The following is a 229,115-nucleotide window of genomic DNA, read 5'->3' on the forward strand; positions in this document are numbered from 1 at the left end:
CGAGGAGGAGGGGACGAACTGCGAGAACCTGCCGAGGACGCACGATTTCCTCGCCCGGCTGCGGGCCATGGTGGACGAGGAGTACCCGGGTCGCATCCTGCTGGCCGAGGCGAACCAGCCTCCGGCCGAGGTGGTGGACTACTTCGGCACCGAGGACGCGCCCGAGTGCCACATGTGCTTCCACTTCCCGGTCATGCCGCGCCTCTACTACTCCCTGCGTGAGGAGAAGGCCCAGCCGATCATCTCCGTCCTCGGGGACACCCCGGAGATTCCCCCCGCGACCCAGTGGGGCACCTTCCTGCGCAACCACGACGAGCTCACCCTCGAGATGGTGAGCCCGGAGGAGCGCGCGGCGATGTACGGCTGGTACGCCCCGGACCCCCGGATGCGGGCCAACGTCGGCATCCGGCGCCGGCTGGCACCGTTGCTCGACAACTCGCGGCCGGAGATCGAGCTGATCCACGCCCTCCTGCTCTCGCTCCCGGGCTCGCCGTGCCTCTACTACGGCGACGAGATCGGCATGGGCGACAACATCTGGCTCACCGACCGTGACGCCGTCCGGACCCCCATGCAGTGGACTCCCGACCGCAACGCCGGATTCTCGAGCGTGGACCCCGGCAAGCTCTACCTCCCCGTCATCTCGAGCCTCGTATACCACTACAACACCGTCAACGTGGAGGCGCAGATGGCCTCCTCCGCGTCGCTGCTCCACTGGGTCCGGGGCATGCTGCAGGTCCGCAGCCGCCACCCGGTGTTCGGGCTCGGCGACTTCCAGGTCGTCGACGCCGACAACGAGGCGATCCTCGCGTTCACGCGGTCGATGGATGGCGACGGCACCGACCCGGCCGAGGCCGTGCTCTGCGTCAACAACCTGTCCAGCCGGCCACAGGCGGCGACCATCACCCTGCCGGAGCGGTTGGCCGGCCGACAGCTCGTCGACCTCTTCGGCGGCAGCGGCTTCCCCTGGGTCGCCGCGGACGGCCGGGTCACGATCACGCTGGGCACGAGGGACTTCTTCTGGTTCCAGCTGCGCGGCGGGGAGGAGCCCGGCTGATGGCCATCATCCACAAGGGCGCGTCGATCGTCCCCAGCAAGCTCGAGCTGCTGACCAGGTGGATGCCGCAGCAGCGGTGGTACGCAGGCAAGGGGCAGGTGCCCCGCCTCGAACGTGTCGGCGGGTTCCGGTTCGAGGACCCCGAGGGTGAGGTCGGCGTCGAGATCCTGCTCGTCGCCGACCGTTCCGCCGCACCCGTCGTCGTCTACCAGGTGCCGCTGACCTATCGGGGTGCCCCCCTCGAGGGTGCCGAGCACGCCCTCGTCGGGACCATGGAGCACAGCGTCCTCGGGCCACGCTGGGTCTACGACGGCCCGCACGACCCGGTCTACGTCGCCGGTCTCGTCGACACGATCCTGACCGGCAGCCGAAGTGACGTCGCCCAGGCGTCTGCCGGCAGCAACGCCGTGGCCGTCGGCGCCCCGACGGGTCTGGCCGCCGGGACCGTCTCGTCGTCCAAGGTCCTCACTGGCGAGCAGTCGAACACCTCGGTCATCTGCCGCATGACCGCGGACGGCGGTGGCCCCGCCGAGCCGCTCATCGTCAAGGTCTTCCGGATCGTCCAGGACGGCGACAACCCGGACGTCGTCGTCCAGTCGGCCCTGACGAGATCCGGCTCGACGCGGGTCCCCGCCGCGTTCGGGCACCTCTCCGGCGCGTGGGACGACCCCTCAGGCACCGGTCCGGAGCAGCGTGGGCACCTCGCCTTCGCCCAGGAGTTCATCCCCGGCGTCGAGGATGCCTGGCGCGTCGCTCTCGTCGCGGCCGCTGCGGGCGCCGACTTCACGGCTCGGGCCCGCGACCTGGGGGCGGTGACCGCCGAGGTCCACCGGGCGCTCGCCGAGACGCTCGGCCGCGAGGAGCCGACGGCTGACGCGCGGGAGGCACTGCTGACGTCCATGCAGGAGAGGTATGCCGCTGCCGTCGCCTCCGTGCCCCAGCTCGGGACGCGCTCGTCCGACGTCCACGACCTCCTCGGTCGGGTTCGCTCGGTCGCCTGGCCGAAGCTCCAGCGGATCCACGGCGACTACCACCTGGGGCAGGTCCTCGACGTTCCGGAGCGGGGGTGGGTCGCGCTCGACTTCGAGGGCGAGCCGCTGCGCCCGCTCGCCGAGCGGGTCCGTCCGGACCTGGTCCAGCGGGACATCGCCGGGATGCTGCGGTCGTTCGACTACGCGGCGGGCTCGGTGCGCCTCACCGCCGCCGCGACGGCCGGGGCGTCGCCAGATGCCTGGGCGGCGGACTGTCGTCAGGCGTTCCTCGCCGGGTACGAGGGTGTCGCCGGCGAGTTCGACGAGAGCGGCCGGACCCTGATTCGGGTGCTCGAGCTCGACAAGGCGCTCTACGAGGTGGTCTACGAGGCGCGCAACCGCCCGTCGTGGCTGCCGATCCCGGTCGATGCCGTCGACCGGATCCTCTCCGAGAAAGGTCCTGCAGGATGAGCCCGGAACACCCAGGCAGGCACCACCCGACCGAGCCGACCGAGCCGGGCGACCCGACCGACCCGACCGACCCGGCCGACCCGACCGACCCGGGGCCGGAGCTGGACGACGCCGCCATCGACGCCTTCCTGCACGGCCGCAACGGCCAGCCCCATGACCTGCTCGGCCACCACGTCGGGCCCGGCGGGCTGACGATCACCTGCTACCGGCCGTTCGCCCACTCCGTCCTGGCCCGGCTGGACACGGGCGCCGAGGTCGACCTGCAGCACGTGCGTGACGGCATCTGGTCGATGACCTCGCCGCACTTCGGCACGACCCACGACTACCGCCTCCTCGTGACGTACGACGACGGGGTCGAGCACGAGCAGGACGACCCCTACCGGTTCGCCCCGACGCTGGGCGAGATCGACCGGCACCTGATCAACGAGGGCCGCCACGAGCAGCTGTGGACGGTGCTCGGCGCCCACGTCCGCCACTATCCCGGCCCGATGGGCGACGTGTGGGGCGTCTCGTTCGCACTGTGGGCGCCGCGCGCCAAGGCAGTGCACGTCATCGGCGACTTCAACGGCTGGGACCGGCTCTCCCACCCGATGCGGGCGCTCGGCTCGAGCGGTCTCTGGGAGCTGTTCCTCCCCGGCGCGCAGGAGGGGATGAACTACCAGTTCGCGGTCCGGGGCGCGGACGACGTCGTCCGGCTCAAGAGCGACCCGATGGCCCGGATGACCGAGGTGGCTCCGAAGCAGGCGGCGATCGTCACCCGCTCGCACCACACCTGGCACGACGAAGAGTGGATGGAGCGGCGCCGGACCACGGATCCCCACGTGGGGCCGATGAGCGTCTACGAGGTCCACGTCGGTTCGTGGCGCCAGGGCCTGGGCTACCGGGGGCTCGCCGAGCACCTCGTCAACTACGTCCGGGACGCCGGCTTCACCCACGTGGAGTTCCTCCCGGTCATGGAGCACCCCTACGTTCCCTCGTGGGGCTACCACGTGACCGGGTACTACGCGCCGAGCTCACGGTGGGGTACGCCCGACGACTTCCGCCACCTCGTCGACCAGCTCCACCAGGCCGGGATCGGGGTCATCCTCGACTGGGTCCCGGGCCACTTCGCCACGGACGACTGGGCCCTGGCCCGCTTCGACGGCGAAGCCCTGTACGAGCACCCTGACAAGCGCCTCGGCTGGCACCCCGAGTGGGGCTCCAACATCTTCGACTACGGCCGGCCCGAGGTGCGCAACTTCCTCGTCGCCAATGCGATCTACTGGCTCGAGGAGTTCCACGCCGACGGCCTCCGGGTCGACGGCGTCGCGTCGATGCTCTACCTCGACTACGCCCGCAAGGCCGGTGAGTGGGTCCCCAACCGCCACGGCGGTCGGGAGAACCTCGAGGCGGTCGCCCTGCTGCAGGAGACGAACGCCACCGCCTACAAGCGGCTCGGGGGGATCGTCACCGTCGCCGAGGAGTCCACCTCCTGGCCGGGCGTCACCAAGCCCACCGACCAGGACGGTCTCGGCTTCGGGTTCAAGTGGAACATGGGCTGGATGAACGACTCCCTGAGCTACCTCGGCCAGGACCCGGTCTACCGCAGCCACCACCACGGCAAGCTGACGTTCTCGCTCATGTACGCCTACACCGAGAACTTCGTCCTGCCGATCAGCCATGACGAGGTGGTCCACGGCAAGGGCTCCCTGCTCCGCAAGTCACGCGGCTCTCGTGAGGACCAGGTGGCCACGCTGCGCGCCTTCCTCGCCTACCTCTGGAGCCACCCCGGCAAACAGCTGCTCTTCATGGGCTGTGAGTTCGGCCAGGAGTCCGAGTGGTCCGAGGGCCGCAGCCTCGACTGGTGGCTGCTCGACCAGCCGCTGCACTACCGCGTCCACAACCTCGTCAAGGACCTCAACGGGATCTACCGGGCCAACCCGGCCCTCTGGGCGCTCGACTCGCACCCCGCCGGGTTCCAGTGGCTCGAGGCCGACGACGCGGACCACAACACCTTGGCGTGGCTCCGGCTGGGCGCCGGCGACCCTGCCGTGGACGCGCCCGTCGTGGCGTGCGTCGTCAACTTCAGCGGCGAGACGCTCGAGGGCTACCGGGTCGGGCTGCCCCGGGGCGGCACGTGGCGCGTCGTGCTCGACACGTCGGGCTACCACCCCGGCGCGCCGTCGAGCACCGGAGTCGTCGTCGAGGCGCGGCCAGAGGCCTGGCAGGGCCAGGAGCACGCCGCGATGGTCACCGTGCCCCGGCTCTCCGCGGTGTGGCTCATCCCGGAGGAGCCACCTGCGGCCCCCCATCCCGAAGCCCTACCAGCAGAGGCGGCCGCAACGGCCGAGACCCCCGAAGCGACCGGACACGAAGGAAGCACACCATGACGCACGCCCGCGCAGGACAGCCCGCCCAGCCGGAGGACCTCGTCGACCTCGATGCGCTGCTGGGTGCCTACTACGACCGCCACCCGGACCCGGACAACCCCGACGAGCAGGTCGCCTTCGGCACGTCCGGCCACCGCGGTTCCAGCCTCAACACGGCTTTCAACGAGGACCACATCCTCGCCACGACGCAGGCCATCTGCGACTACCGGGCCGACCAGGGCTACGACGGCCCCCTCTTCCTCGGACGCGACACCCACGCCCTCTCCGAGCCCGCGTGGCGCTCCGCCCTCGAGGTCCTCGTCGCCAACGGCGTCACCGTCCTCGTGGACGACCGCGACGGGTACACGCCGACGCCGGCCGTTTCCCACGCGATCCTGCGCGCCAACCGCGGCAAGGGCGTCCAGGGCAGCGGGCTCGCGGACGGGATCGTCGTCACCCCGTCGCACAACCCGCCCGCCGACGGTGGCTTCAAGTACAACCCTCCGAACGGCGGCCCGGCGGACACGGACGCGACCTCCGTCATCGCCGCCCGCGCGAACGAGCTGATCCACGGGGGGTTGAGGGACGTCCAGCGGGTCCCCTACGACCGCGCGCGAGCGAGCTCAGCGGCATACGACTTCCTTGGAACCTACGTCGACGACCTGCCCGCCGTGGTCGACCTGGCCCGCATCAAGGAGGCGGGCGTGCGCATCGGCGCCGACCCCCTGGGCGGAGCCGCCGTCGCCTACTGGGGCGAGATCGCCGAGCGGCACGGGATCGACCTCACCGTCGTCAACCCACGGGTCGACCCCCAGTGGGCCTTCATGACGCTCGACTGGGACGGCAAGATCCGGATGGACTGCTCCTCCCCCTCGGCGATGGCCTCACTCATCCGCACCAAGGACGCCTACGACATCTCCACGGGCAACGACGCGGACAGCGACCGCCACGGCATCGTCACCCCCGACGGCGGACTGATGAACCCCAACCACTACCTGGCGGTCGCGATCCAGTACCTCTACGGCGGGGCGCGGCCCGACTGGGGCGCCACCACGGCCATCGGCAAGACCGTGGTGTCGTCGTCGATGATCGACCGGGTCGCCACCGACCTCGGTCGGACCCTGCTCGAGGTGCCGGTCGGGTTCAAGTGGTTCGTGCCCGGGCTGCTCGACGGTTCGGTCGGGTTCGGCGGGGAGGAGTCCGCGGGCGCGAGCTTCCTCCGCTTCGACGGGACGGTCTGGTCGACCGACAAGGACGGCATCATCCTCGCCCTGCTCGCGTCCGAGATCCTCGCCTCCACGGGGCGGACCCCGAGCCAGCTCTACGCCGACCTCGCCGAGCGGCACGGCGCCCCCGCCTACGCCCGCATCGACGCCCCGGCCAGCCGGGAGCAGAAGGCGAAGCTGTCCGCCCTCGCAGCGAGCGACGTCTCCGCCGACACGCTCGCCGGCGAGCCGATCACGGCCAAGCTCACCGAGGCGCCCGGCAACGGCGCGCGGATCGGCGGGCTCAAGGTCGTCACCGAGAGCGCCTGGTTCGCCGCCCGCCCCTCCGGCACGGAGGACGTCTACAAGATCTACGCCGAGTCGTTCCGCGGCGCCGACCACCTCGCCCGGGTGCAGGCGGAGGCCAAGGACGTCGTCGACGCGGCGCTCGGGGGATGACCGAGGAGGCGCCGGCCCGCGGCCGGCTCTTCCTCGTCGCCGCCCCGAGTGCGGAGCGGGCCGCCCCGGTCGCGCTCGAGCTGGGGCGCCGGCTGCCGCAGGCGTTCGTCGTGACCGGAGCGCAGATCGGGTCCATGGTCGCCGGGAGACGGGTCGCTCCGCCAGAGAGCGACCTCGAGCGGCTCCACGGGCTGCTCCTGCGCTGGTCGGCCTGCCTGGCCGCGGCCGAGACGTTCCTCCTCGAGGGGTTCGACGCGGTCGTGCACGACGCCATCACCGGCGACCTTCTGGAGGACTTCCTCGACCTGTGCGCACCCGAGCCGGTCCACGTCGTCATCGTCGACGACTCCCACGGCTCCGGCACGCCGAGGTGGGGCCTCTGGCTCGACCCCGCGGCGCCCCCGGATGCTGCGGCCGCCGCGGTGCTGGCCCGGCTCGAGGAGTCGCTCGTCCTCACCGCCCCCGACCGACCCAATCCCCGCCGTCCTTAGGCCCCGATCCGCCGAAGGACGGCCTAGGTTGAGCGGGTGGGGCACATCGGTGTGCCCACCACCGTCATGGAGGAGAATTGGCAATGCGACGATCTCGCATGATCGCAGTCACCGGTGCCGTGGCCCTGGCCACGACCGGTCTGGGTGGCTTGGCAGCAACTGCCGGAGCCACCACCGCGTCAACAGGGGCCACCGCGGAGGCCCGCACCTACCAGGTACTCGCCAAGAGCGGCGTCTCGGCCGCCAAGCTCGCGCAGACCCTCACGTCGGCCGGCGCCAAGGTCACCCGGCAGAACTCCGCCATCGGACTGGTCACGGTCACGTCGACCGACGCACGCTTCGCGGCGAAGGCTCGTGCCCTCGACGGCGTCCAGGGCGCGGCGCTCAACCGCGCTGTGGGCCAGTCACCGACAGGTATCAAGGTCAAGCCCGACCCGGTCGAGAAGGAACACACCTTCGACAAGAGCCGGGCCAACGGCAGCACCAAGGTGCCCGCCGCCCCCAAGGGCGCCGACCCGCTCGACGGACTGCTCTGGGGACACGAGATGGTCGACGCCTTCGGGGCCCGCGCCACCGAGACCGGCGACAAGGTCCGGGTCGGCATCCTCGACACCGGCGTCGACGGCTCCCACATCGATATCGCCCCCAACTTCGACAACGCCCTGTCGCGGAACTTCACGATCGACATCCCAGCGATCGATGGCCCGTGCGAGACCGCGGACTGTGTCGACCCGGCCAACGTCGACGACAACGGCCACGGCACGCACGTCGCCGGGACGATCGCGGCCTCCCTCAACGGGGTCGGGATCAGTGGCATCGCCCCCGACGCCACCATCGTCAACGTCCGCGGCGGTCAGGACAGCGGCTACTTCTTCCTCGACCCGGTCGTCGACGCACTGACCTACGCCGGGGACAACGGCCTCGACGTCGTCAACATGTCCTTCTACGTCGACCCGTGGCTCTACAACTGCCAGGGTGGCGCTCCTGAGGACCAGCAGTTCCCCGAGGCCGTCGCCGAGCAGAACATGATCATCGAGGGCATGACCCGCGCCCTCGCCTACGCCACCGAGCACGGCGTCGCTCTCGTCGGGGCCCTCGGCAACAACCACGAGGACCTGTCCAAGCCACGCCCGGACGACTCCTCGCCGGACTACGACAACCCGGCCTACGACTGGGACACCTCGGCGTGGGAGCGGACGATCGACAACGCCACGTGCCTCGACCTGCCGACCGAGGGCCCTGACGTCATCGGGGTCTCCGCCCTCGGCCCGTCGGAGCGCAAGGCGGACTTCTCCAACTACACGACCGACCTGACCTCTGGTGAGATCGAGGTCTCGGCGCCGGGTGGCTGGTACCGCGATGGCCTGGGCACCAACTCCTACCGGACCAACGGCAACCTGATCCTGTCCGCCGCACCGCTCCACGTCCTCCAGGCCGAGGGCCAGGTGGACAAGAACGGCAACATCACGAAGCTCGGTCGCACCTTCGGCACGCTGAAGTCCTGCGAGAACGGCAAGTACAACGAGAACACCTCCGAGTGCGGCTACTACCAGTGGCTGCAGGGCACGTCGATGGCCGCGCCGCACGCGTCGGGTGTCGCCGCGCTCGTCGTCGCGGCGCATGGCTCGGGGACGTCCGAGACAGACTTCGGTCTCGCCGCCGCCACGACGCGCAGCATCCTCATGGACACGGCACGTGACCACGCCTGCCCTGACGGTGGCGTCATGTCCTACGAGAACGTCGGCCGTTCAGCGCAGTTCACCGCGACGTGTGTGGGCACCGCTGAATTCAACGGCTTCTACGGCGACGGCATCGTCAACGCTGCCAACGCCGTGGAGTAGTCCTCGAGGACTCCACCACACTGGTGCCGCCCGCTCCCTCGGAGCGGGCGGCATCGTTGTGTTCTCCTCCATCAGTCCGTATGCCGCTGGGCCGGCTCAGGCGCCCCCCGCTCGCCGCCCCGGCCGGCTGGGCCCACCGCTCGCCGCCCGGCCGGCTGGGCCCGCCGGGAACGCGAGGAGCAGGCCCGTCAGAACAGGGCGCTCATCAGCGACTTGCGCGCCTTGGCCACGCGTTCGTCGGTCACGCCGACCACGTCGAAGAGCTCGACGAGGTGCTCGCGCGCCTGGTTGCGGTCGGCGTCGCTCGTCACGCGGACGGTGTCGATGAGCCGGGCGAAGGCGTCTTCGACGTGCCCTCCGAGCAGGTCGAGGTCAGCCACGAGGATCTGGGCATCGACGTCCGTCGGGGCGGCGGCCGCAGCGGCCCGGGCCGCCGCGAGGTCGACACCGGTGGTGCGCTGGAGCAGACCGACCTGGGCCAGGCCCAGCCTGGCATCGGTGTCGGCCGGGTTCTGGGCGAGGGCATCGCGGTAGGCCTGGGCGGCCTCGTCCAGGTCGCCGGCCTCGATGGCGTCGAAGGCCTTCTGGTGCAGGGGCGGCAGGGGCGGGGCGCTCTCTGCCTCGGCCCCCGCCGCGTCCGCGTCGGTGCCGGCCTCGTCCGCGGGGCCTGGTGCGACCCGCCCGGTCAGGCCGTTCTGGGTCGCGAGCGCGAGGACCTGGTCGATGACGGCGACGAGCTGCTGCTCCGGCTGCGCTCCCTCGAAGAGCGGCACGGGCTGCCCCTGGATCAAGGCGAAGCTGACCGGCACCGCCTGGACCTGGAAGGCCTGCAGGGTCGCGGGGTTGGCGTCGACGTCCACGGTGACCAGCTGGAACCGCCCGCCGTAGCGCTGCGCCACCTGCTTGGCGGTCGTGACGAACGTGCCGGACTCGGCGAGCCTCGACGACCACAGCACGAGCACCACGGGGTAGCGGGTGCTCGCCGCGATGACGTCACGGATCGTCGCGTCGGAACCCTCCACGATGACCCCCGCAGCCCCTGAGGCGGTGGGGTCGGCACCCGCGGAGGACCCGGGGCCAGCCTGCGGGGCCGGGCGCTTGAGCGATGAGAGGTCGACGGCACCGCGCAGGGCGGCTGCGGTGAAGGGCTGCTGGCTCATGGATCAATCCTGCCTCACCGGCCTGTGCCCGCGACAAGCTGGTCGGCGGCCGCCACGATCCGGGCTGCTCCGCTGGTCGGGATGACGAGGGCGATGATCTGGTTGGACGTGAGGCTGGCCTCGCTCGTGATCCGCTTGATGCCGGTGAGCCGGGTGAAGTCCTTGGACGGCGTGAGCTGGGAGGCACGCCGCAGGGCGATGCTGTCTGTGCGCACGACGGTGCCGAAGACGATGGCGCCGTCGCCGCTCTTGAGCCGGAGTCCGCCGATGACGCCCTTCGGCTCGTGCGACTGGGTGAAGCTCCCACTGGCGGAGACCGCCTTGTCCTGGGCCCGCGCCGACTGGCGCAGCTGCGCGGTCAGGGGGTCCTCCACGAGCAGGGTGGTCTGCTTTGGGTCGGGGAAGGCGACAGAGTCGGCGAAGGCCTGCAGGACGTCCGCCGGGGCGGCCGCGAGTCCGGCACCGTCGCCGATGGCCCCGGAGCCGATCGAGGTGGGGTCGAGCTCGTCGACCCGGGCCTCGGCGAGCATGGGGGTGATCGCTGCGACCTTGAACTCCGCAGCGGGCGCCTCCGCGACGAGGAGCGCGAGGACGGCCGCCTTCGTCTTCTCGAGCGTGGTCTGCACGAGGATCTGCCGGGGCTCGTCACCGATCCGGGAGATCCCGAGGACCTTCGCACCGGTCGTCGACAGCTCGGCGTCGGCCTGCTGCTGGGCCGTCTTGGCCGGCAGCGTCTTGGCCCAGGCGTGCGCCGACTCGAGCGCGGGTCCGGTGAACGCCGCCTCTCGGGCCGCCACTCCGGCGGGTGAGGTGTCCTCCAGCGCCGCGACGGCTGCCACGAGACGGGCCTCCGCGGTCGAGGTCGCGGCCGTGGCGGCGACGGCCGGGGTGGGCTGCGACGCCACGCCTTCGTCGGCGTTCCCGGTGCAGGCGCTCAGCACGGCGAGGCTGGCGAGCGCCGCGAGGAGAGCCCGTCGGGGGCTGGCGGGGCGGGGCATGGAGGCGCCTTTCGGTGACACGTCGGTCGCAGGGTAGGCGACCGTGCGGCCGGGAATGGCCGCCCACCACCATACGCAGGCCCCGCGGGGGCGCGGCAAATCGGTGTGGTACGGGTGCAGGCGCCCGGGAGGCTCGGGGGCGAGCGCTCAGGCGGGGGCTGGCCCGCTCCGCTGGCGCTCGATCGCGGCTTCGAGCCGCTCGAGCTTGCCGTCGAGCTCCCCGCTGAAGCCCGGTCGGATGTCGGCCTTGAGGACGAGGCTGACGCGGGGGGACGCCTCAGCCAGGACGTCACAGCAGCGCTTGACGACGGCCAGGCACTCGTCCCACTCCCCTTCGACCGTCGTGAACATCGCATCCGTGCGGTGGGGCAGCCCCGACTCGCGGACGACGGTGATGGCGCGGGCGACGGCGTCGCTCACCGACCCCGTGTCGTCGGCGGCGAGTGAGGGGGCGACCGAGAAGGCGATCAACATGACCCCACCGTATGCCGTTGTGCTCCCTCCCAGCGGCCCGGCGCCTCAGGCTCCTCCCGCCCCACCGGAAAGTGTCGTCCACCCGGGTGTCGGGGCGGCACCCCCAGTCCGCGTCGCGGGGCCACACCTTTTCAGCGCGTGCGGGAAAGTGGCGCACCCGCCGCGTCGCGGGGCCACACCTTTTCAGCGCGTGCGGGAAAGTGGCGCGCCCCCCGACATTCCCTCGGCTCAGATGTCGAGCTGGGTCAGGAGGGTGTCGGCCGCGGAGTAGGGGTCGGTCGCCCCGTCGACGACCTGGGCAGCGAGGGTGCCGAGGCCGTGGTGACCGCCGACGTGGCCGAAACGGGTGCGGAGGGAGGCGAGCGCGATGGACTCGATCTCGTCCGCGGCCCGCCGTTCGCGACGCCGGCGGAGGTCACCGTTGGCCTCGATGTGGGCCCAGTGCTTGTCCAGGGCCTCCATGACCTCCTCGACCCCGACCTGCTGCGCGGCGATCGTCTTGACCACGGGGGGTCGCCAGAGTCCGGGCTCGGCCCGGTCGCCCAGCGAGATCATGTGCCGCAGGTCCCGCACCGTCGCGTCGGCCCCGTCACGGTCGGCCTTGTTCACGACGAAGACATCCCCGATCTCGAGGATGCCGGCCTTGGCTGCCTGGATGCCGTCACCCATGCCCGGCGCGAGCAGCACGACCGACGTGTCCGCCAGGCCGGCGATCTCGACCTCGGACTGCCCGACGCCCACGGTCTCGACGAGCACGACGTCGCACCCCGCGGCGTCGAGGACGCGGATCGCCTGGGGTGTCGTCCACGAGAGGCCGCCGAGATGGCCCCGGGAAGCCATCGAGCGGATGTAGACCTCCGGGTCGAGGGCGTGGTCCTGCATCCGGATCCGGTCGCCGAGCAGCGCACCGCCGGAGAACGGGGAGGACGGGTCCACCGCCAGGACCCCGACCCGCAGCCCCCGCGCGCGGAAGGCTCCCACGAGCATCGTCGTCGACGTGGACTTGCCGACGCCGGGCGACCCGGTCAGCCCGATGACCCAGGCCCGCCCGGTGTGCGGGGCGAGCGCCGCCATCACGGCGCGCAGGGCCGGATGACCGTCCTCGACGAGGGAGATGAGGCGCGCGACGGCGCGCGGAGAGCCCGCCCTGGCCGATTCGACCAGGGCGGGCACGTCAACGTTGCGGCGTGAGCTCACCGGAGCAGCAGGGCGGCTCGATCGTGGGGATCAGGCCGTCTTGGGAACGCGGACGATGAGGGCGTCGCCCTGGCCGCCACCGCCGCAGAGGGCAGCCGCACCGACCCCGCCACCGCGGCGCTTCAGCTCGAGGGCGAGGTGGAGGGCGATCCGCGCACCGGACATGCCGATCGGGTGGCCGACGGCGATGGCCCCGCCGTTGACGTTGACCCTGTCGACGTCGATGCCGAGCTCCTTGGCGGAGGCGAGGCCGACGGCGGCGAAGGCCTCGTTGATCTCCACGAGGTCGAGGTCGGCGGGCGTGATGCCCTCCTTCTCGCAGGCCTTGGCGATGGCGCGGGCCGGCTGCTGCTGCAGCGTCGAGTCGGGGCCGGCGACGACGCCGTGGGCGCCGATCTCGGCGACCCAGCTGAGCCCGAGCTCCTCGGCCTTGGCCTTGCTCATGACGACGACCGCGGCGGCCCCGTCGGAGATCTGCGAGGCAGAACCCGCGGTGATGGTGCCGTCCTTGGCGAAGGCGGGGCGGAGCGACCCGAGCGAGGCGGCCGTCGTGTCGGCGCGGATGCCTTCATCGGACTTGAACTCGATGGGGTCGCCCTTGCGCTGCGGGATGGACACGGCGACGACCTCGTCGTCGAAGAGCCCGTCCTTCCACGCCTTGGCGGCGAGCTGGTGGGAGCGGGCCGAGAACTCGTCCTGCTCCTCGCGGGTGAAGGCCTGCTCGCCGACGTTGGCCTGCTCGGTCAGCAGCCCCATGGCCTGGTCGGTGAAGGCGTCCCACAGGCCGTCGTAGGCCATGTGGTCGCGCACCGTGACGTCGCCGTACTTGTAGCCCTCGCGGGACTTGGTCATCAGGTGCGGCGCGTTGGTCATCGACTCCTGCCCACCGGCGACGACGACGTCGAACTCGCCGGCGCGAATGAGCTGGTCGGCCATGGCGATGGCGTTGATGCCCGACAGGCAGACCTTGTTGATGGTCAGGGCGGGGACGGTCATCGGGATGCCGGCCTTGGCTGCGGCCTGGCGGGCCGGGATCTGCCCGGCACCGGCCTGGAGCACCTGGCCCATGATGACGTAGTCGACCTGCTCGGGAGCGACCCCGGCCTTCTCGAGGGCGCCCTTGATGGCGATGCCACCGAGGTCCGCGCCGGAGAAGTCCTTGAGCGATCCCAGCAGCCGGCCCATCGGGGTGCGGGCTCCGGCAACGATCACGGACACGGGACGGTCAGTCATGGAAATGCCTCTCCAACGTCTTTGGTGATGTCCGGTCCACTCTAGACGCGGTGCCTGAGAAGGCCCCCCACCGCATGACGAGAGCCACACGCGGGAGTGAGCTCAGCGGCATACGACATCGTCCGTATGCCGCTGAGCTCGCTCGGGCGCCCACGCCCGGGTCCCAGCCCACCCGCCACCGCGTGGCGAAGGGCACGCAGTTCGCGGCTGGTCACCCAGGGACAACCCCTTTAGTTTGGGCCGCATGACCACACTCGCCGGCCCGCTCTTCACCCACATCGACCACGTCGGCATCGCCGTCCCGGACCTCGACGAGGCGATCGCGTTCTACTCGGGGAAGTACGGGATGGAGCTGCTCCACGAGGAGACCAACGAGGAGCAGGGCGTCCGGGAGGCGATGATGGGCGTCGGGGACTCCGGCTCGTGCATCCAGCTGCTCGCGCCGTTGTCGCCGGAGTCCACCATCGCGAAGTTCCTCGACCGGAGCGGGCCGGGGATGCAGCAGCTCGCCTACCGGGTCACCGACATCGATGCCGTGTGTGACACGCTGCGCGAGCGCGGCCTGCGCCTGCTCTACGACACCCCGAAGCGGGGCACGAGCAACAGCCGCGTCAACTTCATCCACCCGAAGGACGCAGGCGGGGTGCTCGTGGAGCTCGTCGAGCCGGCAGCCGACCCCCACCACTGACGCAACACACCCGCATACCGACTGGTCCGGCGCCCTGCAGGGGGCGCGGGTAGTCGACAACCGGGTGTGTTTCAGAGCGCGGCGAGCTCGGCTTCGATGAGGACGAACAGGGCAGCGGTCCAGGCAAGCGGCGCCGGGCCGGCGGGGCGACCGTCGGGCAGGACCTTCTCGGGCAGGCTGCCCCAGCTCGTGGCGTGGGCGGCGAGCCAGTCGCGCCACCGCGTGGCGAGGGTGCGGTCGCCCGAGACCGCCGCCGTGTAGGCGACGAGCGCCGTCTCGGGTGTCCAGGACACGCCGTCCGACTTCCACGCGACGCCCGGTGCGAGTCCGCCGGCGGGCCGCAGGGCCTGCTCGGCGTAGCCGCGGACTGCGGCGAGCACCGCAGGGTCTGCCGCGTCGGCGAACGGGGGCAGCAGCATGGCGGCGCCCGCGTCGAGGCCCCCGCGGTCCCCGTGCCTCTGGTAGGTCGGGCCGAAGCGCTCCCCGATGAGCGACCGAAGAGCGGCGGCCGCACGGGAGATGTGACGCGCCTGGACCACGTCACCTTCTGCCGCACGGCTCCTCGCGGAGGCCTCGAGCCCAGCGGCGAGCGGCGCAACGGTCCCGAGCGTCACCCGACGCTCCGGGACCTCCCAGTAGTCGGGCGACGGCGGCGGCAGCCGGACTCCGTCGTCGGTCAGGTCGAGGACGTGCTGGATGGCGCGGTCGCGCAGGCTCCTGAGGTCGGCGGGCACCGGGTCCCCCGAGGCGGATCGAACGGCGTCGATCGCCCACAGCAGCCACCCGGCCCCGTCCGCCTGCCTCGGCCGGTTGTCGGGCACGCCGGGCCCGTCGAGGGTGTACCGCGCCTCGAAGCCGCCGTCGTCGAGCTGCGCCCGGACGAAGAAGCGCAGGACGCGCCACGCGTCCTCGGCATGGCCGGTCACGGCGTAGGCGACGGCGACGAACGAGTTGTCCCGCGGCCAGGCGTAGGCCCACGGCCCGCTCGGGCCGGCCGCGACGGCACCGTCGGGGCGCGTCAGCGCACGCAGGTCGAGCAGGGCGCGCTCGACGACCTCGTGATGTGCCGCCCGGCCGGGCACCGTCCCCGACTCGAGCCAGACACGATCGTCGTGCGCGCCGGGCCGGCCGTCGGCGAGGGCCGTGGCCCACGACCCCCCGTTGGCCAGTGTCGGCAGCGGCCCGGGCTCGCTCGGCAGGGCGAACGAACCCCCGGCGCCGATGATCAGGAGCGCGAGGATGGACACCAAGGCACGACGACGCCGCACTGCACCCCCTAGACCTGGGAGCAGTGTGACAGGGGTTCGGCACTGCGCGGCCCGGACTGGCTGGTTGGCGGCGCAGGTCACGAATCCCGGTGGGGCGGCCCCAACCGCTCCATAATCCGGCTATGCACATCTCTCGGCGCCGGGCTCTGGCGCTCGGCGGCGCCGCCGCCGTCGGAGGTGCTGTCACACGCGCCGGACAGCTCGTCGGGGATGGCGTGGCCGCGGACACTCCGCTGACCCTGTACGGCGGTCCGCAGAGCGATCTCCACGCGGACCGGTCGCCGACCTCGGCCACGGTGACGAAGGTCGCGTGGGGAGGACCCGGGTCTCGCCGGCTGGTTGCGCTGACCTTCGACGACGGCCCGGACCCCGACTGGACGCCCCGGGTGCTCGCCGCGCTCCGGAGGGCCAGCGCCCCGGCGACCTTCTTCTGCGTCGGCCGCAAGGTTCGGGAGCACGGCACCATCCACGCGGACAGCCTCGGCGTCCACGAGCTCGGCAACCACACCTTCGAGCACCCCGACCTGGCCCGTTTCGCACTGGAACGCTGCCAGGGCGAGATCGCCCGCACCAGCGACCTCATGGAGCGCACCTACGGCGAGCGGCCCACCCTCTTCCGCCCGCCCTACGGGCACCTCGGCGGCGCAGCGCTTCTCGCCGCAGCGGAGGCGGAGCTCACGACGGTCTTCTGGTCGGCCCAGGCCCGCGAGGACATCGCGCTCGCGGACCCCAACGGGGCCGTCGACGACCTGGTCCGGCAAGTGCGGCCGGGGAGCATCATCCTCGCCCATGACACCGGGTCGCCCGATCGCCTCCGCACCATCGACCACCTCGACCGGCTCATCGACCGCCTCCGGACCGACGGGTACGAGCTCGTCACCGTCTCGCAGCTCCTGGCCGCCGTCTGACCGCGTGCCGGTGGTCCCGAAGATCCGCTTGACGCCCGGAGATACTCGGTATACGTTCACCGCTGTCAGGGTAGATACTCGGTATAGGGGTGGGTATGTCGGTCAGGCAGGGGCTCATGGCCCTCCTCGCGCAGGAACCGATGTACGGGGCGCGCCTTCGTGCCGAGTTCGAGGCGCGCACGGGCGGCACCTGGCCGCTCAACGTCGGGCAGGTCTACACGACACTCGCCCGGCTCGAGCGGGATGGCCTCGTCGTCGCTTCAGGGGGCGACGACGAGGGCCGCATCGAGTACGCGCTCACCGATGCGGGCCGGGCCGAGACGTCGCAGTGGTGGCTCACGCCCGTGACCCGCGAGGCCTCACCGCGCGACGAGCTGGTCATCAAGCTGGCGCTCGCGGTGACCTTGCCGGGGGTCGATGTCGCCGGTGTCGTCCAGGCCCAGCGGACCGCGACCCTCAAGCACCTGCGGGACCTGACGCGCCTCAAGGCGCGCGCCGAGGAGCCAGCCGATGGTCGCGACCTCGCGTGGTCCCTCGTCCTGGAGAACCACCTCTTCTCAGCGGAGGCGGAGGCGCGCTGGCTCGACCACATCGAGACAGCGCTGTCGCGCCATGGAGGCCGTATGCCGCTGGGCTCACCGCCGTCGCCACCTGACGACGACGAGGCGGCTGAGTCCAAGACCGTTCGTGCAGGGAACTCTGAGGGGACACGCTGATGGGCACGCCCATGCTGGTGATGGAGAACGTGACGCGGGTGCACGGTTCTGGCGAGACTGAGGTCCGCGCCCTCGACGGCGTGAGCCTCACGGTGTCCACGGGTGAGCTCGTGGCCGTGATGGGTCCGTCAGGGTCGGGCAAGTCCACCCTGCTCAATCTCGCTGGCGGCCTCGACCGGGCCACCTCCGGCACGGTTCAGGTGGCCGGCACCGAGCTCGGGTCGCTCCGGGCGCATGATCTCGCCAAGCTGCGGCGACGCAAGGTCGGCTTCGTCTTCCAGGACCTCAACCTCATCCCCTCCCTGACCGCGGCGGAGAACATCGGCCTTCCGCTCGAGCTCGACGGTGACTCGGTGCGTCGCTCACGGCGCAACGCCCTGGACGCCCTCGACCAGCTGGGGCTGCGCGAGCTCGCCGACCGCTACCCCGACCAGATGTCGGGCGGCCAGCAGCAGCGGGTGGCGATTGCCCGGGCGCTCGTCGGGTCGCGCCGCCTCGTGCTCGCCGACGAGCCCACCGGTGCACTCGACTCCGTGACGGGCGAGGGGGTGCTCCGGGTGCTGCGCTCTCGCGTGGATGCCGGCGCGGCGGGCCTCCTGGTCACTCACGAGGCGCGGCACGCGGCGTGGGCCGACCGGGTCGTCTTCCTCCGCGACGGCCGCATCGTCGACACCACGGGTTCTCCTACAGAGCCCGAGGCGCTGCTCGACGGCGCGACGACCTGAGCGGGGCGGACGATGACCATGACAGGGGTTGACGCGCCGGCGACCGAGCAGGTGACGACGGAGGAGGCAGACTTCCGGCCGGGCGGGCGATGGGCAAGTTGGTGGGCATCATGGCGGGTTGCCGTCCGGATGGCGCGACGGGACGTGCGTCTGCACAAGGGTCGCAGCGCTCTCATCGCGCTCATGGTGGCCCTGCCGGTGCTGGCCCTGGTCGGCGGTGCCGTCGTCTACGCGACGAGCGACCTCGACCCGAAGGAGCGGCTGCCCTTTGCGCTCGGCGGGGCCCAGGCGTCGCTGTACCACTCTCCCGGGACATCGATGGTGATCCAGGACGCGACCCTCGAGGGTACGGGGACGGACGGCAGAGCCGCCAAGCCGATCCCCGGCTTCGAGCCGGGCGCCGAGAGCGCAGCCTTGGCAGCGCTGACGGAAGGCCGCGTCACCGCGGTGACCAACGCGAGCGCGGTCGTCTCGCTCGAGTCCAAGGCGGAGCGGGTCGACTATCTCGGCATCGACGGCGCGAACTGGCCCGCAGGTGGAGACCGGGTTCGGCTGCTCACCGGCCGCTGGCCCGCCACCTCCGACGAAGTGCTCGTCACCCAGAGCGGGGTCGCCAGGGGACTTCCCTCCTCCGGCACGATGCGAATGCGGATCGAGGGCGGGGACGACGAGGCCCGCGAGGTCACGGTGGTGGGGACCGGTTCCGGCTTCGTGCAGCAGTATGGCCAGGTCGTCCCCACCGAGATCGTCGGCATACCCGCGACGATGGAGGTCTTCGACAACGACGGACCGGAGTACCTGCTCGACCGTCCGGAGCCCGTACTGGCGAACGAGGTCAGACGGCTCAACGAGCACGGCATCACCGTGCTCAGCCGTGCCGTGGTCATGGACCCGATCAGCTTCGACGGACTCCCCGACGTCATGGGACCCGCTAGCTTCGACTTCACGCAGCGCAAGGACGTCCAGTTCGCGGGCGTCGCCGCTCTCGCCGGCGTGGGACTCCTCCTGCTGACCAGCCTGCTCGCCGGACCGGCCTTCGCGGTCAGCGCGGCCCGGCAGCGGCGCACGCTGGCCCTGACCGCGAGCAACGGTGCGGGCCGGAACCAGCTGAGACGGACCGTGCTCGGCCAGGCGCTCGTGCTCGGCGTCGGGGCGACCCTCATCGCCCTGGCTACCGGTCTGGCAGGCGCGTGGCTCGTTGTCCGATGGTTGCGGACGACGAGACCCGGTGAGTTCTACGGCCCGTTCGACATCCCCTGGCTCGCTGTCATCGTGGTCGTGCTGGCCGCCGTGGTGAGCAGCGTCGTCTCGGCACTCCTGCCAGCCAAGGGACTGGCCCGGCTGGACGTCGTGGCCGTGCTGCGTGGCCAGAACGTGTCCCCCCGGCTGCGCCGGCGGGTCCCCGTGGCGGGCCTGTTCGTCGCCGGTGCCGGTGCCGCCGCAACCCTGTGGGCCGCCGCCGCGGACAGCCCCAACACCATGGCCGCCGGGTCGGTGGCCCTCGTCGTCGGAACGTTGCTCGTCGTCCCGCTGCTCCTCGTCTGGCTCGCCCGCCTGACTGGCCGAGCGCCGGTTCCCGTGCGGATGGCGACCCGTGATGCAGCGCGGCAACGTGGCAGGGCAACCCCCACGGTCGCGGCGATTCTCGCCGGAGCCGCGGCACTGTCCACCATCTTCGTCGCCTTCGCGAGCAGCACGGCCCTCGACGCACGGTTCTATGTGCCTCGCACCACAGCGGGGGCTGGGATGGCCCACACCCAGCACCCGCCGGACCAGGTCCTGCGAGCCATCCGAGGCGCGGCCCCGAACGTCACCGCGACGATGACGTGGCGGGCTGCACCGCCCTTCGACCCGACGGCGACGACACATCCCATGTCCAACGCAGGGCGCGAGACCCACATCGATGCCGTCCGCCCCGGTTGCGACCCGGGCGCGGGCATCATGGGCCGAGAGGTCACCGTGGACGCGGAGGGCAAGCCCGTCCCGCCGACGACGACGTGCGCCACGCTCGGCACCACGCCCTACGGTCCGTTCTCCGCCATCGCCGTCGCCGACGCCGGGCTGCTCGCCCAGCGCCTCAGCCTGACGTCCGAGCAGAGGCAGCTGCTCGAGTCCGGCGGCCTCGTTGCGGCCGACGGCAAGGGCGTCCCTGAAAGGGTCGTCCCGCTCAGCGACGGCTGGACGTCGCACCCACCCCACGCGCAGGTCGACATCGCCGACGGCAAGGTGTCGTTCCAGCGCTACATCCTCACCTGGAGCGACCGAGGTCCCATCGTGGGTGAGGTGACGCCCCTCGCCTCGGCCCCAGCCGCCTACGCGCCACGCATCTCGTTCGCGGCGGCTTTCCCCAACAAGGACATCGGCGCCGTCATGACCCCCGAGACAGCCAAGCGCCTCGGCTTCTCTCTCGAGTTCTCGGGCATCGCTCTGGACTCACCCGGTGGGGTGACTGCCACGGACGAGGACGCCATCCGAGCCGCGCTGGCCGAAGCCGCCCCCGACAGCGACGTCTACGTCGAGCGGGGCTTCCGCCCCGAGACGAGACTCGTGTTCACGATCGTCGCGGGCGTCGTCGGCTTCATCATCCTCCTCGCGACGCTCATCGCCACAGCCCTGTCACAGGCGGAGACCCAGGCCCTGTCCGGCACGCTGGCGGCGGTCGGGGCCACCAGGCTCACCCGACGGGCCCTCGCCGCCGCACAGGCGGGACTCTTCGCCCTGCTCGGGATGGTGCTCGGCGTCCTCGTCGGGCTCGTCCCAGGAGTCGCCGTCGCCTGGTCGAGCACGGTGACGAACTGGCAGGCCCGGGAGAACGGCCTCACGGACCCGATCATCGTCATCCCCTGGCTCCAGCTGCTCGCCCCCGTGATCGTCGTGCCCCTGCTGGCGGCCGCCCTGGCCTGGCTGTCGATCCGGCGCCATCCCACGGTCACCCGCCGCCTGACCTGATCCCCCCGTCGAGTGTGCACTTGTTGCCGGGCAGAAGTGCACACTCGAACGAGAGCCAGCCCGGCACGAAGTGCACACTCGACCGAGAGCGAGCCCAGCGGCATACGGGCTGCTCGTCCATCGGCCCAGCCACCACCTTCGGGACCATGCCCGGGTGACTCCGCCAAATCCGTGACTCAGGTCACCTGTGGTGGGAATCTCAGGGGGTTCCCCCACGGATTCGACCTGACTACGTTCGGGTAGTTCCATGACGCCAGCGACCAAAGGACCTCACATGCAGGCCATCCGCGACGCCATCCTCTCGGGAAACCGGAGCGAAGAGACCTACCGCAACATCGAGATCCCCGAGAGCTACCGGGGTGCGACCGTCCACAAGGACGAGATCGGGATGTTCGAGGGGCTCGCCACCAAGGACAAGGACCCGCGCCGGTCCCTCCACATCGACGAGGTACCGGTGCCCGACCTGGCCCCGGGCGAGGCGCTCGTCGCCGTGATGGCGAGCGCCATCAACTACAACACCGTGTGGACCTCCATCTTCGAGCCCGTGCCGACCTTCGGGTTCCTCGAGCGCTACGGGCGCACGTCGATCTACGCGGAGCGCCACGACCTGCCCTACCACGTCGTCGGGTCCGACCTCTCCGGGGTCATCCTTCGCACGGGTCCCGGGGTGTCCAAGTGGAAGCCGGGTCAGGAGGTCGTCGCGCACTGCCTCTCCGTCGAGCTCGAGGACGCGGACGGCCACAACGACACGATGCTCGACCCGCAGCAGCGCATCTGGGGCTTCGAGACGAACTTCGGCGGACTCGCCGAGCTCGCCATCGTCAAGGCCAACCAGCTCATGCCCAAGCCGGACCACCTCACCTGGGAGGAGGCCGCCTCCCCCGGGCTGGTGAACTCCACGGCCTACCGCCAGCTCATCTCCAAGAACGGCGCGGCGATGAAGCTCGGCGACCGCGTCCTCATCTGGGGGGCGTCCGGGGGGCTCGGCTCCTACGCGACCCAGATGGCGCTCGCCGGCGGCGCGACCCCGATCTGTGTCGTCTCCTCACCGGAGAAGGCCGAGATCTGCCGCGCGATGGGCGCCGACCTCATCATCGACCGCAACGCCGAGGACTACCGGTTCTGGAACGACGAGGGCACCGAGCAGGACCCGCGCGAGTGGCAGCGCCTCGGCAAGCGGATCCGCGAGCTGACCGGCGGCTATGACGTCGACATCGTCTTCGAGCACCCCGGTCGCGAGACCTTCGGGGCCAGCGTCTACGTCGCGCGCAAGGGTGGCACGATCGTCACCTGCGCCTCGACGTCGGGCTACATGCACGAGTACGACAACCGGTACCTCTGGATGAACCTCAAGCGGATCGTCTCCTCGCACTTCGCCAACTACCGCGAGGCGTGGGAGGCCAACGAGCTGATCAACCGCGGGCTGATCCACCCCACCCTCTCCCAGACGTACCGCCTCGAGGACGTCGGACAGGCTGCGCTCGATGTCCACCGCAACGCCCACCAGGGCAAGGTCGGCGTGCTGACCCTGTCGCCGGAGGAGGGCCTCGGCGTGACCAACGCGGGCAAGCGGGCGCAGTTCGCCGCGGAGATCAACCGCTTCCGAGGGGAGTGACGGGTCCGGTGACCCGCGGGCGGAGATGGTGGCGCGTCGGCTCGTGACGACACACCACCATCTCCCCTCGCCCGTCAGGCCGCTCGCGTAGGCTCCGGGCGTGACCTTCTGGCGGCGGTGGACGCAGTATCGGCGTGCGCAGCGCGAGCGGATCGCGCAGCTGCGCACCCAGCCGCACGGCGCCGAGCCGGACGCGGCCCTCGAGCGCCCCGAGAGGGCCGCCGCGGGCGACCCTCCTCGGGAGGACGTGTTCGACACCCTCCCGCTCGGCGGCGACCCGGGGCCTGATGCGGGGACCGGTGGTCGCGCGCGGCCAGGCCGGGACTACGGGAGCGCGGGCACGCCGTTCAACCGGCAGTCCCCCTTCTACGTCGGGTTCGTCGGAGCGATCGGGGTGCTCACCGCCTACGCCGTCGTCCAGGCGGTGGGACGCCTGGACACGACGATCACCCTCCTCGTCGTCTCGCTCTTCCTGACCCTGGCTCTCAACCCCCTGGTCGAGGGGCTCACCCGCCAGAACATGCGCCGTGGGCTCGCGGTGACGATCGTCTTCCTCGGGCTGCTCGGCGTGTTCACGCTCCTCGGCATGGTCGTCGTGCCGCCGGTGGCCTCCGAGGGCACCGACCTCGCCGACAACGCTCCCCGGATGCTTGACGACCTGCTGCGCCAGCCCTGGGTCCAGGACGTCGACCACCGCTACCAGGTCGTCCAGCGCATCCAGGAGGAGATCAACCATCGGATCGCCGACGGCAACCTCTGGGCGGGGATCTTCGGCGGGGTGCTGGGAGCCGGGCGGATCATCGCGGCGGGCGTGTTCAGCATCCTGACCGTGCTCGTGCTGACGCTCTACTTCCTCGCCTCGCTGCCGTCGGTCAAGCAGGCCGGCTACGCCCTCGTGCCCGCGAGCCGCCGCCCGCGGTTCATCTCGCTCGCCGAGGAGATCATGCGCCGGGTCGGCTCCTATGCCATCGGCCAGGTCGCCGTGGCGGCCACCAACGCGTTCTTCGCTTGGATCATGATGAGCCTGCTCGACCTGCCGTTCGCCGCGGTCCTCGCCGTCGCCGTCGGGCTCCTCGGCCTGATCCCGATGATCGGCGCGACGCTCGGGGCCTCGGTCGTCGCTCTCGTGGCCTTCTTCGACGAGCCGAAGAAGGCGCTTGTCGTCATCATCTACTTCGTCATCTACCAGCAGCTCGAGAACTACGCCGTCATGCCGCGGATCATGCAGCGGACGGTGGCGGTCCCCGGGGCGCTCACCGTCGTCGCAGCCCTGGCGGGCGGCACCCTGCTGGGGATCCTCGGCGCCCTGCTGGCCATCCCGTTCGCGGCGGGGGCAATGCTCATCTACGAGGAAGTGCTCGTCCCGCGACAGCTGCGTCACTGACGGGATGCCGTATGCCACTGGGCTCGCTCCGACTCTCGCGCGCGGTGGGGCGGGTGGCGGGCTCTCGCTCGGACCCTCGGCTGGGGGCGGCCCCGGTCCCGGTCAGCGGTAGGCGCTGCCGGACGGACGGGCGTCACGGCGCTGCCAGCAGCCGGTGTGCCAGTGCCGCCGGTCGCCGAGTCCGCCCACTCCCTCGGCCGGCCAGACGACGACGTGCGGCACGCCCGGCGGGATGTCCTGCTGGCAGCCGGGGCAGAGATAGGCCCGGGTGGCCGAGGTGCCGTTGACCGCGCGAACCGTCCACCGGGTCCCGCGGTACGTGTCCTCACGGGTGGACCCGCCCTGGACCCGGACGACGTCGAGCGGCACGTGCGGCCGTGCGTGCTTGCTCGGGCGGCGTCGGGACGGCATGACCCCATTCTCGCAACACACCCGCTTGCCGTCTGCTCGGCCCTCCTGCAGCCGGGCCCATCAGTGGATGTGCGGGTGTGTTGCCGAGGAGGTGGACCCGGCCCCGCGCGGACGTCAGGTCCGAGCGGGGCCGAGCTCAGCGGCATACGGCTGCCGCTGGGCCCGGCGCGGCTCAGGCGTGGGTGCGGAACCCGCGGCCCGTCTTGCGCCCCAGGTAGCCCGCGGTGACCAGGTGCTCGAGCAGCGGCGCCGGCGCATACCCTCGCTCGCGGAACTCGAGGTACAGCTCGCGCTCGATGGCGAGCGAGACGTCGAGCCCGACGACGTCGAGCAGCTCGAACGGACCCATCGGCAGCGAGCAGCCGGTCTTCATCGCCGTGTCGATGTCGTCGGCCGTGGAGTAGTTGGCCTCGAGCATCTTCACCGCGTCGTTGAGGTAGGGGAAGAGCAGCGCGTTGACGATGAACCCGGCCCGGTCGCCGCACGTGACCGGGTGCTTGCCGACCTTGACGCACAGGTCCTGGACCGTGGCGACGACGTCCTCGCCGGTCGAGACGGTGTGGACGACCTCGACGAGCCTCATCACCTGGGCGGGGTTGAAGAAATGCATGCCGATGACGTCCTGCGGGCGCTTCGTCGCGGATGCGCAGTCGACAACCGGCAGCGAGGACGTCGTCGTGGCGAGGATGGCGCCGGGCTTGCAGATCTCGTCGAGGTTCTCGAAGAGGACCTTCTTGACGCCGAGGTCCTCGACGACGGCCTCGACCACGATGTCGACGTCCGAGAGGTCGTCGAGCCGGGTCGTCCCGGTGACCCGCGCGAGCGCTGCATCGCGCTCCTCCTCGGTGGCCTTGCCGCGCTGGACCGCCTTCTCGAGGCTGCGGCTGAGCGCAGCGCGAACGCTGTCGACCTTCGACGCGGCTCGGGCCACGTAGACGACGTCGTAGCCACCCTTGGCGAAGACCTCGATGATGCCGGTCGCCATGGTCCCGGAGCCGACCACGCCGACCCGGGAGACCTGCCGCAGCGGGATCTCGTGGTCGCCGTTCGGCTTCGGCGTCTGGGCATCGTCGACGACCTGGGAGCTGCCGGGCGCGGCGTACGTGTAGAACCCGCGGCCCGTCTTGCGGCCCCTGAGGCCGGCGCTGACCATCTGCTTGATGATCGGGCTGGGGGCGTGGAGCCGGTCGCGGCCCTGCTTGTACATCGTGTCGAGGATCTCGTAGGCCGTGTCGAGGCCGATGAGGTCCATCAGCGCGAGCGGACCCATCGGGTAGCCGCAGCCGAGCTTCATCGCGGCGTCGATGTCCTCACGGGTGGCGTACTTGCTCTCGTACATCGACACGGCGTGGTTGAGGTAGCCGAAGAGCAGGGCGTTGGCGATGAAGCCGGCCTTGTCGCCGACGACGACCGGCCTCTTGCCGAGTCGCTCGGCCAGGCCCTTGACCCGCTCGAAGATGTCGTCGGCGGTGACGACGGTCTTGATCACCTCGACGAACTGCATGACGGGCGCGGGGTTGAAGAAGTGCATGCCGACGACCCGCTTCGGGTTGCTCGTCGCCACCGCGATCTCGGTGACGGGCAGCGAGGAGGTGTTCGTCGCGAGGATCGCGTCCTCGGCGACGATGGCGTCGAGCTTGGCGAAGATCTCCTTCTTCAGCTCGAGCTTCTCCGGCACCGCCTCGATGACGAGCTGACAGTCCTTGAGGGCAGCCATCTCGGAGGTGAACTGCACCCGGCTGACGAGCGTCGCCTGGTCCTCCTCGGACAGCTTGCCGCGAGCGACCGCGCGGCCGGTGGAATTGGTCAGGTGCTCGCGCCCCCGCTCGACCGCGTCGTCGTCGACCTCGACCGCAACGACATCGATGCCGTTGCGGGCGAAGACCTCGACGATGCCGGCACCCATGGTGCCGAGTCCGATCACGCCTACCTTGGTGAAGTCACGAGCCATGGGGTGGAGTCTTCCAGAGGGTTCACATCGCTCAAACCCGTCCCCGGGGTGACGCTCCCCACGCGTGGGGCGATGGCATCGGAGCTGAGCGGGTTAGGGTGTGCCGGTGCGCCTCGTCATCGCCCGCTGCAGCGTCGACTACGACGGGCGGCTCACCGCCCATCTCCCCCTCGCGACGCGGCTGCTCGTCGTCAAGGCGGACGGGTCGGTGCTCGTCCACAGTGACGGGGGCTCCTACAAGCCGCTCAACTGGATGTCGCCTCCGTGCACCATGGCCGAGCTGGCGCCGGAGGAGGCCCAGGCCGACGAGGGGGTCGTGGCCGTGTGGCGGGTCCAGCACGCGAAGTCCGAGGACCGGCTCACGGTGCACATCCACGAGGTGGTCCACGACTCGGCACACGAGCTCGGCGTCGACCCGGGGCTCGTCAAGGACGGGGTCGAGGCCCATCTGCAGAAGCTGCTCGCGGAGCACATCCACACCCTCGGGCACGGCTGGTCCCTCGTCCGCCGCGAGTACATGACGGCCATCGGCCCGGTCGACATCCTCGCAAGGGACCACACCGGAGCCAGCGTGGCCGTGGAGATCAAGCGGCGCGGCGAGATCGACGGCGTGGAGCAGCTGACCCGCTATCTCGACCTGATGAACCGCGACCCGCACCTCGCCCCGGTGAGCGGCGTGTTCGCAGCGCAGCTGATCAAGCCGCAGGCCCGCACGCTCGCGGAGGACCGCGGCATCCGGTGCGTCGTGCTCGACTACGACGCGCTCCGGGGCGTCGACGACGCGGAGTCCCGGCTCTTCTGAGCCCTCCGCCTCGAAAGAGCGGTTGGCATCGAAAGAGCGGCTCGGCGCCCGTTCAGCGCGGGCCCCCGTCCGAATCGTGTCGCGAACTGCGCTCTCGACGGTTCAGCGGAAGCTCGCGACGAGCGACACGAGGAGCGGAGCCACGAGCAGGGCGGGGAGCAGGTCGCCGACCGGGACGTGCCTCACGTTGAGCAGTCGGAAGGCGATCCCCACGAGGAGGAGGCCGCCGGTCGCGGTCAGCGCCGCGATGTGGGCCTCGGGCACGACCGCCCCCAGGGTGACGCCGAGCACGGTGAGGCCGCCCTGGACCACCGCGACGGACAGCGCCGAGAGCAGCACCCCGACCCCGAACGTCGAGGCGAACGCGACCGCGGCGAAGAAGTCGAGGGCCGACTTGAGCACCAGCTGGTCGACACCCCGACCCAGCCCGTCGGAGAGGGAGCCGAGGATGGTGAGGGGCCCGACACAGAACAGGAGCGAGGCGGTGAGCCATCCCTCGATGAACCGCTCCCGCTCGGCGTGGTCATGCTGCCCGTCGGACCCGCGGCGCTGGACCCAGCGCTGCACCACGCCGGCGAGGGACTCGAGCCGCTCCTCGATCCGCAGCAGCGCACCCGTGATCCCACCGATGAGCAGGGCACCGAGGACGATGAGCACCGGCACGCCGGACCCGACCGCGTCCGCGAGGGCGGGTGACGTGACGTCGAGCGCCGAGAGGACCGCGACGAGCAGCGTGACGAGGCCGAGGCAGTCGGTGACGACCCGGCGGACCCGCTCGGGCAGCCGGTTGCCGGCGAGCATCCCGAGGGTCGCCCCGAGGAGCACCGCGACGACGTTGACCACGGTGCCGAGCCCCGGGAAGCCTCCATCCATGCCGGTCAGCGTAGGGGTCGACCGTCGTCCCCCGGCCGGCAGTCTCGCTACACGTCCTCGTCGAGGCTGTGGACGCTCGTCCCGTCGGCGTCGACGAGCATGAGGACCGGCTCGGTGGCCGCACCCCCGCGCACGACGACGACCGTCTCCCCGCGGTGCCGGTCGACGATCCCCTGGAACGCCTCCGTCCCGTCGTCGAGGTCGCCGTGCCCGCTGTGGCACGGCACGCCGAGGTCCTCAGCCAAGGTCTCGACGGGGCCGGTGTCGGGGACGTCGTCAGCGGCATACACCGCCTGGACGCGCTCGCGGTAGAGCTCGGAGGCGAGCCATTTCACGTCACCCAGCCCCGTCGGGGTGACGATGACGAGGCGGGCTGCGCACTGGAGGTCGCTCATGAGCCGACTGTATGCCGACGCACGGGGGCAAGCCCCCGTGGACCCCCAAAGAGGCCCCTACGCACGGGGGCAAGCCCCCGTGGACCCCCAAAGAGGCCCCTACGCACGGGGGCAAGCCCCCGTGGACCCCCAAAGAGGCCCCTACGCACGGGGGCAAGCCCCCGTGGACCCCCAAAGAGGCCCCTACGCACGGGGGCAAGCCCCCGTGGACCCCCAAAGAGGCCCGCATGGCCTCTGGCGCGCGGGCTCAGGCGCGCGGGTGCTCCAGCAGGCCCAGCCCGCGAGAGGCGCGGACGACACCGACGATCTCGCCCATGATCTCGTTGAGGCCGAAGTCCTTGGGGGTGAAGACCATCGCCACTCCGGCGGCGCGCAGCTGGACGGCGTCGCCCTCGGGGATGATCCCGCCGACGATGACCGGCACGTCACCCGCGCCGGCCGCTCGGAGCCCGTCGATCACCTCGGGGACGAGCTCCATGTGCGACCCGGAGAGGATCGAGAGCCCGACCACGTGCACGTCCTCGGCCACCGCCGCGGCGACGATCTGCTGCGGGGTCAGCCGGATGCCCTGGTAGATCACCTCGAACCCGGCGTCGCGAGCGCGGACCGCGACCTGCTCGGCACCGTTGCTGTGGCCGTCGAGACCCGGCTTGCCGACGAGGATCCGCAGCTTCTCCCCGAGCTCCTCGCTCGTTCGGGTGACGGCCGCGCGGACCGCGCCCAGGCCCGTCCCGCTCTCACCCGCCTCGGCGGACGCCACGCCGACGGAGCCGCTGACGCCGGTCGGGGCACGGTACTCGCCGAACTGCTCCCGGAGTGCACCGGCCCACTCCCCCGTCGTCACCTGGGCCCGGGCACACTCCAGCGACGCGGCCATGAGGTTGGTTCCGGCTGCTGCGTCGGCCTTGAGGCGAGCCAGGGCGGCGGCGGCCCGGTCCCGACGGGTGGGGTCGGCGTCGCGCCGGTCCCGCCAGGCCCGGACGGCGTCCGACGCGGCCTTCTCGACCGACGGGTCGACCGTCTGGATGGCGGTGCCGAGGTCTGCGGTGAGGGGGTTGGGCTCGGTCGTCTCGAAGCGGTTGAGGCCGACGATGACCTCCTCGCCGGACTCGATCCGCCGGCGGCGCTCGGCATGGGAGGCGACGAGGGCGGACTTCATGTAGCCGGACTCGACGGCCGCGACGGCCCCGCCCATCTCCTCGATCCGCGCGATCTCGGCGCTGGCGCCCTCGACGAGCTGCGCCACCTTCCTCTCGACGACGACGGAACCGGTGAACAGGTCGTCGTACTCGAGCAGGTCGGACTCGAAGGCGAGCACCTGCTGCATCCGCAGGCTCCACTGCTGGTCCCACGGGCGCGGCAGCCCGAGCGCCTCGTTCCAGGCCGGCAGCTGCAGGGCCCGAGCGCGGGCGTCCTTCGACAGCGTGACACCGAGCATCTCGAGGACGATGCGCTGGACGTTGTTCTCGGGTTGCGCCTCGGTCAGACCGAGGCTGTTGACCTGGACGCCGTAGCGGAACCGGCGAGCCTTGGCGTCGGTCACGCCGTAGCGCTCACCGGTCACCCGGTCCCACAGCTCGACGAAAGCGCGCATCTTGCACATCTCCTCGACGAACCGGACACCGGCGTTGACGAAGAACGAGATCCGGGCGACGACCTCGGAGAACTCGTCCTCGGGGACCTGCCCGGAGTCGCGCACCGCGTCGAGGACGGCGATCGCGGTCGACATGGAAAAGGCGATCTCCTGCACGGGGGTCGCCCCCGCCTCCTGCAGGTGGTAGCTGCAGATGTTGATCGGGTTCCACTTGGGGATCTCGCGGACCGTGTAGGCGATCATGTCGGTGATGAGCCGCAACGACGGCCCGGGCGGGAAGACGTAGGTCCCGCGCGAGAGGTACTCCTTGATGATGTCGTTCTGCGTCGTCCCGGCGAGCGCGTGCACCCACTCCTCCGGCGACTCGCCCGCGGCCTCGGCCTGGCGCTCGGCGGCCACCTGGTAGAGGGAGAGGAGCCACATGGCCGTGGCGTTGATCGTCATGGACGTGTTCATGTCACGCAGCGGGATGTCGTGGAAGAGCGCCTCCACGTCGCCGATGTGGCTGACCGGCACCCCGACCTTGCCGACCTCCCCGCGGGCGAGGACGTGGTCCGGGTCGTAGCCGGTCTGGGTCGGCAGGTCGAAGGCCACCGAGAGACCCGTCTGGCCCTTGGCCAGGTTGCGCCGGTAGAGCGCGTTGCTCGCTGCGGCGCTGGAGTGACCGGCATAGGTCCGCATGACCCACGGACGGTCACGGGTCGGTCGGGCAGCCGGGGGCGGGACGCTCTCGTCAGACATGAACCCGAAGGTACCCGCGGCTCTCCCTGACGGGAACGCCTCAGGCGGTGAGAGGCGCCACAGTGCCCGACAGGACGCGGGGCGCTCCGGGGGCGGACGAGAGGATGCGGTCGAGCCGGCACCCGCGCAGCAGACGCGTCGTCCGCTCGCTCGGGTCGACGAGGAGGAGCTGCCGCTGAGCGCGGGTGGCCCGGCGATGGAGGTGCAGGATGATCCCCAGACCGGTCGCGTCGCCGATCTCGGCGTCACGCAGGTGGAGACGCAGCTCCCCGTCGCCCGTCGCGATGACGGCATGGATGGCATCGCGGATGTCGGGCACGGTGTGGACGTCGAGACGTCCCTCGATGATCACGTCGTGCCCGTCGGGCGCATCGAGCACCTGGACCGGCGTGCGGGCCGGCGTCCGGCGGTTGGCATTCAGCGTCATCGTGACCCCTCTCAGCTGCTGGTGCCGTCACTCATGATGACGCCCTGCGCGGGCGAAACGTTGCCGTGAGAAGTCAAATTTGGTTCAAGAAATGATGCGGGACGCCAAGCAACGGTCAAGCGATGGTCAAGTTCCCCGGCGGGTCTCGCCATCTGGACTACTCGTACCAGTCGTCGTCCGGCTCGCGGGTGACGTCGGCCCCGAGGGAACGCAGCGCCGCCTCGAACCGCGGGTAGCCCCGGTCGATGTGGTGGACGCCGCTGACGAGCGTGTAGCCGTCCGCGACGAGGCCGGCGATGACGAGGGCCGCTCCGGACCTGATGTCGCTGCTCTCGACCGGGGCGCCCGACAGGGCCGGGACGCCGTGCGTCATCACGTGGTGGCCGTCGACCTGCATGTCGGCTCCGAGCCGGGCGAGCTCCTGGACCGTGCGGAAACGGGCCTCGAACAGGTTCTCGGTCACCATCGCGCTCCCGTCGGCGACCGCGTTGTAGGCCAGCGCGAACGGCTGGAGGTCCGTGGGAAAGCCGGGGTAGGGCAGGGTGGCCACGTCGAACGCCGTGGGGCGTCCCGCACCGTGGGGCACCGCGACGCGGAAGCCCCGTGAGGTCCGCTCGACGTGGCAGCCCGACTCGGCGAGTGAGCGCAGCGGGACACCGAGGTGCTCGGCCACCCCGCCGACGACCTCGATGTCACCGCACGTCGTGGCCGCCGCGAACGCCCACGTCCCGGCCGCGATGCGGTCGGGGATGACCTGGTGCTCGGTCGGCCGCAGCACCTCCACACCCTCGACGACGATCCGTCCGGTGCCGGTTCCCTCGATCCGGGCGCCCATCGACACGAGCATCTCCGCGATGTCGACGATCTCTGGCTCGCGGGCGACGTTGTCGATGGTCGTTCGGCCGCGCGCGAGCACGGCGGCCATGAGGATGTTCTCGGTGGCCCCGACGCTCGGGAAGTCGAGCCGGATCTCCGCTCCCCTGAGCCCCTGCGGGGCGGTCGCGACGAGGTAGCCGTGTGCCACATGGACCTGAGCGCCCAGGGCCTCCAGTCCTGCTGCGTGCAGGTCGAGGCCCCGGGACCCGATGGCATCGCCGCCGGGTACGGCGACATCCGCCTGCCCGGTGCGGGCGACGAGCGGCCCGAGCACCGAGATCGAGGCGCGCAGGGCCCGGACCAGCTCATAGTCCGCCCGGTGTCCGATGGACGCAGGGACGTCGATGACGACGACGCCGGCCTCCGCGTCGTAGTCGACGGCGACGCCGAGACGACGGAGCAGCTCAGCCATGATGCGCACATCGACGATGGCGGGCATGTTGGTCAGCGTCGTGCGTCCCTGCGCCAGCAGCGCCACCGCCATCAGCTTGAGCGCGCTGTTCTTCGCGCCGACGACGCGGACCTCGCCCACCAGGCGGGCACCGCCGACGACCCGGAACCGCTCTCTCACGCTGCGACCCTACCCATCGCCGGACCCGTGGGGCGTCCCGCCCCGGCCCAGTGAGAGAGTGCTCCCATGGTCAACCTGACGAAGATCTACACCCGCACGGGCGACGACGGGACGACGAGTCTGGGCGACTTCTCGCGGACCAGCAAGAACGACGCCCGCCTGCACGCCTATGCCGACAGCAACGAGGCGAACGCCGCGATCGGCGTCGCCATCGCGTGCGGCGACCTCGGCGACGAGGTCACGGCCACCCTGCTGCGCATCCAGAACGAGATGTTCGACGTGGGGGCGGACCTCGCGACACCCCTCCAGGAGAGCTACGACTACCCTCCGTTGCGCGTCGACCAGCCGTGGATCGACGACCTCGAGCGCGACTGCGACCACTACCTCGAGCGGCTGGAGAAGCTGCGCTCCTTCATCCTGCCCGGCGGCACGCCCGGGTCAGCCCACCTGCACGTCGCGACGACGGTCGTGCGACGCGCGGAGCGGGCCGCCTGGGCCGCGGTCGACACGCACGGCGACCAGCCCGGGACCCAGCGCGGTCAGGGGGGCGTCAACGTCCTCACCGCCAAGTACCTCAACCGGCTGTCGGACCTGCTCTTCATCCTCGCCCGAGTGGCCAACCTGCCGATCGGCGGTGACGTCCTCTGGCAGCCGGGCGGGGGCCGCGTCGAGAAGCCCGCCAAGGGAGCCCGAGCCACGACAGACCGCACCTGACCCCCCGCAACACACCCGCCTGTCGCCTCCCCCTTCCCGCTGCAGGCCGCGCAACCAGTCGGCACGCGGGTGTGTTGCGACCAGGCCGGTGGGGGGCCGGGGCTCGCGGGTCAGGCGACGTTGACGTTGTAACCGGGCGGCGCGGCCTCCTGCCAGGAGCGGACCGCGGTGTAGTCCGGCCCCTGGAGGGCGAGCTCGAAGCTGTCGAGGCGGTCCGTGCACGAGACGCCGAACGCGTCCGGGAGCAGCGCCAGCGCGTCCTCCGGGGGAAGCAGACGAGGCGCGTCGAGCAGCAGGGACTGGCGCAGCCAGCGGCGCTTGGGGCGCAGCGAGACGCCCCCGAGCGTGTACCACTCGAGGGCGTTGTCGGCCAGCCGCATGAGGCCGAGGTGCCAGCGGCCGTTGCCGTTGCCACCGGTGCGGAATCCGCAGAGCGTCAGAGGTTGGCCCTTGGCGATGTAGCGGCGGCGCAGATAGGTCGCCGCGAGAACGACCAACGCGACGACCAGGAGCGTGCCGATCACGATCTCGGTGGAGACGAGAACGGACGGCACGGTGCGAACCTCAGTTCGTCGTGGATTGCATCGAGGACGCGTCGACGTGCTCGGCGACGATGGTCACGATGTCGGAGTCGACGGAGAGGAAACCGCCGTCCACCGTCACGGTCGAACGGGCGCCGTCCATGGCCTCGATGCTGACGTCGCCCTCGACGAGAACGCCGAGCAGGGGCGCGTGACCGGGCAGGATGCCGAGGTCACCAGCAATGGAGCGAGCGCGGACGAACTTGGCCTCGCCCTCCCAGACCTTGCGGTCCGCGGCAACCATCTCAACCTTGAGTGAACTCACGTGTTCCTCCGGATCGTGGGGTGTGCTGAGCAGTTTAGTGCCTCTGACAGGATGCTCCGTACGCGATGCCGCAGCCCGGGCCCTGCACGGCGGCCGTCTCCCGGCCCCGCGCTCCGGGCCCGCCTCGCGCGTGTCACCGAAATCCCTCCAACACCACTCCAAGGAGTCCTCCCGTGAGTACTGCTGTGTCCGACGCCCTGCTCGACGAGACCCGCCGCACCGAGGCCGTGTCCGCCCTGACCCAGGTCATCGACGCCGAGGTCGCCGACAAGTCGGGCCTCGGCGGCGCTGCCGTCAAGGCCGGCTACGCCGCGGCGAAGAAGCTCGGCGGCGACTTCGTCCCGAGCGCGACCGACCGGCTCCTCCCCCAGTTCGCCGCAGCCCTCGACCCGCTCTGGGCGACCAAGGGCGATACCCCGTTCGCGGCCCACCTGGAGTCGCGGTCGGAGCAGGCGGCCGACGCGCTCCTCGCCGTCACCGACGCCAAGGCGGACGCGACCTCGCACACCGCGGCGAAGAAGGTCTACGGAGCGCTGCGTGGCAAGGCCAAGGAGCAGGTCGTCGCCGCGCTCCCCCGCCTCGGGGCGACGGTCGAGCGGCTCGTCCAGGGCTGACTCGCCGGTCCGCAGCGACCGACCCCAGGCCGTATGCCGCTGGGCTCCCCCCGCGGGAGGGTTCCCCCCAGCCCTCCCGCCCCGGCGCTCGACCTGCAACACACCCGCCGACCGTGTGCAGACCCCCGCTGCGTCAGGGGTCTGCACACGGCAACCGGGTGTGTTGCGTTGGGGGCGGCTCGTCCGGTCGGTCCGCCGGGATCTGCGGAAGCTCCGGACGGAACCGGTCACCGAGGTCCTCGATCGCCGTCCGGGCGAAGACCTGCTGCTGCGTGACGACCCGCTCGGCCCGGCCGCGCCCGAGGAAGCTGATGGCCCAGTGGAGCAGAGTCGTGACGCGGTGCTTGAACCCGATGATGTAGAGCAGGTGCACGCCGAGCCACAGCAACCAGGCGAGGAACCCGCTGAACCGGGCCTTGCCGATGGAGGCGACCGCCGAGAACCGGGAGATCGTCGCCATCGACCCCTTGTCGACGTAGTGGAAGGGCTCCTTCGGCGGCTCACCGCCGAGGCGCCGGATGATCTGGTCGGCCGCGTAGCGACCACCCTGGATCGCGACCTGGGCCACGCCGGGCAGGTGGTCGAGGGTCATCATGTCGCCGACGACGAACACCTCCGGATGACCCGGCAGGGTGAGGTCCGGCAGCACCTGAATGCGTCCGGCACGGTCGACGCCGGCGCCCGTCTGCTCGGCGAGATGTGCCGCGAGCGGCGAGGCGCTGACCCCCGCAGCCCACACCTTGCACAGCGACTCGATCCGCTCGCGCGCGCCGCCCGTGTGCTCGACCTCGATCCCCGTGAGGTCCACGTCGACGACCTTGGCCCCGAGTCGCACCTCGACCCCCATCTGCTCGAGCCGGCGCCGGGCCCGGCCCCCGAGCTTCTCCCCGAACGAGCCGAGGATCTGCGGCGCCGCGTCGAGCAGGACGATCCGGGCGTCACGCGGGTCGATCCGTCGGAAGTCGCGGCTCAGCGTGCGGTGCGCGAGCTCCGCGATCTGTCCGGCCATCTCGACTCCGGTCGGGCCGGCGCCGACGACGACGAAGGTCATCAGCCGCTCGACCTCGGCCGGTGTCGAGGCGAGCTCGGCCAGCTCGAAGGAGCCGAAGATCCGCCCCCTCAGCTCGAGCGCGTCGTCGATCGACTTCATGCCGGGGGCGTGCCGGGCGAACTGGTCGTTGCCGAAGTACGACTGCCCGGCTCCGGCGGCGACGACCAGCGAGTCGTACGAGGTCACCGTGGTACGTCCGACGTACTCGTGGGTGACCGTTCGGGCTTCGACGTCGATCGCGGTCACCTCCCCGAGGAGGACTTCGGCGTTGCGCTGCCTGGCCAGCACCTCGCGGGTGGACGGGGCGATCTCCCCCTCGGACAGGATGCCGGTCGCCACCTGGTAGAGGAGCGGCTGGAAGAGGTGGTGCGTCGTCCGGGCGATGAGGGCGACCTCGACGTCGGCGCCCTTGAGCCGCTGCGTCGCGAAGAGGCCCCCGAAACCCGACCCCACGACGACGACGCGATGACGTCCCGAACCGTTGCGCGCCTTCATCCGGTCACTCTACGGCGGCCCACCCGGACGCCGTCCCGGGACGACACCGGGCCGGGACGACACCAGGCCGGCACCACGGGGTGCCGGCCTGATGGTCCGAGCCGATGCGCTCACCGCCCGAGGGCGGGGCGACGGCTCAGAGGTTCTTCTGGATCTCCGCCCACTGACGCTCGACGTCGTCGAGGCCACCACACATGAAGAAGGCCTGCTCGGCCACGTGGTCGTACTCGCCGTCGGCGATCTTGGTGAACGCCTCGACGGTGTCGACCAGCGGCACGGTCGAGCCCTCGATGCCGGTGAACTGCTTGGCGACGTAGGTGTTCTGCGACAGGAACCGCTGGATGCGGCGCGCCCGGTTGACGAGGATCTTGTCCTCTTCGGAGAGCTCGTCGACACCGAGGATCGCGATGATGTCCTGCAGCTCCTTGTTGCGCTGCAGGATCGAGCGGATCCGCACGGCGGTGCTGTAGTGCTCCTGCGACACGTAGCGCGGGTCGAGGATGCGCGAGGTCGAGGTGAGCGGGTCGACGGCCGGGTAGATACCCATCGACGCGATGTCACGCGAGAGCTCGGTCGTCGCGTCGAGGTGCGCGAACGTCGTGGCCGGGGCCGGGTCCGTGTAGTCGTCGGCCGGGACGTAGATCGCCTGCATCGAGGTGATCGAGTGGCCACGCGTCGAGGTGATGCGCTCCTGGAGCACGCCCATCTCGTCGGCGAGGGTGGGCTGGTAGCCCACGGCGGACGGCATGCGGCCCAGCAGGGTGGAGACCTCGGAACCAGCCTGCGTGAAGCGGAAGATGTTGTCGATGAAGAGCAGCACGTCCTGCTTCTGCACGTCGCGGAAGTACTCCGCCATCGTCAGCGCCGACAGGGCGACCCGCAGACGCGTGCCCGGCGGCTCGTCCATCTGCCCGAAGACCAGGGCGGTCTGGCCGAGGACGCCCGCCTCCTCCATCTCGACCATGAGGTCGTTGCCCTCACGGGTGCGCTCGCCGACACCGGCGAACACCGACACACCACCGTGGTCACGGGCGACGCGCGCGATCATCTCCTGGATGAGCACCGTCTTGCCGACACCGGCGCCACCGAAGAGGCCGATCTTCCCACCCTGGACGTACGGGGTGAGCAGGTCGATGACCTTGATGCCCGTCTCGAACATCTGGGTCTTGGACTCCAGCTGGTCGAAGGCCGGCGCCTTGCGGTGGATGCCCCACCGCTCCTTGATGTCGAGCGTCTCGCCCTCTGCGAGGTTCATGCACTCGCCGGTCGTGTTGAAGACGTGACCGAGCGTCACGTCGCCGACCGGAACGGAGATCGGGCCCCCGGAGTCCTGCACGGCCGTGCCGCGGACCAGGCCGTCCGTCGGCTGCAGGGAGATCGCGCGGACCATGTTGTCGCCGATGTGCTGGGCGACCTCGAGGTTGAGCTTCTTCGTCTCGCCCGAGAGGCTCACCTCGGTCGTGAGCAGGTTGTACTGCTCGGGCATGGCGTCGCTGGGGAACTCGACGTCGACGACCGGGCCGATGATGCGAGAGATGCGTCCGACGCCGCCCGCACTGGGCCCCTGAGCGGCCGCCCCCACGTTGTCACTGACAGTTGCAGTCATGGTGGTTCTTTCCTTATTACCTAGTACGGGTTACTTCTTCTTCGCGTCGGCGAGGGCGTTGGCGCCGCCCACGATTTCGCTGATCTCTTGCGTGATCCCGGCCTGACGGGCCTGGTTCGCGAGGCGCTGGTACTTCTTGATGAGCTCCGCGGCGTTGTCCGTCGCGGACTTCATCGCACGCTGCCGCGCGGCGAGCTCCGACGCCGCCGAGCTGAGCAGGCAGGTGAAGATCCGGTTGCGGACGTACTTCGGCAGCAGCAGGTCGAGGACCTGGTCTGCGCTGGGCTCGAACTCGTACTGCGGGACGAGCTGCCCCTCCTCGTAGCTCGTGACCGAGAAGTCCAGGCCGGTGTCGGTCTCGGCCGCGTCGGCCTCGACGACCTCGAGGGGCAGGAGCCGCAGGACGTGCGGGTCCTGGCGAACCATGGAGCGGAAGCGGGTGTAGACGACGTGGATCTCGTCGTTGCCGCCATCTTCCGTGTCCTTGAGGAAGTCCGCGGTGATCCGGTCGGCGATCTCGCTCGCGTGCTCGAAGCGCGGAGCATCGGTGAACCCGCTCCACTCAGCGGCGTAGGGACGCTTGCGGAACTTGTAGTACGCGACGGCCTTGCGACCGACGAGGTAGGGCACGACCTCCTTGCCCTCGCTCTGGAGGCGGGTGACGAGCTCGGCCGCCTCCTTGAGCGCGGAGGCCGCGTAGGACCCCGCGAGGCCACGGTCGGAGGTGATGATGACGACGCCGGCCCGTTGCACGGTCTCCTTCGCCGTCGTCAGGGGGTGGTCCTCGTTGGTGTGGCTCGCCACGGCGGAGACGGCGCGCGTCAGTGCGGTCGTGTACGGCATCGCCTCGACGGCGCGCTGCCGGGCCTTGATGACGCGTGCGGCCGCGATCAGCTCCATCGCGTTGGTGATCTTCTTGATGGACTGGACGGACTTGATGCGCTGGCGGTAGATCCGCATCTGCGCTCCCATGTGCTCCGCCTCTCTTGGTCTCGTGAGCGTTGACGTTCAGTTCGGGGGCTTCAGGCCCGTTCCTGCCGGCTGCCGCTGAGCTGGCAGCCGTACTGAGTGACCCTCCCCCCGGCGGCCCGACCACGCGGGTTCTCGGGGGGTACACGGGGGCGCAGGCCCGTTGGGGCCGTGAGCCCCCGTGGGTCGGGGTCTACTTCGACTTGACGATCTGCGCCTGGGTGATCTCGTCGGACTCGAGCTCGTCGAACTCCTCGTGACCGGCCTCGAGGCCCTCACGTCCGGTGCCCTTGAACGTGAACTTCACGTCCTCGACGACCTTGGCGAGTGCCGCCTCGGTGTCCTCGTCGAGCTTGAGCGTCTCGCGGATCGTCTGCAGGATCTTGCCGTCCCGACGCAGGGTCTCGAGCAGGTCCGCCTCGAAGGTGCGGACGTCCTCGACGGCGATGTCGTCGAGCTTGCCGGTCGTGCCGGTCCAGATGGAGACGACCTGCTCCTCGACGGGGTACGGGCTGCTCTGCGGCTGCTTGAGCAGCTCGACGAGGCGAGCACCGCGGGCGAGCTGGGCCCGGGAGGCCGGGTCGAGGTCGGAGGCGAACATCGCGAAGGCCTCCATCGCGCGGAACTGCGCGAGGTCGAGCTTGAGACGCCCGGCAACCGACTTCATGGCCTTGATCTGCGCCGCACCACCGACGCGCGAGACCGACACACCCACGTCGATCGCGGGGCGGACGTTGGCGTTGAACAGGTCGGCCTGGAGGTAGATCTGGCCGTCGGTGATGGAGATGACGTTGGTCGGGATGTACGCCGAGACGTCACCGGCCTTCGTCTCGATGATCGGCAGGCCGGTCATCGAGCCGTGGCCGAGGTCGTCCGAGAGCTTCGCGCAACGCTCGAGGAGCCGCGAGTGCAGGTAGAAGACGTCGCCCGGGTAGGCCTCGCGGCCCGGCGGGCGGCGGAGCAACAGGGACACGGCGCGGTAGGCCTCGGCCTGCTTGGACAGGTCGTCGAAGACGATGAGGACGTGCTTGCCCTGGTACATCCAGTGCTGGCCGATGGCGGAGCCGGTGTAGGGCGCGAGGTACTTGAAGCCGGCCGCGTCGGACGCGGGGGCCGCGACGATCGTCGTGTACTCGAGCGCGCCGGCCTCCTCGAGGGTGCCGCGGACCGACGCGATGGTCGAGCCCTTCTGGCCGATGCCGACGTAGATGCAGCGCACCTGCTGGTCCGGGTCGCCGGACTCCCAGTTGCGCTTCTGGTTGATGATCGTGTCGATCGCGACGGTCGTCTTGCCCGTCTGGCGGTCGCCGATGATCAGCTGGCGCTGGCCCCGGCCGATCGGGGTCATCGCGTCGATCGACTTGATCCCGGTCTGGAGCGGCTCGTGCACCGACTTGCGCTGCACGACCGTCGGAGCCTGGAGCTCCAGCGCCCGGCGCTGCTCGGCCTTGATCTCGCCGAGACCGTCGATCGGGTTGCCGAGCGGGTCGATGACCCGGCCGAGGAAGTCGTCGCCAACGGGGACGGACAGGACCTCCCCCGTCCGCTTGACCGTCTGGCCCTCCTCGATGCCGGAGAAGTCACCGAGGATGACGACACCGATGTTGTGGACGTCGAGGTTCAGGGCCAGGCCCCGCGTGCCGTCCTCGAACAGCAGCAGCTCGTTGGTCATGGCCGAGGGCAGACCCTCGACGTGAGCAATACCGTCACCGGCGTCGGTGACGCGGCCGACCTCTTCGCGGGAGGCCGCGCCGGGCTCGTAGGACTGGACGAACGAGTCCAGCGCTTCCCGGATCTCCTCCGGACGGATCGAAAGCTCCGTCATGTCAGATCTTCTCCTCGTTTCGACCCGCACTCCGCGAGTCGGTGGTGTTCCAAAGCTGGCTGATTTCGGTGGCTCTCACGCTCGGTTGGCCGGCGCGCCTGCGCACGTCGTGGTTCACGCGCCCATCGCGCGGCGGGCCGCGTCGATCTTGCGCATGATGGTTCCGTCGATGACCTCGTCGCCGATCTCGATCTTGACCCCGCCGAGGACCCGGGGGTCGACGACGGTGTTGAGGTGGACCTTGCCACCGTAGATCGAGGCCAGCTCCACGGCCAGACGGTTGCGGTCGTCCTCGGTGAGAGGCACGGCGGACGTGACCGTCGCGGTCTGCTGCTCACGGCGGGCCGAAGCCGTGTCGAGGAAGCCGGCGACCGTGCGGTCGAAGCGGCGCCCCCGGGGTGCGACGACGGCCTGACGGGCCAGGGCGAGCGTCTCAGGGGCCACCTTGTCCTGGAGCAGGGAGTCGACGAGAGCGGCGCGGTGCTCGGCGGCGACCGTCTGGTCGCCGAGGGCCCCACGCAGCTGCTCGTTGGCCGCCACGATCCGCTCGAAGTGGAAGAGCTCGTCCTCGACCCGGTCCGCCCGGTCAGCGGCCTCGGCCGCGGCGATGACGGTCTCGACCCCGTAGGACTCGAGGGTGTCGGACAGGTCGCGCTCCGTGCTCCATCGCTGCCCGACGACCCCCTTGAGAACGACGAGCGTCTCGGCGCTCACCTTGCCCGCCAGGAGCTGCTCGGCCAGGGAGGCCTTGTCCGCTCCCTCACGCGACGGGTCGGCGAGCGCCCGACGCAGGGTGGGGTTGCTGTCCAGGGCGCCGACGACGGCGAAGAGCTCCTCGGCCAACCGCGAACGGTCAGCCGTGGCCGCGAGCGCGCCGGTGAGCGCCTCGCGGCTCCCGACCGCAGCTGCGCGTGAGGATCCCTGCATCAGGCGTCCTCACCCTTGCTGCCGACCTTCTCCCGGACGACGTCACCCGACTCGAGCTCGGTCAGGAAGCGCTCCACGATGCCCTTCTGCCGGGTCTCCTCGTGCAGCGACTCCCCGACGATCCGGCTCGCGAGCTCGGTCGACATGCGGCCCACGTCGTGGCGGAGCGAGACGATCGCCTGCTGGCGCTCGGCCTCGATCTGCTTGTGGGCGATGTCGGTGAGCCGCGCCGCCTCCGCAGCGGCGTGCTCGCGCATCTCGGCGATGATCTGCGCGCCCTGGGCCTTGGCGTCCTCACGGATGCGGGATGCCTCGGCGCGAGCCTCGGTCAGCTGGGCCTGGTACTGCTCGAGGGCAGCCTGGGCCTGAGCCTGTGCCTCCTCGGCCTTCTGGATGCCGCCCTGGATGGCCTCGGTCCGCTCGGCATAGGCCTTCTCGAGGTTCGGGACGACCACCTTCTGCACCACCAAGTAGATGATGGCGAAGGCGATGAGGCCGAAGACCAGCTCGGGAAGGTACGGGAGGATCGGCAGACTTGCCGAGGGCTCCTCTGTTTCACCCGGCATCAGAGCCGGAAGGATGGCATTGAGCTGCACGGATACTCCTTGTGCCTAGTGCTGCGAACGGTGCGTGACGAGCCGGAGCGGGTCCGTCAGAGGAAGAAGAGCACCAGGCCGAAGATCGCGAGCGCCTCGGCGAGGGCGAAGCCAAGAATGGCGATCGGCTGGAGGAGCTTGCCGGACTCCGGCTGGCGGGCGACACCGTTGATGTACGCGGCGAAGATCAGGCCGACGGCGATGGCCGGGCCGATGGTCGCGAGTCCGTAGCCGACGAGCGAGAGGTTGCCTACCACGATGTTTCCTCTTTCGTGTGTTTTGTGTGATCTGCCGGCACCGTGCCGGCCAGATGTCCTTGGGTTTTCAGCTGTCCCCGGGCGCAGGGGCCCGGGTGCCGACGGTCAGTGTTCGTCTGCGAGCGCGCCACCGATGTAGGAGGCGGCGAGCAGGGTGAAGACGTAGGCCTGCAGGAACTGCACCAGTCCCTCGAAGAGGGTGAAGGCGAAGGCGAGCAGCCACGCGGGGAGGGCGGCGAGCTTGAGGAAGAAGCTGTCCGCGAGGAACAGCTCCCACCCGCCGACGATGAAGACCACGAGGAGCATGTGGCCGGCGAACATGTTGCCGAAGAGTCGGAGCGCGAGGGTGAGCGGCCGCGTGATGAAGAAGGTGATGAACTCCAGCACGAAGATGAAGGGCGCGATCCACGCCGGCAGGCCAGCCGGGACGAGGAACTTGAAGTAGCCGGCGAGGCCGCGCTTCTTGATCCCGATGGCGTGGTAGACGACGTAGACGATGAGGACCAGCGCGATGGGGAAGCCGATCCGGGACATCGTCGGCATCTGGATGAACGGCGTGATGCCGAAGAGGTTGTTGACCAGGATGAAGATGAAGAGCGAGAAGAGCAGCGGGACGAAGCGGATGAACTCCTTGCTGCCGATCATGTCCTTGGCGATGCCGTTGCGGACGAAGCCGTAGACGCCCTCGGTGAGGAACTGCCCCTTGGAGGGCACGACGGCGGCGCGCTGGGTCGTCGCGATGAGCCACCAGGCGATGCCGATGACGGAGATCGCGGCGACAACCATCGCGCGGGTAACCGTGACCGGGCCGACCGAGAAGAGCGGCTGCCAGAAGATCTCGGGCGTGGGCGGGAAGTGGCTCACTTCCTCCGCGGGGGCCATGGTGCCCAGCGTGGACGCCAGCACGTTGAAGCTCACAAGCTCTCCTTGGTCATGAATGTCGAACACCTTGGGGCCGAACGGTGGGAGGCGGGCCAACCGCACGTCGCGACGCCGGCACCGGGGTGCCGAGCCGCTGAAGATGCCTGACTCCCCAGCGGTCCGCTCAGGTTGCGTTCAGCCGAGAATGCTACGGCGTACCGTACCGGAGCCAGATCACGTACAACGACAGGGCCATCCCACCGAGCAGCCCGAGCACCACCAGGAAGCCGGTGCCGAGCCAGCCGTCGAGCAGCACGCCGAGCCCGCCGAAGAGGGCCGGACCGGTGACGAGATAGGCGATCACACTCGCCGAGGTCTGGTCCGCGGCGAACTTCCCCGCGGTGACGACGACGCTCTCCGGGCTCGTCTCGACTCCCGCGGGCTCGGGACGCCCAGCAGGCTGCTGGCCGTCGGGACGCTCGTCCGACGGCGACTGTGGATCGGTCATGGCGACCTCCGAGTGAGACGGACATCACGAACCTGAGGGGAGGGTGACGTCGGGATAGATCTCGTGCCGCCCGCGGCGGAAGCCGACGACCTGGCCGGCCTGCCACACGAGGGTCTGCACGATGGCCGAGGCTGCGAAGGCCCGCCCGTCGAGCCACTCGGCCTCGCGCAGGACGAGGAGGACGGCGACAAGGGCGATCAGCTGGCCGAGGTAGACGACGAGGGCACCGGCCAGCGAGAAGGCGGCCTCCCCCGCGATGACGGCCCGCAGGCCCTGGGCGCCGACCACGAAGAAGCCCACCGCCACGGCAGCGCCGACAAGGCCCGAGATGGCGCCGTCCGGCCCGCGCAGGAGCCAGGCGCCGAGGGCGATCAGCGGCACGCTGACCGCGGAGAAGGCCAGGGAGGTCCGGAGCATCGTGCGGACGGGCGACTCTGCGCCGGCGCGGCTCTGGCTGGTCCTCACGACTGAGCAACCTCACGGGGTGGGGATCGGGGTGCGATGGGGGTGCTTCCGGCCGGGGGCGGACGGCATGGATCGCGCCTCCCGGTGCTTGTGAAAGGTATCACAAGCGCTCGTGCGGCCTCCACTTCGGCAACCACAGCGTGAGAACGACACCGACCACCGTGGCGAGCGAGATGACCCCGAGCGGCCGCCACCCCTCCCACACGACGAAGGACACGGAGCCGAGCGCCACGATGGCCGCCCAGAGGTACATGATGAGCACCGCTCGCCGGTGGCTGTGGCCGATCCGGAGCATCCGGTGGTGCAGGTGCAGGGCGTCCGGCTGCCACGGCCGCCTCCCGGCCCGGGTCCGCCTGATCACCGCCAGCAGCATGTCGAGGAATGGCAGGAGCAGCACGGCGACCGGCACGAGCAGGGGCAGGAACACGGCGGTCACCTGGTTGGCCGTCACCTCGCTCGGGTCGACGTTGCCGGTCAGGGTGATCGTCGCCGCGGACAGGAGCAGCCCGAGCGTGAGGGCGCCGGAGTCGCCCATGAAGAGCCGGGCCGGATTGAAGTTGTGCGGCAGGAAGCCGGCACAGCAGCCGACGAGGGCCGCGGAGATCAGGGTGGCCACCGAGAAGACGTTCGCGGGCATGAAGTCCCGGGAGACGATGTAGCTGTAGATGAAGAAGGCGAGCGCGGCGATCCCGACGACACCGGCGGCGAGGCCGTCCAGCCCGTCGATGAAGTTGACCGCGTTGGTCGAGGCGATGACGACGAGGACGGTGAAGAGGACGAGCACCGGCGTGGGGAGGATCGTCGTGCCGGAGATCGGCAGGGAGAGCAGCTGGACCCCGGCGTAGGCCATCAGCCCGGCCGCCAGGATCTGCCCGGCGAGCTTCGTCAGCCAGTCGAGCTCGCGGATGTCGTCGAAGGCGCCGAGGAGGCAGACGATGCCGCCGGCGACGATGACGCCGAGGATCTGGCGGTCGCCGTAGAGCGTTCCGAGGTAGGGCAGGTTGCGGGCGACCAGCGCCGCCGCGACGAAGCCGAGGTAGATCCCGACGCCACCCAGCCGCGGAATGGGAGTCGTGTGCACATCACGGTCCCGGACCGCCGTGAAGGCGCCGGTCGCGACGGCGAGGCTGCGCACGAACGGCGTCGCGATGTAGGTCACGCCGGCCGCGACGATGAGGATCAGGACGTATTCGTGCACTCAGCCACCCAACGACGACGGCGTATGCCGCTGAGCTGGCCCAGCGGCATACGCCGGCTTGGTCTGTGGCACGGGCCCTCAGCGCGGGTAGGCGGGGAACCGGGTGACGAGGTCGGTGACCTCGGCGCGAACCTCCTGGCTGACGGCTGAGGCCGGGTCCCCGTCGCCCTTGGTGACGGCGGTGTGGATGAGGCGCGCGATGGTCTTCATCTCCTCGACGCCCATCCCCTGCGTCGTCACGGACGGCGTGCCGACCCGGATGCCCGAGGCGATGTTGGGCTTCTGCGGGTCGAACGGGATGGCGTTCTTGTTGAGCACGATCCCGGCGGCGTCCGAGCGGGCCTCGGCGTCCTTGCCGGTGACGCCGATCCCCTGGAGGTCGAGCAGCGCCAGATGGGTGTCGGTGCCTCCCGTGGTGGGCCGGATGCCGAGGTCCTTGAGGCTCTGGGCGAGCTGCTGGCTGTTGGCGATGACGTCCTTGGCGTACTGGGCATACTCCGGGGTCGCGCACTCCTTGAAGTTGACCGCCTTGGCCGCGATGGTGTGCATCTGCGGGCCGCCCTGCATCATCGGGAAGATCGCCTTGTCGAGGGCGGCGGCGTGCTCGGCCTTGCACACCAGGGCGCCGGACCGGGGGCCGCGGAGCACCTTGTGCGTGGTGAACGTCACGACGTCGGCGTAGGGCACCGGGGACGGGATGGCCCGGCCGGCCACGAGCCCGATGAAGTGCGCGGCGTCGACCCAGAGGATCGCGCCCACCTCGTCCGCGATGGCCCGGAAACGGGCGAAGTCGATGAGGCGCGGGATGGCCGAGCCGCCCGCACAGATGACCTTGGGCCGGTGCTCCCTGGCGAGCGCCTCGACCTGGTCGTAGTCGATGTCCTCGGTCTCGCGGTCGACGCCGTAGCCGACGGCGTTGAACCACTTGCCCGAGAAGGACACCTTGGACCCGTGCGTCAGGTGCCCACCCATCGGCAGGCTCATCGCCAGGAGCGTGTCGCCCGGCTGCATGAAGGCGCCGTAGACGGCCTGGTTGGCCGAGGCCCCGGAGTGGGCCTGGACGTTGGCGTGGTCGGCGCCGAAGAGCTCCTTCGCCCGGTCGATGGCGATCTGCTCCGCCTTGTCGACCTCGGAGCACCCGCCGTAGTAGCGGCGGCCGGGGTAGCCCTCGGCGTACTTGTTGGACAGGACCGACCCGAGCGCGGTGAGCACCGCCGGGGAGCTGATGTTCTCGCTCGCGATGAGCTGGAGCCCGCCGCGGATCCGCCCCAGCTCCGAGAGGAGCACCCCCGCGATCTCCGGGTCGAAGGACTGCAGGGCACCGAAGTCGGAGCCGTAGAACGTCGGGTCGTCAGACATGGAGATCTCCGTAGCTGATGCGGGGGCGTGCGGATCGCGTGTCAGGGCAACTCTAGGCCGTGGGGTCGGTGCCGTGCTCAGGGCTCTCCGGGCCGGCCGCGGGCTCCGGGTCAGCCTCGAGCGTGGCCTCCGGGTCCGCCTCAGCCACGGCCTCAGCCACAGCCTCAGGGTCGACCTCAGGCGCGGCCCCCGTCGCGAGGACCGCGTCGATCTCGGACTGGGAGAGTGCACCGAGGCGGAGCGTGCGCGGCTCGTCGCCGGTGCAGTCGATGATCGTCGACGGCGCGGCATCGGTGCTCGGACCTCCGTCGAGGTAGACCGCGACCGACTCCCCCAGCATCCCCTCCGCCTCGTCCACGGTCCGAGCGGCAGGGGCGCCGGTCGAGTTCGCGCTCGTCACGGCCATCGGCCCGATGTCGCGGAGCAGCTCGAGCGCCACCTCGTTGTCGGGCACCCGGAGGGCGACGGTGCCGTTGGTCTCGCCGAGGTCCCAGTGGAGCGATGACTGCGCCTTGAGGACGAGCGTGAGCGGCCCCGGCCAGAACCGCTCCATCAGCCGCTGGGCGTAGTCGGGCACCTGCGTCGCGAGCCCGTGCGCGGTGCGTGGAGTCGGGATGAGGACCGGCGGGGGCATGTCCCGGCCGCGGCCCTTGGCGGCGAGCACGGCGCCGACCGCCTCGGCGTCGAAGGCATCGCAGCCGACGCCGTAGACGGTGTCCGTCGGCAGGACGACGAGCCGCCCGGTGCGGATCGCCTGGGCGGCTGCCGCCATGCCCTCGGCGCGGCCCGTTGGATCGGTGCAGTCGTAGCGCTCAGTCACGCGGCAGAGCCTACTTGGAGACGCGTCGATGCCGTATGCCGCTGGGCTGGGTCCGCGGGTCAGCACGGTCCCGGCCCAGCGGTCTCCGCGAGGGGTCGGTCACATGCCGTCGAAGGCCTGCTTGGCGCCGGGGTGGAGGGGGATCGGGTCGGTCTGGGGGCCGTTCTCCTTGGTGAACTCCTTGCCCGAGGGGTGGACCTTGGCCAGCTCATCGCTGCTGCCCCACAGGAGCTTGACGATGCCGCAGGCGTTGCCGGTCGGGAAGTCCTCACGGACGAGCAGGACGTTGGGCACGACGATGGTCTTGACGTCGGCGTCCAGGCCGTAGGTCGCGGCGGGAATCGCACCCTCGGTGTAGACGGCGTTGATCTCCCTCATCTTGGGCAGGGTGGGCGTGATGTCGATGAACTCGACCGCGTCCTTCTGCGACGTGAAGAGGTCGGTGAGGGCCGGCGTCGGCAGGCCGCCGGACCAGACGAACCCGTCGATCGAGCCGTCCTTCATGCCGTCGACCGTCTTGCCGAGCTCGAGGCGCTGGGCCTGGACGTCCGTGTTGATGTCGAGGCCGGCGGACTGGAGCAGGCGGGTCGCGATGACCTCGGTGCCGGACTTCGGCGAGCCCGTGGAGATCCGCTTGCCCCGCATGTCCTCCAGGCTCTTGATCCCGGAGTCCTTGCGCACGACGACCTGCGTGTAGTTCGAGTGGATGCGCCCCAGGGCCTGGATCTGCTGCGGCTCGGTGAACGCGCCCTTGCCCGCGATGGCGTCCGCCGCGGTGTCGGCGAGCGAGAATGCGATGTCGTACTGGCCGCCGGCGAGCTGCTGGATGTTCTGGACCGAGGCGCCGGTCTCCGCGGCGGTGGCCTTGAGCGGCGACTTCGAGCTGAGCAGGCTGGCGATGCCGCCGCCGAGGACGTAGTAGACGCCGGTGCTGTTGCCGGTGGCGATGGTGACCTGCCCGGCGGAGATCTCGCAGGCGTCGCTGCCGGCTGTGCCGCCGGCTGCGGGCTCCTGCGTCTGCTTGCCACCGCAGGCGCTGAGGGCGAGGCCGGCGATGACGAGTGCTCCGACGGCGGTCGTGAGACGGCGACGCGGGGTGGGACTCGTGATGGGTGTCATGACAGCTCCTTTGCTGCGTGGGCGGGTGATGAAGGTCGGTTCGTGGGTCGACTGCGGAGGAGGTTGATGGCGATGGCGACGGCGAGGAAGCTGAGGCCGATGGCGATGGTGACCGGCTGGAGGAAGAGCAGGAGGGCTGCGGCCGGCACGCAGAGGGCCCGCTCGACCGGCGAGGCTGCGTGCACGAGCCAGCCTCCGGTGACCGCCGCGAGGGCCGCGACGGCGACCATCGAGACGGCGGTCGTCCAGGCGACGTCGAGGAGCGGTCCCTGCAGCAGCAGGTGCGACCCGTTCTCCGTCATGACGAAGGCAAGCGGTGCGAGGAAGGCCGGGAGGGTGTACTTGGCCGCCTGCCACATCGTGCGGATCGTGTCTCCCCCGGTGATGGCCGCCGACGCAACAGCAGCCAGCGCGGTGGGAGGAGAGACCTCGGAGAGGACGGCGTAGTAGAAGATGAACATCGCCGTCTCCGGGCCGCTGACGCCGAGAGACTGGAGCGCCGGGCCGATCACGACCCAGCTGATGATGAATGAGGCGGTGACCGGCACGGCGAGCCCGAGCACGATGATCGCGACCGCGGAGAGCACGGCGGTGACGACGATGACAATGGCCGGGTTGTCGCTGACCGCGTTCGCGGCCTGCACGAGCAGGCTGGCCAGGTTCTGGCCGAGGCCCGTCTTGACGATGACCGACGTGATGATCCCGGCCGCGGCGCAGACGGCCGCGATCGGCAGCACCGACCGCGCTCCGGTCGACAGTGCGCGGTAGAGCTCGCCGGCATAGGTGCCGAGCGCCCGCGCCCGCGGCTGTTCCGCGGCATCGGGGTCGAGAGGGTCTCGCCCCGAGACGAGTCGCTCGACGAGGCCGACGACTCCCGCGAGCAGGGTCGAGTAGACCACCGCCTTGAACGGCGGCACCCCGAGGGCGAGGAACACGACGATCACGCCGAGGGAGGCCAGGTGGTAGCCGAAGCGCAGGAGCAGCCACCACGGGTTCTGGCGCGGCACCTCGACGGCGTTGACCCCGAACCGCCGGGCGTCGATCTCCACGGCGAGCACGATGCCCAGGTAGTAGAGCAGAGTTGGGACAGTTGCCCAGAGCAGCACCTGCAGGTAGTTCGTCGACAGGTACTCCGCGATGATGAAGGCGGCGGCGCCCAGGGTCGGGGGCGACAGGATCGCGCCGATGCCGGCGGCGGCGAGCATGCCACCGGCGTTCTCCTTGGGATAGCCGGCGCGCTTGAGGATCGGCCAGGCGACCGCGCCGAGGCTGACCGCCGTCGCCGTGCCGGAGCCCGACACCGTGCCGAGGAGGAACCCGCTCAGCGTGACGGTGCGGCCCGGAGCCGTGCGGGACTGGCCGAAGAGGGAGAAGCTGAAGTTGATGAAGAACCGGCCTGCGCCAGTGGCGTCGAGGACGGCGCCGTAGATCGTGAAAAGCACGATGTAGGTCGCGGCGACGTCGAGCGGTACCCCGTAGAAACCCGACTGGTCGTTGTAGAAGCCGTTGATGATCTGGTCGAAGTCGATGCCGGCATGGGAGATGGGCCAGCCGATCGGCAGGAACCCGCCGTAGTAGGCATAGGCGAAGAAGGCCAGCGCGACGATCGGCAGCACCGGGCCGGTCGTGCGGCGGGTCGCCTCGAGGATGAGGACGGTGAGCAGCGCCCCCATGAGGACGTCGACCGTCGTGAGCTGGCCCTGCCGGTCGAGGAAGGCGTTGAAGCCGCCGCCGCTGTCACCGAGCTGAACCGGCAGCACGGGATAGAGCGTCACCGCGAGAGCGACGAGGGTCAACGCCCAGTCGAGCGGCCCGGGGTGGTCGAGGGGCCCTCGGTCGCCGGGGGCCCGCTTGCGTGGCCGATAGGTGACGAAGACGAGCGGCAGGACAAAGCCCAGGAAGAGCATGAGGTAGAACTGGTTGCCCTGCCGGAGCGGCGCGAAGACCTGGACGAGGACGAATACCGAGATCAGGAACGAGATGAGCACGACTCCGGCGTCGAGCCGCGGGCCCAGCCGGCGCTGCGGTCGCTCCTCGTCGAACTCCGAGATGAGGAAGTCGACGTCGACGACGTCGTCTCGCGCCGCTGGCTCGAGACCGGAGGCGCCCGGTGTCACCGCTCCTTCGTGGGACATGACGGGACGATTTCACGGGAAGCACCTCGACGGGCGACTTGTGAACCTCACATCTTGGCCACGGATGGCACCGCACCGGCAGGACGAGGAGCGTTGCCTCAGGCTCGACGGGCCGCAGTCACCCGGGGCCGGCCGGAGAGGTCCACGTGGTCGACGACGAACGACCACTGACCCGTGCTGAGCAGCCGGGCGGGCAGCGACTCCCCCTGGGTGTCGGCGTGCTCCATGAGGAGCAGGCCTCCCGGCCCCAGCAGCTCCGCCGCGGCGGCCGCGACCCGGAGCGGGATCGCCAGGCCGTCCTCGCTGCCACCGTAGAGGGCCACCTCCGGGTCGTGGTCGCGCACCTCGGGATCGACGGGGACGGCGTCGGACGGGATGTACGGCGGGTTGGCCGTGACGAGGTCGACGCTGCCCGACCAGTCCGGGATGGCCGGCTCGGTCGCGTCGCCCTGCAGGATCGCCACGTCGAGGCCGAGGCGGTCCCGGTTCGCCGTGGCCCACGCCACGGCATCCCCGGAGAGCTCGATGGCGCGCACGTGGACCCGCGGCCGTTCCGTCTTGACGGCGAGCGCGATCGCGCCCGAGCCGGAGCACAGGTCGACGAGCCGTATGCCGCTGGGCCGGGTCCCGAGGAGCCGGTCGACCTCCGCGAGGGCGAGCTCCACGACGACCTCCGTCTCGGGGCGGGGCACGAACACTCCCGGCCCCACGTGGAGGGTGAGCGTGCGGAAGGGGGCTCGTCCCGTGAGGTGCTGGAGCGGGACCCGTCGGGCGCGCTCGGCGAGCACAGCGGCATACGCCTCGTCGAAGGAGTCGGGGAGGGAACCCCCGACGATCATCCGTCGGCGCACCTCGTGGGCGGCCACCCCGAGGACGTGGGCGGCGAGCTCGACCGCATCGACCTCGGGAGAGGCGACGCCAGCCTCCCGCAAGGTGGCGGAGGCGGCGCGGACGGCCGACCCGAGGCCGGTCACTGGACTGCCAGGGCCGCGAGCTTGGCCGCCTCGTCCGCGTCGATCGCCGACTGGACGACCGGGTCCAGGTCGCCGTCGATGACGTGGTCGAGGTTGTACGACTTGTAGCCCGTGCGGTGGTCGGAGATCCGGTTCTCGGGGAAGTTGTACGTGCGGATCCGTTCGGAGCGGTCGACGGTCCGAACCTGGCTGCGCCGCGCGGCGGAGGCCTCCGCATCCGCTTCGTCCTTGGCGAGCTGGTGGAGGCGGGCGCGCAGGACGCGGAGCGCGGCCTCCTTGTTCTGGAGCTGGCTCTTCTCGTTCTGGCACGACACGACGAGGCCCGTCGGCAGGTGGGTGATCCGGACGGCCGAGTCGGTCGTGTTGACGCTCTGCCCGCCCGGCCCGGAGCTGCGGTAGACGTCGATCCGCAGGTCGTGGGGGTCGATGGTCACCTCGACCTCCTCGGCCTCGGGCATGACGAGCACGCCCGCCGCACTCGTGTGGACGCGGCCCTGCGACTCGGTGACCGGCACGCGCTGGACCCGGTGCACGCCCCCCTCGTACTTGAGCCGGGCCCACGGCGCCTCCCCCGGCCCCGGCTGGTGGCCCCTGGACCTGATGGACACCCGCACGTCCTTGTAACCGCCGAGGTCGGACTCCGTCGCGTCCTCGACCACCGTGCGCCAACCGCGCCGCTCGGCATAGCGCAGGTACATCCGCAGCAGGTCCCCGGCGAAGAGCGCCGACTCCTCACCGCCCTCCCCCGCCTTGACCTCGAGGATGACGTCGCGGTCGTCGTCGGGGTCGCGCGGGACGAGCTGACGCAGCAGGTGCTCCTCGGTCTCCGCGAGCACCCCTTCGAGGGCGGGCACCTCGGCCGCGAAGGCGGCGTCCTCGGCGCCGAGCTCACGGGCGGCCTCGACATCGTCCCGGGCCGTCTGCCAGGCGCGGGCCGAGGCCACGGTCGGCCCGAGCGCGGCGTAGCGCTTGTTGAGGGTGCGGACGAGGTCCTGGTCGGCGTGCACCGCCGGGTCGGCGAGCCGGGCCTCGAGGTCCGCGTACTCATCGAGGATGGCCTGGACTGACTCAAGCATCGGGACTCACCTGACCGCGGAGGGGTTGGAGGGGAAACGGGCTGGGACCTGGGCTAGAAAGGCGAACGCCGGCCCCCGCGACTCATCGTCGCAGGGACCGGCGTGCGGGAGACCTACTTGGCGGCCTTCTTGCCGTATCGGGCCTCGAACCGAGCCACGCGGCCACCGGTGTCGAGGATCTTCTGCTTGCCCGTGTAGAACGGGTGGCACTGCGAGCAGACGTCGGCGTGGATCGCGCCGTTCTTCGCGGTGCTGCGGGTGGTGAACGTGCTGCCACAGGTACAGGTGACCTGGGTCTCGACGTACTCGGGGTGAAGGTCCTTCTTCAAGAGAGTCTCCTTGGATTGAGTGGCCGGGTCGGCGTAGCTGCCGTGAACCGGTCCAAAGGAAGAGTGTGCCAGAGAGGGCGCACCTCCCCAAAACACCCGGGCGGGCGGCGGCATTCCCACCGCGAACCGCCGACCACGCGCCGTGCGTGCCAAGAGCGCGAGACGCCGCGTTCCTGGCACGCACCGAGGACTCAGGCCTCGTCGTCGAGCCGGGCGCTGCTCGTCTGCTGGACCTGCGTGAGGAACTCGTAGTTCGTCTTCGTCTTCTTGAGGCGGTCGAGGAGCAGCTCGATGGCCTGCTGGCTGTCGAGACCGCCGAGGACGCGACGGAGCTTCCACATGATCTTCAGCTCCTCGCTCGCCAGGAGGATCTCCTCACGACGGGTGCCCGAGGCGTTGATGTCGACCGAGGGGAAGATGCGCCGGTTGGCGAGCTGACGGTCGAGCTTGAGCTCCATGTTCCCGGTGCCCTTGAACTCCTCGAAGATCACCTCGTCCATCTTCGACCCGGTCTCGACGAGAGCCGTGGCCAGGATGGTCAGCGAGCCACCGTTCTCGATGTTGCGCGCCGCCCCGAAGAACTTCTTCGGCGGGTAGAGCGCTGCCGAGTCGACACCGCCGGACAGGATCCGACCGCTCGCCGGGGCGGACAGGTTGTAGGCCCGGCCCAGCTTGGTGATCGAGTCGAGGAGCACGACGACGTCGTGGCCGAGCTCCACGAGGCGCTTGGCCCGCTCGATGGCGAGCTCGGCAACGGTCGTGTGGTCGTCGGCGGGACGGTCGAAGGTCGAGGCGATGACCTCACCCTTGACCGCGCGCTGCATCTCGGTGACCTCTTCGGGGCGCTCGTCGACGAGCACGACCATCAGGTGGCACTCCGGGTTGTTCGTCGTGATCGCGTTGGCCAGCGCCTGCATCACCATCGTCTTGCCGGCCTTCGCCGGGGCCACGATGAGACCACGCTGGCCCTTGCCGATGGGCGCCACCAGGTCGATGATCCGGGTGGTCAGCTGTCCAGACTCGGTCTCGAGGCGCAGTCGCTGCTGCGGGTAGAGCGGGGTCAGCTTGCCGAACTCCAGCCGCTTGAGCGCGTCGTCCGCACTCTGCCCGTTGACGCTGTCGAGTCGGACGAGGGCGTTGAACTTCTGGCGGCCCACGTTGCCGGTCGGCTGCTCGCCCTCGCGCAACGCCTTGACCGCACCTGTCACGGCGTCGCCCTTGCGCAGGCCGTGCTTCTTGACCATCCCCAGCGGGACGTAGACGTCGCTCGGACCGGGCAGGTAGCCGGAGGTGCGCACGAAGGCGTAGTTCTCGAGGACGTCGAGGATGCCGGCGACCGGGACGAGGACGTCGTCGTCGCCGATCTGCGGCTCCGCCTCGGCCCATTCCTGGCCCACGCCTCGGCCGCGCTTGCGGTCGCGGCTGCGCTGCCGGTTGCGGCTGCGACGGTTGCCGCGGTCGTCGTCGTCATACCGACCGGCCTGCTGGCCCTCGCGGTTGGTGTCGCGGTTGTCCTGGCCGTCGCGGTCGCCGTGGTCCTGGCCATCCCGGGTGTCGCGGAAGTCGCGCTCCTGACGGGCGTCCTGACGGCCGTCACGCTCCTGGATGGTGTCGCGAGTGTCCCGCTCCGGGCTGGTGCCACGCGGGTCGCGCTCCGGACGCGCGTCCTGACGGGTGTCGCGCTCCTGGTTGGCGCCACGCGGGTTGCGCTCCTGACGGGAGGTGGGCTCCTGGGCGTTGCCGCGAGTGTCGCGCTCCTGCTGACGGTCACGACGGTCGCGGCGCTCCCGCTGGCGTCGGCCCTCGTGCTCCGGGCGGTCGACCTCCGGACGGTCGGTCTCCGGGCGGTCGGCCTCCGGACGGTCGCCGGCACGACGGTCCAGTGGCTGCCGCTCGGACACGGCTGCCACGGCTTCGGCGGCGCGCTGGGCCCGGTCGGGTTGACCGGTGCGGCGTCCCGAGGTCCGCTCACCCCCGTGGCGGGCGGCCGGGGCCGTCACCTCGGTGCTGCCCCGCTCGGAGTCGGGCTGAGGGATGCTCGGCGCCACGTCTTCCGAGCGCGCTTGGACCACGGGGGATCCGCTGTCGGGCACTGCGGCCGACCCGGCTTCCCGAGTCGCGCGGCGTGAAGCGCGCACCGGAGCAGACGAAGCCGCGGGGACGGACGAAGCCGCCGGGGTTGCAGGGGTTGCAGGGGCGGACGAAGCCGTCTCCGCAGCCGGTGAACCGCCGGACTGACGAGCCTTGATGGCGTCGACGAGGTCGCTCTTGCGCATCCTCGCGGTGCCCTTGATGCCCATCGACGTGGCCACGGTCTTCAGCTCGTCCAGCTTCATCGCGGACAGACCTGACACGGGACGGGTGGTTGTTTCTGACACGAAGGATCCTTCCCCCTCGTTTGCGGCCCGGGAGAGCCCACTGGGCCGGACTGGGGCCAGTGACTCTGGCCTATCGAGATCCACGTCGGCGCAGAACGCCGAGAGACAGTCGCCTCAGTGTGGGGGTGATTGCACCGCCTGCGTCGTGCGGCCTGGTGCGCCTTCACTGTAGCACCGAGGCATCGGCCCCGCGCGTCGGACCGACTCGTCAGCCGGCGACGACGGCGGTGACACCCTCGGAGGGGATGCCAGGGGTGAGCCTGACCCAGTGCCGCATCCCGGCCGGCGCCACCACCTCGGGCAGCCGGGCACGCGTCGTCAGGACGAGGACCGTCGGGCCCGCCCCGGACACCACCGCCGCGTGCCCCTGGGAGCGCAGTGCGTCGACGAGCCGCATCGAGTCGGGGTAGGACGCCCGGCGCGGCTCCTGGTGCAGCCAGTCTCGCGTCGCGGCATGCAGATGGACCGGCTCAGTCGTCAGGGCGTGGACGAGCAGGGCGGCCCGTCCACTGTTGGCGGCGGCGTCCTTGAGCGGCACCGACGACGGCAGGACGGCCCGCGCGTGCCGGGTGGCCAGCTGCTGGTCCGGGACGAACGCGACGACGTCGATCTCGGGGTGGAGCACGGGCCGCGCCGACACGGTCAGGGCCCCGAGGTCGGCGCCGGAACCGTCCGGCATCCAGCTCACCGTGAGACCGCCGAAGACACTGGCGGACGCATTGTCCGGATGGCCCTCGAGGACGCTGGCGAGGTGGGAGGCCAGCCGGAGATCAACCGGCACGGGGGCCCCCGGAGCCAGCTCAGCGGCATACGACAATGCTTGTGCCCCAACGACGCCCGCCACGATCGCGGTGGCGGACGAGCCCAGCCCGCGGCCGTGCGGCACGCCGTTGCAGGCGCTCAGCCGGAGGCCCGCAGGGCCGGCCAGGCCGAGCGTCCGCCAGGTGTGGCGCATCGTCCGGACCACGAGGTGTGACTCGTCACGTGGCACGTCCGCCGCGCCCTCGCCCGTCACCTGGACCTCCAGGCCGGGCACGTCGAGGGTGGTGGCGACGTACTCATCCCACAGCCCGAGCGCGAGACCGATCGAGTCGAACCCCGGCCCGAGGTTGGCCGTGCTCGCCGGGACGCGGATCCGCACCGAGCGTGTCCCCGACGTCACGTCAGCCCTCGAGCCCGAGGGCGTGCGCCGCGGTGTAGGCGTCGAGGGGAATCCGCGTCGGCACCACCTCGGAACCGTCGGCGGTGCGCAGCGCCCACTGGGGGTCCTTGAGCCCGTGACCGGTGACGGTGCAGACGATGCGGGCGCCGGCGGGGACGAGACCCGCGGCGTGGCTCGCGAGGAGGCCGGCCACCGAGGCGGCCGAGCCCGGCTCGACGAAGACGCCCTCCTCGGCGGACAGGTAGCGATGCGCCTCGAGGATCTGCGCGTCGGTGACCGCCTCGATCCGGCCACCCGATTCGTCGCGTGCGGCGATCGCCTGGGACCACGAGGCGGGGTTGCCGATCCGGATGGCGGTGGCGATGGTCTCCGGGTGGTCGACCGGGTGCCCGAGGACCAGAGGCGCGGCACCCGCGGCCTGGAAACCCCACATCCGCGGCAACCGCGACGCGGGACCCGGCTGGTCGCTCACGGCGGGGTCCGAGGAGTACTCGCGGTATCCCTTCCAGTAGGCGGTGATGTTGCCGGCGTTCCCCACCGGGAGGCAGTGGATCTCGGGAGCGTCACCCAACGCGTCGACGATCTCGAACGCGGCGGTCTTCTGCCCCTCGATCCGGGCGGGGTTGACGGAGTTGACCAGCTCGACGGGGTAGGCCTCGGCAAGCTTGCGCGCGAGCGTCAGGCAGTCGTCGAAGTTGCCGTCGACCTGCAGGAGGGTGGCCCCGTGGGCGATGGCCTGGCTCAGCTTGCCCATCGCGATCTTGCCCTCGGGGACGAGGACGCCGCAGGTCATGCCGGCCTTGGTGGCGTAGGCCGCAGCGGAGGCGCTCGTGTTGCCCGTGCTGGCCGCGATCACCGCCCTCGCGCCGTGCTTGGCGGCGACGCTGATCGCCGTCGTCATCCCCCGGTCCTTGAACGACCCGGTCGGGTTGAGGCCCTCGTACTTGAGGTGGACCTCCGCACCGACGCGCTCGGACAGCTTCGCGGCGTGGATGAGGGGGGTGCCGCCCTCGTGGAGCGTCACCACCGGCGCACCCTCGAGGAGCGGCAACCGGTCGGCGTACTCGCGGATCACTCCGCGCCACTGGTGAGCCATCAGAAGCCTTCCACCCGCATGACGGAGTTGACTCCTCGGACCACGTCGAGGCTGCGGAGGCTCTCGACGGTGGCGGACAGCGCTGCGTCCGAGGCGGTGTGCGTGACGATGATGAGGTTGGCCCGGGCGCTGCCGTCTCCCCCGGCCGCGGTGACCCCGTCGTCGGCGGCGACGAGCTGCTGGCGCACCGTCTCGATCGACACGTCGTGGGCGGCGAAGGCGGCGGCCACCTTGCTCAGCACCCCTGGCCGGTCGGCGACGTCGAGGCTCACGTGGTAGCGCGTCTGCGCGTCGCCCATCGACAGGATCGGCAGGTCCGCGTAGCTCGACTCGCCCGGGCCGAGCCCGCCCCCGACCCGGTGGCGGGCCACGGCCACGAGGTCGCCGAGAACGGCGGAGGCGGTCGGCTCCCCGCCGGCGCCACGCCCGTAGAACATCAGCTGCCCAGCGGCGTCGGCCTCGACGAAGACGGCGTTGAAGGCCTCGCGCACCCCGGCGAGCGGATGCGACCTGGGGATCATGGCCGGGTGCACCCGGACGGAGACACCACCGTCGTTGCGCTCGCAGATGGCGAGCAGCTTGACGACACAGTCCATCTCACGCGCGGCTGCGACATCGGCGGCAGAGACCTCGGTGATGCCCTCGCGATAGACGTCGCTCCCCGAGACCCTCGTGTGGAAGGCGAGGGAGGCCAGGATCGCCGCCTTGGCCGCGGCGTCGAACCCCTCGACGTCGGCGGTCGGGTCGGCCTCGGCATAGCCGAGCGCCTGGGCCTGCTCGACGGCGTCCTGGAAGCCCGCACCGGTCGTGTCCATCTTGTCGAGGACGTAGTTGGTCGTGCCGTTGACGATGCCGAGGACCTTGCGGACCTCGTCGCCGGCGAGGGACTCGCGCAGCGGACGAAGCAGCGGGATCGCTCCGGCAACCGCGGCCTCGTAGTACAGGTCGACGCCGTGCTGGGCGGCGGCCGCGTAGAGCCGCGGACCGTCCTCGGCGAGCAGCGCCTTGTTGGCGGTGACCACGGAGGCGCCGTGCGCCATGGCGCGCAGGATCAGCGACCGGGCCGGCTCGATGCCCCCGATGACCTCGACGACGAGGTCGGCGCGCGTCACCAGCTCCTCGGCGTCCGTCGTGAAGAGCGAGGCGTCCACCCCGAGCTCGGAGCGGTCGCGGCCGGCGCGGCGCACGGCGATGCCGACGATCTCGAGCGGCGCCCCGACCCGCGCGGCCATGTCGCCGCTGCGCTGCGTGAGGTGCCGAGCGACGGCGCCACCGACGACGCCGGCCCCGAGGAGGGCGACCCGCAGCGGCTCGCGGGCGCTCACGGCACGGTCCTCACATCAGTCTCCACGTGCGAATCCTGTCGTTCGGGGGACCCTCGGTCGTTCTTCGTATCGCGATCCGGACATCTGCGCGCAGGATCTACGCAGGCCAGACATCGAGTGCGAGCAGGTCGTCGATCGTCTCACGTCGGACGATGACGCGGGCCTGCCCGTCCCGCACGGCGATGACCGGCGGGCGCGGCGTGTGGTTGTACTGGCTCGACAGGGCCCTGCAGTACGCGCCGGTCCCGGGGACGGCGACGAGGTCCCCCGGTCCGACGTCGCCGGGGAGGAACTCGTCCTTGACGACGATGTCGCCGCTCTCGCAGTGCCGCCCGACGACCCGCGCCAGAGACGGGGTCGCCTCGGACCGGCGGTTGGCCACCGTGCAGGAGTAGTCGGCGTCGTAGAGGGCGGTGCGGATGTTGTCGCTCATCCCACCGTCGACGGAGACGTAGAGGCGGCTGGCCCCGCCGTCCAGCTCGACCGGCTTGACCGTCCCGACCTCGTACAGGGTGAAGGTGCTCGGGCCGGCGATGGCCCGACCGGGCTCGATGGAGATCCGCGGAACGGCGACCCCGTCGGCCCGACACTCGCGTTCGACGATCTCGGCCATGCCGACCGCGAGCGCCTTCGGGGACTGGGGGTCGTGCTCGGTGGTGTAGGCGATGCCGAAGCCGCCGCCGAGGTCCAGCTCGGGCAGCTCGACGCCGAGCTCCCGGGCGATCTGGGTGTGCAGTCCGAGGACCCGCCGGGCGGACACCTCGAAGCCGGCGGTGTCGAAGATCTGCGACCCGATGTGGCTGTGCAGCCCGAGCAGCCGCAGCGTGTCGGGTCGGGCGAGGACCTGCCGGACCGCCTCGATGGCGTGGCCGCCGGCGAGCGAGAAGCCGAACTTCTGGTCCTCGTGCGCGGTCGCGATGAACTCGTGGGTGTGCGCCTCGACCCCAACGGTCACCCGCACCAGCACCGGGGCGATGACGCCCAGCTCGGCGGCGATCGCGGCGACCCTCTCGATCTCCTCGAAGGAGTCGACGATGATCCGTGACACTCCGTGGTCGAGGGCGGCTCGGATCTCGGCGGCGCTCTTGTTGTTCCCGTGCATGCCGATGCTCGACCCGGGCACCCCGGCTCGGATGGCGACGGCGAGCTCTCCCCCGGTGCACACGTCGAGGAAGAGGCCCTCGTCGCGGATCCAGCGGGCCACCTCGGTGCAGAGGAAGGCCTTGCCGGCGTAGTAGACGTCGGCCCCGCCACAGAGGTCGTCGAAGACCTCGGCGTAGGTCTGCTTGAACTCCCTCGCTCGCGCCCGGAAGTCGTCCTCGTCGAGGACGTAGGCAGGCGTGCCGAACTCCCGGGCGAGCTCGACCACGCTGACCCCGCCGATCGCCAGGACGCCGTCGGCCCCACGGCCCACCGAAGCGGCCCAGAGGGAGGGGACGAGCGCGTTGACGTCGACCGGGGGCTCGAGCCAGGTGGGCCCGCGGTATCCCTCGGCGTGCAGGGCGCCGGCTTCGTGTGCGCGCATGCCTCACATCCTCTCGGGGGCTGCGGCTCCGAGCCGCGTCAGTCCATTGCGCAAGACGACGGCGGCGGCCGCCGCGAGGGCGAGCCGGGCCCCGTGGATGCCACGGATGCGCTCCTCGACGGTTCGCGGCCGGATGGGCTGGGTCCAGCCGTCGGCGAGCGCGGCCAGGTCGGTCACGGCGCGGACCTGCTGGGGCCGGTCGCCCTCGTGCGTGTCCATCCGCTGGGGGAAGTCTGCGAGTGCCACGAGCAGGAGTCGTTCGGCGACGTGGCCGAGCTCCTCGCGCCGGTCCGTGGGACGGATCTGGACGCCGGCCGCGCGGGCCGTGCGCATGAGGCGGTGCAGGCGGGCATGGGCGAGCTGGGCCGGGCGGAGTGCTGGGTCGTCACGGAGCCAGGCGGGCACGACCGTGGAGCGGTCGGTCTCGAGGGCGGGGTCGGCCTCGAGCCCCTCGTCGGACGACCGCTGGCCGCGCAGGAGGCCGTAGGTCGCCTCCTGCTCGGTCACCTCGTCGATGATGGCGACGCGCTCGGGGTCGGCGAGTGTGATGGACAGCAGTCCCGAGGGGGCCACCTCGACGGCGGAGATGGACGCGTGGTCGGCGAGGCGTTGGGCGAGGACCCGCCCGAGGGCAGCGGGCTCGAGGTCGAGCTGTGGGGCCCAGCGCTGCGCCACCGGCGTGACCCAGTCGGCGACGACGCCCGCGGACCGCGGGTCGACCGGCCGGAAGATGGGCCCGGCGGGCGGCCCCGCCTCGGCCTCGTCCGGCAGCTCCCCCACCCGCGCGGCCGAGGCGGCGACCTGTTCGAGCAGCCGGCGCAGCGCGGCAGGAGTCATGCGTGAAGTCTATTGACGACGCCCGTTCCCGACCCCACCACAGGCCGTATGCCGCTGGGCTCGCTCCCGGATGCACCCACCTCCCGCTTCTCCCGCCGTTTCGCGGAGCACACCGGGCGAGGGCGGGGTGATTCCGCGTTCCGGGCTCAGGGCTGCTAACCTCACGGGGCGCACGAAAGTGCGTGCCCGCCCCCGTAGCTCAGGGGATAGAGCACCGCCCTCCGGAGGCGGGAGCGCAGGTTCGAATCCTGCCGGGGGCACCCTGTGAAAAGGCTTCTGACGCGAGCATCGGTCGGGGGCCTTTTTCTTGGTCCCAGACCATCTGTGCCCTCCCTCCGCCTCCTCAGCGCCCACGCAATGTCGCCCGAGCCGGGACCTTGGTCCCTAGCCGCCGGAGATCGGGCCGTCGGAGGATGACGCCGCAGACGTGTTCCGCTCCGCTTGGGGGCGGTGGGCCGAGTGTGGGGGCGAGTGTGGCTCGCCGGGTAGCAGGCACCCGGCGGGCCCTTCGTCGTCGGCGCGCCTCAGGCGATGCTGAGCAGGGCCAGGGCGTAGGCGTCCTCGGGGTCGTCCGCCTCGAAGTCGCAGGGCCCGCCCGCATCGACGATGCTGACCCGCCAGCGACCGTCCGGGCGGCTGAGGGCGACGAAGCGCTGTCCGAGCAGCTCGCGGAGCTGGTCCTCGCGCGGTAGCCAGATGGCCTTGTCGAGCGTCACCGAGTCGAGGGCCCATTCGGTGGTGCCGTTGAAGCCGAGGAGCGGTTGACCGTGGTAGGTGTGCACGTCGATCGTCAGCTCACTGATCCAGAAGACGTCATCGACGAGGGTCGGCTGGTCGATCATGAACCGGTCCCCGGGTCGCGGCTCCCAGAGCACGCCTTCGGCCACGAGGCGGCGAGCGAGGGCGAGGCTGATCACCTGCTCACGGTACGTCGCGGGGCCCGCCCGTGGGCCTTCGGCCGCCCTCCGGGGTTCGCGCGGGCCAGCGAGGCCGCCTCGTTGACCGGCGCGCCTCCAGCGGCGACGCTGATGCCATGGCGCCCCCACCCCTGAGTGACCTGAGCATGGTCGACGACGTGCACGTAGTGGTGGCCTTCGAGGGTCGCCAGGGCCCGGAGGACGTCTACCTGCTCGACCTGCACCTCGACCGGCCCGGCCGGGCGCGGGACGAGAGCGCCTACCTCGCGGCCCTCTCGCCGGTCGTCGCCCTGGTGGACTCGAGGGAGGGGTGCGTCGTGCGCATCGGACGTGAGCACCACCTCGGCAACCGGCGGCGGAGTGCGGTGGACCTGTCGGTCTCGCTGCCCACCCCGATGCTCCGAGCCGACGAGACCGACCCCGGCGAACGGACCGAGCAACAGGAGGCGATCGAGGCGGCGGTGGCGGCGGCGTTCCGCACGTTCATCGCGGACAACCCCGCGCCGTGGCCGGGCGAGCTGGGCCGCGACGCCGCGGTGTCCACGGCGCGCCGCCGGGTCGCAGAGGTCCTGGCCGAGCCGGGCGCGCCGACGCTCTCGGTCGCGGCGGAGGAACACGTCGAGGGGCAGTGGTCGATCCGCCTCGCCTCTCCGGCCTCCGGGGGCTTCGAGGTGAACGTCGGCTTCGTGGACGGGCACCCCGGGACCACCCACCTGCGTCGGCTCGGCACGGGCGAGGTGGTCGACTCCGTGGGCGACTGAGGGGGCGACTGAGGGGGCGACTGAGGGGGCGACTGAGGGGGCGACTGAGGGGCACGCTGCCCTCGCGCTCGGCGGGGTTGCCGACGGTTGCCGCGGTTGCCAGAGGGAGTACGCGCCGGGGTCCCGACAAGGCGGGAAGCACTCCCTGTGTGGAGGCAATTGATGGCAACTCATTCTGCGGGCGAGGGCCCGCGTGGCTCACTGATCAGGGACGCTGGCCCCCGCCGGGAGCACAGCCACCGGATGATGCCCCACCTGCACGCTCAAGGATGTCGCGCAGACTGCAAAGGAAGTTGACCACATGTCACCGAAGACCCTGGCCGCGAGTGTTGTCGCGGGCCTGTCCGCCCTCGCTCTCGCCGCCTGCAGCGCCGGCACCGGCCCCGCCACGGGCACCGGCAACACCGCTGGCTCGACCCAGGCCGCTGCTGCCGCCAAGACGCTGCGCCTGTCGCTCAACCAGACGGAGCAGCACCCGTCGTTCATCGCGCTCAAGCACTTCGGTGAGCGCCTCGCGACGGCGACGAACGGCCGCCTCGGGATCCAGGTCTACCCGAACGAGACTCTCGGGGCGCAGGCCGAGGCGCTCCAGCTCGTGGGTGACGGCTCCGTCGACCTCGCGATCGTCTCTGGTTCGCAGCTCGAGAAGCTCAACCAGGACTTCTCCGTCTTCAACCTCCCGCTGGTGTTCGACTCCGTCGAGTCCCAGATGAAGGTGGTCAACAACCTCGACGTCGTCGGTGACCTGTACAAGTCACTCGAGTCGTCGAACCAGATCACCGTCGTCGGCGGTTTCACCCAGGGCACCCGGAGCGTCTACACGAGCAAGGGCCCGGTCAACACGCCGGCCGACCTCAAGGGCCAGAAGATCCGGGTCCAGGACAGCCCGCTCGCCATCGCCATGGTCGACGCGATGGGTGCGTCAGCCACCCCGATGGCGTTCGGTGAGGTCTACACGGCGCTGCAGTCCGGCGTCATCGACGGCGCCGAGAACAACGAGGTCTCCTACGTGACGCAGAAGCACCTCGAGGTGGCCAAGTACTTCTCGCGGACCAACCACCTGGTCGGCCTCGACTACCTCATCATCAACAGCGGCCTGTTCAACGGCCTGTCTGCCGAGGACCGGGCCGCGTTCGACAAGGAGTGGGCAGCCACCTTCGCCGAGCACACGCAGCTGTGGGCCGCCGAGACCGACAAGGCCGTCCAGACCGCCGAGGCGGCCGGAGCCAAGTTCAACGAGGTCGACACCGCTGCCTTCCGCGCGGCTCTCGAGCCGCTCACGGCGCAGTACCTCAAGACGGACACCCAGAAGGCCCTCTACGAGGCCGCGCAGAGCGCCGCCAACTGAGAGACGATCGGTTCACGCTGACCGCGTGAGCCACCCAGCTCGTCCGCTTCCCTCCGTCGCGGACACCGAATGCTGGCCCTGTGCCCTCTCCCGGGGGCACGGGGCCGGCACCACACACCGCGAACGTCGAAGGAAGTGCAAGGATGCGCCAGGTCAAACGATGGCTCGACAAGGCTCTCGCCACCGCGTCGGTCGCCCTCTTCACCCTCCTCGTCGTGATCGTCGTGTGGCAGGTCTTCACCCGACAGGTCACCAAGGACCCGGCAACGTGGACCGAGGAGGCCGCCCGTCTGACGTTCGTCTGGCTGGGCCTGTTCGCGACGGCGCTCGTCTTCAGCGAGCGCGGTCACATCGCAGTCGACTTCATCGTGCGGCGGCTGTCCGACCCGGTGCAGCGCCTCGTCTCGATCCTCGTCCAGCTGGCCATCATCGCCTTCGCGTCCCTCATCCTCATCTGGGGCGGTTACCGTGCCGCGGGCCGTGCCTGGACGCAGGAACTGTCGGCGCTCCCCTTCACGGCGGGCCAGATGTACCTCGTGCTGCCCCTGACCGGGCTCATCATCACCTTCTACGCCGTCTACCACGTCACCGCCATCATCCGTCGGACCGAAGAGGCCTTCGCGATCGACGACGCCGCAGAGCCGGTCTGAGGAGCAGCACCATGGAACCCGTAACGCTCGCCGCCCTGATCCTCGCCCTGGGCATCGCCGTCAGCATCCTCGTCAGCATCCCGATCGCCGTGGGCATCGGCCTGTCGTCGCTCGGCGCCGCAGCAGTCCTCATCGGGCCCGAGAGCGCGGCGCTCGCGACCTCCCAGCGGATGTTCGCCGGCATCAACTCGTTCCCGCTGCTCGCCATCCCGTTCTTCGTCCTCGCCGGGGTCCTGATGAACAACGGAGGGATCGCCGGCCGCCTCATCGACGCCGCCAAGGTGCTCGTGGGGCGGCTCCCGGCCTCGCTGGCCCACACCAACATCGTCGCCAACGCGATGTTCGGGGCCGTGAGCGGCGCCGCCGTCGCCGCGGCGGCAGCGGTGGGGACGGTGATGACCCCGCGCATGGAGAAGGAGGGGTACGACAAGGCCTTCTCCGCTGCGGTCAACGTCGCGTCGGCCCCCGCAGGGATGCTCATCCCGCCGAGCAACACCTTCATCGTCTACTCGCTCGTGAGCAGCACCTCGATCGCAGCCCTGTTCATGGCCGGCGTCGGACCCGGCCTCATCTGGACCTTGGCCTGCATGGTCGTCGCGCTGATCTGGTCGCGCCGCAACTCCAACCCCGAGACGCCCGTTCGGCCGACCCTCAGCCAGGCCGCTCTCGTCCTGTGGCGCGCGGTCCCGTCGCTCCTCATGATGGTCATCGTCATCGGCGGCATCATCGCCGGGGTCTTCACGGCAACGGAGTCGTCGGCGATCGCCGTCGTCTACTGCCTCCTGCTCGGGTTCGCCTACCGCGCCATCAAGGTCGCCGACCTGCCCCGCATCGTCCTCGACGCCTCGCGGACGACTGCCATCGTCATGCTCCTCGTCGGAGTCTCGTCGGCGCTCTCCTTCGTGATGTCGTTCGCGCGGATCCCCGAGCTCGTCTCGGAGGCCCTGCTCGGGCTGACGACGAGCCCGGTCGCGATCCTCGTCATCATGATGGTGATCCTGCTCGTCGTGGGCACCTTCATGGACCCGACGCCGGCGATCCTCATCTTCGTGCCGATCTTCCTGCCGATCGTCATGTCGTTCGGCATCAACCCGGTGCACTTCGGCACGATGATCGTCTACAACCTGTGCGTCGGGGTGATCACGCCGCCGGTCGGCAACGTCCTCTTCGTCGGGTCGAGGGTGGCGGGCCTGCGCATCGAGCCGGTGGTCGCCAAGCTCGTGCCCTTCCTCGTCGCCCTCGTCATCGGCCTGTTCGTCGTGGTGTTCACGCCGGCCGTCTCGACGTGGCTACCGATCCAGATGGGCCTGATGAGCCCGTGACCGACCATGGGTGACCATCAACCCCGGGCCGGCAAGCGCCGCACTGGCCGCGGGCAGAACGGGCGGGTCCTCTTCGGGCCGTTGACCCGGGGCGGCGAGCGCAACTTCCTCGACACCCTGCGGGCCGAGAACGTCGGCGCCCTGCTCCTGCTCCTCGTCAGCGTCCTCGCCCTCGCCTGGGCCAGCTCGCCGTGGGAGTCGGCCTATCGCGCGATCTCCGACTTCCGGCTCGGGCCGGGGCAGGTCGGACTCGACCTGCCCGTCGCCACCTGGGCCACGGACGGCCTGCTCGCCTTCTTCTTCTTCGTCGTGGGGCTCGAGCTGAAGCGCGAGTTCACCACCGGCGAGCTGAGCAGCCCGCGCCGGGCCGCCCTGCCGGTCATCGCTGCCCTCGGCGGGATGGCGGCACCGGCTCTCATCTATCTCCTGGTCAACCTCGCCGCGGATGGTCAGCCCCGGGGCTGGGCGGTCCCCACGGCGACGGACATCGCCTTCGCAGTGGCCGTCATCTCGGCCTTCGGCCGCCGACTCCCCACGGCGCTGCGGGCCTTTCTCCTCACCCTGGCCGTCGCCGACGACTTCGGCGGGATCATCATCATCGCCACGGTCTTCGCGCACGGTTTCAACCTCGTGACGCTCCTTGCCGGACTCGCGGCGATCGGGGTCTTCGCCTGGCTCGTGCGACGCGGGGCCCACCCCGCCGTGCTGCTCGTCGTCGGGGTGCTGGCGTGGTGGGCGATCCACTCGTCGGGCATCCACGCGACCATCACCGGAGCCGCCCTCGCCTTCACCGTCCCGGCCGGCGCCCGCAAGGACGACGAGCCGTCGGTCGCCGAGCGGTTCGAGCACGTCTGGCGGCCCTTCACGGCCGGCTTCGCCGTCCCCGTGTTCGCCTTCTTCGCGGTCGGCATGCGGGTCGACCCCGCGACGATCGGTGACTCGCTGAGCAGTCCCGTCGCGATCGGCATCATCCTGGGGCTCGTCGTCGGCAAGCCCATCGGCATCGTGACCGCGACGCTCCTCGGGGCACGCCTGTTGCGGTTGCACCCAGAGGCCAAGGGTGCCTGGCTCGACCTGCTCGCCGTGTCGTGCACCGCCGGGGTCGGCTTCACCGTCTCGCTGCTCGTCAACTCGCTGACGTTCCAGAACGGGGCCGGTGAGGTCGGCAAGGCCGGCATCCTCGTGGCCTCGGTGTCCTCCGCGGTCCTCGGCTCGGCCCTGCTCACGTGGCGGTCCCGCGTCCACGAGCGTCGTGGGGATCCCGTCCCGGTCAGCTGACGGGACAGGATCGCTCAGGACAGCAGCTCGGCGGCCCGGGCCAGCTCGTGCAGTCGGGCGACGACCGAGGCACGCGCGATGCGGTATGCCGCTGAGCTCGCTTCCGGGGCCACCACCGTCGCGTCGTGGTGGCCTGGGCCGTGGCCTGGGCCGTCGACGAGCCCCGGGGCGAGCCGCTCCAGGGCCGGCTCGAGCCCGTCGCTCGCGTGGATCCCGATGAGGCCGAGGGCCGCTGCACCGAGCGCCGACCCCTCGGCCCCTCCGGTGACGACGAGCGGGCGGGCGAGGGCGCCGGCGAGGACCTCTCGCCAGAGCGGGCTGCGGAAGACGCCGCCGGTGGCCCGGATCGCGCTCACCGGGGTGACGTCGTCCAACCCGTCGAGGACCGTGGCGAGCTGGAACGCGACCCCCTCGACGGCGGCGCGGACGAAGTGACCGCGGGTGTGGTGCTGCCGGATGCCGAGGAAGGCGCCCCGCAGGTCGGCGTCCCAGAGCGGCCCGCGCTCGGCGAGGAGGAAGGGCAGCATGACGAGCCCGTCACTGCCGGGCTCGACCTGCTCGGCGAGGGCGAGGACCTCGGCGTCACCGACGGGGGTGGCCGACGCGTCGGGTGCGGAGCCGGGACGGTCCGCCGCGAACACGGAGCCGGCCCACCGGACGACGGCGCCGCCGTTGCTGATCGCCGTGCCGACGACCCAGGCCTCGTCGGTCAGCGCATAGCAGAAGAGCCGGCCCGACGGGTCGCTGCGGGGGCCGTCGACGACGAGCCGGAGGGCGCCGCTCGTGCCGAGCGACAGACCGGCAACCCCGGGTCTGATCGCGCCCGTGCCGAGGTTGCCCAAGGGCCCGTCGCCGGCGCCGAGCACGACGGGCGTGCCTACGGGCAGGCCCACTCGCCCGGCGGCGTCCCGGGAGAGGGGCAGGCTGGCAGTCGTCGAGAGGATCTGCGGGAGCTGGTCCAGGCGCACCCCCGCGAGGTCGAGTGCCTCGGCGTCCCAGGTCCGGTGGGCGATGGACAGCAGCCCGGTCCCGCTCGCCGACGAGAGCTCGGTGACGAGCCGCCCGGTCAGGGCGAGGAGAACCACGTCCTTGAGCCCGACCCACGACCGGGCGGTGCGGGTCAGCTCCGGCTCGTGACGGGAGAACCACCGCAGCTTGGTCAGCGGCGACATCGAGTGGACCGGGGTCCCACTGCGCTGGTGCAGGGACGCGGCCAAGGGGGTGGCGCGCAGCTCACGAGCCGTCTCCCGGGCCCGGGCGTCAGCCCAGGTGACGAGCGGGGTGAGCGGCCGGTGCGCGGCGTCGAGGCCGACCAGCCCGTGCATGGCTGAGCTCACCGACACCGCGACGACCTCAGCGCCGTCGAGCTGTGCGACGACGTCGGCGAGGGAGCGCAGCATCGCGTCGAGGACGACCTCGACGTCCTGGACCCGCCAGCCGGACTGCGGCCGGACCAGCGGGTACTCCTGCTGGGCCGTCCACCGCCCTGGGGGCACACCAGGCGCCCGCTGCCCACCGGGGTCGCCCGGACTTACCCGGTCGCCCGGACCACCGGGCTCGCGTGGGTCGAGGACCTCGAAACCGACGACCTTGGCCGCCGTGGTGCCGACGTCGATGCCGATGACCACCTGCCGGGTCATGAGCTGCGTCGCGCCCCGAGGCCCTCAACGAGCCGCGTGACCTCCTCCAGCACCGCTTCGGTGTGCGGCCCGGCGTCGATGGCGAGCCACTCGAGCGTGCGTCGAGCGGCCTCGTCGAGGGTGCCCTCGCCGAGGGGGACGACCTCGTCCGCGTGTGCGTCGGTGACCGGTGCTCCGGCCCCCCGCAGGTGAGCGATCCAGGCCGCCACGAGACGCAACGCACCCCGGCTCACCCGGCCCGCCTCGAGCTCCTCCCGGACCACCGGAACGGCCCGGATCGGGATCTTCTGTGAGCCGTCCGCCGCGATCTGGGCCAGCAGGTGTCGGATCGACGGGTTGCGGTAGCGGGCCAGCAGGGCGGACCGGTAGTCACGCACCTCGTCCGCCGGCAACGACAGGTGTGCGGATGCGGCGTCCCACCACTCCTCGACCCACGCCCGGACCTCGGGGTCGGCGATGGCGTCGGCGACGGTTTCGTGGCCCAGTGACGACCCCGCGTAGGCCAGGAGCGAGTGCGAGCCGTTGAGGAGCCAGAGCTTGCGCTGCTCGAAGGGACCGACGTCGTCGACGAAGCGGGCGCCGGCCGCCTCCCAGTCCGGCCGGCCACCGGGGAAGGAACCGGACAGGACCCACTCGGAGAAGGGCTCGGTGGGCACCGTCTCCGGGTCGTCGATGCCGAGCTGCCGGGCCACCTCGGCACGGTCGTCGGCCGTCGTGCGCGGGGTGATCCGGTCGACCATCGTCGTGACGAAGGAGACGTGCTCGCCGACCCAGGTCTCGAGCGAGGGATCGACCGCGCGGGCGAGGTCCCGGACCACCCTGGCGACCATCTCGCCGTTGTCAGGCACGTTGTCGTTGGGCACGACGGCGATCGGCCCCGCGCCGGCGGCCCGCCGGGCCAGCAGGCCGGCCACCAGCCGGCCGGGGGTGGTCGTCACGACGCCGTCGACCGGGTCGCCGCGCAGCGCGGCCACGTCGCGCACCACGTCCTCGGCCGCGGTGTCCAGCCCGCCGGAGGAGCTCCGCCGGTAGCCGGCCTCGGTCACCGTCGTCGTGACGACGCTGACCCGGGGGTCGGCGAGGTAGCGGCGCAGGGAGTCCAGGTCGTCGGCGGGATGGACGGCACTGAGGCTGGAGATCACCTCGGGTGCGGCACCCTCCGGCCCGCGCACGAGCAGGGTGTAGAGCCCCTCCTGGGCCGACAGCGCCCGGGCCGTCGCGGGTGACCGTCCGGTGAAGGCCGCGATCCCCCACTCGGCGGCGTCGGAGGCGCGCTCGGTGTACCACGCGGCGTGCGCGCGGAAGAAGTTGCCCACACCGAGGTGGACGATGCGCACGGGGGCGGCTGGGCGCCCGTCCGTCTGACGACTGAGCCGACGCGTCGGCTGGCCCGCGCTGGGATCGGGCCCAGCGGCATACGGCGAGGTGGTCACAGCTTGAACGTCTTCCGCGGAATCGTCGTGACGATGTCGACCGCGGTCTCGAGCGCCTCCTCCTCGTCGAGCCGGTGCTCGGCGACGAGCTGGGCGAGGTAGGCACTGTCGAGGCGACGGGACATGTCGTGCCGCGCCGGGATCGACATGAAGGCGCGCGTGTCGTCGATGAAGCCCGACGTGCGGTAGAAGCCGGCCGTCTCCGTCGCCGCCCCACGGAACCGACGGATCGCCTCGGGCGCGTCGAGGAACCACCACGGGGCGCCGACGTAGACGCTCGGGTAGAAGCCCGCCAAGGGGGCGATCTCGCGCGAGTACACCGTCTCGTCGAGGGTGAAGAGCACGAGGTGGAACCCGGGCGCGGTGCCGAACCGGTCGAGCAGCGGCTGGAGACCGCGGGTGAACTCAGTGGCGTACGGGATGTCGTGCCCGGTGTCCGCCCCGAAGCGCTCGAACGTCGCGGTGTGGTGGTTGCGGTGGACTGCGGGGTGGAGCGTCATGACCAGCCCGTCCTCGGTTGCCATCCGGGCCATCTCGACGAGCATGTGACGGCGGAACGCGGTGGCCTCCGCCTCGTTCACCTCGCCGCGGACCGCCGACGCGTAGATCCGAGCGGCCTCCGCCTCGTCCAGCGCCAGGGTGACGACATCGGCGTGGCTGTGGTCCGAGGAGACCGCCCCGAGGGCCTTGAAGGCGCGCCGCCGCTCCTCCAAGGCCGCGATGTAACCCCGGTACGTGCCCGTGTCGACGCCGGCCGCGCGGCCGAGGTCTGCCACGAGCTGCGGGAAGTCGGCGCGGCCCGGCTCGAGGTAGCGGTCGGGGCGGAACGTCGGGACGACGCGGCGCGTGAACGCGGGGTCGTCCCGGAGGGCAGCGTGGTGGCGCAGGTCGTCGGCCGGGTCGTCGGTCGTCGCGAGGACCTCGATGTCGAACCGGTCCATCAGGGCGCGGGGCCGGTAGTCCGGTGAGGCGAGGCGCTCGGCGATCTGGTCGTAGATCGCGTCCGCCGTGTCGACGTGGAGGCGCTGGCCGATGCCGAAGACGTCGCCCAGCTCGCTCTCCATCCAGAAGCGGCTCGGTGTGCCACGGAAGGCCGGCCAGTGCTCCGCCAGGAGCCGGAAGGCACGGCGGGACTGCGCCTCGTCAAGGCTGCCGCCGCCGACGCCCAGGTCCTCCAGGGCGACGCCCTGTGCGTGCAGCAGCCGGTAGATGTAGTGGTCCGGCGAGATCAGCAGCGACGTCGGGTCGCCGAAGGGCACGTCCTCAGCCAGCCACTGGGGCGGCACGTGACCGTGGGGCGAGATGATCGGCAGGTCGCGGACCGCCTCGTGCAGACGGCGGGCGACCGAGCGCACGCCCGGGTCGGCGGGAAAGAGGCGGTCCGGGTCGAGGACGAGCGGTCGGTCTGCGGTCGCGGTCATGCCCCCATCGTGGGTGGACCCGGCACCGGTGGACCACGGGTTGCCACGAGTTGCCAGCCGGGGTTGTCAGGTGCCGTTCCCCCGACGACAGTGGGGGCCATGACGACCGAGCCAGCTGCCGTCCAGGAGTCCCCCGAGCAGGCTGCCCGACGAGCCGCGCGGCTCGGCGGCCCGGAGGGCGTCCTCGAGTCGGACGCGGTCGAGCGGTTCATCACCGAGCAGCTGGACGGGACCGACCTCGACGGCAGGAGCGTCTGCATCATCGTTCCGGACGCGACCCGGACCTGCCCGATGCCGTTGCTGCTCGGGGCGGTGCACCGGGCGCTCCACGGGCGGGTCTCGCGGATGACGACGCTGGTCGCGCTGGGCACCCACCAGCCGATGAGCGAGGCCGCGCTGGCCCGGCACCTCGGCTACCCGGCCGGGCGGCTCGAGGAGACGTATCCCGGGATGACCGTGCTCAACCACGCATGGTGGGAGCCCGAGACCTTCGCCGACCTCGGCACCATCCCGGCGGCCCGGCTCGAGGAGCTCTCGGAGGGCCGTCTGTCGATGGACGTCCCTGTCCTGCTCAACCGAGCCGTGGTCGAGCACGACGTGGCGCTCGTCCTCGGACCGGTGCTGCCCCATGAGGTCGTCGGGATCTCGGGCGGCAACAAGTACTTCTTCCCCGGCGTCGCCGGGCAGCAGATCATCGACGTCTCCCACTGGATCGGTGCCCTCATCACCTCCGCCGAGATCATCGGCACGACGGCCATCACCCCGGTCCGGGCCCTGATCAACGAGGGCGCCTCGCTCGTGCCGGCGCACAAGCTCGCGTTCTGCGTCGTCGGCGAGAGCGGCTCCCTCGACCTGCACTCGATCTCGTTCGGCGACACCGAGTCCGCGTGGGCCAACGCCGCCCAGGTGTGCGCCGCCACCCACGTCACCTACCTCGACGAGCCGGTTCGGCGGGTCATCTCCGTCATCCCGACGATGTACGAGGACATCTGGACCGGGGCCAAGGGCTTCTACAAGCTCGAGCCGGCCGTGGCGGACGGCGGCGAGGTCATCCTCTACGCCCCGCACATCACCGAGATCTCGACGAGCCACCCCGAGATCAACGAGATCGGCTACCACTGTCGCGACTACTTCGTGAAGCAGTGGGACCGCTTCAAGCACATCCACTGGGGCACGCTGGCGCACTCGACCCACCTCAGGGGGGCGGGCACCTACGACGCCGAGACGGGCGAGGAGCGACTGCGCGTCAAGGTCACGCTCGCGACCCGGATCCCGGAGGAGGTGTGCCTCGCCGCCAACCTGGGCTACCTCGACCCCGACTCCGTCGACCTCGCCGCGGCTGAGGCCGACGACGAGACGTTCCTCGTGCCCAACGCGGGCGAGACCCTGTTCCGGCTCCGCTGACCCGTCGACCGGCGCACGACGAGGCGGACCGGCATGATGATGGGCTCACGGCTGGGCACGGCGCCGCCGATCATCGCCACGAGGTTCTTGACCGCGGTCGCGCCCATCGCCTGCAGCGGGGCGGCCACGGTGGTCAGCTCCGGCTCGATGATCTCGGAGAGCAACGTGTTGTCGAAGCCGACCACGCTCACGGCCTCGGGCACCGGGACCCCCAGGCGGGTCAGCCCCTTGACGACGCCGATCGCGACCGCATCGTTGTAGGCAATGACGGCCGTCGAGGACGTGGTGACGACCTCGCGGGCCCGTCCGAACCCGGCGTGCACCGTCGGGTTGTTGCACGGACCGATTCGTCGGACCCGGATGTCGAGCTCGTGGGCCGCCTCGCGCAGGGCGAGCCAGCGGGCGCCGTCGGTCCAGCTCGACTCCGGCCCGGCGACATAGGTCACCGCGTCGTGCCCCAGCTCGGTGAGGTGCTCCACGGCTCGACGTATCCCCCGAGCGTTGTCGACGAGGATGGACGGCACCTCCGGCAGCCGGCGGTTGAGCACGACGACCGGCTTCTGCTTGGCCATCATGCGGATCGCGCTGTCCGACATCCGCGAGCTCGTGAGGAGGACGCCCTCCACTGCGGTCAGCTCGCGCTCGGTCCAATCCCGCTCGAGCTGCGCGTCCTCCTGCGTGTGCGACAGCAGGAGGGTGTAGCCCAGCTCGTGGGCGGCCTCGTGGGCGCCACGGATGATGTCCCCGTAGAACGGGTTGGTGATGTCGGTGACGACGAGCGCCAGGGTCCGGGTCCGGCGAGAGACCAGCCCGGGAAGGGCCGTGGTGCGGTAGCCGAGCGCCTCGGCGGCCTCGAAGATCCGCCGCGCGGTCTCGGCCTTGACCCGCCCCGGGCGCGCGAAGGCGCGCGAGACGGTCGAGGCGGCCACGCCCGCGGCCTGGGCCACGTCGTAGATCGTCGGTCGGCGATCCATGCGGTCAATCTAGGGGCGTGGCCAGGTCGCGGCAATCGACCGCGCGGGTGCCGCAGGCCGGCAACACATGGCAACCCGTGTCGCCGCCACCGGGCCGTGCCTACCGTGGCAGGCATGGAGAAGGCGGTCACGATCTACGACGTGGCGAAAGCCGCAGGGGTCGCGCCGTCGACGGTCTCACGGGCGTTCTCCCGTCCGGGCCGGCTCAACGCCGCCACAGCCGAGCGGATCCTCCGGGTCGGGGCCGCCTTGGGCTACCAGCGCGGCGGCGCCGGTCGCGACGGCGCCGGCAGCGCTGCGGGCGCTGCGGACATGGCGGGCGCTCCGGGCGGTGGTCCCGGCCGACCGGCCGCGCACATGATCGCGCTCATCGTTCCCGACATCACCAACCCGTTCTACTTCGAGATCATCCGGGGCGCCGAGCGCGCTGCGTCCGAGGCTGGGTTCACGCTCGTCCTCTCCGACACACAGGAGTCGCGTCGGCTCGAGCGCGACGCCCTCGAGCGGACGAGCTCCGTCGTCGCCGGACTGCTCCTGACGAGCACGCGGATGGATGACTCCGAGATCGTCGCCGTGTCCCGCCGGACCCCTCTGGTGGTGCTCAACCGGGAGGTCGACGGCGTGCCGAGCGTCGTCACCGACAACCGGGCCGGGGCGCGCCAGGCCGTCGAGCACCTCGTCGACCTCGGGCACTCGTCCGTCACCTACGTCGCCGGGCCCGAGGCGTCCTGGGCCGACCGCCAGCGGTGGACCGCCGCGCAGGAGGCCTGTCTCGAGCGGGGCGTCGGGGTGCGCCGCGTCGGCCCGTTCGCGCCGACCGTGGATGCCGGCCGCTACGCCGCCCAGGCGGTCCTGGGACACCCGGGGTCCGCCGTGCTCTGCTACAACGACCAGCTCGCCATCGGACTGATCCGGGGTCTCGGACTGCTGGGCGCCCGGGTCCCCGATGACGTGAGCATCATCGGCTTCGACAACACCCTGGTCGCTGACCTCGTCACACCGGGCATCACCACGGTCGCGGCGCCGCTCGACTCCCTCGGCGCGACGGGGGTCAACGGGCTCATCGGTCTGGTCACCGGTCGACGCCGGCCGGACCCGCTCGTCGTGCTCCCGTCGATGCTCGTCGTCCGGGGCTCGACGGCAGCTGCTGTCCTCTGGCGCCCCTGAGCCCCTGCATCGCCCCTGAGCCCCTGCATCGACCGCGGACCCGCGTCACGGCCCCACTCGCAGGCCGTCACGGCCCCGTCACGGCCCCGTCACGGCCCCGACACGCCCGTGAGGGGCCCCGCCGGAGCGGGGCCCCTCACGGGCGTGTCGCACGGGGACCGCGGTCAGTCCTGGGCCTCGTAGGTCATCCCGAACCCGAAGGGGTAGAGCGCCCCGTCGGCGGTCTCGTCGTAGCCGGGCAGATCGCTCTTCTGCTCCTCGACCGCCGCCCGGGTCCCGGCCAGCGCGAACGGCAGCCGTCCCTGCGGCGCGAAGTCACCGGACAGGACGTCCATCAGGGCGGTGTCGCTCATCCCGAAGCCGGCCACGATGGCCCCGGCGTCCCGGAGGCCGCTCGCGTCGTCGAGGACGAACGGCTGGCGGAAGTAGACGTGGAGGACGACCTTGCTCGGGTCGCCGACCTCGGCCATCACCTGCTGGATCGTGCTCAGCGACGGCACGACCTGCCACGACTGCGCAGTCTCCATGCCGCTGAAGTCGAGGATGCTCGACTCCCACGGGTAGGAGCCGCCGAAACGGAGGCCGCTGTCCGTGCACGCAGTCGCACCGTAGGAGACGCAGGCGTCCGACTCCCCGTACGGGCTCTCCCCGTCGAGGCCCGCCGTCCCGGGCATGACGATCGGGCTGAGGTGGTCCGGGTTGAGGCCGGTCGCCGGGTCGTTGCTGCGGTAGGCGGCCGTGTTCTTGTTCTTGGCCGTCATCGAGATGATGACGTAGTCGGCACCAGCGGCGCTCGGACGGGGTGTCCCGGCCGGCACGTTGCCGTTGATGACCTCGTAGCCGTGGCCCGCGACCGTCTCCTCCTTGAAGTCACCGAGGATGTAGACCTTCGACCCCGCCTTGAGGGGGAGCACCTTGCTGCCGTCGGGCCCCTCGTTGTTCTGGAGGAGGACCGCCGACTTCCGCTGGAGGTCGAGCCCGACGGCCCGGTTCTCCTCGTTTCCGACGGTGGCCGTGGCGACGGACTCATCGACATAGGGGTTCTCGAAGAGACCCATCCGGAACATCGGTTCGAGCAACCGGGTCGCGGCGAGGTCGACCCGCTCCTGCGAGACGAGGCCCGCGCCGACGAGGTCGGTGATCGTCCTGACGTCATGGAAGCCGGACAGCGTGTCGGTGCCGCCGTTGATCGCGGCGGCGACACGCTCCGGGACGGTCGCGGTCTCGAGGCCCCAGGCGCGGTCGTTGATGATGCCCGTGTCGGAGTTGACGTAGCCCTTGAAGCCGAGCCGGCCGCGGAGCAGGTCGTTGACGATCTGCGACGAGAAGGCCATCCCGGTCTGGTCATAGGTGACACCGTCGTAGGTGACATCCATCGGCACGCCGTAGTAGGGCATGATCGCCGCGACACCCGCGTTGATGGCCGCCTGGAACGGCTTGAGGTGGTAGCCGAAGCCGTCTCCGGGATAGACCTGGGTCTTGCCGAAGGCGTAGTGCGGGTCCAGCCCGAGCTCCTGGGGGCCGCCGCCGGGGAAGTGCTTGAGCGTCAGCGCGACGTCGGTGTCGGGGCTCAGCGCGGTGCCGTCCGCACCGACGGGGCCCTGCAGGGTGCCGACGAGGGTCTCCATGATGTTCGCACCGAGGTCGGCGTCCTCGGTGAAGGTCTCGTGGGTGCGGTACCAGCGCGGCTCGGTCGACAGGTCGGCCATGTAGCCGTACATGCCGCGCAACCCGATCGAGGCCCACTCCTGCCCCATCACCTGCGCGAAGTCCCTGACCACGGACATGTCGCCGGCGGTGGGGGCCGTCCCCGTCCGTCGGGCCTCCTCACCGAGGGCGGCCGCGGCGATGCCGGCCTCCTTGGGAAAGGCGGAGAAGGCGCCGGCGGACTCGTTGATGCCGGCGCGCGCGTCAGGGTCGATGTGGTTGCGGGCGTTCGACTTGAACAGCGTCGGGATGCCGAGACGGGTGGCCTCACTCAGCTGCTGGACGCTGTTGGTGAACTTCGCCGCCTCGGCAGGAGTCACCGAGATGCGCGTGCCGAAGCCCCCCGTCTCTGCCGTGCACAGCGCCTGGTCCGGGCTCGTCACCGTGTTGCGGAAGACGAACCGGTGCATCTTCTGGTCGTCGATGTAGTCGGCGGCGAGAGCCGGCACCGTGCCACGCTCCCCCGTCGCGACGTCGCACGAGGCGTTGAGCGTGTCGACGAGCATGAGGCCGGCCTTCTCCTCGAGCGTCATCTGCCGGACCAGGTCGGCGACCCGGTCGGCCACCGGCCGACGCCAGTCCTCGTAGGTGTCGAGCCGTCCGTTGTCGTTGAGGTCCTTGAAGGTGCGCCCCTTGACGGTGATCAGCTCCTTGGCCCGGGCGTCGAGGACCGGTGGGCGACCGTGGTTGCCCTCGTCCGCCGCGGCTGCATCAGGTGCAGCCGTCGCACTGAAGGCCAGCGCGAAGGTGAGGGGAAGCGCCGCGGAGACGCCGAGGATGCCACGACGACGTCGCGAGCGTGGGAGTGTCTTCATCAGGGTGTTCCTCTGTGAACTCGATGGGGAGACGGGTGGTGGGGTGGGGCCCGGTCCGGGACACGCTCGTGCCACCTCCCCCGAGGCCCCAACGAGTTGCCATGAGTTGCAGCGGCGCCCGGACCGGCCGCCGGGCGGCAACGGTCGGCAACTCGTGGCAAGCCCTGTGCACCCACGGGACGTTCTGCCTGAATGGAGGAGACCGCCCGGCGTCGCGGGGACGAGCGAGCCAGCCCAGCGGCATACGGCCCGTTGCGTCCCGCCGGCGTCGACCACCATCTCCGCAAAGGAACACCGTGAGCACCCCTGCGCAAGCGAACATCGGCGTCATCGGCCTCGCCGTGATGGGCAGCAACCTGGCCCGGAACCTGGCCCGCCACGGGCACACCGTCGCCGTCTTCAACCGGACCCACGCACGGACCCTCGCGCACCTCGAGTCGCACCGGGCGGAGGGCGCGTTCGTCGGGGCGGAGACGCTCGAGGAGTTCGTCGCAGCGCTCGTCCGGCCACGCAGGGTCGTCATCATGGTCCAGGCCGGACCCGGGACGGACGCGGTGATCGACCAGCTCGCACCGCTCCTCGAGGAGGGCGACATCATCGTCGACGGGGGCAACGCCCACTTCGAGGACACCCGGCGACGCGAGGCGCGGCTGCGCGAGGTGGGGCTCCACTTCGTCGGCACCGGAATCTCGGGCGGGGAGGTCGGCGCGCTCGAGGGCCCCTCGATCATGCCGGGCGGCTCGCCGGAGTCCTACGCCGCGCTCGGCCCCATCCTCGAGTCGATCGCGGCCCAGGTCGACGGCGAGCCGTGCTGCGCGCACCTCGGCCCGGACGGCGCCGGCCACTTCGTCAAGATGGTCCACAACGGCATCGAGTACGCCGACATGCAGTTCATCGCCGAGGCCTACGACGTGCTGACGGCGGCGGGGCTGACCGCCCCGGAGGCCGCGGACGTCTTCCGCGAGTGGAACACCGGCGAGCTCGACTCCTTCCTCATCGAGATCACCGCCGAGGTCCTCGACCAGGTCGACGCGGCGACGGGCCGGCCCCTCGTCGAGCTCATCGTCGACGCAGCCGAGCAGAAGGGCACCGGCCTCTGGACCGTCCAGACCGCACTCGAGCTCGGGGTTCCCGTCTCGACGATCGCCGAGTCGGTCTTCGCCCGGTCCGCGTCCGGTGACCGGGCGGTCCGGGAGGCGGCACGGGGAGTGCTCCGCGGGCCCGACCGGGAGCTGCCGGCCGTCGAGCGCCGCCAGCTCGTCGACGACGTGCGGGACGCGCTGTGGTCGTCCAAGGTCGTCGCCTACGCCCAGGGGCTGGAGCAGATCCGCAAGGCGAGCGACGAGTACCACTGGGGCGTCGACATCGCGACGGTCGCGCGGCTGTGGCGCGGCGGCTGCATCATCCGGGCCCGCCTGCTCAAGCAGATCAGCGACGAGTACGCCGTCGGTCGGCTCGCCACGCTCCTCGTCGCGCCGAGCATCCGGTCCGGACTGGCCGAGCGCCAGGGTGCCTGGCGACGCGTCGTCGCGGCCGCCACCACCGCGGGCGTGCCCGTTCCCGGGTTCTCGAGCGCGCTCGCCTACTACGACACCGTCCGAGCCGAGCGTCTGCCCGCCGCGCTCGTCCAGGGGCTGCGCGACAACTTCGGGGCGCACACCTACGGACGGGTCGACCGCGCCGGCGCCTTCCACACGCTGTGGTCCTCCGACCGCACCGAGGTCCAGCTCTGAGCGCGCCGATGAGTCAGACTGACGTCATGGACGTCCACGCTCCGCTCCCCCCCGCGCTCGCGGAGCCGGCTGATGCCGTGAGCCGGCACATCGTCGCCCGTATGCCGCTGGGCTCGGTCGGGCGCCTCGGCGTGGCCTTCTCCGGGGGCGTGGACTCCGGCCTCCTCCTCGCGCTCGCCATCCGGACGCTCGGGGCCGAGCGCGTGCTCGCGGTCATCGGGGTCTCGCCGAGCCTGGCCCGGGACGAGCTCCACGGTGCCCGCGACGTCGCGGCGGCGATCGGGGCCCCGGTCGTCGAAGTCGCGACCCACGAGGGCGACCACCCCCGGTACCGCGCCAACGGACCGGACCGCTGCTTCTTCTGCAAGGACGAGCTGTTCACCCGGATCACCGACGAGGTGGCGGGGCGGCACGGGCTCGTCGCGGTCGCCTACGGCGAGAACGCCGACGACGCGCGGCGCCCCGACCGGCCCGGGGCCCGGGCGGCGACGAACCATCACGTGCTCCGCCCCCTCGCGGACGCCGGTCTGGGGAAGTCGGACGTGCGGGCGCTGGCGCGGGGCCTGCGGCTGCCGAACGCCGACAAACCGGCGGCCCCGTGCCTCGCCTCACGCATCCCGCACTTCACGGAGGTCGACCCGGCCAGGCTGGCCCAGGTCGAGGCCGCGGAGCAGGGCCTGCGCCGGCTCGGGTTCGGCGACTGCCGGGTTCGTCACCACGGTGAGGTCGCTCGCGTCGAGCTGCCCGAGGCCGACCTCGCTCGCGCCATGGAGCCGGCGATGCGCTCGGCTGTCCACGGTGTCGGGACTGCGGCCGGCTTCCGGTTCGTCGCAGTCGACGTGAACGGCATCCAGTCCGGCGCCTTCACGCTCCCCCTGGTCCCGGTGAACCATGGCTGACGCCGAGTCCGCCGGCCTCCAAGGGATCGCCGAGCTCGACCTGACGCGCGCAGCCCGGCGGGGCTATCCCGAGGCGGTCTACTGCGCGGGCAAGTCACCCGACCAGGTGGCGGCCATCGCCCGCGCGCTCCGGGACGCGCACGCCGCGGGCGCGACGACCGGCTCCGCCCTGTTCACCCGTGCGTCGGCCGACCACGCCGAGGCAGTCCTCCGGGTGCTGCCCGACGCGGTCCACGACGAGGTCGGGCGGATTCTCGCCTGGCCGCCGCGGGCGCCCGAGCCGACCGGCGGGCTCGTCGCGGTGCTGTGTGCCGGCACCTCCGACCTCCCGGTGGCACGCGAGGCGGTCGTCACCCTCACCTATCTCGGCCGCCCGACCGAGCTCGTCGTCGACATCGGCGTGGCCGGCCTCCACCGGGTGCTCGCGAGACAGGACCTCATCGACTCCGCGCGGGCCATCGTCGTCGTCGCGGGGATGGACGGCGCGCTCGCTTCGGTCGTCGCCGGCCTGGCCCATGCCCCGGTCGTGGCGGTGCCGACCTCGGTCGGCTACGGGGCGGCCTTCGAGGGGCTGGCTCCGCTGCTGTCGATGCTCAACGCCTGCGCGCCGGGCGTGGGCGTGGTCAACATCGACAACGGTTACGGCGGGGGCCACCTCGCCGCCCAGATCGCCGCCCCGACCTCCTGAGTCGCGGAGGATCTCCGACTGGTCTCGGCGACCGGCGTGCGCCTGGGTGGGTCAGAGCGTGGCCCCCGGGGTGAGGCCGGCCGCCGCGGCAGCGGCCACCGCGGCGTCGAGGACGACGCGGACCGGCCGCTCCAGAGCCGTCGCCGCCGCCTCGACATCCGCGAGCTCGGGCGTCGCCTGCACGACCCGGCCCTCGCGGTGCGCGACCTTGATGCCGACCCGACGTCCCTCGACATCGACGTCGACCCACTGGCGGGGCAGCGCCCAGCGGTCCACGATGGTGCGACGTACCCCGATGGTGCTCGTCAGGGTGAGCACGAGGTCCCGAAGCCGTGCCTCGTCCTCCCGGCGGCCGAGGACCGACAGCGTGTGCGCTGGACGCCCCTTCTTCATCAGGATCGGCGTCAGCCAGGCGTCGGCGGCCCCCGCATCGAAGAGAGACGCGAGCACCGAGGGCCAGACCCGGGGATCGAGGTCGTCGACGTTGGCCTCGAGCACGGTGAGCGTCGTCTGTTCCAGCTCGGCTGGGACAGTGGAGGACTCGGTGTCGGACTCGGTGTCGGACTCAGCCGGGGCGGCCGCTCCGGCGCGACCGAGCACGGCCCGGACGACATTCGCGCGACCCTCGACGTCCTTGCTGCCCGCACCGGCGCCGACGGCGGTCAGCTCCATCTTGGGCAGCGGACCCTGGCCCGACGCGAGCGTGGTGACGAGGGCGACCCCGGTGGGTGTCGCCAGCTCTCCGTCCCCGACGGCGTCGAGCACCCAGCCGACCGCCAGCCCCAGCACCGCTGGGACCGGCACGGGGATGCGGCCGTGCGCGCCGTGGACCGAGCCGGAGCCGACGGCGATGACGCTCGCGACGACCTCGGAGACCGCGAGGTCCTCGAGCGCCGCGCACACGCCCACGACATCGGCGATCGAGTCCCAGGCGCCGACCTCGTGGAAGTGCACGTCCGCGACCGGCACGCCGTGCACCTGTGCCTCGACCCGAGCCAGCGCCTCGAACACCGCGTGCGCCCGGTCGACGACCCGCTGGGGCAGCTCGGCCCCCCGGACGAGGCGCTCCACCTCGGCCCACGTCCGGTGCGGCTGGTCGTCGATCGCTGACTCCACGTCGACCTTGACCGCCCGCATCCCGGCGCGCACCGTCTCCGTTGCGCGGATCCGCACGGCTCCCGGGATGACCGCCTCGACCGCCGCGCGGACTCGGTCGAGGGAGGCGCCCGCGTCGACGAGTGCCCCGAGGAGCATGTCCCCCGCCACCCCCGCGGACGCGTCGATCCAGAGGACCGAGCCCGGACGGTCCAGTGACGTGGGTGGAGTCTCAGGCATGGCCTCAGGCTAGGCCCTGCCCTCTCCCCCGTACCTCCCACCGCCGCCCACCGCAACACACCCGGGTCTCGAGTGGTCATGCCGCCTGCAGCCGGGATGCCCACGCGGTAAGCGGGTGTGTTGCCCAGGTCAGCCGTATGCCGCTGAGCTCAGGCCCCGATACACGCCCGGTCCGCGCCCTCCCCGATACACGCCCGGTCCGCGCCCTCCCCGATACACGCCCGGTCCGCGCCCTCCCCGCTACCGGCCTTCCCACTCCCAGACCCGCACTCCCAGACCCCCAGTCCCACCGCAACACACCCGGACCTCGAGTGGTCATGCCGCCTGCAGCCGGGATGCCCACGCGGTAAGCGGGTGTGTTGCCGGGTGAGACGGGGGTGGGCAGGGAGGGTGGCTGGGAGGGGAAGCGAGCCCAGCGGCATACGGCTCCAGCTGAGGAAGCCCGGGAGTCTCAGCGCTGCGTCGTGTCGGTGACCTCGCCGACGAGCTCCTCGAGCACGTCCTCGAGGAACACGACGCCGGTCACCCCACCCTCGCCGTCGATGACCCGCGCGAGATGCGAGCCCGTCACCTGCATCGTGTTGAGGACGTCCTCCACCTCGTCCTCCTCCCGGACGGTCGCGAGACGGCGCAGGCGCTTGGGGGGGATCGGCAGCTCGTGGCGCTCGTCGTCGGCGTAGAGCACATCCTTGAGGTGCAGGTAGCCGGCGAGGTCACCGGCGGCATCGACGATCGGGTATCGCGAGAAGCCTTGCCGAGCGACGAGGTGCTCGATCTCCGCCGGGGTCACCCCGAGCCGCACCGTCGTCAACGCGTCGAGGCCGACGGCGACGTCGCGCGCGAGCTTGTCGGAGAACTCCAGCGTCTTGGCGACGAGCCCGTGCCGCTCCTTGGCGATGAGGCCCTCACGATGCGACTCGCCGACGATGTGGGCCACCTCCTCCGCAGTGAAGGCAGATGCGATCTCGTCCTTCGGCTCGACCCCGAAGAGCCGGACCAGGGCCTTGGCCAACGTCTCCATGGCAAAGACCACCGGACGAAGGGTGCGCGTCAGGACGTAGAGCGCCGGAACGAGCACGACGGCAGCGCGCTCGGGGCCGGCGATGGCGAGGTTCTTCGGGATCATCTCGCCGACGACGACGTGGAGGTAGGACACGATGAGCAGCGCCACCGCGAGCGCGACGCCCCCGGCCCAGGCCTCGGACAGGCCCCACCCCGCGAAGACCGGCGCGAACAGGTGATGCAGGGCCGCCTCGGCGAGCGCCCCGAGCCCGACCGAGCACACGGTGATGCCGAGCTGGGCGGTGGCGAGCATCGAGCCGAGGCGCTCCAGCGCCTCGAGGCTGGTCGCCGCGCGTTTGTTGCCGGCGTCGGCGAGGGGCTCGAGGCTCGAACGGCGAACCGCCATCGCCGCGAACTCCGCGCCGACGAAGAAGGCGTTGCCCAGGAGCAGCAGGACGGAGACGAGATAGACCCAGACGTCACCCATGGCGGGCCTGCCCGTCGGGTCCGGGCTCGGGCCGCGCCATCGCTTCCCGGGACTGGGGGTCGGGCACGAAACGGAGGCGATCGACCCGCCGCCGAGCCATCCCCGTCACCTGGATGCGCCAACCCTCGACCTCGACCACGTCCCCCACCACGGGCACCCGGCCCAGCCTCGTCATGACGTACCCGCCCAGGGTCTCGTAGGCCGTGCTGTCCGGCACCGGCACCTCGAAGGCGTCGCGCACCTCGTCCGGACGCCAGAGCCCGGGCACGGTCCAGGACCCGTCGCTCAGCTCCCGTCCGCCCTGCCGACGTCGGTCGTGCTCGTCCGAGACCTCGCCGACGATCTCCTCGACGACGTCCTCCAGCGTGACCACGCCGGACGTGCCGCCGTACTCGTCGATGACGACGGCCATCTGGAAGCCGCCCTGGCGCAGCTGACGCAGCAAGGGCTCGAGCTGGATCGTCTCGGGCACGACCAGGCGGTCCGACATGAGGGCGGACACCGGGACGTCCTTGCGCCGGTCGTGCGGCACCGCCATCGCACGTTTGACGTGGACCACGCCCTGCACGTCGTCCCAGTCGGTGCCCAGCACCGGGAACCGGGAGTGGCCCGTGCGCCGCGACAGCCGCAACACCTCGTCCGCGCTCTCGTCGCGGTGGATGCCCGCGCACCTCACGCGGGGCGTCATGACGTCGTCGGCGGTGCGCTCACCGAAGCCGAGCGTCCGCGTCAGCAGGCGGGCCGTCGTGACCTCGAGGGTGCCGGCCTCGGCCGAGCGCTGGACGAGGCTCGCGAGCTCCTGTGGGGTTCGAGCGCCCGAGAGCTCCTCCTGTGGCTCGATGCCGACGAGGCGGAGGAAGGCGTTGGCAGACCCGTTGAGGACGAGGATGAGCGGCTTGGCGAACGTCGCGAAGACCCGCACGGGCAGGGCGACGAGCTTGGCGGTCGCCAGAGGGGCGGAGATGCCGAGGAACTGAGGCAGCAGCTCCCCGAAGACCATGGACACCGCCGTGGCGAGCACGAGCGCGACGCCGCTGGAGATCGCCTCCACCGCCGCGGGCGACCACGAGAGCGCGCCGAGCGGTCCCGCGAGCAGCCGCCCGATCGACGGCTGGGCGAGGTAGCCGACGACCAGCGTCGTCAGGGTGATGCCGACCTGGGCCGCGGACAGCTGGGTGGACAGCTGCCGGAGGGACTGCAGGACCACTCGTGAGCGGCCGTCGCCGGCATCGATGGCCCGCTGGACCGTGGGTCGGTCGAGCGCCACGAGGGAGAACTCGGCGGCGACGAACACCGCGGTGCCGGCAGTCAGGAGAACGGCTGCGGCCAGCAGCAGCCACTCAGTCACCGCACCCTCCGATCCGCCCGCGCCTGACCTTGTCCGCGCCAACTATATGGACGTCGGAGGCAGCTCGGGCGGTGTGGTTGAGTTGGTGCCCACACCACGAGTCCGCCCTTCGGGGGCCTTGAAGGAGGCGTCAGTGACAGCCGCATCGGCCGGGACACCCGCAATTCCCGCCACGGGCGGGCCCCCGCCGTCAGTCGACCCGGTGCGCGGTCGCATCGAGGTGCGTCGGCTGACCAAGCGGTTCGGCCGCCTCACCGCGGTCGACCACCTCGACCTCGACGTCGTTCCCGGACGGATCACCGGCTTCCTCGGGCCCAACGGCGCGGGCAAGACGACGACCCTGCGGATGCTCCTCGGCCTGATCCGCCCCAGCGCGGGGACCGCGACCATCGAGGGACGTCGCTACCACGACATCGCCAACCCGCTGACCGTCGTCGGCTCGGCTCTCGAGGCCACCAACTTCCATCCCGGCCGCAGCGGCCGCAACCACCTCCGCGTCCTCGCGGACGCCGCCGGGATCCCAGGCCGCCGAGTGGACGAGATGCTCGAGCTCGTCGGCATCCCCGCTGCCGCGAGCAAGCGGGCGGGTGGCTACTCCATGGGAATGCGGCAGCGGCTCGGACTCGCAGGGGCCCTGCTCGGTGACCCTCGCGTCATCATCCTCGACGAGCCCGCCAACGGCCTCGACCCCGACGGGATCCGCTGGCTGCGGGGCTTCCTGCGACACCTGTCCTCCGAGGGGCGCACCCTGCTCATCTCGAGCCACCTCCTGTCAGAGGTCGAGCAGACCGTCGATGACGTCGTCATCATCGCCAATGGCAAACGCGTCGCCCAGGGCACCGTCGACGAGCTCCGCGGAGATCCGACGGCCTTCGTCCGCACCTCCGACCCCGACCGGCTGGCGAGCACCCTCGCCGGGCGGGGGCTGAGCGTCGCGCGCCGTGACGGCGGTCTGCATGTGACGACCAGCGACCTGTCGATGGTCGGCGACATCGCCCATGCCGCCGACATCGCGATCCACGAGCTGCGCGCGGAGAAGACCCATCTCGAGGAGCTGTACTTCACGCTCACCGACCAGGACCAGTACCGGAACCGCAACCTGGGGAGAACCGACGAGCGGCCCCCCGGCCAGCTGCCCCCGCCCAGTGGGTCCCCGGTCGAGCCCACCTCGGAGGACCGGCCATGAGCAAGGCGATCAAGGCGGAGTTCCGCAAGTTCTTCACCACTCGTCTCTGGTGGGGCATGCTCATCGCGATCGTCGCCGCAGGTGCAGCGCTCGCGGCCCTCTTCGCACTCCTGTTCACCAGCGGCACGGTCATGGGCGAGGGCCGGCCAGGCCTCCCGACGACCGATGCCGAGCTCGCCCGGACGACCTTCACGAGCGGAATCGCGGTCGGCTACCTGCTCACGCTCGCCATCGGGGTGATGACCGTCGGCGCGGAGTACCGCCACAAGACGATCACCGCGACCTTCCTCGCCGAGCCCAAGCGCAGCGTCGTCATGGCTGCCAAGACGATCCTGCTGCTCGTGGTGGGGGCCATGTACGGGTTCGCCTCCCTCGTCGCGTCGGTGGCCACCGGCGCGACGATCCTCTCGTCGCGTGGGCACGAGCCCTTCGCAGACGCCACCATCTGGCGCACGCTCGCGCTGTCGTTGCTCGTCCTCGGGCTCTGGTCCCTCATCGGCCTCGGCGTCGGCATCCTCATCCCGAACCAGGTCGCCGCCCTGCTCATCGCCGTCGGCGTCGCCTGGATCGTCGAGCCGATCATCGGTGCCGTCCTCCCGCTGAGCGACGTCGGCGCCGCCATCGCGCCCTACCTGCCGTCCCAGGCGACCAACGCCACGCTGGACGTCCAGAACGTCGGGTTCGGCGGTCCGGTCGCCAACCAGCTCACCTGGTGGGGCGGCGCCCTGGTGCTGACCGGGTACGCCGTCGTGATGGCCCTGATCGGCACCGTCCGGACGGTCCGGTCCGACATCTCCTGAGCCGACGGCGCACGGGCGGGCCGGTCGCCCCCTGGCTCCACCCCTGCTCCAGGCGCGGCTCCATCACCGCTTTCGCCATTCAGACGTCAGTCGGGGTGGACGAGGGTGGAGGGCTACGCTGACCCTGTACTTCGCATTGACGCACCCCCGGCGACGAAAGAGGCGCAACGCCGTGTCTGATCAGTCCACGTCCGGTGACCCGATGGCATCCTTCGGACCGAACGAATGGCTCGTAGACGAGCTGTACCAGCAGTATCTGACTGACAAGAACTCGGTGGACCGTGCCTGGTGGGAGTTCTTCGAGGGCTACACCCCGCATGACGCGGACACCCGTCGGGAGCTGGCCGGCGGCAACGGTGCACCTGCCGGACCAGCCGTGAAGGCGCCACCCCCTTCGACCGCCACCGCCCCGTCGGCCCCGGCCACGGCGGCCGCGAAGACCCGGCCTGCGCCGGCAGCCACGGCCGGGGTGCCTGCCAAGGTCGCCGCGCCGGCGACCGCCGCTGCACCCCAGCCCGAGACCCCGGCCGCGGCGACGAGAGCACCGGCTGCCACCCCCGACGCCCCGACCGCTGCCGCTGACGGCGCGGCGCCGAAGCCCCGGGACATCCCTGCCGTCAAGGGGACCGGTCCGGTGAACGAGGACGTCCTCGTGCCCCTACGTGGGGCGCCCGCGCGCGTGGTCACGAACATGGAGTCGTCGCTCGAGGTCCCCACCGCGACGAGCGTCCGCGCGGTTCCGGCCAAGCTGCTCATCGACAACCGCGTCGTCATCAACAACCACCTCGCTCGCTCGCGCGGCGGCAAGGTCAGCTTCACCCACATCATCGGCTATGCGATGGTCAAGGCCCTCGGCGTCATGCCTGAGATGAACTACGGCTACGCAGAGACGAACGGCAAGCCCGCCGTGCTCCAGCCGGCCCACGTCAACTTCGGCCTCGCGATCGACCTGCAGAAGCCGGACGGGTCCCGCACCCTCGTCGTGCCGTCGATCAAGTCGGCTGAGGAGATGGACTTCGTCCACTTCTGGACGGCCTACGAGGACATGGTCAAGAAGGCCCGCAACAACAAGCTCACGGTCGAGGACTTCCAGGGCACGACGATCTCGCTCACGAACCCCGGCGGCATCGGCACCGTCCACTCGGTGCCCCGCCTGATGAAGGGGCAGGGCACGATCATCGGAGTCGGCGCGCTCGACTACCCGGCCGAGTGGCAGGGCGCGAGCACGGAGACGCTGAACCGCAACGCGGTGAGCAAGATCCTCACCCTGACCTCGACGTACGACCACCGGATCATCCAGGGCGCCGTCAGTGGAGACTTCCTCCGAGTCATCCACGAGCTGCTGCTCGGCGGGAACCGCTTCTACGACGAGATCTTCGAGTCGCTGCGCATCCCGTACGAGCCGGTCCGCTGGATCCAGGACATCGACTCGTCGCACGACGACGACATCAACAAGGTCGCCCGGGTCCAGGAGCTGATCCACGCCTACCGGGTCCGCGGACACCTGATGGCTGACACGGACCCACTCGAGTACAAGCAGCGCCGGCACCACGACCTCGACGTGACCACCCACGGCCTGACGCTGTGGGACCTCGACCGGACGTTCGCGACCGGCGGCTTCGGTGGCGCGCCGTTCCTCAAGCTGCGCAAGATCCTCGGCATCCTGCGTGACTCGTACTGCCGCACCGTCGGCATCGAGTACATGCACATCCAGGACCCGGACCAGCGCAAGTGGATCCAGGACAAGATGGAGGTCCCGTACAAGAAGATCTCGCGCGAGGAGCAGCTGCGGATCATGCGGCGGCTCAACGCCGCGGAGGCCTTCGAGACGTTCCTCCAGACGAAGTTCGTCGGTCAGAAGCGCTTCTCGCTCGAGGGCGGCGAGTCAGTCATCGCCCTGCTCGACCGCATCCTCTGGCGGGCGGCCGGCGACGACCTCGACGAGGTTTGCATCGGCATGCCGCACCGCGGCCGCCTCAACGTGCTCGCGAACATCGCCGGCAAGTCGTACGGGCAGATCTTCCGTGAGTTCGAGGGCAAGCAGGATCCGCAGTCGGTCCAGGGCTCCGGCGACGTGAAGTACCACCTCGGGACGGAGGGCGAGTTCCACGCCGAGGACGGCAAGAGCACCAAGGTCTACCTCGCCGCGAACCCGTCCCACCTCGAGGCCGTCAACCCGGTGCTGGAAGGGATCGTCCGGGCCAAGCAGGACCGGCTCAACCTCGCCGGGGAGTCCTTCACCGTCCTGCCCGTCCTCCTCCACGGAGACGCGGCCTTCGCCGGTCAGGGGGTCGTCGCCGAGACGCTCAACCTCTCCCAGCTGCGGGGTTACCGCACGGGCGGGACGATCCACGTCGTCATCAACAACCAGGTGGGCTTCACCACCTCCCCGAGCTCTTCCCGGTCATCGGTGTACTCCACCGACGTGGCGCGGATGATCCAGGCGCCGATCTTCCACGTCAACGGCGACGACCCCGAGGCCTGCGTGCGGGTCGCCGAGCTCGCCTACGAGTTCCGGCAGGAGTTCAACAAGGACGTCGTCGTCGACATGGTGTGCTACCGCCGACGCGGCCACAACGAGGGCGACGACCCGTCCATGACGCAGCCGTTGATGTACAACCTCATCGAGGCCAAGCGGTCGGTCCGCAAGCTCTACACCGAGTCGCTCATCGGCCGCGGCGACATCAGCGTGGAGGACGCCGAGGCGGCGCTGCGGGACTACCAGCAGCAGCTCGAGCGGGTCTTCATCGAGACCCGTGAAGCGGCCAAGGAGCTGGCCTCCCACGCGTCGAGGCAGGCGGACCCCGACACCGAGGTCCCGGACAACGCAGGCCTCGAGAAGCCGACGGCGCAGGTTCTCGATGACCGGGCACCGCACCGCTCCTCGAGCAAGACCGGTGTGCCCGCCGAGACGATCGTCCAGATCGGCGAGGCGTTCGGCAGGCCCCCGGCCGGCTTCACGGTGCACCCGAAGCTCAAGCAGCTCATGGACCGGCGCGTCCAGATGGTCCACGAGGGCGGTGTCGACTGGCCCATGGCGGAGCTGCTGGCCTTCGGCACGCTGCTCAAGGAGGGAACGCCGATCCGGCTCGCCGGCCAGGACAGCCGGCGGGGCACGTTCGTCCAGCGGCACGCCGTGCTCATCGACAAGACCACCGCGGAAGAGTGGACTCCGCTCCTCTATCTCGGCGAGGGGCAGGCCCGCTTCTGGGTCTACGACTCCCTCCTGTCCGAGTACGCCGCGATGGGCTTCGAGTACGGCTACTCGGTCGAGCGGCCGGATGCGCTCGTGCTGTGGGAAGCCCAGTTCGGTGACTTCGCCAACGGGGCCCAGACCATCGTCGACGAGTTCATCAGCAGCTCGGAGCAGAAGTGGGGCCAGCGCAGCTCTGTCGTCCTGCTCCTCCCGCACGGCTACGAGGGACAGGGCCCCGACCACAGCTCAGCGCGGATCGAGCGTTACCTCCAGCTCTGCGCCGAGAACAACATGACGGTCGCCTATCCCTCCACAGCCGCCAGCTACTTCCACCTCCTGAGGCGCCAGGCCTACGCCCGGCCACGCACGCCACTCGTCGTGTTCACCCCCAAGTCGATGCTGCGGAGCAAGGCGGCAGCCAGTGACGTCGAGGCCTTCACGCAAGGTGGTTTCCAGCCGGTCCTCGCCGACCACGACGGCGTCGCCGAGAACGTCGACCGGGTCCTCTTCGCCTCCGGCAAGGTCGTCCACGAGCTGGATGCCGAGCGGGCGAAGCGGGAGGACACTGCGACGGCCATCATCCGCGTGGAGCAGCTCTACCCGATCCCGGTCGAGGAGATCCGCGAGGTTGCGGCCCGCTACCCCGGTGCCGAGCTGATGTGGGTCCAGGACGAGCCGCGCAACCAGGGCGCCTGGCCCCTGATGGCCCAGTGGCTCCACGAGGACCTCGCCAGGGTCGGCGAGACGCGACCGTGGCGAGTCGTGGCCCGCAAGGCCTCCGCCTCACCGGCGACGGGCTCGACGAAGAAGCATGCAGCCGAGCAGGCCGAGCTCATGGACCAGGCGTTCATCCGCTCTCGCTGACCGCACTGTCACACGAACGCTCCGCCGACGCCAGGCACTCACCCCCACCAACGGGTGGGTGCCTGGCGGCCGCCGAGCCTCCATCGCCGCACCCGAGCCACGCGATAACCTCCGAGGGTGTATTTCACCGACCGCGGAATCGAGGAGCTCGCCAGCCGGCGCGGCGAGGAACAGGTCAGTCTCGCGTGGCTCGCCGACCAGCTGAGGACCTTCGTCGATCTGAACCCGGAGTTCGAGGTCCCCATCGACCGCCTGGCGACCTGGCTGGCCCGACTCGACGACGAGGACTGACGACGTGACCGACTCCGCCAACAGCCAGGACCGGCCCACCTTCGGCGTGGGACCTGCCTACCCCTCCGCCCACACGCAGTTCGACAACGGCGGCGCCGACCGCACCCCGCCGCCGCCGGCCGACCCGCCGGTCCTCGCGGAAGAGCAGCCCGCGTCTGCAGACGAGTCCACCAGCGTGGGTGAGCCCCCGACCCACGAGCCCTACTTCGCCCCGACCCCCGCGTTCACGGTGGCGGACGGTGTTCGCGACGTCGGGATGGTGTTCGTCGGCGCCTCGACGACCGCGGGCTACGGGGATCCCAAGGGTCTCGGCTGGGTCGGCCGCGTGGTCGCCCGCACGCAGCACCCCGACATCGACCTGACCTCTTACAACCTCGGCGTCCGAGGCAGCACGTCGGGGGACGTCGTCACCCGGTGGGCAGCCGAGGCGCAGCCGCGCTGGAAGGGCCGCTCCGAGCGCCGCCTCGTGCTCTCCTTCGGCACGGCCGACATCCTCACCGGCATGACGATGGCGAGATCGCGGCTCAACCTGGCCAACGTCATCGACGAGGCGACCAACGCCGGCATCGGGGTCTTCGTCGTCGGCCTGACCCCGTCGCTCGACGGTGAGCTCAACCGGCGCATCGAGGCTCTCGCCGAGGCGCAGGCGGATGTGTGCTCCCGACGCGGGGTCACCTACGTCGACTGTTTCCGGCCCTTGGCGAGCCATGACCAGTGGATGGCTGACCTCGCGGCGAGCCCTGACCGGGCGCACCCGGGTCAGGCCGGCTACGGCCTCATCGCCTGGCTGGTCCTGCACAATGGCTGGAACGACTGGCTCTCGCTGCGCTGATCGAGGAGCGACCGGCGGATCGGCGGATCGGCGGCCCTGATAGGGCCGGAGCTCTGTGGCCTTCATCACAGGGCTCCCCGGGCCGGCCCACGGTCCCCCGTCCCTGGGGCTCACCTCTGTGGGCCCGTCATGGGCCCATCACCGACCGGACGGGAAGGTGCCCTGGAGACGTGCGGGAGTCGCGATGGCCGCCACCACGCCGGCGATCGCCAGGACGCCCAGTCCGGCCGCGAGGAGGACCTGATCCGACTCGAACAGGGACCAGGCGACCGGTAGGAGCAGCAGGTTCCACACGAGGGTGGGCGTGCGCGCCCAGCTCTGGCGCCGCCCCCAGGCACGGGCCAGGACCAGCAGGGCGATTCCGAAGATGAGGATGAGAGCCCCGGACGTCGCAGCCGTCGTCAGGGAGTTCGCAGCGCCGACGGCCATCTCGTACCCGTAGAAGCCAGCGAGGACGAGCAGGATGGTCCCCTCGAGGAGCGTCAGGAGGGCCGCGACGACGGGTGCCCACGCACGCCCGGGTGTCGGAACGAGAGGCTCGGCGGGATCGGTTGAAGGCGTCGCATCGGTCACCGTTGGAGCCTACTGGCGCCCGGGAGGGCGAAGACCCGGGCCTTCTACCCGCCAAGTCCACGCGGGGTGGGTATGGATCTGAACGCCAACTGCAGATAGGATCAACTCTTGGTGTGATTAGCCCCCAAAGCCTTGCAGCACCCATGGGCTCTCGGCACACTGGTTGATGACCCGAGACGCGTACGGAACCTCTTCGTGCGCGTTTCCGTTGGTCAGGGGGAACGTGATCCCCGGGTCACACCGGCACGGTCACACCAACACCGACGACCAATGGCTCCGACAACGACGCTGGCGCCCGAGAACCGCACCACCACCAACCCAGCGTGGTGCCGAACGACATGACGAAGGAGCACGAGCCACATGGATTGGCGCGACCGCGCTGCCTGTCTGGATGCCGATCCGGAACTGTTCTTCCCCATCGGCAACACTGGTCCGGCCATCCTGCAGATCGAAGAGGCGAAGGCCGTGTGCCGGACCTGTCCGGTCATCGACACCTGCCTCAAGTGGGCCCTCGAGACCGGGCAGGATGCCGGTGTCTGGGGTGGCCTCAGTGAGGACGAGCGCCGAGCTCTCAAGCGCCGCAACGCCAGGGCGCGCCGCGCCGGCTGACCCCGAACGTCTCACGCGAGCCCGGTGACCCGTCGTGGTCACCGGGCTCGCGTCTGCCTGACGTCACCCCCCGTCGGCTCCCCGTCCCTCCAACCCGGAGCCGCGCAGGACCTCAGTTCGGCGGCCTCAGGCTGGCGGTGAACCGGGCCCGGGTTCCCCGCGGGCTGCCCGGCTCCCACGTGATCCGCCCCTGGAGGTCCGCGACGAGGGACTGGACGATCTGCGTGCCCAGCCCGGAGCCGGGCGGGCGGGCGGGGTCGATGCCCTTGCCGTCGTCGACGACCGACACGATGACCATCGCCCTGCCGCGTTCGTCGCTGAGCCGCTCGATGGTCACCTCGAGCGCTCCCCCACGCTCACCGAGACCGTGCTCGATCGCGTTCTGGACCAGCTCGCTCATGATCATCGCGAGCGCGGTCGCGTCCTCGGCGCGGAGCCGGCCGAACGACCCCTCGACCCGGCTGTCGATCGGCGCGCCGTTCGAGGAGACCTCGATGATGGCCTGCAGGCCACGCTTGGCGATGGTGTCGAAGTCCACGGACTCGTCGAAGCCCTGGCTCAGCTGGTCGTGGACGGTGGCGATGGTGCCGACCCGTCGCTCGGCCTCTTGCAGGGCCGTCCGGGCCTCACCCTCGGGGACGCGGCGGGCCTGGAGGCGCAGCAGCGCGGCGACGGACTGGAGGTTGTTCTTGACCCGGTGGTGGATCTCCCGGATGGTCGCCTCCTTGGTCATGAGCTCGCGTTCCCGGCGGCGCAGCTCCCCGACGTCGCGGAGCAGCACCAGCGCGCCGAAGCGCTGGCCTGCTTCCGTGAGCGGGATGGCGCGCATCGAGACCGTCGTGCCTCCGCCGACGACCTCGGTGCGCCACGGCTGGCGTCCGGTGACCACGAGGGGCAGGCCCTCGTCGACGGGGTACGACTCGCGGATGTTCTCGGTGACCACCTGCGCGAGGCTGGCGCCGACGACCTCGCCGAGGTGGCCGAGCCGGTGCAGGGCCGAGACCGCGTTGGGGCTGGCGTAGGTGACGACGCCGTCGATGTCGAGCCGGATGACGCCGTCGCCGACTCTCGGCGCGCCGCGGCGCAGGCCGGTCGGCGCGGCACCGTGCGGGAACTCGCCGGCCGAGACCATGCGGCAGAGGGCGTCGGCGGTCGCGAGGTAGGTGATCTCGAGGCGGCTCGGGGTGCGCGTCGTCCAGAGGTTGGTGTGGCGGGTGACGACGGCGACCACCCGGCCGCTGCGGACGACGGGGATGTACTCCTCCCGGACGGACTGGCTGCCGGAGTCGCTGGGCACCTCGACCTGCCGGACCCGGAGGATCCGTTGCTCGGCGGCCGCCTCGTCGAGCAGCGGACCGGCGTGCTCGTCGTCGGCCCGGCGGCCGACCTGGTCGTCGACGTAGACGAGGTGTCCCGTGGTGGGCCGGACGTGGGCCACGGCCTCCCAGGAGTCAGCGGTGGAGCGGACCCACAGGACCAGGTCGGCGAAGGAGAGGTCGGCGATCAGCTGCCAGTCCCCGACGAGCATGTGGAGCCACTCCACGTCATGCTCGCCGAGCACGGTCCGCTGCCGGAGGAGCTCGCTCAGGGTTGCCACAGGGTGAGCCTATGCGTCCGGGTCGACCCACCCGTTGCCGTATGCCGCTGGGCTCGGTCCCGTCTCCGTCTTTCCGTGGCGTGGGCCGGGGAAGACGGAGACGGCTGGGACCGGGCTCAGCGACTTGGCTGGCTGCTGGCCTTCTTCGTCGAGGTGCGCTTCGCTGTGGCCCGGGGCGCCGGGGCCTTGGCCGGCTGCTCCGGGACCGCGGGTCGGCTGGTCGCGGTGCTCGACGATGCGGGCTTGGTCACGGTGCGCAGGGTGCGGAGTGCGACCGACAGCGCGGCGATCCCGGCGTAGGACATCCGCTCGATCCCGCCCAGCGCCGCCTTGGCCCGGTGCAGCGCGTCGGCGTTGAGCTCGGACCACTCGGCGAGCCGTTGGTCGGCGGGTTCACCGGGTCGGCTGACCTCGAGCACGGAGCGCGTCAGGATGTCGAGCACCGCGTAGAGGTCGTCGCGGAGCGCGCCTCGGGCCATGGCGTCCCACCGGTTCTCTCGCGGCAGCGACGTGACGCGGTTGAGCATCGCGTCGATCGAGAACGTGTCGGATGTCAGGAAGTACACCGCAGCGACGTCGTCGAGGGTCTCGCCGGTGTCGGCGGCGATCTCGATGCAGTCGAGCAGCGAGTACGAGTCGAGCAGCGACGCCGCGGACAGGGCGAGATCCTCCGGCACGCCCTTGGCCTCGAACTCCTTGGCCCGGCCGAGCAGCCGCGCCTGCTCGCGGCCCTGGAGCAGCTGTGACATCCGGCCGCCGAGAGCCGCGATCCCCGGACGGAACCGGTCCACCTCCGCCGCGATGTCGAGCGTGGCCGGCCGCGTCGTGAGGAACCATCGGATCGCCCGGTCGAGCAGTCGCCGGAACTCGAGGTAGAGGCTCGTCTGGGCGGCGGTGGTCACGACGTTGTCGGTCTCCTCCACGCGCGCGACGTAGCCGGCCAGGTCGAACACCTCACGGCACACGACGTAGGCTCGGGCCACCTGCTCCGGCGACGCCCCGGTCTCCTCGACCGCACGGTAGGTGAAGGTGATCCCGCCTCGGTTGATCATGCTGTTCGCGACGGCGTTCGTGATGATCTCGCGTCGCAGGGGGTGGGTGGCGATCTGGTCGGCGAACTTGCGGCGCAACGGCGTCGGGAAGTACTCGGCCAAGGTCGTGCCGAACCACGCGTCCTCCGGCAAGGACGAGGTGATGAGCTGGTTCTTGAGGTGCAGCTTCGAGTAGGCCACGAGGACGGAGAACTCCGGTGAGGTCAGTCCGGCACCGGCCTTCTGGCGCCGGGCGATCTCGGCGTCGCTCGGCAGGAACTCGAGGGCCCGGTCGAGATCGCCGTGCTCCTCGAGGAACTGGATGAGCCGCTCGTGGACCGGCAGCATCGCGTGCTCCTGCGCCCGCGCGTTGCCGAGCAGGACGTTCTGCTCGTAGTTGTCGCGCAGCACCTGCTCGGCCACCTCGTCGGTCATCGAGGCGAGCAGTGCGTTGCGACGCTTCATCGTCATCTCGCCCGTCCGGGTCAGCCCGGTGAGGAGGATCTTGATGTTGACCTCGTGGTCGGAGGTGTCGACGCCGGCGCTGTTGTCGATGGCGTCGGTGTTGATCCGGACGCCGGCGAGCGCCGCCTCGATCCGGCCGAGCTGGCTCGCCCCGAGGTTGCCGCCCTCGCCCGCGACCTTGCAGCGCAGGTCAGCTCCGTTGACGCGGATCGCGTCGTTGGCCCGGTCGCCGATCTCGGAGTTGGTCTCGGTGGACGCCTTGACGTAGGTGCCGATGCCGCCGTTCCACAGCAGGTCGACGGGCGCAAGGAGGATCGCCTTCATCAGCTCTGCCGGGGTCAGGCTCTTCGTCTGGGGACGCAGCCCGAGCGCCTGGACCATCTGCGGCGTGACGGGGACCGACTTGAGGGACCGGTCGAACACCCCGCCGCCCTTGGCGATGAGGCTGCGGTCGTAGTCGGCCCACGACGAGCCCGGCAGGTCGAAGAGTCGACGACGCTCGGCGAAGGACGGACCCGGATCGGGATCCGGGTCGACGAAGATGTGCCGGTGGTCGAAGGCCGCGACGAGGCGGATGTGCTCGGACAGGAGCATCCCGTTGCCGAAGACGTCGCCGCTCATGTCGCCGACACCGACCACGGTGAAGGGCTCCGACTGCGTGTCCACGCCCATCTCCCGGAAGTGGCGCTTGACCGACTCCCAGGCCCCACGGGCCGTGATGCCCATGCCCTTGTGGTCGTAGCCGGCCGACCCGCCGGAGGCGAAGGCGTCGTCCAGCCAGAAGCCGTAGTCCGCCGAGATCCCGTTGGCGATGTCGGAGAACTTCGCGGTCCCCTTGTCGGCGGCAACCACGAGGTAGGTGTCGTCGTCGTCATGTCGCACGACGCGGCGCGGCGCGACGACCTCGCCGGACACCAGGTTGTCCGTCACGTCGAGGAGGCCGGAGATGAACATCCGGTAGGACGCGATGCCCTCGTCGAGCCAGGCCCCGCGGTCCACGGCGGGGTTCGGCAGCTGCTTGGGGTAGAAACCGCCCTTCGAGCCGGTCGGAACGATGACGGCGTTCTTCACCATCTGGGCCTTGACGAGACCGAGCACCTCGGTCCGGAAGTCCTCGCGGCGGTCGGACCACCGCAGGCCCCCGCGCGCGACCTTGCCGAAGCGCAGGTGCACGCCCTCGACGCGCGGGCTGTAGACCCAGATCTCGTACATGGGGCGCGGCGCCGGCAGGTCTGGAACCCGCTTCGGGTCGAGCTTGAGGGCGACGTAGGGCTTGGGGGCCCCCGACTCGTCGGGCTGGTAGAAGTTCGTGCGCAGGCCGGCGCGGATGACGCCCAGCAGGGCACGGATGATCCGGTCGTGGTCGAGGCTGGCCACCTCGTCGAGCGCTTCACGGATCGTGGCGACGTGCGCCTTGGCCCGGGACTCCCGCTTGGTGCGGCCCGCCTCGGTGTCGGGGAAACGCTCCGGGTCGAACCGGGCCTCGAAGAGGTCGACGAGGCCGCGCGCCACGTGCGGGTGGGCGACGAGGGCCGACTCGACATACTCCTGGGAGAAGGTGGAACCTGACTGCCGCAGATACTTGGCGACGGCGCGCAGGATGACGATCTGCCGTGAGGTCAGGCCCGCGACCAGAACGAGCGCGTTGAAGCCGTCGGACTCGGTCTCCCCGGCCCACACGGCCCGGAAGGCCTCCTCGAAGCGGTCCTTCACATCGGCCGCCGCTGCCCCCTCAGCCCACTGGGCGGAGTCGACCCGCAGCCCGAAGTCGTAGATGTGCAGTTCCCCGAACTCTGACCCCTGGAGCTCGTAGGGCCGCTCGTCGGTCACCTCGACCCCGAGGTGGGTGAAGAACGGCAGCACCTGGGTCAGGGAGAGCCGGCCGCGCCGGTAGAGCTTCAGTCGACGCTCCTGCGGATCCTTGGAGTTCGGGTCGCGGTAGAGGTGCAGGGCCGTCGCGGTCGGGCCCTCGCCGAGCGCCTCGACGCGGTCGAGGTCGTCGGCGGCGATGCCCACCCCGAAGTCCTCCTTGTAGGCCTCGGGGAGCGCCTTGGCGTAGTCCGCCATGGCTCGGGCGGTGGCCTCCGCGTCACGCCGGCGGCTGAGCTCTTCGACGAGGTCCTCGTCCCAGGTCCGGGTCGCCTCGACGACTCGCTGCTCCAGCGCGTCCGAGTCGACCTCGGGGATCTCGACCCCGGAGGGCATCCGGACCACGAAGTGGAGCCGGGCCAGGGTCGACTCGCTCACCCGGGTGGTGAAGTCGATGCTGTCCCCGCCGAACGCCTCGAGGAGCACGGACTGGATCCGGAGACGGACGGTCGTGTTGTAGCGGTCCCTGGGCAGGTAGACGAGGCAGGACATGAACCGCCCGAACTCGTCCCGCCGGAGGAAGAGCTTGGTCTTTCGGCGCTCCTGGATGTGCAGCACCGAGGTCGCCACCTCGGCCAGCTGCGCGGCGCTCGTCTGGAAGAGCTCGTCTCGCGGGTAGGTCTCGAGGATCTGGAGGATGTCCTTGCCCGAGTGGCTCTCCGGCGTCAGGCCGGTGAGGCGCAGCACCTCCTGGGCTCGGACGTCGAGAAGCGGGATGTCGTGGATCGTGTCGTTGTAGGCGGGCGACGCGTAGAGCCCGAGGAACCGCTGCTCCCCGACGCACTCTCCGCGCGCATTGAACTTCTTGACGGAGATGTAGTCCAGGTAGACGTCCCGGTGCACGGTGGCCCGCGAGTTGGCCTTGGTGATGATCAGGATCGTCGAGTCCCGGGCCGCGCGGCTGGCAGCCGGGGTGAGGACGATGCCCGTGCCGGCCTGGGGCCGGTCATACCGAAGCAGGCCGAGGCCGGTCCCCGGGACCTGTCGGGACACGTCGTTGCCCTCCTCCCGGCTGAGGGAGTACTCGCGGTAGCCGAGAAAGGTGAAGTTGTTGTGCGCGAGCCACTCGAGGAAGCGGCTCGCCTCGCGCGCCTCGTGCGGGCTCGTGCCGGGTGGTGTCGCCGACTTGAGCTCGCTGGCGATGGTGAGCGCGTGGGCCCGCATCTTGGGCCAGTCCTCCACGGCGTCGCGGACGTTCTGGAGGACGTGCCGAAGACGCTCCTCCACCTCGGGAATGGCGGAGGCCGGCAGTCGGTCGATCTCGAGGTGCATCCACGACTCACGGACGAGGGCGACCTCGTCGGGGATCTCGGTCGTCGGTTCGGTCACGACGTCGACCAGCTCGCCGGTCACGGTCCGGGTGACGTTCATCTGGGGGTGGACGATGATGTGGACTCCGCGGTCGAAGCCGCCGAGGGCGGCGACGACCGAGTCGACGAGGAAGGGCATGTCGTCGAGCACGATGTCGACGTTCGTGTACTTGACGTCATGGCCCGCCGCGTCGACGTCGGCATTGGTCACGCGGACGTTGAACGTGCCGACCGGTCGGTGCTGGGCGAACTCCCTGTGCCCCATGGCGATCGAAGCCAGCTCGGCTGGCTCGCGAGCGATCAGGTCCTCGGTCGCGACGAGACGGTAGTACGCCTTGAGGAAGGCGTTCGAGCCGTCCTGTGGGGCTGGCCCGGCCTTGGCCCGGCCCCGGGTGCGGCTCGTGGCGGCGCCCTTCGGGCTGGGGGTGGTCAGGGCCGCGGCAGCGGCCTGGAGAACGTCGATCCTGGACTGCTCGAGTGGCGCAGACATGCGATGCTCTTGTTCCTCATCAATGGCCAGTACGCGTCACGCCGTCGTGCGCGCATCTCATGATGTGAGCCTATCCCCGTGGGGCGCTGCCCCCGAACCCACCCATCGGCACCGCACCGGGCGGCGTCCGGCGCCGGTGGAGAACGGCCGCGGCCCGTGTCCGCGAGTCCCTACAGTGGGCACATGACCGGGTTCGGCCCTCACTCCACCCCCCGCTGGCGCTGCGGGCGACCCGGCGACTCTGCGCGCCCTCGACCAGTCGCGCCGCGTCACCGCCGAGCTGGCCGACCAGCTGCTCACCCATCTCCCCGACCTGGGCGATATCGGCACCCAGCGCGCGCTGGACAGCTGGGTCGAGCAGGCTGCCGACACCCTCCGGGCGCTGTCCGAGGCGCTCGAGGAGCGGCTCATCGACGTGGGCAGCGCGGCCGGCGTCCCGGCGGGAGCGACCCAGCGGGCCGGAGCCCTCCGGGGCACCTCGGTCGTCTCCGCAACCCGGAGCGCCGGGCCCGGGCCGGGACGCGAGCGGACATGAGGCGAATCGGGGACCCGGGTTCCACCTCCGCCCTCGGCGGCGCCCTCCGGCAGCAGGCGATCACCCTGGCTGACCTCGTCGCCGATCTGACCCAGGTGGCGAACCGGGCCGAGAGAGCAGGACGTCCCGATGCCACGACGCGGGAGCGCGAGCTGCTCGAGCGGACGGCCCGAGAGCTGGATGCCGTCGGTGCCGCTCTCCAGTCCTACACGGCGACCGTGCTCGCTGGTGCGGCTCGCACGCGGGAGCTGGCCACCGAGGCGGCTCGCGCCGACCTGGTCGTCGACGGAAGTCTCGTGCTCGAGGCCCCGGGCCCGAGCCGGGTCGACCCGACCGTGCGACTCCGCGCCCGCGAGCGCCTCCAGGAGCTGCTCAACCGGGTGACCGCGGCCGAGGGCAAGGAGCTCGGCCGGATCGCGCGTGAGCTGGAGCGCTCGGGACCGGCCCTCGCGACGGTCAGTGAACGGTCGCGACTCGGGTCCTGACCGGCCGTTGCCGCGCCGTGTGCCTTAGCGTTGGGGCATGCGGATCACCGAGACGATCACCTACCACGCCCCGGTGGACGTGGTCTATGCGATGAAGACGAGTCCCGAGTTCCAGGAGCGCAAGTGCGCCGACTCCGGGGCCCTGCGGCACGACGTCGCCGTCCGTGAGGAGGGCGCGGGGGCCGTGGTGGTGACCCGCCGAGACCTGTCTTCCGACGGGCTGCCGGACTTCGTCAAGTCCATCGTGGGCGCGCACCTCTCGGTGACCGAGACCTACCGCTGGAGCGCCCCTTCCGCCGACGGGTCGCGAGACGGCACCCTGACGGTCGAGGCTGCCGGCGCCCCCGTGGCGATGCGCGGGACGGTGCGGATGGAGCCGCAGGGCGGGTCGACGCACCTGACCATCGACGGCGACCTCAAGGCGAACGTCCCGCTCATCGGCGGCCGGATCGAGAAGGCGGCAGCGCCGGCCTTCATCAAGGCGCTCCGGAGCGAGCACGAGTCCGGTCGGCGTTGGTTGGACGAGCGCAGCTGAGCGGGCTGCGGTGCGGCGGGTCACCGCCGGGCAGGCACGCGCCGCCCCGAGCCCAGCGGCATACGACAGGTGCCGTATGCCGCTGGGCTCGCTTCACCTCGACCGTCAGCTCCCCCGCGTGGCTCCGTCCGGAGGCGCTGGTCAGCGCATGTGGGGGTAACGGTGGTCGGTCGGGGGGACGAAGGTCTCCTTGATCGAGCGCACGCTCGTCCAGCGGAGCAGGTTCTGCGCGGCGCCGGCCTTGTCGTTCGTGCCGGACGCCCGGCCGCCACCGAACGGCTGCTGCCCGACGACCGCCCCGGTCGGCTTGTCGTTGATGTAGAAGTTGCCCGCCGCGAAGCGAAGCCGCGCGGTTGCGTCGGCGATCGCAGCACGGTCCTGCGCGATGATCGAGCCGGTCAGTGCGTACGGGGCCACGCGCTCCATCTGGTCGAGGACGCGGTCGTAGTCGCCGTCGTCGTAGACGTGCACCGACAGGATCGGCCCGAAGTACTCCGTCGTGTAGCACTCGTCGTCGGGGTCGCTCGCGACCCAGATCGTGGGCCGGATGAAGTAGCCGACGGAGTCGTCGTAGGTGCCGCCCGCGATGACGTCGACGCCGTCGGTGGCGTGCGCCCGGTCGATGGCTGCCTTGTGCTTGGCGAAGGCCCGCTCGTCGATCACGGCCCCGAGGAACTGCGTGAAGTCGGTGATGTCACCCTGCTCCAGCCCGTTGGTGAGGTCGACCAGCTCGTCGCGGATCTGCTTCCACACCGAGGCGGGGACGTAGGCGCGCGAGGCGGCCGAGCACTTCTGGCCCTGGTACTCGAACGCGCCGCGGATCATTGCCGTGCGCAGCACCGCCGGGTCGGCGGACGGGTGGGCGAGGATGAAGTCCTTGCCGCCGGTCTCGCCCACGAGTCGCGGGTAGGTGCGGTAGCGGTCGAGGTTGCCCGCGACCTCCTTCCACAGGTGCTGGAAGGTCGGCGTCGAGCCGGTGAAGTGGATGCCGGCCAGGTCGGGGTCGGTCAGCGTCACCTTCGAGACCTCGGCGCCGTGGCCGGTGAGCATGTTGATGACGCCCGGCGGGAGGCCGGCCTCCTCGAGCAGGTCCATGATGACCGTCGCCGCCCGCTGCTGCGTCGGTGCCGGCTTCCACACCACGGTGTTGCCCATCAGGGCCGGAGCGGTCGGCAGGTTGCCCGCGATCGACGTGAAGTTGAACGGGGTGATCGCGTAGACGAAGCCCTCGAGGGAACGGTAGTCGGAGCGGTTCCAGACCCCCTTGGAGTTCAGCGGTGGCTGCTGCTCGAGGAGCTGCCGGGCGAAGTGGACGTTGATCCGCCAGAAGTCGATCAGCTCGCAGGCCGCGTCGATCTCGGCCTGGTAGGCCGTCTTGGACTGGCCGAGCATCGTCGCAGCGTTCAGGCGGGCCCGCCACGGCCCGGCCAGCAGCTCCGCGGCCTTGAGCAGGATCGCGGCCCGGTCGTCGAAGGCGAGCTCCCGCCACATGGGCGCCGCACCCTTGGCGGCGGCCACGGCCCTCGACGCGTCAGCGGCGGTGGCACCGCGCAGCGTGCCGAGCACTTTCGCGTGCGCGTGCGGCTGGCGCACCGTGATCTCCTCACCGCCCCCGAGCACCCGCTGACCGTCGATGACGTGGGTCAGCTCGACCGGCGTGGCGGCGAGCTCGGTCAGAGCCGCCTCCAACGCGGAGCGCTCCGGGGAACCGGGCGCGTAGTCGAGCACCGGCTCGTTGACCGGTGCAGGGACGTGGGTCACTGCGTCCATCGAGACTCCTGCTGTGTGTGGGTCGCGCCGTTCAACGGCGTGGGGGACGGTCGCCTGGTGGGCGACCGTCCCATCGTTCCACGCCGTCGATCCCAGGGCAGGAGCGGTGCGGCGTACCGCTCAGCGCAGGACCGTGAGGCCCCACGGGTAGCGGTACTGCTCACCCCGGCTCGCGAGGACGGCGCCCCGCACGTGGCAGTACACGCTCGTCGCGAAGGCCGCGACCCACAGGATGATGGCGACCGGGATGCCGATCAGCGTGATGAAGAAGATCCAGCCGACGATCGTCGTGGCCCAGATGACGAGATTGAAGTTGAACGCGCCGGCGGCGGACTGCCGGACGAAGGCGCTCCGGTCCTTGTGGACCGCCCAGATCACGAGCGGACCGAGGAAGGAGAGCCAGCCGACCGAGAGCACTGCGGCGACCAGGGTGGAGATGTGACCGAGAACCGCCCAAGTGCGCTCGTCGTCGGTGACGGCGACGGCGTCGCGGGTCGGGTCCGGCCGGTATGGGTAGGTCATGCGACCAGTCTGCGCCAAGGCGTGCCGCCGAACCATGGAGGTCTGCCCTGAACGCACCCTGAGGAGACCCTGAACGTCCGCGCCGGCAGACGCGGCAGACGCGGCAGACGCGGCAGACGCGGCTGGCTCAGCTGGCTCAGCTGGCTCAGCTGGCTCAGCTGGCTCAGCTGGCTCAGCGGGGGGCCGCGACCGCTGGGGTGGCGGCGAGGCTGCACACCGGGCTGCTCGGGTCGTCGAGGTCGAGGGTCGCGAGCAGGGTGCGGATCATCGCCTGGTGCCCGCGGGCGCCCGGATGGCACGAGTCGTCGAGCCATCCGTCCGGAGCCACGTCGGACCCGACCTCGCGAGCCGCCCGCTCCCACGCGGCCGCGTGGTCCACGAGGACGACCCCGAGCGTCTCGGCCACCTCCCGGACGGCTGCGGCGTAGCGACCCATCAGCTCTGGGGTCCGAGCACCGTCGGGCAGCACGGGCGGTGGCGTCTGGAGCACCACCGTCGCCCCGACGTCCCGGCCCTGCTGGACGATCTGGTCGAGCCGGTAACGGAACCCGCGGACGCCCTCGTCCGAGTCGAGCATGTCGTTCGTCCCGTACATCACCAACAGCACGTCTGGTGCGAACCGTCCGGCCCGCCAGTGGAACTCGCCGAGCAGGCTCTGCGCGGTGCTTCCGGAGACGCCGGAGTTGATGACCGCGTCGCCGAGCCTGCCGAGCTCGCCCCGGACCCGCTCGGCGAAGAGCTCGACGAAGTTGCGCCAGCCATGGGTGTGCACGACGCCCTGGGTGATGCTGTCACCGATGAAGGTCCAGGTCACCGGGGGCCCGGCGAGGACCTCGCGCAGGCGCTCGGCGTCGCGGCGGGCGTACTCGTCGGCGGTGAAGTCCATTGGCGCACGGTAACAAGGGCTCTGGCCCTCTGGCCCACCACCGCTCACGGGCTGGACAGCGTGCCAGGTCCGGGCGGTCTCAGGCGACGCTGCTCTCCCGCACCCACCCTTCCGGCAGGGGCTGCGGCCGCTCGCCACCGTGGAGCGACGCCTCAACCGGTAGCCGCGCCGCGAAGCGGGCCACCGCACCACCCACCGCTGCATCCGCGAGGATCCGCCGGTGCCCGAGACCGGCGGTCGTGTACAGGCGAGCGCCGGGCCAGTGCGCCACGAGGCGAGCCGACCCGCTGTGCGCTGTCTCCCTGTCGTGGAGGTCGTGGACGACCAGCAGGGGCGGCCGCGGATCCAGCTGCGCACCGAGGCGCGCAACGTCGAGCTCGGCCGCCGGATAGCCCGTGCGTCGCTCTGCCCGCGCGACCAGGTGTCGTTCGGTGCGCCGACCGAACCGGAGCATGTCCCGGAACCGGCGCAGGGACGACCGGTCCCTCGCCCCACGCCCATCCGCGGACGGCCCGACCGCGCCGCCGCACCTCGAAGGTGCCGCCGAGCAGCTCTCGCGTGCCTTTCCCGGGCGAGGGGTCGACCTGAGCCGGCGGCGCCAGCCGGAACCACCACCGCTCCGCCCAGGCCGCAGCCACGCCGGGGGACGCCAGGTCGGCCGCCCGGAAGGTGAGTCGACTCCCGGCGAAAAGGATAGCACGAACGATCATGCTTTTCTGGGAACGAAAGAGGTGATGAGGACTCCTGGGAGTGAGGGCCCGTGCGCGCCGAGCCGGAGAGAGGGTGTCGTCCGCCGGTCAGGCGGACCGTCGCCGACAGCGCTCGAGCAGCCGCTCGAAGGCCCGACGCGCGTGCTCGTCGGCCCTCGGGTCGCGCATCAGTCGGCGTGCGTAGTGGTGTGACAGGAGGATCCCCTCCAGCTCGTAGGCGACCAGCGCAGGGTCGACGTCCGGGTCGAAGTGCCCCTCGGCGACCGCTGTCCGGATGACGAGTGCGATGGACTCCTGCTTGTCGCGCTCGGCGCGGACCAGCTCGTCGCGCACCGGGCCCTCTTGGTCGTCATACTCGCTCGCCGCATTGACGAAGATGCAGCCACCGCCGAAGCGGCTCGTCTGCCACGCGAGCCAGTGCTCGAAGACGGCCCGGAGTCGCGGCTCCCCACGGGGCGCCTTCACCGCCGGGCGCAGGACATTGTCGGTGAACAGGTCACGTGCGTAGCGCAGCACCTCGACCTGCAGGGACTCCTTCGACATGAAGTGGGCGTAGAGCCCGCTCTTGGAGAGACTGGCCGCCGACGCGAGCGTGCCGATGGTGAGGCCGCCGAGGCCGACCCGGGACGCCAGCTCACTGGCCTCCCCGAGGATGGCGGTCTTGGTCTGCTCGCCCTTGCTCACCTCGGAATAAAAGCACGAACGTTCGGCCCTTGGCAAGACGTCACCCGAGCAGCGTGCGAACCTCGGCCAGCTCCGTCACGTCGTACCACAGCAGGTCGTCCGACTGCCCGCCGTCGTCCGGGACGCCGCGGTCCTCGTCGACGTGGAAGGACGCGATACGGCTCATCGGCACCGGAGCCACGAGGGCGACTGAGCTGACCGCTCCCCCGCCGCCGGTCGACACCCACTCCGGGTCGGCGTCCGTGGCAGCCACGACCCGGCGGTCGCCCGGCGCCGAGCGAGCCGACGCCGACGCCGCCACGGCATCGGCGAACGCGGCGTACTCGAGCTCCTCGACGTCGGCATTCGGGGTGCGGGACCGCAGTTCGTCGGTGACGGCGAAGCCCTGCCGCGGACTCGAGGGTGAGGCGTCGACGGTACCGGTCACCTGGAGGTGCTCGAGCTCACGTCGGCCGACGGGCAAGTAGATCCGGACGACGGGCATCAGGACTCCCGCCCACTTCGCAGCTCGGCCAGGGAGTCGACGATCGACGCCGCGAGGTCGTCGGCGTCCGGCATGGCCTCCCGGTCGGCGTTGAGGCCGTAGTACACACCGCCGTTGTAGGACGTGATGCCGATCGCCAATGCCTGGCCCTGGGCCAAGGGGGTCACCGGGTACGTCGACAGCATCTCCGCGTCGCCGGCGTAGAGCGGTGCCTGGGGCCCGGGGACGTTGGTGATCATCACGTTGTAGAGCCGTCGCGAGACCGCGGAGCCGAGCCGCGCCCCCAAGGCGTGGAGGGTCGGCGGCGCGAAGCCGGCCAGGTTGGCGAGGGACGTCGCGCCCACGGCCTGGCCCCCCTCCATCTGCTGACGCATCGCGAAGGCGATCTGGTGCAGCCGCATCGAGGCGCCCGGCTCGCCCACGGGAAGATTGACGACGCACGCCATCACCTGGTTGGCGTACATCCCGGCGGGATCGTCGCCGTAGACGCTGACCGGCACCATGGCCCGCACGACAGTGCCGCTGTGGACCGGCTCGCCACGGGCGAGGAGCCAGCTGCGGAACCCACCGGCGATCGTCGCCAGGACGACGTCGTTGATGGTGACGTCCTCGGCGTAGGCCCCCTTCGCCAGCCGCTTGCGCACGTTGCGGTAGTCCTCGAGATCCGTCGAGACCATGACCCACCGACGGGCCGACCCCACCTGCGCGTTGAGCGGGGAGGGGGGCGCGGGCCGAGCGGCGGTTCGCGCGACGGTCGACACCATGGCCCCAGCCGACTCCACCGCGCGGAGACCCACCTGGAGCGCGTCGTTGAGACCCCCCCGGACGAGGTCGATGACCTGGGTCGGTCGACGCACCGCATCGACGACGGCACCGGCCACGAGCTCGATCGACGATGGCGGCGCCTTGGGCTCCCACGGCATCTGACCATCGGCCTGACTCTCGCCGCGGGTCGAGTCGACGATGACGTGAGCGATGTCGAGCGCGTTGATCCCGTCGATGAGGGCGTGATGGGTCTTGGTGACGATGGCGAACCGCCCGCCCTGCAGGCCCTCGACGTAGTACACCTCCCAGAGCGGGCGGGTCCGGTCGAGCTTGCGCGGCTGGACCCGCGCCACGAAGTCCTGCAGCTGGGCGTCCGTGCCCGGGCGAGGCAGGCCGGTCCGACGGACGTGGTAGCTCATGTCGAACGCCTCGTCGTCGACCCAGACCGGGTTGGCGATCCGGCCGGGGACGTCTCGGACCTTCTGGCGGAAGCGGGGGATGGCCCCGATCCGGCTCTCGATGATGCGGACCAGCTCGTCGTGGTCGAAGCCCTGACCCGGAGGTTCGAAGATCATGACCGAGCCCACGTGCATCGCCGTCGTCGACTGCTCGAGGTAGAGGAACGACGCGTCGAGAGAGGTCAGCCGGTCCGACATGCTCACACTCTGCCAGACGGCTGCCCGTAGGATCCGCCCCATGCGTGTGAATCGTGCCCTGCCGTACGCCATCGGTCTCCTCGCGCTCTTCGGCGCCGCCTCGTGCGGCTCACCCGACGCGCTGTCGCCCGAGGCCATCGCGAGCGCCCCGGTCGCCAGCCGGATGGAGATCTCCGTGAGCGGGACGACCATCACTCCTCCCCCCACCCAGGTCGAGCTCGGAGTCGGACAGGCCCTCGAGCTCACCGTCACCGTCGACCACGACGACGAGCTGCACGCCCACGGGTTCAACGGGGCCGAGGCCGACCTCAAGGCCGGGAAGCCCACGACCGTCAGGCTGGTCGGGACCGAGTCGGGAGTGTTCGAGGTCGAGACGCACGACCCCGCCCTCACCATCCTCACCGTCGCGGTCCGGTAGGGACCTGTGGTGGCCAGCCCAGCGGCATACGGCAGCATCTTCGAGGCCATCGGGGCGCTCCCGGCCCACGGGGTGGGAACGCGAAGCGACCTGCCGCTGCCCTTCGCCGCGCTGATGGCGAGCGCGCTCGCCGCCCTCGTCATCTCGTTCCTCGCCATCGGCTTCCTGTGGCGGGAACCCCGCCTCGACCGGTCGCAGGGCATCGTCCTGCCCGGCGCGCTCACCGCGGTCCTCGAGTCGCGGTGGGTCCGGCGGGTCGCCCAGGCCCTGTCGATCGCGCTCACCCTGTGGACCCTCGTCGCCCTCCTGGCCGGCCCGGACAGCGCCCGCAACCCGGTGCCGCACATCGTCTACGTCTGGCTCTGGGTGGGGCTCGCATTCGTGTCCATGGTGTTCGGGCCCGTCTGGCGGGTGATCAACCCGTTGCGACTGCTGCACACCGGGCTGCTGCGACTCGCGCGGGTCTCCCCCGACCTCGCGCTCCTGCCCTACCGCGCCGGGTGGTGGCCCGCGGCGATCGGGCTGGCGCTCTTCACCTGGGTCGAGCTCGTGGCCGCGGACAACACCAGCATCCCTTTCCTCCGGCTCCTCGTCCTCGGCTTCCTCCTCGTGTCCGTCCTCGGAGCTGCTCTCTTCGGCAGGGCCTGGTTCGACCGCGCCGACCCCTTCGAGGCGTGGTCCCGCCTGATCGGGGCGCTGTCCCCCCTCGGTCGACGCACGGACGGCCGGTGGGTGCTGAGGACCCCGCTCCACGGGATCAACGAGCTGCGGGGCGAACGCGGCCTCGTCGCGACGGTCGCCGTCATGCTCGGCAGCACGGCGTACGACGGGTTCTCGGCCAACCTGGCCTGGGCGACCTTCGTGCAGACGTCGACCGTCTCCAGCTCACTGCTCAAGACGGCCACCCTGCTCGCCTTCTTCGCAGCGGTCGCACTGACGCTGTGGCTCGCCGCCGCGGTGTCGATGGCATTGTCGCGCAGGCCGATGCACGAGTCGTTCCACTTCGTGTCGGACATCGCTCCTTCGCTCGTGCCGATCGCCGGCGGGTACGTCGTGGCCCACTACTGGTCGCTCTTCGTCTACCAGGCCCCGGTGGGGCTGGCCCTCCTCAGCGACCCCCTCGGCACCGGGGCGGACCTGCTGGGCACGGCGGGCATCCGACCGGACGACACCCTGGTCCAGGCAACCCTCGTCGCGACGATCCAGGCCGTCGGCATCGTCCTCGGCCACCTGCTCGGCGTCCTGGCCGCCCACGAGCGCGCCGTGTCGGTCCTCGACCGGCGTTCGGCCGTCATCGGCCAGGTGCCGCTCATGCTCATCATGCTCTTCTACACGTTCGCCGGACTCACCATCCTCTTCGCACCCTGACGCCACCGCCGGCCACGCCGGTCCCTGACCCGGGTCCGGGTCCACGGGGCGACCGCCGTGGCCAGCTCGGCGAACGACGCCCTCAGCCGGGAGTCCGGGGCGTGCTCGACCACCGAGCGGCCGGCGAGGAGGGCTGCGTCGACGGTCTGCGCGTCGTCGGGCACGAACGACACCCCCTCGAGGCCGGCGAAGCGCAGGAGTGACTCAGCGATCCGCTCCTCGGGCCGGGAGCCCACCGCGCTGCTCCGGACCCGGTTGACTATCGGGATCGGGGTGGGCGAGGGCACCGAGCCAAGCTCCTGCAATGCCCTGACGAAGCGTTGGAGTGCCACCGGATCGGCTCCCCCGACCGCCAAGAGGGAGTCCGCATGCGCCAGGGCCATCAGGGTCGCCTCGTTGCGGCGAGGTGCGGTGGTGTCGTAGCTGAGCTCCTCGTCGTCCTCGAGACAGAATCCGCAGTCGATGACCACGACCGCCGCGAGCTCGCGCGCGAGATCCAGGACCCGCTCGAGGGCGGCCGCCCGCAGCTCGGGCCATCGCTCCGCCTTGGGCAGCCCGGTGAGGACCCGGAGGCGCGGCGTCACCACGGGTGCGAGCCGAGCCAGCGCTGGCAGGTCCAGGGTGCCCTGGTCTGCTGCACGACAGGCGGCCGCGAGGCCCGGCGCCTCGTCCAGCAGGCCGAGCGCCTGGGCAATCGACCCCCCGTAGGTGTCCGCATCCACGAGGAGGACCTCCTGCCCGCGCGCGGCCAGCTCCACGGCCACGTTCACCGCGACCGTCGTGCGGCCCGGCGCGCCGGTGGGTCCCCAGACCGCGATGACGGTCGACCGACCCCCGGCACTGCCGTCCCCGGGCTCCGGGAGGGCCGGGCCGCCGACGGACCCGGAGACGGTCTCGGAGCCCCGCGGCTGCCAGCCCACCTCGAGCTCCCCCTCCCGAGCGGCCTCGATCCCGCGCGAGTGGGACGGCGACTGGGGTGCTGTCCTGTCCCCGACCGGCAGCGACGGCACTTCGGCCCGGGGCCCGAGGAGATCCTCGGGGATGTGGTCCGGAATGACCACCTGGTGTTCGGAGCCGTGGCCACCCGACGGGCTTCCACTCGGTGGTGCGCCTGCGCGGTGCGGCCCCGGACAGGCAAGCGCGGTGCCGAAGGACTCAGGGCCGGCGTCGACGGACAGGACGATCGGGACGTCCAGCTGGCGCAGCCGGCGCTCCGCCCCCTCGTCACCCGGAGGACAGAGCCCCACGACGCTCAGCCCGGCCCGGCTCAGGCGCCGTACCGTCGTCAGGTCGAGGCCACGAAGGTCCGCGCTGACCACCGCGCACTCGCCCAGCCCCGCCTCGGCGACCGCCAGGAGCTCCGAGACGTCCGCGCACCGTCGCGTCACCACGACCCCGGCCGCCGACTCCAACGTCGTTGCGACGACCGACTCCCATTCCGGGCTCAGCCCGGTGATCACGTCGGTCACGCGCCGCCCCCGCTGGTGCCGGCAGGTCCGCCGGAGACCGGCACCACCGTGATCTTCGCGTCGTGGTCGACCGCCTCGACCACCGCCTTCACCTGGCCAGTTGGCACGTAAAGCTGAACCGACGTCCGCGCCGCCGCACCGAAACCTCCCTCGCTCGCCACGATCTCGACCACTGCGGCCGCCTCGAGCAGGAGCTCGGTACCCGAATCTTCGTCCTCAGCCCCGGCGCCGTGGGCGTCCGGCGTGACGTACACGTCGACCCGCTGTCCGCGGTCGAGACCGACCGTGGCAGTCGCGTCCGTGCGCACGGTGACCCGCTGGACGTCCACCTCGCCGGGGTCACTGAGCGCCGAGGACGGGACGAGCTCCCCCGCCCTGAGGTCACGAGTGAGAGCCTTGCCGACCGGCACCGGGAAATCGGCTCGGAGGTAGCCCCCCATTCCGTCTGAGAGTGCGACGTCGACCCTGCGAAACGTCGCCCCCGTCACCCGGTCACCGGCGACGAGGTCATCCACGGCGACGAAGTACGGCGTTCGCTCGTCGGCACTGGCAACGAGCCTGGCACCGAGTGTCGCCGACACCAGCACGAGAATGATGCCCACCATCAGTCGACTGTCTCGCCACGAGGGCCTCTCGAGTCGTTTGGCGGTCGGTACGGCATGGACGCTCATCGGTCGGACAACCCCCTGGTGGGCATGGTGGAGCTCGGACATGGCGCGGCCCCTGCACGGGCCACCGCCTCGAACCGCTTCCGGGCACCAGGCGGCAGGGTGTGCAGTCCCTTGGCAGGCTCGGCAGCAGGACGCGCCACGCACATCCTGCCCCATTCGGTGGGAAACCACCGCCCCAGGGGGTTAACTGTGGAAAACTAAACCAGATTCAACCATCAGGGACTATGACCGAGCCGCCCGGCACGGCGAAAGTGCACCTGACGCCGCTTGGGGTATGAGTTGCTCAAAGACGCGCATCACCCGTCGCTCGGCGGCAACGAAGTGAAGGAGCAATCGTGGCCCAAAGGTTCCTCCAGCTGGCCGAGGTGTCCGAGATCCTCAACATCTCGTCTGCCCAGGCCTACGCCCTCGTGCGCTCCGGCGAGCTCCCCGCGATCAAAGTGGGCGGTCGAGGTCAGTGGCGGGTGGAGGTCACCGAGCTGGAGACCTACATCCAGCGGATGTACGCCGAGACTCGATCGTTCGTGCAGGCCCATCCGTTCGGCGGGGCCGGCGAGGAGTGACCCGCGCGAGAGGTACGCCGCTCAGGGGTGGCGGAGGCAGCTGAGCGCCGCGAAGGGCAGGACGTGCGCCCGGACGACGTGCCTGCTCCGGCGCGGCTGGTCGAGCGGGTGTTCTGCCAGGTCCACGTGGTCGGCGCCGACGGCGTCGATCGTCCCGGTCACCGTCCACCCGTCCACCGCGGTGACCTCCAGCGGCACGCGCCCCCGGCTCAGCCCGCGGAGTGCGGCGGCGAGGGTGAACCGCCTGGCCACCAACGTGGGCTCCTGAGCACCGCCGACGAGACCGACCACGCCCCTGACCGCCGGGAGCGGGACGAGCAGGGAATGTCGTCGGCTCTCGGCGAGGAGCAGCCAGTCGGGCCCGACGTCAACGAGCACCCCCGCGACCGCGCCGCCTGGCGCGGCGCCTGCCACACGGAGTGAGATCTCCGGTCCACCCACGTTGGCGAGAAGGCGCGCGTGCAAGCCGACCTGGGCGCGTTCGCGCCGCGTGCGGTCAGCGACCTCGACATCCCGCTCGAGCGCAGCCTCGGCCGAGTGGCGAGCCTCCAGGTCCGCGAAGAGTCGCTCCCAACGCACTTTGCCCTCCCCCACACCGTCAACTCCTCCCCTCAGGGTAGTCGCGGGGTATCCACAGCTTGGAGTATCTGTCGTTGTCAAATGGCATCAAACACTCTTGAATAGCTGTCATGAGACGTTCAGGGGAACATCCACACGCCGCGCTGGCCGGCGCCAGACCGATCAGAGCAGGTGCGCTGAGCTGTGGCGCTGGGACCGCAGCCTGGGCGCTGACCTGCCTGGCCCTGCAGGACTGGCCGGTGGCCGGCAGCCACGGCCCCCCGACCACGGACGAGGTCCTTGGGGCGGGTCTCCTCTGGGGAGCCGTGGCCCTCTGCGGGTGGCTGGGAATCACCTTCGCGATCCTCGCGCTCAGTGCCGCGCCAGGGGCGCTCGGGCGGACCTTCTGCCGCATCGCCGACTCGCTGACTCCGCATTGTGCGCGGCAAGCCCTCGCACTGGCGCTGGGCGCATCAGTGGGCACGGTGGCACTGCCTGCGCCGGCGGCCATCGCCGCGACCACCGCCGCGACCACTGCCGGGCCCACCGCCGCAGGCCCCGCAACGAGCCTCTCCACCAGCACTTCCGGGAGCCCTTCCACGGGCACCTCAGGCAGTGCTGCCGACAGCAGTTCCGGCGCTGCCTCCGCGCTCGCCCCAGCGGCAGCGGGGAGCGGCGTGCCCGGTCCGGGCTTCGCGCCGAGCCATCCGGCCCACGGCGCCGTGAGCCGCACCACTCCGGCCCCCGCCCCGGGGTGGGTCCCGGACCGTCCGGCGCGGGTGACTTCTCCAGGACCCGGATCGCTTCTCGGAGGGACACTTCGACCGGCCGGCTCGACGATCGACACGGTCACCGTTCGCCGCGGCGACACGCTGTGGTCTATCGCAGCGCGGCACCTCGGCTCCGGGGCCAGTGACAGCGAGGTTGCGGCGGAATGGCCACTGTGGTTCGCGGCGAACCGGGGGGTCATCGGCGACGACCCTGACGTCGTGCTCCCGGGGCAGCTCCTCCGTGCCCCGACGGCGGAGGTGGCACCGTGAGGAAGCACCACCCGTCCACGGTGATCCCACCGCAGTCGTCGGGTTTCGCGGGGTTCAGCGTGCGACACATCCCTGACATGGCACCGCGCCGGATCAGCGCGGACGACGCCTGGGTGTACGAGGCGGCCCCGTACACCCAGGAAGCCCTGGCGCTCGACTTCTTCCCCGCCATGGAGGATGACTTCGCGCGGCAGCCGACCCGCTCGAGCGACCTCCCCGACCCCGAGCCGTTCGTCGCGAAGATCGCCCAGGCGGTCGTCGAGGTGATCTCCGGCCAGCGGCCCGCCACCCAGCTCATCCGGCATGCCAGTCCCACCGTGTACGCCCTCCTCGCGCGACGGGCCCTCGTGTCCACCCGGCGCCTGACCGGCGGTGCCCGGCGCCCCGCCGTGGTCCGCCGGATCCGCCTCTGCGAGCCGGCCGACGGCGTCGTGGAAGCCTGCGCGGTCATCGTGTCCCACGGGCGCGTGCGCGCGCTGGCCTTCCGCCTGGAAGGCCTGGACGGACGATGGTTGATGACGCAGGTCGCCGTCGGCTGACCGGGATCCGCGCGAAGCATCCGATCGGGCGGGGGTCAACGAAGCATGAGCACGATGGGCAGACACGAAGGGCCCGACCACGCGTGGTCGGGCCCTCCGGAGGTGGGTTCGCGAGGCGGTCGCGCCGATCGCTCAGCGGCGACGCCGCTTGACCTTCTTGCCTCGTCGGTCGGCCTTGCGCTCCACCGGCTGCTGGCTCGTCTCCACGGCCCGGCCGTCCTCTCCCGGGGCGGTGTAGCGCAGCGCTGACGGGCGCCGCTCCGCGCTGGGCAGGTCGACGCCGGACACCGTCACGCCGGCCGCCTCACTCGCGGGGGTCGGACCGTCCTCGACGGCCGTGGGGGTGCGCCCGGAGCCCGCTCCGGATGCCTCCGGCGAGTCCGATGCGGCCGCCGAGAGACTGCCCATGAGGTCGCCGACCGGGACGGGCGCGGCCCCTACCTGTGGAGCCGGCTGGCTGACCTCGACCTGGACCGAGAAGATGTTCGAGACCGATTCCTCCTTGATGGCCTCCATCATCGCCTCGAAGAGCTGGAACCCCTCGCGCTGGTATTCGATGAGGGGGTCGCGCTGGGCCATCGCCCGCAGGCCGATGCCCTCCTGGAGGTAGTCCATCTCGTAGAGGTGCTCGCGCCACTTGCGGTCGAGAACCGAGAGGACGACGCGGCGTTCGACCTCGCGCATCGTGTCGGAGCCGAGGGACTCCTCACGCTCGTCATAGGCGTGGTGGGCGTCGGACATGAGCTGTTCGCGGAGGAACTCCGCGCTGATGGCATTGCGTCCGCCGGCCAGGTCCTCGATCTCCGAGATGGTGATGGAGACGGGGTAGACCTGACGCAGCGCGTCCCAGAGCAGGTCGAGGTCCCAGTCGCCCGCGAAACCCTCGGCCGTCGCCGCGTCGACGTACCCAGCCACGACGTCGTTGACGAACATCCGGAGCTGCTCGTGGAGGTCCTGCCCGTTGAGCACGGCCCGCCGCTCCTCATAGATGACCTGGCGCTGGCGGTTCATCACGTCGTCGTACTTGAGGACGTTCTTGCGAATCTCGTAGTTCTGCGCCTCGACGGCACCTTGGGCCTTCTGGATGGAGTTGGTCACCATCTTGGACTCGATCGGCTGGTCGTCCTCCATGCCGGCGGACACCATGAACCGGTCGACGAGGGCCGCGTTGAACAACCGCATCAGGTCGTCCTGCAGCGAGAGGTAGAAGCGGGACTCGCCCGGGTCGCCCTGGCGGCCGGAGCGACCGCGCAGCTGGTTGTCGATCCGGCGCGACTCGTGCCGCTCGGTACCGAGGACGTAGAGCCCCCCGAGGCCGGTGACCTTCTCGTGCTCGGACGCGACTGCGGCCTCCGCTGCGGCGAGCGCTGCGTCCCAGGCGGCTTCGTACTCGTCCGGGGTCTCCTCCGGGTCGAGCCCGCGTTGCTTCAGCTCTGCGACGGCCCGGAACTCCGAGTTGCCACCGAGCATGATGTCGGTGCCTCGGCCGGCCATGTTCGTCGCGACGGTGACGGCTCCCTTGCGTCCGGCATCGGCGACGATGGCCGCCTCTCGCTCGTGCTGCTTCGCATTGAGCACCTCGTGCTTGATTCCCCGCTTCTTCAGCTGCTGCGAGAGGTACTCGCTCTTCTCGACCGAGGTGGTGCCGACGAGGACCGGCTGGCCGAGGGTGTGTCGCTCGACGATGTCGTCGACGACCGCGTTGAACTTCGCGACCTCGGTCCGGTAGACGAGGTCGGCCTGGTCCTTGCGGATCATCGGCATGTTCGTCGGGATCGGGATCACGCCGAGCTGGTAGATGGAGTTCAGCTCCGCGGCCTCGGTCTGGGCCGTGCCGGTCATGCCGGAGAGCTTGTCGTACATCCGGAAGTAGTTCTGGAGGGTGATCGTCGCGAGCGTCTGGTTCTCGTTCTTGATCTCGACGCCCTCCTTCGCCTCGATCGCCTGGTGCATCCCCTCGTTGTAGCGGCGGCCCGGCAGCATGCGACCGGTGTGCTCGTCGACGATGAGGACCTCGCCGTTCATGATGACGTAGTCCTTGTCGCGCTTGAACAGCTCCTTGGCCTTGATGGCGTTGTTGAGGTAGCCGATGAGCGGCGTGTTGACGGTGTCGTAGAGGTTCTCGATGCCGAGGAGGTCCTCGACCCGGGCGATGCCGCCCTCGAGGACGCCGACGGTGCGCTTCTTCTCGTCGACCTCGTAGTCGCCTCGCCCGTCCTCGCCCCGGTTGAGCCGGGCGGCGATGCGCGCGAACTCGACGTACCACTTGGCCGCGATGTCCGCCGGACCGGAGATGATCAGCGGCGTCCGGGCCTCGTCGATGAGGATGGAGTCGACCTCGTCGACGATGGCGAAGTGATGGCCGCGCTGGACCAGCTCGGACGGCTCCCACGCCATGTTGTCGCGCAGGTAGTCGAAGCCGAACTCGTTGTTGGTCCCGTAGGTGATGTCCTTGGCGTACTCGGCCCGGCGCTGCTCGGGGGTCATCGAGGAGAGGATGCAGCCGGTCTCGATGCCGAGCGCGCGGTGGATGCGGCCCATCAGCTCGGACTGGTACTCCGCGAGGTAGTCGTTGACGGTGATGACGTGGACGCCCTTGCCCGTCAGGGCGTTGAGGTAGGACGGGAGCGTCGCGACGAGGGTCTTGCCCTCACCGGTCTTCATCTCGGCGACGTTGCCGAGGTGCAGGGCGGCGCCGCCCATGAGCTGCACGTCGAAGTGGCGTTTGCCCAGGGTGCGCTTGCTCGCCTCTCGCACGGCCGCGAAGGCCTCGGGCAGGAGGTCGTCGAGGCTCTCGCCGGCGTCGAGGCGCTTGCGGAAGTTCGGGGTCTCCTCGCGCAGCTCCTCGTCGGTGAGCTTCTCGAAGTCGGCCTCGAGGGCGTTGACCTGCTCGGCGATGCCCTGGAGCTTCTTGAGGGTCCTGCCCTCGCCCGCGCGGAGCAGCTTGTCGATGCCCAAGACCATGGTGCGTACTCACTCCCGACTCAACGTCATGCCACCCGCCGATGCGGCGGGCACGATCACCCGTGTGCGTCACGGGACCTGCCTAGGCTAGTCGTAGCCCCTCCTTCCCGACCAACGGACCGCGGGCCGACGGGAGTTCCCGTCACTGCGCGGGCTCGTCCCAGAGCGCATCCGTATGCCGCTGGGCCCGCTTCACGAGACCGTGCCCGTCACGACGTGGCGCAGGCCCAGCCACTCCGCCATCTGCTCGAGGTTGCGTTCCAGAGCGGGACGGGCCTCCGTCGAGGCGCCCGGTTCCCAGGTCACTGAATGGCAGCGGAGCAGGCCGGCGGCCCGGTCGGCCTTGAGGTCGCACCGGGCGACGAGGGAGTCGCCGTGCAGGAACGGCAGCACGTAGTAGCCGTGGACGCGCTGGTGTGCGGGAGTGTAGATCTCGAGCCGGAAGTGGAAGTCCCAGAGGTCGTGGACGCGATCCCGCTGCCAGACGAGCGAGTCGAACGGGCTGAGCAGGGCCTCCACGTGGACACGACGGGGGACCCGTGCGTCGGCGTGGAGCCAGGCCGGACGCCAGCCGGGCACCTCCACGGGGATCAGCTCGCCGTCGACCGTCAGCCGCGCGATCGCCTCCCGGGCGTCGGCCCGGGCGATCCGGAAGTAGTCGGCGAAGCAGCGCTCAGTGCCGACGCCGTGGGCGCGGGCCGCGATGCGAACGAGCTCGACGAACCGCTCTGGGTCGGCCTCGGGTCCGGGCCGGTCGAGCCAGGCGTCGCGCTGGGAGGGGGGAGCTGTCGCGGTGAGGGCTGCGTAGCGGCGCTCGAACTGCGATGTGCGCCCGGCGGAGCTGATCCGGCCCGCCCAGAAGAGGTACTCGAGCGCCTGCTTCACCTCTGACCAGTTCCAACCCCACTGGTCCTTTCCGCGCGGTTGGTCGTGCTCGAGGGCGCGCTCGAGAGCACGGGCCGTCAACGGCCCGCGTGCCTCGACCTCCGCCTGAACGAGGTCGACGAGCTCGGGTCGCTCGGCGAGGATCCGCCGCATCCCACCCCATGCGACCTCGGAGGCCCGGCGCATCCGGTGGTCGAGGAGGGGCCAGGTCCCTGGCGGGATGAGGCTCGCCTCGTGGGCCCAGTGCTCGACGAGGCGACGTGGGGCCCGGTCCCGGGCCCGGTCGACGAGAGCCCGGTCGTACGGCCCCAGCCGGGAGAAGAACGGGAGGTAATGACTCCGCGACAGGACGTTGACGCTGTCGATCTGGACGACACCGACCCGGTCGACCACCCGCTGGACGTGGCGCATCGTCGCCCGGAAAGGAGGCGGGCGAGGGTCGAGGAAGCCCTGGGCCGCAATGGCGACGCGACGGGCCTGGGCACGGGTCAGCCGACGGGCGGAGCCGGGGGACACGGCAGACCGTCACTCCCCCGGCTCGATGAGCCGCTTCCGGACGGCGTACATCGCCGCCTCCATGCGCGAGTGCATCTGCAGCTTGTCGAGGATGTTGCGGATGTGGTTGCGCACGGTGTTCTCCGAGATGAACAGCTCCCTCGCGATCTCACGGTTGAGCCTGCCTCGGGCGACCAGACGCAGGATCCCGAGCTCCCGCTCGGTGAGCCGGGGCAGCTCCAGCTCGGGAGTCGCTGCCGGCACCGTGCCCTCGTGGCGGCTCATCTGGGCGAACTCCTGGAGCAGCTTCGAGGCCATCATCGGTGAGATCAGCGACTGGCCGTGGAAGACCCCGCGGATCCCCGCCGCGACCTCCTCAGGCGGCACGTCCTTGAGCAGGTAGCCGTTCGCCCCCGCGCGGACCGCCTCGAAGAGGTTCTCCTCGTCGTCCGAGCTGGTCAGCATGATGATGCGCGCGGACGGGACCCGCTGCTTGATCACCCGACACGCCTCGATCCCACCGCGCTTCGGCATCCCGACGTCCATGACGATGACGTCCGGGAGGACCTCCTCGGCGACGTCGACGGCCTCGTTGCCGTCAGCGGCCTCGCCCACGATCTCGATGCCGTCCTCGGTGGCCAGCACCGTCTGAAGCCCTCGCCGGTAGAGGGCATGGTCGTCGACGATGAGCACTCGGATCACGTCGGGGGGTGTCACATCGGCGCCGGGGGTCACGTAGGTCATCTTGGCAGGCCGCACCGACGTTCCGGCCAGTCGTTCGACGGTCCGAGCAGGGCGCCCACCTCGCGGTGGGCGCCCTGCTCGGCAAGGGTGGAGTCAGCCGGTGGCGGCGACAGCCGGTGCGGTGGCCAGGTGGAGCACGCCGTAGCTCCACCCGCGACGCCGGTAGACCACGCTCGGCTGGTCCGTGTCGATGTCGTGGAAGAGGAAGAAGTCGTGGCCGACCAGCTCCATCTGGTTGACCGCGTCCTCGAGGGACATCGGAGCCGCGCTGTGGACCTTCTCGCGGACCTCGATCGGCGAGTTGCCGACGGCACCGAAGCGGTCGCTGTCGTCCGGGCCGGCCTCCTCGGCGCCGACGGCCAGAGCCTCGTCCCCGGTGTCGCTTCGGGCAGTGGCCTGCGCGACGGACTCTGGAACGCGCCGTCCCCGGCTCACGCGGCGCTTGTCGTTGACCCTGCGAAGTCTCTCCATCAGCTTGTCGACAGCCATGTCGAGCGAGGCGTACTTGTCATCGAGCGCGGCCTCAGCTCGAATCACGGGCCCCTTTGCGCGGCAGGTGATCTCGACGCGTTCCGAACCGCGACCTCGCGCGACTCGCTCGTGCGTCACCACCACATCCACTCGATGCACCTTCGGGGCGAGCGATGGCACCTTGGCCAAACGCTCGTTGAGCAGCTGACGGAATCGGTCAGGGACCTGGACGTGGCGTCCAGTCACGACAATCTCCACGGTTCCTCCTTGGTCGCGCTCAGGGCGCTCGGTGCTGTTGCTCAGGGGCCCGGGACAGGCCCACGTGTCACCTCGGCACCACCCCTTCCCTGGATCAGGCCCCCGAGGTCACGGCCGTCCGGATGACGCCGTCCCCGGGACCGGGGCTCTTTCGATGACAGTACTTCGCCGCGTCGGCTGTGGGAAGGCAGGGGGAAGGCGGGGGGTTGCCGCGATGACGGCCGCATGCACGTCCGCAGCACCTGCGTCATGCAGAGCGCGTGCGCCCTCGGCCAGCGTGCTGCCGGTGGTCATCACGTCGTCCACCAGCAGGCAGCGGCGACCCCGGACGCGGTGGGCGGCACTCCCCCGCACCTCCATGGCCGACTGGAGGTTCACGAGCCGGGCCAGGGCGCCGAGCCCGGCCTGGTCTGCGACGGTCCGGCTGTGCCGCAGGGCCACCAGCGGCCCCTCGAGCCGGTGTGTGGCGCCGGACGGCCCACCTCCCGCGGTCATGGTCCCGTCACCGATCCCGGCGACCGCCCGTCCGACGACGCGGACGAGCGGGCGGTCGCCCCGGGACCGGTCGGCGCGGGTCGACGAGGGGATCGGGACGACGAGAAGGGCACCACCCACGGGCCATCCGGCGTCGCGGGCCGCGCGGTCGATGGCCACCCCGAGCAGGCGAGCCAGTCCGACGTCGAGATCCCGGCGTCCGCCGTCCTTCCACGCCCGGATCGCAGCCCGGAGCGGCCCGGAGTAGCTCCCCCAGGCATGGCTCGGGGGCAGGCCCGCAGGGATCGGGTCGGGACGCACCCGGGCGACCTCGGGCGCCAGGCGACACCTGGCCAACGCTCGGGCACACCTGCGGCACCACGCCGCCCCGGGCCGGCCGCATGCTGCGCACTCGAGCGGCAGGACGAGATCGAGCAGGCGTGGGAGCAGGCGTGGGAACGGGCGTGCGGGAAGACGCGGCATGGGGCCAGCGCACCACGAGAAGGCGTGCGGGAGGAGGGTGACTGCCGCCAGCTGTGGATGCAGGACGCCGGCCGGAGGGGCTGTGGATGCCGCCCGGCCACCCACGAGGGTGACTCAGCGGCCGGGGACGAGCAGGTCGGAGCCGGTCGCGATGGCCCGCCAGGCGAGACCTGCCTTGGCCAGGACCCTGCCGTCGTCGGTCACGCAGAGGAGACCGCGCAGGCCCCCTGCGGTGGTGATCGTTCGTGCGTCGTCGACCGGCTCCAGTCGCTCGCGGGTCGGATCCGTCTGGCCGTAGCGGACCCGCAGGCCGTCAAGACCGGCGCCGACGCGGCCGATCCACGGTCGCGTCTTGTCCCGGTCGGTGAGCCGGCCGAGAACGGCGAAGGAGTCGGCGTCCAGCCACACGACGTCCTTCATCCCCTGGAGCGGCTGGGCCTGCGGCATCGGCGGGGCCAGCGCTCTCGGTTGCCCGTCGGCTCGGACGACTCCGGCCACGACCAGCCGTTCCGCCCCGGACGCGGGGCTCTTCGTGATGACCAGCGCTCGGGTGCCGTCGGCCGAGATGGTCAGGGCCACCACCTCGTCCTCGCCGAGCCAGGGGACGTCGACGGGCTGCGGCTCGGGTGTCGGGACGAGCGAGGACGTGCTCAGGACCCAGATGCCGGGGCCGCCCGGCCCCCGACCCGCCACCCAGAGGTACTGGTCACCGTCGTAGGCGGGGCGCACCAGCCCGTTCCAGTCGTTCAGGAAGCGGAGCGGCGGTTCCTGCGCCTCCCAGATCGAGAGCTCCTTGAGGTCCCCACCGACCGCCGCCACCTGCTTCTCGTCGCGCGACATCGTCAACCGCACCCAGCCTGCCGCCATCTCCCTGGGGTCGCTCGCCTTGGGGGACTCGGTCCCGCGCCGCCCCTGGGCCTTGGCATCATCAGGGATGAAGAAGGGGTTGATCCGCTTGAACGTCTCGTTGGTGCGGAGCAGCGCGGAGTCGGACAGGATCGGCGGCGTGAACCCGTAGCCGACCTCCTGTGGGCTGTTCAGCGTCGTCCCGAGGCCAGGCAGCTCCAGCTCGGTTCCCTCGACCGAGATCGAGATCGACGTGACGTAGGCCCGCGTGAGGGTGGCCGACAGCTGGGCCCACATGGCCCTGCGGTCCTCGGCGCCGGCGGACAACGCTGCGGCGCTGAGGTTGACCTGAGCGTGGCCCCCCTCGACGGGGACGGAGTTGACGGCCAGCCGAGTGGTGGGCGGAAAGCCCGTGCTGACCGCTCCCGCCAGGTGCCGGGGGACCGGCTCCAACTGGGCGCGCGCCAGGCTCGTCGCGAGGCACGGCCCCTTCGGGAACCACCGCGTGTCCGGGATGAGCTCACGACCCGAGGGGGTGACGAAGTGGATCGGCGCGGCCACGTAGAGGTTGTCGAAGGCGCTCGCCTCGAGCCACAGGCCGAACCCCTCTCGCGGGAGCTCGAGTCGCCACTCTCCCGCGACCCGGGACAGGCCGAAGACCGCTCGCACGACCGTCCCGGGCGCGACGTCCCGGTAGCGGCCGTCCGTGGAGAGGACCCCGACGGGAGCGACCCGAACCTCGATCGAGCTGTCACCGGTGCGCCGGACCTCCAGGTCGCTCGACCGGTTGTAGACGATGGTCTCCTGGGCCGCCCAGCGCCAGAGGTCGACGGACGAGTGCGCAAGGTAGCCCTTCGCGGTGGCGTGGGTCTCGCCCTGGTCCTCCCCTGCCCGGATGAACCCTCGCGCGATCTGCTCCGGGGAGGCACCGGGCACGGGTGCCTGCGCGGCGACTCGAATCTGCTCGTTGATCGGCTCGTCGAGACGACGCCCGTCGGCGATGGAACTGGACTCAGGGAGTCCGGCGCACGCGGTCGTCGTCGCGACCAGGAGCAGCGCCACCCCCCACCACCGTGCCAAGCCTGCCAGGCGACGCGGCGGGCGACGTTCCCGGCGGCTTTCCAGGCGACGTTCCCGGCGGCTTTCTGGGCGGCGTTCCCGGCGACGTTCCCGGCGACGTTCCCGGCGACGGTCCTGGCCCAGCCGCGGTGGTAGGAGCGCGTGGCTCATCTCGGCCGCTCCGCCCGGTTCTCCGCCTCGGCGCGCGTGATGCGACGGAGCTTCACCGTGTCATCGCTCGTCCGTCGGAACCGGCCACCGCCGTCACCGCCGCCGTCCTCACCCCCGTCGGCGTCGAGGTCCCTCGCAGCTTCGACGGCGAGGGGGCTCAGGGGCAAGGGCGAACCCGTGATCGTCGCCTCGGCATGGCGGGGAAGGGTCAGCCGGAAGCACGACCCCTCCCCCGGGGCGCCCCACGCCTCGAGGCGTCCGGCGTGGAGCCGGGCGTCCTCCAGAGCGATCGCCAGCCCGAGGCCGGTCCCGCCCGTGGTGCGGGTCCGGGCCGGGTCCGCCCGCCAGAAACGGGTGAACACCAGGGCGGCCTCGCCGGGACGCAGGCCCACCCCGTGGTCGCGGACCGTCACCGCGACCGCGGTGTCGTTGGCGCCGACCGTGACCTCGACGGGGCGTCCCTCCCCGTGCTCGATCGCGTTGGCGATGAGATTGCGCAGCACGCGCTCGATCCGACGCGAGTCCATCTCAGCCACCACCGGAGCGCTCGGCTCGTGGACGACGAGCTGGGTGCCCTTGCGCTCCGCGAGGGCCCGGTGGGCGTCGACGGCACGTTCGACGGAGCCGCGCAGGTCGTTCGCCTCCAGGTCGAGGACGGCCGCGCCCGCATCGAACCGCGAGATCTCGAGCAGGTCTGTCAGGAGCGACTCGAACCGGTCGAGCTCGCCCATCAGCAGCTCCGCGGACCGGGCGACGGTCGGGTCGAAGGTCGCCTTCGACCCGTGGATGAGGTCGGCCGCCATCCGGATGGTCGTGAGAGGCGTGCGCAGCTCGTGCGACACGTCGGAGACGAACCGCTGCTGGACCCGCGACAGGTTCTCGAGCTGGGCGATCTGCTGCTGGATCGAGGCGGCCATCGCGTTGAACGAGTTGCCCAGCCGGGCGAGGTCGTCCTCTCCGCGAGCTCGCATCCGCTCGTTGAGCTTTCCCTCGGCGAACCGCTCCGCCACGAGCGCCGCCCGACGCACGGGATCGGCGACGAGCCGGGTCACGACGAAGGCGACCGCGCCGACGAGGAGGATGAGCGCGATGCCCCCGAGGAGGAAGGTCCTCCCGACGAGGTTGATGATGTCGCGCTCCCGCTGCATCGGGTAGATGAAGTAGAGCCCGTACTGCCCGACGACCGGCAGGGCGACCTGCTGGCCGACGACGAGGGCCGAGACCGTCCCGTCGCCCTGCTCGATCGTCGTGATCTGGATCTGCTGGCGGTCAGGGTTCTTCGCGACGGCGCGGGTCAGCTCCGTGGGGATGAAGCGGGCCCCCACGGCACCGCTCTCGATGGGACCGATGATGTTCGGGTTGTCGTTGGTCTCCAGCCGGGAGAGCACGACGTAGCGCACCTCGGTGCCGCTGTCGCGCTGCAGGGACCGGATCTGGTCCGTCGCGCCCTGGCTGACTTCGGCGGTGGACCCCACCTTGTCGGTGTACTGGAAGTAGTTCTGGGTGTCCTTCGCATCGCGCTGGGAGTCGAGCGCGGCGATCCGCTGCCGGCCGTCGACGAGGCCCTGGGCGATGGACCCGTAGAGGTAGGTGCCGACCGCGGTGAGGACCAGCAGGCCGAGCAGCATCGTCGCGACCACGACGCGAAAGCCGAGGGACGCGCGCCAGAGCCGCAGCGGCCGGCGCCACAGCTCTCCGACCAGGTGCGCCACTCGGTGCGGCACGGGCTGCTGCACGGGCCGGGGCGGCGGAGTGCCGATCTCGGCCATCTCGGCCACTTCACTCACTCGTGCCCCCTCGTGCCCGTCGGAGCCACCGGCTTGACGGCGTCAGGCCGGACCCGCCTTGTATCCCACGCCGCGCACCGTGACGACGATCTCCGGGTGCTCCGGGTCGTGCTCGATCTTCGACCGGAGCCGCTGCACATGGACGTTGACGAGCCGCGTGTCCCCCGCGTGGCGATATCCCCAGACCTGTTCGAGCAGCACCTCGCGGGTGAAGACCTGCCACGGCTTGCGGGCAAGGGCGACGAGGAGGTCGAACTCGAGCGGGGTGAGGGACAGCGGCTGGCCGTCGCGCTTCACCGAGTGACCCGCCACGTCGATGTCCAGGTCGCCGATCGACAGCTTCTCCGGGGCCGGCTCGTCGCCCCGGCGCAGGCGCGCCCGGACCCGCGCGATCAGCTCCTGCGGCTTGAACGGCTTGACCACGTAGTCGTCGGCGCCGGACTCGAGCCCGACGACGACGTCCACGGTGTCGGTCCGCGCCGTCAGCATGACGATGGGGACCCCGCTCTCGGCCCGGATCCGGCGGCACACCTCCATGCCGTCGAGCCCCGGCAGCATGACGTCGAGAAGGACGAGGTCAGGGCGGGCCTCGCGAAAGGCTGCGACGGCATCCGTGCCGTCGGCCACGTGCGAGACCTCCAGACCTTCGTTGCGCAGCACGATGCCGAGCATCTCAGCGAGCGCGAGGTCGTCGTCGACGACCAGAACCCGACCCTTCACGTCCTTCTCCCTTCGCGGTCCCCGGCGGGTCCGCAGCTCATGGCGACATCATCACACAGCGCGGCGGCCGTCCAGGTGGGCCGGGACCGGGTCCGGGGCGCTGGGGCAGGAGGCCTCGGCCCGGCGGCGGAGGCGGCTGGGGCGTCAGTCGGTCACGAACCACTCGTCCTTGATCTTGACCGCCTTGAACCGGTGGATCACCTGGGCGGCCAGGGCGGGTTTCGTGGTCGCGGCCTCGAAGGTCGCGAGGTCATCGACCACCGTCGCCCCGACGATCTCCACGTCCCCGAACATGTCGCCCAGCTCGGTGAGGGAGCTGAGCAGCGGAGTCAGGGACTCGCCGCAGTCTGCCGCCGCCCCCTTGATGCCGCTCACTGCCCGTCCGTCGATCGCCATCAGGCTGCACACGTCCTCGCCCTCGCCGGCGACGAGAGCGGTGAGCCATGACTCCATCGCTGCCTCGGGGGTGCTCTGGTCGACGACCGCCGTCGTGGTCGGCGAGGTCCCGGTCGGTGTGGCCGAGGGCCCGCCGGTGGGCGTGCCCGTCGGCTCGCCGGTGGACCGTTGCGCCGTCACCATCGGTCCCGGACTCATCAGGGCCTCCTCCAGGGTGGAGCACCCGGCCAGGGCGACGCTGAGGGCCACGCTGAGCCCGAAGGCGAAGGCACGCGCCACGAGCTTCGTCATCGATCTCCTCGTCTCCTGTCCATGGGGGCTCCCGTCCCGTTCTTCGGTCCCGCTCACCGGGCTGCTGGTGACGAAACCACAGCATGACGTATGCCGCTGGGCTCGGCGAGCTCAGCGGCATACGTCATGCTGGTGGCTGGCCTGCCACCCGCGCGACTGCTCTGCGTGTCGCGTGGCCGCACGCCCGTCAGTAGCGGTAGTGCTCGGGCTTGTAGGGACCGGCCACGTCGATGCCGAGGTACTCCGCCTGGCCCTTGGACAGCTCGGTGAGCCGGACCCCGAGCGCCTCGAGGTGGAGGCGGGCCACCTTCTCGTCGAGCACCTTGGGGAGCGTGTACACCTGCTTCGCGTAGGCGTCGTTCTTCGTGAACAGCTCGATCTGCGCGATGGTCTGGTTCGAGAAGCTGTTGCTCATCACGAAGCTCGGGTGCCCGGTGGCGTTGCCGAGGTTCATCAGACGCCCCTCGGAGAGCACGATGATGCTGCGCCCGTTGTCGAACGACCATTCGTGGACCTGCGGCTTGATCTCGGTCTTCGTGACGCCGGGGACCCGGGCCAGACCGGCCATGTCGATCTCGTTGTCGAAGTGGCCGATGTTGGCGACGATCGCCTTGTTCTTCATCTGCGTCATGTGGTCAGCCGTGATGACGTCGTAGCAGCCGGTCGTCGTGATGAAGATGTCGGCCTGCCCGACGACGTCCTCGAGGCGCAGGACCTGGAAGCCCTCCATCGCGGCCTGGAGCGCACAGATCGGGTCCACCTCGGTGACGACGACGCGGGCGCCCTGACCAGCCAGGGACTGGGCGCAGCCCTTGCCGACGTCGCCGTAGCCGCAGACCACGGCCATCTTGCCGCCGATGAGCACATCGGTGGCACGGTTGAGCCCGTCGATGAGCGAGTGCCGGCAGCCGTACTTGTTGTCGAACTTGCTCTTGGTCACTGAGTCGTTGACATTGATGGCCGGGAAGAGCAGACCACCCGCCTCGGCGAGCTGGTAGAGGCGGTGGACTCCCGTCGTGGTCTCCTCCGTCACGCCCTTGATCCCGGCCGCGATGGTGGTCCACTTCTGGCCGTCGGCCTCGAGGCTGCGGCGCACCAGCTCCTTGAAGACGCCGAACTCCTCGGAGTCCTCGTCCGTCGTGACGGGGACCTGGCCCGCGGCCTCCCACTCCACGCCCTTGTGGACGAGCATCGTCGCGTCGCCGCCGTCGTCCAGGATCATGTTGGGGCCGCCGTCACCGGGCCAGGTGAGGGCCTGCTCGGTGCACCACCAGTACTCCTCGAGCGTCTCACCCTTCCAGGCGAAGACGGGAACGCCCTGGGGATCCTCGGGGGTGCCGTGCGGGCCGACCACGACGGCCGCGGCGGCCTCGTCCTGCGTGGAGAAGATGTTGCACGAGGCCCAGCGGACCTCGGCGCCGAGGGCCGTGAGCGTCTCGATGAGCACCGCGGTCTGCACGGTCATGTGCAGGGACCCGGCGATGCGGGCACCCATGAGGGGCTGGCTGTCGGCGTACTCGGCGCGGAGCGCCATGAGACCGGGCATCTCGTGCTCGGCGAGCCGGAGCTGGTGCCGCCCGGCGGCGGCAAGGCTGAGGTCGGCCACCTTGTGGTCGAAGGACATGGAAGATCTCCTCGGATTGGTGTGCTGACCCGGCGCGCCCTTCTGGGTCTCGCGGGTCGTCACCCACGCCGGAGGGGACGATTCTACCTTCAGTGGGTCGCTGCGCCACGCCGGCGCGGGATCAGGTGCATGATCGCCACGACGACGGCCCCGACCACGAGGCCGAGCAGCGCCGAGGCGGCCGTGTTGACCAGCCAGGCGAGCAGCCCACCGACTCCTGCCACGCCGTGGACAGCCCCCTCCATGGTGTGGACGACGTCGTAGAGGGCGTGCCAGCCGAGCTCGTCGATCCCGACCAGGAGGATGTGGCCGCCCACCCAGAGCATCGCGGCGATGCCGACGGTCGAGAGGAGGCTGAGCAGGGAGGGCATGCCCTTGACGAGGGCCCGGCCGATGGCCTGCGAGGACGACGAGTCACGCTGCGCCAGTCGGAGGCCCAGGTCGTCCATCTTCACGATCAGCGCGACGACGCCGTAGACCAGACCGGTGATGAGCAACGCGACGACGATGAGGATGGCGAGGCGCGCGAGGAACGGCTCGTCGGCGACCTCGTTGAGGGCGATGACCATGATCTCGGCGGACAGGATGAAGTCGGTGCGGACGGCCCCCGAGACGACGGTGTCCTCCTGGGCTTCGTCCACGACGGTCGGCAGATCCTCCTCGTGGTGCCCCGTGACCGCCTCCCAGACCTTCTCCGCGCCCTCGTAGGCCAGGTAGGTGCCGCCCAGCATGAGGATCGGCGTCAGCAGCCAGGGCAGGAACTGGCTGAGCAGCATGATGACCGGGAGGATGATGAGCAGCTTGTTGCGCAGCGAGCCGACCGCGATGCGTTTGATGATCGGCAGCTCTCGCTCCGGGTGGAGGCCCTGGACGTAGCGCGGCGTCACCGCGGTGTCGTCGACGACCACCCCGGTCGCCTTGACGCTGGCGCGCGCGGCTGCCGCGCCCACGTCGTCGACCGAGGCGGCCGCGAGCTTCACGAGCGCCGCGATGTCATCGAGAAGGGCGACCAGTCCACCTGCCATGCGCCCCATCGTAGGGGCGGGCCGCCTCAGTCCTCCGAAACGCCTCTGAGGAGCCGCACGTGCGGCGACGTCGCGGGGTCGAACCCCTGGCCGAGGGCGAGGTAGGTCGCGGCGAAGTCGGTCAGCGCCACGTGCGAGGCCACCCGCAGGAGCGGGTCGTCCGACTCCGCGTCGATGAGCGAGACCCGGACGCCAGCGTCCTCGGCGGCCGCCACGACCCGGTCGGCCAGGAGCTGGAGGTCGGTCCCCGCCTCGGACTTGTGGCGGAGCATGACCAACCGGAGGGGCGGCCGTGGGGGTCCGTCGATGTAGGGGTCGGCGAAGATGTCGTCGGCGCCGTTCGACTCGCCACCCGCGAGGGGTCCGTCGAAGCAGGCGACGACCTGGCTCGCCGAGTCCGGCAGTACCCCGGAGGACACCGGCACCCGGCCCGTGCGGCCGAGCATGGCCACCGCGCGACGTGCGGCGACCGCGCCCAGGTGCCCTGAGCCGAGGATGATGGCGGTGGACTCGGCGACGTCGGTCGCGAGGGTCTTGGCCCGGTTCTCGAAGGACTCCGCCGACGGCCCCACCTCCTGAGCGCGTCGGTCGAGCTCGTCGGCCAGCGCGGCGACCGTGGCCGCCGAGATGGAGGAGAGGCCCAGGGCGTCGGCTGCCATGAGCAGCGGCGTCGCGTGAGCCCACATCGCCGTGCGCGAGGACGAACCGGGCGCGGCGAGCGGGACGTGGATCCCTCGGGCCTGGCTGCTGATCTCGGCCAACGGCGAGCTCGGAGCCCCGATGGTCAGCAGCATCGCGCCCCGCCGGGCTGCCTCGGCCGCGAGCGTGAGAGGGCCCGCGGCCCGCCCAGACTGTGACACGGCGACGACGAGGTCGAGCGTCCCGACCCAGCCGGGCAGCGGGGCGCTCGTGCAGCTCTGCACCGGGATCGCCCCTCCCGCGCGCGCCACCGCCTCGAAGAGCTCGGCGACGCAGGCTGACCCGCCGGCGGCCGCGACGACGACGCCACGGGGCTGGAGCTCGGCGAGTCGCTCGAGGCCGGCTTCCCGTGCCACGTCGACGGCACGCCGCACACTCGCGCCGGCGCCAGCCAGCGCTCGCAGCGTGCCGAGGGAGTCCAGGCGCTCGAGCGCCTCGACATCGTCGAGCCGGGCCTCGTCGAACATGAGGTCAGTCGCTGGTGGGACGAGCCAGGTCGACGAGCAGCACGGGCACGCCGTCCTCGATCGGGTAGCCGAGGTGGCACGACCCGCACTGCAGCTCAGGCCCCGTGGGTCCCGTTGCGTCGGCCAGCACTCCCTTGCAGCGGGGGCAACGCAGGATCTCGCGCAGCCATGGCTCGATGGTCTCGTTCGTCGTCATTCGGGACGCTCCTGCTGGTCTCCGGCTGAGGTGGCCTTGCCCCTGATGAGCTCGAGGAGCTCGTCACGGACCCGGGCCATCGTCTCACGGTCTGCCGCCTCGACGTTGAGTCGGAGCAGCGGTTCCGTGTTGGACGCACGGACGTTGAACCACCACATCGACTCGGTGGGCCCGGCCGAGCTCACGGTGACTCCGTCGAGCTCGTCGACGCTCGCACCTCGGACGACGGCCCAGGCCCGGATCCGCTCGAGGACCCCGTCCTGGTCGATCACGGTGGAGTTGAGCTCGCCTGAGGCGACGTACCGCTCATAGCCTCGCGCGAGCTCGGCGAGCGGGCGGCCCTGTTCGCCGAGGGCGGCGAGGACGTGCAGGGCCGCCAACATGCCGGTGTCGGCGAACCAGAAGTCCCGGAAGTAGTAGTGCGCCGAGTGCTCCCCGCCGAAGACGGCGCCCGACCGGGCCATCTCGGCCTTGATGAAGGAGTGGCCGACCCGGGTCCGGATCGGAGTCGCCCCGTTCTCGCGGACGACCTCAGCGACCGCAGCGCTGGTGATGACGTTGTGGACCACGGCGACGGCGCGGTCCCCGCCGGCCCGCGCGCGGCGGATCTCGCGGGCGGCGACGAGCCCCGTGATGGCGCTCGGCGAGACGGGTTCACCGTCGGCGTCGATGACGAAACACCGGTCGGCATCTCCGTCGAAGGCCAGTCCGAGGTCGGCGCGGTGCTCCCGTACGGCGTGCTGGAGGTCGACGAGGTTGGCCGGGTCCAGCGGGTTCGCCTCGTGGTTGGGGAAGGTGCCGTCGAGCTCGAAGTACAGCGGGATGATCTCCAGTGGCAGTGCCGGGAGGCCGGCGGCGGTGCCGAGCACGGCTGGGACCGTGAGGCCCCCCATCCCGTTGCCGGCGTCGACGACGACCCTGAGCCGTCTCGACCCACTGAGGTCCACGAGGCCGCGGAGGAAGGCGCTGTAGTCAGCGAGCAGGTCGCGGGCCTCGACGGTTCCGCGACCCGACGGCGACGCCGGTAGACCTGATCGACCGTCGAGGAGCCACTGCGCCAGGTCGCGCACCTCGACGAGGCCGGTGTCCTGGCCGACCGGCTTGGCCCCCGCTCGGCACAGCTTGATGCCGTTGTAGCTGGCCGGGTTGTGGCTCGCGGTGAACATCGCCCCCGGCACGTCGAGCGCTCCGCTCGCGTAGTAGAGACCGTCCGTGGAGCACAGTCCGACCATCGTGACGTCGAGCCCACGCTCAGCCACGCCGTCCGCGAAGGCGGCCGACAAGGGGGGCGAGCTCGGACGCATGTCGTGGCCGATGACGACGCCGCCCTTGCCGTCCGGCCGCGCGACCACCTCGGCGAAGGCGACGCCGAGGGCGTGGGCGACCTCGTTCGAGAGCTGTTCGGGGACGAGTCCGCGAACGTCGTAGGCCTTGACGAAGTCACTGAGTCTGGGCACGGGGAGACCCTAGTGGTTGCCACCGTCGGCGCGTCGGGAGCCACCGGGGGCGGGACGGCCTCAGGAGTCCTTCAGGACGCGCAGGTGACCCCGCCGGCGCCCCTCGACCATCCCGGACCGGGCCTCCGCGCTGGCTTGGCCCCGCGCAGTCGGCAGCTCTGGTGCCGACGGGCCCGCCGTGCCGGTGCGCGCGCCGCGACTCGAGGGCTGCCGGGAGCTGGGGCGTCCCGCTTCACGCACCGCGTCGGCCAGCGCGAGCAGGTCGTCCGCGGCGAGGACCGGCTCGGCGAACTCGCCGCCGACCCGGACGACGTCCCAGCCGCGCGGTGCGGTGAGCCGCTCGGCATGGTCGCGACAGAGGTCGTAGGTGTGCGGCTCCGCGAACGTCGCGAGGGGCCCCAGGACGATGGCCCGGTCGGCGTAGGCGTAGGTCAGGGTGGCGACCGCGGGGCGAGCGCAACCCGTCTTGGAGCAACCACGTGTGAGACCCACGATTGGGGACTCTAGTCGCGGCCGCCCACCGGTGACGACACACCACGCCGACGCTGCCGATCTAGAGTGTGGGTGTGAGCACGAGTCATCGGCAGGTCCCGGGCCGGACCGCCCAGTCCCCCCGTCGGGACCGGCACGGCCGAGGTCCACGCGGCCCCTTGGCCTGGCCACCGGTCCCAGCGATGACGAGTCGACGAGACCAGTTCGACGACTTCGTGCTCGACGCCGCCGCCCGTCTCGAGGCGACGTGCGGGCGCGCCTTCCCCGCAGTCGAATTCGCGGTCGAGGACGTTCCCCTCGGGCCCGCACCGTGGGAGCACCGCGAGGTCCCGCTCGGACGCCTCTTCCCGGCCACGGGCAGTCGCCCGGCGCGGATCGTGGTCTACCGCAGGCCGGTCGAGACGCGGGTGTCGGACCCGCGCGACGTGGCCGCCCTCGTGTCCGACATCGTCACCGAGCAGGTCGCTGGGCTGCTCGGGGTCAACCCCGAGGAGCTGGACCCCGGCTTCGGGGAGTGACTCCTTCCGGCCCTCCCCACCCCGACCCGTCGCCCGCTCTCAGACGCCGAGCCCACGGCAGGCTGTGCCGGCCGGCGGCGTGCGAGCCTGCTGTCGAGGGACCTTGCCGGTGCCCAGATCAGCGGGTCAGCTGGCGCACGGGCACCGAGGTCGCCGTGGTCGGCGCACTGTGCACCGGCACGATGGAGTAGTAGGGCGAGCCCTGCTGGCTGAGGGAGACGCTCACCGCGGCCCGGACGTCCACCGCACCGGTCGTCACCCAGACTCGTTCGGCGTCGCCGAGGGGCACCGTCACCGCCGTCAGCGGCTTGAGCTGCGCGGTCACCTGTCGCTCCGCCGTTCCCGCGCCCAGGGTGACCGTCACGCTCCCGCCAGCGGGCCCGGCCGCGAGGTGCAGCGTTCGAGTCGCGCCCTGCGGGACCTGGGCGGGAATCACGACGCCGGCGACGGCTCGGATCGGAGGGAGCGCCGGAGCCCAGCCGAAGTCGCCCTCCCGATCGGTCGCCGCGGCCTTCCCCGGCCCCTGCCTCCGGTCCACGAAGACCGCGGCCGTCACCGGTCGGTCGGACGTGAGGCGAAGCGCGTTGCCACCGGCAGGCAGGCTCAGCGGGACGTCAACGGTCGAGTCGGCGCCCACCCGGACCGCGCGCAGCTCGGTCGGCTGCCGGGCTCCCTCCGGCGTCAGCACCATGGCCCGGACGAGAGCCTCCGCGCCTCCCGGGTTGACGATGCGCAGGACGGCGTCGCCCTGCCCCGCCGCCGCAGCCTCGACCGCTGGTACGACGAGGTCCCGGGCCGGGGGGGCGGCCGCCGTTGCGTCCTCGACGCCACGGGCGGTCGCCCCGTCGATCCAGGCGTCGTTCAGCACCGCCGACACCACACCGCCCGAGGCGACGACATGGACGGCCGGTCGCAGCTCGTCGGGGGCCAGGGCGTCCAGTGACAGTGACATCCGCGACTGCGGTGGGATCGAGACCGAGGCCCGGTCAGCGGCCCCGACCCGTCCCTCGGCCCCGAACACCTCCACCCTGACGCTGACCGGGTTGACGCCCGGGTTGACGACGAGCACGCGTTCGGTGCGCGACGCCCCGGCGCCTCCGCCGAGGAGCCACACGTCGGCCGCCGGTTCCACGCACGGGGTCACGCTCAGCCCACGGTCATCGTCCCCGGTGTGCCACCAGCTCTGGACCGCGGCGAGACCAGGAGCCAGGCCGCGTTCACCCCGGGCAACGACGAATGCGGCGCCCGTCGTGGTCGTTGCGACCGGGCGGGACCGCCGGTCGGTCGACGCGAGGACGGACCCCTTTGCGTCGAGCAGGGAGACCCGGCCAGCAGCGTTGCTGCCGGCCGGAGCGCCGCTGCCCGTGATGTCGGAGATCGCGCGGAGCACTGCGTCCGGGGACCCCGCGCTCGCAACCTGCACCGTCCCGGGAACGTCTCGCATGCCCTCCGTCCCGACGCGTTGCTGTCCGGGGCAGACGAGGGACGCGGACTCGATGAGCACGTCGGAGGTCTGGGACAGACCGGCCCGCTCGCTCGGGCGCGCCACCTCCACGGTGCCCTCGACCGTCCCTGCTGCGATGGTCAACCCACCTGCGACGGCTGCGAGCAGCGTGGCCCGCATGACACCGGAGCGGCCCCAGCTGCGCTCAGGAGCACCACCCGCGGAGGGACGCGTCGTGCGGCGGAAGCGGGTCATGGCTGCCGCCTTCTGGAACGGCGGTTGCCGAAGGGCAAGGCCATGAAGATGACGAACGCCAGCGCGGCCCCCTGCCCCATCCGCAGCCACGGTTGCGATGCCGCCAGGTCGACTCTCAGGGCGCCACCTCCGGACGGAAGGTCGAACGTCGCCAGCGGCTGGCCGACGAGGGGCAGGAGGACTCGGCCGTCGACCGACACCACGGCGTGCTCGGTCCATTCGAGGGGCTCGGCCACGACGAGACGCCGTCGCTCTGCGGCGGGGGCGATCTGCTCGGCAGCGGCCCCATGGGGCCCGGACGTCGGTATGGCGGCGACGGTCCGCCCGTCGGAATCCACGACGCGCAGCCTCGACGGTGCTGCGGCGGTCGGCGCGCTCGGGGCGGTGGACGCAGGAAGGACCTTCCACAGGATCCCTTGCTCGCTCGTGCCGAGGCGGGTGAGCCCTCGGGTGGCGTCCAGTCGGCGTGTCAGGGGGTCGCCCGCATCGGCTCGCGCCTGGACGAACCCGACGCCCCAGCCAGCCAGCTCTGCCGCATCGAGCGAGTCGACGTCGCGACCGCCGACCAGCCGTGCGACCGCGTCCACGAGGGGGCGGTCGTCGGCACGGGCCGGACGATCCAGGTCGCGGAGCAGCTGCCCCGGCTCCCGACCGACGAGCACGAAGTCCACGACCTCGTCGGAAGGACGCAGGAGCAGCAGCCGGTTGCTCAACGGGTCCTTGGCCTGCTCCACGGCAACGGCCGGCAGGGTCGCCTGGCCCACCGTCATGGTCCGGCTCACCCCGGTGACGCCCCACGCGGCCAGCGTGACGACGACCGGGACGACGACGAGTCCTGAGAGAGCGACCGTGCGAGCCAGGTTCCACCGCGCAGTGCGGACGGGCGACGGACCACTGCTCGGGTCGCTCACCACCGCGCGGCTGGCGAGCAGGATCCCGACGAGGACGGCTGCGACCCACAGCTCGAGCCCGACGCCCGCCCACAGATGGGCGGTGCCCGAGAGCCCGACCCCGTCCTCGGCCGACCCGAGCACCACGCGTCCGGAGGCCAGCGCAGCCGCAAGTCCGATGAGGCCCACGATGCCCACGGCGAGCACCCCGACGCTCTCAGCCCGGCTGCGTCCCCGCCGGGCATATCCGACCAGACCGACCAGGACCAGCGGGACGGTGGCCCAGACCACCACGTCCGAGCTCGCCAGTGTGCTCACGACGTCCGTCTCGGCGCCGAGCACGGCGGACCTGTCCCCGCCGCCCGAGTGCCCGACGAGGAGCTTCCACGCCTCCGTCGGCACCGCGGTGGTGAGCAGGCCCGGGCCGGACAGGAGGAGACGCCAGTCGGCGACGGCACTGCCCACCCAGGTGACGAGGAGGGCGGGAGGGACGACGAGCAGGACCAGCGCCCGGAGCCTGCGCGTGCCGGGGCCGAGGAGGAGCAGCACAAGAGCCGCCATCGACGAGACCGCCAACATCGGCGGAACGAAGGCGGCCAGCAGGCCCGCCGCCAACCCGGTGGCGAAGGTGGCGGTGTAGGTGCCGTGCCGCCTCGCCGCCAGCACGGAGCCTGCCATGACGAACGGAAGGAGGACATGGCCCAGCGCAACCGTGACGCGACCTTCGGAGATGGCGGTCGTGATGACGGACGAGCCGGCCCAGGCGACCGCCAGGACGGCACGGGCGCTGCGGGACGTCGGCAGGACGCGGGAGGCAAGGTAGGCGGACCAGGCCGACAGGGCGGGGGCCAGGAAGAGCAGCCAGGCGACCGTCACCCCGGCACTCGAGCGACTCTCCGACACTCCCGGCAGGAGCTCCGCGACCCACGTCACCCCAGCCAGGACCGCGAGGTGTGGCCCGGACTCGGCGCTCGTGCCCAGCCCGGCCCCGTGCCACGCATCCCAGAAGGCGTGCCAGAGCCCGGACGAGTCGGTCGCCAGCGGCCGCAGCTCGCCGCCCGCCACGCCGGTGCTGGTCGCGGCGAGCGCCCCGGACCGGATCGCGTCGCGCCAGGCGAACACGCTGACGACGAGCGTCGTCGCGACGGCGAGCAGGCCGGGATGCGTCGCCAGCCGCTGCCCGAGAGCGGGAGGAAGAATGCCAAACACCTCGGACTCGTCGGATGACGGACCCGTCTCGGTCGTCGGCGCCGCTTCGCGTGGTGCCTGGGAGCGCTCCGGCGTGATGGCGTCCTGGATGTGGTCGATGGTCGATCGTGCGGCCGCCAGGGGCGGGACGAAGAGCGTCCCGAGGTCTCCACCGCGCAGGCGCCGCACGCGCCGCCCCCGCCACCGGGCGCCGACGCTGGAGACCGGGTGGAGGAGCGCGGCGAGGTCGCCGAGCTCCCGCCAAGCGGCCCGCGGTCGCTTCGCCAGGACGAGGACCAGCGCCGCAGCGAGCGAAGACACCGCGATCCAGGCAGCGATGAACGGCAGGGAGCCGAGCGAGCACCGGGCGAGCGCCACGCGCCGAGCCGCCCTTCTCCGACGCGGGTCCAGGGCCGGGGTCGCCCCGGTTGCCCCGGTTGACGCGGCATCCCGCGCCGCGAGGACGGTGGCGGCAGGCACGACGATGACCCGGTGCCCGGCGAGCTGGGCCCGCCATCCGAGGTCGAGGTCGGCACCCACGTCGTCGAAGGCGCGGTCGAAGCCGCCGAGGTCCAGGTGGACGTCGCGCCGGATGAGCATCCCGCTCGTGCTCACGGCCAGGACGTCCGTGCGTTTGTCGTGTTGACCCTGGTCAGCCTCTCCGAGTGCCGGCGAGGCGATGAGCCGTCCGGTGCGGGTGACCTGCAGGCCGAGGGAGACGAGGCGCCGTGGGTCGGCCGCGTCCACGACCTTGGGCCCCGCCAGACCCACTGACGGAGACCGGCCAACAGCATCGAGCAGCCGCTCGAGGGCGGTCGGCGCGGGCGAGGTCAGGTCGGGCAGGACCCAGAGCCATTCGGGCGCCGGTGTGCCTTCGCCGTCGACGGCCCCTGAGACGGCCCCTGAGACGGCCCCTGAGACGGCCCCTGATCCGCTGAGGACGTCCACAGCGAGATCGATGGCCCGTCCGGACGGCACCACGTGCTCGAGCCGGTGGACGCGGACGTCACGGACCACTTGGCGCACCCTCGAGTGCGCTTGGGCAATGGCCGTCGACGTGTCCGTGCTCGCCACGTCGACGATGAGCAGCCGCTCGGGCGGAACCGTCTGGGAGGCCAGCCCGTCGAGGCACCTTGCGAGCCAAGGAGCGCCGTTGCGGACCAGGACCACCGCGCTGACGACAGGTCGCGCCGCCACTTTCGCTCCGGCAGCCGCTCGTCCCGTGGAGGGGGGGACGGACGAGTCAGCTGCCCCGGCGCCCGTGGGCGGAGTGTGACCGTGGCTCAGGTCAGGCACGGCGCGCTCCTTCGCCCGGGTCCCGATCTGGCCCCGGGCACGGCCCGCATGCTCAGACCGCGCGCTTCTTCAGCTTGCGACGCTCCCGCTCGGAGAGGCCGCCCCAGATCCCGAACCTCTCGTCGTTCGCGAGCGCGTACTCCAGGCACTCGGCCCGCACATCGCACCCGACGCAGACCTTCTTGGCCTCGCGCGTGGAACCGCCCTTCTCCGGGAAGAACGCCTCCGGGTCGGTCTGGGCGCAGAGAGAACGCTCCTGCCAGGAGAGCTCACCACCTTGCTCGCCCACATCCGACATCACCAACATCAATTCGTGCATGACCCCTCCTCGACCCTGACTTCCTCATGTCAGCACTGCTGTCCTACCTGCCTGCTGCTCCACCCGAGCTGCTGCCCGAACTGGACTGCTCCTTGGGGGAACGGCCACTGAGCGGGACAACTGGCAAGTACAACAATGAAATTACAAGCGTGTCATGCACCTCACGTCAAGCCGTATGATGATATTTGCCTGCCGGGTGCGGGGTCTGCTACGGCTGCGCCTCGACCCCTCCTCCGCACCGTGGCCAGCCCGCGCACGACAGGCTCCATACCCAAAACCACGACGACCGTCGCCCTCCTCCGAACCGTCGCGCGGGACCGCTCTGACCGTGGCGCCCGCGGCCCTGAGAGGATCCTCGGCATGCGCATCACAGCCCTGGCCGGCGGAGTCGGCGGCGCCCGTTTCATCCGCGGCCTCCTGCACCACCTCGAGTCAGCCCGACCGGGCGAGCGGGTGGAGGTCACCGTGATCGGCAACACCGGCGACGACATCACCCTCTTCGGCCTCCGCGTGTGTCCCGACCTCGACACCATCCTCTACACCTTGGGTGGCGGGGTCCACGAAGGGCAAGGCTGGGGACGTGCGGACGAGTCCCACCACGTCGCCGACGAGCTCGCGGCCCTCGGGGCGCTTCCCCAGTGGTTCTCTCTGGGCGACAAGGACTTCGCCACGCACATCTACCGCTCCCAGCTCCTGGCGCAGGGCCTCCCCCTCAGCGCGGTCACCGCCCGGCTCGGCGCACGTTGGGGGCTCCCCGACCAGGGCGTGACGCTGCTGCCCATGACTGACACCCCCGTGGAGACCCACGTGGTCGTGACGGAGGGCGGCGAGCAACGCGCCATTCACTTCCAGGAGTGGTGGGTCCGCCACCGGGCCTCCCTCCATGCGGACCGCTTCGTCGTGGCCGGACTCGACGCGGCTGCACCTGCGCCCGGGGTCCTCGAGGCGATCCGCACCGCCGACGTCGTCCTGCTCCCGCCCAGCAACCCCGTGGTCTCCATCGGCATCATCCTCGGGGTCCCGGGAGTGAGGGATGCGCTGCGTGGCACCCGCGCTCCCGTCGTCGGCGTGTCACCGCTCATCGGGGGCCGGCCCGTTCGCGGCCACGCGGACCTGTGCCTCAGGGCGATCGGTGTCGCGTCGACGAGCGCGGCGGTCGCCGGCCTCTACGCAGACTTCCTCGACGGCTGGCTCGTGGACCCGGCGGACCCGATGGAGGAGCCGCCGTCCGGCTCGGCCCCCGCGCTGGTCCGGCGCCCGCTGCTCATGAGCTCGGTCGAGGCCGCCGCCGACATCGCCGGAGCCGCGCTCAGCCTCGCCGAGAGCCGGGCCGACCGACGCGGACTCGGGGGCGGCAGATGAGCCGGCCCGACGGGCGCGACCATGCCACCGCTTCGACGGTCTCCATCACGCCTCTGACCGGCATCCCGGAAGTCCGCGACGGAGACTCGCTCGCCGAGGTGGTGGATGCGGGACTGAACGCGTCCGGCCTGGCGCTGGAGGCCGGCGACATCATCGTCGTGTCGAGCAAGGTGGCCAGCAAGTCGCTCGGGCTCGTGACCCACGATCCGAACAAGGACCGGGTCGTCGCCGCCGAGACGGAGTACGTCGTGGCCGAGCGGGCGCTGGCGGGCCGGGTCACGCGCATCGTCCGGTCCAAGGCTGGACCCGTCATGGCGGCCGCCGGGGTGGACGGGTCCAACACCGGAGAGCACGGGGGCTGGCTGCTGCTCCCCCACGACCCGGACGCGGTCTGTGAACGGCTCCGGGACGAGCTCGTGCGGCGCCATGGAGTCCGGCTCGGAGTCATCCTCAGCGACACCTCGGGGCGGCCCTGGCGGATCGGCCAGGTGGACTTCGCGCTCGGTGTCCACGGCGTGCGGGCCACCGACGACCTGCGGGGCGGCACGGACGCGGACGGCAGGCGGCTCGAGGTGACGACGCGGGCGGTTGCGGACGAGATCGCCTCCGCGGCAGACCTCGCCAAGGGCAAGGTCCACGGGGTGCCTGCGGCAGTGGTCCGGGGGCTGGGACGGTTCGTCCCCGCCTCGGCCGATCCGTCCGCACCACGGGGACGTGATCTCGTCCGCGCCGGGCCCGACGACTGGTTCGGCTACGGTCGGGTCGAGGCGGTCCGCGCCGCCCTGGGAGTCGAGCCAGGCACCCCGGACGCGGAAACGGTGGGGATCCCGCCAACTTCACGCTCCGACTCGAGCCGGCTCGACGCCGTGGGCCGGGCGGTGCGCGTCGCACTCCATGCGGTGGGCTCGGGCACGGCCGACGTCGGACCGCGGTCCGTGACACTCGGAGCAGACACGCCGTACGAGCTCGGACGTCTCGTGGCTCGGCTCGAGGCGGCGCTGTGGAGCGAGTGGCTGCACGGCTCCGCCGGAGAACCGAGTGCCGATGGGCGCGCCGTCGTCGTCACGGTGGACGCGGCGCCCAGCAGGCACCCGCGGCCCTGACCCGGCCGGCCCCAACGCGGGGACGGGAAGCACCGGCAGGGCGACGGCCCTGCTCCCGAGTCCCGTCAGGACACGTGGAAGACGACCTTGCCGAACACGTCACCGTCGACCATCCGCGCGAAGCCGTCCCGGGCGTCCGCCAGCGGCAGGACGGTGTCGATGACCGGCTCGATCCCTTGCTGGACGATGAACCGAGACAGGTGGGCGAGCTCGTCGTGCGTCCCCATCGTCGAGCCCACGACGCGAAGCTGCTTGAAGAAGATCTTCGTCAGCTCGGCCTTGCTGGGAGCGTCGCCCGAGGTCGCACCGGAGATCACGATGGTGCCCCCGGGGCGGAGGGAGTTCACCGAGTGTGACCACGTTGCCGCGCCGACGGTCTCCATGACGGCGTCGACCCGCTCGGGCAGCCGGTCTCCTGATCCGAAGGCCTGGTCCGCTCCGATGCTCAGAGCCTTCTCGGCCTTGCCCGCATCGCGGGAGGTGACCCACATCCGGTACCCGGCGGCCGAACCGAGCTGGATCAGTGCGGTCGCGACGCCACCCCCGGCGCCTTGCACGAGGACCGTGCCGCCCGGCTTGACGCCCGAGTTGGTGAAGAGCATCCGGTAGGCCGTGAGCCAGGCCGTGGACAAGCAGGCCGCCGCCTCCCAGGGCAGGTCGGTCGGCTTGGGAACGAGGTTCCCGCGAGGGACCGAGACGTACTCGGCCAAGGTGCCGTCGTGCAGCTCCGAGAGCAGCGTCCGCCTCGGGTCGAGCGTCTCGTCCCCCTGCCATCCATCAGACGCGACGACCGCGTGGATGATCACCTCGTTGCCCTCGTCGTCGACTCCCGCGCCGTCACACCCGAGGACCATCGGCAGCCGGTCGGCCGGCAGGCCGACCCCGCGCAGGGACCACACGTCGTGGTGGTTCAGGCCGGCGGTGCGCAATCGCACCCTGACCCAGCCGTCCCGTGGCTCGGGGTCGGGGCGGTCCCCGACGACGAGACCCGAGAGCGGGTCGGTGGACGACTGGCTGGCGGCATAGACAGCGAGCATGTCAGCACCCTAACCACCCACGGGCGGGACCGGGCAGCGCGTCCGCGTGACGCCCACCGCATCGCCGACCCGCAGGCCGGCCCCCGTCCGGACTGCGGGAGGGCTGGACGCGCCGCTGGGCCCGGAGACCGGGCCCAGCGGCATACGACTCGAAGGAGTGGCTCAGCCGTAGCGACGGGCCAGGTGGGACACCGCCTCGGCCACCCGAGGGGCCACCCGCTCGTCGAAGACGCTCGGCACGACGGACGTCGCGCTCGGCTCGTCGACGAGGTCCGCGATGGCCCGGGCCGCCGCCAGCTTCATCTCCTCCGTGATGGCCCGCGCTCCTGAGTCGAGGGCACCGCGGAAGATCCCGGGGAAGGCGAGGACGTTGTTGATCTGGTTCGGGAAGTCCGAGCGTCCCGTCGCCACGACCTCGGCGAACTTGTGAGCCACCTTGGGATGGACCTCAGGATCGGGGTTCGCGAGGGCGAAGATGATGGCCCGGGGCGCCATCCGCATCAGGTCCCGCTCCGGCACCGTCCCCCCCGAGACGCCGATGTAGACGTCAGAGCCCTCGAGCGCATCGCCGAGCAGCCCGACCCGGCCCGTCCGGTTCGTCAGCGCACGGAGGGACTCCTTGTGCTCCGGCAGGCCGGTCCGGTCCGGGCCGATGATGCCCCGGGAGTCAGTGACGATGACATCCCCCACACCCGCGGACACGAGGATGGACGACACCGCCACACCCGCGGCGCCCGCACCGGACACGACGACGGTGAGGTCCTCGAGGCGCTTCTCGACCACGAGCGCCGCGTTGAACAGCGCTGCGAGGGCGACGATGGCCGTCCCGTGCTGGTCGTCGTGGAACACGGGGATGTCGAGACGCTCCTTGAGACGCCGCTCGATCTCGAAGCACCGCGGGGCGGAGATGTCCTCGAGGTTGATCCCGCCGTACGTCGGGGCGAACCGCGCCACGGCCTCGACGATCTCGTCGACCGTGCCCGTCTCGAGGCAGACGGGCACGGCATCGACGTCAGCGAAGTGCTTGAAGAGGACGGCCTTGCCCTCCATCACCGGCATGGCAGCGAGGGGACCGATGTCGCCGAGCCCGAGGACCGCCGTGCCGTCGCTCACCACGGCCACGGTGTTGCGCCGGGTCGTGTAGCGGGACGCGAGCGTCGGGTCCGCGGCGATCGCCCGGGACACCTCGGCCACGCCGGGCGTGTAGAGCAGCGACAGGTCGTGCGCATCGCGCAGGGGTGACGTCTCGTGTACCCCGAGCTTGCCGCCCTCGTGGGCCCGAAACACCGGGTCGTTCACGTCGAAGGGTGGGGTGACGGGTAACGCACTCATGAGAGGAACCTCGTTCGCATCAACAGGGCATCGCGAGCCCTGGCGGAAATGGCTAGGGCCGCGGGTCTGGCCTCTGGTACGAAAATGCGACACGGGGGTTGCCCGAACGGAGACAGTCTCCCACGAACCGCGTCCGAGCGGCAGAGGGGCGACGAACTTCCGGTGTGGGTCGGGTCACCGCCGCAACTCTTGCGGCGTCACGAGGAGGCCGGAGGCATCGAGGTGCCGCAGCAGGGCGTCAACCACATGGGGGTCGTACTCGTAGCCGAGTCCGAGGTAGATCCGCTCCACGGCCGTCTCCCGGGCGCGCGGGCTGCGTGACCCGCCCGTCAGGTCCTCGTAGGCGTTGACCACCTTGAGGATCCGGCTCGTGAGCGGGATCTCCTCGCCGAACTCGCGGGCCTGCCGGAAGGGGGTCGCCTGGTGCTCCAGGATGGTCGCGGCGTCGTCGAGGACGCCGGTCTCGCGGACGATCGCCAGGGTGTCCGCCCCGATCCGGCGCTGGTCCGCGGGGGCGGCGAGCACGGTGGCTCCCCCAGGGATGGGGTCGACGAGGGCCACCTGGCCGATGTCGTGGAGCAGGGCGGCGTACTCGAGGTTGGCCAGCTCCCGGTCTGGCAGCCCCAGCCCGCGTCCCACGGCGAGGGCGGTGGCTGCCACCCGCTCGGAATGACCGGCAGGCGTGTACCCGGCCGCATCGGTGAGCCGGGACAGCGTCCGGATGCTCTGGAGGTAGGTGGCTCGGATGCTGACGTAGCGACGGAAGGCGAAGAGCGTCAACACCAGTGGTGAGAGGAAGAGCGGCACGGCGGGGGCGCCGAGCGGCGGTACCGCGAGCGCGATGAGGACGCCGGTCACCGCCAGGGCGGTGGACAGCGGGAAGGTCGACCGGACCTCGTCCTTGAACGTCTGCCACCAGGCCGCTCGCAGCAGGGCCCGGGCCGTCGTCGTCACGAAGGCGTCGGCCAGGAGCGCGACAACGGCGATGGCGAGCATGAGTACGGCCCGCTGCCACGGGTCGAGCCCGTCGTCCCCCACGGGTCTCCCACGCACCTGGCCGAGGTGCACCACGCGGTACAGCAGGGCAGCGACGGCGACGCTGACGAACCGACCGGTCGTCTCGACCGGGCTCACCTGCCGCCCGGTGAGGTGTCGGACCAGGGCCACGACGGTGATCGCCGAGGCGGTCACCGCGAGCAGGAAGACGGAGCCGTACGACACGCCCCGCCCGTCCGGGAGCTGAGCCGTGAAGACGAAGCCCAGGGCTGCCGCGGTGGCGAGCGGCGCCGACTCCCGGAAACGCGGCCCGGCCACCTGGAACCACTCACCCAGCAGGATGGCCGCGGTGAAGGTGGCGACGAGGACCGCGCTGTCCGCCTCGTCCCAGGCCGGCGAGTCGGCCGAGAGAACGACGAGGATGACGCACGTCGCGATCGCGGCGGCAGCGGCGGACAGCGGCTTGACTCGCTCGGCAAGCGTCGCGTTCACGTGTCGGCGCCCTCACTCGGGGGCCACTCGTGCTTGGCCAGGACCCGCCGCAAGGCGTCGAGGACCACCGGGTCGAATCGGCCCCGGTCGGCGTCGAGGAGGCCGACGGCCGACTCCGGGGTCAGCGGCCGGTCGGGCAGGTCGACCTGGGTGAGGTCGGTGAGCTCCCCTGCGACCGCGACGATCCGCGCCGAGACCGGGATGTCGGCCCCGGCGAGGGAGCCGGGCCCACCGTGGCCGTCGAACCGCTCGTGCTGGTGGCGGATCCCGGAGCGCGCCTCGTCGAGGAAGCTGATGCCCTCGACCATGCGTGCGCCCACGACGCCGTGAGTGGTGAGGAGGCGACGTTCCTGCGACGTCATGAGGTCCGGCGACCGTCGGAGAGTGCGAGCCGGGATGGCCAGGTGCCCGATCTCGTGGAGCGTCCCCGCGTAGCGCACGGCCCCGATCTGGTGCGGCCCGAGGCCGAGCTCCTCGGCGAGCCACTCCGACAGGCGAGCCGCCCGGCGGCTGCGCTCGATGGCGGCTGGCTCCTTCTTGCCGAGCGCGGTCACGAGGGTGTCAAGGGTTCGCTCGTGCGAGCGCAGCTCGTCGCCGTACTGGATGAACGCCCACCGGGCTGCCAGGAGGGGTGCGAGGACGAGGACGGCACTGAACGGCCCGAGCTGCGCGGGGAACCACAGGACGACGAAGAGGAAGCCGATGATGCCGTAGCCCACGTAGGCCCACCCCGAGCCGCTGAGCACCCGCCGCACCATGATGGTGAACGGCACCCCCTGGTAGAAGTGGATGACGCCGGCCAGGAGCAGGGCGTTGGTGAGGCACCCGACGACGTCGGCGATGAGGATCGGGACGCCGACGGAATGGGTGATCGTCAACACGCCGTGCATCGACTCGAGCTGCCGCTCACCTCCTGCCGCCAGATAGGCGAGCGCGCCGACCGCGCCGATGATCCCCGTCATGGCCACGTTGAACGTCGTCTGCAGCCGCAGTCTCCCCCGGTCCGTCGCCATCGACACCGTGCCGACGAACCACGCGCCGAACGGGCCGACGATGACGCCGGCCGCGAGCAGGATGATGCTGTTGAAGGAGAAGCCGATGCGGGAGCCGACATCCGGCTCGCGCAGCCGGTAGCTGAGGGTGGCCATGGCGGCCAGGATCGCGAGGGGCCAGAGCTCAGGCATTCCGAACGCGCTGTAGGTGTACGCACCCATGGCCACCGACACGGCCGCCGTCAGGAAGATGAAGCTGTGGAGAGCCACCGAGCGCTTGGAGATGGCGCGTCCCCGCAGGGAGGAGGGGATGCTGCGGGAACGGGACAGGATGCTCATCTACGCCGTGCGGCCGATGAGCCCGATCATCGGACCGGAGTGGGAATCAGGTTCCCCACGTCCACGTGTCGCTGCCCAGGACGGTCGCCAGGCTCACGACGAACGGGCTCGCCGCGAGGGCGATGAGGAGTTTGCGCAACATGGTGGGGGCTCCTTTATCGGGACACATGAACGCAGGCACCCTGAGCGGGGCCAACAGGTGCGTCGCTTACAGAGTGCCAAACTTGTCGGCTCTTGCGGGGAAACCGACCCCCAGGAACGTCATTCTTTACCAAGTTCTTAACCTTCTCGGGCCGCCCGACGCCCAGAGACGCACGGATTGGGGCCTCAGGCGCCGATGTGGAAGAATCAGGGCTTCGTGCCCTCGGGGCACTGACCACCCAGCACCACCGACGAAAAGAGCCGAGATGAGCAAGCGCGCCCGCAAGCGCCGCTCGCGCAAGGGCAACGCAGCCAACCACGGCCGCAAGCCCAACGCCTGAGCCGCGGCGTGCTCAGCACGCCTCGCCCGAAGTCCAAAGAGCAGCTTGTCGCACGTCCGCCGGGGCCAGCCCCGGCGCAGCGTGCCGCAAGCTGCTCTTTTGGTTTCCGTTCAGCCGACCCGTCCGCTGAACGTGGTCAGCTGCCGCCCTCGATCCGGAACACCGTCAGCGAGATGCGGCTCATGATCGACGTGCGCAGCTGGTCCGGCGCGTGCTCCGCACTGCAGGACCGTTTGATGAGGGCCTTGAGCGTCGTGTCGAGGTTGTACTCGTGGAGGCAGGGACCGCACTCGTCGAGGTGGGCCTGGATCTTGGCGCAGTCCGTTGGCCCGAGCTCACCGTCGAGGAACTCGTAGACGCGGAGGAGGGCTTCGGAGCAGTCGGTCCGCCCTGCCGGTGCCGCGTCGTCACGCTCGGCCATGCCCATCACCGCTTCCCTCCAGCCCCGCCTGCGGTGACGAATCCCCGCTCGGCGGCGTAGTCGGTCAACAGCTCCCGCAGCTGGCGGCGACCTCGGTGCAGCCGGCTCATCACGGTGCCGATGGGCGTGTCCATGATCTCGGCGATCTCCTTGTAGGAGTAGCCCTCGACGTCGGCGAAGTAGACCGCGAGGCGGAACTCCTCGGGAATCTCCTGGAGGGCCCGCTTGACGTCGCTGTCCGGCAGGTGGTCGAGGGCCTCGGCCTCGGCCGAGCGCAAGCCCGACGAGGTGTGCGACTCGGCCCGGGCGAGCTGGTAGTCCTCGATGTCGGACGAGTCGGCCTCGAGCGGCTGGCGCTGCTTCTTGCGGTAGCTGTTGATGTAGGTGTTCGTGAGGATCCGGTACATCCAGGCTTTGAGGTTCGTGCCCGGCTTGTACTGGTGGAAGGCCGCGTAGGCCTTGGCGTAGGTCTCCTGCACCAGGTCCTCGGCGTCGGTCGGGTTGCGCGTCGTGCGCAGGGCGGCGCTGTAGAGCTGGTCGAGGAGGGGCATCGCCTCGAGCTCGAAGCGAGCGCGTCGCTCGGCCTCGGTCTCGGTGGCGACGTCCGCGGTCCCCGCTCCCTCCGGGAGCTCCGCGGCGGCGCGGGGCGCGTCGGCGACGGAGATCGCCGAGGCGGGGCCGGTCTTCTTGTCCTTGGTCATCGCCTCCCACCCTAACCCGATGGGGAAGGTCGCCGGAGCGATCGTGCGGGCCGACGCATCCGGCTGGCAGGTGACCATGCTCCTGCAACGCCGCTCCTGCGGGCAGCATTCCCGCTCCTGCGGGCAGCATTCCCGCCCCGCGGGCAGCATTCCCGCCCCGTCGGGCGTCACTCCCCGCTAACCGGGCAGCGTGGCGGCGATGCGTGTCATCGCCGCCACGAGGGCGGGCCCGGCTCCCTTGGGGAAGCTGTGCGCCCCGTTCACCTCGATGACCTCGGCCCACCGCGGGACGTACGGAGCCAGCTCAGTGGGCGTGCCGAACGGGTCCCGGGTCCCCTGGACCAGCCACGTCGGGTCCGGGGCGAGTGCCAGCTCCGCGTCGCGCAGACGGTCCGGCCGGCCCGGCAGGTGCAGGGGGAAGCTCAGCAGCAGGCCCGCGTCGGCCTCGAGCTCGGCAGCGGTCCGGCAGGCCACTCGCGCCCCGGCCGAGCGTCCGCCGACGACGAGGGGGCGCGGCAACCGCGACCGACCCGACATCAGGGCCGTCACCATCGGCACCCAGGCGGCGTCGAGCGTCGGTGGGCGTCCCGCGACGCGGCGGCCCGCCACGAGCCACGGCTGCTCGACGACGGCCACCGTCCACCCGGCCGCCACGAGGACGTCCCTCGCGACCGTGAGGTCGAGGCTGCGCAGCCCTCCCCCGGCCCCGTGGCCGAGGACGACGGTCCCGCGGGAGTGAGCTGGGCGGCATACGTGCGCTCGCCCCGGCCCCTCGGGAGTCGACAGGTCGCGCACCCGCTCGACCACGCGCCCGACGGCGCTCACCCGCCGATCACCTCCCCGGTCATCGGGTCGACGACGCCGACGAGCTCTTCGCGAGGCGCGGGCTCAAGGAGAGCGGCCCCGTTGTTCGCCGTCGCGCCGACACCGCGGCCGACCGGGTAGGCCTCGAACCGGCCCGGGGCCGCGAACTCGAGCAGCCGGCGCACGGCGTCGGGGTCCTGCTCGCTCGGGTCGAGCCACTGCTGCCACTGCTCCGGCTCGAGGACGAGGGGCTGGCGGTCATGGATCCGGTCCATCCCGGGATCGGCGGCGGTCGTGATGATCGTGAAGGTCGTGAGCCATGCCTCCGGGTGCCCGTCCGGTAGCTCGCGGTCGCGCCAGAACTCGTAGAGCCCGGCGAACCCCACCTTCGCGCCGTCGGCCCGGTGGATGAAGAACGGCTGCTTCCGTGGTTTGCCCTTCGCGTCGACGGCGGTCGGGGACTGCTGCCACTCGTACCACCCGTCGGCCGGCACGATGCACCGCCGCGTGAGCGCGGCCTTCGCGAACGCTCCCTTGCCGAGCACCGACTCAGCGCGTGCGTTGGTCATCCGCTGGCCGACCTTCACGTCCTTCGCCCAGGTCGGGACGAGGCCCCACGTGAGCAGGCGGAGCTGCCGGGTCGGCTCGGCCGGGGCGGCCTCCTCCGCCGTCCGCGGCTGGCGGGTGAGCACGACCAGGGCCTGCTTGGAGGGCGCCATGTTCCAGTCCGGCTCGCCCGGCGTGGGTCGCTGGGGGTTCTTGAGGATGCTGCGGCCCGGCTCCGCCGAGTGGTCCTCGTCGATGTCGAACGCCTCGACCAGCTCGTCCGGCCGCGCGCTCGCGGCGTACCTCCCGCACATGGGCTCCAGCGTATGCCGCTGGGCTCGCTCCCCCGGGCCGGGCGCGGTCCCAGCCCTCCCGGCCCCCACCGGCCGCAACACACCCGCTCGTCGACCGCCTGCCCCGGGTGTAGCCGACACCAGCACGCTGTAAGCGGGTGTGTTGCGGTCAGGTCTGGCGCTCCCGACCGGAGGTCTGGGTATGTCGATAGCGTAGGTACCCACCCCAGGAGGAATCCTCATGATCGTCCGTCGTATCGCCCGTCCCATGCTCGCCTCGGTCTTCGTCGCAGCCGGTATCGATGCACTGCGGAACCCGGCCCCCCGCACCAAGAAGGCGGCGCAGCTGCTCGACACGGTCTCCGCCCCACCGGCGGTGCAGCAGGATCCTGACCTGTTCGTCCGGGTCAACGGCGCGTCCCTCGTGACGGGCGGCCTCCTGCTGGCAACGGGCCGGATGCCGCGTCTGGCCTCGACGCTCCTCGCCGCCTCGGTCGTCCCCACCACGGCCATCGAGCACGCCTTCTGGGACGAGACCGATCCGGACAAGCGCGCCCAGAGCCGTAGCCTGTTCCTCAAGAACGTCGGCCTGCTCGGTGGCCTGCTGCTGGCCAGCGTCGACACCGCCGGCAAGCCCGGGCTCGCCTGGCGGGCCCAGCACGCCACCCGGACCACGCGCCGCGAGGCGCGCCACGCCAAGCGGGCCGCCGCCCGGGAGGCCCGTCTTCTCGCCCATCGAGCCCAGGACGTCGTGAGCTGACTTGAGTCCCGCCGACCCTTCCCCTCCCGCACCCCGCACCCCAGATCTCCCCACGGACCCCAGCGGCCATCGAGGCCGCAGCACGCCGGTCCCGGGGGACTGGTCGGCACCCACCCCGGACCGGCCCGTCCACGCGACCGTGCTCCTCCCCGGGAGCAAGTCGCTGACGAACCGCTACCTCGTGCTCGCTGCGCTGGCCGGCGACCGCTCCCGTCTGCGCGCCCCGCTGCGCTCCCGCGACACCCTCCTGATGGCCGACGCCCTGCGTGCGCTGGGCGTCCGCATCGACGACGTCGATCCCGATGGGGACGTTGCCGGATCCGTGCCGGACTGGCTGGTCAGCCCGCCGGAGCACCTCCGCGGGGACGTGCGGATCGACTGCGGCCTCGCAGGGACCGTCATGCGGTTCCTCCCTGCCGTGGCGGCCCTCGCGCGGGGCCCCGTCCACCTCGACGGCGACCCGCAGGCGCGGGTCCGACCGATGGGTCCCGTCCTCGAGTCCCTGCGCGCCCTCGGCGTCGAGCTCGAGGACTCCGACGGTTACCTGCCCCTGACGGTGCACGGTCGCGGGAGCGTCCGAGGCGGCTCCGTGACGATGGATGCCTCGTCGTCCTCCCAGTTCGTGTCGGCGCTGCTGCTGGCGGGGGCACGGTACGACGAGGGCATCACGATCCACCACCGCGGCAGGCCGGTCCCGAGCCAGCCGCACATCCTCATGACGGTCGAGACCCTGCGCGACGCCGGTGCCCTGGTCGACGACTCGGAGCCCGACACGTGGCGCGTCGAGCCATCCGAGATCAACGCGCTCGACGTCTCGATCGAGCCGGACCTGTCCAATGCCGGCCCCTTCGTCGCCGCCGCGCTCGTCACGGGTGGCACGGTCCGCATCCCCGGCTGGCCGCAGTACACGACCCAGGCCGGGGACCTCATGCGCGAGATCCTCGACACCATGGGCGCCGACGTCCGGCTGGACCGGCACGGCCTCACGGTCATCGGCAGCGGGGAGCTCGTGGGGATCGACATCGACCTGCACGACGCAGCGGAGCTCACGCCGACCGTCGCCGCGCTCGCAGCGCTCGCCTCGACGCCGTCCTCGATTCGCGGGGTCGCCCACATCCGCGGACACGAGACCGACCGCCTCGCGGCTCTGACGGCCGAGCTCGGGTCGCTCGGCGGCGCCGTCACTGAGACCGAGGACGGGCTGCGGATCGCGCCGGCACCCCTGCACGGGGGCCGGTTCCGGACCTACCACGACCACCGGATGGCCACGGCCGGCGCGATCGTGGGCCTGCGGGTGCACGGGGTGACCGTGGAGGACATCGAGACGACGAGCAAGACCCTGCCGGACTTCCCCGGCCTGTGGGCCGGCATGCTGTCCGGCCGCGCCTCGGTCGCCGCCCTCTCGCCCTCCGAGGAGCCGGCTCGATGAGCTGGCGAAACCTCGACGAGGGCGATGTCCGCGTCCGCCCCAACCGCAGGGGGTCGCGGCCCCGCACCAAGGAGCGTCCCGCCCATGCGGACGCAGTCGTGGCCATGGTCATCGGCGTGGACCGCGGTCGCTACACCTGTCTCGTCCCAGCGGTGGCTTCCAAGCGGCACCACGAGCCCGAGCGTGTCGTCGTCGCGATGAAGGCTCGCGACCTCGGCCGGACCCGGGTCGTCGTCGGCGACGAGGTGGCGCTCGTCGGGGACACGAGCGGCGAGCCGGACGGCCTGGCCCGGATCGTGCGCATCGAGGAACGCCGCTCGGTGCTCCGGCGCACCGCAGACGACACCGACCCCGTCGAGCGGGTCATCGTCGCCAACGCCGACCGGCTGGGGATCGTCACCGCGCTCGCGGACCCCGAGCCGCGGCCGCGGATGGTCGACCGCTGCCTCGTGGCCGCCTACGACGCAGGCCTCGAGCCGCTGCTCATCCTGACCAAGGCCGACCTCGTCGACGCTGCCGACTTCCTCGCCAAGTACACGCCGCTCGAGGTGGACCACGTCGTCACCCGCAGGGACGGCGACGACATCATCGGGCTCGACGAGGTGCGGGAGCGCCTGGCAGGACGGGTCACCGTGCTCGTCGGCCACTCGGGGGTCGGCAAGAGCACGCTCGTCAACGCCCTCGTCCCGGGCGCCACTCGAGCCATCGGAGTCGTCAACGACGTGACGGGGCGGGGCCGCCACACCTCGACGAGCGCCGTTGCACTGCGGCTACCGGAGGGGGGCTGGGTCATCGACACCCCGGGCATCCGCTCCTTCGGCCTGGCCCACATCGACGTCGACCGGATCATCGACCACTTCCCCGACCTCGCGGCCGGCACAGGGGAATGCCCCCGGGGCTGCACCCACGACGAGGAGGAGTGCGCCCTCGACGAGTGGGTCAGGGCCGGCCACGCCGGCGAGCCCGGACCCGCGCGGCTGGAGTCACTGCGCCGGCTGCTGCGCACGCGCTCGGCCGTCGAGGACTACTGAGCCCCCGCGGCCGAGCGGTCACGCACCAGAGCCGTCACGCGCCAGAACGGTCCCGCGCCAGAACGGTCCCGCCCAGCGCTTCGACCCGGTCCCTCAGGCCTGCTGGGCCAGGGTGAAGCCGACGCCGTCAGGGGTCTCGGCGGCATCCAGCGTCTGGCCCTCCAACGCGGGAGCAACCTCCCCAGCGACGTAGACGTTCGCGTTCCCGGCAACGACGACCACGTCGTCGGGCTGAGGTGCGGCGACGACGGTCACGGCGAACTGCCCGTCGTCGGCAGCAATCCGCAGACCAGCGCTCTCCTCCGGAGAGCCCTGGGTGAGTCCTTGGACGACGGACTGCGCGTTCTCGGTCACGGTGAGCATGGGGGAACTCCTGTCTTCGTGCGGTCGCCGGCCGGAGCCGACGTCGACGCCTACGACCACCTCACGGGGCAAGTGCGCACACGCCTCGGACCACTCCACCCTCACCGATCACCGGGGGGCCATGTCAAGTCACGCACTCGCGACCGGACCGCAACCCACCCGAGAACTGCTGCCTCACAAGGAGACTGAGCCCAGCGGCATACGACGTCCGGGCGTGTCTCAGGAGAGCAGCGAAGCTTCACGGCCACGGAACCCGACCGGACGCTAGGCTCCGCCAAGTGACCTCCTACGACGACGACCTTCGTCTCGCCCACGTCCTCGCCGATGCCGTCGAGCGTGTGACGATGTCGCGCTTCCGCTCGGCCGACCTGCTCGTCGAGAGCAAGCCGGACCTCACCCCGGTGACCGACGCGGACCGGGCTGCGGAGGAGCTCATCCGGCTCCAGCTCAAGCGGACCCGACCTCGGGACGCCGTGGAGGGTGAGGAGTTCGACACGACCGGCCACGGCCCGCGGCGCTGGGTCGTCGACCCCATCGACGGCACGAAGAACTACGTGCGCGGCGTCCCCGTCTGGGCCACCCTCATCGGCCTCGTCGACAACGGCCGGCCCGTCCTCGGGCTCGTCGCCGCCCCTGCCCTGCAACGGCGCTGGTGGGCAGCGGTCGGCTCCGGAGCCTGGTCCGGTCGCTCGCTCTCGTCGGCGAAGCGGATCTCCGTCTCCCAGGTCGGGCGCCTCGGCGACGCCTCCCTGTCCCACTCTTCCCTGTCCGGCTGGCGGGTTCGCGGCCGCCGTGACGACTTCCTCGACCTCATGGACGACTGCTGGCGCACCCGGGCCTACGGCGACTTCTGGTCGTACATGCTTGTCGCGGAGGGTGCCGTCGACATCGCGGCCGAGCCCGAGCTGGCCGTCCACGACATGGCGGCCCTCGTCCCCATCGTCGAGGAGGCGGGCGGCCGGTTCACGGGACTCGACGGCCGCGAGGGGTGCTGGAGCGGGAACGCCCTCGCGACCAACGGGCTCCTCCACGACGAGGTGCTCCGCCGGATCGGCACGCCCGCGACGGAGGCCTGACCGAGTCAGTCGCCGACGACGGTGACTGCGCCGAGGCCGAGCTCCTCGATCGCGGCCCGGTGCGTGGCGGCGTCCCCGACGAGGACCATGGTCCAACCGGTCCCGGGGGGAGAACCGGGCAGGGCGACCCCTGCTCCCGTCGCGAAGCGGCGGAAGGCGTCGTCCAGCCGGGCCCGGTCGACGCGCTCGAGGTCGCGCAGGTTGGCGGTGGTGAACTCGGTCGTCCGTCCGTCCAGGGCCATGTTGATCGCCTCGTCCGCCACGGCGTCGGCGGTCGCATAGCGTCCCGGAGCGGTCTTGCTGATGAAGTCGACGCCGGAACGGACCTCCTGCTCGGAGAAGCCGTCCCGGCCGCTCTCGAGGATCTCGACGAGAAGGCGGACCGACTCGGGGGTGCTGTCGGCCCGGACCGAACCCGAGGTGAGGAACAGGCCCCCGGTGCGCCGCGGCCGGAAGCTCGACCGGATCCCGTAGGTGTAGCCCTTCTCCTCCCGCAGAACGGCGTCGACGCGCGCGTTGGGCGAGCCACCGAGGATGAACCCGATGACGGGATACGGCGCCCAGCCGCCCTCCACGGAACGGTCAGGACCCGGCGCACCGAGCACGATCTCGGTCTGCACCGACTCGGAGCGGTTGACGATGACGATCCGGTCCCGGTCCGCGGCCAGTGCCGCCGCGCGGCTGAGCGACGATGCACGGTCGGGGCCTCGACGCCAGCCGCCGAGGGCGTCCCCGACGAGCGCGTGGACGTCGAGCCCCGCGAGGTCACCGGCCAGCGCGACCGTGGTCCCGGCAGCGACGACGTGCTCCTCGTGGAACGCCACGACGGCGTCCCGCGTGATCCGCGAGACCGTCTCGCGGGACCCGCCGGTCGGCCGCGACCCGCGCTCGTCCTCGGCGAAGAAGGTGGCGACGAACTCCAGCGCGGCGCGGTGGCCGGGGACCGACCGCTCCTGGTCGATCTCGGCGAGGCGGGCGCGCACCTGGCGGGCCACCTCGCTGTCGGGGAAGACCGGCTCCGTCAGGATCTGCCGCAGGAGGTCCAGCGCCGGCCCCAAGTTGCCCTTGACGACGTCGAGGTCCAGGGTGAGGCCCGCCTCGCTGATGGCGGCGCCGTAGCTGATCCCCTTGCGCTCGAGGAGGCGCGCCAGCTCCTCGGCCGAGTGGTGGACCGTGCCCTCGTCCATGGTCCGAGCCATGATCGTGCCGACGCCCTCGAGCTCCCGCGGCTCCGCACTGATGGGGACGGGGAGGCCGAGGCGCACGGAGATGACGTACTGGCCGGGGACGTCGTAGGTCACCAGGCGGATGCCGTTGGGCAGGTCGTGGGTCGCCGCCTCGGGGAAGGACCACTGGGGCGGTGGCGCCACCGTGGGCCGCGGGACGGCGGTCATGCGGCCACCTCCGCCTCGTCCTCGGCCAGGTAGCGGACCACCGCGCGCGACCCCGGGTCGAGCCAGTCGGCGGTCGCCTGTCGCACCTGCTCAGCCGTGACGGCCTTGACCTGGTCGACGAAGGTGTTGACGTAGGAGGGGTCCCCGCTGAGGAGGGCATGGTGGCTGATGTGGTCGGCCCGCTCCTCGATGCTCGCCAGCGCGCTCAGCCAGGACCGCTCGGTGTCGGCGACCACCGACTCGAGCTCACCCTCGTCCGGTCCCTCGCCGATGAACCGGCGCAGCTCCTCGCACACGGCCGCCTCCACCGCCTCCGGGTCGGCGCCGGCGGCGATGTCGACGGTGATCGTCCCCAGACCGACGCCGTCGACGAGCCCCATCGTCCACCCGGACACCGACGTCGCCGTCTCGTCGGTGCGCACGAGACGCCGCATGAGCCGTGAGCTGGACAGGCCGCTCATGACGTCGACGGCGATCGAGCAGGCGTGGTACTCGGGCGTGGTGTCGACCGGCAGCCGGAAGGAGATGTAGATCCGGTCGTTCGGCACGGCACCGGGGCGGTCGAGCCGCACCGGCTCGGCGATCGGCGGGAGCTGGGGCAGTCGCTCACGGTGCTGCAGCTCGATCGGCTCCAGCCCCCCGAAGTAGCGCTCGGCCGCGTCGAACCCCTGCTCGGCCGTGATGTCGCCGACGAGGGTGAGCACGGTGTTGTTGGGCCCGTAGTGCGAACGGTAGAAGGCGTGGACGTCCTCGAGGGTCGCCGCGTCGAGGTCCTCCATCGACCCGATCGTCGGGTGGTGGTAGGGGTGGTCGTCGGGGAAGGCGGTGGCGTAGATGTCGATGAGGGCCTGGCCGTACGGGACGTTGTCGTACCGTTGGCGCTTCTCCTCCTTGACGACGTCGCGCTGGTTGTCGAGGTTCTCCTGGGTGACCGCGTCGAGGAGGTATCCGTGCCGGTCAGCCTCGAGCCACAGGGCCAGGTCGAGGGCCCCGACGGGGATCGTCTCGAAGTAGTTCGTCCGGTCGAACCAGGTGGTGGCGTTGAGCCGCCCTCCCTCGTTCATCAGGGCGCTGAAGTGCTCACCGGAAGCCACGCTGCGACTGCCCTGGAACATCAGGTGCTCGAAGAGGTGCGCGAACCCGGTCCGGCCAGGCACCTCGTGGCGCGAGCCGACCCCCACCCACAGGTTGACCGCGACGCTCGGGACGGCGTGGTCCTCGGAGACGATGACCCTAAGGCCGTTGGGCAGGGTCCGCTCGGCGAGGGAGTAGGCGATCGACGTCACGGCACGACCCTACGTGACCCGCCCCCCGGCGGGCCGCGAGCCCGGAGAGGTGCCCCCATCACGTAACCTTGGGTTATCGATAACTGCTCAACGATAACGCTGGCATATGCTGGAGTCATGAGCAACGACGCCCGCGGCCCCGACCTGCTCACCACGATCCGCGAGTCGGTGATCGGCGAGGACCAGGTCCTCCCCGGGCCGTACGGTCCGCGCCGCGTGACCTACGCCGACTACACCGCCTCCGGCCGCGCCCTCAGCTTCATCGAGGACTTCATCCGCGACGAGGTCCTCCCCCGCTACGCCAACACCCACACCGAGTCCTCGGGCACCGGACTCCAGACGACCCGGTTGCGCGAGGACGCGCGCCGCACGATCCGCGCGGCAGTCGGGGGTGACGAGGACACGGTGGTCATCTTCGCCGGGTCCGGCTGCACCGGCGCCATCGACAAGCTCATCGGCATCCTCGGACTCCGGGTGCCGTCCGCTTTCGAGGACCGCTGGCAGGCGAGCGCCCTCGTGCCTCCCGCCGAGCGACCCGTCGTGTTCATCGGGCCCTACGAGCACCACTCGAACGAGCTGCCCTGGCGAGAGTGCGTCGCAGACGTCGTCGTCGTCCCCCAGGATGAGCACGGACACGTGAGCCTGGCCGCCCTGCGACAGCTGCTCCAGACCTACGCCGACCGGCCCCTGAAGATCGGCTCGTTCTCGGCCGCGAGCAACGTCACCGGCATCCTCACCGACACCGACGCCATCTCCACCATCCTGCACCAGCACGGCGCCCTCGCGTTCTGGGACTTCGCCGCCGCCGGCCCCTACGTCGACATCGCCATGTACGGGCGTCCCGGGCGCAGGATGCCAGCCCGCAAGGACGCGATCTTCCTCAGCCCACACAAGTTCATCGGCGGACCAAGCACGCCAGGGGTGCTCGTCGTGCGCAAGGAGCTGCTGACGAACCGCGTGCCCGACGTCGTCGGCGGAGGCACCGTCACGTACGTCAACCCCGACTCCCACGACTACCTCACCGACCCGGCGCACCGCGAGGAAGGCGGCACCCCGGCGATCATCGAGGCGATCCGGGCCGGGCTCGTCTTCCAGCTGAAGGATGCCGTCGGAACCGCGGTGATCCACGCCCGCGAGCAGGACTTCCTGCGCCGGGCCGTCGACGCCTGGGCCGGCGAGCCCACGATCGAGATCCTCGGCAACGTCGACGCCGACCGCCTTTCGATCCTCTCCTTCGTCGTGCACCGTCGGAGCGGGACGACGCGCCACTACCTGCACCACAACTTCATCGTCGCGCTGCTCAACGACCTCTTCGGGATCCAGGCGCGGGGAGGCTGCTCGTGTGCCGGTCCCTACGGCCACCACCTGCTGGGTATCGACCCGGAGCGATCGCACGAGCTCGAGCGGCAGATCACCGGGGGCTGCGAGGGGATCAAGCCCGGATGGGTGCGAGTCAACTTCAACTACTTCATCTCCGACACGGTCTTCGACTACATCGTCGAGGCGGTGCGCCTGGTGGCGCGCGATGGGTGGCGCCTCCTGGGCGACTACGACTTCGACCCGGTCACCGGGCGTTGGACCCACCGGCGTGGCCCCGTGGAGCCGCCGCTGCGGCTCGGCCAGGTCCAGTTCGAGGGGGGCCGGATGACCTACCCGCGACACCCGGACCGGGCCCCCGAGTCCGCCCTGCCCGGCTATCTCGCCGAGGCCGCCCGGATCCTCGACGCGGCGACGCCACCGTGCGACGACGCGGCGAGCGTCAGCATGGACTTCGACCACCTGCGGTGGTTCGACCTGCCCACGACCGCGATCCACACCTGAGCCGGCCGGGACCACGGGGACACGCGCGAACATGTGCCGGGGGAACAGCTCAGGCCCGGAGATCGAGATCTCCGGGCCTGAGTCGTTTGGTAGCGGGGGCAGGATTTGAACCTGCGACCTCCGGGTTATGAGCCCGGCGAGCTACCGAACTGCTCCACCCCGCGTCGGTGAAACCAACCTTACGCGAATCCCCTCAGGGGACCAAATCGGGCACCGCACGCGCCGCAGAGGGTGTGCGCGGTGCCCGATGGTGGTGGCTCAGGGGGTGGCTGGAGCGGCTGCCGCCGCCCGGGCCAAGGCCTCCTTCAGACGCTCCTGTGCTTGCCCGTAGGCGGCGAAGTCGCCGTTGCGCAGCGCCTCCTCACCCGCTCGGAAAGCCGCATCGGCGTCGGCCAGCGCCTTCCGGAGGGCGTTCGCGTCCGGGGTGCCCGTCGGCGCTGGAGACGACGCCGTCGGGCTGGCGGACGGCGTGCCCGACGCGGATCCGGTCGGCGTGCCGGTCGGCGTCCCGGGCGGGGTCACCGGGGTGTCCGTCCCCTGGTCACCGGCCGCCGCGCCGGAGGAACCACCGAAGAGGTCGTTGAGGGCGTCGTCCAAGGAGCCGGCCCAGGCGATCTTCTCCCCGAAGGACACCGCCACCGCGGAGAGCCGCGGATAGGCACCAGCCCCGGAGGCCTGGACGTAGATCGGCTGCACGTAGAGCACGCCGCCGCCGACGGGCAGGGTGAGCTGGTTGCCGAAGGTGACCTCCGCGCCCTGCAGCGCAGTCGTCGAGATGAACTGCGCGAGCGTGCCGAAGCCGGAGTCCGTGGACGACACCTGGGAGGACCGCATGTCGTTGTAGACCTGGCCCGGGCCCTTCACCGTCGTGTTCGAGGGCTCGAGCAGGCGTAGCGCGCCGTAGCCGGCTGCCCTCTTCCCGTCCTCGGAGCCGGCGTCACCGTCGGCCGCGAGGAAGCCGGTGAGCAGGTTGCGGTCACCGACGGGCATGAACGTCGAGGTGAGCGAGAACGACGGCTTGGGCTGACCCGGCATGGCGAGGGACAGGTAGTACGGCGGTTGGAGCAGGGACTGCTCGGCGTTGGCGCCGCGCGTCGGGTCGAGCGGGACGCGCCAGAACGTCTGGCCGCCGTAGAACGACGCAGGGTCCGTCTCGTGGTACTTCGTCAGGAGCTGACGCTGGATCTTGAAGAGGTCCTCGGGGTAGCGAAGGTGCTCCATGAGGGATCCCTTGACCTCCGACAGGGGCGTCACGGCGTCGGGGAAGATCTTCATCCAGGCCGCGAGGATCGGGTCCTGGTCATCCCACTGGTAGAGCGTCACCGTGCCGTCGTAGGCGTCGACCGTCGCCTTGACCGAGTTGCGCACGTAGTTGACCTGGCCGGCGCGGATGGCCTGCACGGAGTCGCGGGTGCGGGTCACTGCGTCCGAGGTGGCCGCGTCGAGCGTGGCCATCTCGGAGTAGGGGTACATGTCGGTCGTCGTGTAGCCGTCGATCACCCACATGACACGGCCGTCGACGACCACGGGGTAGGCGTTGCCGTCGAGCGTGAGCCACGGGGCCACCCGCTCGATGCGCTCGCGCGGGATGCGGTGGTCGATCAGTCGCGAGTCGTTGGTCACGGCGTCAGAGAGCAGGAAGTTGATCTCGCGGTACTTGAAGGCGTAGGCGAGGCGCCGCATCGCGTCGAGATCGACGCCACCGGCTCCGGCGTAGCTGTTCGTCACCTGCTGGTTGCCCTCGGACAGGTAGTCGAACTCCTTCTTGCCGGCGCCGACGATGGAGTACTCGGGTGAGGACTCGCCGAAGTAGATCCGCGGCTCGTACTCGCCGAGGACGCCGGTGGTGCCGATCTGTGACTCGAAGAAGCTCGGGCGACCGTCGTCCTCACGGGTGTTGCCCTTCGCGGCGACGACGCCGTAGCCGTGCGTGTACACGGTGTGGTCGTTGAGCCAGTTCCGTTGGCCGTCGGGCACGCCGGTCAGGTCGAGCTCTCGGACGGCGATCACGGTGTCGGTCAGCTCGCCGTTGAGGTCGTAGCGGTCGACGTCGAGCACGTCCGCGAACTGGTAGTAGCCCTTCGACGCCTCGAGCTGCTTGAACGTCGGGCTGACGACGTTGGGGTCGATGAGGCGGATGCCCGGGATGGTGTCTGCGTCGTTGCGCAGCTGTCCCGGGCTGGCCGTCGTGGTGGTGTCGTACTTCTCGACCTTGACGCCGTCGAAACCGTAGGCCTTGCGCGTCGCGTCGATGTTGCGCTGGATGTAGGGCAGCTCGAGGGACTTCTCGGAGGGGCGGACCTTCAGCGACTGGACCAGCGCGGGGTAGATCCCGCCGACGGCCACGACGACGACGGCGAGGACCGCGACACCGACGAGGGGCAGGCGCCAGGAGCGGGTCCAGATGGTGCTGACGAACATGCCGGCGCACATCAGCGCCGCGATGGCGAGGATGGCCTTCGTGGGGATGACCGCGTGCGCCTCGGTGTACTGGATCCCGGTCATGCGGGTCGACTGGGCGTTGGCGAGGTTGTACCGGTCGATCCAGAACGCCACGGCCCGGACGAGCACGAGCGTGGCCGCGATGATGGACAGGTGCACCCGGGCGGCCTGGGTCGACCGCATCCGCTGCGCCGCGACGACGCCGCCGTAGAGGTAGTGGGTGAAGGCGGCGGCGATGAAACCGAGGACGAGGACCATCGTCAGGAACGACACGATGAAGTTGATCCACGGCAGTTCGAAGACGTAGAAGCCGATGTCGAGGCCGAACTCCGGGTCGGTCGTGCCGAACTGGGTCCCGTTGCGCCACAGCAGGAAGGTGTCCCACTGGGTGGCGGCCGAGAGTCCCGCGAAGAGGCCGATGGCAAGGGGGGCTGCGACCGTGGCGGTCCGTCGCATCGGCTCCACCAGCTGGCGGTAGTGCTCCATCGCCTGGGTCTCCGGCGAGGGCGCGTAGATCGGCCGGTTCCGGAAGGCGACGTGGATGCTCGACCACACCACCGCGGCGGTGAACAGGCCGCCGGCGAGACCGAGGACGATCTTGGTGACGAGCTGCGTGGCGAAGACCGAGGAGAAGTCGACGGACTGGTACCAGAGCACCTCGGTCCAGAAGGTGGCCAGCGTCGCCACCACGAGCAGCAGCGCGAAGGCGATGACCAGGGCCGTGATGAGGGGGCTGCGGTTGGGGGGAAGGGGCGCCGCTCGGCGAGCAGGTCCCTGCTCGCCGCCGTCGCCGAAGGGGCCCTGAGTGGGGCCGAAGTCGCTGTCGCTCACGTTGCGTCGCCTCGAGATGCTGGGACCGGCCGGGACTCGCCGTCGCGAAGTACCGTTTGCGGCAACGATAACCCGAACGCCCGACGCCCTCCGCCCCCCGTGGGCCCAAGCGCCCTCGATGCCGTATGCCGCTGGGCTCGCTCCGCGGGGCCGCCGCCTCGGGTGGTTGGATGGGTGGGTGGAAGAGCAGCCGGTCACCTCCGTCACCGCCGACCCCCTCATCGTGGCGGCCCTGGACACCGAGCGCCATGTGGCCGCCGCCGGCTGGGACCAGCCGGCCCGCCTCTTCGCCCTGGTGCGCACGGCCGCCCTGCTGGACCGCGAGCCGCACCTGCGCCCGCAGATGGGCCCGAGGGACCTGGCTGCGGGCGCCCTGACGGCGGTCGAGCAGGAGGGGCTGCCGGCGACCTCGTCGCTGGAGACGCTGCTCGGCCGGATCGCCTGGCCCGACGAGGTCGACGGGTGCGCGTTCGCGATCGAACGGATCGTCGTGCCGCCGGACGCCGAGCGCGACCTGCCCCAGCGGTCCGAGTCGGCGGTCGAGGCCCTCGCGGCCCACCCCGACCGCAAGGACGTCCGGCTGCTCGTGGCGGTGCTGAGGGACGGGTCCTCGATCTGCCTGCTCCGCCAGCGCGACCACGACTCGGACGACGCGGTGGCGACCGGCAGGGACATCGCGCCCGGACTCGTGGCGGCGCTGCGGTCGACGTTCGAGGACTAGCGGGACCGGCTGGCCCGGCCGCTGGCGGCCCTGCTTCAGCAGCGCCTGAGGCCCGAGGTCCGGCCGGAGGCGATGCCCTCGACCGCTTGGCGGGCGTCGTCGAAGGTGTCGACGGCGAACACCTCGAGTCCCGATGGAATGTTGCCGGTGACCTCGGGGCAGTTCTCGACCGGGGCGAGGAAGTACTCGGAGCCACCGGCCCGGGCACCGGCCATCTTCTGCTTGATCCCGCCGATGGGGCCGACGTCGCCCGCGTCGTCGATGGTCCCGGTCCCGGCCACGTCCCGCCCGTCGGTGAGTGAGCCGGGGGTCAGCTTGTCGTAGATGCCCAGGGCGAACATCAGCCCGGCCGAGGGACCACCGACCTCGCCTGCGTTGATCGTGACCTTCGCCGGGAAGTCGTGGTCGAGCTGCAGGAGCACACCGAGGGCCGTCCTGCCCTCGGAGCCCGACATCGTGGGGACGTCGACGACCTTCGAGGACCCGGCACGGGACACCTCGACCTCGATCTGCTCCCCCGGGCGAACCACCTGCAGGGCGGACCGGACGCTGTCGGCGGTGGTGATGGTCACGTCGCCCACGCGCACGATCCGGTCCCCCATGCGCAGCACGTCCTTGGCGAGCGACTCGTCGAGGATCTCGGCGATCTTGACGTGGGTCGTCACCGTCTTGCCGAGGGCGCGCAGGGCGACGGCGGTCGCCTCTTCCTGCGAACCTGCCATCTGGACGGCGTTCTCCTCGGCGATCCGCTCCTCACTCGCATTGGGGTCGAAGACCTGATCGACCGGCAGGACGTCCTGGGACGGGTCGATCCAGGCCCACAGGACGTCGAAGGCGTCGACGGGGAACCCGGGACCGCCCAGGACCGACACCGTCGTGAAGCTGAGCTCCCCCTCCGCGTCGTAGGCTGGCAGTCCCTCGATGGAGATGAGGGCCGAGCCGTCCGACTTGCCGGGCACGTCACCGAGGGTGTTCATCGTCGGGCCGGGGCTCATGATCGCCACCGGGACGTGGACGAGGTTGCCGACCACCAGGACGGCCAGCGCGAGGAAGAAACCGACGAGGAAGAGAACGTTGCCTCGGCTGAGCGGGGCCGGCTGACGGACGGGGGCCGGGAACGCGGGCGGCGCTGCCTCGCTCGCCGGGACGCGCCGGATCGTCCTCACGGGAGCCCGACCCATTCGTCGGACCCGTCCGAGAAACCTTGGTGTTTCCAGATCGGCACCGTCGCCTTGAGCTCGTCGATGAGTCGGCGGCACACCTCGAAGGCCTCACCCCGGTGCTCGGCGCTCACGCCGACGACCACGGCCAGGTCACCGATGTCGAGCCGGCCCACCCGGTGCACGAGGCCGATCCGGACGACCCGGCCCTCGGCAGCCAGTCGCTCCGCCAGCGCCCGGGCGACGTCGGCCGCCTGCGGGTGCGCGCTGTAGTCCAGGTGCGTCACGTCCGCGGGCCCCTGCGGCTCGCCGGCCGCCGGCGCGGCGGCCTTCGTGTCGTGGTTGCGCACCGTGCCGACGAAGACGCAGGTGCCGCCGGCGCGCGGATCCGCGACGCTCGAGAGGACCTCGTCGACGGACAGCGGCGTCTCTCGGATCTCGGCAAGGGTGACCGTCACGCCGGACATCGTATGCGGCTCGACCGGGTGATCGACGACAGCGACCAAGGCCGCCTCGGGTGGGGTGGATCGGAGGGGAACGATCGCCCGGCTTTCATGGTTGTCTTGATGAGGAGCGGCCGACCGCCGCGTGAGGACAGCAATCCGAGGAGCACCATGTCCGACCGTCACCCCGACGTGCCCGACGAGCCCGACGACCAGAGCCGCCGCGAGGGTGACGACACGCGCGGCCAAGGCGCCGGGCCCGGTCCCGGTCTGGGCGATCTCGGCTCCATGCTCGAGCAGGTGCTCGGCCAGGCCGCACAGAACCCCGAGCTCGCCGCGGCGATGCGCAGCATGGGGGTCGATCCGACGGACCCGGCCACCCAGGCAGCGATGCGCGCCCAGCTCGGGACGTTCATGTCGGCCCAACAGTCCCCGACCGGGGCCCGGGACCTCGCCACCGACGTCGCCCGCAAGCACGTCATGGCCGCTGAGGGCAACGACGTGCCCGACCCGAGGGCGACCCGTGAGGTGCAGGACGCGGTGGGCGTGGCGGTGCTCTGGCTCGACGAGGTGACCCCTCTCGGCCTGCCGGTGTGGCACGCGACGGGCCTCACTCGTGCGGAGTGGGTCCAGACGACGATGCCTCGCTGGTTCGACCTCGTGGGGCCGGTGTCCGAGGGGGTCACCAACGCCACTGCGACGGCGATGCGCAGACAGCTCGGCGAGCTCGGCCCGGAGGCCTTCGGTGACGCGCTGCCGCCCGAGCTGCAGGGCCTGCTCGGCTCCGGCTTCGACCCCGCCGCCATGCTGGAACAGTGGGCGCCGATGCTGTCCACCCTCAGCCGGCAGATGTTCGCCGCCCAGCTGGGGCAGGCCGTCGGCACCCTCGCGACCGAGGTCGTCGGGGCGACCGAGGTCGGCCTCCCCCTGACGGAGCCCGGCCTCATCGCCCTCCTGCCCGGCAACGTCGACGACCTGGCGAGCTCCCTCGGCATCGACCTGCCGCAGGTGCGTCTCTACCTCGCGGTGCGCGAGGCGGCCCGGGTCCGGCTCTTCGCCGCCGTGCCCTGGCTCGGCCCACAGCTCATGTCGGCCGTCGCGGACTACGCCCGCAACATCACCATCGACACCGACGCCATCGAGTCCGCCCTCGCGACGATCGACCCGACCGACCCGGAGGCGATCCGCAGCGCGCTCCAGGGCAACCTCTTCCGTCCCCAGCCGACGCCCGACCAGCGCCGGGCCCTCGACCGGCTCGAGACGCTCCTCGCGCTCGCCGAGGGATGGGTCGACCACGTGACCGACCGGGCGACCGCGCCGCACCTGCCCCAGGCCGCCGCCCTGGCCGAGACCGTTCGGCGCCGGCGTGTCGGCGGAGCCGCCCAGAAGACCTTCGCCGGCCTCGTGGGCCTCGAGCTGCGCGCCCGGCGGCTGCGCGACGCGGCGAACCTCTGGGCCGCCCTGGAGAACGCCGGCGGCCAGGACCTGCGCGACGGCCGCTGGTCCCATCCCGACCTCGCCCCGACGTCGGAGGACCTCGACGACATCATCGGCTACGTCGAGCGAGCGGCGGGCCGCACCCCCGCCGACGACTCGGGCGCAGACCTGCCCGAGGGGGCTCTGGGAGCGGCCGGCCTCAGTGCGGACCTCGACTCGGTGCTGCGCGACATCCTCGACGAGGCCGCCGCCGGCGGCCCAGCCGGCGGCCCAGCCGCCGGCGCGCCGGACGGCGAGCCCGACGACGAGCCCGACGACGACCCCGACGACGACCCCGGCGACGGACCGCCCCGGTTGGGCACATGACGGCGTCCGGGGCCCCGCTCGACGCAGCGGAGGCTGACCCGGCAGCCAGCCCAGCGGCATACGGGCTGCTTCGTCAGGACGCGCTCGCAGCCCTGAGCCGGTGGCCTGCACCCGATGCCGAGCAGGAGGGCCTGCGCGTCGACTACCTGGCTCACCTCGAGCGGCACCGCGACGCCCTCTCGCGGAACGGGCCCCCCGCCCACCTCACCGGGAGCGTCATCGTCCTCGACCCCGCCGGCGAGCGCGTGCTGCTCACCCTGCACCAGAAGGCCCGCAGGTGGTTCCAGTTCGGGGGCCACTTCGAGGCGGGCGACCCGTCCCTGCTGCTCGGCGCCGCCCGGGAGGCCCGCGAGGAGTCCGGGATCGACGGGCTCACCGTCCTGCCCGACATCGTCATGCTCGACCGGCACCCGCTCGGCAACGCCTTCGGCCGGTGCCAGGAGCACCTCGACGTGCGCTACGCCGCAGTGGCTCCGACTGACGCCGTCCACGCCGTCAGCACCGAGTCCCTCGACGTGCGCTGGTGGCCGGCGGACCGGCTCCCGGCCGACACCCGCGCCGAGCTGCGCCCGCTCGTGACTGCGGCCCAGCGCGCGCTGGGTCGCTGACGTCAGTCGTCGGTCAGCGCCAGACCGGCCGTCGCGGAGACACCCTGCAGGTAGCCCCGGGCGCGTTCGAGGCGCGGGTACCCGCTGAGCAGCGACCAGAAGGCGGGCCCGTGCCCCGGCTCGATGAGGTGCGCGAGCTCGTGCAGCAGGACGTAGTCCAGCACCCAGCCGGGCATGACCCGCACCTTGTCGGAGATCCGGATCGAGCCCTCCGCGGGCGTGCAGGAGCCCCACCGGGACTCCTGGTTGCTCACCCAACGGACGCTCGACGGGCGCGCCCGGCCGCCGAGGTGGGTCCGCGACAGGTGGGCGGCGCGAGTGAGCAGCTCCGTGTCCGAACGGCGCTGCCGCTGCTCCGACGCGGTGACCCGGGCCAGCATGGTCCGGACCCACTCACCCTCCTCCGCCCGGGTCAGCCGGGCCGGGACGAGGACCACGAGGCGGCCCTCCTGGCGATAGGCCGAGACGGTGCGACGGCGCCGCGAGCTGCGCCGGACCTCCACGGTGACGCCGTCGACCACGGTCTGCCGCACCTCTCTCGCGGACGTCGTCATGAACGAAGCGTAGGCCGGGTCGCCGTTCCCGTGCTGGACGACGTCCGAGACGCGCCGCCGCCGAGCCCGGGGTCGAGCACGCGGCCCCCGGGGGGCGAGGACGGGGTCGGGCACCAGCCCCGTCGGAGGCGCACGGGGCGACGGGCACGGGGCTCCGCGGCCCCGACCGGGACCTCCGCTGGGCGCGCCATGCGGGGATGAGCGTGAGTTCGTGCTCAGCGTGCTCTAGGGTTGACGAAGCCGAGGCGCCCGTCAGAGGGGTGCCAGTACCAAGGAGACACCGATGGCTGACGAGACCTACAAGGGCGAGTTCTACTGCGTGAAGTGCAAGGAGAAGCGCGAGGCCGAGGGCAAGGTCGTCGTGTCCGAGAACGGGCGACGCATGGCCAAGGGCCAGTGCCCCGTGTGCGGCACGAACCTCAACCGCATCCTGGGCAAGGCCTGACCAGGCCTGTTCCGCGTCCTCGTCGACGCGCCGGTGAGGGGCGGGACCGTCACGGTCCCGCCCCTCGCCATGTCCGTCCAGCCGACCCGTGGGCGCCCGGCCCCTGTGGATGACACCCGCGCATACCGGCCTGCGTTTGCGACGCTCGGGCCACGACACCTTCCGGTGTCGGCCGGGCCTCGCGACCCGGCGCCTGCGCGGATGAGGGGCACGGAGGGACGATGGGGTCAGGGAAGGGCGATGCGCCACGACGGGCTGCTGTCGAGCTCCGCGCACTCCCGGCGGGCCGCACGCGTCCGACGGCAGGGTCGGCGTCGGCCCGCAGGAAGAGAACGGACGAGAACCCCTGCATCCCACCCGGGCGGCGCCCGGTGCTGCGCGCTCCCGGCGAGGTGCAGTTCGGAGTGAGCCCGGGCGGGTCCATCGTGCGCGGGGTGAGTGAGGTCGAGCTCCGGGCCCTCTCCCGTCTCGACGGCTCGGTGTCGCTCAGCTCGTCCTACCGTCTCGCGGGCGAGGCCGGCATCCCGGTTGGGCGGTGGCGTGCGCTGCTGGACCTGGTCGACCGTCTCGGTGTGCTCGAGTGGCGACCCTCGGGAGGCCGCGCCAGCCGGCCTGCCCTCACTACGCCGACCGTGGTGCTCGACGGACCCGGGCCCCTCGTCGACGACGTCTGCGCCCTGCTTCGGCGGGGCGGCAGCGACGCGGTCGTCGAGCAGGCGCGACCTTCGGCGGCCACCCCGGCCACCCCGGCCACCAGCCCGGGAGCCACACCCGTGGCCCGCCCAGCGCTGGCGGTCATCATCGGCCCCATGGCGCTCGACCCCCGCTCGGGTGACGGCTGGCTGCGACGGGGTGTGCCGCACCTGCCCGTGGTCGCCGAGGACACGCGAGCCACCGTCGGGCCCCTTGTCGACCCGAGCCTCACCGGTCCCTGCCTCTGGTGCCTCGACCTCCATCGCACGGACCGCGACGGCGCCTGGCCGGCCGTGCTCGCCCAGCTCTGTGGAGCGCCGGGCGACGTCGTGCCGCACGACGCGAGTGCCGCCACCGACCCTGCCCTCGCCCATCTCCTGGCGGGGTGCGTCGCCCTCTTCACGACACGTCTGCTCGGTGGCGGCGACATCCCGCCCGGAGTGGCGGTCGAGGTCAGCCTGCCGTGGCCGCGGATGGACCACCGACGCTGGACGATCCACCCTCGGTGTCCGCGCCGACACCGGTCACCCGGCCGGGGCGCCGCCTGACCCGATCGCCGGAGGGCGGCTTGGCGAACACTTCGGAGGTGCCGTGACGGCCCTGAGCCGGAAGCCGTTTAGAGTCAGGGTGACCGATCTGGGGGTGAGCCGAGTGTCCGAGCTGCCGCGCAAGGCTGTCGTGCGCTCCGCCAAGCTCGCCAGCGTGCCCCTCAGCTTCGCCGGCCGCACCGCTCTCGGGCTCGGCAAGCGCCTCGGCGGCAGGCCGGCCGAGATCGTCGCCGCCGAGCTGCAGGCGCGCACGGCCGAGCAGCTCTTCCAGGTGCTCGGCGAGCTCAAGGGCGGGGCGATGAAGTTCGGCCAGGCGCTGTCGATCTTCGAGGCGGCCTTCCCCGAGGAGATGGCCGGCCCCTACCGGGCCATGTTGACCAAGCTGCAGGACAGCGCCCCACCCATGCCGACGAGCACCGTCCACGGCGTGCTCCGGGCCGACCTCGGGACCCAGTGGCGGCGACACTTCCGGTCCTTCGACGACCACCCTGCCGCGTCCGCCTCCATCGGCCAGGTCCACCGCGCGATGTGGGAGGACGGCCGCGAGGTGGCCGTCAAGATCCAGTACCCCGGCGCCGGGGCTGCCCTCATGAGCGACCTCCGGCAGCTCTCCCGGGTGGTCAAGGTGGCCGCCGGCTGGGTTCCGGGGATCGAGCTCGGGCCGATCCTGGACGAGCTGCGCGAGCGGATGGCCGAGGAGCTGGACTACCGCCTCGAGGCGGAGAACCAGGCGGCTTTCGCCGATGCCTTCACGGACGATCCCGACTTCCGGATCCCGCGCCTCGTCCGTGGGACCCAGCACGTCATCGTCTCCGAGTGGGTCGAGGGCCGGCCCCTGAGCGAGATCATCCGGGACGGCTCGCAACGCGAGCGGGACGAGGCAGCGCAGCTCTACATGGAGTTTCTCCTGGCCGGTCCCGCGGAGGCCGGGCTGCTGCACGCCGACCCCCATCCCGGCAACTTTCGCATCACTCCCGACGGCCGGCTCGGAGTGGTCGACTTCGGGGCGGTCAACCGCCTCCCCGAGGGCATGCCACCAGAGATGGGCCGGCTGCTCACGGCGGGCCTGCAGGGGGGCGCCGCGGCCGTGCTCAGCGGACTCCGGGAGTCGGGCTTCGTCAAACCGGACATCGACGTCGACGCGGAGCGTCTCCTCGAGTACCTCGAGCCCTTCATCGCACCGTTGCGGGCCGACGAGTTCACCTTCACGCGCAGCTGGCTGCGCGGCGTCTTCGCCCACATCAACGACCCACGGCAGCCCAACTACGTGCTCGCCTACAAGCTCAACCTGCCGCCGGACTACCTGCTCATCCACCGGGTCTGGGGTGGCGGGATCGGGGTGTTGAGCCAGCTCGGCGGAACGGTGCGCGGCCGTGAGGCGGTCGACGCGTTCCTTCCGGGGGCCGACCTGCCGCCGCTCTCCGAGCCGTCCCCCGACGAGTGAGCCGTATGCCGCTGGGCTCGGTCAGCGGTCCGGGCGGAGTCGGTGCGCGCTGGACTCACCCTGTGGGGTAGGGCGAACGCCGCCGTGGCGGGGTCCGGGTCACCACCAGTCCGGGTCGAGCTTGCTCTCGATCGACCGGATGTTGTCACGACTGCAACGCTCGCAGGCCCACAGGGTGCGCCCCCGCTCGACGCTGCGGCTCCACGTGAGCCGAGCACGTGCCTGGTCCGGTGGCGCGGGGGTGGTGCCACACGACGAGCAGGTCAACAGGGGCGTCAGCTCCCCGGTGTCGCCGATGGGTTCATGGATCTTCAGTGTCATCTCGAGACCTCCCTGTCTCTCTCTCCCCCTCATTTCGAGTATCCGCCCCTGTGCTGACATCGGTGGGACGCCCGCGGAAAGGCGTGTCGCCGTCGAGGCCCGTCTGGGGGCGCGGCCGGCACGACTGGTCAGGGCACCCTTACCCCCTGCGGGTCCCCACACGCGCGGCCGGCCGCCGGCCTTGGGGGTGAAAGGCAGAGCCGCGGGTGACGTTCGCGTCACCCGCGGCTCGTTCGCGGTGTTCCGTTGGCTGGTCCGGCTTTGCTGCACCGTCGGGCGGTGGCGGCGCAACCGCTCGCTGAGCTGGCCAGCCGCACGCCTCACCCTCGGTGATGGCGTCGGCTCGCGCGGATCTCCAGCGTGATCAGCCGGGCGCTGCGGCGGGTGCCGCTGCGGTCCTCTCGCTGCACACGGTCGCGGATCCGGTCGCGGGCCAGGAGCTCCAAGTTCTCCATGACGACCTCCTGGTCGGGTTGGTGGTGGTTCGTGGTCGGTCGGGGTGCGGCGGACGTTCGCCGCGTCGTCGGTCATCGCTCGGCGACGGGGAGTCAGGCGGCCACCGGATGCTTGCGCGGGCGGCCCCTGGGTCGCTTTCGGGCGACGACAGCTCCCTGGACGAGGAGCTGCCCGCCCCAGACGCCCCAGGGCTCCTGACGCTCGAGCGCGCCTGCGAGGCACTGGAGGCGGGCCGGGCACAGGCCGCACAGGGTCTTGGCGAACTCGACGTCCTCCGGCCGCTCCGCGAACCAGAGCTCGGCGTCGTAGTCCCGGCAGGGAATGGACTCCCCGATCTCCCGGGCCTCGGTGCCGAGGTCGAGCAGTTCGCTCAGCTGCATCGCTGTCACCTCCGTCTCAGGCCTGCCGCTGGTGTGGCTGGCCTGCTGTCTCGTGTCCTTTCGGGATTGGAGCCCGGCACCACAGGTGCGGGTCTCGGTCCTGCTGCTCTGCATCCGGGGAGTCATGGTGGTCCCGTATCTGTCTGGCACCTGGTGGGTGCTTCTGGTGGAGGTTGTCGTTGAGCGGCATCTGTTCTCGGGGAACACGAAGGCCGCGGACCCGGTGATGTCGGGTTCGCGGCCTGGAGGTGAGGCTGTGGTCTAACTCAGACCGGTGGCCTCCCAGAGCGGGAGCGAGCGACATCGGGTGTCTTGTAGATGGCGGCGAGGTCCACATCGGTGGCCGGGGTGAGTCCCGTGACCTTGCGGTCGTCGAGGTGGAGCGCATCGGCCGGGACGAAGAAGGACAGAACTGTCCCCTGGGCCTGGACAGCGGCGGCTGCGAGGAGCGCGTTGGCCGGGCGCGGACGTGCCGAAACGACGCAGGAGCCTGCGTTCATCGTCATCGTGATGTTCCTCATTGGGCCAACCCTCCTCACTCAACTCGCGGGTCCCAGCCGGCTACCTCAGCCAGTGGGCTTGACTTCGTTCAGGGTACGCAGGGGCCGAGCGGCGCCACAACCGAATTTTCGAGGATTCGGGAACTTTTTTTCCGAGGGCTCTACGCCTCCGTGAGTTCGGCTGCGGCAGAGCGGTTCTGGAGCACTTCTTCCGGGTCCGCCCCACCGAGGAGAGCGAGGATGTCGGACCCGTATTGTCCGAGTTTGCGCGCGCCCACCCCGCTGATGGTCGACAGCGCTGGCTCGTCGGCCGGTTCGCGCTCGGCGATCGCCGTCAGGGTCGCGTCGGTGAAGACGACGAAGGCCGGGACACCTGCCTCCCGTGCGACGCCGAGCCGCCAGGCGCGCAGCCGCTCGAAGAGGGCCTCGTCGTAGGTCGGTGGGCAGTCATCGCACCGCCCAGTCTTGCGGTGCGCGGCGCTCGTGAGGACGACGCCGCAACCGCGGCAGGTCACGACGGCGGCAACCTTGGGCCCACGCGTCCGAGCGCGGGCGGTCGTCACGGCCCGGGCCCCGCTTCCGAGGATGCCCTCGGCCGGCCCGAGGAAGCGCGACACCCGGCGGGTCGGGCGCCCGCCGGGGTTGCGCGCCGCCGCCCAGGACAGGAACAGCTGCCGCCGCGCTCGGGTGACGCCGACATAGAGCAGGCGACGCTCCTCGTTCACCGCGTCGGCTCCCTCGGCCAAGGAAATCGGAATCAGTCCGTCGGAGGCGCCGACGAGGAAGACGGTGTCCCACTCGAGTCCCTTGGCGGCATGGAGACTGGCCAGGGTGACGCCTTGGACCGCCGGCGCGTGCTGCTCGGACGCGCGCCGGTCGAGCTCGCTGACCAGCTCCGGGAGCCGGGCGTCCGGGGCGGTTGCAGCCAGGTCGTCGGCCAACCCGGCGAGAGCGTTCAGCGACTCCCACCGTTCCCGGGTCGCACCACCGCTCGTCGGCGGCTCGGGGGCCCAGCCGGCGCCCGAGATCACGTCACGGGTGATGTGGCCGAGGGGCTTGCTCCCGTCGTCGCTCCGCGCCGCGCCGCGCAGCAGGAGGATGGCGTCGCGGACCTCCCTCCGAGCGAAGAACCGCTCGCCTCCCCTGACGAGGTAGGGCACGCCGGAGCCGGCGAGGGCCGACTCGATGGCCTGGGACTGGCCGTTCGTCCGGAAGAGCACGGCGATCTCGGCTGCAGCGTGGCCACCCCCGATCAGCTTGGCGATCCGCTCCGCCACCGCGGCCGCCTCCGCGGGGTCGTCGGAGTGCTCGAGGAGCACCGGGGCCGGCCCCGGCTCCCCTTGCGCGGTGAGGGCGACCGAGGCCGTCCGACCGCCGGCAGGTCCGGACGCGATGACGGCGTTGGCAAGCTGGATGATCTGGGGCGACGAGCGGTAGTTCCGGACGAGCCGAACGGTCCTGGCGCCGGGGAACCGCGACGGGAAGCGGAGCAGGTGCTCGGGGGACGCGCCCGTGAAGGAGTAGATCGTCTGGGCCGGGTCGCCGACCACGGTCACGTCGTCGCGCCCGCCGAGCCAGAGGTCGAGAAGCCGCTGCTGGAGCGCGTTGACGTCCTGGTACTCGTCGACGACGAACTGCCGGTACTGGCCCCGGACCGTCCGTGCGATGTCGTCCCGGTCCTCGAGCACACCCACGGTGAGGAGCAGCACGTCCTCGAAGTCGATGACGCCCCGGGTGGCCTTCACGTCCTCGTAGGCCTCCAGCAGGCGAGCCATGGCGGTGAGGTCGAGACCGGGCGGTTCCCGGTGCGCCGCGCGCGCCGCGGCGGAGTAGGACTGGGGCGTGAGGAGGTTGACCTTGGACCACTCGATCTCGGACGCGAGGTCGCGGATCGCCGTCCGGTCGAACTGGAGGCGAAGGCGGCTCGCGGCCTCTGCCACCGCCGGCGCCTTCACACTCATCACCTCAGGTGCCGCTCCCCCGATGGCCTGGGGCCAGAAGTAGTGCAGCTGCCTGAGAGCGGCCGCGTGAAAGGTCCGAGCCTGCACGCCCTGCACCCCGAGCGCCCGCAGGCGGGTCCTCATCTCCCCGGCGGCGCGGGCCGTGAAGGTCACCGCGAGGATCCGTTGCGGTTGCTGCACGCCGGAGTGGACGGCGTAGGCGATCCGGTGCGTGATGGCGCGGGTCTTGCCGGTGCCCGCGCCGGCCAGGACACAGAGCGGCCCCGGAGGCGCCGAGGCGACCTCACGCTGCTCGGGGTCGAGCCGTTCGAGAATGTCGTCCGGGTGAAGTGCGGCGGACAGCGGTCGCTCCTGGTGGCTCTGCGGCGGGTAGGGGAATATTCAACGGCCCCCCGGCAGTTCCCTGTGCCGGGTGGCTTCAGCCATCCTCGCACCGAAGCCTGACGCTCTGACGATCTGACGGCTGCACCCTGGCCGCCCCATCTCAGCCCACTCACGGAGAGACCATGCCGAACGCGACGCCGCTCAAGCCCGAACCAGGCACCATCACGATGTTCACGACGAGCTGGTGCGGCTACTGCGTGCGGCTGAAGAGCCAGCTCGAGCGCGAAGGGCTCGCCTACACCGAGGTCAACCTCGAGGACCAGCCGGAGCACATCGACTTCGTGGAGCACGTGAACGGCGGGAACCGGACGGTCCCGACGGTGCTCTTCCCTGATGGCAGCGCCGCCACGAACCCGACGCTCGCCGAGGTCAAGGCCCGGCTCAGCGCCTGACGTCGACCGCCTCCTCGATCGTCTCGCCGAGCCAGTGCTCGATGATCCGCTTCGCGATGGAGATCCCGAAGGGGGCGCGGATGGTCCCCGACCGAAGAGCGGCCCGATACTCGTCCCGGGTGACCCACAGGGCCTCGCTCACCTCGTTGGGGTCGATGTCGAGGTCCGTGCTGAGCGCCCGCGCGGTGAACCCGATCATCACCGATGACGGGAAGGGCCAGGGCTGGTTGCCGAGGTAGCGGACGTCGGTGACCTCGAGGCCCACTTCCTCGGCCACCTCGCGAGCCACGGCTGCCTCGAACGACTCTCCGGGCTCCACAAAGCCGGCCAGGACCGAGAAGCGTCCCTCCGGCCACTGCGGTCCGCGCCCGAGCAAGAGTCGATCGCTGTCATCGACGACCGCCATGATGACGGCAGCGTCGGTCCTCGGATAGTGCTCGCTCCCGTCGTTCGGGCAGACCCGGAGCCAACCTCCTTGTGCCGGCGCCGTCGCTGCACCGCAGCGGGAGCAGTGGGTGTGGGTGCCGTGCCAGTTCGCCAGAGCCAGGACCGTCGTGAAGAGGCTCGCATCGTCGTCGTCGAGCCCCGCCCCGGCCTGGCGCAGGGTGAGCCAGCCGCCTTCGTCGGACCCGGTTGAGCCGGGTGGCGCCAGCTCGGGCGACCCCTCCGGCGGGTGAGCCACCCCGACATGGGCGCGACCCTCCCGATCCCGTCCCGCGAAGATGACGACACCCTCGAGGTCCTCCTGCTGGGGGGACCGGAGCCGGAGTCGCAGGAGACGGCCTCCAGAGCCAGCGCCCCCGGGACCCACCGTCTCGACGAGTGCCCGGTCGCCCCTCAGCTCGAGCACGAGAGTCAGCGGATCCGCCAGCAGCCGATCGACCAGCCGCTCCTCCGTACGCTCGTGCCCGGACCGGTCGAGCGTCGCGGCGGACAGGGCGACGTCGGACAGGATGTCTCTGCTTCGGACCACTTCGTCACCCTACGGGGGCTGGGCCGGGCACGCCCCGGAGCCTCCCACCATCGGCCGGGCGCTCACCTTACGGTGGGAGCGTGACCCGAAGCCCGCTCGTCCTCGCCGCGCTCGCGAGCGCTGCCGTGCCGGGTCTCGACCCCGTCTCCGTCGAAGGAGTACCCACCAGCGCCGGTGGGTCGTTCGACATCGCCTTCGTGACCGACCAGCAGGAGCGCCGCTGGGTGATCAAGGCTCCGGTGACCCACGGCGCCGGCGCCGAGCTCGAGGCGGTGGCCACCCTGGGCCCGCTCCTCGCTCGACGGCTGGAGCTCGCCATGCCGCTGGTCCGGGGAAGCGTGACCGTCCCCGAGGGCAGGGCGATCGTCTACCTCCGCCTGCCGGGACGCCCGCTCGACTTCCGTGTCCTGCCGCCCGGCGGTCTCGCCTCCGCCCTGGGCAGGGCTCTCGGACATCTCCACAACATCGAGACCGCCGTGTTCGACGAGGCTGGCCGGCCGTCCTACGACGCGGAGGCGCACCGTCGCCGGCAGCTCTCCGAGCTCGACCGGGCGGCGGCCACGGGACACGTCCCCACCAACCTGTTGACGCGCTGGGAGCAGCGACTCGAGGACATCTCCCTCTGGCGGTTCGCACCGACGGCGGTCCATGGCTCGTTCGTCGGCGACAACGTGCTGGCTTCCTTCGAGGACGACGACGACCGGGAGTCGGGAGAGGTCCGTGGCGTGCTGGGCTGGGAGGAGTCGCGCGTCGGCGACCCTGCGGACGACTTCGCCGACCTCGTGCGCCTTGCTCCCGCGGCGGCTGTCGACGACGTGCTCCGCGCCTACGCCCAGTCGCGGGTCGAGCAGCCCGACGGCAACCTCCTGGCGCGCGCACACCTCGCCGCCGAGATGACCCCGATGCGCACCCTGCTCCGAGCCCTCGTCGGTGGTGCCCGGGAGGTCGTGGACCAGGCAGCGGCGTCGCTGCGTGAGCTGGACGAGCAGATCACGGTGGCGGATGAACAGCGCGCGCTCGAAGCGGAGATGACCTCGCAGCCGTGGTCACCGGCTGCCTCCCCGGTGCCGGAGCCGGACTGGGATGCCACCCAGCCGCACCGGATGTTCCCCGACCAGTCGGCCACCCAGGCCATCGGCGAGACCCTCGACCGCCACGGTGACGAAGCCGGCCGACTGCAGCCCGACGAGGACGCGCCCGCGGGCCGTGACGAAGGCCTCCCCCAGCGCCCCGAGGACGGCCAGCCGATCCCGACGAGGCCCTCAGACTGACATCGTCCCCTCTGGCGGCTCAGTCCGGGATGGTCGACAGCATCGCCGTCAGGGCCGCCTGGTCCGGCACGTTTGGCCGGACGGTGACGCCCTCGGACGCGTAGTAGAAGGCGGCGTCGACGAGAGCGGGGTCGGCGCCGCGCAGCCGTGCGAAGGCCAGCGCGTAGGCAGCCAGCTGGAGCGCCCTCACCTCGGCCTCGCGCCCGGACGGCCGCGCCCCCGTCTTCCAGTCGACGACCGTCCACCCACCGTCGTCCCGAGGGAAGACGGCGTCGATGCGGCCGCGAACCGCGATCCCGTCGACCATCGTCTCGATGGCCAGCTCGATCTCCTCCGGAACCCGGTCGGCCCATTCGCTGGCCAGGAAGTTCGCTCGCATGCGGTCGAGGTCCCCGTCCGAGCCGGCCTCCTCGTCGGCGCTGCCGGGGAGGTCCCACAGGTCGACGATCGCCGCACGCGAGAAGTGTTCCTCGACCCAGGCGTGGAAAGCAGTCCCCTGCCGTGCGGCCACGGCGGGCGGCTCGGGCATCGGACGCCGCAGCCGCAGCGCGAACGCCTCTGGATCGCGGGCGAAGGCGACGACCTCTGATGCCGACAGGTGCCGCGGCACGTTGACGACGGGTTCGTCGCGTACCCCGCGCAGCGCGCGCTCCGCGAGGAGCAGCCGCAGGTCGTCGGCCCGGGCGTCCCGCGACAGGTCCGGGGGCCCGACCGCCGCGAGCGCCCGGAGCCGCTCGGGGACGGTGCCGAGGAGCTCTCGCCGATGCCGAAGGGGATCGTGCGGCCAGCTCGCCGAGATCGGCTCGGTCAGGTGGGGGTTCGCGGGCGCGGTCGCCTTGCCGTTCTTGATGACCGGCGCCGGGGCCGGATGCCAGTGCTCGACCGAGACCGTCCCGGCGAAGCCGCTCTTGATGTCGAGGAGGAACCGCGAGGGCACCGACAGCGTCTTCTTGCCGACGCCCCACAGGTGGGTGGAGAGGAGCAGGTCGGTGCGGGCCCGGGTGACGGCGACGTAAGCGAGCCGGCGCTCCTCGGCGATGGCATGCCGGCCCCCCTCGAGGGCAAAGGCCTCGATCGCGGCGCCGAGAGCCTTGCGGTCGGTGCAGGCACGCCAGTCGAGCCGAGGGAGGCCGTCGCGGTCGCCACGCAGGTCGTAGGGAAGGGAGTCCAGCCCGATGAGCCAGCCCTTGTCCTTCGGGGTTCCGGAGCAGCCGTACTCGACCGGGGTGTCCGCGTCGGCTGCCTCCCCGACCGGATCGAGTGGAGCGACGGACGTCGAGCTGTGGTCCGGGAAGGCGCCCTCGACGAGGCCTGGGACCGCGACGACGTCCCATTCGAGCCCCTTGGCCGCGTGCACCGTGAGGACCTGGACGGCGTCACTGTCGGACTCGACGGTCCCGGCGTCGAGCCCCCGCTCCTGCTCGCGGGCTGCCTCGAGCCAGGCGAGGAACCCGGCGAGCGTGGGGCGGTCCGAGCTCATGGCGTAGCGCGCGGCGACGTCGGCGAAGGCGTCGAGGTGCACGCGGGCCGTCGAAGCCGTGTGCTCCGGACGCGAGAGGACCTCGATGTCGAGTCCGACGGCGGTCTCGGCCTCCGCGACCATGTCGACGAGCGGCAGGGCCGTGAGTCCGCGTAGCCGTCGCACCACGTCCGCGAGTGACTGGAGGCGGCGCCGCGCCTCGTCGCTGAGCTGGGACCCGCGGAACCCGCGCCAGCCAGCCGGGGGCAGCTCATCCAGCGCCTCGACGAGCGTCGCACCGTCGGCGCTGTCGGCAGCGAGGTCGGACGTCCGTACTGAGTCGTCAGACGTCCGTACTGAGTCGTCGGGCAGGTCGTGACCCGGACGCCCGGAGAACGGGCCGGCGTCGTGGCCGTCTCTCTCGATGGGCAGGACCCCCTGGGCGGCGCTCCCGGCGTGGCCCGGCCGCCACGGCCGGGAGTGGAGCTCCTTGGCCCAAGCCCAGAAGGCGTCGAGGTCGGCCGCACCGAGCCGCACGACGGGCCCGGTGAGCAGCCGCATCAGCTGGTCCCCGCGCGTGGGGTCCTGCACGACCCACAGCAGGGCCACGAGATCACTGACCTCGGGCGTGCTGAGCAGCCCGCCCAGGCCGACGACCTCGACGGGCAGCCCGGCCTCGCGGAGCGCCTCCATCACGAGGGGGAAGGAGGAACGCCGCCGGCAGAGGACCGCCGCGGAACGGCCGGTGCGCCGACCGCTCGGCGACCGCCATCGCGCGGCGATCCAGGTGGCGACGTGCTCGGCCTCCTGCTGGGCAGTCTCGCGCCGTGCGATGCTGATCGTCCCGGCCCCGGCCCCCGGGCGGGGCCGCAACGGTTGGACGTGCGCGGTGGCGAGCGGTGCTGCCGTGACGTTGGCCGCGGCGAGGATCAGCTCGTCGTTGCGCCAGCTCGTCGACAGGGGCAGGACATCGGCCGGGCCGTGCCGGTCGGCGAACTCGGCCGGGAAGCGGAGCAGCGTCGTCGCGCTGGCCCCGCGCCAGCCGTAGATCGACTGGTTGGGGTCGCCGACGGCAGTCAGCGCGACCGGGGCGTCCGGGGCGTGCGAAGGGTCCGAGGCGTCCGAGGCGTCCGAGGCGTCCGAGGCGTCCGAGGCGTCCGAGGCGTCCGAGGCGTCCGAGGCGTCATGGAAGAGCGAGCGGAGCAGGGCGAGCTGTGCCTCCGACGTGTCCTGGAACTCGTCGAGGAGCACCGCACGGAACCGCTCCCGCTCGATCGCCCCGACCGCGGGCACCGAGCCGGCCACGCGCGCCGCCAGGGCGACCTGGTCGGCGAAGTCGAGCGACTCGCGCTCGCGCTTCAGCGCCACGAAGGCCTGAACGATCGGCAGGATCGCCCGACGCTCGCGCAGCACCCCGAGCATCTCCTTGGCCGGGATCAGGGTGCCCCGCCCGTCGCCGTCGGGGAGCAGCTCCAGCGCGGCGATCACCTCGTCCAAGTGGTCGGTGACCTCAGTCGGTGCGCGGACGTGCTCAGCCATCTCGCCGGCCAACGACATGACGGCCTCGATGACCGTCGACTCGGCCTTGGTCACCCCGTCCATCGGCCCGTCCCAGCGGGAGACCGCCTCGGCCGCGAGCTGCCATGCGCCAGCCTCGGTGAGGACGCGGAACTCCGGCTCGATTCCCAGACGGAGCGCGTGCTCGCGGACGAGCCGGCCCGCGTAGGAGTGGTAGGTCGACACGGTGGGCGTTCCCCCGAGGACCTCGGCACCTCCCCCGTCGTCCTCCGGCGGGCTCCACACTCCGGCTCGCACCAACCCGCGGAGCCGCTTGGCGATGCGTTGCGAGAGCTCGGCCGCCGCCTTGCGGGTAAAGGTCAGCCCGAGCACCTGGTCGGGCGCCACCAGCCCGTTGGCGACGAGCCAGACGACCCGGGCGGCCATCGTCTCGGTCTTGCCCGAGCCGGCCCCCGCGACGACGAGCAGGGGACGGGGGCCTGCCTCGACCACGGCGGCCTGCTCGTCCGTCGGGGGCGGCAGGTCGAGGGCGCGCGCGATGTCAAGTGCCGAGAACCGCGCTCCCGACGAGGCGGGTGCGGCTCGCTCGGTCGTCGTCGTCACAGGGTGTCTCCCTCCGGCTGCACGGGACAGGAGGACTTCACCGGGCAGGTGCGGCAGTTGCCTTGCGAGGCGACGAAGCTCGCGGCGCCCATGCCCTCCGCGGTCTGCTCCACGAGGACTCGCGCCCAGTCGGGGTCGTCGGAGTCAGCAAGCGCCGGCTGGGAGAGGACGGCTGGACGCAGGCCGCTCAGGCCACCCTTGCCGATGAAGACGAGCGCCGCACCCGCACTCTCCGCGCCGAGCGTGGGGAAGCCCTGGGAGGCGACGGCCACCTGGTAGGCGCCGAGCTGTCCGTGCTGCGCGAGCTCGGCCTGCGTCGGTTTGCTCGTGCCGGTCTTGAGGTCGACGATCCGCAGTCGGCCCTGGCGGTCGCGCTCGATGCGGTCGACCCGGCCGGCCACCACGGCTCGACCGACCGTGACCCGGAACTCGGTCTCGATGCCGACCGGCTCCCACTCCCTCGCGACGGACTCGCGGTAGGCGACGTAGCGGGACACCATGTCGTGGGCCTCGCGTCGGGTCCGCTCGGTGACCCACCCGCGCCGCAGGCCCAGCCGGCCCCACCGCGCGTCGACCTCGGCCACCAGCTCCTCGCGGGTGGCGTGGGGCCGCTCGGCGACGATGTCGTGCACCAGGGTGCCGACCGAGGCGGCCCCGAGCGAGGGACCGTCACCCCCGACGGAGGTCAGGAACCAGCGCAGCCCGCACTCCGAGAAGTAGGTGACCTTCGAGGGAGAGACGTGGACCGGCTCGCCCTCGCGGCGCACCGGCTGGTCGGTCGTCACGTCGCGCAGCGCCCACCATCGCCCGGGGTCGGCCCCGCGGACGTCGGCGGCGGCCGCGGCGGCGAGCAGGGCCAGGGCCGGCTCGGCGACCCCGGGGTCCGGGCTCACCACCTCGCGGCGCAGCTCGCCGACGAGACCCGGCAGGGACATCGGCCGCGAGACCTCCGTGTGCGGCCGCACCTCGTCCGCCAGCCGTCCGCCCTCGGGTGGGTCGACGAGGTCGAGGTAGACCGACGGCTGCTCGTCCTCGTTGCCCACGGCGGTGACGAGCAGCCGCTCGGTGGACCTGGTGACCGCGACGTGGAAGAGCCGCGTCTCGTCGTAGCGGACCGCCGCCTGGGCCGCGCGGAACCCGACCGGACGCTGGCCCACGACGTCGACGAGGTCCTCCGAGCCGAGGATCGATCCCCGCAGGCGGAGGTCGGGCCAGACGCCCTCCTGGACGCCGGCGACGACGACGAGGCGCCACTCCCGGCCGGCTGCGCTCTGTGGCGTGACGAGGGAGACCTGGGCGCCGGTCTGGCCGCCCACGAGCAGCGTGTCGCCAGGGACGTCCTGGCCGAGGATGTGCTCGACGAACTTGTCCGGGCCGGCGCTGGGCAGCCGGTCGACGAAGGCTCGCGCGGCGTCGAAGAGGCCCAGCACGGCATCGAGGTCGCGATCGGCCCGCTCGGCCCCGGGTCCACCGGCCAGGGCCTGGCGCCGCCACGCGTCGGCCACGCCGGCCCCCTGCCAGATCGCCCAGAGCACCGACTCGGCCGTCACGCCCGCCCCCCAGCGCCCGTCCGCCCCGACGAGTGCCGCCTCGACCCCGGCAGCGAGCGCCCCGGCGACCCGTGCTGCCGGGCGCCCGACCTCCCCGAGCCGGCCGGCCCACAACGGGTTGCGCACCAGCTCGGCCAACAGCTCGTCGCTGGACCGTCCCCCGCCGTCCGCCAGCTCCTCCCGGCGGAGCACCCTGCGGAGCCGGCGCAGGCCCACGGTGTCGGACCCGCCGATCGGCGACAGGACCAGGTCCGTGACCGTCACCGGGTCGAGGACGTGGCGCGGGCCACGGGCGATCCGGACGGCCTCCCCGAGCAGGGTGAGCAGGGGACGCACGGCGTTCTCGTCCCGCACCGGTGTCTCCGCGGTCGCGGCGCCCACGGGCACACCCGCCTGGGCCAGGGCGCGGCGCAGGGTCGCGGCGCGGCCGCTGCCGCGGACCACGACGGCCATCTCGGTCCAGGGCACTCCCTCGACCAGGTGGGCGCGCCGCAGGACGGAGGCGATGTGGCTGGTCTCCTGGGCCACCGAGCGCAGCAGCGCGACGTCGACCGTGGCCCGGCCGGGAGCCGGCTGGACCGAGCGCTGCTCGCCCCCGCCGAGCGCCCCGATCCGCCGGACGACCCGCGAGGCGACGTCGGCGACCGGGGCGGGGAGCCGGTGTCCCACGGAAAGCACCACCGTCTCCCGCGGCACGGCGCCGGGCCGCGAGACCCCGAGCGACTCCCAACCGTGCGCGAGGAACCGCGGGTCGGCGCCGCGGAAGGTCTGGACCGCCGAGTCGGGGTCTCCCAGCAGGACGATCCGCAGGCCTCCGCGCGAGACGACCCGCAGCAGTCGAGCGGCGGCGGACGTCATCTCCTGGGCGTCGTCGACGACGACCAGTCGCAGCCGCTCATGGAGCCGCGCGAGGGCCGACGGGTCGTCCTCGAGGAGATCCGCAGCGGACGTGAGCACCCAGGCCGGGTCGTAGGCGCCATGCCGGCTGAGGGCCGTCACCTCGTCGTACTCCCGCAGCACCTGAGCCGCCGCGACCCACTCGGGCCGGTCGTGCTCGACACCGAGGCGGAGCACATCCTCGGGGCCCTGGCCGTGCTCCACCGCGCGCATGAGCAGATCGCGCAGCTCGTTGCGGAAGCCCCGGGTTGCCAGCGCGTCGCGCACGGATTCCGGCCAGGCTGGCCCTGGCGCGTCGCCTGAGGCGTGACCGGCCAGCAGGTCGCGCAGGATCGCGTCCTGCTCCGGGCCGTTGAGCAGGCGTGGGGGCGGGTCCCCCCGCAGCGCCGCCTCAGCGCGCAGGATGCCGAACCCGAGCGCCTGCCAGGTGCGAGCGAGGGACTGGGTCGAGGTGCCGGCCAGGCGCGCCGTCACGCGCTCACGCAGGGCACCGGCGGCTGTCCGGCCGGCCGCCAGGAGCAGGCACTCGTCGGCGCGGGCCCCCCGGGCGACCGCGTCCACGACGATCTCGACGGCCAGCACCGTCTTGCCGGTGCCCGGGCCGCCGAGGACCCGCAGGACGCCCGCCTCCGACTCGACCGCGCGCCGCTGGCCCTCGTCGAGGCTCACCTCGCCGACGACGGGCGCTGGAGCTCGGCGGAGGATGACCACGGCAGGATTCCATCACGAGGAGCCGACAGCCTGCCGGACCGAGCGGGTTCCCCGCGCGCGTCAGCCTCCGACCGTGGCGGGCGCCGCAACCAAGGGGTATGCCGCCCAGCCCGGCCCCGTGCCCGCCGGACCCGGGGCGCGGGGCGAGCCCAGCGGCATACGGGCGGCGTCGGGACCTCCGGGCGACAGACGGCACGACCGGCTCGCAGCCGACCTCAGTCGGCGACGAGCTCGACCTCGAAACCCGCGTCGTCCTCGAGGTACGCGGCGTAGTGGTCCGGGCCACCGGCGAACGGGTGCCGGTCGGCGAACAGCAGCGTCCACCCGCCCTCGGCGCAGGCAGCGACGATGTCGTCGACGTCGTGCCGGGAGCCCGCGTGGAAGGCGAGGTGGTTGAGCCCGGGACGCGTGCGCTGGTGCTCGCCCCCCACGACGTCCGGCCCGGACTCGACGACGATGTAGGCCGTCCCCAGCTCCCATGCCTGACCGTGCCCCCAGTCGTCACCCAGGCGGTAGCCGAGCCGGCTCAGCAGCCAGCCCCACGCGCGCCTGGCGGCGGCGATGTCCGCGACCCACAGCTCGACGTGGTGGAGCGAGCCGCGCCGGCCGGGGGACGTCGCAGGCGTGGGCGGGATCGGCCAGCGCGCGATCTTCAGGTCCGCCCGTGCTCCGTCGAGCAGGCCACCCACCATCGGGGTGCCCTCGGCCCGCCAGTGCTCCACCGCCACCACCTCGTGACCCTGGGGCGGCCGGCCGTCGGCGCGGATGACGCGCCACCAGGGGACGTCGGAGCCGTAGCGGCTCATCACGGTGCCGACGTTGCGCGCGCCGCCCTCCCCGAGCGCGCGGGCGATGTCGCCGTAGGCCACGACCCGCCCCGACGGGATCTGTTCGACGACCTCGAGGACCCGCTGTGCGTAGGCCTCCATCAGTACTCCGGCTGGCTCGAGTCGATCTCGCGCAGGTAGGCAATGACTCCGCCGGCGACGTTGGCCACGTCGACGTAGCCCGCGCGCATCGCCAGCCGGGTCGCCTCGGCGGACCGCCCGCCCACCTTGCAGTGGATGAGGACCCTTCGGTCGCGGGGGAGCTCGTCCCAGGCCGCACCGCTCCGGAACCGGTCGAGGTGGATCGGGACCGCCCCGGGGATGGACGCGATGGCGCGCTCCTGGGGCCCGCGCACGTCCACCAGGAGCGGCGGTCGGCTGCCCGCCAGCTCGTCGGCCATCTGCCGGACCGACACCTCCGGGATCGAGCCCTCGCCGACGGTGGGCGCGCCTGGCACTCCGCAGAACTCGACGTAGTCGATGAGCTCGGTGATCGAGGGGTTCTCCCCACAGACCGGGCACTCGGGATCGGCCCGGACCGTCAACGTGTCCCACGACTGGCGCAGCGCGTCGTGGACCAGGAGGCGGCCGGTCAGCGGATCGCCGAGCCCGAGCAGGAGCTTGATGGCCTCGGTGGACTGCACCGATCCGATTGCTGCGCAGAGGATCCCGAAGACTCCCCCCTCGGCGCAGCTCGGAACCGCACCGGGTGGCGGCGGCTCGGGGAAGACGCACCGGTAGCACGGGCCGTGGCCCCTCCACCAGATCGACACCTGGCCGTCGAAGCGGAGGATCGACCCCCAGACGTGCGGCTTGCCGAGCAGCACGCAGGCGTCGTTGACGAGGTAGCGGGTGGGGAAGTTGTCGGTGCCGTCGACGACGAGGTCGTAGTCCCTGATGATGTCGAGCGCGTTGCCGGAGTCCAGGGTGACGTCGTGGCGGACCACCGCGACGTGCGGGTTGACCCGGGCGACCGCCGCCTCCGCCGACTCGGTCTTGAGCCGACCGAGGTCGGCGTCGGAGTGGATCACCTGGCGGTGCAGGTTGGTCAGCTCGACGACGTCGGCGTCGACGACCCCGATGGTGCCCACTCCCGCCGCGGCGAGGTAGAGGAGCGCCGGCGAACCGAGGCCGCCGGCGCCGACGACGAGCACGCGCGCCGCGGCGAGTCGCTCCTGGCCCTCCCGACCCACACCCGGGATGAGGACGTGCCGCGCGTAGCGGGTGACCTCCTCGCCGGACAGTGGTCGCCCCGTCTTGACCAGTGGCTCGAACGGCATGGCACCACGGTACTGGTCGGTATGGTGAGAGCGACATCGTCGTCCACCGTCGCCGACCGGCTTGTGGTGGGCCCGGTGCGCGAGAGGAACCACGAGGACCCCCATGCCCGACGAGACGCCGACCCGTCAGCCCGCGACGCCGTCACCGATGCCGCGCGGACAGCGCCTCCCCCGCTCCGAGCGGCGCGCCCAGCTCCTCGAGGCAGCTCTCGGCGTGTTCGTCGAGAACGGCTACCACCAGGCCGCGATGGACGACATCGCCGCCCGTGCGGGTGTCTCCAAGCCGGTCCTCTACCAGCACTTCCCGGGCAAGCTCGAGCTCTACCTCGCGCTCGTCGACCAGCACTCCACCGAGCTCGAGAAGCTCGTCCGCGACGCCCTGGCACTCGAGGACAACAAGGCGCGCATCAACACCATGGTCAACGCCTACTTCGACTTCGTCGCCCAGGAGGGCGCGGCGTTCCGGCTCATCTTCGAGTCCGACCTCGCCAACGATCCCGAGGTCCGCAAGCGCCTCGACCAGGTCGACCTGACGTGCGCGGAGGCGATGGCCGACATCATCCGGTCCGAGACGTCGATGGAGCACGACGAGGCGGTCCTCGTCGGCGTCGGCTGCGTGGGCCTGGCCCAGACCTCAGCGCGGCACTGGCTCGACCACGAGGACACGATCTCGAAGGAGACCGCGACCCGGATCACCAGCGCGCTCATCCGGAGGGGCTTCGGCGCCTTCCCGAACGTCGGCCGGGAGGGGCGCGCGTCCGGCCGGGAATCGGTGGCCTCGACCGCTGGTTAAGGTGACGAGGGGGCGGACCGAGCCGGTGACCGGCTGGATCGCTGCCCACCCTGACTGACGACGAGAAAGTGGGTTGACCGTGGAGGTCCGAATCGGCGTGCAGCACGTGGCACGCGAGATCACCTTCGAGACGACGCTGAGCGCCGACGAGATCATCGAGGCGGTCAGGAACGCCCGTTCGGGCGAGGTGCTCGAGCTGACCGACGAGCGCGGCGGCCGCATCATCGTGCCGAGCAGCTCGATCGGCTACGTGACGATGGGAGCCGAGCGCAAGACCGGCGTGGGTTTCGGGGCGCACTGAGTCACGAGATCCAAAGTGGGTAGACGCAACTGTGACCTTTCACGTCCCTCACTTCGCCCGCCGAAAGTGAAAGATTGTGGGCGTGATCCGAAATAGCGGTCACAGTAGGCGCGGAAGCCCGCGACTCGACCCGAAGGAGCTCAACACGTGATTTCCTCGATCATCTGGACCATCATCGTTGGATTGATCATCGGCCTGCTCGGGCGGCTGCTCCTGCCAGGCAGGCAGAACATCTCGTTGGTGATGACGACCCTCATCGGTATCGTCGCCTCGCTGATCGGTGGCGTGATCCTCGGTGCCCTCGCGTACAACAACGACAACGGCGGAATCCCGTGGCTGTCCATCATCGTCGGTGCGATCCTCGCGGCCGGCGGCATCCTGATCTACGGCAGGGTCACCAACAAGGCAGTGTGACGCCCCGCGGATGAGACGAAGGGCCCGGCCCCCCGTGGGTCGGGCCCTTCGCCATGCCGTATGCCGCTGGGCTGGCTCCGGCGGCACCACCCGCTTCCGCAACACACCCGCTGACCGCGCACACGTGCCGTCTGCAGCCGGCGTGAGCGCGCGGTAAGCGGGTGTGTTGCGGTGGGGATGGGCGGTGGGGGTTGGCGATGCGACGGGGCGGGGGCGAGGGTCAGGCGGAGAGGCCGAGACGCTCCATGCGCTTGGTGTGCGCGTCGGTGAGCCGGACGAACATCCGGCCGAGCTCGGCAAGGTCCGCGCCGCCGCTCCCCGGGGCCCCCACGAGCAGACTTCCCAGGGCATCGCGCTCGACCCCGACGCGTTGCGCCTGGGTGATGGCCTCACCGACGAGGCGCCGTCCCCACAGCGCCAGCCGGCCCGCGACCCGGCCGTCCTCCTCGATGGCCTGGCGCACCGCGGCCACCGCGAAGTCCGCCTGGCCCTGGTCCTCCAGGACCGCGAGGACCAGCGACTTGGTGTCCGGGTCGACGTAGTTGGCGATCTCCCGGTAGAAGTCCTGCGCGATCCCTTCGCCGACGTACGCCTTGACCAGTCCCTCGAGCCAGTTGCTCGACGTGGTCCTCGCATGGAAGGCGTCGACGGCCTCGACGAACGGCTGCATGGCCTCCTCCGAGTCGACCTCGAGCGCACGGAGCCGATCGGTGAGCAGCTTGAAGTTGCGCAGCTCGTGCGCCGCGAGAATCGCCAGCGCCGAGGTGTGACCCAGCGTCGGGGCCAGCTCCGAGTCCTTGGCGAGCTGCGCGAACGCCCGCAGCTCGCTGTAGGCGAGGGCGCCGAGCAGGTCGACGACGGCTGCCCGGTAGTTCGGGTCGAACAGGTCCCGGTCGCCGTCTGCCCGCGTCGGCGCGTCTTCGCTCATGGCCGCCAATCTAGTCGCGCGTCGGCGGCGGGGCAGCGTGGACGGCCAGGTGGCGGCCTGCCGGTAGACTGGGCGGGACCATGCGGTGCCCGGTCGGCCCGATGACTGCTCACTGACTTCCCCGATCGGCCCGGATCACGACTCCTGCACTGAGCTCCCGCAATCGCGTGTGGTGCTCGTGCCGATCGAAAGACAGTGATGACCCAGTCCACCGACACCTCGCATCCTCATGCCCCGGAGATCACCTTCGCGGACTTCCCCGTGCACCCCGAGATCATCTCGGCGCTCGCCGAGTGGGGGATCATCCACCCCTTCCCGATCCAGGCCATGACCCTTCCCGTGGCCCTGTCGGGCCACGACATCATCGGCCAGGCGAAGACCGGCACCGGCAAGACGCTCGGGTTCGGCGTCCCGATGCTCAACAGCGTCGTCGCACCGGGTGACGCAGGCTTCGACGCCCTCCCCCGTCCGGGCAAGCCGCAGGCCCTGGCCGTCGCCCCGACGCGCGAGCTCGCCGTCCAGGTCTCCGGTGACCTCGAGCGGGCCGGCCGCCACCGCGGCATCCGGGTCCTGACCGTCTACGGCGGCCGGGCCTACGAGCCGCAGGTCGATGCCCTGCGCCGCGGAGTCGAGGTCGTCGTCGGGACGCCGGGACGCCTCATCGACCTGGCCAAGCAGGGCCACCTCGACCTGTCCCAGGCCAAGGTCGTCGTCCTCGACGAGGCCGACGAGATGCTCGACCTCGGGTTCCTGCCTGACGTCGAGACCCTCATGTCGCTCACCCCCGCCTCGCGCCAGACGATGCTGTTCTCGGCCACCATGCCGGGCGCCATCGTCACGCTGGCCCGCCGGTACATGACCCAGCCGACCCACATCCGCGCGATGGGCGACGAGAACGAGAACGCCCACACCGTCAAGGCGGTCGAGCAGTTCGTCTACCGGGCCCACGCGCTCGACAAGGTCGAGATGCTCTCCCGGATGCTGCAGGCGAAGGACCGTGGCCTGACGATCATCTTCAGTCGCACGAAGCGGACCGCGGCCAAGGTCGCGGACGAGCTGGGCGAGCGCGGCTTCGCGGCCGCGGCCATCCACGGTGACCTCGGTCAGGGCGCACGGGAGCAGGCACTCCGGGCCTTCCGCAACGGCAAGGTCGACGTCCTCGTCGCGACCGACGTCGCCGCGCGGGGGATCGACGTCGACAACGTCACCCACGTCATCAACTTCCAGTGTCCCGAGGACGAGAAGACCTACCTGCACCGCATCGGCAGGACCGCACGGGCCGGCAACACCGGTGTCGCGGTCACCTTCGTGGACTGGGACGACCTGCACCGCTGGGCGCTGATCAACAAGACCCTCGACCTCGGCATCCCCGAGCCGCAGGAGACCTACTCCAACTCGGAGCACCTCTACGGCGACCTGGGGATCCCGGCCGAGGCCAAGGGCTTCCTGCGCCGCTCCGAGCAGACTCGAGCCGGGCTCGCCGCCGAGGAGATCGAGGACCTCGGCGAGACCGGCAAGCGTCACGGCAAGGGCGGCCCGGGTGGTTCCGGCGGCCCGGGGCGGGCGACCGGCTCCGGCGCGCGCGGCCGCTCCGGCGGAGCCCGGCGCGAGGAGTCCGCCGAGCAGGCGTCGAACGGTGAGAGCCGCCCCAGTCGTAGTCGAAACCGCCGCCGGACCCGAGGGGCCGGGGCCGCCGTGGCCGGGGCGGCCACCTCCGACGCGGAGGGGTCGTCGGTCGAGGCGGCGGCCCCGCACGGCACCGCAGAGCCAATGCCCGCCGGTACCGCGGCCGTTGGCGAGGACAGCCGTCCCCGGCGCCGCCGTCGTCGGGGCGGTTCGTCCCGGAGCGGCGACGCGACGCCGGCCCAGACGGCCGCCGCCGAGTAGCCGCCCCCCACTCGCAACACACCCGCTTGTCGCGTGCGCACCCCTGCTACAGCAGGGGCCAGCACGCGGTGAGCGGGTGTGTTGCGTTGGCGACCCTCGGGCGGCCGTCAGGCTCGCTTGAGCAGCGCCGCCGCGACCTCCCGGTAGGCGGCCGCCCCCTTGGACGTCCGCGCCGTGGACAGGATCGAGCGTCCGACCGCTGGCGCCTCGGCGAACCGGATCGTCTTCGGGATCGGCGGGTCGAGGACGGGCACTCCGTAGCGCTCCCCCACGTCGGCGAGCACCTCCCGCGCATGGCGGCTGCGTCCGTCATAGAGCGTCGGCAGGATCCCGACGACCTCGAGGTCGCGGTTGAGGATCCGCTGGACGTCGGCGACGGTGTCGAGGAGCTGGCCCACCCCCCGGTGACCGAGCATCTCGGCGGGCATCGGCACGATGACGCCGTCAGCCGCCGTGAGCGCGTTCAGAGTCAGCACCCCGAGGCTGGGCGAGCAGTCGATGAGGACGATGTCGTATGCCGCTGGGCTCGCTTCGTCGTCCGGCGCTCCTTCCAGCGCGGTGCGCAGGACGTACTCGCGTCCCGGCCGGGGCAGGAGGATCGCCTCTGCTCCGGCGAGGTCGATGGTCGACGGGACGAGGTCGAGGCCCTCGTCGCAGTGGAGGACCGCGTCCGCGATGGAGGCCCCCTGGGTGAGCACCTCGTGGATCGACGTCTCGACGGTGTCCGGGTCGATCCCCAGGGAGAAGGTGAGGCACGCCTGCGGGTCGAGGTCGATGAGGAGAACGCGCCGGCCCTGCTCGGCGAAGGCCGCGCCCAGGCTCGCGACGGACGTGGTCTTGGCGACCCCGCCCTTCTGGTTCGCGAGGGCGAGGACGGAGGGACGACGGTCTTTCGGCGCGCGGCGGACCATGGCGCCAGTGTGTCAGGTCCGCCGAGCGTCAGAAGGCCGAGATGGTGCGGGGAGCCCGCTCCGACCGCGTGAGAGCGGCCACAACAGCCGCCTGCCCGTGTCGTCGGACGGCCAGCCGCGTGAGGAGGCGGAGGACGGGGTCGAGCACGTCCGTCGTCAGGGGCGGAGCAGAGATGCCGGTGCTGGCGGCGAGGTCCTCGCCGTGCACGACGACCTCCATCATGCGGGTAGTGAGGAAGTCGTCGCGGACGAGGGACCAGCCCTGCCACGGGATGAGCACCGGTCGGTCGGCGGGGACGTCCGCGAGCAGGCCGGGGAGTGCGGCCCGGGCCTCCCCCACGCCGGCGAGCAGGGCCGGGAGCCCAGCTGCGGCCTGCTCGTCCCCGGTGGCCCGGATGCCCGAGTTGACCTCGTCGTCGAGCGAGGCCGTCACCCAGGCGGCCCGGGCGTAGTGCTCCTCCAGGGGGATGGGACCGGGGATGGGATCGGGACCTGGGGGTGCGGACAGCAGCCGCACCGCAGTGGGAACCTGGTTGGCGAGGTGCGCAGCCAGACCGCCGACGGACCACTCGGCGAGGGCGCTGGGCCGGTCCCAGGCGACCGCCACCTCGGCCTGCCCGAGCAGCCAGAGCACGTGGTCAGCCGCCGTCTCAAACGCGTCCCGCAGGTCCACCATGTCACGATCCTCTCTGAAGGTGCGGCTCTCGCGCCGCTGTCGAGCCGCCGTCGAGCCCGGCCCAGTCGGACTTCTCCGGCCCCATGGCCTGGCCCTCGGCGCAGTGGGCCCGGAAGTCGCACCAAGTGCACAATGGCGACGGCCGGGGCGGGAAGGACGGCGACTCGACGCCACGCTCGGCGAACTCCGCGTCGACGCGACGCAGGTCGGCAGCGATCGACTCCGCCTCGGCGACCTTGCGGGCCAGGGACTCCGCGGTGTGGGTGTGCGCCGCCACCGTCTGCGACGGCACGTGGTGCAGCTCGACCCGGACGCAGGAGCGCCGGAAGGTGCGCGCGGCCCCGACCGCGTAGAGCGCCAAGGGAAGCGACGTCCGGGCGTCGTCCTCGGTCGGGACCTGGCGGCCCGTCTTGTAGTCGACGACGACGAGCTCGCCCTCCCGGTCGTCGAGCCGGTCCACGCGGCCGGTCACGGCGATCGACGCGGTGCGCAGCGCGACGGACCGCTCGATCCCGACCGGCTGCTGATCGCGGTTGCTGCCCCGCAGATACGCCACGACGGTCTCGCGGACGCGCCCGCGCCACGTCGCGGACTGCTCCGGGTCGCGGAAGCCGACGTCGATCCAGGACGAGCGGACCAGCTCGGCCACGCCGTCGGGGGTGCGCCTGCCCGGCGGGAGGTCCCAGAAGTCACGCAGCACGTTGTGCGTCGTGATCCCGACCGAGGTGTGGGCCCGCTGCGGACGCGCCGGTGGCCGAGGTCGGTCGAGGTACTGCATCCGGTACCTGCGTGGGCAGTCGAGCCAGGCGAGCAGCCGCGACGGCGACGCGGCGTAGAGCGGCGTGGGCATCCCCGCGAACGCCGCCTGGTGGGCGCTGCTCACCTCTGGTGTGGTCGCTGGCGCGCCGGTCCGACCCTCCCCTGTCACGCCCGCCAGCCTAGGCCGGACCGGTGACAAAGGCCCGGACCGAGCTGGCGGCCAGGAAGATCGGGATCGCGCCGGGCGGGTCGAGGATGACGATGAGGGTGATGAAGGTGCTGAGGAAGACCGTGGTGTCGAGCCAGCTCACGGCCGCACCACCGGGGTGACACCGCTCGACTGGGCCTCGATCGCGGCGAGGACCTCGGGCTCGGTCGAGTGCTCCCCGAGGACGTTGTGCTTGCCGACGCCGTGGTAGTCGCTGGCGCCCGTCACGAGGAGACCGAGCCGGCGAGCCAGCGCCTCCGCGCGCGCGACCTCCGCAGGCCCATGGTCGCGGTGGAAGGCTTCGAGACCAGCCAGCCCAGCGGCATACATCTGCTCGATGAGCGCGTCCGTCACCGTGGCGCCTCTGGTCCGCGTGAACGGATGGGCGAGCACGGGGACGCCACCCGCGCGGCGGACGAGCTCACACGCGCGAACCGGATCGGGCGAGTAGTGGGTCACGTAGTAGGGCGACTCGTTGGTCAGCCACTCGCGGAAGGCCTCGTCCCGGTGCCGGATCGTGCCGTTGGCGATGAGGGCGTCGGCGATGTGGGGACGTCCGGGCGTGGCGCCGGGAGCGACCTGACGGAGCACCTCGGGGTAGGTGATCGGGATCCCGTCGGCGGCCATGAGGTCGACCATCCGCTCGAGCCGCGTGGCCCGGGAGTCGCGCGCCCTGGCCAGCTCCCCCATGAGCGTCTCGTCGGCCGGGTCGGGAAGGTAGCCGAGGACGTGGATCGATGCGTGGCCGTAGGCCGTCGACACCTCGATGCCCCGCACGAGCGTCACGCCAAGGTGGCGGGCCGCCTGCTCGGCCTCCGCCCAGCCGGCCACGGTGTCGTGGTCGGTGATGGCCAGGACGTCGATGCCCGCCTGCTGCGCCGCTGCGACGAGCTCGCTGGGCGTGTCGGTGCCGTCGCTCGCGGTCGAGTGCGTGTGCAGGTCGATGACCGGGGCGGCGGGGCTCACGGAGGCCAGCCTAGGGGTCGCGACAACCACCCCCGGCTGGATCCGCAACACACCCGCTCATCGCGTGCAGGGGCCGGTCGCAGCCGGGGCCGGCACTCGGGAAGCGGGTGTGTTGCGAATCGCCCTCTGAGGCAACCTTCCGCAAGGCTGGGCCGTAGTACGGACATGAGCGGCGATAAGGACGGTCGATGACAGCACGAGGTGGGCAACGCGATGCGGCGTTCAGCGCATTCATGGAACAGGCCGGCCCGGCGCTCCTGCGCACTGCGTGGCTGCTCACCGGCGACCACCATCGTGCCCAGGAGCTGACCCAGGCCGCCCTCGTCAAGACCTACGTCGCCTGGCCGCGGGTCCGTGAGGGTGAGGCCCTGGCGTATGCCCGTCGCGTCCTGGCCAACCAGCGCACCGACAGCTGGCGGTCCACCCGTCGGGAGGTCATCACCGACGCGGTCCCGCCCACCGACCCCGTGACGGACGCGACGGCCACGAGCGACACCCGCGACCTCGTCGTGCGCCTCCTCCGCCAGCTGCCCGAGCAGCAGCGCAAGGTCGTCGTCCTGCGGTACTACACCGACCTGTCGGAGCAGACCGTCGCCGAGCTCCTCGGGATCTCCGTCGGCGCGGTCAAGAGCGCAGCATCTCGCGGGCTGGCCGCCCTGCGGGGCCGCCTCCCCGAGCTCGAGCCCCCAGGCCGCCTCGCCGACGCGACAGGCTCCGACCTCAACCACGAAGGGAGCAGGCGATGAACGCCACTCCGGAGGCACGGATCAAGCCGGCCCTCGACCACGCCAGCCGGGAGCCCGGACTTGGTTTCGACCCCGCGGAGGTGCTGCGCCTGGGACACCGGGCCGTCCGCCGACGCCGGGTCGTGGGGATCGGCGCCGCGGCCGCCGTGGCCGTGGCCGCCGTCGCGGTCGCTGGGCAGCTGGGTGGGCAGCCGAACCCGCTCACCCCGGCAGGCAACGGGTCGCGCCCCACCGTGACGCAGTCCGTCGCCTCCTCGCAGGCCACCCTCGACCTCGGTGGCACGACCTACCTTGTTCGCTACATCGTCACGGGCGGCGACGAGGACCGCCTGGAGTACGGCCAGCAGGGGGTCGACGGCTTGGCCGGCAGCTCCGTCTCCGCCGGGGGCGACGGGATGACGTACGGCGGAACGGACGCCGGCAAGGCCGTGATCGGCGTCGTCCCGGCCGGCACGACCTCGGTCAGCGGCTTCGTCCTGCCCGCCCGGGGCACGACGAGATCCGTCACGGCCCCGCTGGCGGGCACGAGGTACGACGCCTTCGCCATCGCCATCGACGGTCCCGGCACGGTGGCGGACCTGCGCTCCATCGAGTGGGAGGACGCGAAGGGCCGGGCCCACACGACGGCCGCGAGTGACTTCCAGTCGGCGGTCTTCACCGTTCCGAGCACGGGCGACGCGATGCAGGTGTGGGCGGACGCAGCGACCCGCGCCTGGGGTGCGCGGATGCCGGGGACGACCACGGAGGCGCCGGAACCGTACGCCGGGAAACCGGGGCTGATGTATGTCGGAGGACGTCTGGGCGGTCACGAGGGCGGGCCGGAACCCACCGCTCCGCTACCGATGCCCGAGGGCAAGGCCTGGTGGGTCGCCTACGGGATGCTGCCCGCCGGCGCGTTCCAGGTCGAGCTCCGCCTGCGGGACGCGGCCACCGTGGTCGGGGACATCTACCACCAGCAGCTCGAGGCGATCGGCGCCACGGCCTTCGCGGCCGAGCTGAAGACCGGGGGTGACGGCCAGCAGGGCGGTGTCGTCGCGGAGGTCAGGTGGGTCAACGCCGACGGGACGGCCGGCTCCTTCCGCCCCACCAGTTGACGGCCCGGCGCAACACACCCGCTTGTCGACTGCACCTGCCGCCTGGAGCCGACACCTGCACTCGGTAAGCGGGTGTGTTGCGGGGGCTCGGGGGGTTGCGGGCGCGGGGGCTCGGGGGGTTGCGGGCTCGGGGGTTGCGGGCTCGGGGGGTTGCGGGGTTGCGGGGGATGCGGGGGCGGCGCGGCCGAGTCAGGCACCGGGGCGCTGCTCCTCGCCGCGGGGGCGCCGCACCAGCCGCTTGGCCTCCTTGATCCGCAGCCCGATCAGACCCGGTCGCGCCAAGTCGTCCCAGACCACTCGCTCCACCGGGTAACCCTCACGCCGAATCGCGTCCTCCCGCCGCTTCTCGAGCCACACCACCTGACCCGGGTCCGCTGACCCGGCACCGTCGCTGTCGTCATCGTCCCGGGCACGTTGGTACTTCGAGCGGCCGTCGAACTCGAGCACCACCCCTTCGACGAGGAAGTCGACCCGGCCGACGAACCGGCCGGACTGCGTGCGAATCACGACCTGGGACTCGTAGCCCATCCCGAGGTCGTCCAGGACGAGCCTCGTCAACGACTCCCCCACCGACTCCGCCTTCGCGTCCATCCGCAGCACCGCCTCCAGGGCTCGGCCCCGGCCCTCGTGCGGGGTCACGCGGGCCACCTCGTCGATCAGCTCGGCGACCGTGACGAGGTTGCGGTGCAGCGCTGCGTCGCCAGCGACGACCGCACAGTCCCGTCCCATCGAGACGGCCGTGCGGACCAGAGCCCGCGCGACCGAGGTGACCCGCACGCCGTCAACCTCACCGAGGTGGAGGCCCCGCGCCGGATGGAGGGCGAGGCCACGCCGGTGCGTCACCTGTCGCACCTCGGACACGAGGTCAACCCGGTCGGTGTCGGCGCCCCAGAGCGGCAGGCCGTGCACGGCGAGCGCCGCGTGGTGGCTCAACGCGTCACCGGCACGGGTGCGGGCGATCGCGACCGCAGCGAGGCGATACCGCTCCTCCGGGGTCGCAGCCGCCCACACCGGCCCCGAGACGTAGGCCTGCCGCCGCACCCGGACGAGCTCGCCTCCCGCCACGGCCCGCCGCAGCTCGTGGTCCGGGACGCCGAGCGCAGTGGCCTGTGCCGCGGTGAAGGTGCCGTTCTGGTGGCCCGCCAGAGCCTGGAGTCGCGTGTCCATGGGAGCGAGCCCAGCGGCATACGGCCCGCGGTGGAAGAGCCGGCCACGGCGCTGTGGACGACGGCCCGACCACCCGACCGGTTGGGGACGAGCAGCAACACACCCGCGGGGACGGGTGCTACGCCTCCGCGCCCGGCGTCGACCCTGGCCAGTTCTTGTCCGGCTGCGGCACCGGCCGAGCGGGCTGCTCACCACCGCGCGCCTCGAGGTAGTTCTCCTTCGGCACCATCACCTTGCGCCGGAAGATGCAGACGACCTCGCCGTCCTGGTTGTAGCCGATCGTCTCGACGTAGACGACGCCGCGGTCGTCCTTCGACGTGGACTCCCACTTGTCGAGCACCGTCGTCTCGCCGTAGATCGTGTCGCCGTGGAAGGTGGGCGCGACGTGGCGCAGGGACTCGATCTCGAGGTTGGCGATGGCCTTGCCCGACACGTCCGGCACCGACATCCCGAGCAGGAGCGAGTAGACGTAGTTGCCGACGACGACGTTGCGACCGAACTGCGTCGTCTCCCCCGCGTAGTTCGCGTCGAGGTGCAGCGGGTGGTGGTTCATCGTCAGGAGGCAGAAGAGGTGGTCGTCGTACTCCGTCACGGTCTTGCCCGGCCAGTGCTGGTACACGGCACCGACCTCGAACTCCTCGTAGCTGCGACCGAACTGCATGTCGTCCTCCTGTAGACCCCACCGCTCCGAAACGAACGCGTCCCAGCCTGCCTGACCCAGCGGCATACAGACATGGCCGTATGCCGTGGGGTTCCTCACGCTGTCAGGTGCCTCACGGCGGGGGCGGGGTCTCCGGGTCGATCCGCGGCAGCTCGCCGGTGTCGGACAGGAGCGGGACGAGGACCGCCGCGGACGCGGACGGGTCGGACGGCAGCCTGGCGCCGGCGGCCTGCCCGAGCCGCACGCCGAGCCGGCGGGCGAGCACGAGCCCGGCGAAGTACGTCCCGAGCGAGACCCCCGCCGCGAGGCCGAGCCCCAGCCCGAACGCCTCGGCGAGGATCGGCAGCCCCGCCGAGAAGCCCAGCCCGTCCGGTTGCGTGACGAGCAGGGAGATCCCCTCGTACGCCTTCCGCCCGGGCAGCAACGGCACGATCGCGGCCGTCGTCACCGCGAGCGCCGAGGCACGGACCCGTCGGGCGAGGAGCCTGGCCGCCAGACCGATGACGAGCGCCGCGAGCGCCGAGGCGGTGACCGCGCCGATCTCGGCGCGTTCGCCGAAGGCGAGGATCCCCCACCCGAGCGCTCCGGCGGCGCCGGCCATGAGGACGGCCCTCCCGGTGGAGTAGGACATGACGGCGAAGGCCACCGAGATCACGGTCGCGCAGACGAACTGGACGAGGAGGTTTTCGTCGAGCAGCGTGCGCGAGCTGATCGCGATGGGGTAGCCGAGGCGATGGCCGGCAGCGAGGACCACGGAGATGCCGACCGCGATGCCGAGGGACAGGACGACCACCTCGAACGCCCGCGCGCCGGCCGTGACGTAGTAGCCCTCGAGCGCGTCCTCGCCCGCACCGACGATGGACAGCCCGGCCAGGAGGAGGACGATGCCCGCCGCGACGACGAGGGACGCGGAGACCTCGCCGAAGAAGCTCACCCCTGCGGCCTGCCCGGCGACGACGAGGGTCGCCACGGCGGTGGGGATGGCAGCGCCGACGGCCTGCGCGAAGAACGACGAGATCCCGACCTTGCCGAGCCACTCGTTGACCCGGGTGACGAGCGCGGCGGTGAGGAAGCTGAGCAGGATGATGAACCACCCGCCCCCGAGCAGTCCGGCCGCCCCCGCGGCGAGGGTGGCGCCGGCGATGGTGACGACCCAGCGTCGGTAGGGGTGCGGCGCCGTGATGACGGCGTCGAATCGCACCCGGGCCTCGGCCACGTCGAGGGGCTCTTGGCTGAGCGCGACGATGAGCGCCCGCAGCCGTTCGAGGCGCGTGTAGTCCTGCACGCGGTAGCGGACGATCCGCATCACCGTGATCGGGTCGGCGTCGGCACCGCGGTGGTAGGAGACGGTGACGGAGGTGTAGGTGACGTCGACGTGGACGCTCGCGAGGCCGTAGGCGCGGGTCAGCAGGAGCACCGTCGCCGTGACGTCGGCAGCGGCCGCTCCCGTGGCGAGCATGGCCACCCCGGCCCGCATGGCGAGGTCGATGACGGCCCGGGCCGTGTGCCGGTCGACGTCGTCGGGGGCGTTCCAGAGCGGGATCTCGTCCGTCGGGGGGCCGCTCGGGCGCATGGCCCGCCGGGTGCTCTCCCGGAGGGCCGGCAGCGAGGGCAGGGACGGCAGCGGGTCGGGGGGCGGGGTGTCGCTCGGTCGCCGGGGTCCGTCGCTGCGAGGCACAGGACGACCGTATGCCTGGGGACGCCGGGCCGCCACTTCTACCCGGGGCGTGCGGTCGGCCAGGAAGGGGTTGCGACGCACGGCCTCGGGCGTGGAAGCATGGCGGGGTGAACAGCGAAGAGCAGAAGAAGAGCGAGAACCGGGCGCGGCCCACGACCGACGAGTTCCGCGCGTTCGTCGCGTCCGGCTGGGCGCCGCGGCGCGGTGGGCTCCCCGAGCAGGCGAGCGTCGTGCCGTATGCCGCTGAGCGCCGTGCCGCTGTCAGCGCCGCCTTCCCGGGTGAGCGGGTCGTCGTCCCTGCGGGCGGGCTCAAGGTCCGCAGCAACGACACGGACTACGTCTTCCGGCCGCACAGCGCCTTCGCGCACCTGACGGGTCTCGGCAGCGACCGCGAGCCGGACGCCGTCCTCGTCCTCGAGCCGACCAGTGACGCCGGCGGCGAGGGGGACACCCCCGGTCACGAGGCGGTGCTCTACTTCCGCCCGCTCTCCGGCCGCGACACGGACGAGTTCTTCGGTGACTCCCGGTACGGCGAGTTCTGGGTGGGGGCCCGGCCGACCATCGCCGACGTCGAGGCCGAGCTCGGGATCACCGGGCGGCACATCGACGAGTTCGCCGATGCAGTCGGCAAGGACGCCGGCGAGGTGCAGGTCCGCGTGGTCCGCGAGGCCGACGCATCGATCGCCGCGATCGTCGAAAAGGCCCGCGCCGTCGCGACGGAGGGGGCGGACGAGGCCGAGGCGGAGCAGCGGGTGGAGGTGCAGCACCAGGCCGACGACGAGCTCTCCGCCTTCCTGTCCCACCTGCGGATGGTCAAGGACGAGTGGGAGGTCGAGGAGATGCGCTCGGCGGTCGCCGGGACGCACCGCGGGTTCGACGCGGTCATCGCCGACCTTCCCGAGGCGGTGCGCCGGGGCCGCGGCGAGCGGTGGGTCGAGGGCGTCTTCGGCCTCCACGCCCGCCACCACGGCAACGGCATCGGGTACGACTCGATCTGCGCGAGCGGCGACCACGCCAACACGTTGCACTGGATCAAGAACACCGGCGACATCCGGGAGGGCGACCTGCTCCTCCTCGACGCCGGCGTCGAGGTCGACTCGCTGTTCACGGCCGACATCACGCGCACCCTTCCCGTCAGCGGCACCTTCACGGAGGCGCAGCGCCGGATCTACGACGCGGTCTACGCCGCGCAGGAGGCCGGCATCGCGGCGTGCAAGCCGGGCAACCGGTTCAGCGACGTCCACGCCGCCGCGATCCGAGTCATCGCCGAGCACCTCCACGAGTGGGGGCTGCTGCCCGAGGGCATCGATGTCGAGGCCACGCTGGACAAGGAGCACGGGCAGTACCACCGGCGCTGGATGGTCCACGGCACGAGCCACCACCTGGGCATCGACGTCCACGACTGCGCCCTCGCGACGCGGGAGCAGTACACGGAGGGCGAGCTCAAGCCGGGGATGATCCTCACGGTCGAGCCGGGTCTGTACTTCAAGGCTGACGACCTGCTGGCGCCGCCGGAGTTCCGGGGCAACGGCGTCCGGATCGAGGACGACATCCTGATCACCGAGAACGGCTGCGAGAACCTCTCGGCGGCCATGCCGCGCACTGCCGACGACGTCGAGGCGTGGATCGCCCGGATCTGGTCGGAGCCCTCCCCGTCCTGACGGCGAATGCCCCCTCCTCGACGCCGGCGACCCCCTTCTCGTCGAGTGTGCACCTCGTGCCAGGACGGGCCCGGCAGGAACTGCACACTCGACGCGGGGTCGAGGGGTGGTCGGCCCGAGCGGGAATCAGCCGTCCGTGCGGTCGGACGGGGGCGGCGGGGTGGGTGAGCCGAAGCCGCCCATCCCACTCGGTTGGATGTTGGCCTTGGCGAGGATGCCCCGCGCCTGCTCCGCGAACTTGTGCTCCACGAACACCTCGTACTTCGTCGCGACCACCTGGCTCACCGACGAGAAGTCCCGCGTGCCACGGGTGAACGCGTAGCCGACGAGCGACCAGATGAGCCCGAACAGCACGCCCCAGAGCGCCGTCGCCACGAGCAGCGCGAACGCGCTCGTCGGCGGGTTGAACAACGAGAAGATCAGGCCGACGAAGAGCCCGAGCCACAAGCCTGACAGTGCGCCTCCCAGCGCGACGCGTCCCCACGTCAGGCGGGCCGTGACCCGCTCGAGCTGCTTGAGCTCGGTCCCGACGATGAGACAGTTCTCCACCGGGAAACCGTTGTCGGACAGGACGTCCACGGCCTTCTGGGCCTGGTCGTACTTCTCGAACGTCCCGAGGGACATGGGGTAGTCGAGGGAGAGTGTCGCGAAGCCGGGGCGAGCCCCCGGACCCTTCGGTTGCAGGCTCATGGCTTCATCCTCGCACTTTCCGGGCGCGGACCGCGGGACCTCAGCCCTTGAGCTTGTAGTCCTCGACGAGGCGGCGGCCGATGATCATCCGCTGGATGTCGGCCGTGCCCTCGCCGATGAGCAGCATCGGGGCCTCCCGGTAGAGCCGTTCGATCTCGTACTCCTTGGAGTACCCGTAGCCGCCGTGGATCCGGAAGGAGTCCTCCACGACCTGGGCGCAGTTCTCGGACGCGAGGTACTTGGCCATGCCGGCCTCGAGGTCGTTGCGCTCGCCGGAGTCCTTCTTGCGGGCGGCCTTGACCATCATCTCGTGGGAGGCCTCGACCTTGACGGCCATGTCGGCGAGGCGGAAGAGGACCGCCTGGTGGTCGACGATCTTCTTGCCGAACGCCTCCCGCTGCTGCGCGTAGGCGATCCCCAGCTCGAACGCCCGCCGGGCGACACCGCAGCCGCGGGCGGCGACGTTGACGCGGCCGACCTCGACGCCGTCCATCATCTGGTAGAACCCCTTGCCGGGCTCGCCCCCGAGGATCTGCGCGTCGGTCGTGCGGTGCCCGTCGAGGATGAGCTCGGTCGTGTCGACGCCCTTGTAGCCCATCTTCTCGATCTTCCCCGGGACGGTGATGCCCTGGGCGGTCTCGCCGAAGCCGCTCTCCTTGTCGATGAGGAAGGTCGTCATGTTCTTGTAGACCGAGTCGGCGCCGGTGTCGGTCTTGACGAGGACGGCGACGAGGTTGGCCGAGCCGCCGTTGGTGAGCCACATCTTCTGGCCGTTGATGACCCACTCGTCGCCGTCGCGGACGGCCTTGCTCTTGATGGCCGACACGTCGGAGCCGCAGCCGGGCTCGCTCATCGAGAAGGCGCCGCGGACCTCGCCGGTCGCCATCCTCGGCAGGTAGCGCTGCTTCTGCTCCTCGGTGCCGTGCTGGAGGATCATGTAGGCGACGATGAAGTGGGTGTTGACGATGCCGCTCACGGACATCCAGCCGCGGGCGATCTCCTCGACGCACAGGGCGTAGGTCAGCAACGACTCGCCGAGGCCGCCGTACTCCTCGGGGATCATCAGACCGAAGATCCCCATCTCCTTCATCTGGTCGACGATGGCTTGGGGGTACTCGTCGCGGTGCTCGAGCTCGGTGGCGACGGGCAGGATCTGCTCCTCGACGAACTGCCGTACGAGCGACAACAGCTCGGTCTGCTCCTCGGTGAGGCCTTCGGTCTGCTGGAGTCGGGACACGCTGGATCGCCGCCTTAGGTCGTGGCTGGGTCAGGGCTTCGACCGAGTATGCCGCTGAGCTCGCTTCCCGGCACACGCCTCCGCGTGTGTCGTCCCCCACCTGTAACGATCGTCACGACCTCGCGGAGGACGTGCCCGCCCCGCTGGATCCCCAGTCGCACCGGCTCGGGCTCGCTCATGAATCCTGCGACGAGACGTGACGCGACAGCTTGTCCAGGTCGCGCGTGCAGAACCCGTGGTGGGCAAATTCCTCGGTCAGCACGGTGCCGAGGCACTGCCGCACCGTCCGGCCCTTGGCGTACGGGGGCCATCTGTCGTCGTCGGGCACCGGCGCGGCCTGTGCGAGCTGGTCAGGCGTGACCTCAGCCAGCCATCTCTCGATCTCGGAGGACTGCCGGACTCGCACGGCGAGCACCTCGTCGAGGCTCGGCCGGGCGGACGGGTCGAGCCCGTCCTCCGCCCGGTCCATGACGAGAGATGGACCCAGTCCCAGGGCCGTGAACGGCTCGGTGATCCCGAGCACGCAGCGTCGGAACCAGGAGTCGTGCACGAAGACCAGGTGACGCAGGGTTTCGACCATCGACCACTCGCCGTCGACGCCGTGATGTTCGCTGTCCTCGGGCATGGACCGCACTCGCTCGGTGGTCCTCGCCCAGTCGTCCCGCAGCTGCCGCCAGGCCTCTCGCAGATCGGCCGGCTGATCGGAACGGATCAGCAGCCGTACCGGGTGACGGCGGTCGAGCTCGGCCTCGACGTATGCCATCACCTCGACCCCGTTGACCACGAGATGGGTGACCAGTCCGTCGATCTCGGCGTCCTGCATGACCACGCCGACCATCCGCGCCCTGCTCAGGTCGCATTCTCGGAACTCTGCGCCGGTGAGGTCCTCGTCGTCGAAGCGTCGCATGCAGACAGGTTAGGTCGGACCGCCCACGCCACGTCCGGATGGAAGTGGGCAGCTCACGGGGGCCGACCGGGACGGCTTCATCCGAGAAGCGGGAGCTCGAGGTCATAGGCGAGAACCAGAGCACGAGCCAGCTCGACCTCCTGCTCGGCTTTGAGAAACCCGATGGTGCGGCCGAGCAGCTCCACTGGAACCGTCACGACGTTGTCGAGCGCGACTGCGCACTCATGATCCAGCCCGTTGTCCGGCCCCACCCGAACCTCGCTCGACAATCCTTTGACGGTCGTCGTGATCGGGGCCACCGTCACCTTCGTCATGGCACCGCGGGCAGCCTCCCGAGTCAGCACGAGCGCCGGCCGTGTCTGGTCCAGGCGAACCAAGCAGATCTCGCGCACCGATCAGTCCTCGACCACGACGTGGGCGCCGGTCCACCTGACCAGCTCGTCGAGGTCATCACCTGATCCCTGACGCCGAAGGATCTGCGCGTCCTGGGCGGCAGCCTGCCGCCGCATCTCGCGCTCCAGCGCGGCTGTCACGAGGGCAGCCCGACTCGACGCTCTGCCACTCGGTGCTCAGGGTGGGGGCAGTCACCAGAGGCTGCCGAACCCCACCTTCCTGGCCTTGAGGGCGCCTTCCAGCGTGGAGCGTTGCTCGAACCGCTCGGCCTTGAGCCCCGCGTGGACAGCTTTGAGGTGCTCGGCCCGGGTGGCGTCGGGCCGTGCCGCGAGTGACGTGAGGAACAGGTGGGTGAAGGCCCCGTTGGGCCGCCCCGCGAAGGTCGCGTCCGATGCGGTCTGGTTCGGGCGACAGGCCGCGAAGAGGACCGGCCGGGCCCCCTTGCCACGTCGGGTCAGCTCGGCGAGGGCCTTGTGGTCGACGGTCCGGGTCGGCTGGAGCTCGCGGATGGAGCGGGCCCGGTCGAGGCCGCGCGGCGACGGTGGGGGCAGGAAGCGCGGCTTGCGCCCGAGGGTCATGGCGAGCTGGATCTCCTCCAGGTCCTTGAGGCCGGTCCCGCTGTGGCACGTGTCGAGGAGGACCTCGACGAGGGCGCCCGCGGGGACCCGCTGGAAGAGCTCGCGGAGCTCGTCGTCGGAGATGACCGTGTCGCGGTCCCACTGGTCGCCGGCGCGCTTGATGTCGTGGCAGGCGAAGACCTCGTCGAGCCCGTCCGGCTCATCCGTGTCATCGGGCTGGTTGGGGACCTGGGTGCCGTGGCTGGAGAAGGAGAAGACCAGGTGGTCTCCCGGTTTCGCCTTGTCGACCATCGCCGTGAGCGCAGTCATGACCGCCTGCTTCGTGGCCTCCGAGTCGCGGAGCAGCGTCGTCGTGCGCGAGGTGAAGCCGTACTTCTTCAGGGCGGTCGAGATGTCCTCGGCGTCGTTGACGCATCCGGCCAGCCAGCTGCTCACCGGCAGGTTCTCGAACTCGTTGATGCCGACGCAGACGGCGCTTCGTGCCATGGCCTGTTCCTCCTCGTGCGTGGTGGGTCGCGTGGGTCTTCGATCGGACGGGCCGGCTCAGGTTCGGGTGAGCACGGCGTCGGGGCGGGCGTACACGACGAAGGCGAGCCAGGTGGCGTCACCTCGCTCCCGGGCCGCCCTTCGCGCCCGGGCGGTCGCCTGTGCCATCGGGGTGCCGTCGAGCAGCTCGTCGTAGAGCGTCTCGACGAAGGTGCGCGAAGGCTGCTGGTGCACCGACCACAGGCACGAGATGAACGCGGACGCGCCGGCGTCGAGGAACGCGTCAGCGAACCCGCCGGCCGTCGTCAGGAGGATGCCCTCGCGTCCCGTCTGGCAGGCATTGAGCACGACCACGGGGCCGGCCTCCCCGGGGCGCGCCCAGCGGACGTTCTCGCTCACCTCGGTGGCGCTGAGGAACTGCGGCTCGACGCTCCGCCCGCGCTTGCGGCCCTGGAGCAGGATCCGAGCGCCGAGGATGTCCTCGACGTCCGCCGCGCCGTGGCCCGAGAAGTGGAGCAGGTCGAAACGGCCACCGCGCAGGAGCTGGACGACGCCGGTCGGGGTGGCCCGCACCGGCTTCGCGCCGAACCGCTCCTCCAGGTACCTCGCCTCGTGGACCGGCTCGGACAGGGCGAACTGCGGGTCCCGGTAGTCGGGGATGAGCGTTCGGGCCCGGCCCTCCCGGACCCGCAGCTCCTTCGGTGGGAAGCTGCCCAGCCGCCACCGCACGAGCCCGCCCTGGGCCAGGAACCTGGGCTCGCGCTGCCGCGGCCCCGTGGGCGGCTTGAGATGGACCAGCTCCCATGGCACGTAGGGCTCGTCCGCGTAGACGATGAGGTCGCCGATGTCGTCGCGGTGCTCCCAGAGGTAGGCCTGCATCTCCTCCGGGAGCAGCAGGTCGTAGAGACGGGTGCCCAGGTCCTGGAGCCGGCGCAGGAGCTGCGCCTCGCCGAGGTCAGCGCCGACGAGCTCCTGGACCTCGTCGAGGAAGGCGGCCATGGTGCGGGCGCGGTCGACGATGGGCACGGACTGGAAGGCGACCGCCTGCCCGTCAGGCTCGATCCGGACGGCGTACTTGTAGACCACCGACCCGTCCGGGCGGGAGCTCTCGATGATGTCGAGGCAGGGCAGCCCGTCGAGCTCGGGAGCATCGATCCCGGTGTGGATCTCGGCGCGGGCCGGCGGCTCGGGTGCGCCGAGCGCTGCCCGTGTCACCGAGGACGCCTCGAGTGAGAGCGTGGCGAGCGGCACCCAGCCCTGCCGAATGACGGCGTGGACGACGACCGGGCCCGTGGCGAGCGCGCGGACGGAGAACGACACCGACGACTCGCCCCCGCCGAGCGGCAGGCCCAGGACGTCGGCGTCCGCGCCGACCACCTCGGCGTTCGACTTGCCGACCACCTGGACCGACACGGGCCGTTCGGCCTGGACCGTCACGTGCGCAGAGGCGTGGACCGTCCCCGCGTTGGGGCGGATGTCCTTGCGGGACAGTGATACTCGGACCTCGAAGGGCTCACGCGTGACCACCGTGGCCGGCATCTCGGCGGCGACGGTGGCGTCCGTCGGGGGTGCGGCGGGCGGCGCGACTCCAGCATCGGGCTCAGGTGCCGCCGGTGCGGGCGGAGGCGGAGCCATGGGCAGGTCCCGCGATGGCGGCGGCGCCATGGGCAGGTCCCGGTCCCCCGGCTCTGTCCCCACGCCGGCCGGCTCGTCCCCCATCTCGACCGGCTCAGCCCCCGCGCTGACCGGCTCGTCCCCGCCCTCCGGCGCGGCGTCCGGCCCCGCGCCCGACGGCAACGAGAGCAGCAGCCACCCGGTGATCGCCTCGATCACGTCGACCTGGCTGAAGTAGTTGGTGTGGTAGACGCGGTCGTTCGACTCGAGGACGCGGGCATCCGCGACGAAGCCGCCGTCCGGCGGGCCGATCGCGCTCATCGACGCGGTGTCGACGACGAGGTCGTTGTCGCCGTCGAAGAGCCCGTCGACGAAGCCCTCACCCAGCTTGACGACGAGCTCGCGGGGGAACTCCGGCGGCCGGTGGGAGTCGTCGAGGAGCTCCACGTGGAAGTTCGACGCGACCACGAACCAGCTCGTGCCCGGGCCGGGCTGCCCCGGCTGGGACCCGTTGATCTCGGTGACGAAGGGCCCGTCCGGCACCATGGCGGCGAGCCCCGGCACGCCATCGCCCTCGGCCGCGTAGGACACCAGGTACTTCACGAGGGCGCCGATCCCCCGGACTACCCCGGCGACCACCGCGGCCACGGGCGCGGCGCCGGGAAGGCCGGCGAGCACACCGGCGCCGGCACTGGCGAGGTTCGTGTAGAGGTCGACGAGATCGTGCCAGCGGTCGGGGTCCGCCAGGTGCGTCCCACCGTTCGTCGCGGCCACGAAGACGACCCGGTCGACCCGCCCCGGCCAGGCAGACCCCGGCAGCTCGTGCTCGATGAGGCTGCGCGTCGTCAGGCCCCCGCGGCTGTGGGTGATGATGTCGATGACGAGCTCGGCGTCCGGGTGGTGCGTGCTGAGGCGGTCGAGCAGGTCCTTGGCGTTCTGGCGGGGGTCGAGGCTGAGCGTGCGGTGGTCGTAGCCGATGACGGCGTCATAGGCGCCGAGGGCCCCGCGGAGCAGTGCCACCGCGTTCTCGTCGTGGGTGAGGGCGCCGAAGCCGCCCGCCGTCGACGAGAAGGTCCCGTGGATGAGCAGGAGCAGCCGCACCGGCCGGTCGGTCGGCAGGGCGAGCTCGTCCAGCCGCTCGAACGTCCGCCACGACCCGAGGTCGGTGCCGGTGAGGTGGACGAGCCCGGGACGGACGTGCTCCTCCATCTTCTCGATCGCCCGGCCGACGACGAGGGGCGCACCGAAACGGAAGACCACGGCGTGGACCGCGCCCCTGACGACGTCGCCGAGCAGCCCGCGGCTCCGGCCGCCGCTCGGGACGCGGCTGCCGTTGCCCGTCGCGAGGTCGATCTCGAACCGGGCCGTGCGGGGGCCGAGGTCGATCGAGCGGGTGCGCTCCCCCGCGCCGACCGGCAGCTGCCAGGAGTACACGCCGTCCCGCTCGAGAAGTACGACGGCGTCCTGCTCGGCGCCGACGTCGACCTCGACCGTGGCCCGTCCCGCCCGCTCGGCGGCCGGTCCGCCCCCGGGGGTCGGGCCCGGCAGGTCCCGAGACCGTCGGGGGACGAGGTCCAACCGCTCGACCGGGTCGAGGCCGCTCTCCTCGAGGGAGGCGATGATCGCAGCGCGGCCGACCTCCTGCTCGAATCCCGGCTCTCCCGGGAGCGCGCGGACCCGCGGCGAGTCGCTCACGTCGTAGAACTCCGGCACGACGGCTCTGACACCTTCACCCGCGAAGGAGGTGGGCGGCATACGGCTCCCCCTTTGGCTCGCCCCCGCAAAAGGTCCTCTGTCCACGGTAGTGGCGCGCCGGCGCGCGCTGAGGGGGAATGGCAGAAGAGGCCGGCACCGAATAGCCGTTTGCGGGTCGCGTCGGCGGTAACCACGGAGCTGATCAGCGGGCTCTGGGCCTTCGCCGAGTTCGAGACCCTCGTGCGGCTCTGGGGCGAGGGTCTGCCCGTCCCCTATCCGGTCCAGATGGACTCGGGCGAGATGCTGATGGAGTTCATCGGCTCACCCGACGGGCAGGCGGCACCCCGCCTCGCGCAGACCCGGCCCGCCCCTGCTCTCCTGCCGACGCTCTTCGAGCAGCTGCGCGAGGCGATGCTGCGGCTCGCCGAGCTGGGCTGGGCGGAGTGGTTCACCCGGCGTGGGTTCGAGGTCGACGCGGGGCACTCTTCGACGACCTCATGGCGGCCGCCACCTCCCGCTGGTGAGCCGACGACGGCGGCGATGCCCCAGCCCGGCGTCCGTCGCGCGTCGAGCCCGACGAACCGGGCTGAACCACAACGCCGCCCGGGATCAGGCTCGTTCCATCGTCGCCACCATGAAGGCCTGCCAGGCCTCGCGGCTCTCCTCGAGCTCGCCGGGACCGTCGACCTGCTCGAGGATCTCGGTCGTCGCCGCGCGCGTCGCGTCGTCCCACTCGCCCGTGATCTCGACGTCGGTCCGACCCCACACGTGGAGGCACATCGCCTGCACCGCCTGGGCCTGCACCCGCGACCGCCGGATCAGCCGCGGCCGCTCGGCACCGAAGCGGCCGGTGTCGACGTGGATGTGGTTGGAGTGAGAGCTGTCGTAGAGGTAGGTCAGGACGTCGGCGAACTCATGGTGCAGACCTGCCGCGACGCGCCAGTAGGCGGCCAGGCGACGGCGCAGCTCGGTGGCCGGCGCGTCGCGCCACTGGTCGTAGCGCAGCGACACGAGATCCTTGCCGTCGGCCCGGAGACGCGCCACGTCGAAGGCCTGGCCAGAGCTGTGCCACGAGGTCGAGCTGCCGCGGACCCACGCACCGTAGGAGCGGATCGTGTCGGGTTCCTGGCCGGTGTGCTGCCGGTGCAGGGCGAGCCAGGCGTCGAGCCGGCCCCCGAAGGCGGTGTCGACGTAGTAGGTCGCGGGCCGCCCGGTCACTTCATAGACGTATGCCGCTGGGCCGAGTTTCGTCCGCGCCTGCAGCTGCGCACGCTCCACCGGAACGGGATCGGCGAAGACCTCAGGCGGGGTCGGCTCGACCAGCCCGGGAATCTGGGGCAGGCCGGGCACGCCCGAGAGGCCGTTCGTGATGGCATAGGTCCCGGCCGCGACGGTCCCGAGCCCGAGGCCGCCCAGCACGATGAAGCCACGGCGGGTCAGGCGCAGCGGCGGCTCCGGGGGCGAGCGGCGCACGCCCGGCCCGCCCGGCCCGCCCGGCCCGCTCGGGACGGGCGCCGGTCGGCGCTCTCGCGTCTCACTCACGACCGGTCAACGTCACACGGGGCGCTGAGGTTTCCCCGTCCCCGGGACTCTGCTGCCCGTGGCTGCCCTCGGGTCCGTGGCAGGACGCCGGCTCAGGGCTCGGGGACATGGGGGAACTCGGCGGACCGGGACTGGAAGGTGAGGATGCTCGGGTTGAGGATCCTGCCGTCCTGGATCTCGATGGCCCGGCGGATCGTCTCGTCGGCGGCCCACGCGTCGGGCCCCGCCAGCACGGTCCCGACGAAGGGCAGCAGGGCCTCACTGATCTCCCACGTGGCGGAGTCCCAGAGGTAGGACGGGCTGTGGTCCACGGCGTAGTAGCGCACCGTGTTCCCGACCGTGAACATCGGCTCCTGGAAGGACGTCGGTCGCGCCCAGCTGAACCCCATCGCCTCGTCGCACGAGACGTCGATGACGAGGGTCCCGGGGGCGAGGACGGGCAGGTCGTCCTCGTCGAGGAACATCATCGGCCGGTTGGGGTCCTGCAGGACGCAGTTGACGATGATGTCGTGGCCGGCGAGGAAGCCGGCCAGCGGCTCGGGCCCGTCCTCGGTGGACACGTCGCTCGCCCGACCGCCCGGGACCCCGTAGTCGAAGTTGACGATGCGCGCCGAGTGGATCGGGGACGCGACGGCGGCCACCTCCCGGTGGGTGAGGATGTCCACCTGGTTGACCCCGAGCGCATGCAGCGCGGTCACGGCACCGCGGGCCGTGGCCCCGAAGCCGATCACGGCGGCGCTGAGGCGACGCCCGTAGTCCCCGGTGGAGCCGATCAGCGACAGCGCGTGCAGCACCGACGCGTAGCCGGCGAGCTCGTTGTTCTTGTGCAGGACGTGCAGGTTGAAGGACCCGTCGCGGTTCCAGTGGTTCATCGCCTCGAAGGCGATCAGCGTCAGCCGCTTGTCGATCGCGACCTGCGTCAGGACGGCGTCCTGGACACAGTGCGGCCAGCCCCACAGGACCTGTCCGTCACGCATCTCCTCGAGGTCCGCGGCCATCGGCTTCGGCAGGAGGATGACGTCGCGCTCCGCGAGGAGCTGCTCGCGGGCGTGCACGCCGCCGACGAGCGGGGCGAGTGCGTCGTCGGACAGGCCGTAGGGCTCGCCGTAGCCGGCTTCGAGGTAGACGTGCTGCCGCAGGCCGGCATCGATGCGCTCGAGGTGCTGCGGGTGGATCGGCAGCCGCCGCTCGTTCTCCTTGCGTGACCGCGACAAGAGTCCGACGCTGAGGTGCTGCATGGGTTCTCCCTTGGTTGGCACCTGTCTATCACGGGCCGAGCCCCAGTCCCTGACTCTCACGGCCCCACGTCGAGTGTGCAGAAGATGCCGTCATCTTCTGCACACTTGACTGGGTGGTGCGTGACGTGGCGAGTGCGTCAGCCGTCCAGGGCGTCGATCGCCTCTGCGGTCGCGAGGACCTTGCGAGCCGTGTCGACGTGGAGGTTCTCGACGAGCTTGCCCTGGTACGTCGCGACACCCTTGCCCTGCGCGACCGCCTCCTCGAAGGCCGCGATGATCCCGCGAGCCTCCTGGACCTGCTCGGGGCTGGGCGCGAACACCTCGTTGGCCGTCTCGACCTGCCCGGGGTGGATCAGGGTCTTGCCGTCGAAGCCCATCTGCCGCCCCTGGACGCACTCCCCGCGCAGCCCGTCGACGTCCTTGACGTCCATCCACACACCGTCGAGGACCGCGATCCCCGCCGCCCGGGCCCCGAGCAGGGCGAGCGACAGCCCGGTGAGCAGTGGCTGGCGACCCGGGACGAGCTCGGCGCCGAGCTCCTTGTTGAGGTCGTTGGTCCCCATGACGAAGGCGGTGAGCCGCTCCGAGGCTCGTGCGATCTCCTCGGCGTGGAGGACCGCGACCGGGGTCTCGATCATCGCCCACAGCTTCGTCTTCTCGGGGGCACCGGCAGCCTCCATGGCCGCGACGAGCTGGCGGACCTCGTCGGCGGAGTTCACCTTGGGCACGACGATCGCGTCGGGCCCCGCGGCCGAGGCCGCCACCATGTCGGCGTCGTGCCACTGCGACCCGATCCCGTTGACGCGGATCGTCAGCTCACTCCGGCCGTATTCACCCGACTGCACTGCGGCGCAGGCGTTCTCGCGGGCGGCCTCCTTGGCATCCGGTGCGACGGCGTCCTCGAGGTCGAGGATGAGTGCGTCGACGGGCAGGGTCTTCGCTTTCTCCAGCGCCCGCTCGTTGGAGCTGGGCAGGTAGAGCACCGACCGACGCGGTCGGAAGGAGCCGTATGCCGCTGGGCTGGCCTGGGACTGAACGCTCACGTGGGTGCGCCTTTCTCGTGGAGACCGCCGGGCGGGTCGTTGGGGGTCCACGGGGGCTTGCCCCCGTGTGTCGGCATACGGCTCAGTGGGTTTCCGGCGTCGTGCCGTAGAGCTCGGCGAGCTCGGGGTCGGTCGCGGCGAGACGGTCGGCGAGCTCGAGGATGACGAGGCACTGCTTGAGGCTCGCGTCGTCCTCCATCTTGCCGTCGAGCATGACCGCGCCGGTGCCGTCCCCCATCGCCTCCTTGACGCGGCGGGCGTGGGCGACGTCCTCGGCCGAGGGGCTGAAGACCCTCTTGGCGATGTCGATCTGGACCGGGTGCAGCGACCACGCGCCGACGCAGCCGAGGAGGAAGGCGTTGCGGAACTGGTCCTCGCACGCGACGACGTCCTTGATGTCGCCGAAGGGGCCGTAGTAGGGGAAGATCCCGTGCATCGCGCAGGCGTCGACCATCCGGGCGATCGTGTAGTGCCAGAGGTCCTGCTGGTAGGTCGTGCGCTCCCCGTGGATGTCTCCACCGATCGGGTCCTGGCGCACCAGGTAGCCGGGGTGGCCGCCGCCGACCCGGGTCGTCTTCATCCGGCGGTCCGCGGCGAGGTCGGCCGGGCCGAGGGAGATGCCCTGCATCCGGGGACTCGCGCCGGCGATCTCCTCGACGCTGGCCATGCCACGGGCCGTCTCGAGGATCGCGTGCACGAGGATCGGCCGGGTGAGGCCCGCGCGCGCCTCCAGCTGGGCGAGGAGGCGGTCGACGTAGTGGATGTCCTCCGCGCCCTGCACCTTCGGGACCATGATGACGTCGAGCCGGTCGCCGATCTCTGACACGAGCGTCGTCAGGTCGTCGAGGACCCACGGGCTGTCGAGACTGTTGACGCGGGTCCAGAGCTGGGTGTGCTCACCGAAGTCGGTGGCCTTGGCGATGGCGACCAGGCCGAGACGGGCGGCCTCCTTGCGGTCGGCCTTGACGGCGTCCTCGAGGTTGCCGAGGAGGACGTCGACCGTGCCGACGAGGTCAGGGACCTTGGCCGCCATCTTCTCGTTGCTCGGGTCGAAGAAGTGGATCATCCGGCTGGGGCGAGCCGGCACCTCCGTGATCGGGGGCGGTGCCCCCACGGCGAGGGGCGTGAAGAAGTCCTTGGCGCTACGCATGCGCGCCAACGTAGCGTGCCGGTTCTCGCCCGCGTTATGACCGCTATCACTCGCGGGTGCCACCGAGCCGGGGAGCAGGTCACTAGGGTGGAGGCTGTGACGGAGCAGCCCCCACCCCTCAACCTGAGCGCACTGCTCAGCGAGGCCATGAACAAGTCCAGTCTGCTGTGGGTCGACGTCGCCGGCGACCGCACCTGGCCGGCCTGGCACGTCTGGGACGGCACGACGGCGTTCGTCGTCAGCGGTCCCGGCGAGCAGCCCCTGCCATGGCTGCCCAAGGAAGTCACGATCATCCTGCGGAGCAAGGACAGCGGCGGGCGCCTCCTCGCGACGCGTGCGCATGCGGCCGTCATCGCGCCCGGCACCCCTGAGTGGGACCACGCGGCGGAGCTGTTGCGCGCCTCCCGGCTCAACTCGGTCGACGACAGCCTCACCCGGTGGGCCAGGGAGTGCACCATCACGGCGCTCACGCCGTTCGGCTCCCCCCTCGAGTCGCCCGGCAGCTACAGCGCCCTCGACCTGCGTGCCGAGCCGGCCCGGACCACGGTGACGACGAGCGGGTGGCGGCCGTGGCACTGGAAGGGCCGCCGACCGCGGCGCGCCAACGACGCACCCCGGGCTGCCCGCAAGCGCTGAGACTCCCGGTGCCCGTCGCTCGTCGTGGCACCGACCGCCTCGGGTCGCGAACGCATAGCCTTGGCCCATGAGCGCCAGCACCCGTGTCTTCGTCGCACGACTGACCGGCCTGAGCGTCTTCGACCCGCTCGGCGACCAGGTCGGTCGCGTCCGCGACGTCGTCGTGGTCTTCTCCCACGCGAGGCCGGACCCGCGCGTCATCGGCCTCGTCGTCGAGGTTCCCGGGCGGCGCCGAGTCTTCCTGCCGATGACGCGGGTGACCTCGATCGACGCCGGTGCCGTCATCACGACGGGCCTGGTCAACATGCGTCGGTTCGAGCAGCGGACCAACGAGACGCTCGTCGCCGCTGAGCTCTTCGACCGGACGGTGACCGTCACGAGTCGCGAGGCCGAGGCGGCCGGGTTCGGGCAGGGGATCGTCGAGGACATCGCGATCGAGCAGTCGCCACGCCGGGACTGGTATGCCGTCAAGGTGTTCGTCCGACAGACCGAGGTCGGGTCCTCCGCGTCCCGCGCCATGTCGCGGCTCACGCGGCGACGCTCCGGCAAGACGATGCTCGTCGAGATCAGGGACGTGGTCGGCCTGCACGACGAGGCCCCCGCCCAGAGCGCCGAGCGACTCCTCGAGACCTATGACGACCTCAAGGTCGCCGACCTCGCCGAGGTCATCCACGACCTCAACCCGAAGCGCCGCGCCGAGGTGGCAGCCGCGCTCGACGACGACCGGCTCGCCGACATCCTCGAGGAGCTGCCCGAGGACGACCAGGTCGAGATCATCGCCGGTCTCGACAACGAGCGGGCCGCTGACGTCCTCGAGGCCATGGAGCCCGACGACGCGGCCGACCTCCTCGCCGACCTCCCGCCCGAGCAGGCCGAGCGGCTCCTCCAGCTGATGGAGCCGGACGAGGCCGCCCCGCTGCGGCGGCTGCTGTCCTACGACGAGAAGACCGCCGGCGGCATGATGACCACCGAGCCGGTGATCCTCGGCCCCGAGGCGACCATCGCCGAGGCGCTGGCGATGGTCCGCCGCGAGGAGCTCGCCCCCGCGCTCGCGACGATGGTCTACGTGTGCCGGCCCCCGCTCGAGGCGCCGACCGGCCGCTACCTCGGCCTCGTGCACATCCAGCGGCTGCTCCGGGAGCCGCCACACGCGTCGGTCGGGTCGATCATCGACAAGGAGATGGAGCCGCTCCCGGCGGGCGCCTCGCTCGAGCGGGTGACGCGCACCCTCGCGACGTACAACCTCGTGTCGCTGCCGGTCGTCGACGACAACGGGCGCCTCCTCGGCGCGGTGACGGTGGACGACGTGCTCGACCACATCCTCCCCGAGGACTGGCGTGAGGAGCGGCACGAGCTGGAGGTCCGACCGTGACCGAGCAGACGAGCCGCCGCCTGACCCGGGCCACCACCCCGAACGACCGCCTCGACCAGCCCCGCGAGAAGCGCGGCGGGTTCCTGCCACGCCTGCGCTCCGACTCAGACCGGTTCGGCCGGTTCGCCGAGACCTTCGCCCGGTTCATGGGAACGGCCCGGTTCCTCATGTGGATGACGATCTTCGTCATCGTCTGGGTCGCCATCAACGTCGTCGGTCTCTTCGGCCTGCGCTGGGACCCCTATCCCTTCATCCTGCTCAACCTCTTCTTCTCCACGCAGGCCTCGTACGCCGCGCCGCTCATCCTCCTCGCCCAGAACCGCCAGGCCGACCGGGACCGTGTCGGCCTCGAGCAGGACCGCTCCCGCGACGAGCGCAACCTGGCCGACACCGAGTTCCTCACCCGCGAGGTCGCCTCCCTGCGGCTCGCCCTGCGCGAGCAGGCGACCCGCGACTTCGTCCGGTCCGAGCTGCGGGACCTGCTCGGCGAGCTCGAGGAGCGGGCGCTGATCCGGCCCCTCGGCGACGGCGGCCCCGCCCCGAAGCACCCAGCCACCGACTGACCCCCTTCCCCCGCAACACACCCCCCCACCCTCTCCCGCAACACACCCCCCCACCCTCTCCCGCAACACACCCGCTTACCCTCCGCTGGTGCCGGCTGCAGCGAGGGCGACCACGCCGGGAGCGGGTGTGTTGTCGCGGGAGGTGGGGGCGGCCGGGGTGAGGGAGGCCACCCCCGCGGGAGGCCACCGCGGTCGGGGGAGCCAGCCCAGCGGCATACGATGGGTGACATGTCTGCCCCCGCCCTGCCCAGCCACGACGCCCTGCTCACGGCCCTGTCGAAGGTCAACGACCCCGAGATCCGCAAGCCGATCACCGAGCTCGGCATGGTCAAGTCCGTCGACGTCGATGAAGCCGGGCACGTCGAGCTGTCCATCTACCTGACCGTCTCCGGCTGCCCCATGAAGGACACGCTGCGCAACGACTCCACGGCGGCGCTCCAGGCGGTCCCCGGCGTGACGTCGGTCAACGTGACCCTCGACGTCATGAGCGACGAGCAGCGGACGGCCCTGCGCCAGCAGCTGCGCGGCGGGACGCCCGAGAAGGAGATCCCCTTCGCCCAGCCCAACTCGCTGACGCGGGTCTACGCGGTCGCCTCCGGCAAGGGCGGCGTCGGCAAGTCCTCGGTCACCGTCAACCTCGCCGCCGCCATGGCCCAGCAGGGCCTGCGGGTCGGCGTCGTCGACGCGGACGTCTACGGCTTCTCCGTGCCGCGCATGCTCGGTGTCGAGCAGCGGCCCACCCAGGTCGACGACATGATCCTCCCGCCGCTCTCGCACGACGTGAAGGTCATCTCGATCGGGATGTTCGTCCCCGGCAACCAGCCGGTCGTCTGGCGCGGCCCGATGCTGCACCGGGCGCTGCAGCAGTTCCTCGGCGACGTCTTCTGGGGCGACCTCGACGTGCTCCTGCTCGACCTCCCGCCCGGCACCGGCGACATCGCGATCTCCGTGGCCCAGCTCATCCCGACCGCCGAGATCCTCGTCGTCACGACCCCGCAGCAGGCCGCGGCCGAAGTGGCCGAGCGCGCCGGGTCGATCGCGCTGCAGACGCACCAGCGGATCGCCGGCGTCATCGAGAACATGTCGTGGCTCGAGCTGGCCGACGGCACCCGCCAGGAGATCTTCGGCTCCGGCGGTGGCCAGGCCGTGGCCGACTCGCTGAGCCGCAGCATCGGCGCTCCGGTGCCGCTGCTCGGTCAGATCCCGCTCGACGCGACGCTCCGCGAGGGCGGCGACACGGGCAACCCCGTGGTCCTCGGCGCCCCCGACTCGGCCGCTGGCGTGGCACTGCGCGGGATCGCGCGCGGCCTGGCGACGCGGGCCCGTGGCCTTGCTGGGCGCTCCCTCGGCCTGACGCCGGCCGGCCGCTGACGCGACACCTGCACCTGCACCTGCACCTGCACCTGCACGACGCAACACACCCGCTTACCGTCTGGTCCCCCCTGCTGCAGCCGGGGGGACCGCTCGGTAAGCGGGTGTGTTGCGTGGGGGTCAGGTGGCTTCGCTGTCCCAGGGGGTCGGCAGCGACGGGTCATGGGTCTTCGGCGTGCTCACGGGCTTGACCGGCGGAGGGTCCTCCTCCGGGGTGGCGCTCAGGGCATCACGGACGATCCGACGCGGGTCGTACTGACGCGGGTCGTAGGCCCGCCAGTCGACGTCGGAGAACTCGGGCCCCATCTCCTCCTTGAGCTGCTGCTTGGCCCGGTCGGCCATGCCGCGGGCCTGGCGCACGAACCGGCCCAGCTTCGCAGCGTACTCCGGCAGTCGCTCTGGGCCGAGCACGAGGATGGCCAGGACACCGAGCAGCAGGAACTCCCACCCGTTGATGTCGATCACAGTTGCTCATCCTTTGCGGCCTCGGCACCCGGCGTACCGCCGGCGCCATCATACGGACCCCGAGCCGGGATCACTTCTCCGGATCGGCCTCGAGGGTCATCCGCAGGTCGATCTGCTTGCCGTCGCGCTCGACCGTCAGGGTCACCGTCTCGCCCACGGCACGGGACCGGATCGAGACGATGAGCTGGTCCGGGGTGCGGATCGGCTTGCCCTCGAACCGAATGATGACGTCGCCCGGCTCGACTCCGGCCTTGTCCGCGGGGGCGTTGGGAGTGACCGCGTCGGACACGTCCTGGACGAGGGCCCCCTCGCCGGAGTATCTCCGGTCGAGAAGGACGCCGATGATCGGGTGGGTGGCCTTGCCGGTCGCGATGAGCTGGTCAGCGGTGCGGCGCGCCTGGTCACTCGGGATGGCGAAGCCGAGCCCGATGTTGCCGGACGAGGACGAGCCGGCACTGGGCACCCTCGCGATCGCGGAGTTGACCCCGATCACCTGGCCCGAGAGGTCGAGGAGGGGCCCGCCCGAGTTGCCCGGGTTGATCGCGGCGTCGGTCTGGATCGCGTTGATGAACGACAGGTCGTCGCCCGCCCCGGGGGCGACCGGACGGTCGAGGGCGCTGATGATGCCGGAGGTCACGGTCTGGTCGAGACCGAGGGGCGCGCCGACCGCGATGACGGCATCCCCGACGACGACCTTGTTAGAGGCGCCGAGCCGGAGCGGGGTGAGGTCGGTGCGCTTGATCCGCAGGACCGCGAGGTCGTAGCTGACGTCACGCCCGACGACCGTGGCCTTCTCGGTCTCGCCGTTGCTCAGGACCACCTCGATCGACCCGTTGCTCGCAACGGCAGCGACGACGTGGTTGTTCGTGAGGATGTGCCCCCGGTCGTCGATGACGAAGCCGGAACCGGTCCCTGACCCTTCCGGGCCCGCGTCGACCTTGATCGTCACCACGCTGGGAAGCACCCGGGCCACGATGTTCGCGACCGAGCCGGCCGGGCGGTCGGTCACCCCGGGCCCCGGCTCGGGCAGCGCCCGAATGCTCGAGACGACCCGGTCCTCGAGCACCTGGCCGGCCACTCCCCCGACGACGCCCGAGGCGAGGCAGAGGGCGACGACGCCAGTGACCAGCAGCCCGCGGCGGCGGCGCGGAGCGCCCGTCGGGGCAGGGTAGGCGGCGACGGGTGAACCCGTCGGTGGTGGCAGCAGGGGTACGGATGCCGCGGCGGACGAAGCTGCGCCGGACGAAGCTGAGCCGGACGGCGCTGAGCCGGACGACGCTGAGCCGGACGGGTCGCCGGGTGGCGGCATCGCGCCGCCAGGGTAGGCGTAGGGCACCCCGACGCGGTAGTCGGCGGGCGAACCCGTGTGGCCGTCGGCGCGGGGCCCGTCGGCAGGGCGCGGGGAGCCGAACCGGCTGAACCAGCCATGGTCCTCAGAGTCCGCGCCCGCGCGCGGGATCGGCTGCGTCGTCGCCCGCTCGATGGCCCCGGTCTGCTCGACCTCCTCGGGGCGGTCCAGGGGTGCGTCGCTGGGCCGCCGCTCGGTGGGGTCGTCGCTCATGGCCCCGATTGTGCCGAAGAGACGAGAGAGATACGAACTGGGGCGGTCCAGATGGTCGTCAGGGCGCTGCTGCGGCTCGTCGAGAGCACGGAGAACGCCGAACGACGGCCCCAGACCACGTTGGCGGAGCTGCCGCCCGCGCTGGTCGCGGGCCTCGATGCAGAAGGTGTCGCAGGGCTGGCCGCGGGCGCCGCCGCGGTCGAGGACGGCGAGGTCGAGGACGGCGAGGTCGAGGACGGCGAGGTCGAGGCGGGCGAGGTCGAGGACGGCGAGGTCGAGGCGGGCAGGGAGGGCAGCACCACCCCGTAGTTGACAACTCCGAAGCTGGCGACCCCAGCGGGGACCCGGACCCCCGGCGGACGAGCACCGCCGGGCAGGGGAGAGACCGCCAGGCCCCAGGCAGCGGCGACCGACGCGCCGGCCGCGAGCGAGGCGACGACTGCCGCCCGCATGGGTGAGCGGTGCAGGGGCGGCGCGCTGGGGCGGACCGTCGTCAGCGGGGCCGGCGGGCCGGTGGGCCGGGACATGGCCGACCCGAACGAGGAGGCGGAGCCGAACGGTGCGCGTGAGCCGAGCTTGGTCCCCCAGGGCGCGCCGCCAAACAGGTCGTCGACGGACCGGACACCGCGGACCGCGAGCGGGCTGAGCGGGCCGAGGGGAATGCGCGGCTCCGCGTGGGTCGGCGGCTCGGGAACCGGGGACGCTCCCAGGTTCATGAGCGAGCTGCGGAGCGAGCCCGGGACGACGCCGGTGTCGCTGCGCAGCGACGCGACGATCCGGCGCTCCTGGTCGGCCGCGGCGCGGCAGACCATGCAGGCGACGAGGTGCCGGTCATAGAGGTGCAGCACGGCGGGCGGCAGGGCCCGGTCGACGTAGGCCCGCACGTGCCCGCCCAGGTGGGGGGTCACCGCTCCCCCACGGGAGCCACGCGGACGTCGAGACCGCTCACGCTGGCCTCACCTGGCGCCTGCGGTGACTCGCCGGCCCGGCAGCCGCAGGCCGGGGCGAGCCGTGCGCGTCTCGGGCTTGCGGGTGGCCTCGGGTGCGCGGTGCGCCAGCGCCTCGCGGAGCTGGGCACGTCCGCGGTGGATCCGCGAGCGGACGGTACCGAGCTTGACCCCGAGGGTCGCGCTGATCTCCTCGTAGGACAGGCCCTCGATGTCGCAGAGCACGACGTCCGCCCGGAACTCCGGGGCGAGCGCGTCCAGCGCGCGCTGCACGTCGTCGTCGAAGCGGGCGTCGTGGTAGGTCTGCTCCGGACCCTTCTCCCCGCTGGGGAGCCGGCCGGCCGCGTCCTCGGGCAGGGCGTCGAACCGGATCCGCTGCTTGCGGCGCATCTTGTCGAGGAAGACGTTGGTCGTGATCCGGTGGAGCCAGCCTTCGAAGGTGCCGGGCTGGTACGAGTGGAGCGAGCGGAAGACCCGGACGAAGACGTCGTGCGTCAGGTCCTCGGCGTCGTGCGGGTTGCCGGTGAGGCGGTAGGCCAGTCGGTAGACACGCGCCGAGTGCTGCTCGACGACTTCCTCCCACGTCGGGGGCGTCCAGCCGGGCGCTGTCTCCGAGCGACCACGGGCAGCCGCGAGTGGCGGCTCGCCGGCGGAGCCGGGGGCCTGGGACAGGACAGTCTCGCTCACGCGATCAGACACCTTTCGGGGACTCTAGACCAGAACAACGCTGCGCCGGCCGCTTTCGTTCCCTCTCACCCTTCCCGATCCCGCCAGACTTTCACTGTCACCATCCTGTGGATCCCCTGTGCGACCGACCGCTCCCCAGCCGACGCCGGGCTGCAGCGGGTGTGGGGCACTAGGGTGACGAGCATGAGCACGCACAAAGTGGCTGCCTGGTCGCATGCCGAGGAGTTCATCACGCCGAGCGACCACGTCGAGGACGCTCAGCGCCGGGCCGAGGAGCTCGGCGTGGGTGCGGTCGGAAACGGCGTGGGCTCTTTCCTGAGCGCGCTGGCGGCGGCGATCGGGGCCAAGGCCGTGATGGAGGTGGGCACCGGGGCCGGTGTCTCCGGCCTGTGGCTCCTCGGCGGGATGCCGTCGGACGGGATCCTCACGACCATCGACCTCGAGGTCGAGCACCAGCATGCAGCCCGGGAGGCGTTCGCCGCGGCCGGCGTCGCGCACCAGCGCACCCGCGTCATCGCCGGGCGGGCTCTCGAGGTGCTCCCCCGGATGACGGACGGCGCGTACGACCTCGTCGTCGTGGACGCCGACAAGGAGGAGTACCCCCTCTACGTCGAGCAGGCCACTCGTCTGCTCCGGGCCGGCGGCACCTTGGCCCTGTCGTGGACCGACCAGGAGTCGGATCCCGCGATCCGCGACCCCGAGACGCGCGCGCTGCGCGATGTGGGGCGGGCGCTGCGCGATGACGCGCGGTTCATCGTGTCCCTGCTGCCGATCGGCGACGGGCTGCTCCTCGCCGTCAAGCGCTGAGCGATCTTGCGGAGCGGCCGCGCGAACGACGACGGCCCCCGACGTGATCCTCGGGAGCCGTGTGCGGGCGAGCGTGGTCAGTTGACCCCGTCACACCCCTGGATGGCGTCCCGCAGGGCGGCAGCCTCATCCGGGGTCATCTCGACGACGAGGCGGCCGCCGCCCTCAAGGGGCATGCGCAGCACGATGCCGCGACCCTCCTTGACGACCTCAAGCGGTCCGTCGCCGGTCCTCGGCTTCATTGCTGCCATGGTGCCCCTTCCACAGGAAATCGGGTGTTCTGTAGCCATTATTCCGTGTCCGCTCAACGTGACCTAATCCGGGATGTGAGGACGTTCACGTCACGGATCCAGCGCTTTCCCACACGGAAGGTTTGGGAGAGAGTGGGCGCCATGACTGACCCGAAGCCCGAAATGGCCGTTGCCGCAAGCGCCGCCTCACCCTCGACTGACCCGAGTGCCGCCACGGACGCCACCCGCACGTCTGACTCGGCCCCGATGTCGCCCTTGGAGGTCACGGTGAGCGACGGGGTCGCCTGGGTCCGGCTCAACCGCCCGGACGCGATGAACGCTCTCGACCGGGCCCTCAAGGTTGCCCTGCTCGACACGCTCCGCAGGGCCGCCGACGACCCGGAGGTCCGCTGTGTCGTCCTGACCGGGAACGGGCGCGCTTTCTGTGTCGGCCAGGACCTCAAGGAGCACGTCGCCGACCTGCGCTCCGGTGACACCACCTTGTCGACGACGGTGGTCGAGCACTACAACCCGATCGTCATGTTGCTCGCCACGATGAACAAGCCGGTGGTCGCAGCGATCAACGGCGTCGCCGCCGGGGCCGGCCTCAGCTTCGCCCTCGCCTGTGACGTGCGGATCATCGTCGACACCGCCGGGGTCAACACGGCCTTCGCCGGGATCGCGCTCTCGTGCGACTCGGGGGCGTCCTGGTCGCTCCCCCGGCTCGTCGGGCCGGCCCGAGCCAAGGACCTCCTCATATTCCCCCGCACCATCCCGGCGGACGAGGCGCTGTCGCTCGGCCTGGTGTCCAGGGTCGTCAGCGCTGAGGACTTCGACGGGGCGGTGAGAGAGGTGGCGACCAGGCTCGCTGCCGGCCCAACGCTGGCCTACGGCTCGATCCGCCGGGCCGTGGCGACGAGTGCGGGGACCGACCTCGAGTCAGCGCTGGCCCACGAGGGTGAGCTGATGGGGCTGACCGGGCAGAGCGCCGACCACCTGGCGGCCGTCGATGCCTTCCTTGCCAAGGAGAAGCCGACCTTTCAGGGTCGGTGACCAACCCCGGCCGTATGCCGCTGAGCTCCCCCGGGCCCAGCTGCCCTCCCAGCCCTCCCGCGCTTCCCTGTCGAGCGGGGCAGGAAGTGCACACTCGAGGTGGGGGGCGTCAGGGCGGGTAGTCCCCGGTCGGGGACGGGACGTAGCGCCAGAGGATGTCGGTCCAGTAGTACTGCCCGACGACGAAGAGGACGAGGAGCGGCACGGCTCGGACGAGCAGCAGCGGCCAGCTGCTGGCCCGGCGCTCCCGGGCCGGGTCGGTCCACCCGGCCCCGACCGCGACGACGAGCAGCGGGAAGAGCGGGATGAGGTAACGGAAGATGCTCGTGAAGGGGTCCAGGACGGCAGCCAGGTAGGCAGGGTACGCGACCGTCCAGGTGCGCAGCTCGGCGCCGAGCGCTCGGGCCCAGGGCCCAGCCACCATGGCGATGACCACGGTGGGCACCACGACGAGCCAGACGGGTCCCCACGTGTCCCCGAACGCGTACTTCGACATCCCGAGCCAGGGGACGAACGGCTCGACGACGCCCGAGCCGCGCCAGGCCCCCATCGTGTCGGTGTACGCACTGCGGTCGCCGGTGCCCCACCAGGCGATCGCGGGCCACAGGAGCCCCGCGACACCGCACCCGACCAGGGAAGCGAGCCCAGCGGCATACTCCCTCGTCGTGATCGGCCGGAGGCCGCGAGCCCGCCAGCGCAGCCAGAGCGCGACGAGCGTGACCACGCCGAGCGGCACCGCGATCGGGCGCGCGAGGCCGACGAGCACCGCCACTGCGGCAGCGACGAGCCAGCGTTCGCGGGCGAGGGCATAGAGGTAGCCGAGGAGGAGGAGCATCGCGAGCGCCTCGGTGTAGGCGAGCTGCAGCACCACGGACGCGGGGAACGACGCCCACAGCACGACGACGACCAGGGTCGCCCGTTCGCCGATGCGGTCACGCAGGAGGAAGGCCATCAGCACCGCGGCCCCGAAGCCGCAGAGCAGCGCGATCGTGGAGCCCGCGGCCGGGAAGCCGAGCCCGGTCACGGCCATGAGGGCGCGCGCGGCGAACGGGAACAACGGGTAGAACGCCCAGGGGTTCTGCTGAACCCCACCGTCGTCACCGCGCGGCACGTGGTCGGGATAGCCCTCCGTCGCGATGATCTGGTACCACTGCCCGTCCCAGAGCGCCGTGAACGGAAAGTACGTGACGGGGGCGGCCTCCCCACCGGTCATGCCGCTGGGAACCTGGCGCTGCATGACGACGAGCAGGATCGTCGTCGTGACGAGTCGGCAGGCCGCGTACAGCCCGAGCACGGCCAGCACGAACGCCCGGCGGGGACGCAGTCGGGCCGCGCTCCTCATGCCCGGGGAAACTCGGCGTTGACGTCCCCGGCCTCGTCCGCGGCTTGGTCTGCGGCTTGGTCTGCGGCTTGGTCTGGGGCCTCGTCCGCGGCCTCGTCCGTGGTCGCCGCTCCGGCGACCCCACCGAGGAACGCGATGTGCTCGTCCTTCTCGCGCAGCTCACGCCGGAGCCGCTCGAGGACCCCGTCGACCTGGCTCATCCGGTAGCCGCGGAAGGTGACGTCGAACCGCAGCTCGTCGAGGTCCTCGTCGTGCAGCGCGCCGTCGGGGAGCGGCTCATGGCTGAGCGAGGACGTCGGCCGGCCGAGGCCGCCGCCCAGGCCGCCGCCGAGGCCGCCGGCCCAGCCGAGGATGAGCGCCACGAAGAAGCACAGGACGACGATGCCGACGAGGAGGATGAACCACTTCACTCGGGCCGCTCCACTCCGGTCGCGCCAGCCGCTTCGGCCGCGGCGTCCGACATCTCGTGCGCCTGGACGGCCGCGACGGCCTCGCCCGGATCGTCGGTGAGCTGGAGCCGGTCGAGGTCGTCCTCGCCGATCATCCCGCCCGCGAGCGCCGTGTCACGCAGCCAGCCCATCAGGCCCTGCCAGTAGCCGGTCCCCATGAGGACGACGGGGAACTGGGTGACCTTGCGCGTCTGGGCGAGGGTGACGGCCTCGAAGAGCTCGTCGAGGGTCCCGAAGCCGCCGGGCAGGACGATGAAGCCGTGTGAGTACTTGAGGAACATCGTCTTGCGGGCGAAGAAGTAGCGGAAGTTGACGCCGAGGTCGACGTACTCGTTGAGGCCGGTCTCGAAGGGTAGCTCGATGCCGAGGCCGACCGACGTCCCCCCACCGAGGAGCGCGCCCTTGTTGGCGGCCTCCATGGCCCCGGGGCCGCCGCCGGTGATCACCGCATAGCCGGCCTCCGCGAGGAGCCGCCCGACCTCGACACCCATCGCGTAGGCCGGGTCCGCGGCGCGGGTCCGCGCCGACCCGAAGACGCTGACCGCCGGCCCGAGCTCGGCGAGGGCGCCGAACCCCTCGACGAACTCCGACTGGATCCGCATGACGCGCCACGGGTCGGCGTGCAGCCAGTCGGTGGGCTGGCCGCGGTCGAGCAGGCGCTGGTCGGTCGTCGTGGGCGGCACCTTCCCGCGGCGCATCATCAGCGGGCCGGAACGGCGCTCGGCGTCCGGCGCGCGCGACGCAGGCTTCTCGTCGGGCCTGACCTCGGGGTCGCGGGCGACGTCGGTCGTGTGGCCGGGTTGCTCGTCGGTGTCGTGAGCGCTCACGGGCACCACCCTAAGCCTCAGGCGAGCCAGCGCAGCAGCGCCCGTTCGGCCTCCTCGTACTGCTCGACGGGGCACCGCTCGTCGTCCATGTGGGCGAGGTTCGGGTCGCCGGGACCGAAGTTCACGGCCGGGATGCCGAGCGCCGAGAAGCGGGCCACGTCGGTCCACCCCTCCTTGGGGTTGACCGGCAGGCCGAGGGCCTCGACGAAGTCCCGCGCGGCCGGCAGGTGCAGGCCCGGGCGTGCGCCGTCGACCGCGTCGCCCAGCTCGCACTCGAACCCCTCGAAGACCTGCTGGACGTGGGCGTAGGCCGCCGCGACGCCCTTGTCGGGGGCGAACCGGTAGTTCACCGTCACGGTGCACCGGTCCGGGATGACGTTGCCGGCGATGCCCCCGCTGATCCCGACGGCCTGGAGCGCCTCGTTGAACAGGAGGCCGTCGACCTCGATCCGCTCGGCCTCGTAGGCGCCGAGACGGCCCAGCACCTGGGCGGCGTCGTGGATCGCGTTGTGGCCCTTCCACGGGCGGGCGGAGTGGGCGGCCACACCCTTCGTGGTGACGTCGACCCGGAGCGTCCCCTTGCAGCCGCCCTCGATGGCGCCGTCGGTCGGCTCGAGCAGGACGGCGAAGTCGGCGGCGAGCAGGTCGGGGCGGTTCGCGGCGACCCGGCCGAGCCCGTTGAACTTGCCCTCGATCTCCTCGCAGTCGTAGAAGACGAAGGTGAGGTCCCGCGACGGCTCGGGCACTCCCGCCGCGATCTTGAGCATGACCGCGACGCCGCCCTTCATGTCGACCGTGCCGCGGCCCCAGAGGACGCCCGCCTCGCGGCGGGTCGGCAGGTTCGGCTCCGCCGCGAGCGGGACCGTGTCGAGGTGGCCGGCGAGGACGACCCGCTCGGCGCGTCCCAGGTCGGTCCGGGCGATGACCGAGTTGCCGTCCCGGATGACCTCGAGGTGCCCGAGCGCCCGCAGCGCCGCCTCGACGGCATCGGCGAGCGGCGCCTCCTCCCAGCTGACCGACTGGATGTCACAGACGGCGGCGGTGAGCGTGGTGACGTCACTCGACACGTCGAGAAGGAGGCTGGTCCCGGGAACTGAGCTCGGCGGCATACGGGAAGGCTAGTCGTTTCGGCCGGACGGCCCGCCCGCGCCTCGGGCCACGTTTCACGCTCGGGACGGGCCCCCATACCCTTGAGCCCATGTCTGAACGCAGCGCATGGGGATACGGACTGGCCACGACCACCGACGGGGGCCAGGTCCTCGACACGTGGTTCCCGGCACCGGCCCTCGGGACCCGACCCGACGACGCCACCGCCCCCGAGGGCCTCGACGCCCTCGCCCGGACCGACGAGCTGCGGCGCGTCCGGACCGAGGTGGTCCTCGTGGAGATCGACCTCGACGCCGCACCCGCCGGCGCGTCCGACGCCTACCTGCGCCTCCACCTGCTCTCCCACTGCCTCGTCCGGCCCAACACGATCAACCTCGACGGGATCTTCGGGGCCCTGCCCAACGTCGTCTGGACCAACCTCGGCCCCTGCGCCGTCGACGACTTCGAGCAGACCCGGCTGCGCCTGCGCGCGCTCGGCCCGGTCCAGGTGTTCGGTGTCGACAAGTTCCCCCGGATGACCGACTACGTCGTGCCGACTGGCGTCCGGATCGCCGACGCCGACCGGGTCCGGCTCGGCGCCCACCTCTCCCCGGGCACGACCGTGATGCACGAGGGGTTCTGCAACTTCAACGCCGGCACCCTCGGCGCGTCGATGGTCGAGGGGCGAATCGTCCAGGGCGTCGTCGTGGGCGACGGCTCCGACATCGGGGCCGGCGCATCGATCATGGGCACCCTCTCCGGTGGCGGCACGGAACGCGTCAGCATCGGTGAGCGTTGTCTGGTCGGCGCCAACGGCGGCATCGGGATCGCCCTCGGGGACGACTGCGTCGTCGAGGCCGGGCTCTACGTCACCGCGGGCACCAAGGTGACGATGCCGGACGGCAGCGTCGTCAAGGCCCGAGAGCTCTCGGGCGCCAGCAACATCCTCTTCATCCGCAACAGCGAGACCGGCACCGTCGAGGCCCGGGCCCGGAAGGGAACGGGGATCACCCTCAACGCGGCCCTGCACGCGAACGACTGACCCGCCGACCCCCGGACAGGACCCATGGCCCCTGATCCTCTCGGACTCGTCACCGACGAGTCCGGCGTCAGCCCCGACCCACCCCGCCGCCGGCGCCGGGGGCGCGCCGCGCTGCTCGTCGTGCTGGCGATCGTCGCCGGAG

The 229,115-nt window shown here is 71.4% G+C and carries 204 protein-coding genes, 2 tRNA genes and 1 pseudogene (2 of these 207 running past the window's edge); 74 read left to right on the forward strand and 133 right to left on the reverse strand.

The features are described 5' to 3' along the window. From treS to INTCA_RS12205, 6 genes are all read left to right on the forward strand, one after another. A protein-coding gene (gene treS, locus INTCA_RS12180; protein ID WP_013493221.1) for a maltose alpha-D-glucosyltransferase crosses the window boundary here: on the forward strand, positions 1-1,054 show its 3' portion. It extends 653 nt beyond the left edge of the window; only the last 1,054 of its 1,707 coding nucleotides appear in the window; its start codon lies off the left edge, out of view; it ends in the stop codon at positions 1,052-1,054. Then, entirely contained in the window at positions 1,054-2,496 is a 1,443-nt protein-coding gene (locus tag INTCA_RS12185; RefSeq protein ID WP_013493222.1) for a maltokinase N-terminal cap-like domain-containing protein, read from the forward strand. Before treS ends, INTCA_RS12185 begins: the two co-directional genes overlap by 1 nt. Continuing rightward, the gene (glgB, locus tag INTCA_RS12190; RefSeq protein ID WP_013493223.1) at positions 2,493-4,865 is read left to right on the forward strand and encodes a 1,4-alpha-glucan branching protein GlgB; all 2,373 of its coding nucleotides are present in this window, start codon (positions 2,493-2,495) and stop codon (positions 4,863-4,865) included. Before INTCA_RS12185 ends, glgB begins: the two co-directional genes overlap by 4 nt. Continuing rightward, positions 4,862-6,508, forward strand: a complete 1,647-nt coding sequence (gene pgm, locus INTCA_RS12195; RefSeq protein ID WP_013493224.1) for a phosphoglucomutase (alpha-D-glucose-1,6-bisphosphate-dependent) — start codon at positions 4,862-4,864, stop codon at positions 6,506-6,508. The genes glgB and pgm overlap by 4 nt, the downstream gene beginning before the upstream one ends. Then, positions 6,505-6,999, forward strand: a complete 495-nt coding sequence (locus INTCA_RS12200; protein ID WP_013493225.1) for a hypothetical protein — start codon at positions 6,505-6,507, stop codon at positions 6,997-6,999. The genes pgm and INTCA_RS12200 overlap by 4 nt, the downstream gene beginning before the upstream one ends. A 98-nt stretch (positions 7,000-7,097) precedes the next feature. Then, complete coding sequence (locus tag INTCA_RS12205) at positions 7,098-8,840, forward strand: S8 family peptidase (protein WP_234423767.1); 1,743 nt, start codon at positions 7,098-7,100, stop codon at positions 8,838-8,840. Positions 8,841-9,028: 188 nt separating this feature from the next. Here the strand turns inward: INTCA_RS12205 and INTCA_RS12210 are convergent, their stop codons facing one another. The 5 genes from INTCA_RS12210 to INTCA_RS12230 all read right to left on the reverse strand — a co-directional run bounded on the left by INTCA_RS12210 (position 9,029) and on the right by INTCA_RS12230 (position 13,902). Continuing rightward, positions 9,029-10,000: a co-chaperone YbbN gene (locus INTCA_RS12210; RefSeq protein WP_013493227.1), complete on the reverse strand. Its 972-nt coding sequence runs from the start codon at positions 9,998-10,000 to the stop codon at positions 9,029-9,031. 14 nt (positions 10,001-10,014) lie between these two features. Further along, positions 10,015-10,998 carry a hypothetical protein gene (locus INTCA_RS12215; RefSeq protein ID WP_013493228.1) on the reverse strand — a complete coding sequence of 328 codons (984 nt, stop codon included), beginning with the start codon at positions 10,996-10,998 and terminating at the stop codon, positions 10,015-10,017. A 147-nt stretch (positions 10,999-11,145) separates the two neighbouring features. Then, positions 11,146-11,472 carry a thiamine-binding protein gene (locus INTCA_RS12220; RefSeq protein WP_013493229.1) on the reverse strand — a complete coding sequence of 109 codons (327 nt, stop codon included), beginning with the start codon at positions 11,470-11,472 and terminating at the stop codon, positions 11,146-11,148. 228 nt (positions 11,473-11,700) lie between these two features. After that, complete coding sequence (gene meaB / locus INTCA_RS12225; protein ID WP_114610125.1) at positions 11,701-12,669, reverse strand: methylmalonyl Co-A mutase-associated GTPase MeaB; 969 nt, start codon at positions 12,667-12,669, stop codon at positions 11,701-11,703. Between the two features lie 30 nt (positions 12,670-12,699). Beyond that, positions 12,700-13,902: an acetyl-CoA C-acetyltransferase gene (locus INTCA_RS12230; RefSeq protein WP_013493231.1), complete on the reverse strand. Its 1,203-nt coding sequence runs from the start codon at positions 13,900-13,902 to the stop codon at positions 12,700-12,702. A gap of 244 nt (positions 13,903-14,146) precedes the next feature. Between INTCA_RS12230 and mce the strand changes: the two genes are divergently transcribed. Next, the gene (gene mce, locus INTCA_RS12235; protein WP_013493232.1) at positions 14,147-14,590 is read left to right on the forward strand and encodes a methylmalonyl-CoA epimerase; all 444 of its coding nucleotides are present in this window, start codon (positions 14,147-14,149) and stop codon (positions 14,588-14,590) included. A 71-nt stretch (positions 14,591-14,661) separates the two neighbouring features. On the opposite strand, the gene INTCA_RS12240 is transcribed toward mce, so the two are convergent. Then, the gene (locus INTCA_RS12240; RefSeq protein WP_013493233.1) at positions 14,662-15,858 is read right to left on the reverse strand and encodes a glycoside hydrolase family 15 protein; all 1,197 of its coding nucleotides are present in this window, start codon (positions 15,856-15,858) and stop codon (positions 14,662-14,664) included. Between the two features lie 122 nt (positions 15,859-15,980). Between INTCA_RS12240 and INTCA_RS12245 the strand changes: the two genes are divergently transcribed. The 6 genes from INTCA_RS12245 (at position 15,981) to INTCA_RS12270 (ending at position 24,155) form a co-directional block, all read left to right on the forward strand. Continuing rightward, positions 15,981-16,766, forward strand: a complete 786-nt coding sequence (locus INTCA_RS12245; protein ID WP_013493234.1) for a polysaccharide deacetylase family protein — start codon at positions 15,981-15,983, stop codon at positions 16,764-16,766. Between the two features lie 95 nt (positions 16,767-16,861). Continuing rightward, positions 16,862-17,482 carry a PadR family transcriptional regulator gene (locus INTCA_RS12250; RefSeq protein WP_013493235.1) on the forward strand — a complete coding sequence of 207 codons (621 nt, stop codon included), beginning with the start codon at positions 16,862-16,864 and terminating at the stop codon, positions 17,480-17,482. Further along, the gene (locus tag INTCA_RS12255) at positions 17,482-18,207 is read left to right on the forward strand and encodes an ABC transporter ATP-binding protein (protein WP_013493236.1); all 726 of its coding nucleotides are present in this window, start codon (positions 17,482-17,484) and stop codon (positions 18,205-18,207) included. Before INTCA_RS12250 ends, INTCA_RS12255 begins: the two co-directional genes overlap by 1 nt. A gap of 18 nt (positions 18,208-18,225) precedes the next feature. Continuing rightward, entirely contained in the window at positions 18,226-21,156 is a 2,931-nt protein-coding gene (locus INTCA_RS12260; protein ID WP_013493237.1) for an ABC transporter permease, read from the forward strand. Between the two features lie 274 nt (positions 21,157-21,430). Beyond that, positions 21,431-22,771: a crotonyl-CoA carboxylase/reductase gene (gene ccrA / locus INTCA_RS12265; RefSeq protein ID WP_013493239.1), complete on the forward strand. Its 1,341-nt coding sequence runs from the start codon at positions 21,431-21,433 to the stop codon at positions 22,769-22,771. 100 nt (positions 22,772-22,871) lie between these two features. Beyond that, positions 22,872-24,155 (forward strand): AI-2E family transporter, encoded by a 1,284-nt coding sequence (locus INTCA_RS12270; RefSeq protein WP_013493240.1) that lies wholly within the window; start codon positions 22,872-22,874, stop codon positions 24,153-24,155. A 102-nt stretch (positions 24,156-24,257) separates the two neighbouring features. On the opposite strand, the gene INTCA_RS12275 is transcribed toward INTCA_RS12270, so the two are convergent. After that, positions 24,258-24,566 carry a hypothetical protein gene (locus INTCA_RS12275; RefSeq protein WP_013493241.1) on the reverse strand — a complete coding sequence of 103 codons (309 nt, stop codon included), beginning with the start codon at positions 24,564-24,566 and terminating at the stop codon, positions 24,258-24,260. A 172-nt stretch (positions 24,567-24,738) separates the two neighbouring features. Continuing rightward, a complete protein-coding gene (locus INTCA_RS12280) occupies positions 24,739-26,517 on the reverse strand; it encodes a 3-hydroxyacyl-CoA dehydrogenase family protein (protein WP_013493242.1) in 1,779 nt (592 codons plus the stop codon). 106 nt (positions 26,518-26,623) lie between these two features. On the opposite strand from INTCA_RS12280, the gene nucS reads away from it, so the two are divergent. Then, on the forward strand, positions 26,624-27,319 hold the full coding sequence (nucS, locus tag INTCA_RS12285; protein WP_013493243.1) for an endonuclease NucS: 696 nt from the start codon (positions 26,624-26,626) through the stop codon (positions 27,317-27,319). A 102-nt stretch (positions 27,320-27,421) separates the two neighbouring features. Here the strand turns inward: nucS and INTCA_RS12290 are convergent, their stop codons facing one another. The 5 genes from INTCA_RS12290 to murA form a co-directional block, all read right to left on the reverse strand. Next, complete coding sequence (locus INTCA_RS12290) at positions 27,422-28,192, reverse strand: DUF554 domain-containing protein (protein WP_013493244.1); 771 nt, start codon at positions 28,190-28,192, stop codon at positions 27,422-27,424. A 47-nt stretch (positions 28,193-28,239) separates the two neighbouring features. Beyond that, positions 28,240-28,587 carry a hypothetical protein gene (locus INTCA_RS12295; protein ID WP_013493245.1) on the reverse strand — a complete coding sequence of 116 codons (348 nt, stop codon included), beginning with the start codon at positions 28,585-28,587 and terminating at the stop codon, positions 28,240-28,242. A 247-nt stretch (positions 28,588-28,834) separates the two neighbouring features. Beyond that, positions 28,835-30,862: a protein meaA gene (locus INTCA_RS12300; protein WP_013493246.1), complete on the reverse strand. Its 2,028-nt coding sequence runs from the start codon at positions 30,860-30,862 to the stop codon at positions 28,835-28,837. 100 nt (positions 30,863-30,962) lie between these two features. After that, the gene (locus INTCA_RS12305; RefSeq protein ID WP_013493247.1) at positions 30,963-31,349 is read right to left on the reverse strand and encodes an STAS domain-containing protein; all 387 of its coding nucleotides are present in this window, start codon (positions 31,347-31,349) and stop codon (positions 30,963-30,965) included. A gap of 157 nt (positions 31,350-31,506) precedes the next feature. Next, positions 31,507-32,796 (reverse strand): UDP-N-acetylglucosamine 1-carboxyvinyltransferase, encoded by a 1,290-nt coding sequence (gene murA, locus INTCA_RS12310; RefSeq protein WP_013493248.1) that lies wholly within the window; start codon positions 32,794-32,796, stop codon positions 31,507-31,509. Between the two features lie 66 nt (positions 32,797-32,862). Between murA and INTCA_RS12315 the strand changes: the two genes are divergently transcribed. After that, positions 32,863-33,510 (forward strand): cob(I)yrinic acid a,c-diamide adenosyltransferase, encoded by a 648-nt coding sequence (locus INTCA_RS12315; protein ID WP_013493249.1) that lies wholly within the window; start codon positions 32,863-32,865, stop codon positions 33,508-33,510. A gap of 110 nt (positions 33,511-33,620) precedes the next feature. Here INTCA_RS12315 and INTCA_RS12320 read toward each other — a convergent pair whose 3' ends face one another. Then, complete coding sequence (locus tag INTCA_RS12320) at positions 33,621-34,064, reverse strand: DUF2550 domain-containing protein (protein ID WP_013493250.1); 444 nt, start codon at positions 34,062-34,064, stop codon at positions 33,621-33,623. Between the two features lie 10 nt (positions 34,065-34,074). Continuing rightward, entirely contained in the window at positions 34,075-34,356 is a 282-nt protein-coding gene (locus INTCA_RS12325) for a F0F1 ATP synthase subunit epsilon (protein WP_013493251.1), read from the reverse strand. Positions 34,357-34,529: 173 nt separating this feature from the next. On the opposite strand from INTCA_RS12325, the gene INTCA_RS12330 reads away from it, so the two are divergent. Then, the gene (locus tag INTCA_RS12330; protein WP_013493252.1) at positions 34,530-34,970 is read left to right on the forward strand and encodes a DUF6918 family protein; all 441 of its coding nucleotides are present in this window, start codon (positions 34,530-34,532) and stop codon (positions 34,968-34,970) included. Between the two features lie 133 nt (positions 34,971-35,103). Here INTCA_RS12330 and INTCA_RS12335 read toward each other — a convergent pair whose 3' ends face one another. From INTCA_RS12335 to INTCA_RS12450, 24 genes are all read right to left on the reverse strand, one after another. Continuing rightward, on the reverse strand, positions 35,104-36,516 hold the full coding sequence (locus INTCA_RS12335; RefSeq protein ID WP_013493253.1) for an NAD(P)/FAD-dependent oxidoreductase: 1,413 nt from the start codon (positions 36,514-36,516) through the stop codon (positions 35,104-35,106). A gap of 136 nt (positions 36,517-36,652) precedes the next feature. Continuing rightward, positions 36,653-38,122, reverse strand: coding sequence for a F0F1 ATP synthase subunit beta (gene atpD, locus INTCA_RS12340; protein WP_013493254.1), 1,470 nt, complete (start codon positions 38,120-38,122; stop codon positions 36,653-36,655). A 30-nt stretch (positions 38,123-38,152) separates the two neighbouring features. Continuing rightward, complete coding sequence (locus tag INTCA_RS12345; RefSeq protein WP_013493255.1) at positions 38,153-39,094, reverse strand: F0F1 ATP synthase subunit gamma; 942 nt, start codon at positions 39,092-39,094, stop codon at positions 38,153-38,155. Between the two features lie 190 nt (positions 39,095-39,284). Then, positions 39,285-40,916 (reverse strand): F0F1 ATP synthase subunit alpha, encoded by a 1,632-nt coding sequence (gene atpA, locus INTCA_RS12350; RefSeq protein ID WP_013493256.1) that lies wholly within the window; start codon positions 40,914-40,916, stop codon positions 39,285-39,287. Between the two features lie 114 nt (positions 40,917-41,030). Continuing rightward, positions 41,031-41,843, reverse strand: coding sequence for a F0F1 ATP synthase subunit delta (locus INTCA_RS12355; RefSeq protein ID WP_013493257.1), 813 nt, complete (start codon positions 41,841-41,843; stop codon positions 41,031-41,033). Beyond that, positions 41,843-42,439, reverse strand: a complete 597-nt coding sequence (locus INTCA_RS12360; RefSeq protein ID WP_013493258.1) for a F0F1 ATP synthase subunit B — start codon at positions 42,437-42,439, stop codon at positions 41,843-41,845. The genes INTCA_RS12355 and INTCA_RS12360 overlap by 1 nt, the downstream gene beginning before the upstream one ends. A gap of 56 nt (positions 42,440-42,495) precedes the next feature. Next, positions 42,496-42,696, reverse strand: coding sequence for an ATP synthase F0 subunit C (locus tag INTCA_RS12365; RefSeq protein WP_013493259.1), 201 nt, complete (start codon positions 42,694-42,696; stop codon positions 42,496-42,498). A gap of 105 nt (positions 42,697-42,801) precedes the next feature. After that, a complete protein-coding gene (gene atpB, locus INTCA_RS12370) occupies positions 42,802-43,614 on the reverse strand; it encodes a F0F1 ATP synthase subunit A (RefSeq protein WP_013493260.1) in 813 nt (270 codons plus the stop codon). 151 nt (positions 43,615-43,765) lie between these two features. Next, on the reverse strand, positions 43,766-44,065 hold the full coding sequence (locus INTCA_RS12375; protein ID WP_013493261.1) for an AtpZ/AtpI family protein: 300 nt from the start codon (positions 44,063-44,065) through the stop codon (positions 43,766-43,768). A 24-nt stretch (positions 44,066-44,089) separates the two neighbouring features. Further along, positions 44,090-44,530, reverse strand: coding sequence for a Cg1360 family ATP-synthase-associated protein (locus tag INTCA_RS12380; RefSeq protein ID WP_013493262.1), 441 nt, complete (start codon positions 44,528-44,530; stop codon positions 44,090-44,092). 100 nt (positions 44,531-44,630) lie between these two features. Then, on the reverse strand, positions 44,631-45,728 hold the full coding sequence (locus tag INTCA_RS12385) for a glycosyltransferase family 4 protein (protein WP_013493263.1): 1,098 nt from the start codon (positions 45,726-45,728) through the stop codon (positions 44,631-44,633). A 78-nt stretch (positions 45,729-45,806) separates the two neighbouring features. Next, positions 45,807-47,087 (reverse strand): serine hydroxymethyltransferase, encoded by a 1,281-nt coding sequence (locus tag INTCA_RS12390; RefSeq protein WP_013493264.1) that lies wholly within the window; start codon positions 47,085-47,087, stop codon positions 45,807-45,809. A gap of 52 nt (positions 47,088-47,139) precedes the next feature. Next, on the reverse strand, positions 47,140-47,907 hold the full coding sequence (locus tag INTCA_RS12395; protein ID WP_013493265.1) for an L-threonylcarbamoyladenylate synthase: 768 nt from the start codon (positions 47,905-47,907) through the stop codon (positions 47,140-47,142). A gap of 99 nt (positions 47,908-48,006) precedes the next feature. Beyond that, the gene (locus tag INTCA_RS12400) at positions 48,007-49,026 is read right to left on the reverse strand and encodes a TAXI family TRAP transporter solute-binding subunit (RefSeq protein ID WP_013493266.1); all 1,020 of its coding nucleotides are present in this window, start codon (positions 49,024-49,026) and stop codon (positions 48,007-48,009) included. Further along, on the reverse strand, positions 49,023-51,161 hold the full coding sequence (locus INTCA_RS12405; protein WP_013493267.1) for a TRAP transporter permease: 2,139 nt from the start codon (positions 51,159-51,161) through the stop codon (positions 49,023-49,025). Before INTCA_RS12405 ends, INTCA_RS12400 begins: the two co-directional genes overlap by 4 nt. Before the next feature lie 98 nt (positions 51,162-51,259). Then, positions 51,260-52,135, reverse strand: coding sequence for a peptide chain release factor N(5)-glutamine methyltransferase (gene prmC / locus INTCA_RS12410; RefSeq protein WP_013493268.1), 876 nt, complete (start codon positions 52,133-52,135; stop codon positions 51,260-51,262). Continuing rightward, on the reverse strand, positions 52,132-53,211 hold the full coding sequence (gene prfA, locus INTCA_RS12415; protein WP_013493269.1) for a peptide chain release factor 1: 1,080 nt from the start codon (positions 53,209-53,211) through the stop codon (positions 52,132-52,134). Before prfA ends, prmC begins: the two co-directional genes overlap by 4 nt. Before the next feature lie 113 nt (positions 53,212-53,324). Beyond that, entirely contained in the window at positions 53,325-53,540 is a 216-nt protein-coding gene (rpmE, locus tag INTCA_RS12420) for a 50S ribosomal protein L31 (RefSeq protein ID WP_013493270.1), read from the reverse strand. 191 nt (positions 53,541-53,731) lie between these two features. Continuing rightward, a complete protein-coding gene (gene rho / locus INTCA_RS12425) occupies positions 53,732-55,918 on the reverse strand; it encodes a transcription termination factor Rho (RefSeq protein WP_013493271.1) in 2,187 nt (728 codons plus the stop codon). A 208-nt stretch (positions 55,919-56,126) separates the two neighbouring features. Further along, complete coding sequence (gene thrB, locus INTCA_RS12430) at positions 56,127-57,080, reverse strand: homoserine kinase (RefSeq protein ID WP_013493272.1); 954 nt, start codon at positions 57,078-57,080, stop codon at positions 56,127-56,129. Position 57,081: 1 nt separating this feature from the next. Further along, on the reverse strand, positions 57,082-58,176 hold the full coding sequence (thrC, locus tag INTCA_RS12435) for a threonine synthase (protein WP_013493273.1): 1,095 nt from the start codon (positions 58,174-58,176) through the stop codon (positions 57,082-57,084). Next, a complete protein-coding gene (locus tag INTCA_RS12440) occupies positions 58,176-59,501 on the reverse strand; it encodes a homoserine dehydrogenase (protein ID WP_013493274.1) in 1,326 nt (441 codons plus the stop codon). The genes thrC and INTCA_RS12440 overlap by 1 nt, the downstream gene beginning before the upstream one ends. A gap of 97 nt (positions 59,502-59,598) precedes the next feature. Further along, positions 59,599-61,026, reverse strand: a complete 1,428-nt coding sequence (gene lysA, locus INTCA_RS12445; RefSeq protein WP_013493275.1) for a diaminopimelate decarboxylase — start codon at positions 61,024-61,026, stop codon at positions 59,599-59,601. A gap of 3 nt (positions 61,027-61,029) precedes the next feature. Next, positions 61,030-61,863, reverse strand: a complete 834-nt coding sequence (locus INTCA_RS12450) for a DALR anticodon-binding domain-containing protein (protein ID WP_013493276.1) — start codon at positions 61,861-61,863, stop codon at positions 61,030-61,032. A gap of 188 nt (positions 61,864-62,051) precedes the next feature. On the opposite strand from INTCA_RS12450, the gene INTCA_RS12455 reads away from it, so the two are divergent. Beyond that, positions 62,052-62,123: transfer RNA gene (locus tag INTCA_RS12455), tRNA-Arg, on the forward strand. A 264-nt stretch (positions 62,124-62,387) separates the two neighbouring features. On the opposite strand, the gene INTCA_RS12460 is transcribed toward INTCA_RS12455, so the two are convergent. After that, positions 62,388-62,780, reverse strand: a complete 393-nt coding sequence (locus INTCA_RS12460) for a hypothetical protein (RefSeq protein WP_013493277.1) — start codon at positions 62,778-62,780, stop codon at positions 62,388-62,390. A gap of 116 nt (positions 62,781-62,896) precedes the next feature. On the opposite strand from INTCA_RS12460, the gene INTCA_RS12465 reads away from it, so the two are divergent. The 5 genes from INTCA_RS12465 to nhaA all read left to right on the forward strand — a co-directional run bounded on the left by INTCA_RS12465 (position 62,897) and on the right by nhaA (position 68,139). After that, positions 62,897-63,541: a hypothetical protein gene (locus INTCA_RS12465; RefSeq protein WP_148236579.1), complete on the forward strand. Its 645-nt coding sequence runs from the start codon at positions 62,897-62,899 to the stop codon at positions 63,539-63,541. 301 nt (positions 63,542-63,842) lie between these two features. Next, positions 63,843-64,889, forward strand: coding sequence for a TRAP transporter substrate-binding protein (locus INTCA_RS12470; RefSeq protein WP_013493279.1), 1,047 nt, complete (start codon positions 63,843-63,845; stop codon positions 64,887-64,889). Between the two features lie 143 nt (positions 64,890-65,032). Then, on the forward strand, positions 65,033-65,539 hold the full coding sequence (locus tag INTCA_RS12475) for a TRAP transporter small permease (RefSeq protein WP_013493280.1): 507 nt from the start codon (positions 65,033-65,035) through the stop codon (positions 65,537-65,539). 11 nt (positions 65,540-65,550) lie between these two features. Then, positions 65,551-66,861, forward strand: a complete 1,311-nt coding sequence (locus tag INTCA_RS12480; RefSeq protein WP_013493281.1) for a TRAP transporter large permease — start codon at positions 65,551-65,553, stop codon at positions 66,859-66,861. A gap of 6 nt (positions 66,862-66,867) precedes the next feature. Beyond that, positions 66,868-68,139, forward strand: coding sequence for a Na+/H+ antiporter NhaA (gene nhaA / locus INTCA_RS12485; protein WP_013493282.1), 1,272 nt, complete (start codon positions 66,868-66,870; stop codon positions 68,137-68,139). A gap of 14 nt (positions 68,140-68,153) precedes the next feature. Here nhaA and INTCA_RS12490 read toward each other — a convergent pair whose 3' ends face one another. Genes INTCA_RS12490 through uxaC form a run of 3 tightly spaced genes read right to left on the reverse strand, consistent with a single transcriptional unit; the run spans position 68,154 to position 72,633 of the window. Then, on the reverse strand, positions 68,154-69,779 hold the full coding sequence (locus tag INTCA_RS12490) for a gluconokinase (protein ID WP_013493283.1): 1,626 nt from the start codon (positions 69,777-69,779) through the stop codon (positions 68,154-68,156). Beyond that, on the reverse strand, positions 69,776-71,212 hold the full coding sequence (locus INTCA_RS12495; RefSeq protein WP_013493284.1) for a mannitol dehydrogenase family protein: 1,437 nt from the start codon (positions 71,210-71,212) through the stop codon (positions 69,776-69,778). Before INTCA_RS12495 ends, INTCA_RS12490 begins: the two co-directional genes overlap by 4 nt. Continuing rightward, complete coding sequence (gene uxaC, locus INTCA_RS12500) at positions 71,209-72,633, reverse strand: glucuronate isomerase (RefSeq protein WP_013493285.1); 1,425 nt, start codon at positions 72,631-72,633, stop codon at positions 71,209-71,211. The genes INTCA_RS12495 and uxaC overlap by 4 nt, the downstream gene beginning before the upstream one ends. 99 nt (positions 72,634-72,732) lie before the next feature. Here uxaC and INTCA_RS12505 point away from each other — a divergent pair, with 99 nt between their 5' ends. Further along, a complete protein-coding gene (locus tag INTCA_RS12505) occupies positions 72,733-74,037 on the forward strand; it encodes a lactate racemase domain-containing protein (protein WP_013493286.1) in 1,305 nt (434 codons plus the stop codon). Here the strand turns inward: INTCA_RS12505 and INTCA_RS12510 are convergent. Then, a complete protein-coding gene (locus INTCA_RS12510) occupies positions 73,938-75,011 on the reverse strand; it encodes a LacI family DNA-binding transcriptional regulator (RefSeq protein WP_013493287.1) in 1,074 nt (357 codons plus the stop codon). The genes INTCA_RS12505 and INTCA_RS12510 overlap by 100 nt on opposite strands. 114 nt (positions 75,012-75,125) lie before the next feature. Here INTCA_RS12510 and INTCA_RS12515 point away from each other — a divergent pair, with 114 nt between their 5' ends. After that, positions 75,126-76,178, forward strand: a complete 1,053-nt coding sequence (locus tag INTCA_RS12515) for a LacI family DNA-binding transcriptional regulator (RefSeq protein ID WP_013493288.1) — start codon at positions 75,126-75,128, stop codon at positions 76,176-76,178. A 164-nt stretch (positions 76,179-76,342) separates the two neighbouring features. Here the strand turns inward: INTCA_RS12515 and INTCA_RS12520 are convergent, their stop codons facing one another. Beyond that, a complete protein-coding gene (locus INTCA_RS12520; RefSeq protein WP_013493289.1) occupies positions 76,343-78,700 on the reverse strand; it encodes a glycoside hydrolase family 3 protein in 2,358 nt (785 codons plus the stop codon). A 296-nt stretch (positions 78,701-78,996) separates the two neighbouring features. Between INTCA_RS12520 and gndA the strand changes: the two genes are divergently transcribed. From gndA to larB, 3 genes are read left to right on the forward strand one after another with little or no spacing between them, the layout of a single operon-like run. Next, a complete protein-coding gene (gene gndA / locus INTCA_RS12525; protein WP_013493290.1) occupies positions 78,997-80,433 on the forward strand; it encodes an NADP-dependent phosphogluconate dehydrogenase in 1,437 nt (478 codons plus the stop codon). Positions 80,434-80,441: 8 nt separating this feature from the next. Further along, entirely contained in the window at positions 80,442-81,332 is an 891-nt protein-coding gene (gene larE, locus INTCA_RS12530; RefSeq protein WP_013493291.1) for an ATP-dependent sacrificial sulfur transferase LarE, read from the forward strand. After that, positions 81,325-82,020 carry a nickel pincer cofactor biosynthesis protein LarB gene (gene larB / locus INTCA_RS12535; RefSeq protein ID WP_013493292.1) on the forward strand — a complete coding sequence of 232 codons (696 nt, stop codon included), beginning with the start codon at positions 81,325-81,327 and terminating at the stop codon, positions 82,018-82,020. The genes larE and larB overlap by 8 nt, the downstream gene beginning before the upstream one ends. Positions 82,021-82,071: 51 nt before the next feature. On the opposite strand, the gene larC is transcribed toward larB, so the two are convergent. From larC to INTCA_RS12550, 3 genes are all read right to left on the reverse strand, one after another. After that, complete coding sequence (gene larC, locus INTCA_RS12540; protein WP_013493293.1) at positions 82,072-83,355, reverse strand: nickel pincer cofactor biosynthesis protein LarC; 1,284 nt, start codon at positions 83,353-83,355, stop codon at positions 82,072-82,074. Positions 83,356-83,806: 451 nt separating this feature from the next. After that, a complete protein-coding gene (locus INTCA_RS12545) occupies positions 83,807-84,844 on the reverse strand; it encodes a hemolysin family protein (protein WP_013493294.1) in 1,038 nt (345 codons plus the stop codon). Continuing rightward, entirely contained in the window at positions 84,837-86,192 is a 1,356-nt protein-coding gene (locus tag INTCA_RS12550; RefSeq protein WP_013493295.1) for a hemolysin family protein, read from the reverse strand. Before INTCA_RS12550 ends, INTCA_RS12545 begins: the two co-directional genes overlap by 8 nt. 133 nt (positions 86,193-86,325) lie before the next feature. Between INTCA_RS12550 and INTCA_RS12555 the strand changes: the two genes are divergently transcribed. From INTCA_RS12555 to INTCA_RS12570, 5 genes are all read left to right on the forward strand, one after another. Next, positions 86,326-87,378: an ABC transporter ATP-binding protein gene (locus INTCA_RS12555; protein ID WP_013493296.1), complete on the forward strand. Its 1,053-nt coding sequence runs from the start codon at positions 86,326-86,328 to the stop codon at positions 87,376-87,378. Next, positions 87,375-88,178 carry an ABC transporter permease gene (locus INTCA_RS12560; RefSeq protein ID WP_013493297.1) on the forward strand — a complete coding sequence of 268 codons (804 nt, stop codon included), beginning with the start codon at positions 87,375-87,377 and terminating at the stop codon, positions 88,176-88,178. The genes INTCA_RS12555 and INTCA_RS12560 overlap by 4 nt, the downstream gene beginning before the upstream one ends. Positions 88,179-88,350: 172 nt before the next feature. After that, on the forward strand, positions 88,351-92,238 hold the full coding sequence (locus INTCA_RS12565) for a multifunctional oxoglutarate decarboxylase/oxoglutarate dehydrogenase thiamine pyrophosphate-binding subunit/dihydrolipoyllysine-residue succinyltransferase subunit (protein ID WP_013493298.1): 3,888 nt from the start codon (positions 88,351-88,353) through the stop codon (positions 92,236-92,238). Positions 92,239-92,355: 117 nt separating this feature from the next. Further along, positions 92,356-92,529: a DUF6104 family protein gene (locus INTCA_RS19865; protein ID WP_013493299.1), complete on the forward strand. Its 174-nt coding sequence runs from the start codon at positions 92,356-92,358 to the stop codon at positions 92,527-92,529. A 4-nt stretch (positions 92,530-92,533) separates the two neighbouring features. Continuing rightward, complete coding sequence (locus INTCA_RS12570) at positions 92,534-93,361, forward strand: GDSL-type esterase/lipase family protein (RefSeq protein WP_013493300.1); 828 nt, start codon at positions 92,534-92,536, stop codon at positions 93,359-93,361. A 138-nt stretch (positions 93,362-93,499) separates the two neighbouring features. Here the strand turns inward: INTCA_RS12570 and INTCA_RS12575 are convergent, their stop codons facing one another. Next, complete coding sequence (locus tag INTCA_RS12575) at positions 93,500-93,934, reverse strand: hypothetical protein (protein ID WP_013493301.1); 435 nt, start codon at positions 93,932-93,934, stop codon at positions 93,500-93,502. 360 nt (positions 93,935-94,294) lie between these two features. Here INTCA_RS12575 and INTCA_RS12580 point away from each other — a divergent pair, with 360 nt between their 5' ends. Next, entirely contained in the window at positions 94,295-94,543 is a 249-nt protein-coding gene (locus tag INTCA_RS12580; protein ID WP_013493302.1) for a WhiB family transcriptional regulator, read from the forward strand. A gap of 112 nt (positions 94,544-94,655) precedes the next feature. Here INTCA_RS12580 and INTCA_RS12585 read toward each other — a convergent pair whose 3' ends face one another. Beyond that, a complete protein-coding gene (locus tag INTCA_RS12585; protein WP_013493303.1) occupies positions 94,656-96,140 on the reverse strand; it encodes a sensor histidine kinase in 1,485 nt (494 codons plus the stop codon). Positions 96,141-96,256: 116 nt separating this feature from the next. Then, on the reverse strand, positions 96,257-101,305 hold the full coding sequence (locus INTCA_RS12590; RefSeq protein WP_013493304.1) for an NAD-glutamate dehydrogenase: 5,049 nt from the start codon (positions 101,303-101,305) through the stop codon (positions 96,257-96,259). Between the two features lie 531 nt (positions 101,306-101,836). On the opposite strand from INTCA_RS12590, the gene INTCA_RS12595 reads away from it, so the two are divergent. Together INTCA_RS12595 and INTCA_RS12600 are read left to right on the forward strand one after the other, a co-directional pair. Next, entirely contained in the window at positions 101,837-102,325 is a 489-nt protein-coding gene (locus INTCA_RS12595; RefSeq protein WP_013493305.1) for a hypothetical protein, read from the forward strand. Between the two features lie 37 nt (positions 102,326-102,362). Further along, on the forward strand, positions 102,363-102,860 hold the full coding sequence (locus INTCA_RS12600) for a DUF2505 domain-containing protein (protein WP_013493306.1): 498 nt from the start codon (positions 102,363-102,365) through the stop codon (positions 102,858-102,860). Positions 102,861-103,001: 141 nt separating this feature from the next. Here the strand turns inward: INTCA_RS12600 and pruA are convergent, their stop codons facing one another. The 7 genes from pruA to INTCA_RS12635 form a co-directional block, all read right to left on the reverse strand. Beyond that, complete coding sequence (gene pruA / locus INTCA_RS12605; protein WP_013493307.1) at positions 103,002-104,630, reverse strand: L-glutamate gamma-semialdehyde dehydrogenase; 1,629 nt, start codon at positions 104,628-104,630, stop codon at positions 103,002-103,004. Positions 104,631-104,750: 120 nt separating this feature from the next. Next, the gene (locus INTCA_RS12610; RefSeq protein ID WP_041307673.1) at positions 104,751-105,152 is read right to left on the reverse strand and encodes a DUF4870 domain-containing protein; all 402 of its coding nucleotides are present in this window, start codon (positions 105,150-105,152) and stop codon (positions 104,751-104,753) included. Positions 105,153-105,324: 172 nt separating this feature from the next. Beyond that, positions 105,325-106,038, reverse strand: coding sequence for an SGNH/GDSL hydrolase family protein (locus tag INTCA_RS12615; protein ID WP_013493309.1), 714 nt, complete (start codon positions 106,036-106,038; stop codon positions 105,325-105,327). A 79-nt stretch (positions 106,039-106,117) separates the two neighbouring features. After that, positions 106,118-106,492: a hypothetical protein gene (locus INTCA_RS18745; RefSeq protein ID WP_052338011.1), complete on the reverse strand. Its 375-nt coding sequence runs from the start codon at positions 106,490-106,492 to the stop codon at positions 106,118-106,120. A 343-nt stretch (positions 106,493-106,835) separates the two neighbouring features. Continuing rightward, positions 106,836-107,432, reverse strand: a complete 597-nt coding sequence (locus INTCA_RS12625; RefSeq protein WP_013493310.1) for a TetR/AcrR family transcriptional regulator — start codon at positions 107,430-107,432, stop codon at positions 106,836-106,838. A 40-nt stretch (positions 107,433-107,472) separates the two neighbouring features. Further along, entirely contained in the window at positions 107,473-107,916 is a 444-nt protein-coding gene (locus INTCA_RS12630) for a DUF6912 family protein (protein ID WP_013493311.1), read from the reverse strand. Then, positions 107,916-109,337 (reverse strand): WS/DGAT/MGAT family O-acyltransferase, encoded by a 1,422-nt coding sequence (locus INTCA_RS12635; protein ID WP_013493312.1) that lies wholly within the window; start codon positions 109,335-109,337, stop codon positions 107,916-107,918. Before INTCA_RS12635 ends, INTCA_RS12630 begins: the two co-directional genes overlap by 1 nt. A gap of 40 nt (positions 109,338-109,377) precedes the next feature. On the opposite strand from INTCA_RS12635, the gene INTCA_RS12640 reads away from it, so the two are divergent. Further along, the gene (locus tag INTCA_RS12640; RefSeq protein WP_013493313.1) at positions 109,378-109,755 is read left to right on the forward strand and encodes a hypothetical protein; all 378 of its coding nucleotides are present in this window, start codon (positions 109,378-109,380) and stop codon (positions 109,753-109,755) included. A 9-nt stretch (positions 109,756-109,764) separates the two neighbouring features. Continuing rightward, positions 109,765-111,123, forward strand: coding sequence for a hypothetical protein (locus INTCA_RS12645; RefSeq protein ID WP_234423770.1), 1,359 nt, complete (start codon positions 109,765-109,767; stop codon positions 111,121-111,123). Here INTCA_RS12645 and INTCA_RS12650 read toward each other — a convergent pair. Both INTCA_RS12650 and INTCA_RS12655 read right to left on the reverse strand, forming a co-directional pair. Beyond that, entirely contained in the window at positions 111,084-112,592 is a 1,509-nt protein-coding gene (locus tag INTCA_RS12650) for a CpaE/TadZ family protein (protein ID WP_013493315.1), read from the reverse strand. The two genes, INTCA_RS12645 and INTCA_RS12650, sit on opposite strands and share 40 nt — an antisense overlap. Beyond that, positions 112,589-113,197: a CpaB family protein gene (locus INTCA_RS12655; protein WP_234423771.1), complete on the reverse strand. Its 609-nt coding sequence runs from the start codon at positions 113,195-113,197 to the stop codon at positions 112,589-112,591. The genes INTCA_RS12650 and INTCA_RS12655 overlap by 4 nt, the downstream gene beginning before the upstream one ends. A 401-nt stretch (positions 113,198-113,598) precedes the next feature. On the opposite strand from INTCA_RS12655, the gene INTCA_RS12660 reads away from it, so the two are divergent. Beyond that, positions 113,599-113,826, forward strand: coding sequence for a helix-turn-helix domain-containing protein (locus tag INTCA_RS12660; protein WP_013493317.1), 228 nt, complete (start codon positions 113,599-113,601; stop codon positions 113,824-113,826). 21 nt (positions 113,827-113,847) lie between these two features. Here INTCA_RS12660 and INTCA_RS12665 read toward each other — a convergent pair whose 3' ends face one another. Continuing rightward, positions 113,848-114,405 carry a hypothetical protein gene (locus INTCA_RS12665; RefSeq protein ID WP_041307678.1) on the reverse strand — a complete coding sequence of 186 codons (558 nt, stop codon included), beginning with the start codon at positions 114,403-114,405 and terminating at the stop codon, positions 113,848-113,850. A 1,015-nt stretch (positions 114,406-115,420) separates the two neighbouring features. On the opposite strand from INTCA_RS12665, the gene INTCA_RS12675 reads away from it, so the two are divergent. Further along, positions 115,421-115,963: an Rv3235 family protein gene (locus tag INTCA_RS12675; protein ID WP_013493320.1), complete on the forward strand. Its 543-nt coding sequence runs from the start codon at positions 115,421-115,423 to the stop codon at positions 115,961-115,963. Positions 115,964-116,095: 132 nt separating this feature from the next. On the opposite strand, the gene secA is transcribed toward INTCA_RS12675, so the two are convergent. The 15 genes from secA to INTCA_RS12755 all read right to left on the reverse strand — a co-directional run bounded on the left by secA (position 116,096) and on the right by INTCA_RS12755 (position 133,967). Continuing rightward, positions 116,096-118,927 carry a preprotein translocase subunit SecA gene (gene secA / locus INTCA_RS12680; RefSeq protein WP_013493321.1) on the reverse strand — a complete coding sequence of 944 codons (2,832 nt, stop codon included), beginning with the start codon at positions 118,925-118,927 and terminating at the stop codon, positions 116,096-116,098. 192 nt (positions 118,928-119,119) lie between these two features. Beyond that, positions 119,120-120,328, reverse strand: coding sequence for a winged helix-turn-helix domain-containing protein (locus tag INTCA_RS12685; protein WP_013493322.1), 1,209 nt, complete (start codon positions 120,326-120,328; stop codon positions 119,120-119,122). A gap of 9 nt (positions 120,329-120,337) precedes the next feature. Then, a complete protein-coding gene (locus tag INTCA_RS12690) occupies positions 120,338-121,051 on the reverse strand; it encodes a response regulator (protein WP_013493323.1) in 714 nt (237 codons plus the stop codon). 93 nt (positions 121,052-121,144) lie between these two features. Further along, the gene (gene hpf / locus INTCA_RS12695; protein WP_013493324.1) at positions 121,145-121,780 is read right to left on the reverse strand and encodes a ribosome hibernation-promoting factor, HPF/YfiA family; all 636 of its coding nucleotides are present in this window, start codon (positions 121,778-121,780) and stop codon (positions 121,145-121,147) included. A gap of 108 nt (positions 121,781-121,888) precedes the next feature. After that, on the reverse strand, positions 121,889-122,575 hold the full coding sequence (locus INTCA_RS12700) for a ComF family protein (RefSeq protein WP_052338012.1): 687 nt from the start codon (positions 122,573-122,575) through the stop codon (positions 121,889-121,891). Between the two features lie 276 nt (positions 122,576-122,851). After that, entirely contained in the window at positions 122,852-124,645 is a 1,794-nt protein-coding gene (locus INTCA_RS12705; RefSeq protein ID WP_013493326.1) for an LpqB family beta-propeller domain-containing protein, read from the reverse strand. Positions 124,646-124,809: 164 nt separating this feature from the next. Continuing rightward, complete coding sequence (gene mtrB, locus INTCA_RS12715; RefSeq protein ID WP_013493327.1) at positions 124,810-126,600, reverse strand: MtrAB system histidine kinase MtrB; 1,791 nt, start codon at positions 126,598-126,600, stop codon at positions 124,810-124,812. A 42-nt stretch (positions 126,601-126,642) separates the two neighbouring features. Continuing rightward, entirely contained in the window at positions 126,643-127,320 is a 678-nt protein-coding gene (gene mtrA, locus INTCA_RS12720) for an MtrAB system response regulator MtrA (RefSeq protein WP_013493328.1), read from the reverse strand. Between the two features lie 144 nt (positions 127,321-127,464). Further along, positions 127,465-128,007, reverse strand: coding sequence for a hypothetical protein (locus tag INTCA_RS12725; RefSeq protein WP_013493329.1), 543 nt, complete (start codon positions 128,005-128,007; stop codon positions 127,465-127,467). Positions 128,008-128,194: 187 nt separating this feature from the next. Then, positions 128,195-129,631, reverse strand: a complete 1,437-nt coding sequence (gene ahcY / locus INTCA_RS12730; protein ID WP_013493330.1) for an adenosylhomocysteinase — start codon at positions 129,629-129,631, stop codon at positions 128,195-128,197. 89 nt (positions 129,632-129,720) lie between these two features. Next, complete coding sequence (locus INTCA_RS12735; RefSeq protein ID WP_041307689.1) at positions 129,721-130,656, reverse strand: DUF808 domain-containing protein; 936 nt, start codon at positions 130,654-130,656, stop codon at positions 129,721-129,723. Between the two features lie 26 nt (positions 130,657-130,682). Then, a complete protein-coding gene (locus INTCA_RS12740; protein ID WP_013493332.1) occupies positions 130,683-131,822 on the reverse strand; it encodes an SIS domain-containing protein in 1,140 nt (379 codons plus the stop codon). Between the two features lie 4 nt (positions 131,823-131,826). Next, positions 131,827-132,018, reverse strand: coding sequence for a Trm112 family protein (locus INTCA_RS12745; protein ID WP_013493333.1), 192 nt, complete (start codon positions 132,016-132,018; stop codon positions 131,827-131,829). Beyond that, entirely contained in the window at positions 132,015-133,475 is a 1,461-nt protein-coding gene (locus INTCA_RS12750) for a phosphomannomutase/phosphoglucomutase (protein ID WP_013493334.1), read from the reverse strand. Before INTCA_RS12750 ends, INTCA_RS12745 begins: the two co-directional genes overlap by 4 nt. A gap of 60 nt (positions 133,476-133,535) precedes the next feature. Continuing rightward, positions 133,536-133,967, reverse strand: coding sequence for a DUF3499 domain-containing protein (locus INTCA_RS12755; protein WP_013493335.1), 432 nt, complete (start codon positions 133,965-133,967; stop codon positions 133,536-133,538). A 182-nt stretch (positions 133,968-134,149) separates the two neighbouring features. On the opposite strand from INTCA_RS12755, the gene INTCA_RS12760 reads away from it, so the two are divergent. After that, positions 134,150-134,485, forward strand: a complete 336-nt coding sequence (locus INTCA_RS12760) for a metallopeptidase family protein (RefSeq protein ID WP_041307692.1) — start codon at positions 134,150-134,152, stop codon at positions 134,483-134,485. Between the two features lie 118 nt (positions 134,486-134,603). Here the strand turns inward: INTCA_RS12760 and INTCA_RS19870 are convergent, their stop codons facing one another. Genes INTCA_RS19870 through INTCA_RS12775 form a run of 3 tightly spaced genes read right to left on the reverse strand, consistent with a single transcriptional unit; the run spans position 134,604 to position 139,877 of the window. Beyond that, positions 134,604-136,184: a DUF5719 family protein gene (locus INTCA_RS19870; RefSeq protein WP_013493337.1), complete on the reverse strand. Its 1,581-nt coding sequence runs from the start codon at positions 136,182-136,184 to the stop codon at positions 134,604-134,606. Further along, the gene (locus INTCA_RS12770; RefSeq protein ID WP_013493338.1) at positions 136,181-139,558 is read right to left on the reverse strand and encodes a glycosyltransferase family 2 protein; all 3,378 of its coding nucleotides are present in this window, start codon (positions 139,556-139,558) and stop codon (positions 136,181-136,183) included. The genes INTCA_RS19870 and INTCA_RS12770 overlap by 4 nt, the downstream gene beginning before the upstream one ends. A 52-nt stretch (positions 139,559-139,610) precedes the next feature. Next, complete coding sequence (locus INTCA_RS12775) at positions 139,611-139,877, reverse strand: WhiB family transcriptional regulator (protein ID WP_013493339.1); 267 nt, start codon at positions 139,875-139,877, stop codon at positions 139,611-139,613. A gap of 360 nt (positions 139,878-140,237) precedes the next feature. Here INTCA_RS12775 and cofD point away from each other — a divergent pair, with 360 nt between their 5' ends. Next, entirely contained in the window at positions 140,238-141,239 is a 1,002-nt protein-coding gene (gene cofD / locus INTCA_RS12780; protein ID WP_013493340.1) for a 2-phospho-L-lactate transferase, read from the forward strand. Then, positions 141,236-142,342, forward strand: a complete 1,107-nt coding sequence (locus tag INTCA_RS12785) for a coenzyme F420-0:L-glutamate ligase (protein ID WP_013493341.1) — start codon at positions 141,236-141,238, stop codon at positions 142,340-142,342. Before cofD ends, INTCA_RS12785 begins: the two co-directional genes overlap by 4 nt. Positions 142,343-142,407: 65 nt before the next feature. Here INTCA_RS12785 and INTCA_RS12790 read toward each other — a convergent pair whose 3' ends face one another. From INTCA_RS12790 to INTCA_RS12805, 4 genes are all read right to left on the reverse strand, one after another. Beyond that, positions 142,408-143,379, reverse strand: a complete 972-nt coding sequence (locus INTCA_RS12790) for a zinc-binding dehydrogenase (RefSeq protein WP_013493342.1) — start codon at positions 143,377-143,379, stop codon at positions 142,408-142,410. Positions 143,380-143,541: 162 nt separating this feature from the next. Continuing rightward, entirely contained in the window at positions 143,542-144,711 is a 1,170-nt protein-coding gene (locus tag INTCA_RS12795; RefSeq protein WP_013493343.1) for an NAD(P)-dependent malic enzyme, read from the reverse strand. 174 nt (positions 144,712-144,885) lie between these two features. Further along, entirely contained in the window at positions 144,886-146,199 is a 1,314-nt protein-coding gene (locus INTCA_RS12800; protein ID WP_013493344.1) for an HD-GYP domain-containing protein, read from the reverse strand. Then, the gene (locus tag INTCA_RS12805) at positions 146,196-147,530 is read right to left on the reverse strand and encodes an HD-GYP domain-containing protein (protein ID WP_013493345.1); all 1,335 of its coding nucleotides are present in this window, start codon (positions 147,528-147,530) and stop codon (positions 146,196-146,198) included. Before INTCA_RS12805 ends, INTCA_RS12800 begins: the two co-directional genes overlap by 4 nt. A gap of 407 nt (positions 147,531-147,937) precedes the next feature. On the opposite strand from INTCA_RS12805, the gene INTCA_RS20645 reads away from it, so the two are divergent. Further along, positions 147,938-148,012 (forward strand): 50S ribosomal protein bL37, encoded by a 75-nt coding sequence (locus tag INTCA_RS20645; RefSeq protein ID WP_369791897.1) that lies wholly within the window; start codon positions 147,938-147,940, stop codon positions 148,010-148,012. 136 nt (positions 148,013-148,148) lie between these two features. Here the strand turns inward: INTCA_RS20645 and rsrA are convergent, their stop codons facing one another. The 4 genes from rsrA to INTCA_RS12825 form a co-directional block, all read right to left on the reverse strand. Continuing rightward, on the reverse strand, positions 148,149-148,433 hold the full coding sequence (gene rsrA, locus INTCA_RS12810; protein WP_169312916.1) for a mycothiol system anti-sigma-R factor: 285 nt from the start codon (positions 148,431-148,433) through the stop codon (positions 148,149-148,151). Positions 148,434-148,438: 5 nt separating this feature from the next. Further along, the gene (locus INTCA_RS12815) at positions 148,439-149,212 is read right to left on the reverse strand and encodes a sigma-70 family RNA polymerase sigma factor (RefSeq protein ID WP_013493348.1); all 774 of its coding nucleotides are present in this window, start codon (positions 149,210-149,212) and stop codon (positions 148,439-148,441) included. A 99-nt stretch (positions 149,213-149,311) separates the two neighbouring features. Beyond that, positions 149,312-149,959 carry an alpha/beta hydrolase family protein gene (locus INTCA_RS12820; RefSeq protein WP_013493349.1) on the reverse strand — a complete coding sequence of 216 codons (648 nt, stop codon included), beginning with the start codon at positions 149,957-149,959 and terminating at the stop codon, positions 149,312-149,314. Next, positions 149,956-150,798: an SOS response-associated peptidase gene (locus tag INTCA_RS12825; RefSeq protein ID WP_013493350.1), complete on the reverse strand. Its 843-nt coding sequence runs from the start codon at positions 150,796-150,798 to the stop codon at positions 149,956-149,958. The genes INTCA_RS12820 and INTCA_RS12825 overlap by 4 nt, the downstream gene beginning before the upstream one ends. A 220-nt stretch (positions 150,799-151,018) precedes the next feature. Between INTCA_RS12825 and INTCA_RS12830 the strand changes: the two genes are divergently transcribed. Genes INTCA_RS12830 through rsgA form a run of 3 tightly spaced genes read left to right on the forward strand, consistent with a single transcriptional unit; the run spans position 151,019 to position 153,997 of the window. Continuing rightward, the gene (locus INTCA_RS12830; protein ID WP_013493351.1) at positions 151,019-151,537 is read left to right on the forward strand and encodes a DoxX family protein; all 519 of its coding nucleotides are present in this window, start codon (positions 151,019-151,021) and stop codon (positions 151,535-151,537) included. A 1-nt stretch (position 151,538) separates the two neighbouring features. Continuing rightward, positions 151,539-152,966, forward strand: a complete 1,428-nt coding sequence (aroA, locus tag INTCA_RS12835; protein ID WP_013493352.1) for a 3-phosphoshikimate 1-carboxyvinyltransferase — start codon at positions 151,539-151,541, stop codon at positions 152,964-152,966. Beyond that, a complete protein-coding gene (gene rsgA, locus INTCA_RS12840; protein WP_013493353.1) occupies positions 152,963-153,997 on the forward strand; it encodes a ribosome small subunit-dependent GTPase A in 1,035 nt (344 codons plus the stop codon). The genes aroA and rsgA overlap by 4 nt, the downstream gene beginning before the upstream one ends. A gap of 93 nt (positions 153,998-154,090) precedes the next feature. Here rsgA and INTCA_RS12845 read toward each other — a convergent pair whose 3' ends face one another. Then, complete coding sequence (locus tag INTCA_RS12845) at positions 154,091-154,360, reverse strand: iron-sulfur cluster assembly accessory protein (protein ID WP_013493354.1); 270 nt, start codon at positions 154,358-154,360, stop codon at positions 154,091-154,093. A gap of 278 nt (positions 154,361-154,638) precedes the next feature. Between INTCA_RS12845 and hisN the strand changes: the two genes are divergently transcribed. Beyond that, a complete protein-coding gene (gene hisN / locus INTCA_RS12850; protein ID WP_013493355.1) occupies positions 154,639-155,436 on the forward strand; it encodes a histidinol-phosphatase in 798 nt (265 codons plus the stop codon). A gap of 5 nt (positions 155,437-155,441) precedes the next feature. On the opposite strand, the gene INTCA_RS12855 is transcribed toward hisN, so the two are convergent. Both INTCA_RS12855 and INTCA_RS12860 read right to left on the reverse strand, forming a co-directional pair. After that, a complete protein-coding gene (locus tag INTCA_RS12855; RefSeq protein ID WP_013493356.1) occupies positions 155,442-156,830 on the reverse strand; it encodes a M16 family metallopeptidase in 1,389 nt (462 codons plus the stop codon). Next, a complete protein-coding gene (locus INTCA_RS12860) occupies positions 156,827-158,116 on the reverse strand; it encodes a M16 family metallopeptidase (RefSeq protein WP_013493357.1) in 1,290 nt (429 codons plus the stop codon). The genes INTCA_RS12855 and INTCA_RS12860 overlap by 4 nt, the downstream gene beginning before the upstream one ends. 117 nt (positions 158,117-158,233) lie before the next feature. Between INTCA_RS12860 and INTCA_RS12865 the strand changes: the two genes are divergently transcribed. After that, complete coding sequence (locus tag INTCA_RS12865; protein WP_013493358.1) at positions 158,234-159,937, forward strand: aminotransferase class V-fold PLP-dependent enzyme; 1,704 nt, start codon at positions 158,234-158,236, stop codon at positions 159,935-159,937. An 87-nt stretch (positions 159,938-160,024) separates the two neighbouring features. Here INTCA_RS12865 and INTCA_RS12870 read toward each other — a convergent pair. After that, a tRNA-Met gene (locus INTCA_RS12870) sits at positions 160,025-160,101 on the reverse strand. Positions 160,102-160,195: 94 nt separating this feature from the next. Then, positions 160,196-163,210: a UPF0182 family membrane protein gene (locus tag INTCA_RS12875; protein ID WP_013493359.1), complete on the reverse strand. Its 3,015-nt coding sequence runs from the start codon at positions 163,208-163,210 to the stop codon at positions 160,196-160,198. 178 nt (positions 163,211-163,388) lie between these two features. Between INTCA_RS12875 and INTCA_RS12880 the strand changes: the two genes are divergently transcribed. Then, complete coding sequence (locus tag INTCA_RS12880) at positions 163,389-163,931, forward strand: PPA1309 family protein (RefSeq protein WP_041307703.1); 543 nt, start codon at positions 163,389-163,391, stop codon at positions 163,929-163,931. A gap of 35 nt (positions 163,932-163,966) precedes the next feature. Here INTCA_RS12880 and INTCA_RS12885 read toward each other — a convergent pair whose 3' ends face one another. Then, positions 163,967-165,097, reverse strand: coding sequence for a YlbL family protein (locus tag INTCA_RS12885; RefSeq protein ID WP_244859826.1), 1,131 nt, complete (start codon positions 165,095-165,097; stop codon positions 163,967-163,969). Then, on the reverse strand, positions 165,094-165,558 hold the full coding sequence (locus tag INTCA_RS12890) for a molybdenum cofactor biosynthesis protein MoaE (RefSeq protein ID WP_013493362.1): 465 nt from the start codon (positions 165,556-165,558) through the stop codon (positions 165,094-165,096). Before INTCA_RS12890 ends, INTCA_RS12885 begins: the two co-directional genes overlap by 4 nt. A 147-nt stretch (positions 165,559-165,705) precedes the next feature. On the opposite strand from INTCA_RS12890, the gene INTCA_RS12895 reads away from it, so the two are divergent. Both INTCA_RS12895 and INTCA_RS12900 read left to right on the forward strand, forming a co-directional pair. Further along, positions 165,706-167,337, forward strand: a complete 1,632-nt coding sequence (locus INTCA_RS12895; protein ID WP_013493363.1) for a zinc-dependent metalloprotease — start codon at positions 165,706-165,708, stop codon at positions 167,335-167,337. Then, positions 167,334-167,945, forward strand: coding sequence for an NUDIX hydrolase (locus INTCA_RS12900; RefSeq protein WP_013493364.1), 612 nt, complete (start codon positions 167,334-167,336; stop codon positions 167,943-167,945). Before INTCA_RS12895 ends, INTCA_RS12900 begins: the two co-directional genes overlap by 4 nt. A 2-nt stretch (positions 167,946-167,947) precedes the next feature. Here the strand turns inward: INTCA_RS12900 and INTCA_RS12905 are convergent, their stop codons facing one another. Next, the gene (locus tag INTCA_RS12905) at positions 167,948-168,499 is read right to left on the reverse strand and encodes a M48 metallopeptidase family protein (RefSeq protein ID WP_013493365.1); all 552 of its coding nucleotides are present in this window, start codon (positions 168,497-168,499) and stop codon (positions 167,948-167,950) included. A gap of 283 nt (positions 168,500-168,782) precedes the next feature. On the opposite strand from INTCA_RS12905, the gene INTCA_RS19590 reads away from it, so the two are divergent. The 3 genes from INTCA_RS19590 (at position 168,783) to INTCA_RS12915 (ending at position 171,629) form a co-directional block, all read left to right on the forward strand. Further along, entirely contained in the window at positions 168,783-168,944 is a 162-nt protein-coding gene (locus INTCA_RS19590; RefSeq protein ID WP_013493366.1) for a DUF5679 domain-containing protein, read from the forward strand. Positions 168,945-169,378: 434 nt separating this feature from the next. Then, entirely contained in the window at positions 169,379-170,185 is an 807-nt protein-coding gene (locus tag INTCA_RS18755) for a hypothetical protein (RefSeq protein WP_148236587.1), read from the forward strand. 94 nt (positions 170,186-170,279) lie between these two features. Next, on the forward strand, positions 170,280-171,629 hold the full coding sequence (locus INTCA_RS12915) for an ABC1 kinase family protein (protein ID WP_425311122.1): 1,350 nt from the start codon (positions 170,280-170,282) through the stop codon (positions 171,627-171,629). Between the two features lie 99 nt (positions 171,630-171,728). Here the strand turns inward: INTCA_RS12915 and INTCA_RS12920 are convergent, their stop codons facing one another. The 5 genes from INTCA_RS12920 to INTCA_RS12940 form a co-directional block, all read right to left on the reverse strand. Next, positions 171,729-171,950 carry a hypothetical protein gene (locus tag INTCA_RS12920; RefSeq protein ID WP_013493369.1) on the reverse strand — a complete coding sequence of 74 codons (222 nt, stop codon included), beginning with the start codon at positions 171,948-171,950 and terminating at the stop codon, positions 171,729-171,731. A gap of 320 nt (positions 171,951-172,270) precedes the next feature. After that, the gene (locus tag INTCA_RS20475; protein WP_013493370.1) at positions 172,271-172,405 is read right to left on the reverse strand and encodes a hypothetical protein; all 135 of its coding nucleotides are present in this window, start codon (positions 172,403-172,405) and stop codon (positions 172,271-172,273) included. 93 nt (positions 172,406-172,498) lie between these two features. Beyond that, positions 172,499-172,786, reverse strand: a complete 288-nt coding sequence (locus INTCA_RS12925) for a WhiB family transcriptional regulator (RefSeq protein WP_013493371.1) — start codon at positions 172,784-172,786, stop codon at positions 172,499-172,501. 266 nt (positions 172,787-173,052) lie between these two features. Next, positions 173,053-173,307, reverse strand: a complete 255-nt coding sequence (locus INTCA_RS12935) for a hypothetical protein (protein WP_013493372.1) — start codon at positions 173,305-173,307, stop codon at positions 173,053-173,055. Between the two features lie 140 nt (positions 173,308-173,447). Next, positions 173,448-175,589, reverse strand: a complete 2,142-nt coding sequence (locus INTCA_RS12940) for an ATP-dependent DNA helicase UvrD2 (RefSeq protein WP_013493373.1) — start codon at positions 175,587-175,589, stop codon at positions 173,448-173,450. 164 nt (positions 175,590-175,753) lie between these two features. On the opposite strand from INTCA_RS12940, the gene INTCA_RS12945 reads away from it, so the two are divergent. Then, positions 175,754-176,023, forward strand: a complete 270-nt coding sequence (locus INTCA_RS12945; RefSeq protein WP_013493374.1) for a mycoredoxin — start codon at positions 175,754-175,756, stop codon at positions 176,021-176,023. Here INTCA_RS12945 and nudC read toward each other — a convergent pair. After that, positions 176,013-176,996: an NAD(+) diphosphatase gene (gene nudC, locus INTCA_RS12950; protein ID WP_013493375.1), complete on the reverse strand. Its 984-nt coding sequence runs from the start codon at positions 176,994-176,996 to the stop codon at positions 176,013-176,015. The two genes, INTCA_RS12945 and nudC, sit on opposite strands and share 11 nt — an antisense overlap. 80 nt (positions 176,997-177,076) lie before the next feature. On the opposite strand from nudC, the gene INTCA_RS12955 reads away from it, so the two are divergent. Further along, the gene (locus INTCA_RS12955; RefSeq protein WP_013493376.1) at positions 177,077-178,267 is read left to right on the forward strand and encodes a phosphotransferase; all 1,191 of its coding nucleotides are present in this window, start codon (positions 177,077-177,079) and stop codon (positions 178,265-178,267) included. 19 nt (positions 178,268-178,286) lie between these two features. Here INTCA_RS12955 and INTCA_RS12960 read toward each other — a convergent pair whose 3' ends face one another. The 4 genes from INTCA_RS12960 to moeB form a co-directional block, all read right to left on the reverse strand. After that, positions 178,287-181,847, reverse strand: a complete 3,561-nt coding sequence (locus INTCA_RS12960) for an ATP-dependent helicase (protein WP_013493377.1) — start codon at positions 181,845-181,847, stop codon at positions 178,287-178,289. Then, positions 181,844-185,005: an ATP-dependent helicase gene (locus INTCA_RS12965; RefSeq protein WP_013493378.1), complete on the reverse strand. Its 3,162-nt coding sequence runs from the start codon at positions 185,003-185,005 to the stop codon at positions 181,844-181,846. The genes INTCA_RS12960 and INTCA_RS12965 overlap by 4 nt, the downstream gene beginning before the upstream one ends. A gap of 215 nt (positions 185,006-185,220) precedes the next feature. Further along, entirely contained in the window at positions 185,221-185,934 is a 714-nt protein-coding gene (locus INTCA_RS19175; RefSeq protein ID WP_013493379.1) for an MGMT family protein, read from the reverse strand. Further along, positions 185,934-187,112: a molybdopterin-synthase adenylyltransferase MoeB gene (moeB, locus tag INTCA_RS12975; RefSeq protein ID WP_013493380.1), complete on the reverse strand. Its 1,179-nt coding sequence runs from the start codon at positions 187,110-187,112 to the stop codon at positions 185,934-185,936. Before moeB ends, INTCA_RS19175 begins: the two co-directional genes overlap by 1 nt. Positions 187,113-187,215: 103 nt before the next feature. On the opposite strand from moeB, the gene INTCA_RS12980 reads away from it, so the two are divergent. The 3 genes from INTCA_RS12980 to INTCA_RS12990 all read left to right on the forward strand — a co-directional run bounded on the left by INTCA_RS12980 (position 187,216) and on the right by INTCA_RS12990 (position 188,620). Further along, positions 187,216-187,905 carry a TetR/AcrR family transcriptional regulator gene (locus INTCA_RS12980; RefSeq protein ID WP_013493381.1) on the forward strand — a complete coding sequence of 230 codons (690 nt, stop codon included), beginning with the start codon at positions 187,216-187,218 and terminating at the stop codon, positions 187,903-187,905. A gap of 79 nt (positions 187,906-187,984) precedes the next feature. Continuing rightward, on the forward strand, positions 187,985-188,206 hold the full coding sequence (locus tag INTCA_RS12985; RefSeq protein ID WP_013493382.1) for a DUF3107 domain-containing protein: 222 nt from the start codon (positions 187,985-187,987) through the stop codon (positions 188,204-188,206). 147 nt (positions 188,207-188,353) lie between these two features. Continuing rightward, positions 188,354-188,620: a hypothetical protein gene (locus INTCA_RS12990; RefSeq protein ID WP_013493383.1), complete on the forward strand. Its 267-nt coding sequence runs from the start codon at positions 188,354-188,356 to the stop codon at positions 188,618-188,620. A 220-nt stretch (positions 188,621-188,840) separates the two neighbouring features. Here the strand turns inward: INTCA_RS12990 and INTCA_RS12995 are convergent, their stop codons facing one another. Further along, positions 188,841-189,548 (reverse strand): ferritin-like fold-containing protein, encoded by a 708-nt coding sequence (locus INTCA_RS12995; RefSeq protein ID WP_013493384.1) that lies wholly within the window; start codon positions 189,546-189,548, stop codon positions 188,841-188,843. 198 nt (positions 189,549-189,746) lie between these two features. Here INTCA_RS12995 and INTCA_RS13000 point away from each other — a divergent pair, with 198 nt between their 5' ends. Continuing rightward, positions 189,747-191,435, forward strand: coding sequence for a DEAD/DEAH box helicase (locus INTCA_RS13000; RefSeq protein ID WP_013493385.1), 1,689 nt, complete (start codon positions 189,747-189,749; stop codon positions 191,433-191,435). Positions 191,436-191,542: 107 nt separating this feature from the next. Here INTCA_RS13000 and INTCA_RS13005 read toward each other — a convergent pair whose 3' ends face one another. From INTCA_RS13005 to INTCA_RS13020, 5 genes are read right to left on the reverse strand one after another with little or no spacing between them, the layout of a single operon-like run. Beyond that, positions 191,543-192,346, reverse strand: a complete 804-nt coding sequence (locus tag INTCA_RS13005; protein WP_013493386.1) for a ParA family protein — start codon at positions 192,344-192,346, stop codon at positions 191,543-191,545. Positions 192,347-192,374: 28 nt separating this feature from the next. Next, positions 192,375-193,022: a maleylpyruvate isomerase N-terminal domain-containing protein gene (locus tag INTCA_RS13010; protein WP_013493387.1), complete on the reverse strand. Its 648-nt coding sequence runs from the start codon at positions 193,020-193,022 to the stop codon at positions 192,375-192,377. Position 193,023: 1 nt separating this feature from the next. After that, entirely contained in the window at positions 193,024-193,950 is a 927-nt protein-coding gene (locus INTCA_RS13015; protein WP_013493388.1) for a RecB family exonuclease, read from the reverse strand. Between the two features lie 10 nt (positions 193,951-193,960). Next, a complete protein-coding gene (locus INTCA_RS20480; protein WP_013493389.1) occupies positions 193,961-194,092 on the reverse strand; it encodes a hypothetical protein in 132 nt (43 codons plus the stop codon). Further along, complete coding sequence (locus INTCA_RS13020) at positions 194,089-194,955, reverse strand: PHP domain-containing protein (protein WP_052338014.1); 867 nt, start codon at positions 194,953-194,955, stop codon at positions 194,089-194,091. Before INTCA_RS13020 ends, INTCA_RS20480 begins: the two co-directional genes overlap by 4 nt. 188 nt (positions 194,956-195,143) lie before the next feature. Here INTCA_RS13020 and INTCA_RS13025 point away from each other — a divergent pair, with 188 nt between their 5' ends. Both INTCA_RS13025 and INTCA_RS19875 read left to right on the forward strand, forming a co-directional pair. After that, positions 195,144-195,701 (forward strand): SigE family RNA polymerase sigma factor, encoded by a 558-nt coding sequence (locus INTCA_RS13025; protein WP_013493391.1) that lies wholly within the window; start codon positions 195,144-195,146, stop codon positions 195,699-195,701. Next, the gene (locus tag INTCA_RS19875; protein WP_013493392.1) at positions 195,698-196,795 is read left to right on the forward strand and encodes a hypothetical protein; all 1,098 of its coding nucleotides are present in this window, start codon (positions 195,698-195,700) and stop codon (positions 196,793-196,795) included. Before INTCA_RS13025 ends, INTCA_RS19875 begins: the two co-directional genes overlap by 4 nt. A gap of 189 nt (positions 196,796-196,984) precedes the next feature. On the opposite strand, the gene INTCA_RS13035 is transcribed toward INTCA_RS19875, so the two are convergent. From INTCA_RS13035 to INTCA_RS13045, 3 genes are all read right to left on the reverse strand, one after another. Next, complete coding sequence (locus INTCA_RS13035; RefSeq protein ID WP_013493393.1) at positions 196,985-197,962, reverse strand: type IV toxin-antitoxin system AbiEi family antitoxin domain-containing protein; 978 nt, start codon at positions 197,960-197,962, stop codon at positions 196,985-196,987. A gap of 118 nt (positions 197,963-198,080) precedes the next feature. Next, positions 198,081-198,623 (reverse strand): MaoC family dehydratase, encoded by a 543-nt coding sequence (locus tag INTCA_RS13040; RefSeq protein ID WP_013493394.1) that lies wholly within the window; start codon positions 198,621-198,623, stop codon positions 198,081-198,083. 112 nt (positions 198,624-198,735) lie between these two features. Beyond that, positions 198,736-200,301 (reverse strand): threonine/serine exporter family protein, encoded by a 1,566-nt coding sequence (locus tag INTCA_RS13045; RefSeq protein ID WP_244859827.1) that lies wholly within the window; start codon positions 200,299-200,301, stop codon positions 198,736-198,738. A 107-nt stretch (positions 200,302-200,408) separates the two neighbouring features. On the opposite strand from INTCA_RS13045, the gene INTCA_RS13050 reads away from it, so the two are divergent. Further along, a complete protein-coding gene (locus INTCA_RS13050) occupies positions 200,409-201,962 on the forward strand; it encodes an aminopeptidase P family protein (RefSeq protein WP_013493396.1) in 1,554 nt (517 codons plus the stop codon). Positions 201,963-202,088: 126 nt separating this feature from the next. On the opposite strand, the gene INTCA_RS13055 is transcribed toward INTCA_RS13050, so the two are convergent. From INTCA_RS13055 to INTCA_RS13080, 7 genes are all read right to left on the reverse strand, one after another. Further along, positions 202,089-202,652: a YflT domain-containing protein gene (locus tag INTCA_RS13055; RefSeq protein ID WP_013493397.1), complete on the reverse strand. Its 564-nt coding sequence runs from the start codon at positions 202,650-202,652 to the stop codon at positions 202,089-202,091. A gap of 40 nt (positions 202,653-202,692) precedes the next feature. Then, positions 202,693-203,889, reverse strand: coding sequence for an acyl-CoA dehydrogenase family protein (locus INTCA_RS13060; protein WP_013493398.1), 1,197 nt, complete (start codon positions 203,887-203,889; stop codon positions 202,693-202,695). Positions 203,890-204,064: 175 nt separating this feature from the next. Continuing rightward, complete coding sequence (locus INTCA_RS13065) at positions 204,065-204,796, reverse strand: DinB family protein (RefSeq protein ID WP_013493399.1); 732 nt, start codon at positions 204,794-204,796, stop codon at positions 204,065-204,067. A gap of 77 nt (positions 204,797-204,873) precedes the next feature. After that, entirely contained in the window at positions 204,874-205,188 is a 315-nt protein-coding gene (locus INTCA_RS13070) for a type II toxin-antitoxin system PemK/MazF family toxin (RefSeq protein WP_013493400.1), read from the reverse strand. Between the two features lie 3 nt (positions 205,189-205,191). After that, entirely contained in the window at positions 205,192-205,329 is a 138-nt protein-coding gene (locus tag INTCA_RS19880; protein WP_169312917.1) for a hypothetical protein, read from the reverse strand. Positions 205,330-205,380: 51 nt separating this feature from the next. After that, a complete protein-coding gene (locus tag INTCA_RS13075; protein ID WP_013493401.1) occupies positions 205,381-206,253 on the reverse strand; it encodes a caspase family protein in 873 nt (290 codons plus the stop codon). 57 nt (positions 206,254-206,310) lie between these two features. After that, positions 206,311-209,622 (reverse strand): DUF7379 domain-containing protein, encoded by a 3,312-nt coding sequence (locus INTCA_RS13080; RefSeq protein WP_013493402.1) that lies wholly within the window; start codon positions 209,620-209,622, stop codon positions 206,311-206,313. Between the two features lie 180 nt (positions 209,623-209,802). Between INTCA_RS13080 and INTCA_RS20335 the strand changes: the two are divergent. Then, positions 209,803-209,916, forward strand: a pseudogene (locus INTCA_RS20335) (RIO-like kinase); the annotation flags it as partial. 255 nt (positions 209,917-210,171) lie between these two features. Here INTCA_RS20335 and INTCA_RS13085 read toward each other — a convergent pair. From INTCA_RS13085 to INTCA_RS13100, 4 genes are all read right to left on the reverse strand, one after another. Next, positions 210,172-211,104 carry an extensin family protein gene (locus tag INTCA_RS13085; protein WP_244859828.1) on the reverse strand — a complete coding sequence of 311 codons (933 nt, stop codon included), beginning with the start codon at positions 211,102-211,104 and terminating at the stop codon, positions 210,172-210,174. A gap of 92 nt (positions 211,105-211,196) precedes the next feature. After that, positions 211,197-212,342, reverse strand: coding sequence for a N(5)-(carboxyethyl)ornithine synthase (locus tag INTCA_RS13090; protein WP_013493404.1), 1,146 nt, complete (start codon positions 212,340-212,342; stop codon positions 211,197-211,199). 137 nt (positions 212,343-212,479) lie between these two features. Then, positions 212,480-213,385: an HpcH/HpaI aldolase/citrate lyase family protein gene (locus tag INTCA_RS13095; protein WP_013493405.1), complete on the reverse strand. Its 906-nt coding sequence runs from the start codon at positions 213,383-213,385 to the stop codon at positions 212,480-212,482. A gap of 82 nt (positions 213,386-213,467) precedes the next feature. Further along, positions 213,468-214,535: an HpcH/HpaI aldolase/citrate lyase family protein gene (locus tag INTCA_RS13100; RefSeq protein ID WP_013493406.1), complete on the reverse strand. Its 1,068-nt coding sequence runs from the start codon at positions 214,533-214,535 to the stop codon at positions 213,468-213,470. A 96-nt stretch (positions 214,536-214,631) separates the two neighbouring features. Here INTCA_RS13100 and INTCA_RS13105 point away from each other — a divergent pair, with 96 nt between their 5' ends. From INTCA_RS13105 to INTCA_RS13120, 4 genes are all read left to right on the forward strand, one after another. Then, the gene (locus tag INTCA_RS13105; protein WP_244859829.1) at positions 214,632-215,171 is read left to right on the forward strand and encodes a hypothetical protein; all 540 of its coding nucleotides are present in this window, start codon (positions 214,632-214,634) and stop codon (positions 215,169-215,171) included. Between the two features lie 67 nt (positions 215,172-215,238). Beyond that, entirely contained in the window at positions 215,239-216,543 is a 1,305-nt protein-coding gene (locus tag INTCA_RS13110; protein WP_013493408.1) for a magnesium transporter MgtE N-terminal domain-containing protein, read from the forward strand. Then, entirely contained in the window at positions 216,540-217,106 is a 567-nt protein-coding gene (locus INTCA_RS13115; RefSeq protein ID WP_013493409.1) for a DUF1003 domain-containing protein, read from the forward strand. Before INTCA_RS13110 ends, INTCA_RS13115 begins: the two co-directional genes overlap by 4 nt. Positions 217,107-217,334: 228 nt before the next feature. Continuing rightward, complete coding sequence (locus tag INTCA_RS13120; RefSeq protein ID WP_041307713.1) at positions 217,335-218,477, forward strand: Mrp/NBP35 family ATP-binding protein; 1,143 nt, start codon at positions 217,335-217,337, stop codon at positions 218,475-218,477. 120 nt (positions 218,478-218,597) lie between these two features. Here the strand turns inward: INTCA_RS13120 and INTCA_RS13125 are convergent, their stop codons facing one another. Both INTCA_RS13125 and INTCA_RS13130 read right to left on the reverse strand, forming a co-directional pair. Beyond that, entirely contained in the window at positions 218,598-218,942 is a 345-nt protein-coding gene (locus INTCA_RS13125; protein ID WP_013493411.1) for a twin-arginine translocase TatA/TatE family subunit, read from the reverse strand. Between the two features lie 70 nt (positions 218,943-219,012). Continuing rightward, entirely contained in the window at positions 219,013-220,503 is a 1,491-nt protein-coding gene (locus INTCA_RS13130) for a S1C family serine protease (RefSeq protein ID WP_013493412.1), read from the reverse strand. A 51-nt stretch (positions 220,504-220,554) separates the two neighbouring features. On the opposite strand from INTCA_RS13130, the gene INTCA_RS19885 reads away from it, so the two are divergent. Together INTCA_RS19885 and INTCA_RS20485 are read left to right on the forward strand one after the other, a co-directional pair. After that, positions 220,555-220,812, forward strand: coding sequence for a hypothetical protein (locus tag INTCA_RS19885; RefSeq protein WP_041307716.1), 258 nt, complete (start codon positions 220,555-220,557; stop codon positions 220,810-220,812). A gap of 405 nt (positions 220,813-221,217) precedes the next feature. Next, a complete protein-coding gene (locus INTCA_RS20485) occupies positions 221,218-221,340 on the forward strand; it encodes a hypothetical protein (protein WP_267896149.1) in 123 nt (40 codons plus the stop codon). A 119-nt stretch (positions 221,341-221,459) separates the two neighbouring features. On the opposite strand, the gene sigE is transcribed toward INTCA_RS20485, so the two are convergent. Further along, positions 221,460-222,137 (reverse strand): RNA polymerase sigma factor SigE, encoded by a 678-nt coding sequence (gene sigE / locus INTCA_RS13145; protein ID WP_148236589.1) that lies wholly within the window; start codon positions 222,135-222,137, stop codon positions 221,460-221,462. Between the two features lie 183 nt (positions 222,138-222,320). On the opposite strand from sigE, the gene INTCA_RS13150 reads away from it, so the two are divergent. Then, a complete protein-coding gene (locus INTCA_RS13150; protein WP_013493415.1) occupies positions 222,321-222,944 on the forward strand; it encodes an O-methyltransferase in 624 nt (207 codons plus the stop codon). Between the two features lie 77 nt (positions 222,945-223,021). Here INTCA_RS13150 and INTCA_RS19190 read toward each other — a convergent pair whose 3' ends face one another. Then, positions 223,022-223,195: a DUF3117 domain-containing protein gene (locus INTCA_RS19190; RefSeq protein WP_013493416.1), complete on the reverse strand. Its 174-nt coding sequence runs from the start codon at positions 223,193-223,195 to the stop codon at positions 223,022-223,024. A 141-nt stretch (positions 223,196-223,336) separates the two neighbouring features. On the opposite strand from INTCA_RS19190, the gene INTCA_RS13155 reads away from it, so the two are divergent. Continuing rightward, complete coding sequence (locus INTCA_RS13155) at positions 223,337-224,227, forward strand: enoyl-CoA hydratase/isomerase family protein (RefSeq protein WP_425311123.1); 891 nt, start codon at positions 223,337-223,339, stop codon at positions 224,225-224,227. A 109-nt stretch (positions 224,228-224,336) separates the two neighbouring features. Here INTCA_RS13155 and INTCA_RS13160 read toward each other — a convergent pair whose 3' ends face one another. Genes INTCA_RS13160 through dapE form a run of 4 tightly spaced genes read right to left on the reverse strand, consistent with a single transcriptional unit; the run spans position 224,337 to position 227,954 of the window. Beyond that, complete coding sequence (locus INTCA_RS13160) at positions 224,337-225,569, reverse strand: hypothetical protein (RefSeq protein ID WP_013493418.1); 1,233 nt, start codon at positions 225,567-225,569, stop codon at positions 224,337-224,339. Continuing rightward, on the reverse strand, positions 225,566-225,979 hold the full coding sequence (locus INTCA_RS13165) for a DivIVA domain-containing protein (protein WP_013493419.1): 414 nt from the start codon (positions 225,977-225,979) through the stop codon (positions 225,566-225,568). Before INTCA_RS13165 ends, INTCA_RS13160 begins: the two co-directional genes overlap by 4 nt. Then, positions 225,976-226,854, reverse strand: coding sequence for an LOG family protein (locus INTCA_RS13170; protein WP_013493420.1), 879 nt, complete (start codon positions 226,852-226,854; stop codon positions 225,976-225,978). The genes INTCA_RS13165 and INTCA_RS13170 overlap by 4 nt, the downstream gene beginning before the upstream one ends. 8 nt (positions 226,855-226,862) lie before the next feature. After that, positions 226,863-227,954: a succinyl-diaminopimelate desuccinylase gene (gene dapE, locus INTCA_RS13175; protein WP_013493421.1), complete on the reverse strand. Its 1,092-nt coding sequence runs from the start codon at positions 227,952-227,954 to the stop codon at positions 226,863-226,865. 89 nt (positions 227,955-228,043) lie between these two features. Between dapE and dapD the strand changes: the two genes are divergently transcribed. Next, on the forward strand, positions 228,044-228,973 hold the full coding sequence (gene dapD / locus INTCA_RS13180) for a 2,3,4,5-tetrahydropyridine-2,6-dicarboxylate N-succinyltransferase (RefSeq protein WP_013493422.1): 930 nt from the start codon (positions 228,044-228,046) through the stop codon (positions 228,971-228,973). A gap of 24 nt (positions 228,974-228,997) precedes the next feature. Continuing rightward, positions 228,998-229,115, forward strand: partial view of a hypothetical protein gene (locus tag INTCA_RS13185; protein WP_013493423.1) — the start only. 761 nt of this gene lie beyond the right edge of the window; 118 of the gene's 879 nt are visible here — the first part of the coding sequence; its start codon is at positions 228,998-229,000; the stop codon falls past the right edge of the window.

Source organism: Intrasporangium calvum DSM 43043, assembly GCF_000184685.1.
Taxonomy (GTDB): Bacteria; Actinomycetota; Actinomycetes; order Actinomycetales; family Dermatophilaceae; genus Intrasporangium; species Intrasporangium calvum.

What these genes read in the sequence shown, in the direction of transcription:
- INTCA_RS12590 (WP_013493304.1), bottom strand. Translation starts at nt 101,305, where the DNA reads ATGTCTGCGCCACTCGAGCAGTCCAGGATCGACGTTCTCCAGGCCGCT.
- INTCA_RS12290 (WP_013493244.1), bottom strand. Translation starts at nt 28,192, where the DNA reads ATGGATGGAGGCTTCCCGGGGCTCGGCACCGTGGTCAACGTCGTCGCG.
- INTCA_RS12855 (WP_013493356.1), bottom strand. Translation starts at nt 156,830, where the DNA reads ATGACCGCCGTCCCGCGGCCCACGGTGGCGCCACCGCCCCAGTGGTCC.
- INTCA_RS13080 (WP_013493402.1), bottom strand. Translation starts at nt 209,622, where the DNA reads ATGCCGCCCACCTCCTTCGCGGGTGAAGGTGTCAGAGCCGTCGTGCCG.
- atpD (WP_013493254.1), bottom strand. Translation starts at nt 38,122, where the DNA reads ATGACTGCAACTGTCAGTGACAACGTGGGGGCGGCCGCTCAGGGGCCC.
- INTCA_RS12300 (WP_013493246.1), bottom strand. Translation starts at nt 30,862, where the DNA reads ATGCGGACCTATGCCGGTCACTCCAGCGCCGCAGCGAGCAACGCGCTC.
- INTCA_RS13130 (WP_013493412.1), bottom strand. Translation starts at nt 220,503, where the DNA reads ATGAGCGACGACCCCACCGAGCGGCGGCCCAGCGACGCACCCCTGGAC.
- INTCA_RS19875 (WP_013493392.1), top strand. Translation starts at nt 195,698, where the DNA reads ATGAACGCCACTCCGGAGGCACGGATCAAGCCGGCCCTCGACCACGCC.
- moeB (WP_013493380.1), bottom strand. Translation starts at nt 187,112, where the DNA reads ATGCCGTTCGAGCCACTGGTCAAGACGGGGCGACCACTGTCCGGCGAG.
- INTCA_RS13150 (WP_013493415.1), top strand. Translation starts at nt 222,321, where the DNA reads ATGAGCACGCACAAAGTGGCTGCCTGGTCGCATGCCGAGGAGTTCATC.
- INTCA_RS12600 (WP_013493306.1), top strand. Translation starts at nt 102,363, where the DNA reads ATGCGGATCACCGAGACGATCACCTACCACGCCCCGGTGGACGTGGTC.
- INTCA_RS19870 (WP_013493337.1), bottom strand. Translation starts at nt 136,184, where the DNA reads ATGACCCGCTTCCGCCGCACGACGCGTCCCTCCGCGGGTGGTGCTCCT.
- INTCA_RS12845 (WP_013493354.1), bottom strand. Translation starts at nt 154,360, where the DNA reads ATGCTCACCGTGACCGAGAACGCGCAGTCCGTCGTCCAAGGACTCACC.
- pruA (WP_013493307.1), bottom strand. Translation starts at nt 104,630, where the DNA reads ATGGACGCAGTGACCCACGTCCCTGCACCGGTCAACGAGCCGGTGCTC.
- INTCA_RS12635 (WP_013493312.1), bottom strand. Translation starts at nt 109,337, where the DNA reads ATGTCGGACCGGCTGACCTCTCTCGACGCGTCGTTCCTCTACCTCGAG.
- INTCA_RS12375 (WP_013493261.1), bottom strand. Translation starts at nt 44,065, where the DNA reads ATGACCGATCCACAGTCGCCGTCGGACGAGCGTCCCGACGGCCAGCAG.
- INTCA_RS13000 (WP_013493385.1), top strand. Translation starts at nt 189,747, where the DNA reads ATGACCCAGTCCACCGACACCTCGCATCCTCATGCCCCGGAGATCACC.
- INTCA_RS12255 (WP_013493236.1), top strand. Translation starts at nt 17,482, where the DNA reads ATGGGCACGCCCATGCTGGTGATGGAGAACGTGACGCGGGTGCACGGT.
- INTCA_RS12830 (WP_013493351.1), top strand. Translation starts at nt 151,019, where the DNA reads ATGATCGTCCGTCGTATCGCCCGTCCCATGCTCGCCTCGGTCTTCGTC.
- INTCA_RS12200 (WP_013493225.1), top strand. Translation starts at nt 6,505, where the DNA reads ATGACCGAGGAGGCGCCGGCCCGCGGCCGGCTCTTCCTCGTCGCCGCC.
- ccrA (WP_013493239.1), top strand. Translation starts at nt 21,431, where the DNA reads ATGCAGGCCATCCGCGACGCCATCCTCTCGGGAAACCGGAGCGAAGAG.
- INTCA_RS12490 (WP_013493283.1), bottom strand. Translation starts at nt 69,779, where the DNA reads ATGACCCGGCAGGTGGTCATCGGCATCGACGTCGGCACCACGGCGGCC.
- INTCA_RS13040 (WP_013493394.1), bottom strand. Translation starts at nt 198,623, where the DNA reads ATGCAGTTCGGTCGCAGCTACGAGGAGTTCGAGGTCGGTGCCGTGTAC.
- INTCA_RS12315 (WP_013493249.1), top strand. Translation starts at nt 32,863, where the DNA reads ATGGTCAACCTGACGAAGATCTACACCCGCACGGGCGACGACGGGACG.
- INTCA_RS20475 (WP_013493370.1), bottom strand. Translation starts at nt 172,405, where the DNA reads ATGGAGAACTTGGAGCTCCTGGCCCGCGACCGGATCCGCGACCGTGTG.
- INTCA_RS12345 (WP_013493255.1), bottom strand. Translation starts at nt 39,094, where the DNA reads ATGGGAGCGCAGATGCGGATCTACCGCCAGCGCATCAAGTCCGTCCAG.
- INTCA_RS19885 (WP_041307716.1), top strand. Translation starts at nt 220,555, where the DNA reads ATGGTCGTCAGGGCGCTGCTGCGGCTCGTCGAGAGCACGGAGAACGCC.
- INTCA_RS13005 (WP_013493386.1), bottom strand. Translation starts at nt 192,346, where the DNA reads ATGGTCCGCCGCGCGCCGAAAGACCGTCGTCCCTCCGTCCTCGCCCTC.
- INTCA_RS12580 (WP_013493302.1), top strand. Translation starts at nt 94,295, where the DNA reads ATGGATTGGCGCGACCGCGCTGCCTGTCTGGATGCCGATCCGGAACTG.
- INTCA_RS12205 (WP_234423767.1), top strand. Translation starts at nt 7,098, where the DNA reads ATGATCGCAGTCACCGGTGCCGTGGCCCTGGCCACGACCGGTCTGGGT.
- INTCA_RS12560 (WP_013493297.1), top strand. Translation starts at nt 87,375, where the DNA reads ATGAGCAAGGCGATCAAGGCGGAGTTCCGCAAGTTCTTCACCACTCGT.
- larC (WP_013493293.1), bottom strand. Translation starts at nt 83,355, where the DNA reads ATGCCTGAGACTCCACCCACGTCACTGGACCGTCCGGGCTCGGTCCTC.
- INTCA_RS12655 (WP_234423771.1), bottom strand. Translation starts at nt 113,197, where the DNA reads ATGGTGGGCATCATTCTCGTGCTGGTGTCGGCGACACTCGGTGCCAGG.
- INTCA_RS12745 (WP_013493333.1), bottom strand. Translation starts at nt 132,018, where the DNA reads ATGACGACGAACGAGACCATCGAGCCATGGCTGCGCGAGATCCTGCGT.
- INTCA_RS12215 (WP_013493228.1), bottom strand. Translation starts at nt 10,998, where the DNA reads ATGCCCCGCCCCGCCAGCCCCCGACGGGCTCTCCTCGCGGCGCTCGCC.
- larB (WP_013493292.1), top strand. Translation starts at nt 81,325, where the DNA reads ATGGCTGACGCCGAGTCCGCCGGCCTCCAAGGGATCGCCGAGCTCGAC.
- INTCA_RS12795 (WP_013493343.1), bottom strand. Translation starts at nt 144,711, where the DNA reads ATGAGTGCGTTACCCGTCACCCCACCCTTCGACGTGAACGACCCGGTG.
- nhaA (WP_013493282.1), top strand. Translation starts at nt 66,868, where the DNA reads ATGGGTGACCATCAACCCCGGGCCGGCAAGCGCCGCACTGGCCGCGGG.
- INTCA_RS12610 (WP_041307673.1), bottom strand. Translation starts at nt 105,152, where the DNA reads ATGACCTACCCATACCGGCCGGACCCGACCCGCGACGCCGTCGCCGTC.
- INTCA_RS13065 (WP_013493399.1), bottom strand. Translation starts at nt 204,796, where the DNA reads ATGCGACGCTTCGACGACGAGGACCTCACCGGCGCAGAGTTCCGAGAA.
- uxaC (WP_013493285.1), bottom strand. Translation starts at nt 72,633, where the DNA reads ATGACCGCGACCGCAGACCGACCGCTCGTCCTCGACCCGGACCGCCTC.
- INTCA_RS13010 (WP_013493387.1), bottom strand. Translation starts at nt 193,022, where the DNA reads ATGGTGGACCTGCGGGACGCGTTTGAGACGGCGGCTGACCACGTGCTC.
- INTCA_RS12390 (WP_013493264.1), bottom strand. Translation starts at nt 47,087, where the DNA reads ATGTCTGACGACCCGACGTTCTACGGCTCCGACTTCGGTGCCCTGCAG.
- INTCA_RS12305 (WP_013493247.1), bottom strand. Translation starts at nt 31,349, where the DNA reads ATGACGCTGAATGCCAACCGCCGGACGCCGGCCCGCACGCCGGTCCAG.
- INTCA_RS12470 (WP_013493279.1), top strand. Translation starts at nt 63,843, where the DNA reads ATGTCACCGAAGACCCTGGCCGCGAGTGTTGTCGCGGGCCTGTCCGCC.
- INTCA_RS12400 (WP_013493266.1), bottom strand. Translation starts at nt 49,026, where the DNA reads ATGACACCCATCACGAGTCCCACCCCGCGTCGCCGTCTCACGACCGCC.
- INTCA_RS12690 (WP_013493323.1), bottom strand. Translation starts at nt 121,051, where the DNA reads ATGACCTACGTGACCCCCGGCGCCGATGTGACACCCCCCGACGTGATC.
- ahcY (WP_013493330.1), bottom strand. Translation starts at nt 129,631, where the DNA reads ATGTCCTTCGACCACAAGGTGGCCGACCTCAGCCTTGCCGCCGCCGGG.
- atpA (WP_013493256.1), bottom strand. Translation starts at nt 40,916, where the DNA reads ATGACGGAGCTTTCGATCCGTCCGGAGGAGATCCGGGAAGCGCTGGAC.
- dapE (WP_013493421.1), bottom strand. Translation starts at nt 227,954, where the DNA reads ATGCCGCCGAGCTCAGTTCCCGGGACCAGCCTCCTTCTCGACGTGTCG.
- INTCA_RS12785 (WP_013493341.1), top strand. Translation starts at nt 141,236, where the DNA reads ATGAGCCGGCCCGACGGGCGCGACCATGCCACCGCTTCGACGGTCTCC.
- INTCA_RS13120 (WP_041307713.1), top strand. Translation starts at nt 217,335, where the DNA reads ATGTCTGCCCCCGCCCTGCCCAGCCACGACGCCCTGCTCACGGCCCTG.
- rsrA (WP_169312916.1), bottom strand. Translation starts at nt 148,433, where the DNA reads ATGGCCGAGCGTGACGACGCGGCACCGGCAGGGCGGACCGACTGCTCC.
- INTCA_RS12945 (WP_013493374.1), top strand. Translation starts at nt 175,754, where the DNA reads ATGCCGAACGCGACGCCGCTCAAGCCCGAACCAGGCACCATCACGATG.
- INTCA_RS12250 (WP_013493235.1), top strand. Translation starts at nt 16,862, where the DNA reads ATGTCGGTCAGGCAGGGGCTCATGGCCCTCCTCGCGCAGGAACCGATG.
- lysA (WP_013493275.1), bottom strand. Translation starts at nt 61,026, where the DNA reads ATGCGCGCACACGAAGCCGGCGCCCTGCACGCCGAGGGATACCGCGGG.
- INTCA_RS12890 (WP_013493362.1), bottom strand. Translation starts at nt 165,558, where the DNA reads ATGTCCGGCGTGACGGTCACCCTTGCCGAGATCCGAGAGACGCCGCTG.
- INTCA_RS12760 (WP_041307692.1), top strand. Translation starts at nt 134,150, where the DNA reads ATGACGAGTCGACGAGACCAGTTCGACGACTTCGTGCTCGACGCCGCC.
- INTCA_RS12895 (WP_013493363.1), top strand. Translation starts at nt 165,706, where the DNA reads ATGTCCGACCGTCACCCCGACGTGCCCGACGAGCCCGACGACCAGAGC.
- INTCA_RS12295 (WP_013493245.1), bottom strand. Translation starts at nt 28,587, where the DNA reads ATGAGCGACCTCCAGTGCGCAGCCCGCCTCGTCATCGTCACCCCGACG.
- INTCA_RS20485 (WP_267896149.1), top strand. Translation starts at nt 221,218, where the DNA reads ATGAGCGAGCTGCGGAGCGAGCCCGGGACGACGCCGGTGTCGCTGCGC.
- INTCA_RS19175 (WP_013493379.1), bottom strand. Translation starts at nt 185,934, where the DNA reads ATGGAGGCCTACGCACAGCGGGTCCTCGAGGTCGTCGAACAGATCCCG.
- INTCA_RS12465 (WP_148236579.1), top strand. Translation starts at nt 62,897, where the DNA reads ATGGCGCCCCCACCCCTGAGTGACCTGAGCATGGTCGACGACGTGCAC.
- dapD (WP_013493422.1), top strand. Translation starts at nt 228,044, where the DNA reads ATGTCTGAACGCAGCGCATGGGGATACGGACTGGCCACGACCACCGAC.
- INTCA_RS12335 (WP_013493253.1), bottom strand. Translation starts at nt 36,516, where the DNA reads ATGAAGGCGCGCAACGGTTCGGGACGTCATCGCGTCGTCGTCGTGGGG.
- INTCA_RS19190 (WP_013493416.1), bottom strand. Translation starts at nt 223,195, where the DNA reads ATGGCAGCAATGAAGCCGAGGACCGGCGACGGACCGCTTGAGGTCGTC.
- INTCA_RS13160 (WP_013493418.1), bottom strand. Translation starts at nt 225,569, where the DNA reads ATGAGGAGCGCGGCCCGACTGCGTCCCCGCCGGGCGTTCGTGCTGGCC.
- INTCA_RS13075 (WP_013493401.1), bottom strand. Translation starts at nt 206,253, where the DNA reads ATGGCACGAAGCGCCGTCTGCGTCGGCATCAACGAGTTCGAGAACCTG.
- INTCA_RS12545 (WP_013493294.1), bottom strand. Translation starts at nt 84,844, where the DNA reads ATGGGTGACGTCTGGGTCTATCTCGTCTCCGTCCTGCTGCTCCTGGGC.
- secA (WP_013493321.1), bottom strand. Translation starts at nt 118,927, where the DNA reads ATGGTCTTGGGCATCGACAAGCTGCTCCGCGCGGGCGAGGGCAGGACC.
- INTCA_RS12450 (WP_013493276.1), bottom strand. Translation starts at nt 61,863, where the DNA reads ATGACTCCTGCCGCGCTGCGCCGGCTGCTCGAACAGGTCGCCGCCTCG.
- INTCA_RS12825 (WP_013493350.1), bottom strand. Translation starts at nt 150,798, where the DNA reads ATGTGCGGGAGGTACGCCGCGAGCGCGCGGCCGGACGAGCTGGTCGAG.
- thrC (WP_013493273.1), bottom strand. Translation starts at nt 58,176, where the DNA reads ATGGCTCACCAGTGGCGCGGAGTGATCCGCGAGTACGCCGACCGGTTG.
- INTCA_RS12230 (WP_013493231.1), bottom strand. Translation starts at nt 13,902, where the DNA reads ATGACTGACCGTCCCGTGTCCGTGATCGTTGCCGGAGCCCGCACCCCG.
- rsgA (WP_013493353.1), top strand. Translation starts at nt 152,963, where the DNA reads ATGAGCTGGCGAAACCTCGACGAGGGCGATGTCCGCGTCCGCCCCAAC.
- INTCA_RS12775 (WP_013493339.1), bottom strand. Translation starts at nt 139,877, where the DNA reads ATGCACGAATTGATGTTGGTGATGTCGGATGTGGGCGAGCAAGGTGGT.
- INTCA_RS12640 (WP_013493313.1), top strand. Translation starts at nt 109,378, where the DNA reads ATGCGTGTGAATCGTGCCCTGCCGTACGCCATCGGTCTCCTCGCGCTC.
- INTCA_RS12815 (WP_013493348.1), bottom strand. Translation starts at nt 149,212, where the DNA reads ATGGTCACCTGCCAGCCGGATGCGTCGGCCCGCACGATCGCTCCGGCG.
- INTCA_RS13055 (WP_013493397.1), bottom strand. Translation starts at nt 202,652, where the DNA reads ATGAGCCTGCAACCGAAGGGTCCGGGGGCTCGCCCCGGCTTCGCGACA.
- INTCA_RS12520 (WP_013493289.1), bottom strand. Translation starts at nt 78,700, where the DNA reads ATGAAGACACTCCCACGCTCGCGACGTCGTCGTGGCATCCTCGGCGTC.
- INTCA_RS12505 (WP_013493286.1), top strand. Translation starts at nt 72,733, where the DNA reads ATGACGACCGAGCCAGCTGCCGTCCAGGAGTCCCCCGAGCAGGCTGCC.
- INTCA_RS12920 (WP_013493369.1), bottom strand. Translation starts at nt 171,950, where the DNA reads ATGACACTGAAGATCCATGAACCCATCGGCGACACCGGGGAGCTGACG.
- INTCA_RS12220 (WP_013493229.1), bottom strand. Translation starts at nt 11,472, where the DNA reads ATGTTGATCGCCTTCTCGGTCGCCCCCTCACTCGCCGCCGACGACACG.
- glgB (WP_013493223.1), top strand. Translation starts at nt 2,493, where the DNA reads ATGAGCCCGGAACACCCAGGCAGGCACCACCCGACCGAGCCGACCGAG.
- INTCA_RS12280 (WP_013493242.1), bottom strand. Translation starts at nt 26,517, where the DNA reads ATGGCTCGTGACTTCACCAAGGTAGGCGTGATCGGACTCGGCACCATG.
- INTCA_RS13025 (WP_013493391.1), top strand. Translation starts at nt 195,144, where the DNA reads ATGACAGCACGAGGTGGGCAACGCGATGCGGCGTTCAGCGCATTCATG.
- INTCA_RS12275 (WP_013493241.1), bottom strand. Translation starts at nt 24,566, where the DNA reads ATGCCGTCCCGACGCCGCCCGAGCAAGCACGCACGGCCGCACGTGCCG.
- INTCA_RS13155 (WP_425311123.1), top strand. Translation starts at nt 223,337, where the DNA reads ATGACTGACCCGAAGCCCGAAATGGCCGTTGCCGCAAGCGCCGCCTCA.
- INTCA_RS12510 (WP_013493287.1), bottom strand. Translation starts at nt 75,011, where the DNA reads ATGGATCGCCGACCGACGATCTACGACGTGGCCCAGGCCGCGGGCGTG.
- INTCA_RS12995 (WP_013493384.1), bottom strand. Translation starts at nt 189,548, where the DNA reads ATGAGCGAAGACGCGCCGACGCGGGCAGACGGCGACCGGGACCTGTTC.
- INTCA_RS13110 (WP_013493408.1), top strand. Translation starts at nt 215,239, where the DNA reads ATGAGCGCCAGCACCCGTGTCTTCGTCGCACGACTGACCGGCCTGAGC.
- INTCA_RS13100 (WP_013493406.1), bottom strand. Translation starts at nt 214,535, where the DNA reads ATGCGTAGCGCCAAGGACTTCTTCACGCCCCTCGCCGTGGGGGCACCG.
- INTCA_RS12630 (WP_013493311.1), bottom strand. Translation starts at nt 107,916, where the DNA reads ATGCCCGTCGTCCGGATCTACTTGCCCGTCGGCCGACGTGAGCTCGAG.
- INTCA_RS12905 (WP_013493365.1), bottom strand. Translation starts at nt 168,499, where the DNA reads ATGACGACGTCCGCGAGAGAGGTGCGGCAGACCGTGGTCGACGGCGTC.
- INTCA_RS12475 (WP_013493280.1), top strand. Translation starts at nt 65,033, where the DNA reads ATGCGCCAGGTCAAACGATGGCTCGACAAGGCTCTCGCCACCGCGTCG.
- INTCA_RS13090 (WP_013493404.1), bottom strand. Translation starts at nt 212,342, where the DNA reads ATGCAGCACCTCAGCGTCGGACTCTTGTCGCGGTCACGCAAGGAGAAC.
- INTCA_RS19590 (WP_013493366.1), top strand. Translation starts at nt 168,783, where the DNA reads ATGGCTGACGAGACCTACAAGGGCGAGTTCTACTGCGTGAAGTGCAAG.
- mce (WP_013493232.1), top strand. Translation starts at nt 14,147, where the DNA reads ATGACCACACTCGCCGGCCCGCTCTTCACCCACATCGACCACGTCGGC.
- INTCA_RS13035 (WP_013493393.1), bottom strand. Translation starts at nt 197,962, where the DNA reads ATGGACACGCGACTCCAGGCTCTGGCGGGCCACCAGAACGGCACCTTC.
- INTCA_RS12480 (WP_013493281.1), top strand. Translation starts at nt 65,551, where the DNA reads ATGGAACCCGTAACGCTCGCCGCCCTGATCCTCGCCCTGGGCATCGCC.
- INTCA_RS12515 (WP_013493288.1), top strand. Translation starts at nt 75,126, where the DNA reads ATGGAGAAGGCGGTCACGATCTACGACGTGGCGAAAGCCGCAGGGGTC.
- cofD (WP_013493340.1), top strand. Translation starts at nt 140,238, where the DNA reads ATGCGCATCACAGCCCTGGCCGGCGGAGTCGGCGGCGCCCGTTTCATC.
- pgm (WP_013493224.1), top strand. Translation starts at nt 4,862, where the DNA reads ATGACGCACGCCCGCGCAGGACAGCCCGCCCAGCCGGAGGACCTCGTC.
- INTCA_RS12615 (WP_013493309.1), bottom strand. Translation starts at nt 106,038, where the DNA reads ATGGACTTCACCGCCGACGAGTACGCCCGCCGCGACGCCGAGCGCCTG.
- larE (WP_013493291.1), top strand. Translation starts at nt 80,442, where the DNA reads ATGAGTCAGACTGACGTCATGGACGTCCACGCTCCGCTCCCCCCCGCG.
- INTCA_RS12595 (WP_013493305.1), top strand. Translation starts at nt 101,837, where the DNA reads ATGAGGCGAATCGGGGACCCGGGTTCCACCTCCGCCCTCGGCGGCGCC.
- INTCA_RS12725 (WP_013493329.1), bottom strand. Translation starts at nt 128,007, where the DNA reads ATGACGAAGCTCGTGGCGCGTGCCTTCGCCTTCGGGCTCAGCGTGGCC.
- prfA (WP_013493269.1), bottom strand. Translation starts at nt 53,211, where the DNA reads ATGCTTGAGTCAGTCCAGGCCATCCTCGATGAGTACGCGGACCTCGAG.
- INTCA_RS12245 (WP_013493234.1), top strand. Translation starts at nt 15,981, where the DNA reads ATGCACATCTCTCGGCGCCGGGCTCTGGCGCTCGGCGGCGCCGCCGCC.
- INTCA_RS12925 (WP_013493371.1), bottom strand. Translation starts at nt 172,786, where the DNA reads ATGCAGCTGAGCGAACTGCTCGACCTCGGCACCGAGGCCCGGGAGATC.
- INTCA_RS12210 (WP_013493227.1), bottom strand. Translation starts at nt 10,000, where the DNA reads ATGAGCCAGCAGCCCTTCACCGCAGCCGCCCTGCGCGGTGCCGTCGAC.
- INTCA_RS12790 (WP_013493342.1), bottom strand. Translation starts at nt 143,379, where the DNA reads ATGCTCGCTGTCTATGCCGCCAGCCAGTCGTCCACCGACCCGCTCTCG.
- INTCA_RS12355 (WP_013493257.1), bottom strand. Translation starts at nt 41,843, where the DNA reads ATGCAGGGATCCTCACGCGCAGCTGCGGTCGGGAGCCGCGAGGCGCTC.
- INTCA_RS12735 (WP_041307689.1), bottom strand. Translation starts at nt 130,656, where the DNA reads ATGGCAGGTGGACTGGTCGCCCTTCTCGATGACATCGCGGCGCTCGTG.
- INTCA_RS12935 (WP_013493372.1), bottom strand. Translation starts at nt 173,307, where the DNA reads ATGAGGAACATCACGATGACGATGAACGCAGGCTCCTGCGTCGTTTCG.
- INTCA_RS12185 (WP_013493222.1), top strand. Translation starts at nt 1,054, where the DNA reads ATGGCCATCATCCACAAGGGCGCGTCGATCGTCCCCAGCAAGCTCGAG.
- INTCA_RS12980 (WP_013493381.1), top strand. Translation starts at nt 187,216, where the DNA reads ATGCCCGACGAGACGCCGACCCGTCAGCCCGCGACGCCGTCACCGATG.
- INTCA_RS12405 (WP_013493267.1), bottom strand. Translation starts at nt 51,161, where the DNA reads ATGTCCCACGAAGGAGCGGTGACACCGGGCGCCTCCGGTCTCGAGCCA.
- INTCA_RS12900 (WP_013493364.1), top strand. Translation starts at nt 167,334, where the DNA reads ATGACGGCGTCCGGGGCCCCGCTCGACGCAGCGGAGGCTGACCCGGCA.
- INTCA_RS12805 (WP_013493345.1), bottom strand. Translation starts at nt 147,530, where the DNA reads ATGAGCATCCTGTCCCGTTCCCGCAGCATCCCCTCCTCCCTGCGGGGA.
- INTCA_RS12740 (WP_013493332.1), bottom strand. Translation starts at nt 131,822, where the DNA reads ATGTTCGACGAGGCCCGGCTCGACGATGTCGAGGCGCTCGAGCGCCTG.
- INTCA_RS18745 (WP_052338011.1), bottom strand. Translation starts at nt 106,492, where the DNA reads ATGCTCCGGTTCGGTCGGCGCACCGAACGACACCTGGTCGCGCGGGCA.
- INTCA_RS12865 (WP_013493358.1), top strand. Translation starts at nt 158,234, where the DNA reads ATGAGCAACGACGCCCGCGGCCCCGACCTGCTCACCACGATCCGCGAG.
- INTCA_RS12260 (WP_013493237.1), top strand. Translation starts at nt 18,226, where the DNA reads ATGACAGGGGTTGACGCGCCGGCGACCGAGCAGGTGACGACGGAGGAG.